The 227659-nt window shown below is 72.2% G+C and carries 206 protein-coding genes, 3 pseudogenes and 1 riboswitch (2 of these 210 running past the window's edge); of the genes and pseudogenes, 125 read left to right on the forward strand and 84 right to left on the reverse strand.

All coding sequences use genetic code 11. The features are described from left to right. Positions 1-308 carry the 5' portion of a MarR family winged helix-turn-helix transcriptional regulator gene (locus OG381_RS08635; protein WP_327715536.1) on the reverse strand. The gene continues 166 nt to the left of window position 1, outside the view, so the window shows 308 of its 474 coding nt (coding positions 1-308); it begins with the start codon at positions 306-308; its stop codon lies beyond the left edge, outside the window. A gap of 96 nt (positions 309-404) precedes the next feature. On the opposite strand from OG381_RS08635, the gene OG381_RS08640 reads away from it, so the two are divergent. Continuing rightward, positions 405-1580, forward strand: coding sequence for a HEAT repeat domain-containing protein (locus OG381_RS08640; RefSeq protein ID WP_327715537.1), 1176 nt, complete (start codon positions 405-407; stop codon positions 1578-1580). A 3-nt stretch (positions 1581-1583) separates the two neighbouring features. Here OG381_RS08640 and OG381_RS08645 read toward each other — a convergent pair whose 3' ends face one another. Next, positions 1584-4958 (reverse strand): pyruvate carboxylase, encoded by a 3375-nt coding sequence (locus tag OG381_RS08645; protein WP_327715538.1) that lies wholly within the window; start codon positions 4956-4958, stop codon positions 1584-1586. Positions 4959-5117: 159 nt separating this feature from the next. Here OG381_RS08645 and OG381_RS08650 point away from each other — a divergent pair, with 159 nt between their 5' ends. Beyond that, positions 5118-5939 (forward strand): DUF1684 domain-containing protein, encoded by an 822-nt coding sequence (locus OG381_RS08650; protein WP_327715539.1) that lies wholly within the window; start codon positions 5118-5120, stop codon positions 5937-5939. A gap of 31 nt (positions 5940-5970) precedes the next feature. Here OG381_RS08650 and OG381_RS08655 read toward each other — a convergent pair whose 3' ends face one another. Continuing rightward, positions 5971-7176 carry a cysteine desulfurase-like protein gene (locus OG381_RS08655; RefSeq protein ID WP_327715540.1) on the reverse strand — a complete coding sequence of 402 codons (1206 nt, stop codon included), beginning with the start codon at positions 7174-7176 and terminating at the stop codon, positions 5971-5973. Between the two features lie 208 nt (positions 7177-7384). On the opposite strand from OG381_RS08655, the gene OG381_RS08660 reads away from it, so the two are divergent. Next, positions 7385-8344 (forward strand): trypsin-like serine peptidase, encoded by a 960-nt coding sequence (locus tag OG381_RS08660; protein ID WP_327715541.1) that lies wholly within the window; start codon positions 7385-7387, stop codon positions 8342-8344. Between the two features lie 89 nt (positions 8345-8433). Then, positions 8434-8865, forward strand: coding sequence for a DUF6174 domain-containing protein (locus tag OG381_RS08665; RefSeq protein WP_327715542.1), 432 nt, complete (start codon positions 8434-8436; stop codon positions 8863-8865). A gap of 2 nt (positions 8866-8867) precedes the next feature. Here OG381_RS08665 and OG381_RS08670 read toward each other — a convergent pair whose 3' ends face one another. Further along, entirely contained in the window at positions 8868-9299 is a 432-nt protein-coding gene (locus OG381_RS08670) for a hypothetical protein (protein WP_327715543.1), read from the reverse strand. A 124-nt stretch (positions 9300-9423) separates the two neighbouring features. Here OG381_RS08670 and OG381_RS08675 point away from each other — a divergent pair, with 124 nt between their 5' ends. Both OG381_RS08675 and OG381_RS08680 read left to right on the forward strand, forming a co-directional pair. Next, positions 9424-10323 (forward strand): amidohydrolase, encoded by a 900-nt coding sequence (locus OG381_RS08675; RefSeq protein ID WP_327715544.1) that lies wholly within the window; start codon positions 9424-9426, stop codon positions 10321-10323. A 114-nt stretch (positions 10324-10437) separates the two neighbouring features. Beyond that, a complete protein-coding gene (locus tag OG381_RS08680; RefSeq protein ID WP_327715545.1) occupies positions 10438-11790 on the forward strand; it encodes an MFS transporter in 1353 nt (450 codons plus the stop codon). A gap of 20 nt (positions 11791-11810) precedes the next feature. Here OG381_RS08680 and OG381_RS08685 read toward each other — a convergent pair whose 3' ends face one another. Further along, positions 11811-12662: an isocitrate lyase/PEP mutase family protein gene (locus OG381_RS08685; RefSeq protein WP_327715546.1), complete on the reverse strand. Its 852-nt coding sequence runs from the start codon at positions 12660-12662 to the stop codon at positions 11811-11813. Positions 12663-12799: 137 nt separating this feature from the next. Next, positions 12800-14224 carry a condensation domain-containing protein gene (locus OG381_RS08690; RefSeq protein WP_327715547.1) on the reverse strand — a complete coding sequence of 475 codons (1425 nt, stop codon included), beginning with the start codon at positions 14222-14224 and terminating at the stop codon, positions 12800-12802. Positions 14225-14421: 197 nt separating this feature from the next. On the opposite strand from OG381_RS08690, the gene OG381_RS08695 reads away from it, so the two are divergent. Continuing rightward, positions 14422-15336 carry a glycoside hydrolase family 16 protein gene (locus OG381_RS08695; RefSeq protein WP_327715548.1) on the forward strand — a complete coding sequence of 305 codons (915 nt, stop codon included), beginning with the start codon at positions 14422-14424 and terminating at the stop codon, positions 15334-15336. Between the two features lie 53 nt (positions 15337-15389). Here the strand turns inward: OG381_RS08695 and OG381_RS08700 are convergent, their stop codons facing one another. Both OG381_RS08700 and OG381_RS08705 read right to left on the reverse strand, forming a co-directional pair. Continuing rightward, a complete protein-coding gene (locus tag OG381_RS08700; protein ID WP_327715549.1) occupies positions 15390-16274 on the reverse strand; it encodes an NAD(P)-dependent oxidoreductase in 885 nt (294 codons plus the stop codon). Between the two features lie 107 nt (positions 16275-16381). Continuing rightward, positions 16382-16504 (reverse strand): annotated as a pseudogene (locus OG381_RS08705) (DNA-binding response regulator); the annotation flags it as partial. 128 nt (positions 16505-16632) lie between these two features. Here OG381_RS08705 and OG381_RS08710 point away from each other — a divergent pair. The 5 genes from OG381_RS08710 to OG381_RS08730 all read left to right on the forward strand — a co-directional run bounded on the left by OG381_RS08710 (position 16633) and on the right by OG381_RS08730 (position 21909). Next, on the forward strand, positions 16633-17715 hold the full coding sequence (locus OG381_RS08710; protein ID WP_327715550.1) for a LacI family DNA-binding transcriptional regulator: 1083 nt from the start codon (positions 16633-16635) through the stop codon (positions 17713-17715). Between the two features lie 136 nt (positions 17716-17851). Further along, positions 17852-19057, forward strand: coding sequence for a GDSL-type esterase/lipase family protein (locus tag OG381_RS08715; RefSeq protein ID WP_327715551.1), 1206 nt, complete (start codon positions 17852-17854; stop codon positions 19055-19057). Positions 19058-19145: 88 nt separating this feature from the next. Continuing rightward, entirely contained in the window at positions 19146-19979 is an 834-nt protein-coding gene (locus OG381_RS08720) for an alpha/beta fold hydrolase (RefSeq protein ID WP_327715552.1), read from the forward strand. Positions 19980-20184: 205 nt separating this feature from the next. Next, positions 20185-21081, forward strand: coding sequence for a S1 family peptidase (locus OG381_RS08725; protein WP_443062028.1), 897 nt, complete (start codon positions 20185-20187; stop codon positions 21079-21081). 189 nt (positions 21082-21270) lie between these two features. Continuing rightward, entirely contained in the window at positions 21271-21909 is a 639-nt protein-coding gene (locus tag OG381_RS08730; RefSeq protein WP_327715554.1) for a restriction endonuclease, read from the forward strand. Positions 21910-21947: 38 nt separating this feature from the next. Here OG381_RS08730 and OG381_RS08735 read toward each other — a convergent pair whose 3' ends face one another. After that, the gene (locus tag OG381_RS08735; protein ID WP_327715555.1) at positions 21948-22370 is read right to left on the reverse strand and encodes a secondary thiamine-phosphate synthase enzyme YjbQ; all 423 of its coding nucleotides are present in this window, start codon (positions 22368-22370) and stop codon (positions 21948-21950) included. 122 nt (positions 22371-22492) lie between these two features. On the opposite strand from OG381_RS08735, the gene OG381_RS49620 reads away from it, so the two are divergent. The 5 genes from OG381_RS49620 to OG381_RS08755 all read left to right on the forward strand — a co-directional run bounded on the left by OG381_RS49620 (position 22493) and on the right by OG381_RS08755 (position 26544). Next, the gene (locus OG381_RS49620; protein WP_349817350.1) at positions 22493-22576 is read left to right on the forward strand and encodes a putative leader peptide; all 84 of its coding nucleotides are present in this window, start codon (positions 22493-22495) and stop codon (positions 22574-22576) included. Between the two features lie 165 nt (positions 22577-22741). Continuing rightward, positions 22742-23620, forward strand: coding sequence for an ABC transporter permease (locus OG381_RS08740; protein ID WP_327715556.1), 879 nt, complete (start codon positions 22742-22744; stop codon positions 23618-23620). Continuing rightward, positions 23593-24366, forward strand: coding sequence for an ABC transporter ATP-binding protein (locus OG381_RS08745; RefSeq protein WP_327715557.1), 774 nt, complete (start codon positions 23593-23595; stop codon positions 24364-24366). Before OG381_RS08740 ends, OG381_RS08745 begins: the two co-directional genes overlap by 28 nt. Before the next feature lie 41 nt (positions 24367-24407). Continuing rightward, entirely contained in the window at positions 24408-25430 is a 1023-nt protein-coding gene (locus OG381_RS08750; RefSeq protein ID WP_327715558.1) for an ABC transporter substrate-binding protein, read from the forward strand. Between the two features lie 46 nt (positions 25431-25476). Beyond that, the gene (locus OG381_RS08755; RefSeq protein WP_327715559.1) at positions 25477-26544 is read left to right on the forward strand and encodes an NAD(P)-binding domain-containing protein; all 1068 of its coding nucleotides are present in this window, start codon (positions 25477-25479) and stop codon (positions 26542-26544) included. Positions 26545-26556: 12 nt separating this feature from the next. On the opposite strand, the gene mltG is transcribed toward OG381_RS08755, so the two are convergent. Together mltG and OG381_RS08765 are read right to left on the reverse strand one after the other, a co-directional pair. Then, on the reverse strand, positions 26557-27414 hold the full coding sequence (gene mltG, locus OG381_RS08760; protein WP_327715560.1) for an endolytic transglycosylase MltG: 858 nt from the start codon (positions 27412-27414) through the stop codon (positions 26557-26559). Between the two features lie 43 nt (positions 27415-27457). Beyond that, positions 27458-29260, reverse strand: a complete 1803-nt coding sequence (locus tag OG381_RS08765; protein WP_327715561.1) for an ABC transporter ATP-binding protein — start codon at positions 29258-29260, stop codon at positions 27458-27460. Between the two features lie 94 nt (positions 29261-29354). Between OG381_RS08765 and OG381_RS08770 the strand changes: the two genes are divergently transcribed. Continuing rightward, the gene (locus OG381_RS08770; RefSeq protein WP_307033922.1) at positions 29355-29813 is read left to right on the forward strand and encodes a MarR family winged helix-turn-helix transcriptional regulator; all 459 of its coding nucleotides are present in this window, start codon (positions 29355-29357) and stop codon (positions 29811-29813) included. A 74-nt stretch (positions 29814-29887) separates the two neighbouring features. Here the strand turns inward: OG381_RS08770 and OG381_RS08775 are convergent, their stop codons facing one another. From OG381_RS08775 to OG381_RS08785, 3 genes are all read right to left on the reverse strand, one after another. Further along, complete coding sequence (locus OG381_RS08775) at positions 29888-31288, reverse strand: cation:dicarboxylate symporter family transporter (RefSeq protein WP_327715562.1); 1401 nt, start codon at positions 31286-31288, stop codon at positions 29888-29890. A 178-nt stretch (positions 31289-31466) separates the two neighbouring features. After that, positions 31467-33098 (reverse strand): peptide-N4-asparagine amidase, encoded by a 1632-nt coding sequence (locus OG381_RS08780; protein ID WP_327715563.1) that lies wholly within the window; start codon positions 33096-33098, stop codon positions 31467-31469. Between the two features lie 57 nt (positions 33099-33155). After that, positions 33156-33866, reverse strand: coding sequence for a hypothetical protein (locus tag OG381_RS08785; protein ID WP_327715564.1), 711 nt, complete (start codon positions 33864-33866; stop codon positions 33156-33158). A 137-nt stretch (positions 33867-34003) separates the two neighbouring features. Between OG381_RS08785 and OG381_RS08790 the strand changes: the two genes are divergently transcribed. From OG381_RS08790 to OG381_RS08805, 4 genes are all read left to right on the forward strand, one after another. Then, positions 34004-35785 carry an ABC transporter ATP-binding protein gene (locus tag OG381_RS08790; protein ID WP_327715565.1) on the forward strand — a complete coding sequence of 594 codons (1782 nt, stop codon included), beginning with the start codon at positions 34004-34006 and terminating at the stop codon, positions 35783-35785. Further along, positions 35782-37563, forward strand: coding sequence for an ABC transporter ATP-binding protein (locus OG381_RS08795; protein WP_327715566.1), 1782 nt, complete (start codon positions 35782-35784; stop codon positions 37561-37563). Before OG381_RS08790 ends, OG381_RS08795 begins: the two co-directional genes overlap by 4 nt. A 488-nt stretch (positions 37564-38051) precedes the next feature. Continuing rightward, positions 38052-38513, forward strand: coding sequence for a DUF5709 domain-containing protein (locus OG381_RS08800; protein WP_327715567.1), 462 nt, complete (start codon positions 38052-38054; stop codon positions 38511-38513). Positions 38514-38528: 15 nt separating this feature from the next. Further along, positions 38529-38795 (forward strand): type B 50S ribosomal protein L31, encoded by a 267-nt coding sequence (locus OG381_RS08805; RefSeq protein ID WP_327715568.1) that lies wholly within the window; start codon positions 38529-38531, stop codon positions 38793-38795. Between the two features lie 80 nt (positions 38796-38875). On the opposite strand, the gene OG381_RS08810 is transcribed toward OG381_RS08805, so the two are convergent. After that, complete coding sequence (locus OG381_RS08810; protein WP_327715569.1) at positions 38876-39670, reverse strand: metal-dependent hydrolase; 795 nt, start codon at positions 39668-39670, stop codon at positions 38876-38878. Between the two features lie 145 nt (positions 39671-39815). Here OG381_RS08810 and OG381_RS08815 point away from each other — a divergent pair, with 145 nt between their 5' ends. Beyond that, the gene (locus OG381_RS08815) at positions 39816-42329 is read left to right on the forward strand and encodes a DEAD/DEAH box helicase (RefSeq protein WP_327715570.1); all 2514 of its coding nucleotides are present in this window, start codon (positions 39816-39818) and stop codon (positions 42327-42329) included. A 19-nt stretch (positions 42330-42348) separates the two neighbouring features. Then, complete coding sequence (locus tag OG381_RS08820) at positions 42349-43215, forward strand: acyl-CoA thioesterase (RefSeq protein WP_307033901.1); 867 nt, start codon at positions 42349-42351, stop codon at positions 43213-43215. Positions 43216-43237: 22 nt separating this feature from the next. Here OG381_RS08820 and OG381_RS08825 read toward each other — a convergent pair whose 3' ends face one another. The 7 genes from OG381_RS08825 to OG381_RS08855 form a co-directional block, all read right to left on the reverse strand. After that, the gene (locus OG381_RS08825) at positions 43238-44149 is read right to left on the reverse strand and encodes a DUF6397 family protein (RefSeq protein WP_327715571.1); all 912 of its coding nucleotides are present in this window, start codon (positions 44147-44149) and stop codon (positions 43238-43240) included. 126 nt (positions 44150-44275) lie between these two features. Then, the gene (locus OG381_RS08830) at positions 44276-44689 is read right to left on the reverse strand and encodes a roadblock/LC7 domain-containing protein (protein WP_327715572.1); all 414 of its coding nucleotides are present in this window, start codon (positions 44687-44689) and stop codon (positions 44276-44278) included. A 132-nt stretch (positions 44690-44821) separates the two neighbouring features. Further along, positions 44822-45427 carry a GTP-binding protein gene (locus OG381_RS08835; RefSeq protein WP_307033896.1) on the reverse strand — a complete coding sequence of 202 codons (606 nt, stop codon included), beginning with the start codon at positions 45425-45427 and terminating at the stop codon, positions 44822-44824. A gap of 147 nt (positions 45428-45574) precedes the next feature. After that, complete coding sequence (locus OG381_RS08840; protein ID WP_327715573.1) at positions 45575-45988, reverse strand: DUF742 domain-containing protein; 414 nt, start codon at positions 45986-45988, stop codon at positions 45575-45577. Positions 45989-46010: 22 nt separating this feature from the next. Beyond that, entirely contained in the window at positions 46011-46445 is a 435-nt protein-coding gene (locus OG381_RS08845) for a roadblock/LC7 domain-containing protein (protein ID WP_266832345.1), read from the reverse strand. Beyond that, positions 46442-48988: a sensor histidine kinase gene (locus OG381_RS08850; protein ID WP_327715574.1), complete on the reverse strand. Its 2547-nt coding sequence runs from the start codon at positions 48986-48988 to the stop codon at positions 46442-46444. Before OG381_RS08850 ends, OG381_RS08845 begins: the two co-directional genes overlap by 4 nt. A 45-nt stretch (positions 48989-49033) precedes the next feature. Next, complete coding sequence (locus tag OG381_RS08855; protein WP_327715575.1) at positions 49034-49807, reverse strand: MHYT domain-containing protein; 774 nt, start codon at positions 49805-49807, stop codon at positions 49034-49036. A gap of 152 nt (positions 49808-49959) precedes the next feature. Here OG381_RS08855 and OG381_RS08860 point away from each other — a divergent pair, with 152 nt between their 5' ends. Then, complete coding sequence (locus tag OG381_RS08860) at positions 49960-50559, forward strand: class I SAM-dependent methyltransferase (protein ID WP_327715576.1); 600 nt, start codon at positions 49960-49962, stop codon at positions 50557-50559. A gap of 22 nt (positions 50560-50581) precedes the next feature. Here the strand turns inward: OG381_RS08860 and OG381_RS08865 are convergent, their stop codons facing one another. Beyond that, the gene (locus OG381_RS08865) at positions 50582-51337 is read right to left on the reverse strand and encodes an alpha/beta fold hydrolase (protein WP_327722422.1); all 756 of its coding nucleotides are present in this window, start codon (positions 51335-51337) and stop codon (positions 50582-50584) included. A gap of 154 nt (positions 51338-51491) precedes the next feature. On the opposite strand from OG381_RS08865, the gene OG381_RS08870 reads away from it, so the two are divergent. Then, positions 51492-52016, forward strand: a complete 525-nt coding sequence (locus tag OG381_RS08870; RefSeq protein WP_327715577.1) for a PadR family transcriptional regulator — start codon at positions 51492-51494, stop codon at positions 52014-52016. A 26-nt stretch (positions 52017-52042) separates the two neighbouring features. Here OG381_RS08870 and pgm read toward each other — a convergent pair whose 3' ends face one another. Then, positions 52043-53683, reverse strand: a complete 1641-nt coding sequence (gene pgm, locus OG381_RS08875; protein ID WP_327715578.1) for a phosphoglucomutase (alpha-D-glucose-1,6-bisphosphate-dependent) — start codon at positions 53681-53683, stop codon at positions 52043-52045. A 114-nt stretch (positions 53684-53797) separates the two neighbouring features. Between pgm and OG381_RS08880 the strand changes: the two genes are divergently transcribed. After that, positions 53798-54475 carry a class I SAM-dependent methyltransferase gene (locus tag OG381_RS08880; RefSeq protein ID WP_443061886.1) on the forward strand — a complete coding sequence of 226 codons (678 nt, stop codon included), beginning with the start codon at positions 53798-53800 and terminating at the stop codon, positions 54473-54475. Positions 54476-54478: 3 nt separating this feature from the next. Here the strand turns inward: OG381_RS08880 and OG381_RS08885 are convergent, their stop codons facing one another. Continuing rightward, on the reverse strand, positions 54479-55834 hold the full coding sequence (locus OG381_RS08885; RefSeq protein WP_327722423.1) for an NAD(P)/FAD-dependent oxidoreductase: 1356 nt from the start codon (positions 55832-55834) through the stop codon (positions 54479-54481). A 301-nt stretch (positions 55835-56135) separates the two neighbouring features. Between OG381_RS08885 and OG381_RS08890 the strand changes: the two genes are divergently transcribed. After that, positions 56136-56432: a hypothetical protein gene (locus OG381_RS08890; protein WP_327715580.1), complete on the forward strand. Its 297-nt coding sequence runs from the start codon at positions 56136-56138 to the stop codon at positions 56430-56432. Positions 56433-56566: 134 nt separating this feature from the next. Next, complete coding sequence (locus tag OG381_RS08895) at positions 56567-57391, forward strand: hypothetical protein (protein ID WP_327715581.1); 825 nt, start codon at positions 56567-56569, stop codon at positions 57389-57391. A gap of 6 nt (positions 57392-57397) precedes the next feature. Here the strand turns inward: OG381_RS08895 and OG381_RS08900 are convergent, their stop codons facing one another. After that, positions 57398-60763: a hypothetical protein gene (locus OG381_RS08900; protein ID WP_327715582.1), complete on the reverse strand. Its 3366-nt coding sequence runs from the start codon at positions 60761-60763 to the stop codon at positions 57398-57400. A gap of 233 nt (positions 60764-60996) precedes the next feature. Here OG381_RS08900 and OG381_RS08905 point away from each other — a divergent pair, with 233 nt between their 5' ends. Beyond that, a complete protein-coding gene (locus tag OG381_RS08905; RefSeq protein ID WP_327715583.1) occupies positions 60997-62382 on the forward strand; it encodes a tannase/feruloyl esterase family alpha/beta hydrolase in 1386 nt (461 codons plus the stop codon). 11 nt (positions 62383-62393) lie between these two features. On the opposite strand, the gene OG381_RS08910 is transcribed toward OG381_RS08905, so the two are convergent. Next, complete coding sequence (locus OG381_RS08910) at positions 62394-62576, reverse strand: hypothetical protein (protein WP_327715584.1); 183 nt, start codon at positions 62574-62576, stop codon at positions 62394-62396. Positions 62577-62882: 306 nt separating this feature from the next. Here OG381_RS08910 and OG381_RS08915 point away from each other — a divergent pair, with 306 nt between their 5' ends. The 3 genes from OG381_RS08915 to OG381_RS08925 are packed head-to-tail and all read left to right on the forward strand — an operon-like array spanning position 62883 to position 67465. Then, complete coding sequence (locus OG381_RS08915) at positions 62883-65678, forward strand: DEAD/DEAH box helicase (RefSeq protein WP_327715585.1); 2796 nt, start codon at positions 62883-62885, stop codon at positions 65676-65678. Beyond that, the gene (locus tag OG381_RS08920) at positions 65675-66907 is read left to right on the forward strand and encodes an SWF or SNF family helicase (protein WP_327715586.1); all 1233 of its coding nucleotides are present in this window, start codon (positions 65675-65677) and stop codon (positions 66905-66907) included. The genes OG381_RS08915 and OG381_RS08920 overlap by 4 nt, the downstream gene beginning before the upstream one ends. 6 nt (positions 66908-66913) lie before the next feature. Continuing rightward, on the forward strand, positions 66914-67465 hold the full coding sequence (locus tag OG381_RS08925) for a GNAT family N-acetyltransferase (protein ID WP_327715587.1): 552 nt from the start codon (positions 66914-66916) through the stop codon (positions 67463-67465). On the opposite strand, the gene OG381_RS08930 is transcribed toward OG381_RS08925, so the two are convergent. From OG381_RS08930 to xylA, 3 genes are all read right to left on the reverse strand, one after another. Then, a complete protein-coding gene (locus OG381_RS08930) occupies positions 67452-67856 on the reverse strand; it encodes an NUDIX hydrolase (protein ID WP_327715588.1) in 405 nt (134 codons plus the stop codon). The genes OG381_RS08925 and OG381_RS08930 overlap by 14 nt on opposite strands. 74 nt (positions 67857-67930) lie before the next feature. Then, the gene (locus OG381_RS08935; RefSeq protein ID WP_327715589.1) at positions 67931-68776 is read right to left on the reverse strand and encodes a hypothetical protein; all 846 of its coding nucleotides are present in this window, start codon (positions 68774-68776) and stop codon (positions 67931-67933) included. A gap of 148 nt (positions 68777-68924) precedes the next feature. Next, positions 68925-70091: a xylose isomerase gene (xylA, locus tag OG381_RS08940; protein WP_266832375.1), complete on the reverse strand. Its 1167-nt coding sequence runs from the start codon at positions 70089-70091 to the stop codon at positions 68925-68927. Positions 70092-70237: 146 nt separating this feature from the next. Between xylA and xylB the strand changes: the two genes are divergently transcribed. From xylB to exaC, 6 genes are all read left to right on the forward strand, one after another. Then, the gene (gene xylB, locus OG381_RS08945) at positions 70238-71683 is read left to right on the forward strand and encodes a xylulokinase (RefSeq protein ID WP_327715590.1); all 1446 of its coding nucleotides are present in this window, start codon (positions 70238-70240) and stop codon (positions 71681-71683) included. A gap of 100 nt (positions 71684-71783) precedes the next feature. After that, complete coding sequence (locus tag OG381_RS08950) at positions 71784-72992, forward strand: ROK family transcriptional regulator (RefSeq protein WP_307033859.1); 1209 nt, start codon at positions 71784-71786, stop codon at positions 72990-72992. A gap of 198 nt (positions 72993-73190) precedes the next feature. Then, on the forward strand, positions 73191-74204 hold the full coding sequence (locus OG381_RS08955; protein WP_327715591.1) for an acetamidase/formamidase family protein: 1014 nt from the start codon (positions 73191-73193) through the stop codon (positions 74202-74204). Between the two features lie 43 nt (positions 74205-74247). Beyond that, positions 74248-74853 (forward strand): N-acetylmuramoyl-L-alanine amidase, encoded by a 606-nt coding sequence (locus tag OG381_RS08960; RefSeq protein ID WP_327715592.1) that lies wholly within the window; start codon positions 74248-74250, stop codon positions 74851-74853. Between the two features lie 90 nt (positions 74854-74943). Next, on the forward strand, positions 74944-76224 hold the full coding sequence (locus tag OG381_RS08965; RefSeq protein ID WP_327715593.1) for a GAF domain-containing protein: 1281 nt from the start codon (positions 74944-74946) through the stop codon (positions 76222-76224). A gap of 116 nt (positions 76225-76340) precedes the next feature. Beyond that, positions 76341-77864 carry an acetaldehyde dehydrogenase ExaC gene (exaC, locus tag OG381_RS08970; RefSeq protein WP_327715594.1) on the forward strand — a complete coding sequence of 508 codons (1524 nt, stop codon included), beginning with the start codon at positions 76341-76343 and terminating at the stop codon, positions 77862-77864. A 79-nt stretch (positions 77865-77943) separates the two neighbouring features. Here exaC and OG381_RS08975 read toward each other — a convergent pair whose 3' ends face one another. Then, a complete protein-coding gene (locus tag OG381_RS08975; RefSeq protein ID WP_327715595.1) occupies positions 77944-78369 on the reverse strand; it encodes a hypothetical protein in 426 nt (141 codons plus the stop codon). A gap of 113 nt (positions 78370-78482) precedes the next feature. Between OG381_RS08975 and OG381_RS08980 the strand changes: the two genes are divergently transcribed. The 4 genes from OG381_RS08980 to OG381_RS08995 are packed head-to-tail and all read left to right on the forward strand — an operon-like array spanning position 78483 to position 83982. After that, positions 78483-79844 (forward strand): hypothetical protein, encoded by a 1362-nt coding sequence (locus OG381_RS08980; protein WP_327715596.1) that lies wholly within the window; start codon positions 78483-78485, stop codon positions 79842-79844. Beyond that, positions 79844-81055, forward strand: coding sequence for a hypothetical protein (locus OG381_RS08985; protein ID WP_327715597.1), 1212 nt, complete (start codon positions 79844-79846; stop codon positions 81053-81055). The genes OG381_RS08980 and OG381_RS08985 overlap by 1 nt, the downstream gene beginning before the upstream one ends. 3 nt (positions 81056-81058) lie before the next feature. Beyond that, positions 81059-82720: a hypothetical protein gene (locus OG381_RS08990; protein ID WP_327715598.1), complete on the forward strand. Its 1662-nt coding sequence runs from the start codon at positions 81059-81061 to the stop codon at positions 82718-82720. A gap of 56 nt (positions 82721-82776) precedes the next feature. Further along, the gene (locus tag OG381_RS08995) at positions 82777-83982 is read left to right on the forward strand and encodes a CHAT domain-containing protein (RefSeq protein WP_327715599.1); all 1206 of its coding nucleotides are present in this window, start codon (positions 82777-82779) and stop codon (positions 83980-83982) included. Here the strand turns inward: OG381_RS08995 and OG381_RS09000 are convergent. From OG381_RS09000 to OG381_RS09020, 5 genes are all read right to left on the reverse strand, one after another. Continuing rightward, positions 83975-84850 carry a DUF3592 domain-containing protein gene (locus tag OG381_RS09000; protein ID WP_327715600.1) on the reverse strand — a complete coding sequence of 292 codons (876 nt, stop codon included), beginning with the start codon at positions 84848-84850 and terminating at the stop codon, positions 83975-83977. The two genes, OG381_RS08995 and OG381_RS09000, sit on opposite strands and share 8 nt — an antisense overlap. 89 nt (positions 84851-84939) lie before the next feature. After that, positions 84940-85893: an SMI1/KNR4 family protein gene (locus tag OG381_RS09005; protein WP_327715601.1), complete on the reverse strand. Its 954-nt coding sequence runs from the start codon at positions 85891-85893 to the stop codon at positions 84940-84942. A gap of 111 nt (positions 85894-86004) precedes the next feature. Further along, complete coding sequence (locus OG381_RS09010) at positions 86005-88968, reverse strand: hypothetical protein (RefSeq protein WP_327715602.1); 2964 nt, start codon at positions 88966-88968, stop codon at positions 86005-86007. A gap of 2 nt (positions 88969-88970) precedes the next feature. Next, positions 88971-90806: an HSP90 family protein gene (locus tag OG381_RS09015; RefSeq protein ID WP_327715603.1), complete on the reverse strand. Its 1836-nt coding sequence runs from the start codon at positions 90804-90806 to the stop codon at positions 88971-88973. Between the two features lie 108 nt (positions 90807-90914). Next, positions 90915-91901, reverse strand: a complete 987-nt coding sequence (locus tag OG381_RS09020) for a hypothetical protein (RefSeq protein WP_327715604.1) — start codon at positions 91899-91901, stop codon at positions 90915-90917. Positions 91902-92294: 393 nt separating this feature from the next. On the opposite strand from OG381_RS09020, the gene OG381_RS09025 reads away from it, so the two are divergent. From OG381_RS09025 to OG381_RS09100, 16 genes are all read left to right on the forward strand, one after another. Beyond that, positions 92295-93116 carry a helix-turn-helix transcriptional regulator gene (locus tag OG381_RS09025; protein ID WP_327715605.1) on the forward strand — a complete coding sequence of 274 codons (822 nt, stop codon included), beginning with the start codon at positions 92295-92297 and terminating at the stop codon, positions 93114-93116. Positions 93117-93241: 125 nt separating this feature from the next. Then, entirely contained in the window at positions 93242-93532 is a 291-nt protein-coding gene (locus OG381_RS09030) for a hypothetical protein (protein ID WP_327715606.1), read from the forward strand. A gap of 53 nt (positions 93533-93585) precedes the next feature. Then, positions 93586-94401: a phytanoyl-CoA dioxygenase family protein gene (locus OG381_RS09035; RefSeq protein WP_327715607.1), complete on the forward strand. Its 816-nt coding sequence runs from the start codon at positions 93586-93588 to the stop codon at positions 94399-94401. Continuing rightward, a complete protein-coding gene (locus OG381_RS09040) occupies positions 94398-95537 on the forward strand; it encodes a zinc-binding dehydrogenase (RefSeq protein ID WP_327715608.1) in 1140 nt (379 codons plus the stop codon). The genes OG381_RS09035 and OG381_RS09040 overlap by 4 nt, the downstream gene beginning before the upstream one ends. Then, the gene (locus OG381_RS09045; protein WP_327715609.1) at positions 95534-98722 is read left to right on the forward strand and encodes an amino acid adenylation domain-containing protein; all 3189 of its coding nucleotides are present in this window, start codon (positions 95534-95536) and stop codon (positions 98720-98722) included. The genes OG381_RS09040 and OG381_RS09045 overlap by 4 nt, the downstream gene beginning before the upstream one ends. Beyond that, a complete protein-coding gene (locus tag OG381_RS09050; protein WP_327715610.1) occupies positions 98719-99774 on the forward strand; it encodes a GNAT family N-acetyltransferase in 1056 nt (351 codons plus the stop codon). The genes OG381_RS09045 and OG381_RS09050 overlap by 4 nt, the downstream gene beginning before the upstream one ends. Continuing rightward, positions 99771-101000 (forward strand): hypothetical protein, encoded by a 1230-nt coding sequence (locus tag OG381_RS09055; RefSeq protein WP_327715611.1) that lies wholly within the window; start codon positions 99771-99773, stop codon positions 100998-101000. Before OG381_RS09050 ends, OG381_RS09055 begins: the two co-directional genes overlap by 4 nt. Before the next feature lie 124 nt (positions 101001-101124). Further along, on the forward strand, positions 101125-102879 hold the full coding sequence (locus OG381_RS09060; protein ID WP_327715612.1) for a hypothetical protein: 1755 nt from the start codon (positions 101125-101127) through the stop codon (positions 102877-102879). A 62-nt stretch (positions 102880-102941) separates the two neighbouring features. Next, complete coding sequence (locus OG381_RS09065; RefSeq protein WP_327715613.1) at positions 102942-104117, forward strand: ATP-grasp domain-containing protein; 1176 nt, start codon at positions 102942-102944, stop codon at positions 104115-104117. 6 nt (positions 104118-104123) lie between these two features. Continuing rightward, positions 104124-104915 carry a gamma-glutamyl-gamma-aminobutyrate hydrolase family protein gene (locus OG381_RS09070; protein WP_327715614.1) on the forward strand — a complete coding sequence of 264 codons (792 nt, stop codon included), beginning with the start codon at positions 104124-104126 and terminating at the stop codon, positions 104913-104915. Then, on the forward strand, positions 104909-105730 hold the full coding sequence (locus OG381_RS09075; protein ID WP_327715615.1) for a hypothetical protein: 822 nt from the start codon (positions 104909-104911) through the stop codon (positions 105728-105730). The genes OG381_RS09070 and OG381_RS09075 overlap by 7 nt, the downstream gene beginning before the upstream one ends. A gap of 1 nt (position 105731) precedes the next feature. Continuing rightward, positions 105732-106976 (forward strand): hypothetical protein, encoded by a 1245-nt coding sequence (locus OG381_RS09080; RefSeq protein WP_327715616.1) that lies wholly within the window; start codon positions 105732-105734, stop codon positions 106974-106976. Next, positions 106973-107674 (forward strand): hypothetical protein, encoded by a 702-nt coding sequence (locus OG381_RS09085; protein WP_327715617.1) that lies wholly within the window; start codon positions 106973-106975, stop codon positions 107672-107674. Before OG381_RS09080 ends, OG381_RS09085 begins: the two co-directional genes overlap by 4 nt. 44 nt (positions 107675-107718) lie before the next feature. After that, positions 107719-108399: a class I SAM-dependent DNA methyltransferase gene (locus OG381_RS09090; protein WP_443061887.1), complete on the forward strand. Its 681-nt coding sequence runs from the start codon at positions 107719-107721 to the stop codon at positions 108397-108399. A gap of 52 nt (positions 108400-108451) precedes the next feature. Then, entirely contained in the window at positions 108452-110260 is a 1809-nt protein-coding gene (locus OG381_RS09095) for a SpoIIE family protein phosphatase (RefSeq protein WP_443061888.1), read from the forward strand. A 76-nt stretch (positions 110261-110336) separates the two neighbouring features. Beyond that, positions 110337-111599, forward strand: a complete 1263-nt coding sequence (locus OG381_RS09100; RefSeq protein ID WP_327715618.1) for a YhgE/Pip domain-containing protein — start codon at positions 110337-110339, stop codon at positions 111597-111599. A 33-nt stretch (positions 111600-111632) separates the two neighbouring features. Here OG381_RS09100 and OG381_RS09105 read toward each other — a convergent pair whose 3' ends face one another. Continuing rightward, positions 111633-112601: an alpha/beta hydrolase gene (locus OG381_RS09105; protein ID WP_327715619.1), complete on the reverse strand. Its 969-nt coding sequence runs from the start codon at positions 112599-112601 to the stop codon at positions 111633-111635. A gap of 184 nt (positions 112602-112785) precedes the next feature. Here OG381_RS09105 and OG381_RS09110 point away from each other — a divergent pair, with 184 nt between their 5' ends. Then, positions 112786-113238, forward strand: coding sequence for a MarR family winged helix-turn-helix transcriptional regulator (locus tag OG381_RS09110; RefSeq protein WP_327715620.1), 453 nt, complete (start codon positions 112786-112788; stop codon positions 113236-113238). A gap of 3 nt (positions 113239-113241) precedes the next feature. On the opposite strand, the gene OG381_RS09115 is transcribed toward OG381_RS09110, so the two are convergent. After that, positions 113242-113697, reverse strand: a complete 456-nt coding sequence (locus OG381_RS09115; protein ID WP_327715621.1) for an SRPBCC domain-containing protein — start codon at positions 113695-113697, stop codon at positions 113242-113244. 61 nt (positions 113698-113758) lie between these two features. Between OG381_RS09115 and OG381_RS09120 the strand changes: the two genes are divergently transcribed. After that, positions 113759-114118 carry a DUF779 domain-containing protein gene (locus tag OG381_RS09120; protein ID WP_307033817.1) on the forward strand — a complete coding sequence of 120 codons (360 nt, stop codon included), beginning with the start codon at positions 113759-113761 and terminating at the stop codon, positions 114116-114118. Positions 114119-114183: 65 nt separating this feature from the next. Then, positions 114184-115422, forward strand: coding sequence for a phosphodiester glycosidase family protein (locus OG381_RS09125; protein WP_327715622.1), 1239 nt, complete (start codon positions 114184-114186; stop codon positions 115420-115422). A 3-nt stretch (positions 115423-115425) separates the two neighbouring features. Here OG381_RS09125 and OG381_RS09130 read toward each other — a convergent pair whose 3' ends face one another. The 6 genes from OG381_RS09130 to OG381_RS09155 form a co-directional block, all read right to left on the reverse strand. Then, the gene (locus tag OG381_RS09130; RefSeq protein ID WP_327715623.1) at positions 115426-115620 is read right to left on the reverse strand and encodes a hypothetical protein; all 195 of its coding nucleotides are present in this window, start codon (positions 115618-115620) and stop codon (positions 115426-115428) included. Between the two features lie 111 nt (positions 115621-115731). After that, positions 115732-116595 carry a phosphatidylinositol-specific phospholipase C/glycerophosphodiester phosphodiesterase family protein gene (locus OG381_RS09135; protein WP_327715624.1) on the reverse strand — a complete coding sequence of 288 codons (864 nt, stop codon included), beginning with the start codon at positions 116593-116595 and terminating at the stop codon, positions 115732-115734. 172 nt (positions 116596-116767) lie between these two features. Next, positions 116768-117841: an acyl-CoA dehydrogenase family protein gene (locus tag OG381_RS09140; protein WP_327715625.1), complete on the reverse strand. Its 1074-nt coding sequence runs from the start codon at positions 117839-117841 to the stop codon at positions 116768-116770. After that, positions 117838-119019 carry an acyl-CoA dehydrogenase family protein gene (locus OG381_RS09145; RefSeq protein WP_327715626.1) on the reverse strand — a complete coding sequence of 394 codons (1182 nt, stop codon included), beginning with the start codon at positions 119017-119019 and terminating at the stop codon, positions 117838-117840. The genes OG381_RS09140 and OG381_RS09145 overlap by 4 nt, the downstream gene beginning before the upstream one ends. Continuing rightward, positions 119016-119993, reverse strand: a complete 978-nt coding sequence (locus OG381_RS09150) for an NADPH:quinone oxidoreductase family protein (RefSeq protein WP_327715627.1) — start codon at positions 119991-119993, stop codon at positions 119016-119018. The genes OG381_RS09145 and OG381_RS09150 overlap by 4 nt, the downstream gene beginning before the upstream one ends. 122 nt (positions 119994-120115) lie before the next feature. After that, positions 120116-120688 carry a helix-turn-helix domain-containing protein gene (locus OG381_RS09155; RefSeq protein ID WP_307033802.1) on the reverse strand — a complete coding sequence of 191 codons (573 nt, stop codon included), beginning with the start codon at positions 120686-120688 and terminating at the stop codon, positions 120116-120118. Positions 120689-120753: 65 nt separating this feature from the next. On the opposite strand from OG381_RS09155, the gene OG381_RS09160 reads away from it, so the two are divergent. The 11 genes from OG381_RS09160 to OG381_RS09210 all read left to right on the forward strand — a co-directional run bounded on the left by OG381_RS09160 (position 120754) and on the right by OG381_RS09210 (position 132463). Then, positions 120754-121680, forward strand: a complete 927-nt coding sequence (locus tag OG381_RS09160; RefSeq protein ID WP_327715628.1) for an NAD(P)/FAD-dependent oxidoreductase — start codon at positions 120754-120756, stop codon at positions 121678-121680. Between the two features lie 88 nt (positions 121681-121768). Beyond that, positions 121769-123307, forward strand: coding sequence for an ATP-dependent DNA ligase (locus OG381_RS09165; protein WP_327715629.1), 1539 nt, complete (start codon positions 121769-121771; stop codon positions 123305-123307). Between the two features lie 19 nt (positions 123308-123326). Continuing rightward, complete coding sequence (locus OG381_RS09170) at positions 123327-123788, forward strand: NUDIX domain-containing protein (RefSeq protein ID WP_327715630.1); 462 nt, start codon at positions 123327-123329, stop codon at positions 123786-123788. A gap of 65 nt (positions 123789-123853) precedes the next feature. Next, positions 123854-125239 carry an NADP-dependent succinic semialdehyde dehydrogenase gene (locus OG381_RS09175; RefSeq protein ID WP_327715631.1) on the forward strand — a complete coding sequence of 462 codons (1386 nt, stop codon included), beginning with the start codon at positions 123854-123856 and terminating at the stop codon, positions 125237-125239. A 25-nt stretch (positions 125240-125264) separates the two neighbouring features. Beyond that, on the forward strand, positions 125265-125501 hold the full coding sequence (locus OG381_RS09180; protein WP_234762360.1) for a DUF6213 family protein: 237 nt from the start codon (positions 125265-125267) through the stop codon (positions 125499-125501). A 172-nt stretch (positions 125502-125673) separates the two neighbouring features. Then, complete coding sequence (locus OG381_RS09185; RefSeq protein WP_327715633.1) at positions 125674-126735, forward strand: type III polyketide synthase; 1062 nt, start codon at positions 125674-125676, stop codon at positions 126733-126735. A 1-nt stretch (position 126736) separates the two neighbouring features. Beyond that, positions 126737-127954: a cytochrome P450 gene (locus OG381_RS09190; RefSeq protein ID WP_327715634.1), complete on the forward strand. Its 1218-nt coding sequence runs from the start codon at positions 126737-126739 to the stop codon at positions 127952-127954. After that, positions 127951-128472: a cupin domain-containing protein gene (locus tag OG381_RS09195; protein ID WP_327715635.1), complete on the forward strand. Its 522-nt coding sequence runs from the start codon at positions 127951-127953 to the stop codon at positions 128470-128472. Before OG381_RS09190 ends, OG381_RS09195 begins: the two co-directional genes overlap by 4 nt. An 87-nt stretch (positions 128473-128559) precedes the next feature. After that, on the forward strand, positions 128560-129942 hold the full coding sequence (locus OG381_RS09200; RefSeq protein ID WP_327715636.1) for a hypothetical protein: 1383 nt from the start codon (positions 128560-128562) through the stop codon (positions 129940-129942). A 65-nt stretch (positions 129943-130007) separates the two neighbouring features. Further along, entirely contained in the window at positions 130008-131234 is a 1227-nt protein-coding gene (locus OG381_RS09205) for an AAA family ATPase (RefSeq protein ID WP_327715637.1), read from the forward strand. Further along, a complete protein-coding gene (locus OG381_RS09210; RefSeq protein ID WP_327715638.1) occupies positions 131231-132463 on the forward strand; it encodes a vWA domain-containing protein in 1233 nt (410 codons plus the stop codon). The genes OG381_RS09205 and OG381_RS09210 overlap by 4 nt, the downstream gene beginning before the upstream one ends. A 35-nt stretch (positions 132464-132498) precedes the next feature. Here OG381_RS09210 and OG381_RS09215 read toward each other — a convergent pair whose 3' ends face one another. After that, the gene (locus OG381_RS09215) at positions 132499-133725 is read right to left on the reverse strand and encodes an acyl-CoA dehydrogenase family protein (protein WP_327715639.1); all 1227 of its coding nucleotides are present in this window, start codon (positions 133723-133725) and stop codon (positions 132499-132501) included. Positions 133726-133898: 173 nt separating this feature from the next. Between OG381_RS09215 and OG381_RS09220 the strand changes: the two genes are divergently transcribed. Further along, entirely contained in the window at positions 133899-134543 is a 645-nt protein-coding gene (locus OG381_RS09220; protein ID WP_327715640.1) for a TetR family transcriptional regulator, read from the forward strand. Between the two features lie 54 nt (positions 134544-134597). Here the strand turns inward: OG381_RS09220 and def are convergent, their stop codons facing one another. Beyond that, positions 134598-135143 (reverse strand): peptide deformylase, encoded by a 546-nt coding sequence (def, locus tag OG381_RS09225; RefSeq protein ID WP_327715641.1) that lies wholly within the window; start codon positions 135141-135143, stop codon positions 134598-134600. Between the two features lie 103 nt (positions 135144-135246). Between def and OG381_RS09230 the strand changes: the two genes are divergently transcribed. The 7 genes from OG381_RS09230 to OG381_RS09260 all read left to right on the forward strand — a co-directional run bounded on the left by OG381_RS09230 (position 135247) and on the right by OG381_RS09260 (position 143068). Beyond that, entirely contained in the window at positions 135247-136485 is a 1239-nt protein-coding gene (locus tag OG381_RS09230) for a MurT ligase domain-containing protein (protein WP_046257292.1), read from the forward strand. A 16-nt stretch (positions 136486-136501) separates the two neighbouring features. Next, entirely contained in the window at positions 136502-137230 is a 729-nt protein-coding gene (locus OG381_RS09235) for a type 1 glutamine amidotransferase (protein WP_327715642.1), read from the forward strand. Positions 137231-137421: 191 nt separating this feature from the next. Then, on the forward strand, positions 137422-138447 hold the full coding sequence (locus OG381_RS09240) for a 6-phosphofructokinase (RefSeq protein ID WP_327715643.1): 1026 nt from the start codon (positions 137422-137424) through the stop codon (positions 138445-138447). 112 nt (positions 138448-138559) lie between these two features. Beyond that, complete coding sequence (locus tag OG381_RS09245) at positions 138560-139510, forward strand: cytochrome c oxidase assembly protein (protein WP_327715644.1); 951 nt, start codon at positions 138560-138562, stop codon at positions 139508-139510. A 218-nt stretch (positions 139511-139728) separates the two neighbouring features. Next, on the forward strand, positions 139729-140973 hold the full coding sequence (locus tag OG381_RS09250; RefSeq protein WP_327722426.1) for a PASTA domain-containing protein: 1245 nt from the start codon (positions 139729-139731) through the stop codon (positions 140971-140973). Between the two features lie 60 nt (positions 140974-141033). Then, on the forward strand, positions 141034-142878 hold the full coding sequence (locus OG381_RS09255; protein ID WP_327715645.1) for a serine/threonine-protein kinase: 1845 nt from the start codon (positions 141034-141036) through the stop codon (positions 142876-142878). Positions 142879-142891: 13 nt separating this feature from the next. Further along, on the forward strand, positions 142892-143068 hold the full coding sequence (locus tag OG381_RS09260; protein WP_289926507.1) for a hypothetical protein: 177 nt from the start codon (positions 142892-142894) through the stop codon (positions 143066-143068). A gap of 23 nt (positions 143069-143091) precedes the next feature. Here OG381_RS09260 and OG381_RS09265 read toward each other — a convergent pair whose 3' ends face one another. Genes OG381_RS09265 through OG381_RS09280 form a run of 4 tightly spaced genes read right to left on the reverse strand, consistent with a single transcriptional unit; the run spans position 143092 to position 147173 of the window. Continuing rightward, on the reverse strand, positions 143092-144297 hold the full coding sequence (locus OG381_RS09265) for a sensor histidine kinase (protein WP_327715646.1): 1206 nt from the start codon (positions 144295-144297) through the stop codon (positions 143092-143094). 34 nt (positions 144298-144331) lie between these two features. Continuing rightward, positions 144332-146044, reverse strand: a complete 1713-nt coding sequence (locus tag OG381_RS09270; protein ID WP_327715647.1) for a sodium/solute symporter — start codon at positions 146042-146044, stop codon at positions 144332-144334. Next, positions 146041-146412, reverse strand: a complete 372-nt coding sequence (locus tag OG381_RS09275) for a hypothetical protein (protein ID WP_046262946.1) — start codon at positions 146410-146412, stop codon at positions 146041-146043. Before OG381_RS09275 ends, OG381_RS09270 begins: the two co-directional genes overlap by 4 nt. Then, positions 146409-147173, reverse strand: coding sequence for a LytR/AlgR family response regulator transcription factor (locus OG381_RS09280; RefSeq protein WP_307033762.1), 765 nt, complete (start codon positions 147171-147173; stop codon positions 146409-146411). Before OG381_RS09280 ends, OG381_RS09275 begins: the two co-directional genes overlap by 4 nt. Positions 147174-147251: 78 nt before the next feature. On the opposite strand from OG381_RS09280, the gene OG381_RS09285 reads away from it, so the two are divergent. The 5 genes from OG381_RS09285 to OG381_RS09305 all read left to right on the forward strand — a co-directional run bounded on the left by OG381_RS09285 (position 147252) and on the right by OG381_RS09305 (position 152083). After that, positions 147252-147746, forward strand: coding sequence for an Lrp/AsnC family transcriptional regulator (locus OG381_RS09285; protein WP_327715648.1), 495 nt, complete (start codon positions 147252-147254; stop codon positions 147744-147746). 145 nt (positions 147747-147891) lie between these two features. After that, a complete protein-coding gene (gene ddaH / locus OG381_RS09290) occupies positions 147892-148716 on the forward strand; it encodes a dimethylargininase (protein WP_327715649.1) in 825 nt (274 codons plus the stop codon). Next, positions 148713-149936 (forward strand): ornithine--oxo-acid transaminase, encoded by a 1224-nt coding sequence (rocD, locus tag OG381_RS09295; protein WP_327715650.1) that lies wholly within the window; start codon positions 148713-148715, stop codon positions 149934-149936. The genes ddaH and rocD overlap by 4 nt, the downstream gene beginning before the upstream one ends. Positions 149937-150269: 333 nt before the next feature. Beyond that, complete coding sequence (locus tag OG381_RS09300) at positions 150270-150995, forward strand: lysophospholipid acyltransferase family protein (protein WP_266895522.1); 726 nt, start codon at positions 150270-150272, stop codon at positions 150993-150995. Between the two features lie 74 nt (positions 150996-151069). Further along, on the forward strand, positions 151070-152083 hold the full coding sequence (locus OG381_RS09305; protein WP_443062029.1) for an NAD-dependent epimerase/dehydratase family protein: 1014 nt from the start codon (positions 151070-151072) through the stop codon (positions 152081-152083). Positions 152084-152119: 36 nt separating this feature from the next. Here the strand turns inward: OG381_RS09305 and OG381_RS09310 are convergent, their stop codons facing one another. From OG381_RS09310 to OG381_RS09345, 8 genes are all read right to left on the reverse strand, one after another. After that, the gene (locus OG381_RS09310; protein ID WP_327715652.1) at positions 152120-153721 is read right to left on the reverse strand and encodes an alpha/beta hydrolase; all 1602 of its coding nucleotides are present in this window, start codon (positions 153719-153721) and stop codon (positions 152120-152122) included. Between the two features lie 113 nt (positions 153722-153834). Then, a complete protein-coding gene (locus OG381_RS09315) occupies positions 153835-154590 on the reverse strand; it encodes an urease accessory protein UreD (RefSeq protein WP_327722427.1) in 756 nt (251 codons plus the stop codon). After that, complete coding sequence (gene ureG / locus OG381_RS09320) at positions 154587-155264, reverse strand: urease accessory protein UreG (protein ID WP_327715653.1); 678 nt, start codon at positions 155262-155264, stop codon at positions 154587-154589. The genes OG381_RS09315 and ureG overlap by 4 nt, the downstream gene beginning before the upstream one ends. Positions 155265-155521: 257 nt before the next feature. Then, positions 155522-156196 (reverse strand): urease accessory protein UreF, encoded by a 675-nt coding sequence (locus tag OG381_RS09325; protein WP_327715654.1) that lies wholly within the window; start codon positions 156194-156196, stop codon positions 155522-155524. Further along, positions 156196-157917: an urease subunit alpha gene (locus tag OG381_RS09330; RefSeq protein WP_327715655.1), complete on the reverse strand. Its 1722-nt coding sequence runs from the start codon at positions 157915-157917 to the stop codon at positions 156196-156198. The genes OG381_RS09325 and OG381_RS09330 overlap by 1 nt, the downstream gene beginning before the upstream one ends. Further along, positions 157910-158221, reverse strand: coding sequence for an urease subunit beta (locus OG381_RS09335; RefSeq protein ID WP_327715656.1), 312 nt, complete (start codon positions 158219-158221; stop codon positions 157910-157912). The genes OG381_RS09330 and OG381_RS09335 overlap by 8 nt, the downstream gene beginning before the upstream one ends. 11 nt (positions 158222-158232) lie before the next feature. Continuing rightward, positions 158233-158535, reverse strand: coding sequence for an urease subunit gamma (locus tag OG381_RS09340; protein WP_327715657.1), 303 nt, complete (start codon positions 158533-158535; stop codon positions 158233-158235). Between the two features lie 112 nt (positions 158536-158647). Beyond that, positions 158648-159295 (reverse strand): TetR/AcrR family transcriptional regulator, encoded by a 648-nt coding sequence (locus tag OG381_RS09345; protein ID WP_327715658.1) that lies wholly within the window; start codon positions 159293-159295, stop codon positions 158648-158650. A gap of 118 nt (positions 159296-159413) precedes the next feature. Between OG381_RS09345 and OG381_RS09350 the strand changes: the two genes are divergently transcribed. Continuing rightward, positions 159414-160418 (forward strand): ABC transporter permease, encoded by a 1005-nt coding sequence (locus OG381_RS09350; RefSeq protein ID WP_327715659.1) that lies wholly within the window; start codon positions 159414-159416, stop codon positions 160416-160418. Positions 160419-160475: 57 nt separating this feature from the next. On the opposite strand, the gene OG381_RS09355 is transcribed toward OG381_RS09350, so the two are convergent. Continuing rightward, complete coding sequence (locus OG381_RS09355) at positions 160476-160772, reverse strand: type II toxin-antitoxin system Phd/YefM family antitoxin (RefSeq protein ID WP_327715660.1); 297 nt, start codon at positions 160770-160772, stop codon at positions 160476-160478. Positions 160773-160836: 64 nt separating this feature from the next. On the opposite strand from OG381_RS09355, the gene OG381_RS09360 reads away from it, so the two are divergent. The 3 genes from OG381_RS09360 to OG381_RS09370 all read left to right on the forward strand — a co-directional run bounded on the left by OG381_RS09360 (position 160837) and on the right by OG381_RS09370 (position 162815). Next, the gene (locus tag OG381_RS09360) at positions 160837-161472 is read left to right on the forward strand and encodes an ATP-dependent Clp protease proteolytic subunit (protein ID WP_327715661.1); all 636 of its coding nucleotides are present in this window, start codon (positions 160837-160839) and stop codon (positions 161470-161472) included. Positions 161473-161479: 7 nt separating this feature from the next. Further along, the gene (locus OG381_RS09365; protein ID WP_327715662.1) at positions 161480-161788 is read left to right on the forward strand and encodes a hypothetical protein; all 309 of its coding nucleotides are present in this window, start codon (positions 161480-161482) and stop codon (positions 161786-161788) included. Between the two features lie 351 nt (positions 161789-162139). Beyond that, positions 162140-162338, forward strand: a riboswitch (cyclic di-AMP (ydaO/yuaA leader). Positions 162339-162341: 3 nt separating this feature from the next. After that, entirely contained in the window at positions 162342-162815 is a 474-nt protein-coding gene (locus OG381_RS09370; protein ID WP_327715663.1) for a C40 family peptidase, read from the forward strand. Between the two features lie 97 nt (positions 162816-162912). On the opposite strand, the gene OG381_RS09375 is transcribed toward OG381_RS09370, so the two are convergent. Further along, positions 162913-163371, reverse strand: coding sequence for an ATP-binding protein (locus OG381_RS09375; RefSeq protein WP_327715664.1), 459 nt, complete (start codon positions 163369-163371; stop codon positions 162913-162915). Positions 163372-163584: 213 nt separating this feature from the next. On the opposite strand from OG381_RS09375, the gene OG381_RS09380 reads away from it, so the two are divergent. After that, positions 163585-164454, forward strand: coding sequence for a helix-turn-helix domain-containing protein (locus OG381_RS09380; protein WP_327715665.1), 870 nt, complete (start codon positions 163585-163587; stop codon positions 164452-164454). Positions 164455-164463: 9 nt separating this feature from the next. After that, positions 164464-164685, forward strand: a complete 222-nt coding sequence (locus tag OG381_RS09385) for a DUF397 domain-containing protein (RefSeq protein ID WP_266832517.1) — start codon at positions 164464-164466, stop codon at positions 164683-164685. 36 nt (positions 164686-164721) lie between these two features. Here OG381_RS09385 and OG381_RS09390 read toward each other — a convergent pair whose 3' ends face one another. Continuing rightward, the gene (locus OG381_RS09390) at positions 164722-165849 is read right to left on the reverse strand and encodes an 8-amino-7-oxononanoate synthase (RefSeq protein WP_327715666.1); all 1128 of its coding nucleotides are present in this window, start codon (positions 165847-165849) and stop codon (positions 164722-164724) included. Positions 165850-165996: 147 nt separating this feature from the next. On the opposite strand from OG381_RS09390, the gene bioB reads away from it, so the two are divergent. Genes bioB through bioD form a run of 3 tightly spaced genes read left to right on the forward strand, consistent with a single transcriptional unit; the run spans position 165997 to position 169214 of the window. Then, positions 165997-167223 carry a biotin synthase BioB gene (gene bioB / locus OG381_RS09395; protein WP_327715667.1) on the forward strand — a complete coding sequence of 409 codons (1227 nt, stop codon included), beginning with the start codon at positions 165997-165999 and terminating at the stop codon, positions 167221-167223. Continuing rightward, on the forward strand, positions 167216-168496 hold the full coding sequence (locus OG381_RS09400; RefSeq protein WP_327715668.1) for an adenosylmethionine--8-amino-7-oxononanoate transaminase: 1281 nt from the start codon (positions 167216-167218) through the stop codon (positions 168494-168496). The genes bioB and OG381_RS09400 overlap by 8 nt, the downstream gene beginning before the upstream one ends. A 1-nt stretch (position 168497) precedes the next feature. Continuing rightward, on the forward strand, positions 168498-169214 hold the full coding sequence (gene bioD, locus OG381_RS09405; protein ID WP_327715669.1) for a dethiobiotin synthase: 717 nt from the start codon (positions 168498-168500) through the stop codon (positions 169212-169214). A gap of 72 nt (positions 169215-169286) precedes the next feature. Here bioD and OG381_RS09410 read toward each other — a convergent pair whose 3' ends face one another. Then, on the reverse strand, positions 169287-171635 hold the full coding sequence (locus tag OG381_RS09410) for a helix-turn-helix transcriptional regulator (RefSeq protein ID WP_327715670.1): 2349 nt from the start codon (positions 171633-171635) through the stop codon (positions 169287-169289). Positions 171636-171750: 115 nt separating this feature from the next. Here OG381_RS09410 and OG381_RS09415 point away from each other — a divergent pair, with 115 nt between their 5' ends. After that, positions 171751-172437 carry an esterase/lipase family protein gene (locus OG381_RS09415; RefSeq protein WP_327715671.1) on the forward strand — a complete coding sequence of 229 codons (687 nt, stop codon included), beginning with the start codon at positions 171751-171753 and terminating at the stop codon, positions 172435-172437. A gap of 73 nt (positions 172438-172510) precedes the next feature. Continuing rightward, entirely contained in the window at positions 172511-173194 is a 684-nt protein-coding gene (locus OG381_RS09420) for a class I SAM-dependent methyltransferase (protein ID WP_327715672.1), read from the forward strand. Here the strand turns inward: OG381_RS09420 and OG381_RS09425 are convergent, their stop codons facing one another. Further along, a complete protein-coding gene (locus OG381_RS09425) occupies positions 173195-173569 on the reverse strand; it encodes a fic family toxin-antitoxin system, toxin component (protein WP_327715673.1) in 375 nt (124 codons plus the stop codon). Between the two features lie 4 nt (positions 173570-173573). Further along, positions 173574-173813, reverse strand: a complete 240-nt coding sequence (locus OG381_RS09430) for a toxin-antitoxin system HicB family antitoxin (RefSeq protein ID WP_307033709.1) — start codon at positions 173811-173813, stop codon at positions 173574-173576. Between the two features lie 202 nt (positions 173814-174015). Between OG381_RS09430 and OG381_RS09435 the strand changes: the two genes are divergently transcribed. From OG381_RS09435 to mug, 9 genes and pseudogenes are all read left to right on the forward strand, one after another. Continuing rightward, entirely contained in the window at positions 174016-174858 is an 843-nt protein-coding gene (locus OG381_RS09435; protein WP_327715674.1) for an ABC transporter ATP-binding protein, read from the forward strand. Between the two features lie 4 nt (positions 174859-174862). After that, entirely contained in the window at positions 174863-177430 is a 2568-nt protein-coding gene (locus tag OG381_RS09440; RefSeq protein WP_327715675.1) for an ABC transporter permease, read from the forward strand. Between the two features lie 74 nt (positions 177431-177504). Further along, the gene (locus OG381_RS09445; RefSeq protein WP_327715676.1) at positions 177505-178362 is read left to right on the forward strand and encodes an LLM class F420-dependent oxidoreductase; all 858 of its coding nucleotides are present in this window, start codon (positions 177505-177507) and stop codon (positions 178360-178362) included. 58 nt (positions 178363-178420) lie between these two features. After that, on the forward strand, positions 178421-178846 hold the full coding sequence (locus OG381_RS09450) for a GNAT family N-acetyltransferase (RefSeq protein WP_327715677.1): 426 nt from the start codon (positions 178421-178423) through the stop codon (positions 178844-178846). 171 nt (positions 178847-179017) lie between these two features. Further along, entirely contained in the window at positions 179018-180361 is a 1344-nt protein-coding gene (locus OG381_RS09455) for a hemolysin family protein (RefSeq protein ID WP_327715678.1), read from the forward strand. After that, entirely contained in the window at positions 180358-181371 is a 1014-nt protein-coding gene (locus tag OG381_RS09460) for a hemolysin family protein (RefSeq protein WP_327715679.1), read from the forward strand. Before OG381_RS09455 ends, OG381_RS09460 begins: the two co-directional genes overlap by 4 nt. A 70-nt stretch (positions 181372-181441) precedes the next feature. Continuing rightward, a complete protein-coding gene (locus OG381_RS09465) occupies positions 181442-182224 on the forward strand; it encodes an SGNH/GDSL hydrolase family protein (protein WP_327715680.1) in 783 nt (260 codons plus the stop codon). Positions 182225-182307: 83 nt separating this feature from the next. Continuing rightward, the gene (gene purB / locus OG381_RS09470) at positions 182308-183750 is read left to right on the forward strand and encodes an adenylosuccinate lyase (protein WP_327715681.1); all 1443 of its coding nucleotides are present in this window, start codon (positions 182308-182310) and stop codon (positions 183748-183750) included. A gap of 13 nt (positions 183751-183763) precedes the next feature. Then, a pseudogene (gene mug, locus OG381_RS09475) lies at positions 183764-184313 on the forward strand (G/U mismatch-specific DNA glycosylase). A gap of 4 nt (positions 184314-184317) precedes the next feature. Here the strand turns inward: mug and OG381_RS09480 are convergent. The 3 genes from OG381_RS09480 to OG381_RS09490 are packed head-to-tail and all read right to left on the reverse strand — an operon-like array spanning position 184318 to position 186393. Continuing rightward, entirely contained in the window at positions 184318-184704 is a 387-nt protein-coding gene (locus OG381_RS09480; RefSeq protein ID WP_327715682.1) for a hypothetical protein, read from the reverse strand. Between the two features lie 41 nt (positions 184705-184745). Then, on the reverse strand, positions 184746-185471 hold the full coding sequence (locus OG381_RS09485; protein ID WP_327715683.1) for an ABC transporter permease: 726 nt from the start codon (positions 185469-185471) through the stop codon (positions 184746-184748). Between the two features lies 1 nt (position 185472). Beyond that, a complete protein-coding gene (locus tag OG381_RS09490) occupies positions 185473-186393 on the reverse strand; it encodes an ABC transporter ATP-binding protein (RefSeq protein ID WP_327715684.1) in 921 nt (306 codons plus the stop codon). A gap of 108 nt (positions 186394-186501) precedes the next feature. Between OG381_RS09490 and OG381_RS09495 the strand changes: the two genes are divergently transcribed. The 3 genes from OG381_RS09495 to OG381_RS09505 all read left to right on the forward strand — a co-directional run bounded on the left by OG381_RS09495 (position 186502) and on the right by OG381_RS09505 (position 189605). Then, positions 186502-187671 (forward strand): sensor histidine kinase, encoded by a 1170-nt coding sequence (locus OG381_RS09495; protein ID WP_327715685.1) that lies wholly within the window; start codon positions 186502-186504, stop codon positions 187669-187671. 14 nt (positions 187672-187685) lie between these two features. Beyond that, positions 187686-188348 (forward strand): response regulator transcription factor, encoded by a 663-nt coding sequence (locus tag OG381_RS09500; RefSeq protein ID WP_327715686.1) that lies wholly within the window; start codon positions 187686-187688, stop codon positions 188346-188348. Between the two features lie 99 nt (positions 188349-188447). Then, a complete protein-coding gene (locus OG381_RS09505; RefSeq protein WP_307033680.1) occupies positions 188448-189605 on the forward strand; it encodes an ROK family protein in 1158 nt (385 codons plus the stop codon). 90 nt (positions 189606-189695) lie between these two features. Here the strand turns inward: OG381_RS09505 and OG381_RS09510 are convergent, their stop codons facing one another. Both OG381_RS09510 and OG381_RS09515 read right to left on the reverse strand, forming a co-directional pair. After that, positions 189696-190457, reverse strand: a complete 762-nt coding sequence (locus OG381_RS09510) for a GntR family transcriptional regulator (RefSeq protein ID WP_327715687.1) — start codon at positions 190455-190457, stop codon at positions 189696-189698. 165 nt (positions 190458-190622) lie between these two features. After that, positions 190623-191504 carry an RNA polymerase sigma-70 factor gene (locus OG381_RS09515; RefSeq protein WP_327715688.1) on the reverse strand — a complete coding sequence of 294 codons (882 nt, stop codon included), beginning with the start codon at positions 191502-191504 and terminating at the stop codon, positions 190623-190625. Positions 191505-191647: 143 nt separating this feature from the next. Between OG381_RS09515 and OG381_RS09520 the strand changes: the two genes are divergently transcribed. Next, positions 191648-192478 (forward strand): alpha/beta fold hydrolase, encoded by an 831-nt coding sequence (locus OG381_RS09520; RefSeq protein WP_327715689.1) that lies wholly within the window; start codon positions 191648-191650, stop codon positions 192476-192478. Positions 192479-192559: 81 nt separating this feature from the next. On the opposite strand, the pseudogene OG381_RS09525 reads toward OG381_RS09520, so the two are convergent. After that, positions 192560-193405, reverse strand: a pseudogene (locus OG381_RS09525) (DMT family transporter); the annotation flags it as partial. 233 nt (positions 193406-193638) lie between these two features. On the opposite strand from OG381_RS09525, the gene pdxR reads away from it, so the two are divergent. From pdxR to OG381_RS09550, 5 genes are all read left to right on the forward strand, one after another. After that, positions 193639-195018, forward strand: coding sequence for a MocR-like pyridoxine biosynthesis transcription factor PdxR (gene pdxR / locus OG381_RS09530; protein WP_327722428.1), 1380 nt, complete (start codon positions 193639-193641; stop codon positions 195016-195018). Positions 195019-195168: 150 nt separating this feature from the next. Further along, a complete protein-coding gene (locus tag OG381_RS09535) occupies positions 195169-196740 on the forward strand; it encodes an alkaline phosphatase D family protein (protein ID WP_327715690.1) in 1572 nt (523 codons plus the stop codon). A 153-nt stretch (positions 196741-196893) separates the two neighbouring features. Continuing rightward, a complete protein-coding gene (locus OG381_RS09540; RefSeq protein ID WP_327715691.1) occupies positions 196894-198297 on the forward strand; it encodes an SWIM zinc finger family protein in 1404 nt (467 codons plus the stop codon). Continuing rightward, positions 198294-200936 (forward strand): DUF7824 domain-containing protein, encoded by a 2643-nt coding sequence (locus OG381_RS09545; protein ID WP_327715692.1) that lies wholly within the window; start codon positions 198294-198296, stop codon positions 200934-200936. Before OG381_RS09540 ends, OG381_RS09545 begins: the two co-directional genes overlap by 4 nt. 141 nt (positions 200937-201077) lie before the next feature. Next, on the forward strand, positions 201078-202472 hold the full coding sequence (locus OG381_RS09550) for a GNAT family N-acetyltransferase (protein WP_327715693.1): 1395 nt from the start codon (positions 201078-201080) through the stop codon (positions 202470-202472). A 4-nt stretch (positions 202473-202476) separates the two neighbouring features. On the opposite strand, the gene OG381_RS09555 is transcribed toward OG381_RS09550, so the two are convergent. Continuing rightward, positions 202477-203703, reverse strand: a complete 1227-nt coding sequence (locus tag OG381_RS09555) for a trans-sulfuration enzyme family protein (RefSeq protein ID WP_327715694.1) — start codon at positions 203701-203703, stop codon at positions 202477-202479. A 60-nt stretch (positions 203704-203763) separates the two neighbouring features. On the opposite strand from OG381_RS09555, the gene OG381_RS09560 reads away from it, so the two are divergent. Continuing rightward, entirely contained in the window at positions 203764-204255 is a 492-nt protein-coding gene (locus OG381_RS09560) for an Lrp/AsnC family transcriptional regulator (RefSeq protein WP_307033663.1), read from the forward strand. Positions 204256-204287: 32 nt separating this feature from the next. Beyond that, positions 204288-205976, forward strand: a complete 1689-nt coding sequence (locus OG381_RS09565; protein ID WP_327715695.1) for a DUF885 domain-containing protein — start codon at positions 204288-204290, stop codon at positions 205974-205976. 24 nt (positions 205977-206000) lie between these two features. Here the strand turns inward: OG381_RS09565 and OG381_RS09570 are convergent, their stop codons facing one another. The 3 genes from OG381_RS09570 to OG381_RS09580 form a co-directional block, all read right to left on the reverse strand. Next, positions 206001-206834: an SDR family oxidoreductase gene (locus OG381_RS09570; protein WP_327715696.1), complete on the reverse strand. Its 834-nt coding sequence runs from the start codon at positions 206832-206834 to the stop codon at positions 206001-206003. A 41-nt stretch (positions 206835-206875) separates the two neighbouring features. After that, entirely contained in the window at positions 206876-207394 is a 519-nt protein-coding gene (locus tag OG381_RS09575; protein ID WP_327715697.1) for an immunity 21 family protein, read from the reverse strand. A 165-nt stretch (positions 207395-207559) separates the two neighbouring features. Beyond that, positions 207560-208042, reverse strand: a complete 483-nt coding sequence (locus tag OG381_RS09580) for a rhodanese-like domain-containing protein (protein WP_327715698.1) — start codon at positions 208040-208042, stop codon at positions 207560-207562. A gap of 145 nt (positions 208043-208187) precedes the next feature. Here OG381_RS09580 and OG381_RS09585 point away from each other — a divergent pair, with 145 nt between their 5' ends. Then, the gene (locus tag OG381_RS09585; protein ID WP_266895434.1) at positions 208188-208634 is read left to right on the forward strand and encodes an Lrp/AsnC family transcriptional regulator; all 447 of its coding nucleotides are present in this window, start codon (positions 208188-208190) and stop codon (positions 208632-208634) included. Between the two features lies 1 nt (position 208635). On the opposite strand, the gene OG381_RS09590 is transcribed toward OG381_RS09585, so the two are convergent. The 6 genes from OG381_RS09590 to OG381_RS09615 all read right to left on the reverse strand — a co-directional run bounded on the left by OG381_RS09590 (position 208636) and on the right by OG381_RS09615 (position 215440). Further along, positions 208636-211629: an SMC family ATPase gene (locus OG381_RS09590; protein ID WP_327715699.1), complete on the reverse strand. Its 2994-nt coding sequence runs from the start codon at positions 211627-211629 to the stop codon at positions 208636-208638. 34 nt (positions 211630-211663) lie between these two features. Continuing rightward, positions 211664-212836 (reverse strand): exonuclease SbcCD subunit D, encoded by a 1173-nt coding sequence (locus tag OG381_RS09595; RefSeq protein WP_327715700.1) that lies wholly within the window; start codon positions 212834-212836, stop codon positions 211664-211666. Between the two features lie 51 nt (positions 212837-212887). Next, complete coding sequence (locus OG381_RS09600; RefSeq protein WP_327715701.1) at positions 212888-213514, reverse strand: YigZ family protein; 627 nt, start codon at positions 213512-213514, stop codon at positions 212888-212890. A gap of 83 nt (positions 213515-213597) precedes the next feature. Then, a complete protein-coding gene (locus tag OG381_RS09605) occupies positions 213598-214164 on the reverse strand; it encodes a DUF6210 family protein (RefSeq protein WP_327715702.1) in 567 nt (188 codons plus the stop codon). Further along, positions 214161-214703, reverse strand: coding sequence for a SixA phosphatase family protein (locus OG381_RS09610; RefSeq protein ID WP_327715703.1), 543 nt, complete (start codon positions 214701-214703; stop codon positions 214161-214163). Before OG381_RS09610 ends, OG381_RS09605 begins: the two co-directional genes overlap by 4 nt. Continuing rightward, positions 214700-215440, reverse strand: coding sequence for a hypothetical protein (locus OG381_RS09615; protein ID WP_443062030.1), 741 nt, complete (start codon positions 215438-215440; stop codon positions 214700-214702). The genes OG381_RS09610 and OG381_RS09615 overlap by 4 nt, the downstream gene beginning before the upstream one ends. Before the next feature lie 90 nt (positions 215441-215530). On the opposite strand from OG381_RS09615, the gene OG381_RS09620 reads away from it, so the two are divergent. Beyond that, the gene (locus OG381_RS09620; protein ID WP_327715705.1) at positions 215531-215938 is read left to right on the forward strand and encodes a CoA-binding protein; all 408 of its coding nucleotides are present in this window, start codon (positions 215531-215533) and stop codon (positions 215936-215938) included. Positions 215939-215955: 17 nt separating this feature from the next. Here OG381_RS09620 and OG381_RS09625 read toward each other — a convergent pair whose 3' ends face one another. From OG381_RS09625 to OG381_RS09640, 4 genes are read right to left on the reverse strand one after another with little or no spacing between them, the layout of a single operon-like run. Continuing rightward, positions 215956-216534 (reverse strand): hypothetical protein, encoded by a 579-nt coding sequence (locus OG381_RS09625; protein WP_327715706.1) that lies wholly within the window; start codon positions 216532-216534, stop codon positions 215956-215958. Then, positions 216531-217835 (reverse strand): hypothetical protein, encoded by a 1305-nt coding sequence (locus tag OG381_RS09630; RefSeq protein ID WP_327715707.1) that lies wholly within the window; start codon positions 217833-217835, stop codon positions 216531-216533. The genes OG381_RS09625 and OG381_RS09630 overlap by 4 nt, the downstream gene beginning before the upstream one ends. 9 nt (positions 217836-217844) lie before the next feature. Then, on the reverse strand, positions 217845-219698 hold the full coding sequence (locus OG381_RS09635) for a hypothetical protein (RefSeq protein WP_327715708.1): 1854 nt from the start codon (positions 219696-219698) through the stop codon (positions 217845-217847). Beyond that, positions 219695-221818, reverse strand: coding sequence for a hypothetical protein (locus OG381_RS09640; RefSeq protein WP_327715709.1), 2124 nt, complete (start codon positions 221816-221818; stop codon positions 219695-219697). Before OG381_RS09640 ends, OG381_RS09635 begins: the two co-directional genes overlap by 4 nt. 204 nt (positions 221819-222022) lie before the next feature. Between OG381_RS09640 and OG381_RS09645 the strand changes: the two genes are divergently transcribed. The 6 genes in view from OG381_RS09645 to OG381_RS09670 are tightly spaced (each overlapping or abutting the next) and all read left to right on the forward strand, a layout consistent with a single transcriptional unit that may run on beyond the window. Further along, the gene (locus tag OG381_RS09645) at positions 222023-222916 is read left to right on the forward strand and encodes an effector-associated domain EAD1-containing protein (protein ID WP_327715710.1); all 894 of its coding nucleotides are present in this window, start codon (positions 222023-222025) and stop codon (positions 222914-222916) included. Continuing rightward, on the forward strand, positions 222913-223659 hold the full coding sequence (locus tag OG381_RS09650; protein WP_327715711.1) for a hypothetical protein: 747 nt from the start codon (positions 222913-222915) through the stop codon (positions 223657-223659). Before OG381_RS09645 ends, OG381_RS09650 begins: the two co-directional genes overlap by 4 nt. Beyond that, positions 223656-224747: a HesA/MoeB/ThiF family protein gene (locus OG381_RS09655; RefSeq protein WP_327715712.1), complete on the forward strand. Its 1092-nt coding sequence runs from the start codon at positions 223656-223658 to the stop codon at positions 224745-224747. The genes OG381_RS09650 and OG381_RS09655 overlap by 4 nt, the downstream gene beginning before the upstream one ends. Beyond that, entirely contained in the window at positions 224744-226195 is a 1452-nt protein-coding gene (locus OG381_RS09660; RefSeq protein ID WP_327715713.1) for a ubiquitin-conjugating enzyme E2, read from the forward strand. Before OG381_RS09655 ends, OG381_RS09660 begins: the two co-directional genes overlap by 4 nt. Then, a complete protein-coding gene (locus OG381_RS09665) occupies positions 226185-227213 on the forward strand; it encodes a JAB N-terminal domain-containing protein (RefSeq protein WP_327715714.1) in 1029 nt (342 codons plus the stop codon). Before OG381_RS09660 ends, OG381_RS09665 begins: the two co-directional genes overlap by 11 nt. After that, on the forward strand, positions 227161-227659 hold the 5' portion of the coding sequence (locus OG381_RS09670) for a hypothetical protein (protein WP_327715715.1). 404 nt of this gene lie beyond the right edge of the window; the window shows 499 of its 903 coding nt (coding positions 1-499); the start codon lies at positions 227161-227163; its stop codon lies off the right edge, out of view. The genes OG381_RS09665 and OG381_RS09670 overlap by 53 nt, the downstream gene beginning before the upstream one ends.

A 227659-nucleotide genomic window follows, 5' to 3' on the forward strand; every position in this document is an offset into this window, starting at 1 on the left:
TACAGGTGCGCGATCCGCTTGTCGGCGGTGTCCTGGCGCCGCTCCAGCTCTTCCTGCCGGGTGAGCTGCGAGACCAGTGCGCTGACGTTGTTCGGCTTCATCATCAGGGCCTCGGCGACCTCGCGGACCGTGGCGCCCTCGTGCGCCCGCACATGCCACAGCAGGGCCAGTTGGGCCTCGGGCGGCTTGGGGTGCGGGAAGTCCTGACTGACCCGCCGGTCCATGGCCCGGTGCAACGCGGGCAGGCACAGCAGGAGATCGGCGGCTACGCGGTCGATCTCCTGGGCGGAGGCGCTGGACGGGGGCACACGGAGATTATGGGTATGCAGAGATACCTATGTCAAGATACCTATGTCAAGGTATCTATCTGTCGGATGTCAGTGCCTCCGCCTAGGGTTCCCACCATGGACAAGACGCCGCCGCCCGCCGAACCCTCCTCGGCGCCGGGGCGCCTCGATGTGGCCGATCCGGGGGCGTACGCAGCGTTGTTGGGACACGCGGACGCAGAGGTCCGCGACCACGCCCTGTTCGCCTTCCAGACCCGTCCCGAGGCGGCGATCGGATACGTCGACCGGTTGACGCCTTTGCTGGGCGACCCGGAAGCCCGGGTGCGTCGGCGAGCGGTCACCACGTTCAAGGAGATCGGCACCGCTGCGGTCCCCGCGCTGCGCCGCCTGCGACAGCGGCCCGCGACCGGGCCCAGGATCCGGGCCACGGCTCTGGAGGCGCTGGCGGCGATCGGCGGACCGGCCGCGCTCGACGACCGGGATCTGGCCGCGTGGCGCCGGCTGACAAGGATCAAGCAGTTCACCGAGACACCGGAGAGGCCGCACCTGTGCGGATCCTGGTACGCGGTCCCGACCGCCGACCAGGCAGCGGTGCTGGCGGCGTTCGACCTCGGTGACCCCGAGCCGGTCACGCTGCGGACCGGTGCGTCGGCCTGGAACCACGACAGTCACAACTGGGGCCGGCGGCACCCGCACGAGCGCTGTTCCCGTGTCTTCGTCGGTCCGGCGCTGGACGGCTGGACGCTGGTCTTCGGTCGCTCGTCGCAGGACACCCACCGCATCGAGGACGCGGACGACCAGGAGAAGGCCCGCAGCGAGGTGGTGCGTGAGCGGTGCGCCGACCTGAGCCGCGGATTCGGGGCCGCGCAGTGGTACGGCATGAGCTGCGGGGACGGCTGGACGGCCTGGTGCATCGCCGAGGGCGGAGAAGTGGTGCGCTTCTACGACGCGTTCGACGCCGCGGAGAAGGGCGACGAGGGCCCCGGGCATCCGGCCGAGTCCGGCTACCGCCTGCCGCACGAGTACGTCGACACCGGCGACGCCCTCGACGCTGTCGGAGACATGCCGGACGGGGCGGATCCGCTGGACGTCGAGGCGTTCTACGCCGGCTACGTCCAGGTGAAGAGGGACCTCGGGATACCCGACACCTGCTACGCCACCGACATCGCCGCCCGCCTCTCCGTCGATCCCGGAGCGCTCGGGGCGAGGACCCGGGTCACGGGTACCGGGGTCCTCGCCCTCACCGCGTGCGGCCGTCGCTACGGTCATCCCGCCGGAGCGCTCACCGTCTGACCGCTAGCCGATCACGAAGAGCAGGTCGCCGCCCTCCACCTGCTGGATCCGGTTGATGGCGAGCCGGGTGACCTTGCCCGCCTTGGGGGCGGTGATCGCGGCCTCCATCTTCATCGCCTCGATGGTGGCGATCGTGCCGCCGGCCGCGACCTCGTCGCCCTCGGCGACCGCGAGCGTCACGACTCCGGCGAACGGGGCGGCGACATGGCCGGGGTTGGAGCGGTCGGCCTTCTCGGTGACCGGGATGTCCGACGCGGCGGCCGCGTCGCGCACCTGGATGGGCCTGAGCTGCCCGTTCAGGGTGGACATCACCGTGCGCATACCGCGCTCGTCGGCCTCACCGACGGCTTCCAGGCCCAGCAGCAGGCGGACGCCGGGTTCGAGGTCGACGGCGTACTCCGTCCCCGGGCGCAGACCGTAGAAGAAGTCCCTGCTGTCCAGGACGCTCGTGTCGCCGAAGGACTGGCGGTGCGTCTCGAAGTCGCGCGTCGGGCCGGGGAAGAGGAGGCGGTTGAGGGTGACGCGCCGGTCCTTCACCAGTCCCTCGCGCTCCTCCGTGGTCAGCTGCGGAGCGGGCTTGGCGTCCGCGCGGCCCTCGAGTGCCTTGCTGCGGAAGGGCTCCGGCCAGCCGCCGGGCGGGGTGCCCAGTTCGCCGCGGAGGAAGCCGATCACGGAGTCGGGGATGTCGAACCGGTCCGGCGTCGCCTCGAAGTCCTGCGGGGAGACCCCGGCGCCGACGAGGTGCAGGGCGAGGTCGCCGACCACCTTCGAGGACGGGGTGACCTTCACCAGGTGACCGAGGATGCGGTCGGCGGCGGCGTACATCTCCTCGATGTCCTCGAACCGGTCGCCGAGGCCCAGGGCCACGGCCTGGGTGCGCAGGTTGGAGAGCTGGCCGCCGGGGATCTCGTGGTCGTAGACGCGACCGGTCGGGGAGGCGAGGCCCGCCTCGAAGGGGGCGTAGATCCGGCGGACGCTCTCCCAGTACGGCTCCAGGTCACCGACCGCCCGCAGGTCGAGGCCGGTGGGGCGGGCGGAGTGGTCGGTCGCGGCGACGATCGCCGACAGGGAGGGCTGCGAGGTGGTGCCCGCCATGGAGGCGACGGCTCCGTCGACGGCGTCGGCACCGGCCTGGATCGCGGCCAGGTAGGTGGCGAGCTGGCCGCCCGCCGTGTCGTGGGTGTGGATGTGGACGGGGAGGTCGAACTCCCGGCGCAGCGCGGAGACGAGGGTCGCCGCGGCGGGGGCCCTGAGCAGTCCGGCCATGTCCTTGACGGCCAGGACGTGGGCGCCCGCCTCGACGATCTGCTCGGCCAGACGCAGGTAGTAGTCGAGGGTGTAGAGCCGCTCGTCCGGGTTCGACAGGTCGGAGGTGTAGCAGAGGGCGACCTCGGCGACCGCGGTGCCCGTCTCCCGTACGGCCTCGATCGCCGGACGCATCTGGCCGACGTCGTTGAGGGCGTCGAAGATGCGGAAGATGTCGATGCCGGTGGCGGCGGCCTCCTGCACGAAGGCGTCGGTCACCTCGGTCGGGTACGGCGTGTAGCCGACGGTGTTGCGGCCGCGCAGCAGCATCTGGAGGCAGATGTTGGGGACGGCCTCACGGAGCGCGGCGAGCCGCTCCCACGGGTCCTCGGCGAGGAAGCGCAGGGCGACGTCGTAGGTGGCGCCGCCCCAGCACTCCAGGGACAGCAGCTGGGGCAGGGTGCGCGCGACGACCGGGGCGACCGCGAGGAGGTCCTTGGTGCGGACGCGAGTGGCGAGCAGTGACTGGTGGGCGTCGCGGAAGGTGGTGTCGGTGACGCCGATGGTCGGGGACTCGCGCAGCCAACGGGCGAAGCCCTCGGGGCCGAGTTCGGTGAGCTGCTGCTTCGAGCCGGCCGGGGGCACCTCGGCGGTCTGGCGCGGGAGCTTGGTCGTGGGCTCGATCAGGTCGGGGCGGTCGCCGTGCGGCTTGTTCACCGTGACGTCGGCGAGGTAGGTGAGCAGCTTCGTGCCGCGGTCGGCCGAGGTGCGGGAGGTCAGCAGGTGCGGGCGCTGCTCGATGAACGACGTGGTGACACGGCCCGCCTGGAAGTCCGCGTCGTCGAGGACGGCCTGGAGGAACGGGATGTTGGTGGCCACCCCGCGGATCCGGAACTCGGCGACGGCACGCCGGGCGCGCTTGACGGCGGTGCCGAAGTCCCGGCCCCGGCAGGTGAGCTTGACCAGCATCGAGTCGAAGTGCGCGCTGATCTCCGTACCGGCGTGGGTGGTTCCGCCGTCGAGGCGGATGCCGGAGCCGCCGGGCGACCGGTAGGCGCTGATGCGGCCGGTGTCGGGGCGGAAGCCGTTGGCGGGATCCTCGGTGGTGATACGGCACTGGAGTGCGGCGCCGTGCAGGACGACCGTCTCCTGGGACAGCCCGAGGTCGGCCAGGGTCTCGCCGGCGGCGATACGGAGCTGGGACTGGACGAGGTCGACGTCGGTGACCTCCTCGGTGACCGTGTGCTCGACCTGGATGCGCGGGTTCATCTCGATGAAGACGTGGTTGCCGGCCGGGTCGAGCAGGAACTCGACGGTGCCGGCGTTGCGGTAGCCGATCTCGCGGGCGAAGCGCACGGCGTCGGCGCAGATCCGGTCGCGCAACTCCGGGTCGAGGTTCGGCGCGGGGGCCAGCTCGATGACCTTCTGGTGGCGGCGCTGGAGGGAACAGTCGCGCTCGTAGAGGTGGATGACGTTGCCCTCGCCGTCGGCGAGGATCTGCACCTCGATGTGGCGGGGATCCACGACGGCCTTCTCCAGGAACACCGTCGGGTCGCCGAACGCGGAGGCCGCCTCACGGGCCGCCGCCTCGATGGACTCCCGCAGCTGCGCGCGCTCCTCGACCCGCCGCATACCGCGCCCGCCACCACCGGCGACGGCCTTGACGAACACGGGGAACCCGATGTCCTCGGCGGCCCGCACCAGCTCGTCCACGTCACTGGAGGGCTCGGAGGAGCCCAGCACCGGTACGCCGGCCGCGCGGGCGGCGGCCACGGCGCGGGCCTTGTTGCCCGTCAGCTCCAGGATCTCCGCGCTCGGCCCGACGAAGGTGATGCCGGCTTCCTCGCAGGCCCGCGCGAGCTCGGGGTTCTCGGACAGGAACCCGTAGCCCGGGTAGACGGCGTCGGCGCCCGCCTGACGGGCGGCCCGGATGATCTCCTCGACGGAGAGATAGGCCCGCACCGGGTGTCCCGGTTCGCCGATCTCGTACGCCTCGTCGGCCTTGAGCCGATGCAGCGAGTTGCGGTCCTCGTGGGGGAAGACGGCGACCGTCCTCGCGCCCAGTTCATAACCGGCTCGGAACGCGCGAATCGCGATCTCACCACGGTTGGCTACCAGTACCTTGCGGAGCATTCCGGATCCCTTCGGCCTGCCGGTGACGCCCCCCATCGTCTCGGCAATGGCTCCGTCGTGCCATGAGAGCCGGGTCACGCGCGGATTGCCGTTTGGGGATGATCTGCGACGGTACGGCGGTTGCACGGAGCACCACCACCGCAGCGCGAGGGAGCGGACATGACCGTCCAGGACGTCGACCGAGTGAGCTTCGCACAGCAATGGCAGGAGTGGCACCGGCAGAAGGAAGCGGTGCTCTCCGGCCCGCACGGCTTCCTCGCGATCACCGGCCTGCACTGGCTGGGCCCGGAGCCGGAGCGCTTCGAGGACGCGCCGGGAGCCTGGTCGAGCACCGCCGAAGGGGTGGTGGTCGAGCTGGCCGAGGGCGAGGAGCTGACCGTCGACGGGGAGCCGGTACGCGGCCGGTACGACTTCGGTGTCGTCGCGGAACGCGACAGCGTTTACGTGGGCGCGGGTGACGCGGTCATCGAGGTAGCCAAGCGCGGCGGACAGGACATCGTGCGCCCGCGCCATCCCGACAACCCGTTGCGTACGTCCTTCACCCGGACCCCGGCCTACGCCCCCGACCCGCGCTGGGTGGTCCCCGGCCGCTTTCTGCCCTTCCCCGAGCCGCGCCCGGTGACCGTGGGCGCCGCCGTCGAGGGCCTTGAGCACGTATACGACTCCCCCGGCCAGGTCGAGTTCGAGCTGGCCGGCGTACGGCACCGCCTGACGGCGTTCAACGGCAGCGGGCCCGGCGCGCTGATGGCCCTGTTCACGGACGAGACCTCGGGCGTGACGACGTACGCGGCGAACCGCTCCCTCCAGATCGCGGCTCCCGACGCCGAGGGCAGGGTCACCCTCGACTTCAACCGTGCCGGGAATCTGCCCTGCGCCTACACCGACCTGGCCACCTGCCCGCTGCCGCCGGCGGAGAACCGGCTGCCGGTCGCGGTCGAGGCGGGCGAGCGGATCCCGTTGGAGCGGGGCGGACAGCCCTGACGGAGGGGCACGCTGACGGGCGGACGGCCCGTCAGCGTGCCAGGAACTCCCCCAGCCCGGCCAGGAGCCGGTCGACGTCCTCGGAGTCGTTGTAGGGCGCGAGGCCGACGCGGAGGCCGCCGGTGTCGCCGAGGCCCAGGTGGCGGGAGGTCTCGATGGCGTAGAAGGAGCCGGAGGGGGCCTGGATGCCGCGCTCGGCGAGGAAGCCGTAGGCGTCGGTCGTGGCGTGGTGCTCGAAGGTCAGCAGCAGGGTGGGGGTGCGGTCGGCCGCCCTGGAGTGGATCGTGATGCCGGGCAGCGCGGCCAGACCCTTGTCGAGCTGGGTGCGCAGGGCGTGCTCGTGCGCTTCGAGCTCCGCGTAGGCCGCTGCCAGACGCTCGCGTCGCGTGCCCGTCGCCGTCGCGTCGAGGCCGGCCATGAAGTCGACCGCCGCCCTGGTCCCGGCGAGGAACTCATAGGGCAGGGTGCCCAGTTCGAACCGCTCGGGGACCGCGTCGGTGGAGGGCAGCAGCTTGTCGGGGCGCAGGGTCTCCAGCAACTCCGGCGCGGCGGCGAGGACTCCGTGGTGGGGGCCCAGGAACTTGTACGGGGAGCAGACGAAGAAGTCCGCGCCGAGCGACTCCAGGTCGACCAGGCTGTGAGCGGTGTGATGGACACCGTCGACGTACACCGACGCGCCCGCCTCGTGCGCGAGTCGGGAGATCGCCGCGATCTCGGGGCGGGTGCCGATCAGGTTGGAGGCGGCGGTGACGGCGACCAGGCGCGTGCGGTCGGACAGCACGGCGCCGATGTCGTCCGGGGTCAACTCGCCTGTGGCCGGGTCGAAGTCGGCCCAGCGCACGGTGGCACCGACCCGCGCGGCGGCCTGGACCCAGGGGCGGATGTTGGCGTCGTGGTCGAGGCGGGTGACGACGACCTCGTCGCCGGGCGACCAGGTGTCGGCGAGGGTGCGGGAGAAGTCGTAGGTGAGCTGTGTGGCGCTGCGGCCGAAGACGATCCCCCTCGGGTCCGCGCCCAGCAGGTCGGCCATGGCCCGGCGGGCCTCGCTGACGAGGCTCTCCGCGTTGCGCTCCCCCAGTGTCACGCTGCCCCGGTTGGACAGCGGACGCGCCAGCGCGTCGGCGATGGCGTCGATCACCGGCCGGGGTGTCTGGGTGCCGCCCGGGCCGTCGAAGTGCGCTGTTTCGGCGGCCAGGGCGGGGAACTGGGAGCGGAGGGCGGTGATGTCGTACGTCACGGAGGGCTCCTGTCGTGGTTCCGGGCCGGGGCTCGAAGTCAACCCCATCCCGCGGGTGGCGGCGAGATCGCCTCCTGTGGCGCCGCGGAGGGAGGGTGCGTCTTTTCGGCCATCATTCTGACGTGCACCTGCCCAAATAGGGCGTTCGGTGGCACTCTGCGCGCAGAACGGTCACCCCCTCCGACCCCCCACCGCAGAAGGAGACCGCGTGATAGGCAGACTTCGTGCCGCCCTGGTGGGCGCAGCCGCACTGCTGACCGCCGGCGTCCTCACCACGCCGGCCGGCGCCGCCCCCGACCCGGGAACCGTGTCGCTCACGGCGCAGCAACGCGCCCAGGCCTTCTGGACACCGGAGCGGATGCGCCAGGCGACTCCGCTCGACGTCCTGTCCGTCGACCGCTCCGAGGTGACGGCAGCCGAGCCCCGCAAGGGCAGGAAGACACGCATCGCACCCAGCGCCCCCGCCTCGCCCGTCGGAACGCTGGCGTTCCCCAACGGCGGCGGCGCGTGGACCGGTGGCGGCGCGGTCGTCCAGACCGCCGGGCGGGTGTTCTTCACCTACCAGGGCCGTACCGCCTCCTGCTCCGGCAACGCCGTCACCAGCGCCAACAAGTCCACCGTCCTCACCGCCGGGCACTGCGTGAAACTGGAGGGCGCCTGGCACACCAACTGGGTGTTCGCGCCCGGGTACCACGACGGGCAGACGCCGTACGGCACCTGGTCGGCGTCCAAGACCTTGTCGACCCCGCAGTGGACGGCGAGCGAGGACATCAACTACGACGTCGGCGCGGCCGTGGTGGCCCCGCTGAACGGACAGCTGCTGACCGATGTCGTCGGCGGTCAGGGCCTGGCGTTCAACACCGGCTACAGCAAGGCGATGTACGCCTTCGGCTTCCCCGCCGCCGCCCCGTACGACGGCCAGAAGTTCATCTACTGCAGCGGCACCACCTACCGCGACTTCCTGCTCTCCAGCGACCACGGTCTGACCTGCGACATGACCGGCGGTGCCAGCGGCGGCCCCTGGTTCACCCAGTTCAACGAGGCCACCGGCACCGGACTCCAGTCCTCGGTGAACAGCTTCAAGTACAACTTCCTGCCGAACGCGATGTACGGCCCGTACTTCGGCGCGGACGCACAGAACCTGTACCGGACGGCCCAGTCGTCCTGAACAGCTCCTGACGGTACGAACGCCGGCCGGCCCCGAACGTCCTGGGGCCGGCCGGCGTCGTAGCAGTAACCGTCTTCGAAGGGGCCGCCATGACCGTCGTCCGCTCGCTCTTCCTTGTTGCCGTGCTGGTGGGCGGCCTGGCCGCCTGCGGTGCGGAGGCGAAACCGGCCGCGCCCGCCTGGGAGGAGCCCGCCTCCTACATGTACACGCTGACGTCGAGCGAGGGCGAACGGGCCCTCATCGGCACCTTCCGGATCACGGTACGAGACGGCGAGGTCACCACGGCGGTCGGCCTCGACGACAGCGCCCGTCGGGTCGTACGGCAGCTGCCCGACCAAGTGCCCACCCTGGGCGCGCTGTTGGAGGAGCTGGAGCAGGCACGCGGCGACGCCGCGGACACCGCGCGGGCGCGGTACGCGGTGGACGGGCATCCGACGCGCATCGAGCTCGACTGGGAGGAGAACGCCGTCGACGACGAGGTCCGCTACGACATCACCGACTACGAACCGGGCGCCGGCTAGCCCTACAACTGCTGGATGTTGCCGCCGAGTTCGGGACGGAACTTCTTCAGCAGCGCCTCGGGGCCGCTGACCACCCAGCGGGTGCCGACGAGGTACTTGCCGCCGTAGATGGAGGCGGCGTCCAGCCAGGTGAGCTTGAACCGCTCCTCGGGGAACGTGGTGATGAGGAAGTCACCGTCCTTGCCGTGGCACACGCCTTCCCTCAACTCGTCGGCGTCCGTGCGGATCTTGACCTTGCAGCCGACCAGCCCGGCGATGACCTCCACCTTCGCGGGAGCCACGACCCCGGCGGAAGGCGCGGCCGTCACCTTCGTGGCGCTGCTCACCTTGGACTCGTCCGACCCCGCGCCGCACCCCGTGGTCAGGGTGAGCAGGGCCAGCCCGCCCGCCAGTAGCAGGCGGGCGGTGAGCGGACTGCGGGCGCGCTGGGACACGTACCTCTCCGTTTCGGGACGTCGGCCGGACGTATGCCAGGAGGTACGGGTGCGAGGCGGCGGGTGTTCAGTTCAGTCCGCCGCGGGGTGGACGCGGCGGCGGGGGCCCGCGAGATCATGTGTCATGAACGTCGACGTGCACCAGCACCTGTGGACGCCGTCCCTGGTGGCGGCCCTGCGCTCCCGCCGCGAGCCGCCGTGTCTGGACGGCTGGACGCTCCACCTGGACGGGGAGCCGCCGTACGACATCCCGCCCGCCGACCACGACGTCGCCCGGCGTGCCGAACTCGCCCGCGCCGACGGCCTGGGGCGGGCGCTCGTCTCACTGTCGGCCCCGATCGGTGTGGAGTGGCTGCCGTCGGCCGAGGCCCGCCCGCTCCTCGACGCCTACCACGAGGGCGCGGCCGCCCTGCCCGAGCCGTTCGGCGCCTGGGCCGCCGCGGGTGTGCGGGACATCGACACGCAGGCGACGGCCGAGGATCTCGACGGGGGCTTCGTGGGGCTCCAGCTCCCGGCCGACGCCCTGCTGGACACTGTCGGCTACGCACGCTGCGCCCCGCTGCTCGACCTGCTGGAGGAGCGCGACCTGCCGCTCTTCGTCCACCCCGGGCCCGCACGGGGCGGGTGCGAGGGGCCCGGCTGGTGGCCCGCGATGGTGCCCTACGTCCAGCAGATGCACGCCGCCTGGTTCGCCTTCCGCGCCTTCGGCCGCCCCCGCCACCCTCGCCTGCGAGTGTGCTTCGCGCTGCTCGCCGGGCTGGCCCCGCTGCACGGGGAGCGCTTCGCCGCCCGGGGCGACGGCTCGGCGGCGGTGGACCCGGATGTCTTCGTCGAGACGTCCTCCTACGGTCCGCGCTCCGTGGACGCCGTGGTCCGCGCACTCGGGACGGACGCCGTGGTCCAGGGCTCGGACCGGCCGTACGCGGAGCCTCCGCGCCATCCCGGGTTCGGTCTGGGCGAGGCCGCCGCCCACGCCTTCCGGATCGCGAACCCACGGCGGCTGCTGACCGGCGAGATCCGCTGAACCCGGGTGAGGCGTATCGGGCCGCCCCACGCCATAATGTTGTGCACTTTCTTGACTGCGGTGAAGTTAGAGCCTACTTTCGCGGTGTCCTTCCCCCGGTCAAGGGAGACCGCGATGCCCCCGTCCCCCGTCGCATCACCGTCCACGGCCGCCGAGCGAACCCGGCAGCTGCGCCTGGTCGCCGCCTCCGGGCTGCTCGGTACCGCCGTGGAGTTCTACGACTTCCTCGTCTACGGCACCGTCGCCGCACTCGTCTTCGGCGAACTGTTCTTCCCCGGCGCCGATCCGGCCGTCGGCACGATCGCCGCGTTCGGCACCTTCGCCGCCGGTTATGTCGCCCGTCCGCTCGGCGGCGTCCTCTTCGGCCACTTCGGCGACCGGCTCGGCCGCAAGTCGATGCTGCTGCTCACCATGGGTCTGATGGGCGGCGCCAGCTTCCTCATCGGCCTGCTGCCCACCTACGACACGATCGGTGTGTGGGCCCCGGTCCTCCTGATCGCTCTGCGCGTCGTCCAGGGCGTCGCCATCGGCGGTGAGTGGGGCGGCGCGACCCTGATGGTCGTCGAGCACGCCGGAGAGCGGCGCCGCGGCCTGTGGTCCAGCTTCACGCAGATGGGAGCCCCGCTCGGCTCCCTGCTGTCCACCGCCGTCGTCGCGTACGTCGTCACCCTCCCCAAGGACGACTTCGCGGCGTGGGGCTGGCGGGTGCCGTTCCTGTTCAGCGTCGCCCTGCTCGGCGTCGGCCTCTTCGTCCGGCTCAAGGTGGTGGAGAGCCCGCTCTTCGCCGAGGTGAAGAAGGACCGCGCCGAGTCCCGGCTGCCCATCCTCGACGTCCTGCGCAACCCGCGCCCCGTACTGCTGGCCTGCGGTGTCGGCATCGGCGCCTTCACCGCGCAGTCGCTGCTGACCAGCTACATGATCGCGTACGCCACCGGCATCGGGTACGCCCGGCCGCAGGTACTCAACGCCCTCACCGTCTCCGCGTGCGTCGCGCTCGTCGTGCTGCCCTGCGCCTCGGCGCTCTCCGACAAGATCGGCCGCCGCCCGGTCGTCCTCGCCGGAGCCATCGCCTCGGCCGCGCTCGCCTTCCCCGTCCTGGCGCTGGTCGACTCGAAGTCACCGGGGCTGCTGATCCTCGCCGTCGTCCTCGGTCACGGCATCGCCCAGTCCACGATGTACGGCCCGCTGGGCGCACTGCTCACCGAGATGTTCGGCACCAAGGTCCGCTACACCGGCGCCTCGCTCGGCTACCAGGGCGCCACCCTCGTCGGCGCCGGCTTCTCCCCCATGATCGCCGGAAGCCTGGTGGCCGGAAGCGGCAACAGCACCCCGGTCGCCCTGCTGCTCTGCGGCGGCGCCGCCGTCACCGCGGTGACCGTCTGCTTCGTCCGCGAGACCCACCGCGGCACCCTCGACGACTCCGCCGCCCGCCCCTCCGTCCCCCACACGGAGGAGATCTCCGCATGAGACCGGCACCCGTGTGAGCGTCAGTCCTGCCGGAACAGGTCGTTCAGATCCGTCTGGGCGAGCTGGCCGTCGGCATAGGAGAAGGTGCCTCGCTCCGCCAACTCCCTTGCCGCGTCCAGCAGGTGACGGTACATCGCCCGGGCGATGCTGCCGCCGACCGTGACCCTGCGCACCCCGAGTTCGCGCAGGTCGTCCAGGGCCAGCGCGTTGCCGGTGAGCCCCATGACGACATTGAGCGGGCCGTCGAGTTCCCGCACCAGGGTGCCGATGGTCTCGGCGTCGGCGGCTCCCGGCACGAACGCGCAGTCCGCGCCGGCCGCGAGATAGGCGTTGGCCCGCCGTACGGCCTCGTCGAGCGAGCCGCCGACCAGCAGCACATCCGTCCGGCCGACCAGGACGAACGGATCGCCGGCGGCGTCCGCGGCGGCACGGGCGGCGCGGACGCGGTCCACCGCGAGCGGCTCCTCGTACAGGGGCCGGGCGCGGTCACCGGTGAAGTCCTCGATGTTGCCCCCCGCGGCGCCTGCCGCGCGGGTCATCGAGATGGTCTCCGCCACGGTCTCGGGCGCCTCACCGAACCCGTCCTCCAGGTCCGCGCTGAGCGGCACCCGGAGTTCGTCCGCGATCTCACGGACCCGGCGGATCATGGTGTCGCGGCCGATCCGCCCGTCCGGCGCCTTCTCGTCGTGGAAGTCGTGGTCCGGGCGCCCGAGCGAGAAGGCGACCCCCGCGCTCGTGGTGGCCACGGCGGGGAAGCCCGCCGACTCCAGGACCCGGGCGCTTCCCACGTCCCAGGCGTTGGGGAGCAGGAAGCACCCCTCCCGGTGCAACTCGACGAAACGCTCGGCTCGTTCTCGGCTGTCGATGTTCACGCACCCGAACGTACGTCGTGACTCCGTGCACGGCCAGCGAGCGGATCGCGCTCCCGCGCACCGCCCGCGCTCACCCTGACCCACACACCGACCTCTGCGCCCCGCCGCCGACCCGGGACGCGGACCTGCCCAAGGCTCTACCCCCGGCGGGCCGCGGCCGCCGCGCCCACGGTCCCGGTCTCGCGCGCCACCGCGATGATCCGGGCCCGCAGAAGTTCCGCACAGCGCCGCATGTTCTTGTCGGCGACCGGTGTGTCCGGCAGTCGGCAGGCGAACTGCAGGCCTTCGGGGACCCGGGTGACCCACGCGCAGACCTGGTCGCCGTAGGACACCCTGATCAGCCCGTACGCCTTCAGCTCCTGCCAGCGTGCGGCACCGGGGATGTCGCGGGAGTCGACGTACGAGAGGATCGAGTACAGGTCCGGTGAGGTGGGCCGGAAGTCCGCGCCCAGCAGGCGTAGGACGCGGGCCAGGGGCATCCGGGACAGCGCCCGGGTGTCGCGCAGCGCGGCGCGGACCAGTTCCAGGGCGGCGTCGAAGTCCACGGCCCGCTCCACCGGGATCTCGACGGGCGCCCCGCCCACGTACCAGCCGACCGACTCGGCCCAGCGGGACTTGACCCGGGTGTGGAAGGGCACGACGGTGCGGTACACGCTCAGGCCGCTGATCTCGCGGGCGGCGAGCGCGACGGCCGCGACGATCCCGACCAGACTGCCGCCGTAGGGACGGCAGTACGCCTCGAAGGCCGCCGCGTCCGCGGCGTCCACGAGCATCTCCTGGACGAACCTCTGCTCGGGCAGCGGGCCTTCGGGATCCAGGCCGAGGTCGACGGGGAAGTTGGGCAGCCTGCCGTCGCAGCGCCCGATGAACTCCCGCCAGCGGCCGACGACCTGGTGGGTGTCGTCGATCCGGTCGGCGTCCGAGCGTTCGTCGGCGCAGAAGTCGACGTAGCTGGCGACCGGTTCGGGCACGACGATGCGCCCTTCGAGGCCGGCCGCGTACAGCTCGTGGATCTCGGCGGTGATGCGGTGGATCGAGTACGCGTCCACGTTGCTGTGGTCGAACGCCATGTACACACTCGCCCCGTCGTCCCGTACGACGGCCGTGAACAGGAAGTTGGGCCAGGTGAGCGCGTCGGCTGCGACGTCGAAACGGTCCTGCAGGTACCGGGTCAGCGTCACCGCGTCCGCGAATTCTCCGATGTCCTCGCGGTGCAGGGCGACGGCGTCGGAGTCGAGGGTGAAGCGCCGCATCTCGTCGCCGGCCCATCGGAACCCGCTGCGCAGCGTCTCGTGCCGCAGCATCCAGGCCTCCAACGCGCCCTGCAAAACGTCGAGTTCGACGCGTCCGGGGATGTCGAAGGCGGTACCGAGCCAGGTCGGCACGAACAGCCCGTCCTCCCGCACCGTCCGTGCCGTGCGGATGTGGGACTCCTGGACGTACGCCGGTGGCCTCGCGTCGTCCGGCAACGCCCGCGCCGCGCCCACCGACGCGGGATGCAGGGTCCACTCCACGAGCCTTCCGGGCCGGATCTCGCACCGCTGGAGGTCGGTCATGCGCACAGGGCTCTCCGATCATCGCTCACCGCGTGGAGGGATCAACGAGCGGACGGGCCCGAAGCAACGCGACTGGAGGCTGACGCTCCGGTACTCCGGCCGTTGTGGGGATGGTGTTCGCACCGGCTCGCGGCAAGGATGCTCCCTCGCCCGGCACTTCCCGTCGTACGACATCGGCGCACCGAGGACCGGAGGGCCTCCCGATGGGATCACACGCAGCACCGCACGGCCGTAAGCGCGCTCTGCTGGCGTCCATGGGGCTCGTGCTCCTGGCCGCCGTCCTCGGCATCCCCCGTGCCGACGGGGCAGCGGGGGAAGCCGGTGCGGCCGACGCCTGCCGCGCCACCGGCACCGAACTGCCCCGCGGCGACTGCGGGCCGTTCTGGCAGGTCCTCGCCGAGGACTTCAACGGTGACCGGGTGCCGCTGGGCGGGTTCAGCGACTGCGACCACGCCGTCGACACCTCCGCCGCGTACTGCGGGGGCCTGCGCGGTGCGTACCGCGACAACTGGTGGGCCTATCCGACCGGTTGGCGTGACACGGCCAATGACCGCGGCCGGCAGGTCGTGGGTGTCTACCACCCGGAGGACACCGTGAGCGTGGGTCCCGCGGAGAACGGCGACGGCAGGATGTTCATCCGTATGTGGCGGCCCGCCGACGGGGGTCCCGTGCACGCTGCGGCGGTGGTACCTCGTGCCGTCATGCAGATGAGGTACGGCAAGTACAGCGCCCGTATCAAGGTGACCGAACTCGCCCCGGGCTACAAGTCGGCCTGGCTGCACTACGGCGGAGGCTGCGAGATGGACCACCCCGAGGGCGAGTGGACCGGCGATCTCACGGCCTTCCACCATCCGTGCGGCGGGGGTGAACAGGGCTACTTCCCGGGGAGCGAGGAGTGGACACGGTGGCACACGGTCTCCACCGAGTGGACGCCCGGCCATGTGCGCTTCTTCGTGGACGGCCGGCAGGTGGGGCACGACACCCGCGAGGTTCCCCGGCAGCCCCTGTCCTGGGTGCTCCAGAACGAGAGCGCCCTGCAAGGCCCCGGCGCGGCTCCGGGCAGCAGCGCCCAGCTCGACATCACCTGGGTCGCCGCGTACGCCTACGACTGGAAGTGACCCGCACGAGCCTGCCCGGCCGAGGTGTCCGCGCCTTGCCCGCCTCCGTTGGCTCAGGCCTTCTCGTCGAAGCTGGCGAAGTACGCGGCGGCCATGTCCTCGTCGCCGTGGCCCTGCGCGGCGGCACGCTCCAGGCGCTCCGCGCTCGCGGCGGCCACGTCGAGCCGGACGCCGCCTCGCTCGCCGGCCTCGACGATCAGCCGGGCGTCCTTGGCGGCGGTCGACACGGCGAACTGGGGCGGGGACAGCTTGTCGTCGAGGATCAGCGCGGACTTGGCGCGCAGGTAGCCCATGTCCAGCGGGCCGCCCGCGATGGCGTCGAAGAAGTTCTGCGGGTCGACGTCGAGCGCCTTCGCCAGGGCCAGGACCTCGCCCATCGCGTTGGTGGTCGCGATGACCCAGCTGTTGGCGACCAGCTTCAGCCGGGTGGCGCTGCCTTCGGCGCCGTCCTCGCCGGTCCACACCGTGCGGGCGCCGACGGCGTCGAGGACCGGCGTCACCTTGTGCCGTCCGTCCACCGGCCCCGCGGCGAGCACGAGGAGCTGTCCGGCCTCGGCGGGCCGGCGGGTGCCGAGCACGGGGGCGTCGTAGAAGACGAGGTCCTGCTCGCGGGCGAAGGCGGCCAGGTCGGCGACGCCCTCGATACCGGCGGTGGTGGACTGCACCCAGGCGGTGCCGGGGCGCAGCGCGGAAGCTGCCTGCCGCATGACGTCGAGGACGGCGGGACCGTCGTAGAGCATGGTCAGGACGACGTCGGCGCCCCCGACGGCCTCGGCGGGGGTGCAGGCGACGGCGATGCCGTCGGCGGCGAGCGGTTCGGCCTTGGCGCGGCTGCGGTTCCAGGCGCGGACGGTGTGTCCGGCGCGGGCGAGGTTGCGGGCCATGGCGGCACCCATGATTCCGGTGCCGAGGACGCTCACGGTGAGCTGGTCGGTCATGACGTCACCTTCCCTGGGGGTGGGGACCCGAGCATAGGGTTCGGACGCTCGTCGACCGGGACGCCGTGACGGTGGTGAACGCCCTCGTGCCGCGGGGCCCTGGCCGGTCACCTGCCTGCCGGGCCCGAGGGGGACCCGGGTCGTACGAGCCCGGTCTGGTAGGCGATCACCACGAGTTGCGCGCGGTCGCGGGCGCCCAGCTTCGTCAGGGCGCGCTGGATACCGGAGCGGCTTCCTGGACCGGAGCAGCCGGAATCGGAGCATGCGGGACAGGCGCGGGCGGCTACGACGTCTCCACGGTCGGGCAGCGGCGTCTGGCATCATTGCGGCCCGATCGTGCGGTCAACCGGGGGACACCATGAAGCGAGGCACAGGACGGAGCGGCAGCTCCGCGGCGCCGAACGGTGTGGATGTGGCGCGTCTGGCCGGGGTCTCCCAGAAGACGGTGTCGCGAGTCTTCAACGAAGAGCCCTACGTCTCCGCCGAGGTACGCAGACGCGTCCTCGAAGCCGCGGAACAGCTCGGCTACCGGCGCAACAACGCCGCCCGGGCACTGGCGTCGGGACGGACCCGTTCGATCGGCGTGATCACGCTGGGCACCGCCCTGTACGGGCCCGCTTCCCTCCTCATGGGCGTCGAACGGGTCGTCCGGGACACGGGGTACGCGCTGCGCGTGGTCAACACGATGGAGGGCGACCCGGCCGGGCTCGCCGGTGCCGTGGACTCGCTCCTCGACCAGGGCGTGGACGGCATCGTCATCTCCGAGCCGATCGACGAGCCGGGCGACGGCGAAGCCGGACCCCTCCGCGTCGACGTCCCGGTCCTGGTGATCGGCGCTCCGCCGCCGCCTCTCAGCTCCCCGGCGGTGCTGACCGCGGGCGGGGGCGCCGATCTGATGGCCCGTGCCGCCACCGAACACCTGCTGGGGCTGGGTCATGTGACGGTCCATCATCTGGCGGGCCCGCAGCGGTGGTTCGCCGCCCGGGACCGGCTGGAGGGATGGCGGACCACTCTGGTCTCGCACGGGAGGGACGTGCCCCCCGTCGTCGAGGGCGACTGGTCGGCCGCGTCCGGGTACGCGGCGGGCCGCGCGTTCGCCCAGGACCCCGAGGTCACCGCCGTGTTCGCCGCCAACGACGACATGGCGATCGGGCTGGTCCGCGCCCTGACGGAGGCCGGGCGGCACGTGCCCGGCGACGTCAGCGTGGTGGGCTTCGACGACGTTCCGGTCGCCGCCTACGTCACTCCGCCCCTGACCACGGTGCGGCAGCCCTTCGACGCCGTGGCACAGGAGGGGCTCAAGCGTCTGGTGCACGCCATCGAGAACCCGGACGCCGACCCCCTGCCGGCGAGCGCCCCGCCGGTCGACCTCGTCGTCCGCGCCTCGACGGCTCCCCCGCCCCCGGCCGTCACCGGGAGGTCCGGGAAGTCCGGGAGGTGAGAATGCGCGATTGTCCGCGGCATCCCGGGGAACACGGTGGCCGATGAGGTCACCGAGGTCACCGCGCCGCCCGGCGAGGACGCCACCGTCCCGAGGTGATCCGGCGGATCGAGGACCACGACCGAAAGGCCCAGCTGTGCAATCCGTCCTCGGTCTCGCGCTCGAGTGTGTCGTCGGCGCCCTCGCGAAGACCACCGGCCCGTCCGGAGTGACCCTGCACCGGTCACCGGAGGCGGGGCGCGCCCAGCTGGCCGACGAGGCCTTCGCATTCAACAGTGCCGTGCCCTCGGGTGTCCGGTTCGACCTGCTCACCGACGCCACCGACATCGAGCTGGATGTCCGGCTGACCGTGGTCCTGCCGCCGGGCATGCCCGCCGGCGGCGCTGTCTTCGACCTGGTGGTCGACGGCGAACTGCGCGAACCGGTCGTGGCCACACGACAGTCCCTGCTCTTCCTCGACCCCGTCTCCGGGGACCAGGAGAGCCGGCCGGCCGAACCCGCCACCGTCCGCTTCCCTCTCGGCCCCGATGCCCGTGAGCGCCATGTCGAGATCTGGCTCCCTGTCGCCTCGAGGCTCGAACTGCTCGACGTACGCGTGCCGGACGGGGCGTCGGTGCGGGCGGCTCCCGCGAGCGGCCCGCTGTGGGTGCATCACGGCAGCTCGATCAGCCAGTGCGCGGAGGCGGACCGGCCGACCGGGACCTGGCCGGCGATCGTCGCCCACTCCGCGGGGCTGTCCCTGCTCAACCTCGCCCTGGGCGGGCAGTGCCATCTCGACCCCTTCATGGCCCGCGCCATCCGGGACCTGCCCGCGGACACGATCAGTCTGGAACTCGGCATCAACGTCCTGAACGCCGACAGCATGCGGGAGCGCACCTTCGTCCCGGCCTTCCACGGTTTCCTCGACACGATCCGTGACGCGCACCCGGACACCCCGATCCTGATCATCACCCCCATCGTCTGCCCGGCCGCCGAAAACCGGCCCGGCCCCACCCTCGTGGGCCCCGACCTGCGCGTGCACACCGTCGACCGCCCCGTCGAACTCTCCCTGGGGGCGCTCACCCTCACCCGCATCCGCGAGCTGCTCGCCCACCACGTCGAACAGCGCCGCAAGGACGGCGACGACCGACTCCGGCTCATCGACGGAACGGCGTTGTTCGGGCCCGAGGACATCGCCGACCTCCCGGACGGTCTGCATCCGAACGCGGCCGGCTACGCCCGCATGGCCGAGCGCTTCCTGCCCCTGTCGTTCGGCGAGCCCCTTCCCGCCGTTCGGCGGCGTCCCGGTGGTGGCAGCGCCCCCGCCCCGGCAGCGGAGCCCGCCCGACCGGCCTCGGCGTGACTCCACCCTGTCGCCCGGCACCCTCCGCCTTGACATCCCGGCCCTGCGCAAGAAGGCTGACCGACCAGTCGGTATGAAGGAGTCGGCCGTGACCGAGCTGAGCATCCCCACCCCCGCGGGCACCTTCGACGCCACCGTGGCGGGCCCGCCGGACGGCCGTCCGGTACTGCTCCTGCACGGCTTCCCGCAGACGAGGGCGGCGTGGCGGCACCAGATCGCGGCACTGGCCGCGCACGGCCACCGCGTGGTCGCACCCGACCAGCGCGGCTACTCCCCCGGGGTCCGCCCCGAGCGGCCCGAGGACTATCGCGTCGACATCCTGGTCGACGACGTCGTCGCGATCACGGAGCGGCTGGGCTGGACGACGTTCGACCTGGTCGGCCACGACTGGGGAGGCGCGGTGGCCTGGTGGACCGCCGACACCCATCCCGCCCGCGTACGCACGCTGACGGTCGTCTCGACCCCGCATCCCGGCGCCCTCGCCCACGCCCTGCGCACCGACGACGACCAGCGCGCACGGTCGCGCTACATGATCGACTGGCGTGAGACTCCCGCCACCGAGAACGAGATGCTGGCCCATGACGCCGAGAAGCTGCGTGCCTTCTACGCCGGGAAGGTCCCCCAGTCCAGTGCCGAGGCCTACGTACGGCATCTGTCCCGGCCCGGCGCCCTCACGGCGGCGCTGAACTGGTACCGGGCCGGCCGCCCCGAACGCGCCATCGACGTCATCGACGTACCCACGCTGTACGTCTGGAGCACGGCGGACCTCGCGTTCGGACCGGTGGCCGCGCGGGAGACCGCGCGGTGGGTCAAGGAGCCGTACCGGTTCGAGACCCTGCGAGACGTCAGTCACTGGATCCCCGAGGAGGCAGCCGAGTCGCTGAACCGTCTGCTGCTCGAACACCTCCGGACGACCGACTGACCCCTCGGTTTCCAGGTCGGCCGACGACCGCCTACCCCCGCCGGGCGCGGCCGGGCACACTGAGGCCGCGTCCCGCCGCCACCGCGCCCTGAGCACTCGCGCACGCATCACGGCGCCGGAGCACCGCGCACGGAAGTACGGCACGCCCGACGACCGTTCGGGCCTGCCGCGAACCCGGCCCATCGACCTCGGGGAGACTTCGGTGATCAGAGCACGCCGTACCACCACCAGACGTCCACGGCTGATCGCCTCGGTGCTGAGCCTGCTCGTCGTGACCGCGCTCGCGGTGTCCGACGCCGGCGCGGCCACGGAGCCCACGGCCGGCGCCGCGCCCTCGGCCACCTCGGTCTCCGACGTGGCCTCGGCCGTCGGTTCCCTGGGAATCGCGGGGACGAGCTGGGCCGTCGACGAGCGGACCGGGACGTTACGGGTGCTCGCCGACTCCACGGTCACGGAGGCCGGCCTGGCCCAACTGCGGCGCACCACCGGGCGTTTCCCGGGCGCCGTGCGCCTGGAACGGCTCGACGGCCCGCTCCGCACCCTCCTCTCGGGCGGCGACGGCATCTACACATCAGCCTGGCGCTGTTCGGCCGGGGTCAACGTGCAGAGCGGATCCACCTACTACTTCGTCACCGCGGGCCACTGCACCGACGGCGCGACCACCTGGTACACGAGCTCCGCCCAGACCACGCCGATCGGTTCCACCACCGCCACCAGCTTCCCCGGCAACGACTTCGGTGTCGTCCGGTACTCCAACCCGGCCGTACCGCACCCCGGCACCATCGGTTCCGTCGACATCACGGGGACCGCGACCGCCTATGTCGGCCAGTCCGTCTGCCGCCGGGGAGCGACCACCGGCGTCCGCTGCGGCAGGGTCACCGCGCTCAACGCGACCGTCAACTACGGGAGCGGAGACATCGTCTACGGCCTGATCCAGACCAACATCTGCGCCGAACCCGGCGACAGCGGCGGCCCGCTCTACGCCGGCGACAAGGTCCTCGGCATCCTCTCCGGCGGCTCCGGCAACTGCACCTCGGGCGGGACCACGTTCTACCAGCCCATCCAGGAAGCGCTGAGCGCGTACGGGTTGTCGGTGTACTGACGGCGACGCGGTCGGTGCCGAACCGCCGCGCGTGAGCCGATCGGGCCATGGCTGACTCGCGCCCTTCTCGCTCGGCTCTGGACTGCCCAGACTGCCCATCAGGGACGGCAGGGGGAGGCGGGGATGGCTGCTCGGCGTGGACGGGGCGCAGCTGCTCGGAGGAGGCGGAAGGCTCGGCTGAAGTCGGCCGTGATCGGCGGCGGTGTGCTGCTGGCCCTCCTGGTGGCGTACTGGTCGGCCGTGTGGCCGTATGTCACGGCGGCTCTGCTGCTCGGGGGCATCGGGGCGCTCGGCTGGTGGCTGTGGCGCACGGACCGGCTGGTGCGCGCACGGGACCGTCGTTGGCGACAGGACGAGGAGGTGAAGGCCGGCCGCCGGAGCCTCGCCGAGGTGGATGCCATGACGGGCACGGAGTTCGAGGAACTGGTGGCGGGCCTGTGCCGCCGTGACGGGTGCACGGAGGTCCGGCGGGTGGGTGGTTCGCACGACAACGGTGCTGACGTCCTCGGGCGTCTCCCGGACGGCCGGACCATGGTGGTCCAATGCAAGCGGTACGCCCCGAGCAGCACCATCGCGAGCCGGGAGTTGCGCGATCTGCTGGGAGCCAGAGTGCACTTCCGGGCAGAGGTGGCCGTGTTCGTGACGACTACGCGCTTCAGTCGTCCCTCGGAGAAGTTCGCGGTGGAGCACGGCATCCTCGCCGTGCACCGGGATCACCTCGGATTGTGGAACAACGGCGCTTCCCTCTTGTCGTTGAGCGGCGTGAACGGCCATGGACAGGGGGATTCCCGCCACCGGGCGCGCTGGAAGCAGGCGTACGGCAAGTGACCGACAGGGCAGTCCCGAGCAGCCTCGTGATCAGGACCTCACCCAAGGAATGACAGACGGACCTTCCTGTCCGGGTTGTCGCGATTCGTATCCACCAGGCACACCGACTGCCACGTCCCCAGTTCCAGCCGTCCGTCCACCACCGGCAGTGTCGCGTGCGGTGGTACGAACGCGGGGAGGACGTGGTCGCGGCCGTGGCCGGGGCTGCCGTGGCGGTGCTGCCAGCGGTCGTCGGAGGGGAGGAGGGTGTGCAGGGCGGCGAGGAGGTCGTTGTCGCTGCCGGCGCCCGTCTCGATGATCGCGATGCCCGCGGTGGCATGCGGGACGAAGATGTTGAGGAGGCCGTCGCGGCCGGTGGCCGCCTCCCGCAGGAACGCCTCGCAGTCGGCGGTCAGGTCGACGACCCGCTCCGTCGAGCCGGAGGTGATGTTCAGGACCTGGGTGGTGAACGCATCTGACATACACCCATCCTCACCCATTCGCCCGGTGCCGCGAGCGACCGGTCGCCCGACCGTTGATACGGGCGGTCCACTCCGCGAGACGCCATTGACCATGGCCACGCCATCTGGCTACTTTCGGCGGCATGTTGCGTTCAGCTCTGCTCACCACGCGCGGTCACATCGACCTGCTGCGGGTGGCCTCCGCCGCGTGTCGCCGCGGCTGCTGACGCCCCTTTTCGCACCCCCTCGCGCCTGCGCTCCGCTCTGCCCGCACGTCTGATCCGCGCGCACCCCCTCACCCCGGTGCGCGCCTGAGACGACGGCGCACGGTCGCGGCCCCCCAACTCCCCCCACTTTCCCTCATCGGCCGCTCTCCCCTCCGTGGAGCACTCATGAGCATCAGCCATGCCCCGCCACACCCCCACGAACCCGATATTTCCGTCAAGTCCGAGGCGGGCGACGCCCCTCTCGACCTCGAACCCATCGTCCCCGCCTCCTCCCGACGCACCCGCGTCCCCCGCTGGCTGCGCCGCACCACCGGCCCGGTCCTCCTGCTGGCGCTCTGGCAACTCCTCAGCGCCACAGGCGTGCTGGCCTCCGACGTACTCGCCTCACCGGGCCGGATCGCGCAGGTCGCGAGCGATCTGATCGCCGACGGCTCGCTGGCCTCCGCCATGACCATCTCCCTCCAGCGCGTCGCCGTCGGTCTGCTCCTCGGCACCCTCGTCGGCACCGGACTCGCCCTCGTCTCGGGCCTGTTCCGGATCGGCGAGGACCTCGTGGACGCCCCTGTCCAGATGCTGCGGACCGTGCCGTTCGTCGGTCTCATCCCGCTGTTCATCATCTGGTTCGGCATCGGCGAGGCGCCCAAGGTCGCGATCATCACGCTCGGCGTGACCTTCCCGCTCTACCTCAATGTCTACGCCGGTATCCGCGGTGTCGACGCCCAGCTGATCGAGGCGGGCGAGTCCCTCGGCCTCTCGCGATGGGGGCTGGTGCGGCACGTCGTCCTGCCGGGAGCACTGCCCGGCGCCCTGACCGGTCTGCGCTACTCCCTCGGCATCGCCTGGCTGGCGCTGGTCTTCGCCGAGCAGGTCAACGCGGACTCCGGGATCGGCTTCCTCATGGTCCAGGCACGGGACTTCCTGCGGACCGACGTGATCGTGGTCTGCCTGATCGTCTACGCCTTCCTCGGCCTGTTCGCCGACTTCATCGTCCGCTCCCTCGAAAGGCTGCTGCTGCAATGGCGACCGACGTTCACCGGCCGGTGACCACCAAGGGGCCGGACACGCCCCCGGCTCCCCGCGTCCCGTACGCGGTCCGCGTCGAGGGGCTGACCCGCTCCTTCGACGGCCGCGCCGTCATCGACGACCTCGAACTCGACGTCCGGCCCGGCGAGTTCGTGGCCCTTCTCGGCCGCAGCGGCTGTGGCAAGTCCACCCTGCTGCGCATCCTCGCGGGCCTCGACCGCGAGATCGAGGGCACCGTCCTGGTGCCGCGCCGCAAGGCCGTCGCCTTCCAGGCACCCCGGCTGATGCCGTGGAAGAAGGTGTGGCGCAACGTCCTGCTCGGACTGCCGGGCAAGCCCGCACGGACCGTCGCCGACAAGGCCTTGGACGAGGTCGGACTGGGCCACCGCTCGGACGCCTGGCCCAAGACCCTCTCCGGCGGCGAGGCCCAACGCGCCTCGCTGGCCCGGGCGTTGGTCCGCGAGCCCGATCTCCTGCTGCTCGACGAGCCGTTCGGCGCGCTCGACGCACTCACCCGGATCAAGGCCCAGCGCCTGGTGGGCGAGTTGTGGCAGCGCCGAGGCTGCGCCGTGCTGCTCGTCACGCACGACGTCGAGGAGGCCGTCCTGCTCGCCGACCGTGTCCTGGTGATGGACGACGGGGTCATCGCCCACGAACAGCGCATCGACCTCGACCGCCCGCGCGACATCACCGACCCCCGCTTCGCGGAGTTGCGCGCCGGCCTCCTGGAACGCCTGGGCGTCGACACCGCCGCCGAAGCCGCCTGAAACCCCCCACGACCACAGCGACACCACAGAACGGAACCCCCATGCGACGACGCCTCGCCCCCGCCGCACTGCTCCTCCCCCTCGCCCTCCTGCTCACCGCCTGCGGCGGCAACGCGACCGCCGGAACGGGGACCGGCACCGACGGCCAGGGCTCCCTCACCCTCGAGGTCGGTGACCAGAAGGGGGGTTCGGAGGCGATCCTGCGGGCCGCGGGCGAACTGAAGAACCTCGACTACAAGATCAAGTGGTCGACGTTCACCTCCGGCCCGCCCCTGCTGGAGGCCGTCAACGCCAAGGCCGTCGACATCGGAGGCGTCGGCAACACCCCGCCGGTGTTCGCCGCCGGAGCCGGCTCCAGGATCAAGGTCGTGGCCGCCTTCCACGGCACGTCCAAGGGTGACGCCATCCTCGTACCGAACGGCTCGAAGCTGACGAAGGCCGAGCAGCTCAAGGGCAGGTCGGTCGCCGTGGCCCAGGGTTCCTCCGCCAACTACCAGTTGGTCGCCTCCCTCAAGGAGGCCGGTCTGAGTCTGAGCGACGTCAAGGTCAAGTACCTCCAGCCGGCCGACGCGCTGGCCGCGTTCACCTCCGGCAAGGTCGACGCGTGGGCGGTCTGGGACCCGTACACGTCCCAGATCCTCGAGGGCGAGCAGGGCCGCGTCCTCACCACCGGCGACGGCATCACCAACGGCCTCACCTTCCAGGTGGCGGCGCCGAGCGCACTGGGGGACAAGAAGAAGGCCGCCGCGATCAGGGACTACCTGGAGCGGCTGCGCCGGGCGACGGCGTGGGTCCACGGCCATCAGAAGGAGTGGGCCGAGGTGTGGGCGAAGGACACCGGTCTGCCGTACGAGGTGGCGCTGGCGTCGGTGCAGCGCACCAACGCCAGCCGGATCTCGGTCGCGGTCGACAAGCCGCTCATCGCCTCCGAGCAGGAGATCGCGGACGCCTTCACCGAGCTGAAGCTGATCCCGCACAAGGTCGACTTCGCGGACTACGTGGACACGCGTTTCAACGCGGATCTGCCGCCGTCCACGACCCCCGCGCGCGGCGAGAAGTCGTAGGCCGGCCGCCGGGAAGATCTGCGACCCCGGCACAGTTGGTAGAAACGTGAACAACATCGAGGTCGTCGTCATAGGCGCTGGTCAGGCTGGTCTGTCCAGCGCCTATCACCTGCGCCGGACCGGTTTCGAGCCCGAGCGCGACTTCGTCGTCCTGGACCACTCCCCCGGCCCGGGCGGGGCCTGGCAGTTCCGGTGGCCCTCGCTGACGTACGGCAAGGTGCACGGGATGCACGCCCTGCCGGGCATGGAGCTCACCGACGCCGATCCCGCGCGCGCGTCCTCCGAGGTGATCGCCGAGTACTTCGACAGTTACGAGCGCGCCTTCGACCTGCGGGTGCGGCGGCCCGTCGATGTGCACGCGGTGCGGGAGGGCGCGGACGGGCGCCTCCTGGTGGAGACCTCGGCCGGGACGTGGGCGACACGGGCGCTGATCAACGCGACCGGCACCTGGGACCGGCCCTTCTGGCCGCGCTATCCCGGCCAGGAGACGTTCCGGGGGCGGCAGTTGCACACCGCGCAGTACCCGGGGCCCGAGGAGTTCGCGGGGCAGCGGGTCCTCGTGGTGGGCGGGGGCGCGTCGGGCACCCAGCACCTGCTGGAGATCGCCCCGTTCGCGGCCTCCACCATCTGGGTCACGCGGCGTCCGCCGGTCTTCCGCGAGGGCCCGTTCACCGAGGAGATCGGCCGGGAGGCCGTGGCGCTCGTCGAGGAACGGGTGCGGCAGGGGCTGCCGCCGCGGAGTGTGGCCTCGGTGACCGGGCTGCCCCTCAACGACGCGATCCGGCAGGGCATCGAGGACGGGGTCCTGGACCGGCAGCCCATGTTCGACCGGATCACTCCGGACGGGGTGGAGTGGAACGACGGGCGGCGTACGGACGTCGACGTCATCCTGTGGGCGACCGGATTCCGGCCCGCCGTCGATCATCTGAGGCCGCTGAAGCTGCGCGAGCCGGGTGGTGGGATCCGCGTCGAGGGGACGCGCGCGGTCGCCGACCCCCGTATCCACCTCGTCGGTTACGGCCCGTCGGCCAGCACCATCGGCGCCAACCGGGCGGGCCGCGCGGCCGTACGGGACATCAGGCGGCTGCTGGAAGGGGAAACAGTCGCCGCCTGAGGCCCCGCAGGGTCACTTCGGCGGCTGCTGCGACGCGGACGAACCGCCGCTCTTCTGCTGGGCGTTGAACTCGGCCACGTTACGCAGGTGCTCCTGGTAGTCGGCCGTGAAGCGGGTGTCGCCCGGCTTGACCGTGACGAAGTACAGCCAGTCACCGGGCGTCGGGGTGATCGCCGCACGCACGGCCTCCTCGCCCGGGTTGTCGATCGGGGTCGGGGGCAGGCCCATGCGCTGGTACGAGTTGTAGGGACTGTCGATGCGCGTGTCCGCCTCGCTCGTCCTGAGCGTGGAGCGGCCGAGCGCGTAGTTGATGGTGGAGTCCATCTGGAGCGGCATCCCGCGCTCGAGGCGGTTGAAGATGACCCGGGCCACCTTGCCCATGTCGGCCTTGGTGGCGGCCTCGGCCTGGACGATGCTCGCGATGGTGACGGCCTGGTAGACGTTCATGGCGTTGCGCTGGGCCCCGGCGGCGATCGGGGTGCCGTTGAACTTCTGGTGGGCCGTGTCGGCCATGAACGTCAGCAGCGCCTCGGGCGTGGTCTTGTCGTTCAGCGGATACGTCGCCGGGAAGAGGTAGCCCTCCGGATTGCCCTCGGCGTCGGTCGGCAGCTTCAGGTTCGCCTTGGCGAGGGCCTTCTTGGTGGTGCCGGCCGGGCGGGCGAGGACCTTGTCGACGGCGTCGTAGACCTGGCTCGCGCGCCAGCCCTCAGGGATCACCAGCGAAGTGGGCTTGGCGTCCTTGTCGCTGTCCAGGCCCAGCAGCGGCACCGCCACGGCGGTGCCGGCCACGACGGCCCCGGTCGCGATGAGGACGAGGCGGCCCCGGCGGGTCAGTCGAATCGAGCTCCGTGACGGAGTGTTCTGGTACATGCGGGCACGGTAACCCCCATATCGTTACAAACCCGGCATATTTTCAGCTTGTCGGTTCCAGTTGAGCATCCCGGCGTACGAGGGCGGCGTACCGTCCGTCCTTCTCCAGCAGTTCCTCGTGCGTGCCGCGCTCGGCCACGCTCCCGGAGTCCAGGACCACGATCTGGTCGGCGTTGCGGACGGTGGACAGCCGGTGCGCGATGGTGAGCGTGGTGCGGTTGGCGGACAGGGCGTCGATGGCGTCCTGGACGGCCGCTTCGGTACGGGTGTCCAGGGCACTGGTCGCCTCGTCCAGGATCAGGACCGGCGGGTCGCGCAGGATCGTCCGGGCGATGGCCAGGCGCTGTTTCTCGCCACCGGAGAAGCGGTGGCCGCGCTCGCCGACGACCGTGTCGTAGCCGTCGGGCAGAGCGGCGATGTGCTCGTGGATCTGGGCCGCCCGCGCCGCCGCGTGCAGTTCCTCGTCGGTGGCGTCGGGCTTGGCGAAGCGCAGGTTGTCGGCGACGGTGGCGTGGAAGAGGTACGTCTCCTGGGAGACGACGCCGACCGCGCGGGCGAGCGTGTCGAAGTCGAGGTCGCGCACGTCGATCCCGTCGAGGGTGACGCGGCCGCCCGTCACGTCGTACAGCCGCGGGACCAGGTGGCCGAGCGTCGACTTTCCGGCGCCGGTCGGGCCGACGACCGCGAGGCTGCCGCCCGCGGGGACGGTGATGTCGATGCCGTCGAGGATGGGGGCGCTCTTGCCGTCGTAGCCGAACTCGACGTCCTCGAAGCGGACCTCGCCCTTGATGGTGTCGAGGTGGACCGGGCGCTCCCGCTCGGTGATGTCGATCGGCAGGTCGAGGTACTCGAAGATGCGCTGGAAGAGCGCGAGCGAGGCCTGGATCTGGACGCCGGTGCCGAGCAGGCTGACCGCCGGGCGGAACAGTCCCTGCTGGAGCGAGACGAAGGCGACGATCGTGCCGATCGAGACGTCCGGGCCGCCCATCTGGAGGGCGAGGCCCGCGGTCCAGTAGATGACGGCGGGCATCGCGGCCATGACGATCGTGATGACGGCCATGCGCCAGCGGCCGGCCATGCTCGCGCGGACCTCGAGGTCGACCAGGCGCTCGGACTCGTCCGAGAAGGACTGGGTGAGCGAGTCGGAGCGGCCCATGGTGCGGCCGAGGAGGATGCCGCTGACCGAGAGGGACTCGGTGACCGTGGCGGCCATCGCGGCCATCTGCTTCTGGCGCTGGGTGGTGATCTTCTTGCGCTCGTTGCCGACGCGGCGGCTGATCCACACGAAGACCGGCAGCAGAAGCAGGGAGACGACGGTCAGACGCCAGTCGAGGGCGAGCATCGCGACGATCGTGGCGACCACGCTCGTGACGTTGGAGACCAGCGAGGTGGCGGTGGAGGTGACGGTCGCCTGCATGCCGCCGATGTCGTTGGCGATGCGGGACTGGACCTCGCCGGTGCGGGTGCGCGTGAAGAACGCGAGCGACATCCGCTGGAGGCGGTCGTAGACGGCGGTGCGCAGGTCGTGCATGACGCGCTGGCCGACCGTCGTGGAGATCAGGGTCTGCAGGACGCCGAAGACGCTGGTCAGCACGGCGCTGAGGATCATGCCGAGCGCGAGCAGACTGAGCAGGCCGGTGCGGCCCTCGGGGATCGCTACGTCCAGCGTCTCCTTCAGCATGAAAGGAGTGGCGACCGAGACCAGCGACGCGGCGCCGACCAGGAGGCCGACCACGGCCAGCCGGCTGCGGTAGGGGCGGAACAGCTTCAGGATGCGGCGCACCTGGCGGGGCTGCTCCTCGGAGTCGCCGGGCGACGGCCTGGCGGGTTCGTTGTCGGGGTGCATGGGCTCCTTCGGGAGACTCGTCGTGAGGGACTCACGGACCTTAGCTCATTGTTACCTATACTCACAATGAACATGGTCCTGTTATTGTTCCCGTATGACCACCCCCGATTCCGACGGCCCGCTCGCCGAGCAGCTGCTGCGGTTCACGCGGCGCGTGCACCGGATCCAGAAGCGGCACATCGAGCAGAGCGGCCTGGGTGTCACTCCTGCCCAGTCGCGACTGCTGCGCACCCTCGCGCACTACGGCTCGCCGCCGCGCATGGCCGATCTGGCCGAGCGTCTGGAGGTCGTGCCGCGCGCGGTGACGTCGCTGGTCGACGGTCTCGAGACGAGCGGCAAGGTGCGACGGGTGCCGGATCCGACGAACCGGCGGGTCATCCGGATCGAGCTCACGGACGACGGACACAAGGCGCTGCGCGAGCTGCGGGGGGCTCGGAGGTCGGCGGCGGCCGAGATCCTGGCGCCGCTGACGGAGGAGCAGCGCGAGGTGCTGGGCGGGTTGCTGGACACCTTGGTGGACGGGGCCGTGCCCGAGCCGGGGAAGCGCTGTTGAGGGCATGCTGTTGAGGGCATGAAAAGAAGGGCCGCGGCTGGTCGCCGCGACCCTCTTTTTTCGTGCAGTTGCCGTCAACTGGCTTCGGAGGCGGTCTCCTTGGCCTTCTGAGTGGGTACCGCGGCGATCGGCTTCTCGGCGTCTTCCGGCTCGAGGGCGGGGTCAGTGGCGGGCTCGGGGTCGGGCTTCCCTTCGTCCAGCACCCTCTTCGCCTTCTCCAGGTCCAGCGCGCCCTCCCAGCGGGACACCGCGAAGACGGCGACACAGTTGCCGAGCAGGTTGGTCACGACGCGCATCGAGTCCATGATGCGGTCCACGCCCAGCAGCAGGGCGACGGCGCCGGCCGGGATCGCGCCCAGCGAGGAGGCGGTCGCGGACAGGGCGAGGAAGGCCGAGCCGGGGATGCCCGCCATGCCCTTGCTGGTCAGCATCAGCACCAGGACCACGGTGATCTGCTGGCCGAGGCTGAGGTCGACGCCGACGGCCTGGGCGATGAACAGCGTGCCTATGGACAGGTAGAGCGAGGCGCCGTCGAGGTTGAAGGAGTAGCCGGTCGGCAGCACCAGACCGACGGCGTCGTCGCGGGCGCCGGCCTTGCGCAGCTTCTGCATCACACGCGGCATGACGGACTCGGTGGACGCCGTGCCGAGCGCGAGCAGCATCTCCTCGCGGATGTAGCGCAGGAACTTCCAGAGGCTGAGCCCGGTGACCATCTTGAGGGCGACGGCGAGCAGCGCGATGAAGAGCGCGGCGGCCGCGTAGCACAGGATGATCAGCTTGGCGTAGGTCTCGATGACCCCGAGGCCGTACTGGCCGATCAGGACGGCCATCGCGCCGAACACCGCGATCGGGGCGAGGCGCATGATGAAGCCGACGACCGCGAAGATGATCTCCTGGGCTTGCTCGATGGCGGGCAGCACCTTCGGCACCTTGGTGTGGCCGAGGTGGAGCAGCGCGGCGCCCACCAGACAGGCCAGGATGAGCACCTGGAGGAGCTCGTTCTCGGCGAAGGCGCCGATGAAACTGGTGGGGATCGCGTTGACGACGAACTCGGTCGTCGAGGGCAGCGAGCCGCCGCCGGTCTTCGCGTCGACCGCCGCGCTGTTCAGCGTGGACGGGTCGACGTTCATCCCCGAGCCGGGCTGGACAAGGTTGGCCGCGAGGAGGCCGATGATCAGGGCCAGTGTGCTCGCGACCTCGAACCAGATGAGGGCCTTGAGCCCGATCCGGCCGAAGGCCTTGAGGTCACCGGCCTTGGCGATACCGACGACGACCACGCAGAACACGAGCGGCGAGATGATCGTCTTGATGAGCCGGGTGAAGCCGTCGCCGAGCGGCTGGAGGTCGGAGGCGAAGTCGGGCCAGAGCTTTCCGACAACGATGCCGAGGACCAGCGCGACGGCGACCTGGGCGAAGAGTGAGGTACGCAGTATGCGTGCGACGCGTCGCGGCAGGGACGGGACGGACGGCGGCACGGGCACTCCTTGGGGGACGTCGGTGCACAGAGGCCCCGAGGGGACGTCGGAGACTTCTGCGATACGGAAAGCGGCTTCCGTGGCGATCACTTTGAAGGCGCCGTTGATCTCCCGCGAAACCGCCGTGTTTCCGCCGCGTAAATCACGTCCTTGAGTGACGCATCGCACACAACTGCCTTCAGCAGCCTCGACGATCCTCGGTGAGCACCCCCTGAACACTGGTCAGGGAGCGGTCATAACAGCCCTCCGGTCCGTACAGCCGGTAGCGCTCGCTCGTCGTGCCGACCGCGTGCCGCTGGTCGCGCGGCACGTTGACGGTCCAGGTGGCGTCGCCGGTGTAGGTGTCGTCGAGCCGCGACCACGCCGTTCGGCGGCTGTCGCGCGTGACGGTGACCGCCGCCCGGTCGCCGAGCGTCAGCACGGTCCGCAGCCGGTCGTCCGCACCGAGCGTGGTGGTGCCGTCCATGGTGTACGTCCGATGCGTACGCGTGGTGCGGGCGGGGCCCCGTCCGTCGACGGTGACCGACTCGTCGTCCGCCCAGGTGGCCTGGAGCGCGTCGACGTTCTCGCCGTCGGTCCAGCGGTGGGTGGAGGTGTTGCTGAGCGCGCGCCGGACGGTGGTGGTCACCCGGCCGTGCGAGGTGTCGACGTATCCGGCGACGGTGAGCCGGTGCGCGCCCTCGGTGTCCAGACGGTGCTCCGAACCGGGGCTGTACGTCGAGGAGTTGGTGAGGTCACCGACGGTGTGCGTGGTGAGCTTGCCGGTGACCCGTGTGCTCTTCGCGTCCTGCCAGACCAGGACGTTCACGGGGGCGCTCCATCCGGTCTGTCCCTCGGGGACGCCGACGACGTCGACCTCAATGCGGTGGGGGCGGCCGTCGTTGAGCATCCCGGCGAACGGCGTCAGGTCGTATTCGATCGGCTTGACGTCGAAGGCGCGCGGTCCCGGAACGACGTACCAGAGGAAGGGGTTGGACCAGCCACCGGTCCACACGTGCGGGAACGGCGCGGCGATCCCGGCGAGCCGGCCGTCGACCTTGATCTGCACCTCGCGGTAGGGGCCGCCCGACGCCTTGCAGGAGTACGGCGCCTCGTCGGGCACCGTCAGGTACCAGTACTCCTCGCAGCCGCCGCCGGATCCGGTGGCGTACACCTCGGCGACGATGCGTTCGCTGTTGCGCGGGGTGGTGATCGTGCCGTCGGTCGGGGTGAGGACCCGGTCGGGGGTCGCGGCGGGGCGGCCGGCGTAGAACGTCAGGGTGACCTTGACGTCGATGATGCCGGTGTACGTGTCGTCGACGACGTTCCCGATGAGCATCTCGACGTCGTGGCCGGCGCGGAAGGTGTCGCTGTAGCGCGTGACGTCCTTCTCGACCGACCACTCGATCCCGTCGGGCGACGGCTGCGGGGTCGACGTACGGAGGATCTCGATCCCGCCGACGTGCAGATAGCCGAGCCGGTCGTACTGACGCCCCTTCACCTTGCCGTCCATCCGCAGCACGACCTTGCTCCAGCGGTCGCCGCAGCCCTCGGGCGGGGTGTAAGTGCCCTTGTACGGCGTGAAGTCACGGAACCGCGCCTCGGCGAGCGTGACGTCGCAGGACCTGCCGGAGGGCCTGGTGACGGGCGGGGCGGCGGTGACGGGGTCGTGCCAGTCGGAGCCGAACTCGGCGGGGACGTCGGCGGATTGAGCGGGCGTGCCGCTCGAGCGGACGAGCGCGTCGGTCGACTGGGCGGGGGTCGCCCCGAGGAGGGTGCTCGCCAGGAGGGTCGCTCCGGCGAGCATGGACATGATGATCCGTCTCTTCATGGCCGGTGTTCTACGGCGAGTCGGGTGCCTTCCGCAATGAGGCCTCCCCCGCGAGTGCTAGCTCGCCAGGCCGTCCCTGTCCCCCATCACCACCACAGGATGCCGGTCCGGGTCGAGCGTGCGCAGCAGGTACCGCATCGCCGAACCGGACAGGCTGACGCAGGCGGACGTACCGCTGCCGTGGTCCATGTGCAGCCAGATACCGCCGCCCTTGGCGTCGCCGCCGGGCCGGGTGGGGTCGTTCGGCGGGGTGCCTTTGACCCGGTTGTAGTCGATGGCGATGACGTAGTCGAAGTCGTGCCAGTGGGACTCGGCCCACCAGCGCGGGGCCGCGAAGGCGGCGGAGCGGGTGTAGGGGAGTTTCGAGCCGGGGTCCTCCAGGACGCCGCCCGCGTCGGAGAGGGTGAACACGCCGACAGGGCTGCGCTTGTCGCCCTCGCGATGGTCGGTGGTCCAGCCCTTCTTGCCGTTGTGCGCGGGCCAACTGCGGGTGCGCTCCCAGGCGGAGCCGTGCTTCGTGTAGAGAACGACCGTGGAATCCGGCGAGTTCCTGCCGTCGCCGTAGACCGCGACGATCTGGCGGGAGTCGTCGGGGACGCGGTGCCGGAAGCGGTCGCCGATGCCCGGGACGCCGGTGGGCGCTGCGGCGGGGGCGGCGGCCGTAGGTCTCGCCGCGGGTTTCTCCGGTTCGGTCCGGGGGCTCGCGCAGGCGGCCAGGGCCGCCAGGAGGATCCCGCAGGCCACCGCACGTCGTCCATCGCTCGCCACCCCGCCATGGTCGCATCCGCCCGACCGGAAAACCGTTTGCCTCCGACCCCGCGATGACGCGAACCTTTCACGGTTTGCTACCGCCGTCCGCGGTCCCCCCCACCCCCCTGACACGAGCCACTGGGACGTCATCCGTCATGCAGATTCACGACCTTCCGTATCCCGACCCGGGTGTGCCGGACGCGCGCTCGGGTCCCCGGTTCCTGTGGTGGCTCTTCAGGAATCAGCTGGGCGGCCAACTCAGGTCCCTGGCCTGGGGACTGGTGCACTTCGTGTCCGTCTCCGCCCTGCCGTTCTGTGTGGGCCTCGCCGTACAGGCCGTGGTCGACCGGTCCGGCAGCCGGCTCGCCCTCGCGGGCGGGCTGCTGGCACTGGCCTGCGCCGGCACAGCGATCGGCGACACCTTCCTGCACCGCACCGCCATCACCAACTGGATCACCGCCGCCGCCCGCGTCCAGCAACTGCTGGCCCGCAAGGCCTCCTCGCTGGGCTCGGGGCTCACCCGACGGGTCTCGGCCGGCGAGGTCGTGGCCGTCTCCACGGGCGACATCGAGAAGATCGGCTGGTTCGTGGAGGCCGTCTCCCGGTTCACCGCCGCGGCGCTCACCGTCGTGATCGTCTGCGTGGGCCTGGTGGTCTACCAGCCGGCACTCGGCGTCGTGGTCGCCGTGGGTCTGCCGGTGCTGGCGGTCGCCGTCCTGCCGCTGCTGCCCCGCGCCACCCGGCGCGCCGACTTCCAGCGGGAGAAGGCGGGCCGTGCCACCGAGCTGGCCTCGGACACGGTGGCCGGACTGCGGGTGCTGCGCGGCATCGGCGGCGAGGAGCTCTTCCTCGACCGCTACCGCAGCGCCTCGCAGGAGGTGCGCCACGCCGCCGTCCGCAGCGCCCGCATGTGGTCCCTGATCTCCGCGATCCAGGTGCTGCTGCCGGGACTGCTGCTGATCGCGGTCGTCTGGCACGGCGTCGGACTGGCCCGCGAGGGCCGGATCACCCTCGGTGAACTCGTCGCCACCTACAGCTCGGTCATGATCCTCACCTATCCGCTGCGGCACTTCGAGGAGATCGCCATGGCGTACTCCTTCTCGCGTCCCTCGGCCCGCCGGGCCGCGCGGGTGCTGTCGCTGGAGCGTGCCACGTCCGAGGAGGGCTCGCTGGCCGGTGACCCGCCGTCCGGAGACCTGTACGACCCGGCGACCGGTGTGCTCGCGCCGTCCGGCCGGCTCACGGCCGTGGTGTGCGGCGACCCGGACGCGGCGGGCCTGCTGGCGGAACGCCTCGGCGGCCACCCCTCCGAAGGGGGGACGTCCGTGCTGCTGGGCGGGGTGCCGCTGGACGAGCTGCCGCTCTCGGTCGCGCGGACGGCCGTCCTCGTCCAGGACAAGGACCCGGTCCTGCTGTCCGGCACCCTGCGCGAGCTGCTCGACGTGCCCGCCTCGGGTGACATCGACCCGAGGGAGGCGCTGACGGCGGCGCAGTGCGACGACGTCCTCGCCGCGCTCGTGCAGGGCTCGCTCGGCACCGAGGACCCGCTGGACGCCCGGATCACCGAACGCGGACGCTCCCTGTCGGGCGGCCAGCGCCAGCGGCTCGCCCTGGCCCGGTCGCTGATCACGGACCCGGACGTGCTGGTCCTGGACGAGCCGACCTCCGCCGTCGACTCGCACACCGAGGCCCGGATCGCCGAGGGCGTCCGGAACCTGCGCTCCGGTCGTACGACCGTGGTCTTCACCTCGTCGCCGCTGCTCCTGGACCGTGCGGACCGGGTCGTGCTGGTGCACGAGGGCGAGGTCGTGGCCGTGGGCGTGCACCGCGAACTGGTGCACAAGGAACCCCGGTACCGCGCGGTCGTGACCCGCGAGACCCCATCCACCGACGACGCCCTGACAGGCGTACTGGAAGAGATCGAGGAGACGGCATGATCGGCGTGGCGCCACCGGCGTACGATCCGGCGGCCCCGACGACGGCGAACACCCTGCCCGTCGGGGGCTCCGCGACCGTGCGCGCGTACGTGACCGAACTGTTCCGCCGGCACCGCCGTGCCTTCCTGGTCCTGATCGCCGTCAACACGGTGTCCGTGCTGGCGTCGATGGTGGGGCCGTGGCTGCTCGGCGGGCTCGTGGAGCGGGTCTCGGAAGAGGCTCGTGAACTTCATCTGGAGCTGACCGCCGGGCTGTTCGTGCTCGCGCTCGTCGCCCAGGCCGTGTTCGTGCAGCAGGTACGGCTGCGCGGCGCGATGCTCGGCGAGCGGATGCTGGCCGACCTGCGCGAGGACTTCCTCGTGCGGTCGGTCGGGCTGCCGCCGGGTGTCCTGGAGCGGGCCGGGACGGGTGATCTGCTGTCCCGGATCACGACCGACATCGACCGGCTGGCCAATGCGATGCGCGAGGCCGTGCCCCAGCTGTCGATCGGTGTGGTGTGGGTCGTCCTGCTGCTCGGCGGGCTCGTCGTCACCGCGCCGCCGCTGGCCGCCGCCGTGCTGCTCGCCCTGCCGGTGCTGGTGGTCGGCTGCCGCTGGTACTTCAAGCGGGCGCCGTCCGCCTACCGCTCGGAGGCCGCCGGGTACGCGGCCGTCGCCGCCGCGCTCGCCGAGACCGTGGACGCCGGTCACACCGTCGAGGCGCATCGCCTCGGCGCGCGCCGCGTCGAACTGTCGGAGCGGCGGATCAAGGAGTGGACGGCGTGGGAGCGCTACACGCTCTATCTGCGGTCGGTGCTCTTCCCGTTCATCAACGTCACCCACGTGCTGATCCTCTCCTCGGTCCTGATGGTCGGCGGTGTGTTCGTCCTGCACGGCTGGATCGACGTCGGTCAGCTGACGACCGGTGCGCTGATCGCGCAGATGCTCGTCGACCCGGTCGGGCTGATCCTGCGCTGGTACGACGAGCTCCAGGTGGCCCAGGTGTCGCTGGCCCGGCTGGTCGGTGTCCGGGACGTCGAGCCGGACGCCGGCGACGACTCGGTGCGTCCCGACGGGCGCGAGGTGCACGCGGACCGGGTGCACTTCGGCTACCTCGAGGGCGTGGACGTGCTGCGCAAGGTGTCCCTGGAGGTCGCCCCCGGCACCCGGCTGGCGCTGGTCGGCCCGTCCGGGGCGGGCAAGTCCACCCTGGGCAGGCTGCTCGCGGGGATCTACGCGCCCCGGAACGGCCGGATCACCCTGGGCGGTGCGGAACTGTCCCGGATGCCGGCCGAGCGGGTCCGCTCGCACGTGGCCCTGGTGAACCAGGAGCACCACGTCTTCGTTGGCTCGCTCCGCGACAACCTGCTCCTGGCCCGTACCTCCGCCGTCGAGGCGGAACTGTGGGCGGCGCTGGGCGCGGTCGACGCGGACGGCTGGGCGCGGGCCCTGGACGAGGGGCTGGACACGGAGGTCGGCTCGGGCGGTCTGGCCCTCACCCCGGCCCAGGCGCAGCAGATCGCGCTGGCCCGCCTGGTCCTGGCCGACCCGCACACGCTGGTCCTCGACGAGGCGACGTCCCTGCTGGACCCGCGCGCGGCCCGGCATCTGGAGCGGTCCCTGGCCCGTGTCCTCGACGGCCGCACGGTGGTCGCCATCGCCCACCGTCTGCACACCGCCCATGACGCGGATGTCATCGCGGTCGTGGAGAACGGCCGCATCAGCGAGCTGGGCAGCCATGACGAGCTGGTGGCGGCGGACGGGGCGTACGCGTCGCTGTGGAGGTCGTGGCACAGCTGACACCGCGGCCCGGCCGGTCTCGGGAGCCGTCGTACTCCGGTGCGGCGGCTCCCCGGCCGTTCGGTGGGCGTGCACGCCCTCGCGTCACCGTCCGGCGAGGGGTCGGGGCGCGGCCCGGGCGGTGCGAGCCGCGCGACCGATCCGGTGACGGAGTTGCGGTCCGCCGGCTCCGGGGGCTGTGCGCCGCTCCGGTGCGGGGCAGCGGACCGTCCCCGGGCCTCGGGGCCTCCGCCGACCTGGTCAGGCGTGGCTCGTCCCGGTGGACCGGGCCCGTCACCGACCAGGCACGACGTGACCCGAACCCGGTGCCGCGCGGCCCGTCCGCGCGCCGTGCCGTTGCGCCGGGGTGAAAAGGGGTGGAAGGCTGGAGAGCGGCACCGGTTCGGGGAGCGTCCGGAAACCACGCGTTTCGCGCCGGACGCAGCTTGTGCCCGCACCGCGGACGGCCGCGGTGGCCACGGGCCCGGCCCCACCACCTGGAGGTATCCGTGAACAGCTCCGACGGATGGGGAGACGACGTCTACCAGCCCGACGGGTCCGAGGTCCAGGACGACGCCGGCCTGCTGGACGCGGAGGACACCCTCGAGGACGACGGTGTCGGCGACCCGCTCGACCGCGGCTGGTCTCCTCCGGAGCGTCCCTGGGCGGTCGAGCACACCGGGGTGACGGCGGCCGACCGCGAGACGTTGGACGAACGGCTCGCCGAGGAGCTGCCGGAGGCCCCCGTACCCGAAGGTGACGGCATCGGCGACTACGACGGCGGCGACGGCGAACTCCTGGACAACGAGGTCGGCGCCCGCCGCTCCGGCCGGCTCGTCGCCCCCGACGAGGGCGCCCATGAGGACGACGAGAGTGGCCTGATCGCCACGGACGTGGGCATCGACGGTGCGGCGGCGTCGGCCGAGGAGGCCGCGATGCACATCGTCGACGAGGACGCCCTGTCCGGCTGACCCCGAGGAGCACACATGCAGCAGGACAAGCACCCCGACTACCGCGAGGTCGTCTTCCGCGACCGTGCCGCCGGTTACGCCTTCCTGACCCGGTCCACCGCCACGAGCGACCGGACCATCGAGTGGGACGACGGCGAGACCTACCCCGTCGTGGACGTGGAGATCTCCTCGGAGAGCCACCCCTTCTACACCGGCAAGGCCCGGACGGTGGACTCGGAGGGACGGATCGCGCAGTTCGAGCGACGGTACGGCGGTGGGGCGGGGCAGGGCGCCGAAGGGTGAGCGTCGGCCACGACGGGCCGGGACGGTGCGGGGCGAGCGCCCCCTGAGGCCGCCCCGGTCGTCCGCTCCCGGCCCCTTCCTCAGATGAAGTTCAGCGCCGCCGCGCAGCCCACCCCGCCGAGCAGCATGAACGCCGGCATCAGCACCTTCAGCTCGACCCAGCTGCCCGCCCGGAACCGCAGGACCTTGGGCGGCCCGATCGGGTACCAGCGCTTGCGGCCCACCGGGATCGGCCACAGGATCGGGCAGCCGGAGACCGTCAGCGCGTCCCCGATGTCGTGGACCAGCGCGCCCAGCAGGACGGGCAGACCCAGCCACAGGTACTCCTGGCCCGGCGCCGCGAACAGCCAGTCCGAGCCGTTGCCCGGCTTGTCCAGGACGCCGGCGAGGATCCACGAGCTCGTCGCGGCCAGCAGCCACACCAGGATGTCGGCGCTGGAGCCGCGGGTCGCCCGCCACAGCAGGCCCTCGATGGCCAGCACCATGTGCACGAAGAGCAGCGCGAGGACCGCCCAGCGCCCGCCCGTGATCGCCGCGACCGAGGCGCCCGCACCGATCAGCACGGCCCACAGCCAGGTGTGGGTGAGGGTGCGGTGGCCGCCGGAGCGACGGGGGTCGCCCTGCTTCTTCGTCCCCTTGTAGACGGCGTACGAGAGCTTGTCGACGATCTCGCACAGGCCCCGTGAGATCGGCCCGAAGGCCCGCGAGATGGTGGCCGCCTTGTGATCGAGGTCGGGGGCGAGCGCCGCCCCCGCGCAGATCAGGGCGCCGGCCAGCAGGACCGGCCAGGGCATCGTGTGGCCCGTCGCGGCGGCCGCGGCTCCGACGCCGAGCCAGGCGGCAGCCCCCGACAGTGAGTGTGCTGGTCCCATCATCGGCGTGGCCCGCCCCATTCCTCTTGTGCCGCTGTCCAGTTGAACGGCCGTGCTGACGCTCTGTCGGCGACACAGCGTACTGCTCGTGATCTTCGCCCCCGCATCCGATTCCCCTCTGGAGCAGGAGGGCAGGCAAGATGGGTGGGTGACCCTCATCGATCAGCTGCCGCAGACCGCAGACCCCGACGCCCTCTACGAAGCCTTCGAGTCGTGGGCCGTGGAGCGCGGTCTCACGCTCTACCCCCATCAGGAGGAGGCGCTGATCGAGGTGGTCTCCGGTGCGAACGTGATCGTGTCGACGCCCACCGGCTCCGGCAAGAGCATGATCGCGGCGGCCGCGCACTTCGCCGCGCTGGCCCGGGACGAGGTCACCTTCTACACCGCGCCGATCAAGGCGCTGGTCTCGGAGAAGTTCTTCGAGCTGTGCAAGATCTTCGGCACCGAGAACGTCGGCATGCTGACCGGCGACGCGTCCGTCAACGCCGACGCCCCCGTCATCTGCTGCACCGCCGAGGTGCTCGCCTCGATCGCGCTGCGCGACGGCAAGCAGGCGGACGTCGGCCAGGTCGTCATGGACGAGTTCCACTTCTACGCGGAGGGGGACCGCGGCTGGGCCTGGCAGATCCCCATCCTGGAGCTGCCCCAGGCACAGTTCATCCTGATGTCGGCCACGCTCGGCGATGTCTCGATGTTCGAGGAGGACCTCACCCGGCGCACCGGCCGCCCCACGGCGGTGGTCCGCTCGGCGACCCGTCCGGTGCCGCTGTACTACGAGTACAAGTTCACCCCGCTCACCGAGACCCTGACCGAGCTCCTGCAGACCAGGCAGGCGCCGGTCTACATCGTGCACTTCACGCAGGCGCAGGCCGTGGAGCGGGCGCAGGCGCTGATGAGCATCAACATGTGCTCGAAGGAGGAGAAGGAGCAGATCGCCGCCCTGATCGGCAACTTCCGCTTCACCACCAAGTTCGGCCGCAACCTCTCCCGTTACGTGCGGCACGGCATCGGCGTCCACCACGCGGGCATGCTGCCCAAGTACCGCCGTCTGGTGGAGAAGCTCGCGCAGGCCGGTCTGCTGAAGGTCATCTGCGGCACGGACACGCTCGGCGTGGGCGTCAACGTCCCCATCCGCACGGTGCTGTTCACGGCTCTCACCAAGTACGACGGAAACCGCGTCCGCACCCTGCGCAACCGTGAGTTCCACCAGATCGCCGGACGCGCCGGGCGGGCCGGCTACGACACGGCCGGCTACGTCGTCGCGCAGGCGCCCGAGCATGTCGTCGAGAACGAGAAGGCGCTCGCCAAGGCGGGCGACGACCCGAAGAAGCGCCGCAAGGTGGTCCGCAAGAAGGCTCCGGAGGGCTTCGTCGCCTGGACGGAGAACACCTTCGACAAGCTCATCTCCTCCGACCCCGAGCCGCTGACGTCCCGCTTCCGGGTCACGCACACCATGTTGCTGTCGGTGATCGCCCGTCCCGGCAACGCCTTCGACGCGATGCGGCACCTGCTGGAGGACAATCACGAGCCGCGCAAGCAGCAGCTGAAGCACATCCGGCGGGCGATCGCGATCTACCGCTCGCTGCTGGACGGCGGCATCGTCGAGAAGCTCGACGAGCCGGATGCCAGCGGCCGCATCGTCCGCCTCACCGTGGACCTCCAGCAGGACTTCGCGCTCAACCAGCCGCTGTCCACCTTCGCGCTCGCCGCGTTCGAACTCCTCGACCCCGAATCGCCGTCCTACGCGCTGGACATGGTCTCCGTCGTCGAGTCGACGCTGGACGATCCGCGTCAGATCCTCGTCGCCCAGCTGAACAAGGCGAAGGGCGAGGCCGTGGCCGCGATGAAGGCGGACGGCATCGAGTACGAGGAGCGCATGGAGCGCCTCCAGGACATCAGCTACCCCAAGCCCCTGGAGGAGCTGCTCTTCCACGCGTACGACACGTACCGCAAGAGCCACCCCTGGGTCGGCGACCATCCGCTCTCCCCGAAGTCCGTCATCCGGGACATGTACGAACGGGCCATGTCCTTCACGGAGTTGGTGTCCTTCTACGAGCTCGCCCGCACCGAGGGCATCGTCCTGCGTTACCTCGCCAGCGCCTACAAGACGCTCGACCACAACATCCCGGACGACCTCAAGTCGGAGGACCTCCAGGACCTCATCGAGTGGCTCGGCGAGATGGTGCGCCAGGTCGACTCCAGCCTGCTGGACGAGTGGGAGCAGCTCGCCAACCCGGAGGAGATGACCGCCGAGGAGGCCCAGGAGAAGGCCGACGAGGTCAAGCCGGTCACCACCAACGCGCGCGCCTTCCGGGTCCTCGTCCGCAACGCCATGTTCCGCCGTGTCGAGCTCGCCGCTCTGGACCAGGTCGAGGAGCTGGGTGAGCTGGACGGCGAGGCCGGCTGGGACGCCGATGCCTGGGGCGAGGCGATGGACAAGTACTGGGACGAGTACGACGACCTCGGCACCGGTCCCGACGCCCGCGGTCCCAAGCTGCTCCTGATCGAGGAGGAGCCGGAGAACCGTCTGTGGCGGGTCCGCCAGATCTTCGACGACCCGAACGACGATCATGACTGGGGCATCAGCGCGGAGGTCGATCTGACGGCCTCCGACGCGGAGGGCCGCGCGGTCGTCCGCGTCTCCGATGTCGGTCAGCTGTGAGCACAGGAGAATCCCACCCATGACGAACCCGGCCGAAAAGCTGGTCGACCTGCTCGACCTGGAGCAGATCGAGCTCAACATCTTCCGCGGCCTGAGCCCGAACGAGTCCCTGCAGCGGGTCTTCGGCGGCCAGGTGGCGGGCCAGGCGCTGGTCGCCGCCAACCGCACCACCGAGGGCGACCGCCCGGTGCACTCACTGCACGCGTACTTCCTGCGTCCGGGCCGCCCGGGTGTGCCGATCGTGTACCAGGTCGAACGGGTGCGGGACGGCAGGTCCTTCACGACCCGCCGGGTCACCGCGGTGCAACAGGGCCGCACGATCTTCAATCTCACCGCCTCCTTTCACAAGCCTGAGGAAGGTTCCTTCGAGCATCAGCTGCCGCCGGCCCGCAAGGTCCCGGACCCGGAGTCGCTGCCGTCGGTCACGGACGAGATCCGGGAGCATCTGGGCGCGCTGCCCGAACAGCTGGAGCGGATGGCGCGCCGCCAGCCCTTCGACATCCGCTATGTGGACCGGCTGCGCTGGACGCCCGAGGAGGTCAAGGACGCCGAGCCGCGCAGCGCGGTGTGGATGCGCGCGGTCGGGCCGCTCGGCGACGATCCGGTCGTGCACACCTGCGCACTGACCTACGCCAGTGACATGACCCTCCTGGACGCCGTCCGTATCCCGGTCGAACCCCTGTGGGGCCCGCGGAGCTTCGACATCGCGTCGCTGGACCACGCCATGTGGTTCCATCGGCCGTTCCGCGCGGACGAGTGGTTCCTGTACGACCAGGAGTCGCCCGTCGCGACGGGCGGCCGGGGGCTGGCCCGCGGGCGGATCTACGACGTGGAGGGGCGGCTGCTGGTGTCGGTCGTCCAGGAAGGGCTGTTCCGGGCGCTGTAGGCCGCCCGGTCTGTGCGGCGGGTCACGCGCTTTTCCGACGCAGCCAGCCCAGCAGGCCACGGGGCGGCTGCTCGGAGGCGGCGAGGGCTGCGAACGGTTGCTCGCCGGCGGTGGCCCGCTGCTCCGGCACGGGAGCCGCTTGCTTCGCGGCGGGTCGTGGCGCGGGCCGGAGCCTGCGGGCGTCCTCCAGTGTCCGGGTCAGATCGGCCCTCAGCCGGCTGATCTCGTCCGGGTCGTCCGCCGTCATGATCCTCTCGGCGAGGTAGGCGGCGGGTGAACCCTGTGCGCCCTGGGCCGGCGGGCCCGGCCGGAAGCGGATGAGATGCGAGCGTTCATAGGGGTCCGGGACGATCTCCGAGATCTGAACGGGGTCGAGGAAGGCGGCCAGGGCCCCGGCGCTCTCCCAGGGGCCGTCGGCCACTCGCAGCAGGAACTCCCGGTGACGTCCGCGCCAGTTGCGTGCCCTCAGATCCAGCCCCGCGTCCAGCAGGTCGCGCATCCCCTCGGGCGTACGACGGGCGGTCAGCAGGGGGGAGTTCTCCTCATCGGCGGCGAACTGCCGGAGTTCCTCGGCCAGATACAGCCAGACCACCGCCCGGTACCGGTTCAGGTAAAAGCGCACCGGCGCCACCGCGCCCAGTCGCGCCAGGCGCGTGAACCTGCTGACGGGCACATCCATGACGGCCGCGCCCTCGCTGGTGCCCACGACCCGCACACGTTCCAGCAGCACGTCCGGAAAGCCGTCCTCCGTGCGCAGCCGGTCGAGCTCGGAGCGGGTGACGCGGCGGCCTCCACCGCCTTCGTCGGGGACGGTCCAGATGTGGCCGAGGTGGACGGCGAGGTCGAACTCGCTTCGTTTGAGCCCCAGTTCCCGTGCCGCGCGGCTCGGCGCGCAGGAAAGCTGGTGGGATGCGGTGACGGTGCTGCCTGACATGGTCGCACTCCCCCGTGGAGTCGGTCGCTCACGCTGTGTGCGCTCGCCGTGAAAAAACCGTAACCGGTCCGGCGGATCTCCTGGTGAGCCTGTGGATAACTCCACGGGGGAGGGAAAAGGTGCAGGTCAGAGGTCCATGGCCGAGCTCTGTTCGGGTCGGCGGACGTCCACGCCGAGGTTCTCGCCCACGCGATTGACGAGCAGGGTCATCTCGTAGGCGATCTGCCCGATGTCGGCCTCCGCGCCGCTGAGCACGCACAGACAGCTGCCGGTCCCAGCGGCGGTGACGAACAGCACCGCGTCGTCGAACTCGACCATCGTCTGACGCACTCTGCCCGCGCCGAAGTGGCGTCCGGACCCCTTGGCCAGGCTGTGCAGTCCGGACGCGACGGCGGCGAGATGCTCCGCGTCCTCGCGGCGCAGCCCCGTGCTCGCTCCCGCCACCAGCCCGTCGTTTGACAGGACCAGTGCGTGCCGTACGTGGTTGACACGCTCCGTCAGATCGTCCAGCAACCAGCCGAGTCCCTGGTTCTGCGCCATGTCTCCGTCTCCCCGTGTGACGTCTCCCCCTGGCCGGAGGATCTCCCGGCCACCCTTCCCGACGGCCAGTGCCTCGGCAAGGAGGACGGGCCAAGCCGCCGAAGATGGCCGAACCTTTGCTCGGTCACCGGGTCATCCCACCGAGTCGAGCAGTCGGGCGGTGTGCATCCGTCCCGCGTACTCGACGAGTCGGATCAGCACTTCCTTGCCCGAGTCACGGTCCCGGGCGTCGCAGAGCACCACGGGGGTGCCGCTGTCGAGGTCGAGGGCGCGGGAGACGTCCCCGGCGTTGTAGGTGCGGGCACCCGTGAAGCAGTTGACGGCCACGACGAACGGGATGTGCCGGTGCTCGAAGTAGTCGACCGCCGGGAAGCAGTCCTCCAGGCGCCGGGTGTCCGCGAGGACCACGGCGCCCAGGGCGCCTTGCGACAACTCGTCCCACAGGAACCAGAAACGGTCCTGGCCGGGGGTGCCGAAGAGGTAGAGGGAGAGACCGGAGCGGATGGTGATGCGGCCGAAGTCCATGGCGACCGTGGTCGTGACCTTCTGGTCCACGCCGCCGGTGTCGTCGACCAACTGACCGGCCTCGCTGAGGAGTTCCTCGGTGCGCAGCGGCCTGATCTCACTGACCGCGCCCACCAGGGTGGTCTTGCCCACGCCGAATCCGCCGGCGACCAGTATCTTCAACGCCAGCGCGGTCGACTCGCCGCCCTGGGCATCGGAAGTCTCGGAGACCATTGATCACTTCTCTCGGGAGTACCGGTAACGGCCGACGGTGCAGGTGTGCGAAGTCAGCATGATGACAACTGCGGCACCCCTTCGCGGGGTTGCACCGCTATTTGACCGATGTGGCCGGTTCGCGCGCGTTCGGTTACGAAGTTTCATCTACAGTGCCCGCAGTCCTTCGATCACCTCGCGCAGAATCCGTTCGTCAGGAAGCTGCGCGGGCGGTACCGGGCGGCTGACGGTGACGCAGCCGAGTTCCAGAAGGTCGCCGAGGAGCACTCTGACCACGCCGAGGGGCAGGTCGGCGTCCGCGGCGAGTTCGGCGACCGACTGGGTCTCGATACGGCACAGTTCGATCAGGACCCGGTGTTCGGGTCCGAGCGCGGTGTCGTCGTCGACGCCGGGCGCGGCCGCGTCCAGGGTGACCAGGGCGATGAGGTCGAAACGCACCCCGGTGGGGCCGGGTTGGGTGCGTCCGCCCGTCATGGCGTACGGGCGGACGAGAGGCCCCGCCTCACCGTCGTACCACTGACTGCCCTGCTCGCGCGGGGCGTCCGTCATGTCCTCCGTCATGAGCGTGGACCGCCTTCTCGTCTCATCCGGCGGGAGGCCGCGCGGCGACGCGCGGTGCCGTGTACAGGTGCTCGCCGACGCGCTTGACGAGCCGTGCCATCTCGTAGGCCACCAGGCCGATGTCGGCGGTCACGGCGGTGAGCAGGGCGAGGCAGGAGCCGTCACCGGCGGCGGCCACGAACAGGAAGCCGTCGTCCATCTCGACCATGGTCTGGCGCACTCCGCCCGCCCCGAAGTGGCGGCCGGCGCCCTTGGCCAGGCTGTGGAAGCCGGAGGCCACCGCGGCCAGGTGCTCCGCGTCCTCGCGGCGCAGATCGGTCGACGCCCCCACGGCCAGGCCGTCGTTGGACAGCACGACGGCGTGCCGTACCTCGCTGACGCGCAGCACCAAGTCGTCCAGCAGCCAGTCGAGTTCACCGGACCGCTGGGCGGCCCTCATGCTGGGGTCCTGGATCATGCGGGATCTCCTTCGCTGCTGTCGCTGACCGCGGCGGGATCCGGGGCGGCGCCGCGGCCGGGACGGCGGCCGCCGCCGCGTGCCCAGCCTTCGCGGTAGGCCGCCATCCGGTCCCGTACGAGCTCGGGGGTGCGCCCGTCCTCACCCCGGGGGTCGGAGTGTGGTTCCGGTTCCTCCGTACGTGGTTCGCGCAGCTGAGGGGCGAGGTTCGCCTGGCGGACGCGGCGCGGGAGGTCGTCCGATTCCTCGGAGTCGTCCGGGGGACGGTGCAGTCGCAAGGTGGTGACTCCGGGGGGTGGGGTGTCGGACCCGGACGCCGCCCTCGCCGGCGCCGCGACCTCCGCCCTGGCCTCCGCCGCGACCGGTGCGGGGGCCACCAGTGCCGGCCGGTCGGCCGGGGCGTGCACGGACTCCTGCGGCCTGGCGGCGCCGGGTACGCGCGCGTACACGTGTTCCTGGTCCACGGCCTTGCGGGGGGAACGTTCCTCCGGACCGCTGTGCAGCAGGGAGGTGGGCAGCAGGACGACGGCCGTGGTGCCGCCGTAGGGCGAGGTGCGCAGGTGGACCTTGATGCCGTGCCGGGCCGCGAGCCTGCTGACCACGAAGAGTCCGAGCCGGTCGCTGTCGAACAGGTCGAGCGCCTCGGACTGCTCGATGCGGTGGTTGGCCTCGGCGAGGGACTCCTTGCCCATGCCCAGCCCTCGGTCCTCGACCTCGATCGCGTAACCGTTGCCCACCGGTTCACCGGTGACGCGCACGCGCGTGTGCGGGGGCGAGAACTGCGCGGCGTTCTCGACGATCTCGGCCAGGAGATGGGTGACGTCGGCGACGGCCCCGCCGATGACGGACGCCTCGGGGAGCTGTCGTACCTCCACGCGCGCGTAGTCCTCCACCTCGGAGACGGCGGCGCGCACCACGTTGGTCAGGGAGACCGGCATGCGCCAGGCCCGGCCGGGTGCCGCTCCGGAGAGGATGATCAGGCTCTCCGCGTGCCGCCGCATACGGGTGGTGAGGTGGTCGAGCCGGAAGAGGTCGCTCAGCTCGTTGGGGTCCTCGGAGCGGCGTTCCATGTTGTCCAGCAGGCTCAGCTGGCGATGCACGAGGACCTGGCTGCGGCGGGCGAGGTTGACGAACACCCCGGAGATGCCGCTGGCGAGTTCGGCGCGTTCCACGGCGGCCCGCAGCGCGGCGCGGTGCACGGTCCCCAGGGCCTCGGCGACCTGCCCCGTCTCGTCCTCCGACGGCGGTCCGGGCGGGGCCTCGGCCTGGACGTCGATCTCCTCGCCGGCGCGCAGCTTCCGCATCGCCTCGGGGAGTTTGCGCCGCGCGATCTCCAGGGCGAGGTTGCGCAGGCCCTCCAGCTCGATGACCAGGCCGCGTCCGATGCGTACGGAGATGACGAGCGACGCGACGACGGCCGCGAGGCCGAACAGGACGGCGGCACCGGCCGGGGTGAGCAGACCGCGGGTGAACGGGTCCGCCTGGTCCGCGACGCCGCGTCCGGCGTCCTCCTCGATGGTCCGCATCCCGTCCTGCACGCGCGCGTGTGCCTTGCTCCAGGTGGTCTCGGGCGCCGCGGCGATCGCCGACGCGCCCGCGCGGCTCGCGAGGACCTTGTCCTCGACGGTGTCCACGGCCGCGTAGTCGCTGCCGTCGGCGAGGTCCTGCCAGGCGGCGCGTTCGGGGCCACGCAGGTCGGCGACGGCGGCCTCGGTGAGGGTGCGGCGGGTTTCGACGGCGCCGGTGAACAGCCGCAGCCGCTCGCCGTCGATGCGCCCGGCGAGACGTGCGGCGCCCAGCAGGACGTCCTCCTGGGCCAACGCCTCTCCCGCGCGGGAGAATTCGAGCAGCACGCGCGCGTCGGAGCCCAGTTCGGCGTCCTGGATGCCGGTGAGGGCGCCGCCCACGCCGAAGGCCGTCGCGATGGTCCGGGTGTAGCGCCCGTACGTCTCGTCCCAGCCGACGCGGCGGTCGAGCACCGCGGCCCGCACGGAGCGCAGTTGCTCACCACCGGCCACGAAGGTCTCGAGACGCTGGGCCACTCCGGCGGGCAGTTCCTCGCCGTCGGCGACGGTGTTGTCGTCGCCGAGCCGGAGCTTGTCCAGGGCCTTGTCCGTGCGTTCCGCGAGGGTCTTGAGGTCTGCGCCGCGGCCGCCGGTCGGGACGATCGCATAGCGCACCGCGGCCGCGCGTTCCGCCTGGAGCGCGGCGACGGCGGCCGCGACAGGGGCCCGGATCTCGGCGTCCACCCGCTGCAACTGCCGCAGCCTGGAGACGTCCTGGGCGGTGGTGACGGTGGCGTACGCCCACAGGGCCAGCAGTGAGACGACCGGCACCATCAGCAGGCAGACGATCTTGGCGCGCACGGTGCGCGGGCGTATCAGCCACCGTCCCGCGGGCGTGGGCGTCTCGTCCGGTACGGCGCCCGCCGGCTCGTCCAGGCGTTCGTCGGCCGGTGGTCCGGCGTGGGCGCGGCGGCCGCGGGCGGGGGACGGAGCCGATGCCTCGGCGCCGTTCGTGTGGGTCCTACGGGATGTACGCATGGCCTCCTGCCTCGGAAGTGGTCGGTGGGCGGGCCCGGTGGCCCGTCAGCGGGCGGCGCTCTCGACCGGCCGCTGGGCCGAGACGGACGCCTCGCGCTCCCCCGAGGTCGGCGACAGCGCGACGAAGGCGGAGGTCAGGAAGAGATAGGACCCGAGGCCGACGGCGAGGGGGAAGATGAACTGCATCGCGGTGGCCCCGGGCAGGGCCGCGTCGGACGGGCTGACGCGCACGCTCACCGAGAACATCCCGGTGTAGTGCATGCTGCTCACCGCGGCTCCCATGATGAGCGAGGCGACGGTGACGGCGACGGGCGACTTGATGTTGAGCGCGGCCCACAGGGCGGCCGTCGCGGCGACGACGGCGATCAGCACGGACAGTCCGACGAGGGCCGGGTCGTACTTCACGTCGCCGTGCAGTCGGACGGCGGCCATGCCCAGGTAGTGCATGCTCGCCACGCCGAGTCCGGTGGTGAGCCCGCCCAGGAAGAGGGCCCGCCCGCGGTCCTTGCTGTAGCCGACGGCGAAGACGCCGGCACAGACGACGATCATGGCGACGAGCAGACTCACGATGGTGAGCGGCACGTCGTAGCGGATGTCGGTGCCGCTGACGCTGAAGCCGAGCATGGCCACGAAGTGCATGGTCCAGATGCCGGTTCCGATCGCGGAGGCGGCGGTGATGAGCCAGTTGCGGCGTGAACGCCCCGTGGCGCCGAGCGCGCGGACCGTGCAGCGCAGCCCGAGTGCGGCGCCGATGCAGGCCATCACGTACGACAGCACGGGGGTCAGCCAGCCGAGTGCGGCGTGGTCCAGGTGTCCCATGGCTCCGGGACGCTAGTCGGGGCATGGGCGCACAAAGGGGGCGCAGTTCGAAAGGTGTTGGAATATGACGCAGAGATGCACCTGAACGATCGCGCCGCGCTCGAACGTGTGCGCAGGAGCATCATCCTTGTCGGTGAGAGATCATGCGGACCATGAGCGACGACCACACACATGTCCAGGAGTTCTTCGGTGCCCGAGCCGCCGACTGGGACGCCCGCTTCCCCGACGACGGTCCCGCCTACGCCGCCGCGGTCGTCGGCCTCGGGCTGCGTGAGGGGGATCGCGTGCTCGACGCCGGCTGCGGCACCGGGCGCGCCCTGCCGCCCCTGCGTGCGGCCGTGGGGCCCTCGGGAGTGGTCCTCGGGGCCGATCTGACACCGGCCATGCTCCAGGCCGCCGTACGGGCCGGACGGGACCGGGACGGGCAGTTGCTGCTGGCCGACGTGGCCGCGCTGCCGCTGCGCGCGGAGTCGCTCGACGCGGTGTTCGGGGCGGGGCTCATCTCCCATCTGCCCGATCCGGCCGAGAACCTGCGGGAGTTGGCCCGTGTGGTGCGTCCGGGCGGCACCCTGGCGCTCTTCCACCCGATCGGCAGGGCGGCGCTCGCGGCACGACAGGGCCGGCAGATCACGCCGGACGACCTGCGTGCGGAGCCCAACCTCCGGCCTCTGCTGGCCGGTTCCGGGTGGCGCATGACGTCGTACGCCGACGAGGACACCCGGTTCCTGGCCCTGGCCGTGCGGGACGCCTGACCTGGCGGCACCGCCCGCCCCTTCAGCCCCGCCCGGCGACCACCGCCGCGAAGGCGTCGGGGTTGTCGAACATGACGTTGTGGCCCGCGCCGGGCACGGTCACCACGCGCACCCCCGCGGCCTCCAGATCACCCCTGCCCTCGAGTTCACCGCTCAACTCACCCTGCAGATACACGCGCTCCACGGTGAGAGCTTCGAGGATGTCGCGCATGACGGGGTCGGAGCCGCGCCTCAGCCCGACGGCCGTCCGGTGCAGCGCGCGCGGGTCGGCCAGTCGCATGGTCGCCGCCCACAGGGGCCCGACCTGTTCCAGCACGCGCGCGTAGCCACCAGCGACGAAGGCCTCCTCCTCGTGGGAGGCGATGCCGCTGCTGCCCGCGGCGGGCGGCGGGAACGCGTCCAGGTTGGCCTCCGTGAGCACCAGCCGGGAGACCAGTTCGGGGCGCCGGTGGGCGAGCACCAGGGCGACGGCGCCGCCCATGCTGTGCGCGATGAGCTCGGCCCGCGTGACACCCGCCGCGTCCAGGGCCGCCGCCAGCGCCCCGGCATGGTCGTCGAGGGTGTAACCGAAGTGCTCGGGCCGGTCGCTGATGCCGTGTCCGGGCAGGTCCACGAACAGGCTCCGGCTGCCCGCGAGTTCGGGCCGGGCCGCGATATGGGCGTGGTACACGGACGAGACCGACCCCAGTCCGTGCACGTACACGCGCGTGGGTTCCTCCCCGGGCACCTCCGTCCAGCGGATGCGGCTTCCCTTGCCGTCGAACTCGGCCTGCTTCATCGCGTCCTCCCTGTGCGGCGTGGCGGCGTCCATGGCGGCACCCTCGCGAGCCGCCCTGGCGAACCATCGCCACGACAATACATCTGTTACGAGGTATTGAGAATGCGATGTATTCGTCGAGCGATGTACCCCGGCCGTACGGCAGAATGCGGGCATGCTGGAGCTCGCCATCCTCGGATTCCTGTACGACGCCCCTCTGCACGGCTACGAGCTGCGCAAACGCATCGCGGCGCTGACCGGGCACGTGAAGCCCATCGCGGAGAGCACGCTCTATCCGGCGATCAAGCGTCTGGAGAAGGCCGGGCTGCTGGAGCGCGCGACGGAGCCCGGTTCCGTCGCCGCGCCACGTCACGTCCTGACGCTCACCGAGGACGGCCACCGCGATCTGCGCCGCCGACTCGCCGAGCCCGTACAACGCGACATCACCGACGAGAACCGCTGGTTCACCCTGCTCGCGTTCCTCCGGCACCTGGACGACGCCGCGGCGCAGGCGGCCGTACTGCGGCGCAGGCTGTCGTTCCTGGAGGAACCCGCGAGCTTCTTCTACGAGGGTGACCGGCCGTTGCGCGCCGAGGAGCTGGACGATCCCTTCCGGCGCGGCATCCTGACGATCGCGCGCGCCACGTCCCAGGCGGAACTCACCTGGCTGCGGGCCACCCTCGCCTCACTTAACGGCTGAGGACACCGAGGCGCCCCTCGTACGCGTCACGCACCCAGCGCCGCGAGCACCACGGACCTGGCCTCCTCCTGGACCTGCCGCAGATGGTCCGCGCCGAGGAAGGACTCCCCGTAGATCTTGTAGACGTCCTCCGTGCCCGAAGGGCGGGCCGCGAACCAGGCGTTGGCGGTGGCGACCTTGATGCCGCCGAGGGCGGCGCCGTTGCCGGGAGCCTCGGTGAGCACCGTGGTGACCGGCTCGCCGGCGAGGGTGTCGGCGGTGACCTGGCGCGGGGACAGCTTGGCGAGCAGCGCCTTCTCCTCGCGGGAGGCCGGGGCGTCCACGCGCGCGTAGGCGGGGGCACCGAAGCGGTCCGTGAGACCGGCGTAGTGCTGCGACGGGGTCCTGCCCGTGACCGCCGTGATCTCGGAGGCGAGCAGCGCCAGGATGATGCCGTCCTTGTCGGTGGTCCACACCGAGCCGTCCCGGCGCAGGAAGGACGCGCCCGCCGACTCCTCGCCGCCGAAGCCCAGCGAGCCGTCCGACAGGCCGTCCACGAACCACTTGAAGCCGACCGGGACCTCGACCAGCGGCCGGCCGACGTCCGCCGCGACCCGGTCGATCATGCTGGAGGACACCAGGGTCTTGCCGATCCCGGCGCTCGCGGGCCACTGTTCCCGGTGCGAGAACAGATACGAGATCGCCACCGCCAGATAGTTGTTGGGGTTCATGAGGCCCCCGTCGGGTGTGACGATGCCGTGGCGGTCGGCGTCGGCGTCGTTGCCGGTGGCGATGTCGAACCGGTCGCGCTGCTCGATGAGCGAGGCCATGGCGTACGGCGAGGAGCAGTCCATGCGGATCTTGCCGTCCCAGTCCAGCGTCATGAAGCGCCAGGTGGGGTCGGTGAGCGGGTTGACGACCGTCAGGTCGAGCCGGTGCTGTTCGGCGATCCGGCCCCAGTAGGCGACCGAGGCACCGCCCAGCGGGTCGGCGCCGATCCGCACGCCGGCGGCCCGGATCGCGTCCAGGTCCAGGACGTTCGGCAGGTCGGCCACATAGGTGCCGAGGAAGTCGTAGCGGGCCGTTCCGGGTGCGGCCAGGGCACGGGCGTAGGGGATGCGCCGTACGTCCTTCAGACCGCCGGTGATGATCTCGTTGGCGCGGTCCTGGATCCAGGAGGTCGCCTCGGACCCGGCGGGGCCGCCGTTCGGCGGGTTGTACTTGAAGCCGCCGTCGGCGGGCGGGTTGTGCGAAGGGGTGACCACCACGCCGTCCGCGAAGCCGGAGGTGCGGTTCCGGTTGTGGGCGAGGATGGCGTGCGAGACCGCCGGAGTGGGTGTGTAGCCGTCTGCCTGGTCGATGAGGACGCTCACGTCGTTGGCGGCGAACACCTCCAGCGCCGTGATCCGCGCGGGCTCGGAAAGGGCGTGGGTGTCGGCGCCGAGGAAGAGCGGGCCGTCGGTGCGCTGGGCGGCGCGGTACTCGCAGATGGCCTGGCTGGTGGCGGCGATGTGGTCCTCGTTGAAGGCCGCCGCGAGCGACGAGCCGCGATGTCCGGAGGTACCGAACGCCACCCGCTGCCCGGGCTCGGCCGGGTCGGGGTGCAGCGCGTAGTACGCCGTGACCAGGCGGGCCACATCGATGAGGTCCTCGGGCCCGGCGACCTGTCCCGCTCGCGCGTCCTGCATGTGCCCGCTCCTCCGCAAGAGTCGATCGTGGGGTTACGGCCCCATTCTCCCCTGTCCGGTGCGCCGGGACGCGCACCGGGCGACCGTTGTGGCACACGTACGACGGATGCGACGATGCGGGTCGGCGAACGAGGGGACACCGACGTGACGCACGAGGACCAACGGCCGCCCGCCGCCGTGCTGTTCGACGCGCTGGGCGCCGACTACGAGAAGGCGTTCGCCCATGCCCCCGCGCACCTGTCCGCGCTGGAGTGGCTGATCGAGCGGCTGCCGCCCGCCGCGCGGACGCTGGACGTGGGCAGCGGCACCGGGCGGCCCACCGCGGCGGCGCTCGTCGGGGCGGGGCACTCGGTGCTGGGCGTCGACGTCTCCCCCGTCATGGTGGAACTCGCCACCCGTCAGGTGCCCGGGGCCGAGTTCCGCAGCGCCGACATCCGGGACGTCCCGCTGGACGCGGACTCGTTGGACGGGGTGTGCGTGTTCTTCTCGCTGCTCCAGATGACCCGCGCCCAGCAGTCGGCACTGATGCGGCGCCTGGCCCTGGCACTGAGGCCCGGTGGGCATCTGGTGCTGGCCACCGTGCCCGCCGACGTGGAGGACGTCGAGGTGGTCTTCATGGGCCAGCCGGTCCGCGCGACGAGCTTCGCCGAGGACGACGTGATCGGCCTGGTGGAGGCGGCCGGGCTGACGGTGCTGTCCCGGCACAGCCTCACCTTCACCCCGGACCACCCCGCCGCGGAGCCCGAGCCCCATCTCTTCCTTTACTGCCGCCGCGAGGAGACCGGGCTCTGACGCTCAGCGCTCGCGTGGCTCCGGGCTCGCCGGCGGCTCGGCGGGCGTCGGCCCGGGCCGGCTGAAGAGAACGGCCCGCGCGACGGAGGGGGCGAACAGGGCGGTGACCGGCTCGGCGAGGACCAGCACGGCGCGGAAGGCACGCCCCACGACGGGGTCGCCGGGCGACCGTTCCGTGACCCGGCGCAGGTACCAGCCCGCGACACGGTCCGCGGGGCCGGCGGCGACCGCGGTGCCGACCGCGCCCGGCATCCCGCGGTCCGCTCCGGCCGAGATGTCCCACGCCTGCCGGGATGCCGCGAGCAGCGCCCGCTGCGCACGGCGCGTGGTGGGGGTGCGGCGACGGTCGTCGAGCGTGTCGCGCAGGGCGACCGCGCTCATCGCGGCGATGGCCATGCCCTGCCCGTAGATCGGGTTGAAGGTGCACAGGGCGTCGCCGGTGGCGAGGAATCCGGCCGGGCGGCGGCCAGGCAGGTCGTAACGGCGCCGGATGTTCGCGGTCCGCCGGTAGCCGAACGCCGGCGTGAGCGGTTCGGCCTCCTCCAGCCAGCGGTCCAGGAGCGGATGCGCCAGTCGCTTGGCGTACGCCTCGAACTCGTCGTCGCCCGTGGGCGGTTCGTCGCCGCGCAGCCCCGAGACGATGACCAGATGGCTGCCGTCCTCCAGGGGCAGCGCGCCACCGCCGTTGACCTGGTCGGGCCCGGGATAGACGTAGTGGCCGAGGGTCTCGCCGTCGAGGGCGCCCTTGCGCCCGCGGTAGACGCGCGAGGCGTAGGCGAGCCCGGTGTCGATGGTCTCCTCGTGCGCGCTCTCGGCACCGATCGCCGCGAGCCACTGCGGCGCCTTGGTGCCGCTGCCGGAGGCGTCGACCACCAGGTCGGCCTCCAGGGCCCGGGATTCCGCACCGACCTCGCCGGAACGTTCCCGCAGGAGTACGCCCCGTACCCGCGAGGCATCACCGAGAAGCCCGACGGCCTCGGCCCCCTCCACCACGCCGATCACCGGATTGGCGAGAACCCGCCGCCGTATCAGCTCCTCCAGCTGGGCGCGGGAGCCGGTGTATATGTGCGTCGAAGCGGGCCACCGGCGGAGCCAGCGGCCGTTCTGCCACAGCACCATGTCCGACGGCATCCCCACCCGCGGCGCCCCCGCCTCCTCCAGTTCCGTCAGGAAGCCCGGCAGCAGTGACTCCAGGGCCGTCTGTCCGCCTTCCAGCAGGACGTGCGGATGCCGGCCCTGGGGTACGCCCGGCCGTGGCCCGGTGGCCTCCGGGAACCGGTCGCGCTCGACGACGGTCACCCGGTCGCAGTGCCCGGCCAGGACGTGCGCCGCGAGGAGTCCCGCGATGCTGCCGCCCACGACGACCGCGTGCCGCTCGCCCCGACCGCCGCCGCCCTCGCTCCGACGGCCCGTTCCTACGGCAGAGTTCACCGATCCGCTCCCTTGGTCGCCCTGTGGTGAGAAGGCACAAGTATCCTTCGCCACAAGGAGCGTTGACTGAGTTCCGGCCCTCGAGGGCGTCTCGAACCCGCCATCCCATGAGGGCCTGTCCGCCAGGCGGAGCGCGCCGCCCTCTTCTGTCGCCGGAGATCCAACCCTACGTTGAGCAGGGGGAGATGAACGATCGGTCAGCCAACCACGCAGGGGGAAGGTGGTCAGCATGTTCGGCAGGGTCCGCAAGTCCTTCGCCAGATTTTTCGACACCGTGCGCGCCGATACGGACGACGGCCGGGACAAACGCACGCACAACCTGTTCGAGGCCGCGGCGGCGTACGTCTCGGCGTGTGCCGAGGACGACCAGGACCAGATCGACGAAGCCGCCGGCTGGGTGTCTCCGGAGGCGTTGTCGTTCGGGGTGAGCGAGCTGGCGTGCCGGGCGGTCATCGCGCTCGCGCGGGAGCGCGACGAGTCGCCGCAGACCGTGGCGCGTGCCCTCCTGGGACTTCCGGCGGCCTGATCGACGGTCCAAAGAGGCCGATTCGTCCAGTCCGGCCGGAAAACAGCAGCTCCGGGTGGGCTGGACAGTCGTGACAAGCGGCTTCCACGCACACTAGGGTGCGCGCCGTTGGACATACCGATGGGGAGGCTGGGATGGCCGGGACGGACGAGGACACCGTCGCCGCCGCGGACGACGCGCTCTATGTGCTGACGGCGGTGCTGCTGACGCCGGCGAAGTTCCCGAGCGTGCTGGGCGACGACTATCCGGAGGCCTGTGCGGCGCTCGGTCTCGCGCCGCTCGCCGACGGGTACGGCCTGGTGCTCGGCCAGGACGGCGACGGCTCCCGCTGGACGGTCGTCATCGACGACGTCTCGCTGGTCGCCGTCGCCATCGCGTCCTGGGACTGCGGCATGGAGTACGACCTGTCGCCCGACGAACGCACGGTCGTGGCCGCCCTGCCGGGCTGGCCCCTCGCGGTCGCCGTCGCGGCTCCGAACGTGCCCGCGCCGCACGATCCCGCGCCGGAGGTCGACGGTCCCCCGCTGACACCGCCGGACACCAGCACGTGGGGACCGGCCCAGCGCCGGCTGGGGGCCGACGAGATCGCCCTCCAGTGGGCCACCTGGCGTGAGCAGATCGACGACGCCGACTTCCCGGTGCCGGAACCGGTCGAGCCCGCCGACAAGGGCGAGGAGGACGCTCCCAAGGGTCACAGCGGCATCCGGCGGGTCCTCGCGGAGGCCCGCGCGTACGTGGAGACGCCGCCGCCCCTGGGCCGGGTCCGTTCGTCCTTCGCGCCGGGCGACGCCCGCACCCTGCGCGCCGACGGCCCCGGCTGGTCGCTCGTGGCCAGGACCGACGACATCGCGTTCGTGCTGCTCGACGACGAGCCCGGCGAGGTTCTGCCGGTCGGCCGCGGCCCGGAGCTGCCGGGGCTGCTGGAGGCGCTCGACAAGATGGCCGTACGTCCCCTCTGAGCCGGGTCATCGACGGCCGCGGCCGTCCGGGTCCACCAGCAGGGCGTCCACGACGGTGTCCGCGTCCTGGTGGGCTCTGAGCGCGTCGAGTTCGGCCCGCCAGGGTTCGTCCCAGGAGGCCGCCCGGCCGCCGGCCCGGACGAGGTCCAGCGCGAGGCGGCCGGTCACGGCGGAGCCTCGGGCACGGAGGGTCCGCGCGGCGGCGAGCAGGGCGGCACGCACGCGTGGCCGGTGCAGATCGGCCGGTACGTCATGCCGCGCCGGCAGCCGTCCCGCCCCTGCCTCGCACTGCCGTGCGACCTTTTCCCACCGGTGCTCGTCGTGTTCGCCGTCGCGTACGAGCGCCATGGCGCTGTCCCAGCTCACACGGGCGGCGTCGGCGTGGAGTCCCACGGTCTCCAGTGTGTCGGCGAGCGCGTCCAGCATCGTCGGCGGCTCCGCGCACCCTCCTGGATCCGAGTATTCGGCGCACGCGTGCAGCCGCCGCAGCGCGTCGGCACGCGTGCGTGGGTCCACGGCTCGTGCGGCCAGGGCGTCGAATGCGCCTCTGAGCGCCGCCTCGGTCAGCGGGCCGGGCGGCAGCCGGACGAGTTGACGCGCGGCCGCGTCCCACACCTTGCGCGGGCGGGCCGGGGCCGCGAGGGCGTCCGCGAGCGCACGGGCCCCGCCGGGTGCCGGCCACGTCGCAAGCACCTGGCACGCGGCGACCGCGGTGTCCTCGTCACCCGTCTCCACCAGCCGCACCAGGAAGGCGGCGTAAGCCTCCCTCGGCACCGTGAAACCGAGGCCCACGCGCGCGTGCACGACCTCGTCGCGCACGGCGGCCTCATGGACGGCCCCCATCAGACGGTCGGCCACGTCCCGGCGGTCGATCGCCGGGAGCAGGACGCGGGCGAGGACGGCGCGCACGTCCCGATGCTGGTGCGGCACGTCCCAGGCCGCCAGGAGGGCTTGGAAGGCGTCCGGCCGTGGGAGGTCGGCCAGCGCCCGTACGGCTTCCTTGCGGGCGCCCACCGGGCTGTCCGCGGCGCAGGCCACCGGTGCCAGCAGGGGCACCGCGTCGTCGTCCGGCAGCCGTGTGATCAGCCGCCGCACCGAGGCCATCGCGGCGCGGCCGCGCACGCCCCCGGTTCCCGCGTGCCGCAGCAGGAGGGTCACGCGATCGCGGCCCGGGACGTCGCCGAGGGCCCCGAGGGCCGCCGCTGCCACCGGTTGGGGGGCGTCCCGCGCGAGCGCCGTCAGACGTTCGGGGTCCCTCAGCAGCCGCGCCGCATCGGTCCGCACGCGCAGCGGAGCCGATTCGTCGAGCACCACGCGCGCGTGATGTTCTTCCCAGGCGTCCCGCTGGGCAGGCAGCCACCTTCCGGCGACGCCGGGCGCGAGGCGCGGTGTCCACGCGGTACGGCGGGTCCGCAGCCGCCCCGTGAGGCCCTCGCGTGCCGCGGCCAGGACGGGGTCGAGCAGATCGGTGCGGCGGGTGGCGACGGTCCGCAGGACGACGGGAACGGTGACGAAGGTCGGGTCCAGGGCGATCAGTTCGGCGCAGCGCTGTTCGCGCAGCCGCGGCGGCCGCACCCATACCGCCGCGGCACGCGTCGCGAGGTGCGGATCGTCGCACTCGACGGCGACCCGCCGTGCCGCGGCGTCGAGTTCCGGCAGCGCGGTGAGATGTGTCGCGAGGAGTTCGGCGAGGGCGGTGCCCACCTCGGGCCGGCGCAGGGCCGTGGGTGCGATCGCCGTCCAGATGGCCCGGGCGGTCGTCTCGCCGACGCGCAACGGGGGCAGCGCATCGGTCTGTTCCGGCCGTGTGACGAGTTCGCCGAGCAGTCCGGCCGCATAGGCTGCCCGGTCCGGTCGGCCGGTCGCCGCCGCCCGCTCGACGACCCGCTGGAGCAGCCGGCGCGCGGCTCTGACGGTGCCTTCCGTCGCGTCGCGTGCCTGGACGGTGGTGAGGACGGCGTCACGCAGGACGCGTTCGGGCAGTGCGGCGAGCAAGTGTCCGGCGGTGCTCGCGAGTTGTTCGAGCGCGGGACGGCGCACGGCGTCCTGGTCGTGCCAGGCCCGTTCGCAGTCGGCGGCGACGCGTGCGAACTGCTCGGGGTCACCTTCGAGTTCGGCGCAGACCAGCAGGGCGGGCCAGGCCAGGGAGCGCTGTTGGAGGCGGTGGTTGTCCGCGAGCGCCTTCAGCAACGGTTCCCCCTCTGCGAGCGGCAGGGCCTGTGCCGCTCGGGCCAGGGTCCATGGGCGACGTTCGCTGCCCACCGCCGAGGGGCGGACCAGGTCTGCGCGGTCGGCGGGTTCGAGGGCGGCCAGCGCGCCCACCAGTGCCGGGACGGGCCGCGACGTCGTGCCGGTGTGCTTCTCGACGATGCGGCGCCGCTCGGCGGGTGGGAGGAGGCCGAGCAGACCGTCCGGGGCGACGTCGGTGCGGCCCGGGGCGGTGGGCCGGCGTCCGGTGCAGCGGCAGTGCTCGGCGAGTTCCACCAGGTCGTGTGCGGGCAGGGCGAGGAGCTTGCGGCGCAGCGAGGGCGGCAGGGGGCCCACGGGGACGAGGCGCTCACGGGTGCGGTCGCCGGGGCCGGGGCCGGGGGGTGGTGTGCGCAGTACGGCCAGTGCTTCGGCGGGCCGGGTCAGGGCGGAGAGGACGGCCGCGGGAGTGAGGAGCAGCGGTGTCCGGTCCAGCAGCAGGAGTGCCGCGTGTGGGTCGCGCCGGGCGGCGAGCGATGCGACGGCACGGTACTGGCGGGTCGAGTGCTGGGGCCGGTGCGCGCATTGAGCCGTCACGTGTACGGCGACGGCGTAGGGGGCGGTGCGGGCCAGGGAGTTGAGGACGCCGGGTGCCGGGTCGACGCGGGGCAGCCATGCGGCCACCGTCTCGGGAGGGCAGGCGGGCAGGAGTGCGGCCGCTTCGCGACCGCCGTGGCGTTCGTGGATCTCCGGCAGCAGCCTGGCCGCCAGTGCCGTGCGGCGGCTCAGCTTGAGGAGGCGATAGGTGTCGTGGCGTACGGCCCTGATGTCGCTTAGAGCCAGGCGTTCCAGGGCCTGTTCGGGTACGGGCAGCCGGACGGCCGCCGAGCGGGCCCGGCGTCCCAGCAGCGGGTCCGCGAGCGCCTCCGCCACCCGTTCCAGGTCGCGGCGGACCACGGCGAGGAACAGGGCGGTGTGCCGGTCGGCGGGATCGCCGTGGTCGAGGGCGTGGTGGAGCGTCTCGTAGGCGCCCGGAGCGAGGGTGCGGGCGTACCGCGCCAGGGCGCTCGTACGGGCCGGGAAGGGCAGGGTGTCGAAGTGGGCCCTCAGCCAGGCGGACGTCAAGGGCGCCGGCGGGTTCTGGGGCTGTCGGGACGGCGTCGGGGACGCCTCGTGTGCGGCCATCAGCGCTCACCGTGGAGTCGCTGGGCCCCCTTTCCGAAAGTCATGTCGGTCATGGTGGGGTGCCGCCGACCACCTGCGCAAACGGATTTCTCGCGCCTCGTCGATCTCCTTTCCCCGTACGGCACTTCACATACGGCGCCCTCATTCCATGTGGCCCCGCCCCATGGATGGCGTCGTACGGCACTCGCACCATGAGGCAGCCCGCGACTCCCCGACCCGTCCTGGAGGCCCTCATGCACCTGTCCCGAGGCGTCCCGCTCCTCGCCGCCGCACTGGTGGCGACCGCCCTCACCTGGCCGACTCCCGCCGCAGGCACGACAGATGGTCACTGCGCACGACAGGACCGCGTCCACGTGCCGGGCGCGGCCTTCCAACGGAGCGCGTGCCTCCCGGACCTGACGACCACCGGGCTGGCCGGCACCCCGTACACCGACATGGCCGACCAGGCGGGACTCACGGCCAGGGCGACCCGCACGCCGTCCGGAGTTCCGGGTGTGCAGATCGACGGCTACTTCCCGGACTCGTCCCGGTTCAACGCCACCCACGGATGGCAGCACGACGCCCAGTTCGTGATCAGGCTGCCGGACCGCTGGAACGGCGGGCTCGTCGTCACCGGCGCGCCGGGTACGCGCAGGCAGTACGCCACGGACACGGCGATCTCCGACCGAGTGCTCGCGCAGGGCTACGCCTACGCCGCGACCGACAAGGGCAACAACGGCGCCGACTTCTACCGCGACGGCACCCGCCCCGGTGACGCGGTCGCCGAGTGGAACGCGCGCACCACCCAGCTCACGCGCGCGGCCGAGCGTGCGGTGGCCCGGCGTTACGGACACGCGCCGAGGCGCACGTACATGACGGGCATCTCCAACGGTGGCTATCTGACGCGCTGGCAGCTGGAGAACCATCCGGAGCTGTACGACGGCGGCGTGGACTGGGAGGGGGCGCTGTGGACCGCGGACGGGCCGAATCTGCTCACCTCGCTGCCCGCGGCCGTGGCCCGAATGACCGGTTCGGCGCGGGACGAGGACCTGTACGCGGTGGGCTTCGCGCGCGGCTCGGAGTTCCTGTGGCCGTACCACGAGAAGGTCTATTGGGGAGTCACGCAGAAGATCTACCGCGCCGAGTTCGACCCTGCCTACGACCCCGCCTGCCCCGGCCCGACCGCCGGGACCACCACGGAACAGGTGCTGGCGCCCTGTGCCGGCGACGCGGTCTACGACTACGCCGCGCGCCCGGCGTCCGTCCATCGCGCCGTGGCCCGGGTGGCGCTGACCGGACGGATCGGGCGCCCGCTGATCACCCTGCACGGCGACCTGGACGCGCTGCTGCCCGAGGCCGCCGACTCCGCCGTGTACGCGCGCATGATCGACGCGAGCGGCAGGGGCCGGCTGCACCGCTCCTACACGGTCGAGGGCGGCACGCACGTCGACGGCCTCTACGACACCTATCCGGACCGGCTGCGGCCGATCCTGCCCTGCTACCGGTCGGCCTTCGACGCGCTGGTGTCATGGGTGGAGCGGGGCACCCCGCCGCCCGCGGACCATGCCGTGAGCAGGCCCGCGAGCGGCGACGTGGTCGACTCCTGCACCCTGGCCGACCGGGCCGAGGCGGCCCGGTAGCCCAAGGGGTCTCAGCGACCGAGCTCCTTGCGTGTGACACGGCGCAACCTGCGCCGCTGCGAGGGGTCCAGCGTGAGGTACGCGGCGGCCGGTACTCCCAGGACGATCAGGAGCGCGGCCCACCACGGCAGCCAGATCAGCAGAAGGATGCCGACCGCCACACCTCCTGCGGCGATCTTCGCTCTCTTCGACATGTGTCGCCTCCTCCGCGGCCACTGCCGCTCTCTGTCCTGAGAACGGCCCCGCGCTCTCCACGGTTCCGCACCACGACCCTGAGACGTCCCTGAGTCGCTACCCCTAGGCGTCCCTGAGACAGGGATACCCACCCTCTCCATGAGGTGACCCACATCACGGCCCGGCCATTCCGGGTCGACCGGGCGCGTGCTGTACCCTCGGCCACTCCGCGCTGAGTAGTCAAGTTTGAGGAGTGTCGCATTCCTGTCCCGAGGATTCCCGCGGCAACACCGTCCGAGATCTCTGAACTGGCCCGTTGCTGTGCCGTGTTCGCCCCCGGCGACCCCGCCCGCACCGGTTCGGTGGCTTTCTGGGACCCCGAGGGTGACGCGCCGCCGGCCGTCGCGTCGGGGTCCGTCGAGGACCTGACCGTCGTCGTGCCCGGCGCGGAGGGGGTGGAGACGGTGACCGTGCCGGCCGTGCTGCTGCCGGTGCGGGCGGCCCTGCCCGTCCTCACGCGTGCGCGTGCCGCCACGAACGGCCATCGGGCGACCGTGTTCTGGGGCACGGCCGCCGTGTACGCACTGCAGCTCGCGGCCCGCGGGCTGCTGCTGCCCGGTCTGTCCGAGGGCGACCACGACGCCTGGCGCGTGGGTCCGTTGCGCCCCGAGGACGTCGAGCGCGTCCGGGCGCTGGCCGCGGCGATGCCGCCCGAGGCGCACGCCGTACCGCTCGACGGCGGCGCACCGCTGCGGCTGCCCGACCCCGAGCGGCTGCTGCGCGCCTTCCTCGACGCCATCGCCGACACCCTGCCCCGCTCCCCCGCCGCGTCGCTCGTGACCGGTGGTCCCGCCTACGCGGCGCGGGAACCGCAGCACGTACCCGGGCACCGGGCCTGGGCGGCCGATGTGGCCGCCGGTCACGACGCGGGCGTACGGCTGTCGCTGCGGATCGAGGTAGCCGGTCTGTCGACGGCGGCGCAGGACGAGGCCGCCCCGGCGTTCCGGGCCGTGCTGCAGGTGCACGACCTGAGCGATCCGGCGCTGGTCGCGGACGCCGCCGAGGTGTGGGCGGGGCCGGGCGGGGCGTTCGGCCCCCGTGCGCGGTTGGACGCCCTGCTCGCGCTGCGCCGCGCGGCCCGCGCCTGGCCGCCGCTCGCGCCCCTGCTCTCGGCGGCCGTGCCGGACGAGATCGAACTCGCCGACGACGAGGTCATCGATCTCCTCTCGGCCGGCGCCCGGACCCTCGCGGTCGCCGGTGTCGACGTGCACTGGCCCAGGGAGCTCGCCCGCGAACTGACGGCCCGCGCGGTGGTCGGTCCGCCGGACGACGCGTCGGAGCCCGGCAGACTCTCCTCGGACACCCCGTCGTTCCTCTCCGCCGACGCGCTGTTGGCGTTCAACTGGCGGTTCGCGCTCGGCGACCAGCAGCTCACCCGCGCGGAGCTCGACCGGCTGGCCGAGTCGAACCGCCCTGTCGTGCGGCTGCGCGACCAGTGGGTGCTGATCGACCCGCAGGAGGTACGCCGGGCCCGCGCCCAGCAGGACCGCAAGATCACCCCCGTCGACGCGCTAGGCGCCGCTCTCACGGGCTCCACGGAGATCGACGGCCAGCGGGTCGAGGTGCACCCCACAGGATGGCTCGCGGCCCTGCGGGAGCGGCTCGCGGACCCCGAGGCACAACAGCCGGTCGAGCAGCCCGCGGAGCTCGCGGCCACGCTCCGGGACTACCAGCGGCGCGGCCTCAACTGGCTGGCGCGGATGACCTCCCTCGGACTGGGCTGCTGTCTCGCCGACGACATGGGACTCGGCAAGACGATCACGCTCATCGCCCTGCATCTGCACCGGCAGACGGATGCCTCCACCGCCGGACCCACGCTCGTGGTCTGCCCGACGTCCCTCATGGGCAACTGGCAGCGCGAGATCGAGAAGTTCGCCCCCGGCACGCGCGTGCGCCGCTTCCACGGGCCGCGCCGGGACCTGGACGCCCTGGCCGACGGGGAGTTCGTGCTCACCACGTACGGCACGATGCGGCTCGACGCCGGCCGGCTGGCCGACGTGTCGTGGGGCATGGTCGTGGCGGACGAGGCACAGCACGTCAAGAACCCGTACTCGGCGACGGCACGGCAGCTGCGTTCCATCGGCGCACGCGCACGCGTGGCGCTGACCGGCACCCCGGTGGAGAACAACCTGTCGGAGCTGTGGGCCATCCTCGACTGGACGACTCCCGGCCTGCTGGGCCGCCTCGGCACGTTCCGCGCGCGGTACGCGCAGGCCATCGAGGGCGGCCGGGACCCGAAGGCCGCCGAGCGGCTGTCGCGGCTGGTGCGCCCGTTCCTGCTGCGCCGCCGCAAGTCGGATCCGGGCATCGCTCCGGAGTTGCCGCCGAAGACGGAGACGGACCGCGCGGTGTCGCTCACCAAGGAGCAGGCGGGTCTGTACGAGGCCGTGGTGCGCGAGACGCTCGCGGAGATCTCCGGAGCCGACACCATGGCGCGGCGGGGGCTGATCGTGAAGCTGCTGACCGGGCTGAAGCAGATCTGCAACCACCCGGCGCAGTACCTCAAGGAGGACCGGCCGAGGATCGTCGGACGGTCGGGAAAGCTGGAGCTCCTGGACGAGTTGCTCGACACCATCCTCTCCGAGGGGGCGAGCGTGCTGGTCTTCACGCAGTACGTGCAGATGGCCCGCCTCATCGAGCGGCACCTGGCCTCCCGCGGGGTGCCCTCGCAGTTCCTGCACGGCGGCACGCCCGTGGCTCGGCGGGAGGAGATGGTCCAGCACTTCCAGGACGGTGAGGTCCCGGTCTTCCTGCTGTCGTTGAAGGCGGCGGGCACGGGGCTGAACCTCACCCGGGCCGAGCATGTCGTGCACTACGACCGCTGGTGGAACCCGGCCGTGGAGGCGCAGGCCACCGACCGTGCGTACCGGATCGGGCAGAACCGGCCGGTGCAGGTGCACCGGCTGATCGCCGAGGGCACCATCGAGGACCGCATCGCCGACATGCTGAGCCGCAAACGGGAGTTGGCCGACGCGGTGCTCGGCGCCGGGGAGACGGCGCTGACGGAACTGACGGACGCGGAGCTGGCGGATCTGGTCGAACTGCGAGGGGGCACACGATGAGTGACGAGACGGAGCGTACGTTCGCCGCGTTCCCTCCCGCGCACGGGAGGGGCTTCGCGCAGAGCTGGTGGGGCCAGGCCTGGCTGAAGGCGCTGGAGGACGCCGCGCTCGACACCGCGCAGGTGAAGACCGGGCGAAGGCTCGCGCGCGCGGGTGCCGTCGGCGCGGTGTCGGTACGGCCGGGGCGGATCACGGCCGTCGTGCAGGACCGCGACCGCACCCCGCACCGGGCCGATGTGCTGCTCGAGCAGCTGTCCGACGACCAGTGGGACCGCTTCCTGGACATGACCGTCGAGCGCGCCGGCCATGTCGCGGCTCTCCTGGACCGCGACATGCCTCCGCACCTGGTCGAGGACGCGGCGGCCGCGGGTGTCGAGCTCCTGCCCGGGATGGGCGATCTGGAGCCCGAGTGCGACTGCGGCGCCTGGGACCACTGCGGGCACACGGCCGCGCTCTGCTACCAGGTCGCGCGGCTGCTGGACGAGGACCCCTTCGTCCTGCTGCTGATGCGGGGCCGCGGCGAACGCGCCCTGCTGGACGCCCTCCAGGACCGCACCGCCGTACCCGATGAGGCGCCGGCCCACCAGGAGGGCGTGGACGCCGCCGAGGCGTACGCGGCCGGGGACATCCTTCCGCCGCTGCCCGCCCTGCCGGAACTCCCCGAGGAGCCCGGCGTACCGCCCTCCCTGGACACCGAGACGCCGGCCCCCTCCGGTGTCGATCCGGCCGCCCTGGAGTTCCTGGCCGCCCGGACCGCGGCACAGACACACCGCCTGCTGGCCGAACGGGACGCTTTCGACGACGAGTTGACGCTCGCCCAGGACGCCGTCCGCCTCGCCGTGAGCGCTCAGGAGACCGCTGTGCTGGAGCGGTTGTTGGAGGGATCAGGGCGCACCACGGAGGAGTTGGCGCTCGCCCTGCGCGCGTGGCGGGACGGAGGCGTGGCCGCACTGGAGGTGCTCGAGGAGGAATGGACGGTCGGGGGTGAAACGCTCGCACGCGCGCGTGCCGCGCTCGACTCGGCGTGGGACGAGGAGGAGCGGCCGTCGTTGCGGGCGAGGGGCAACCGGTGGACGGTCGTGGGCTCTTCGAGCCAGTTGCGTCTCGGTCGGGACGGCCGCTGGTGGCCGTACCGGAAGGAGCGGGGCCGCTGGGTGCCCGCGGGAGGTGCCGTCCAGGATCCCGCGACGGCCCTGGCCGCGGCTCAGGAGGTCCTGGAGATAGGTTGACGTGCCATGAGGCACTTCGGCCAGGACATCCTCACCGTCGCGGACGAGCTCACCGAGGCGTACACCGAGATCTTCACCGCGCCGCCGTGGGACCACCGGAACGCAGAGGAGACCCGCTCGGCGTTCCGGGAGCGGCTGGAGACGGACGCGCGCCGCCCCGGTTTCCGTGCCGTCCTCGCGCTCTCGGACAGCGGTGGGGTGGACGGCTTCGTCACGGGCTGGACCACGCCGTCTCCCTTCCGCAGCGACCGCGCGTACGGCAAGGTCACCCGCCGGCTCGGCGCCGACCGGGTCGACGAGCTGCTGGTCGGCGCCTTCGAGGTCGATGAGTTGGGCGTACGGGCGCGCGCCCGCGGCACGGGTCTGGGCCGTCGGCTGCTGTCGGCCCTGACCGCCGGAGTGCCCGAGGGCCGGGCGTGGTTGCTGACCTGGGACCAGGCGCACGACACGCTCGCGTTCTACCGGCGTACCGGCTGGACGGAGCCCGAGCCGCTACCCGGCCAGGAGACGGACGTGGTCGTGTTTCTGTCACCCGCGAGGGCTGCTACGACTCCGTGAGGCGGCCCTGCCACAGCATCGGCAGGACGTGGTCCCTGACCGCCGGCGCGATCCGGATGTCGTCCTCGTGCCCGGTGATCCAACGCAGATGCGCGAGTTCGGCGGCGGGGCGGGGCACCTGGGCGAGACGGGCGCCGTAGAGGGACATCCGCATGGGTACGCCTTCGAGGGCCGCCACGGCCTCGACATCGGCCAGGAAGCGCGGTTCCAGGGGCCGTACCCCCAACTCCTCGTCCAGCTCGCGGTACAGGGTCTCCAGAGGCGCCTCGCCCGGGTCCGGTTTGCCACCCGGCACATAGAAGACCTCGGGAGCCGCCTGCTTGCTCACCACCAGGAGCCGCCCCTCGCGGACGATCGCGGCCGCCACGACTTCCAGTACCTCTCGCGTCATGGGCCCCATCCTCACCCACGCCCGGACGAGCTCCTGCCGACGGTACGTACATGCGGCCGCGGGGCGGCGTCCGATCACGTCAGGGGCGCGGTCAGCTTGCGGGTGCCCTGAGTGTCGGCGGCCAGGCTGCAGGCGACCTTGTCGATGCCGAGCCGGTAGCCGGCGGGGTCCGGGTACTGCACGAGTGTGCCGCGCACGGTGGCTCCGGGCTGGTCCGCCGCCTTGCTGTCGAGGGTCCGCTCGCACAGGTCCGATGCGGCCTTCTTCAGGGCCGCGTCGGTCGTGTAGTCGCCCTGGAGTTCCGCGATCTTCACGACCTCGGCGTCGTGGGGTTTCCCGCAGGGGCGCTTGGCCGCCTGCCCGGGCCGGTCGCCGTCGGTGTCGAAGCAGTCGCCGGTCCGCAGCATGTAGTAGGGCACTTCGTCGGACGCGAAGGACGGGAACAGTGATTCGAGGCCGCTCGGGAACTCGCTCGGCAGGTCGCTGGGGAACTCCGAGGGCAGTCGGGTCGGCAGCTTCGTCGGGAGCTCGCTGGGCAGTCCGCTCGGCAGGCTCAGCGTGGGGCGGGGTGAACTGCTCGCGCTCGCGCTGGGCTTGCCGCCCGGCGAGTCGTCGTCGCTGCCCGACACCATCAGCACGATCGCGGCGACGGCGGCACCGACCACGAGCACGGCGAGCAGGATGAACAGCGGATTGCGGCCCCGGCCCGGGCCACCGGGCGGTTCCGGCGGAGGAGGCGGCTCCCATCCCCCGTACGAGGGCGGTCCGTTGCCTCCGGGAGGCGGGCCGTACCCGCCCGGCGGCCCATAGCCCCCTCCCGGGGAGCCGAAGCCTTCAGGAGGGGGGCCGAAGCCGCCGCCGTAGGGCGGCGTGTCGTCCGGCGGCCCGGGCGGCTGAGGCGGTACGGGCGGCATGGCCATACCGTCCAGGGTCGCCGGGCTCGGGGCACGGCGCGACCCCCGCACGGAAGTTGATACCGACTCATGCCAAGGACGGCATGGTTCCGGAGCATTCCGCACGGGGGCCGGTCAGACGCGGAGACCGATGCACACACGCACGCGCGTGCGTTCAGCCGCGGGCGCCCAGCAGGTGGTCCATCGCCAGCTGGTCGAGCTGCTCGAAGGCCATACCGCGCGCGGCGGCCGCCTCCACGTCGAACTCCTCGAAGGCCGTACGGTCCGCGAGCAGCGACTTCAGGCCGTCCGCCGCCGTGGGCTGCGCCAGCTCGTCCAGACGCGCGGCCCGCAGCGCCTCCTGGACCTGCGGGTCGGCACGGAAGGCGGCCGCCCGCTCCTTGAGGATGAGGTAGTTGCGCATGCAGCCCGCGGCCGACGCCCAGACACCATCGAAGTCCTCGGTCCGCGGCGGCTTGAAGTCGAAGTGCTTCGGACCCGCGTAGCCGGCGGTCTCCAGCAGGTCGACCAGCCAGAAGGCGGACCGCAGGTCGCCCGCGCCGAAGCGCAGGTCCTGGTCGTACTTGATGCCGGACTGGCCGTTGAGATCGATGTGGAAGAGCTTGCCCGCCCACAGGGCCTGCGCGATGCCGTGCGGGAAGTTCAGCCCGGCCATCTGCTCGTGGCCGACCTCCGGGTTGACGCCGTAGAGCTCCGGGCGCTCCAGGCGCTCGATGAACGCCAGGGCGTGCCCGACCGTGGGGAGCAGGATGTCGCCGCGCGGCTCGTTCGGCTTGGGCTCGATCGCGAACTTCAGGTCGTAGCCCTGCTCGGTCACGTACTCGCCGAGGAGGTCGAAGCCCTCCTTCATGCGGTCCAGGGCCACGCGTACGTCCTTGGCGGCACCGGACTCCGCGCCCTCGCGGCCGCCCCAGGCGACGTAGGTCTCGGCGCCGAGCTCGACCGCCAGGTCGATGTTGCGGATCGTCTTGCGCAGGGCGTAGCGCCGCACGTCACGGTCGTTCGCCGTGAACGCGCCGTCCTTGAAGACGGGGTGCGTGAAGAGGTTGGTGGTGGCCATCGGCACCTTCATGCCGGTCGCGTCGAGGGCCTCCCGGAAGCGCTTGATGTGGCCCTCGCGCTCGGTGTCCGAGGACCCGAAGGGGATCAGGTCGTCGTCGTGGAAGGTCACCCCGTGGGCGCCGAGCTCGGCCAGGCGCCGCACGGTCTCGACAGGGTCGAGGGCAGGCCGCGTGGCGTCGCCGAACGGGTCCCTTCCCTGCCAGCCGACGGTCCACAGGCCGAAGGTGAACCTGTCCTCGGGGGTGGGCTGGTAGTTCATGTCGCGGCTCCTTGCTCGCTTGCGACTATTTCGTCATGGCCGTTTACAAATTAGTATGCGATCGCGTCTCTGGGAAGAGACAAGATGTCTCCGACGGTCTTCGGACGGAGACACGAGCCGCTTGAGCACGCAAAAGGGAGAGCCCGATGTCAGCTGCCGAGGGTCCGCTCGTCGTCGGCGTGGACACGTCCACGCAGTCCACCAAGGCCCTGGTCGTCGACGCGTCGACCGGAAGGGTGGTGGCGAGCGGACAGGCATCGCACACCGTCTCCTCCGGGGCGGGGCGCGAGAGCGACCCGCGCCAGTGGTGGGACGCGCTGTGCGAGGCCCTGCACCAGTGCGGTGACGCGGCCCGCGAGGCCGCCGCCGTGTCGATCGGCGGGCAGCAGCACGGCCTCGTCACGCTGGACGCGCGGGGCGAGCCGGTACGTCCCGCCCTGCTGTGGAACGACGTGCGCTCCGCGCCGCAGGCCGCCCGGCTCATCGAGGAACTGGGCGGGCCGAAGGCCTGGGCCGAGCGCACCGGCAGCGTGCCGGGCCCGTCGTTCACGGTCACGAAGTGGGCCTGGCTCGCCGAGAACGAGCCGGACGCGATCCGCGCCACCAAGGCGGTGCGCCTGCCGCACGACTACCTCACCGAGCGCCTCACGGGCCAGGGCACGACCGACCGCGGCGACGCCTCCGGCACCGGCTGGTGGGCGTCGGCGACCGAGGCGTACGACGAGGAGACCCTCGCGCACATCGGCCTCGACCCCGCGCTGCTGCCCCGCGTGGTCCGGCCCGGCGAGGTGGCGGGGACCGTGCGTGACCGCCATGACCTGCCGTTCTCCAAGGGCACCCTGGTCGCCCCGGGCACCGGCGACAACGCGGCCGCCGCGCTGGGCCTCGGACTGCGTCCCGGCACCCCCGTGCTGAGCCTGGGCACGTCGGGCACGGTGTACGCGGTCTCCGAGCGGCGCCCCGCGGACCCGACCGGCACCGTGGCGGGCTTCGCCGACGCGCACGGCGACTGGCTCCCCCTCGCCTGCACCCTGAACTGCACGCTCGCCGTCGACCGCGTCGCCGCCCTGCTCGGCCTCGACCGGGAGGCCGTGGAGCCCACCACCGGTGTCACGCTCCTGCCCTACCTGGACGGCGAGCGCACCCCCGCGCTGCCGGGCGCCTCCGGACTCCTGTACGGCCTGCGGCACGACACCACCGGCGGCCAGCTCCTCCAGGCCGCTTACGACGGCGCCGTCCACGCGCTGCTGGGCGCGCTCGACCTGGTCCTCGACGAGGACGCGGACCGTTCGGTCCCGCTGCTGCTGATCGGCGGCGGCGCCCGCGGCGGGGCCTGGCAGGAGACCGTACGCCGGCTCTCGGGCCGTCCCGTGCAGATCCCCGAGGCCAAGGAGCTCGTCGCCCTCGGCGCGGCCGCCCAGGCGGCGGGCCTGCTGACCGGCGAGGACCCGGCCGCGGTCGCCCGACGCTGGAACACGACCGCCGGCCCGGTGCTGGAGGCCGTGGAGCGGGACGAGACGACGATGGCGAGGATCTCCGGGGTACTCTCCGACGCGGCTCCGCTGCTGGACAGGCCGACGGAGACCGGCTGAGACGTCCGCCGCCGGACAGGCGCCCGGCGGCCCACCAGGGTCGCCACCGCTTGACGAGCTCGCGGAGAACCGTATCGATCACCAGAGGACTGACGGAGGCATGACCGCACCGCTGCACGACGCCCACCCGGCCGGACCGGGGCGCGCGCTGCCCGACACCCAGCAGGGCATGCGCCGCCGCAACCTGGCCCGCGTCATGCACACCGTCAGCGCCGAGGGACCCCTCTCCCGGGCCGCCGTCGCCTCACGGATCGGACTGACCCGGGCCGCCGTGTCGACCCTCGTCGACGAGCTCATACGGTCGGGCCTGCTCGAGGAGCTCGGCCCCGAGCGGCCGGGCCGGGTGGGCCGGCCCGGGTCGGCGCTCGCCGTCAGCGCACACGGTCCCGCCGGGATCGGCGCCGAGGTCGGCGTCGACCACCTCGCGGTCTGCGCGGTCGACCTGCGCGGCCAGGTGCGGGCCCGGGCCGTACGGCACGGTGCGAACCGCGGCCGCTCCCCCGGGCCGGTGATCGAGGAACTCACCGAGCTGATCGACCAGGTCGTCACCGAGGCGGAGGGCGAGGGCCTGTGGCCGACGGGGCTCGCCGTGGCCGTGCCCGGCCTGGTGGCACGCGACGGCCGTACGGTGGTGCGCGCCCCGAACCTCGACTGGCACGACACCGACCTCGGCGCCCTGCTGCCCACGGCGTTCCCGCTGGCCGTGGACAACGAGGCCAACTTCGGTGCCCTCGCCGAGCTCTGGCTCGGTGACGGCACCCCGCTCGACTTCCTGCACGTGTCGGCGGAGATCGGCATCGGTGCGGCCGTCGTCGTGGCCGGCGGTCTGCTGCGCGGGACCCGCGGCTTCGCGGGCGAGCTGGGGCACGTACCGGTGGAACCCGAGGGACCGCAGTGCCCGTGCGGCGGGCGCGGATGCCTGGAGCAGTACGCCGGCGAGGAGGCCGTGCTGCGGGCCGCCGGTCTGGAGCCGGGGGGCGACCGGGTCGGGCTGCTCGCGGCGCGGGCCGCCGAAGGGGACGAGGACGTACGCCGTGCCCTGCGGGACGCCGGGCGGGCCCTCGGCGTCGCGCTGACCGGGGCGGTCAATCTGCTGGACCCCGAGAACGTGGTGCTGGGCGGTGAGCTGTCCGGGCTCGCACCCTGGCTGCTGCCCTCGCTGGAGGCCGAGCTGGCCCGGCGGACGGCGGGGCCGCCGTGCCCGGTGTCCGTGTCGCGGCTGGGTCCCGAGGGGCCGTTGCTGGGGGCCGCGCACTCGGTGGTACGGGCTGTCCTCGACGACCCTGCCGCCGTGGCCGAACGGGCCTGACCCCAGGGCGACTTCGCTCTGGTCCGCTCGCCTCGTTCACTCGCCCGAGTGAGCGAGTTGTCCACAGGTCGCAGGCCGTCCACCGGAACCCGCCGCGTCCTTCTGCCCAACCCGCAAGCGCCGTAACGTGATGCCCGCGAGTCGCTCCAGCCGGTGCGGCATCCGCCTCCCCTGGTGCCGAAACGGAGCAGTGCAGCCATGAGCGACCCCCGGATCCTGACCGTTCGGCCCGAACCGGGCGAGTACGCCTGGACGTTCGGCGGTGCGCCGCCCGTGGCACGCATCGCGCCCGGCACGGTTCTCGACCTGTTCACCGAGGACTGCTTCGCCGGACGGGTGCGGTCCGAGAAGGACCTGGTCTCCGAAGTGTGCGAGTTCCCGTTCCTGAACCCGCAGACCGGTCCCTTCCACGTGGAGGGCGCCGAGCCGGGCGACACGGTCGCCGTGCACTTCGTGTCGATCGAGCCGGCCCGGGACTGGGCCGCGTCCACCACGGTCCCCCTCTTCGGCGCGCTCACCTCGACCCCGACCACGGCCACTCTGCAACCGCCGCTCCCGGAGACCGTCTGGATCTGGCAGCTGGACCGGGCCCGCCGCACCGCGCTGTTCCGGGCACACGACAGCGACTTCGAGGCCGAGCTGCCCCTGGACCCGATGCACGGCACCGTCGGAGTGGCCCCCGCCAACCTGGAGGTCCGCTCGGCGCTGGTGCCCGACGCGCACGGCGGGAACATGGACACACCGGAGATGCGGGCCGGCGTCACCTGCTACCTCGGTGTGAACGTCGAGGGCGCACTGCTCAGCCTCGGCGACGGACACGCCCGGCAGGGCGAGGGCGAGACCTGCGGGGTCGCCGTCGAGTGCGCGATGAACACCGTCGTGATCGTGGAGCTGCTGAAGGGGATCGCGACACCCTGGCCACGCATCGAGTCGGACACCCACATCATCTCGACGGGGTCGGCGCGGCCGCTGGAAGACGCGTTCCGCATATCCCAACTCGATCTGGTGCGGTGGCTGGTGCGCGACTACGGGTTCAGTGAACTGGACGCGTACCAGTTCGCGACCCAGGCCGTGGAATCACCGCTGGCCAATGTGTGCGACACCAACTACACATGCGTGGCGAAGATCCGCAAGCAGTGGCTGCCCGTACGGGAGACGCACCGTGGTGTGCACGCGCGGCTGAGGGAGATCGCGGCAACCGTCCGTCCCTGACCCGCGTCTCGGTCAACAACGCACCTCCGAAAGGCGATCGTCCATGGAAGGGACAAGGCCGCTGCCGAGCAGACGACGGCTCCTGAAGGGCGCCGCCCTCACCGTCGTCCCGTACGCGCTGCTGCCGGAGGCGCGCGCCGGAGCGGACACCCACGCCGTCGACCACCCGCTCGCCGAGTGGCAGCCGGCGACGTCCGCCAACCGCACCTCGGCGAACCGCCCGACGAGCCACCCGATCGACCTCGTGATCATCCATGTGACGCAGACGAGCTACCGCAAGACCCTGGGCGTCTTCCGGAGTCCCGGGAAGCAGGTGTCCGCCCACTATGTGGTCCGTTCCCGGGACGGCAACATCGCGCAGTGCGTCCGCGAGGCCGACATCGCCTGGCACGCGGGGAACTGGGACTACAACACGCGCAGTATCGGCATCGAGCACGAAGGATGGGTGGACCGCCCCGCGTACTTCACCGACGTCCTGTACGAACAGTCGGCGCGGCTGACCGCCGACGTCTGCGCCAAGTACGCGATCCCGACGGACCGGGCGCACATCATCGCCCACTACGAGGTGCCGGGTTCGGACCACACCGACCCCGGGCCGCACTGGGACTGGGAGCGCTATATGGGGCTGGTCGAGCGCGCCGGGCAGTGACGTCGTTCGGGTGACGCCGGTCGAAAAGGTTGTCCGCGCGCGTACCGGGAGTGACGATGTGTTCAGCCGCATCGCCTTTCGGAGGCCGAGTTGACCGATCCGTGGGTGGCCCTGGAGCCGGGGGCCGACCCCGCCGAGCGTGCGCGGATGCTGCGCCTCGCGCACGAGACGTTCACCGAGGCGGGCACCGTGCCGCGGCCGGTGCGCCCGGTGGTGGCGGACTCGTGGCGGCGTTCCGCGCGGGCCGGTGTCGGGCCCGACGGGAGCGCGAGCGTCGAGCTCATGGACGGCGACCTCGGTGTCTATCGGGCCGAGCATCCGCTGGCCCGGGTGATGCCGCTCTTCCGTGAACTGCTGGGCACGTTCGCGGCCGACGGGGAGCATCTGCTCGCGGTGTGCGACGCGCACGGCAGGCTGCTGTGGGTCGAGGGGCATGCGTCGACCCGGCGGCAGGCGGGGCTGATGAACTTCGTGCCGGGGGCGCGGTGGGCGGAGACCGCGGTCGGGACCAACGCGCCGGGGACGGCGGTGGCACTCGACCGGCCGGTGCAGGTGTTCGCCGCCGAGCACTTCATCCGGCGGGTGCAACCGTGGACCTGCGCGGCGGCTCCGGTGCACGATCCCCGTACCGGGCGGGTGCTGGGTGCCGTGGACATCACCGGCGGGGACGGGCTCGCGCATCCGCACAGTCTGGGCTTCGTCCAGGCGGTCGCGCGCGCCGCGGAGTCCCATCTGGCCCTGCTCGTCCCGGAGACGCCCGCGGCCGACCTGCCCGAACTGACCGCGCTGGGCCGGGACGAGGCCCAGCTGGCCACGGGGGGCCGCCGGATCAGGCTGAGCCGCCGGCACAGCGAGATCATGGTGCTGCTGACCCGTCATCCGGAGGGGCTGACGGGCGACGAGCTGTTGTGCGCGCTGTACGAGGACGAGTCGGTGACGCCGGTGACGCTGCGCGCCGAACTGGCCCGGCTGCGCAGGGTTCTCGGCCCCGGCCTGCTGGCCTCGCGCCCCTACCGGCTCACCGTGCCGGTCGAGTCCGATGTCTCCGTCGTGGAGCGGCGGCTGGAGACCGGTGCGGTCACGGCGGCGGCGACGGCGTACTCCGGTCCGCTGCTGCCCGCTTCGCAGGCCCCCTCGGTGGTGCGTCTCAGGCACCGTCTCGCCGACGGCCTCCGTACGGCGCTGATCGTCCGCCGCGACCCGGATCTGCTGGCGGACTGGGCGCACACGCCGTGGGGCGAGGACGACTTCGAGGTGTGGCGGGCCCTGGTGGCGGCCCGTCCGACCGCGGCGGCGCGCTCGCGCCTGGCGGCGCTGGAGGCGGAGCTGTCGGCACCGGGCGTACGGCGCCGGGGAGTCGCGACACCGTAGACACTCCGGCCCGGTCCCTGAAGCCGACGGCAACGTAGTTGCAACGTCCCCGTCCCTAGCCTCGCGCAGAGAGCTGCCCAACGGGGGGCAGCGCTGCTGCAGGGAGGCAGACCAGCATGACCCGTTACGCGGCGCCCGGCACCGAAGGCGCGATCGTCTCCTACCAGGCGCGCTACGACCACTTCATCGGCGGCGAGTACGTACCGCCGGCCCGTGGGCAGTACTTCGAGAACCCCTCGCCGGTCAACGGGCAGCCGTTCACCGAGGTCGCGCGCGGCACGGCGGAGGACGTGGAGCGGGCGCTCGACGCGGCACACGCGGCGGCCCCGGCGTGGGGCCGTACGTCGGTGACCGAGCGCTCCGCCATCCTGCTGAAGATCGCCGACCGTATGGAGGCGTATCTGGAGCCGCTGGCCGTCGCGGAGAGCTGGGAGAACGGCAAGCCGGTGCGCGAGACGCTGGCGGCCGACATCCCGCTCGCCATCGACCACTTCCGCTACTTCGCGGGGGCGATCCGCGCACAGGAGGGCTCGCTCGGCGAGGTCGACGACGACACGGTGGCCTACCACTTCCACGAACCGCTCGGCGTGGTCGCGCAGATCATCCCGTGGAACTTCCCGATCCTGATGGCGGTGTGGAAGCTCGCCCCCGCCCTCGCCGCGGGCAACGCGGTCGTCATCAAGCCGGCCGAACAGACCCCGGCGTCCATCCACTACTGGATGAGCCTGATCGCCGACCTGCTGCCGCCGGGCGTGGTCAACATCGTCAACGGCTTCGGCGTGGAGGCGGGCAAGCCGCTCGCGTCCAGCCCGCGGGTCGCGAAGGTGGCCTTCACCGGCGAGACCACGACGGGGCGGCTGATCATGCAGTACGCCTCGGAGAACATCAAGCCGGTCACACTCGAACTCGGCGGCAAGTCCCCCAACATCTTCTTCGACGACGTGTGGGCGCACGACGACGACTTCCGCGACAAGGCCCTCGAAGGCTTCACCATGTTCGCCCTCAACCAGGGCGAGGTGTGCACCTGCCCGTCCCGGGCCCTGGTCCAGCGCGGCCACTACGCCGAGTTCCTTCAGGCGGCGGTCGCCCGCACCGAACTGATCAAGCCGGGCCACCCCCTCGACACGGACACGATGATCGGCGCCCAGGCCTCCAACGACCAGCTCGAGAAGATCCTCTCCTACCTCGACATCGGCCGGCAGGAAGGCGCGAAGATCCTCACCGGCGGCCAGCGCATCGAGTACGACGGCGAGTTGAAGGGCGGCTACTACGTCCAGCCGACCATCTTCGAGGGCGACAACCGGATGCGGATCTTCCAGGAGGAGATCTTCGGACCGGTCGTCTCCGTCGCGTCCTTCGACGACTTCGACGACGCCATCAAGATCGCGAACGACACCCTGTACGGCCTCGGAGCAGGCGTCTGGACCCGCGACATCAACACCGCCTACCGCGCCGGCCGCGCCATCCAGGCAGGCCGCGTCTGGACCAACTGCTACCACGCCTACCCGGCCCACGCCGCCTTCGGCGGCTACAAGCAGTCCGGGATCGGCCGCGAGACGCACAAGATGATGCTGGACCACTACCAGCAGACCAAGAACCTGCTCGTTTCCTACAGCCCGAAGAAGCTCGGCTTCTTCTAGAGCCTGAAGTCGGTTGCCTGGAGGCATCGTTGCGCTCCGGGCAACCCGACGCGATAAAACACCGCGTACGGCGATGTCGTCACGGCGTCGCCCCGTCGCCCGCGTAGAGGTAACCGCCGGGGTTGGCGGGGTCCGCGATCAGGAGTACCTGGTCACCGGCGCGGGGGATGCGCAGTTTCGAGACGAGGGTCTGGAGGGTGATCGGGTCGGCGGTGGCGCCGGTCAGCTGGAGGACCAGGTCGACGACCGGGTCGAAGTTGACCAGCTTGCCGGTGTCGCTGATCGACACGACGACGGCGGGCGTCGTCGGTACGCCCATGGCGAGCAACTGCCGCACAGCGGCTCCGGAGTTGTACGTGCCGATCGTCTGCTGGAGCTTGGCGTAGTCCTCGCCGCCGAGCGTCGCGCGCGTCATCCGGCCGTAGAACCCCTTGCCGCCGGCCACCTGCTCCACGATCTTGGCGGCCTTCTCCTCGCGGCTCTTGCGCTTGCCGAAGATTCCCATGCTGTGCCTGCCCTTCCGGTCCGTTCTGCCTGGTGGTGTGGACGTTAGGAGGCGGGCAGCGCCTACCGATCCCAGGTTCGACCACCAGTTCCCCCAGGACGTACGCTCTGCCCATGCCGTCCCCGAGCCAGCCGTCGACCGGGCGGCGCCGTCCGCGCGCCATGGTCATCGACACGGCGTGGCGCGGTCTCGGGCCGGCCCCCCGGGCGCTGAGCGGGCCCGGTGGCGCGCCGTTGACCCGGACGGTCAAGCTGATCGTGCTGCCGCTGATCGTCCGGCCCGCGCTGCGTCCGGAGCTCGCCGCCGACTTCCTCGACGTGCGGGAGGCGAAGCAACTCGACGCGCTGATACGGGAGTCCGGTGCGGTTCTGGAAGCGACGGCACAGTGGTTCACGCTGCTGAAGAAGACCCGCCGGGCACTGGGCATCGTGGCGGGCAACCCCCAGGACCTGTACTTCCAGCGGTGCTTCGAGCTGGCGACCGAGCACGGGGCGCCGGGGCCCGGCGCGGACGCGGTGGCCAGGGCGGTACTCGAAGACGTCGTGGACGCTTCCGGCGGACGGACGGTGGAGGCGCTCAAAGAGCATCTGGCGGACGCCGGCCGGTTCGCCCGGCTCGACGCCGAGTTGGCAGCGGCTTGGGAGGGACGCGAAGCGGTACCGGGCACCGCCGATACGGGCCTGGCGGCCGAGGTCCTCGACGCCTGCGGTGCGGCGGAGGCCGATTCACCGGCCTTCGCCGCCATGGTCCGGGCCCGGCACGGCAGCCGGCTCGGGCGAGCCCTGTGGGCGGCGCACCCGGCCGACATCTGGGACCGCGCCGACGTACCCCCGCACCTCGGACTGACCGCGCACCGGGTGCCCCCACGCCCCGAGGTCGGCCGGAGCGCCTCGACCGCCACACTCCCCGCGCCGTTCGACCGCACGCTCTTCGAACGGCTCTTCACCGTGCTCCAGGCGTCGACCCACCGCGAGCAACTGCCGACCGTGCCGGAGCTCGTCCGGCGGGAGGTCGGCCGCAGCTGCGCCCCGCTGGGCCTGTACGACGAGAGCCTGCGCGTCGCCGTCGTCCTCGGCGGCCGCCTCGCGGTGGGCCTCGATCCGCTGGGCGCCGGGACCCCTGTGGCGGGGTCGACGACGGCGCACCGCATCGTCAACAGCCGCTGGCAGCGGGAGGCTTCGGTCCTCCGAGCCCGCAGGATGACCCTCTCCCCCCGCCCCGATCCGGACGGCGGTGTGCTGAACGCCCTCGCCCAGGACCTGCGCACCCCGTGGGCGGCGTACATGCGGCGCCTTTGGGTACGGCTGCACGGGCGCGACGTCCGCGACGCGGCACTGCCCGACGCGGCATCGGCCTGGGGCGTGCTCGACGGGGTCGCCCGCTCGGTGATGATGGACCACCGCGCACGAGTCCGTACCGCACTGCGCACCCTGTCGGCGGACGCCGAGCCCGCAGCCGAGCCGAGGAGCGCGTGATGCCTGAACGGCGCGGTGCCATCACGCGAGCCGAGGACCGCACCGTACACATCGCGGGGCAGCCCTCCGCCGGTCCCCCCTTCACCCGGGCCGTCCTCGACGTCGCGGGCGCCGTCCTGACCTGGCCCGTCCTAGGCCCAACAGGACTGCCGGCGGCGGAGATCCACGACGTGGGCCAGGCCCAGCAGTGGCTGTGGGCGGTCTACGGCGAGCGTACGGCCGCCGCTGTCGACGCCGTCGCGTCGGGAACGCCGGCCGCCGAGCTGACGCTGCCCGAGCAGCCGACCGCGCTCGCCGAGGCCGCCGCCCGCCTCGCCCTCGGACACTGGGCGGCCCGCTGGTGGCCGACGTCGCACCTGGACGGGATTCCGGCGCTCGAACCGGACGTGCTGGGCCTTGAGCTGGCCGCACTGACCCACGCGTGCCAGCAACTCCTCGACCCGTCAGGGGAGTTGGAGGGCACCGAGCTGCTGGAGGAGCACCTGGCCGCGCTCGACCCGCTGATCCGTTGGCGGCGGTCGGCGGCCCCGCCTCGCCAACTGGAGCGTGTCCTGCGGCTGATCGACGACGCGGCCGACAACGTCGGGCTGGACGGGGAGGCACTACGGCGCCTTCGGTCGGCCCTGGAACAGGACCACCGGCCGACCGCCGCACCGCTCGACCTCGCCGAACTCTTTGCACGGCCGAAGGAGTTCGCCCTCGCGGCGGGCAGCCTTCGCACCGCGACCGACCGCGTGATCGCCCGGGGTTCGGGGACCAACGACTGGTGTCGCTATCCCCCCGGCTTCGTCGACGCGTCCGAGGGCGCCGTGTCCTGGACGGCGTACGCGCTCGGCGCCGGGCGGCGGATCGAGGTCGAGGTCGTCGCCGACATCGCGGCCCCCGTGGGCGGGGCGCATCTCGCGGCGGAGGTCCACGTGGACGGCCGCCCGTCGGACCGCGTTCGGCTGGCCAGGCGGGACGACGTGTGGAGCGGCCGGGCGGACCTGGACGTCCCGGCCTCGACGACGCCAAGCATCGAAGTCGGCATCCTGCTGCCGGGGTTCGACCCGGGACCGGACGCCGATGACTGTGCGGCACGTGAGGCGGTACGAGCCCTGGCCCGGCACCGGCTCGGCGTCGCGGCGGCACCGGACGACAGCGAGGCCGCACGCCCGGACCCGTTCCTCGCCGAGATCGCCGCTGCCACTGCCGTGGAGGAGGACTTCTAGCCCATGCCGGAAGACCCGCAAGACCCGCAGGACCTGGGAGACCCGGACCACGCGGCGGACCAGGCAGAGCAGACGGCGGGGCTCAGCTACGGCGAGCCCTTCGACAGCGGCTTCGCGCTCGCCGAACGCCATCAACTCACCCCGGATCTCCCGGCGGCGCTGGCCGTCTACGGCGAACTCCTCGCCGTGGCCGAGTCGTTCGAGGACTCCCCCGACGTACAGCTGCTGCGCGGGCACCTGTTGTCCGACAGCGGGACGGTTCAGCTCGCGGCCACGGACCTGCCCGGAGCAGCTCTGTCCATCGGGCGGTCCCTCGATCTGGTGCGGGGCATCGCGTCCGTGCCGATGGGACCGAACGGCCGCCGGCTGTGGCAGGAGGTCCTGCTGAAGACACTGCTGGCCAAGGTGGAACTGCTGCGCAGGACCGGGCGGTTCGACGAGGCGCAGGAGGTGATGGACGAGGCGACGGCCCTGTTGTCGGAGTTCGACGACCCCGAGGGACTGCGCACCGCCGAGACCGGCCTGAGCCGGGTGCATCTGCTGATGGACCGCAGCGCGTGGGGCGCGGCCGAGGAACTGGCCTCCGCGCTGTTGGCCGACGCGCCGCCGACCGAGCCGTATCTGCTGGACTGTCTGGGGGTCGTCTGCGCCTCGACCATGCGGTTCGAGCAGGCGGAGGACTACTTCGCCCGCGCGGAGGAGGCCTATCTGACGCTGGGCCACCACGCGGGGCGTCAACAGGTGCTCTCCCACCGGGCGTACGCGGCGCTGCGGGCCGGCGACCTCGACCGAGCGGAGGAGTTGTACGCGGAGGCCGCCGAGATCTTCGAACGGCAGGGTCAGGCCGAGGACTTGGCGGTCTGCGAACAGGCCCGGGCCGCGATCGCCGCACACCGCGGGGACGCGGCCGGCGCTGCCGCCCTGACGGCGTCCAGCCTGGCCCGCTTCCAGCAGGTCGGTGCCGCGATCGCCGCCGCCGACACCATGCTGATGGGCGCCCGGCACGCGTACGAGCGGGGTGACATCGACGAGATGAAGCGGCTCGCCCAGGGCGCGCGGGATGTGTACCAGGAGCGCGGGGTGTACGAGCGGTGCGCCCAGGTGGACCTGATGCTCGCGCGAACGCTTGAGGACAACCTGAACCGGACCGACCACGGCGTCCACGAACGCGCCTCGCTCGCCAACGCTCTGTCCCTCGCCCTGCCCGCCGCCCTGACGCTGGAGGCGGCCCGCTACGACTTCGCCACCGCCCACGCCCGCAGCCAGTGGCTCCAACTGGCCGACGAGGCTATGCAGTTGGTTTTCCGGCTGGCCCTCCGCGGCAACGACCAGGGGCTGATCTTCGAGCTGGTGGAACACCGGTGCGCGGGCGCCTCTCTGGCTCTGAGTCGTGCGGGTACCGCCGACAAGACGGCGGCGGTCTTCCCGGACGCCGCCATGAAGACGTACGCCCCCGGTGACGACGCTCCCCTGACGCTGGGCGGCATCGCGGCCGAGGCCGCCGCCTCCGTCGGCCTGCGGGTCGCACCGCCACCGAAGATCGTGATGTCGGCGGAGGCGGGCGGCCGTACCGCGCTCCAGGAGTACGTCCAGGCAGCCGAGTTCCGCTATCACCGGCGGATCGTGAGCGAGGAAGAGGTGCCGTTCTGTCCGCCGACGATCTGACCGACGCGAACCGTCCGGTCGTCCAGGTCCGCCTCGCCGACGCCGGTGACCTGCACATGACCTGGACTTGGGTCCGTGGGGCACAGGGCTTCGGCACCGGGTACGCCCCGGGGCCGGACGTGGACGAGGCCGTCCGCGCGCTGGCCGCCGAACTGCCGGGCGGCGGCGCGGAAGGCATGCGGCGCGTGTTCGAGTCCGGCGCGCTGGCCACGTACGAGGGAGAGCGCCGCCTCTCCCGCCTGCTGGCCGAGGTGCTGTGGCCGCCGGGCCTGACCGACCAGATCCGCCAGGTGTCCGCACACCTGGGCCGTCCGCTGATGCGAATCCAGCCGTCGCCCCGGGTCGCCCAGGTCCCGTGGGAGCTGCTCGCCGTGGACGGTGACGACAGCGACGTACGGCTGATCGACCTCGTGGACATCGCCACCACGGCACCGGCATCGCTACGACGGGCAGGCACCACCCCGACCGATCAGGACCCGGACCCGGACGCCGTGGTTCTCGTCCTGGACCCCCGCGTCCCCGGCTTCCGCGCCGACTCCCCGCTCGGCTCGGTCCTGGGGCAGCCCGGCTCGGACCCGGCGCTGCTGTCCCTCGTACAGCGCAGGCTCGACGCGGGCACCGTCGTTCCGTCCGTCGCCACCCCCGCCGAGGCCTTCCGCCGCACCGACCTCGACCGTGACTGGCTGGGCGAGGCGCTGCGCAAGGGTGCCCGTCGCCTGATGTACGTCGGTCACGTCAGCGGCGCCCCCGTCGAGGGCGGGCAGAGTGAGGACGTCACCCTCCATCTGTGCTGCGGCCCGGAGACCACGGGGATGACCGAACCGGTGCGCACCCACCGCCCGTTGTCCGCCAAGGACCTTCTCCTCGGCACGCTCCCGCTGCGCGCGGACGGTGTGCCGGGCGCTCACCTCTGGCCCGCACCGCCGCGCGTCGCGCTGATCGCCTGCGAGAGCGGCGGCGATCTCCGCTTCGCCGAGTCCTTCGGCCTGGCGACGGCGATGATCCACAACGGCGCCCACCTGGTCACCGCCACCCGCTGGGTGCTCCCCACCAGCTTCGCCTTCCACCGCCTGGCCGGTCTGCCTCCGTCCGTACGGCCCCTCACGGAGGCCGTGGTCGCCGTGGACGCGGCCCACGAGGACCACGACCCGGTCGGCCGTCTCGGAGCCTGGCAGCGAGAGCGGCTCGACCGGTGGCGCGCCGACGGCCGGATCGAGCACTCGCCCCTCCTGTGGGCGGCCCTGACCTGCATCGTCAGGTGAGGGGCCAGGGGTGGTGGAGGCAGTAACCGCCCACCCCGACCAGGGCGGTCCCGGTGACCAGCAGGGTCGCGACGAACCTGATGTGCGACGTGCGCTCACGGCGTTCGTGGTCGGGGTCGGCGGTGAAGAGGGACGGATCGGCGGGCGCGTAACGGAGGGGGATGTCGCGGCCGAGGGACCCGGCGATGTTCCGGATGCCCTGTGCGCACAGCGCGGTGACCTCGACGCCGTCGTGGGTGGTGAAGGCGACGACGGAGGCGTGGCTGACGCTCTCGCCGCCTTCGCCGTCGGAGTGGACATCCCTGGTGACGGCGACCACGCGGCCCTGGACGGTGACGCCCTCGGCCAGTTGAGCGGCGCGGGCGCGGACGTGCTCGCCGTCCCGGCTCAGCGCGACGACGAGGAGCAGCAGGCCACCGACGCAGATCAGCCCCCACTGCCAGCCCCACGCGAAGAACGACTGGACGACCAGTCCCAACACCAGCAGGATCACCATGCAGTTCGGCCCGCCGGTCCCGGAGGCCCGCCCCTCGCTGTCCAGCATGAGATGGAACCGCTCCGGCCGCCGCCGCGGGAACCGGACCGGGAACTCCTGCCCCACCCAGGCCACTTGTACCCGTTCACCACGCCTGTTGTCGTGCCGCAGCCTGAACTCCCGTCCGGTGCCGGGGTCCTGGTACACGATCGTCACCGGTATCCCGTGGTTCCCCGACTCACCGTGGCCCGGCGGATGCACCTCCACGACCCGAGCCGTCACCCACACCGCCCGCTGCGGCCGCGTCAACCCGGCCAGCGAACAGGCGTAACCCACCAATGCCAGCCCCGCGGGCACCGTCCACCACAGCCCGAGCATCTTCTGCAGGTCCATGCGGCGAGGCTCTCGCTGCCGGGACTCCTACCGATCCCAGGTTCGGGTCGGGCCGGACATGCGAGGCGGTCTGACGTCGGCTGCCGGTGTCAGCCCGTCAGGGGCTGCCACCTGTCCTCCCGCGCTGGGTCGATGCTGCTGAGCCACACCAACGTCCCACCGATCAGACCCGGCTTGTCCCGCGCGGCCAGGGCCGGGAACTCCAGCGTGTCGGCCATCTCTTCCAGATAGGTGACCAGGGTGTCGCGTTCCTCGTCCGGCTCTTCGTGGTAGCGGGACCAACGGCCCAGGAAGCCGGTCGCGGCGTCCAGATACAGGCCCGAGGTGTGATCGGTCGGCCCGAGGGCGATCACCGGAATCCAGGTGGCCCGCCACACCGTGACCCGCTCCTCCTCGGGGCGACCGGAGTTGAGGGGGTCCTTCTGGGCCTGCGCGGCGGTCTTCATGCGGTAGAGGGCGCTCACGGCCTCCAGGGTCATCAGGGCCTTGTTGCCCGGAAGGCAGCCCCAGCCGTGGGCTCCGTCGTCGCCCGCCGTCAGCAGCCACAGGGCGCGCAGTTCCACGGGTAACCGGATGCCGAGGTCACCTTCCACGGCGGCGACGGCAGCGGCGCTCGCGCCGGACCGAAGGGCCGCGAGGGAGTCGGGGGCGTTGGCCCGGAGCCGGCCGGTGATGCGCCGCCAGGCGTCCGCGACCTCCCGTACGGTGACCGCCTCGGCACCGGGAACGGCGGGCCGCTCCTGATGCCGCCCCTGCGGTTCCTGCCGGTCGGGGTCGTCGGCGGCGGGCCGGCCGAAGGAGGCCGGGGTCACGTACCGGATCTCCAGCCGGTCGGGCTCGCGAACGTAGCCGACGGCCAGGGCGGGGCAGTCCTCGAAGAGGTCGCCGTCGATCATCACGGTGAGGATGCCGGGCAGAGCCGAGGGCTCTCCCATGTCCGGGTCGTCCGCCAGCCGGCCGGCCAGGACCTTCAGCGCATAGGGCACACCCTCTCCGAGCTGGGAAGCGGTCTCACGGACGTGCGGGGCGATCTCGATGTTCACGGCCTGATGCTCCTTGCGGATCGGGGGACACAGCCCTTCACACGGGAGGGCGCGGAACCCGGCGGTGGCTCGGACGTGCCCGCCGCACGTCCACGCCGGGCGCCCCTCGCGTCACTCCTCGTCGCGCAGTCGGGCCGCCAACGCGGTCAGGGGCTCGGTCTCCTCGGTGTGGCCCAGGGCGGTCAGGTGGGAGACGGCCGCGTCGAGGCGGGTGAGGGCGGGGGCGAGGCGTTCCAGGTAGATGCCCTCCACGGCGCCCGCGAGGCGGACGCACTCGGCCCATTCCCCGGCGTCGTCGTCGCGTCCCGGCTCGCCGAGCAGGGCGAGGGCCTTGTCCAGGGCGGTCAGGGCGTCGTCGTACGCGCCGGCGTAGGCGTTGACCCGGCCGTGTTCGTAGGCCAGGGCGGTGTCCAGGGACCGGCCGTGGGCCTGGTAGTCGGCGGCGCGTGCCTCCTCCGCGACGCGGCCCGCGTCGGTGAGGAAGGCGAGCGCTTCGGTGAGGCCGTCGGGGCCCTGCTGCTGGGCCTGGAGGCGGGCGAGTTCGCGCAGGGAGTTGCTGAGGTGCTCGAAGCGCGGGGCCCGGGCGTGGGCGGCGAGGGCCTGGTCCGCGACTTCGCGGGCCCGCTCGAACTCGCCGGACTCGCCGAGGAGTACGGCGGTCTCCGCGGCGATCATGGCGTGGCTCCCCGGGTCGTCGTCCCAGCCGGCCGACTCGGCGGACAGGGCGACGAACTCCGCCGTGGCGGCCTTGAGGTCCTCCCCCGTGTGCAGCGCGCGGGCGCGGGTCAGCCGCAGCTGGGCGACGATCCGGTCGTTCAACTCCCCGCCGGTGACGTCCGGTTCGGCCAGCAGGGAGTCGAGCAGCGCGATGCAGTCCTCGATACGGCCCAGGTCGAGGCTGAGCTGGGCGGCGTTGGTGTAGGTGCAGAACGCGTCCGTCCGCTTGCCGCGGCGCAGTTCCAGTTCCGCGGAGCGCGTCAGATGCCGTAGCGCCTCTTCGGGGCGGCCCAGGTACATGCAGGCCTGGGCCAGGTCCCCGTGGAGGCGGGCGGTGTCGACGGTGTCGGCGGGCCAGTCCGCGGCCAGTCGCAGGGCCTCGGACAGGTCCGCGTGCGCGGCCTGCGCGTCCTGGAGGCCGAACTGGAACCGGCCGCGCATTCCGAGCGTGCGGGGCAGGTGCCAGGCGGGGCCCTGCGCCTTCAGCCGGTCGAGGAGCGCGTCGATCTCGGTGACCGCGGTGGGCAGGTTGCCGGAGATGGCGTGGGTGCTGGCCCGCAGCAGCAGGGCGCCGGAGATCTGCCCGTCGAGGGCGTGCCGGGTGGCGAACGCGTGCAGCGCGTCCACCTCGGCGAAGACGGGTGCGACATGGTCCTCTCTGCCCGAGGTCTGCAGGCGCAGGGCGAGCGCGGTCGCCCGCAGCCGCAGCAGGCGGGCCTCCTGGTACGGGGCGAGTCCGGGCGTCTCCTCGTGGAGGCGGACGATGGACGCGTGCGCGGCGGTCAGCGCCGCGGCCTTCGCCTCGGCTCCGTCGGCGCTCTCCCCTTCGCCGCTCTCCCCCTCGGCCCCCTCCGCGGGGATCTCGGCGGTGGCGAGCAGGGCGCAGGCGCGGGCGAGCGCCGCGTGACCCGGCAGTCCGGCGTCGTCGTACAGGGCCGCGGCCTCCTCGTGGAGGGCGGCGGCGTCGGCGAACTCGTCCTTCTCGCCCGCCCGGTTCCCTTCGTCGGCCAGCAGGTCGGCGCGCAGCCGCAGGAGCGAGCCCACGGCCGGGTCGTCGGGGTGGGTGTAGTCGCGGGCGGCCACGAGGGTGCGCAGCCGCGCCCAGCAGGCGACTGCGTCCGGGTGCCCCTCCTCGTCCGCCGCTCGCGCCCTGAGGATGAGTTCGGGCAGCGCTTCGGGGACGGCCGCGGCCGTACGGGCGACGGGCGCGGTGACCGGTGCCGGGGCCGCGTCGTCGAGGCTGCGGGGGCGCAGGGTCAGTTCCAGCGCGTCCAGGAGCGGGGCCCGGTCGAGACGGGCCCTGCGGCGGTCGGCGTGGGCGGTGGTTCCGTTGCGGGTGTCGAAGCGGGCGGCGAGGTCGTCGGCGCGCTTGCGGACCTCGGCGCGCAGGCCGGACACCGTCCAGGTGCGGCCCGCGTATCCGACGGTGGGCAGGTCGCCGCGGCCGAGGACTTCGACGCGCTGCAGGAGGACCTCCACGCCGGTGAGGAAGCCGAACTGGTCCAGTGGCGAGTCGACCTCGTCGAACAGGTTCCGGTTCTCGGCGAGCAGTTCCAGACCGCGTGCCTCGTTGCCGGTGAGCGCGCAGAACTCCAGGTGCCGGCCGACCTCCTCGGACATCGAGGGGTTGCGGCGGCAGGCGCGGTAGCCGACGAGGTGCAGTTCGCGGGCCCGGTCGGTGCGGCCGGTACGCAGCAGGGGCAGCAGCGCGTACGAGGCGGAGCGGGCCGGCTCCTCCTTGCAGGACTCCTTCCCGGCCAGGACGGGCTCCCAGGTGCGCAGGGCCAGCTCGTCGTCGCCCGCTCTGAGGTGGTAGCGGGCGCGCTGGCAGGTCTCGCAGGCCTCGCAGTCGCTGAGCCGGGTGCGGGTGCGGCTCGCCCACAACTCGTAGGCGAGGGCGGTGTCCTCGCCGACGTGGGCGGCGAGCTGGTACGCCTGTCCGTAGTAGGGCTGAAGGCCGAGGTCGGCCTTCTCGTACCGGTCGCGCATCTCCGTCAGCCACTGACGCAGGCTGGTCAGGGGTATCTCGGGCAGCTGACGCAGGGCGTGGGCCACCCACTTGAACCGCCAGAACAGCATGTGGCGCAGGCGTTCGTCGAAGATGTCGGGCTGCTCGTCGAAGAGGGTGAGCAGCCGCGCGAAGACGACCGGCGACTTCCGGGGTTCGGAGCCGTAGGTGTACGCCTCCTGGAGTTCGAGGAGGGCGTGGATGAGGGCGGCGGGGTCCTCGAACTGCTCGGCGGCGTCGGCGAGTTCCTCGGCGGTGACGGTGCGGGTGCGGCCGTACGGGCGCCGGTCGTTCTCCTGGAGCGCCTGGAACAGTTCGTCCGTGTTCTGGGGAAGGGGTGCGGTCGGCATCGTCAGCTGTCCTTGCGCAGGGCGTGGGCGAGAAGGTCGAGGAAGGAGCGGTTGATCAGGCTCGACTCGGCGGGCCTGAGCGGACGCCGGGACAGCATCGCGGCCTGTCCGTAGAGGGCTTCGGCGCTGGTGCGGGCCAGCTCGGGCTCGTCGATGGTGACGGCGGTACGCACCAGCGGGTTGAGCTGGTTGAGGATCAGCTGGGCTCGCGGCGCCTCCTGGCGCAGGGCGCCGAGGATGTCGCCCCACAGGCCGCCCTCCTGCTCCCGGGCGAGCTGGGAGCGGGTGCGTTCGTGCCTGGCCTCGCGGCTGTCGACCAGCAGGGCGGGTGCGGAGGCGGGCTGGAAGGTGCGCAGCGCGACGTCGCAATCGAAGACGGACAGGGCGTCGCGGGCCTGGGCGAGGTAGGCCGCGGCGGCCAGTTCCGTCTCCCGGTCGACGGGGTCGAGATGCGCGGTGAGGGTCGCCGGGTCGAGGTCGGCGACGCTGGCCTCGGGCCTGATCTCGGGCAGCCGGTGGACCAGTTCACGGTCGTAGGTGTAGCCGCCGTTGACGACGCCCAGTCCGGCCGCCGAGGCGATCGCCGCGACCTGTCGGAACTCCTCCACGCTCGACGTCACGAGCACCGTGCGGTGGGTGCGCGCGAACTCGTCGAGGGTGCAGTGGCCGTCGGTGGTCTCGAACGGCAGCCAGGGCAGCAGCATCCGCAGGATCTCGTCGTCGTGCACCGCGAGCGACTTGACGGCCAGGTGGTGGGCCTGGAGGAAGCGGTGGAGCAGGTCCGGGTCGCTGGCGGCGGCCCGGGCGATCCATGCGCGCAGCCGCTCGGCGAGGGCGTCGCGGACGGCGGCGAGGGTGTCGTCCTCGTACAGGGACTCGCGGGACGCCGTAGGCCGCAGGCTCTCGGCGTCGACGACGCAGCGGACGAAGAAGGCCCACTCGGGCAGGATCTCCTCGGCCTGCTCGGACAGCAGCATGCCCTTGACGTGCACCCGGTGGCCGTGACGGCGCCCGGCCGGGACCGCCTCGGGCAGCACGCACGCGATGCCCTTCAGACCCACGGCGGGCAGGTCCAGTTCGATGGTGTCCAGCGGCGTGAAGCCGAAGACCTCCTCGCCGTACGCGGCCAGGGCGCGGGAGCGGGCTCCGGGCGTGGGGTACGTACGCGACCAGGGCGCGGGCTCGGGGTTGACCGGTGCGCTCTCGCCCGTGCCGTCGTCGTAGGTCAGGGGGTGGCGCAGCAGGGAGCCGAAGTGCCGGGCCAGGGCGTGCACTTGGGCCGGGCGGGTCCACTCGCCCGCGTCGGCGCGCGGCGTCAGCGTGACGGTGGTGCCGGGCCGGGGGCGGGCGGAGGCGGGCAGGGTGCGGACGGTGTAGCTGCCGTCGCCGCGCCCCCGCCACTCCACGGCCGGGGCGTCCGGGGTGCGGGCGGAGCGGCTCAGGACGTGGATCTCGTCCGCGACCAGGAAGCAGGAGAGCAGGCCGATGCCGAACTGGCCGATGAAGTCGGCGCGTTGCTCGGCGATCCCCTCGGCGCGCTTGCTGCTGCGGCCGATCGTGGCGAGGAAGGTGTGTACGTCGTCCTCGGTGAGCCCGACGCCGTCGTCCTCGACGCGTACGACGGAGCCGTCCGCGTACAGGCGGATACCGAAGGCACCGTGGGGCTCGATGGCGTGCCGTGCGGTGAGGGCGTCGACCGCGTTCTGCATCAGTTCACGCAGGTAGACGCGGGGGCTGGAGTAGAGGTGGTGGGAGAGCAGGTCCACCAGGCCGCGGAGGTCGACCTGGAAGGTGCGGTCGGTGGCGGCTTGCTGGGCGGAGGTGTCGCGCAGGGGCATGAGGCAGTCCGGGGTCGAGGGAACGGCAGGAGTGGGCGGCGGTCCGCGGGACCGGCCGGGGACGGTCGTCGGCGGCGTGGCCGGTGCAACCGCGGTATGGCCGGTGGCTCAGAAGGCCTTGCGGAAGCGCGCGTACGCCTTCTCGGGGTCCGACATGAAGGTCCACGGCCACCGGGTGATCACACCCTCCAGCTCGCGGAAGACATTGGAGGCCGTGCTGCTGCCGGCCAGCGAGAGGGCCATGGCGAAGATGTTGTAGTCGCCCTGCCAGCCCAGGCGGCGCTCGTACGCGTGGTGCAGAATGCTGCGCTCCGCGGCCTCTCTCAACTCGGTCCGGATCCGCGGCTGTTGCAGGCACTCGCGGTCATCGGACTCCACCCACTCCTCGATATGTGCCATGGCGATGACACAGCCGAGCCGGTGCCCGTCGGGCGCGGCGGCGAAGGCCTTCCGGGCGAACTCCAGGGCCTGGCCCGGCTCTCCGCCCCAGCGGGGCTGCAGGTGCGACACCCACTCCAGATGGATGTCCAGGTTCAGCGGATCCCGGCGCAGACCCGCCGCGAGCCGGGTCTCCTGGACACTGTCGTCGACGGACATACCGCGTCCCGAGGTGAGCAGATGGCGCCACGGTGTGACCCAGTCGGGCCGCAGCTCGGCGGCCTCGAGCAGATGCTCCTCGGCGATGCGCAGCCGCTCGTAGAAGGTCTGCCACTGCTCGCGACCGACGTCCACGGCACGGGCGGACGTGCGTGCCTCCCAGCCCCAGGCGACATGGCGCGCACCCGATATCAGCAGTGCGGTCGCCCGGAGTTCCTTGTCGTCCCTGTCCTCCTCGGCGGCCCGGACGATCCACTCCTCCAGACCGTCCACATCGGTCAGTTGCCCCAGGACCGCCTGTTCGCGGCCGAGGTCGAAGGGGGCCAGCGCCGCCTTGACCGCCGACCAGTCGCCCGTGTCGGCCGCCTCGACCAGCGCGAGCACGCGCGCGTCCCCCAGCGCGCGCAACGCGTACGTCCCGTGCTTCTGCTTGCGCGGCGGAAGGGCATGCGAGTGCGCCGGTCTCTCCGCACTTCTCCCGAACAGCTTGCCCAACATGCCGTGCCCTCCCCTGGTCCCGCGTGATCGTCCGGTGCAGCATAAAGGGCCCCACCGACAACGCTTCCACAGGGTTTTCACCGGTGCTTCAAGGTTCGGGCACTGCACTCGAGCCGCACGCGCCACACCCGCGAAGGCGGTCTGGCCAGGGGAGATGATCACCGGGGCCGGCGTGACATGCTCCATCTCGTATGACAAGACGGCCCCTTGAGGTTGCCTGAGCGCAACCTTATGGTTACGCGGGGCCTGGCGAGGCAGCCGTGCCCATGGAGCATCACGTCACCGTCGCCGTGAGCTGGGGGGCTCGGCGATGGGGCGGACATGCACCGACAGAACTGCACAGACACGTGTCAGGACGGCGCGGTCCGGTCCCCCGAGGTGGCGCTCAGGGAGATGCTCGACTCCCAACAGCGGTCTCTCGAACGCCATTTCTCGGAAGTGCAGCACGCGCGCAGCCTTTTCTCCGACATTGTCGAGCAGTTGGCGGTGGCCCGTGTCGGCGATCCGGATCCGGCCCAGGCGACCGTTCTGAACGGTTCGGCGGAGATTTCCCGCGCGCTGGAAGAAGCCGTGGGTCTGGCCCGTTCCGAGGTGATCGGAATGCATCCCGGTATTCCGATTTCTCCGGAACGGCTCGCGGAAGGCCGGATCCGGAACAAGAAGCTGCTGGACCGCGGTGTCGCCATGCGTTCCATGCATTTGACGGCAATGCTGCGCACCTCGTTCGGACCGGCCCATCTGAGGGATCTGGAGAGCGCGGGGGCAAGTGTCCGTATCGCCGCGGTACTTCCCGCCCGGCTGGTTATCGCGGACCGGCGGGTGGCTTTGGTGTCGACCCCTTCCATGGAACAGGAAGGATCCGCGCTACGTCTGGAATGCGGCGCTTTCCTGGAGATCCTGACCCGTTTCTTCGATCACCTCTGGGACCATGAGGCGGCCCCTCTCACTCCTGCCGTCGATGACGCCGTGGAGGGGGAGGACGAGCTGGACGAGGAGAGCGGCGGCGACCGGCTGACCGGCCGCGAGCAGGCTCTGCTACGGCTCATGGCCAAGGGCCTCAAGGACGAGGCCATCGCCCGCGACCTGGGCGTCTCACCGCGTACGCTGCGCAGGCTCATCGCCGACCTGATGCGTCGGCTCGACTGCGAGAGCCGCTTCCAGGCCGGTGTCGAGGCCACGGCCCGCGGCTGGCTGGACGCCGCGCCGCACGACTGACGCGCGCTCGCCTCCCCTCCCCCGCCACCTCCTGCCACCTCCGTCGCACCCCGGCGGCCCACTGGGTCGCCGGGGTCTTCCGTATGCGCGTCGGCCATCAAAGACAGGGGTGACCTGGAGTGGCCATGGCCGCACGAGGTCAACCCGAATCCCTGGACGCGGATGCGGCGGTCGGCCAGCATTTCAAACGAAAGATTCGTACGACAGACAAAGGGACGCCTGCCGTGGATCAGCGCAAGAGCCGCAACAAGAACAACAGCAAGAAGTCGGCGTGGATGGCGGCTTTCGGGCTCGCTCTGGCGATTTTCGCCGTGCCCACTCCGGCGATTTCCGGACCCGCCGCCGTGGCCGACGTACGGGCCGCCGAGCCGTCGGCCGTTCTGCTCGACACCTCGTGGCCGGCGCCCACGCCGTAACACCACGAAACGCACCGTGGACGAGCAGAAACCGAATGTGGGGCGGGAGACACATGCTTCTCAGTGAAGAGCAGGAAAGAGAATACCGGGAGCGGGGATTCGTCGTGGTCGACTCCCTGTTCAGCCCGGACGAGGTGGAGTCGCTGCGCGAGTCCTTCCGCCGCGACGGTGAGATACCCGGCGAGCACCGCATCGTCGAGGACGACGGACGCGCCGTCCGCGCGGTGTACGCCTCCCACCGGCGGCAGCCGGAGTTCGCGGCCCTGGTGCGGCACCCGGGAGTCCTGGGGCCCGTGCGCCGGCTGCTGGGGGCGGAGGTCTACGTATACCAATTCAAGATCAACGCGAAGCCGGCGATGGGTGGCGGCGGTTGGGCCTGGCACCAGGACTTCGCGGCCTGGCGCATCGCCGACAACCTTCCCGCACCGCGCCTGGTGAACGTGGGCGTCTTCCTCGACGACGTCACGGAGTTCAACGGCCCGGTCATCTTCGTGCCCGGCTCGCACCGCGACGGTCTGGTGCGCAGCGGCCGCACGCAGTCCGACGCCAGGTCCGCACAGCACCTGGACCCCGACGACATCGCACTCAAGCCCGCCGACATGGTGGCGCTCGCCGCCGAGCACGGCATGGACAGCCCCAAGGGCGCCGCGGGTTCGGTGATCTTCTTCGATCCCGAGATCGTCCACGGCTCCGCGCCCAACATGTCGCCGTTCGACCGCAGGCTGCTGATCCTCACGTACAACGACGTGACCAACGAGCCCCGGCCGCTCGGCGAGCCCCGGCCGGACTATGTCGTCTGCCGGGACACCACCCCCCTGCGCGTCCTCGACGACGCTCCCGTTCTCGCGGGCGTCGGGGAGGCGGTGTGACCGAGCGCGGACGCAGCCGTGCCGTGGTGCTCGAGGAGTTCGGACACCCGCTCGCCCTGCGCGACTTCGAGCTGCCGCGACCGCCCGAGGGCGGCATGGTCGTCGCGGGCCGGTACGGCGGGGTCTGCGGTACGGATCTGCACCTCCAGCAGGGGCACCTGCCGGTACCGGTGCCCCTGGTCCTGGGCCACGAGGGGCTCGGCACCGTGCACACCCTCGCCCCCGGCACCCATCTCGACGCCTCCGGCGCTCCCCTCGCGACCGGCGACGAGGTGATGTGGGCGTCCTCGCTCGCCTGCGGCACCTGCCCGCCCTGCCGGCTGCACCGCGAGCCGACACTGTGCGAGCAGCGCCGCACCTACGGGGTGAACCGGCCCGCGACCGGTGCGTATCCGCTCTCCGGGTCCTGGGCCGACCACATCGTGCTGCACCCCGGAACCACCGTGGTCAAGGTCCCCGACGGGGTAGGGGCGTTGGCCGCCATGGCGCTGGCCTGCGCCGGGCCGACCATGGTGCACGCCTTCTACGAGCGCAGGCCGGTCCGCGTCGGTGAGACGGTCGTCGTCCAGGGATCCGGTCCCGTCGGCCTCGCCGCCGCCGCGCTCGCCCAACTCGCCGGAGCCGCCCGGGTGATCCTCGTCGGCGGCCCCGCGCAGCGGCTGGAGCTCGCGGCACAGGCGGGCATCGGCGACCACCACGTCAATCTGGTCGAGGCCGCCGACACCGGCACCGCGCTCGCGGAGGTCCATCGGCTCACGGGCGGGGCCGGCGCGGACCTCGTCGTCGAGTGCACCGGCGTGCCGGGGGCCGTCGGGCAGGGGCTCGGGCTGGCCCGCCGCGGAGGCTCGTACCTGATCGTCGGCCAGTACACCGACAGCGGCGACACCCTGATCAATCCGCACCAGATCGTGTACCGGCAGCTCGACGTCGTCGGTTCCTGGGCGTTCACCGGCGCCCATCTCGTCGAGTACGTACGGCTGTTGCCCGCCCTGACGCGCCGGTTCGCGTTGGCGGACCTCGTGACGGAGTACGCGCTGGCGGACCACGGGCAGGCGCTGGCGGCCGTCGCCGGCGGCTCGGTGATGAAGGCAGTTCTGGCCGGCGGCGACCGGTTCTGCCGGGGGGACAGGCGATGACGACGACAGCATCCGTGCGAGCGGGAGCGCACCGACGGCTCACGGCGGACACGGTCGTGGAGCTGGTGGTGCGGCAGGCCGAGCACCATCCGGAGTCGGTGGCCGTACGCCACGGCGACCGGGCACTGACGTACGGCCAACTCCTTTCGGCCGCCGCCTCGATGGCGACGGCACTGGCGGACGGCCACGGGGTGGGGGCCGGTCTGCGCGTGGGTCTCGCCACCCGGCGCGGGATTCCGCAGATGGTGTCCGTCCTCGCGATCCTCATGGCGGGCGGCTGCTATGTGCCGCTGGATCCGGCCCTGCCCGAGCAGCGGCTGCGCGGCATGATCGACGACGCAGGGCTGAAACTGCTGGTGAGCGACGACGCGTACTCGGGCCCGCGGCCACCGGGCGCCGTGATCGCGGCGCCGCGGCTGTCCGGGGAGAGCGTCCAGGCGTACCCGGGGCGGCTGCGCCCGCAGGCCTCGTCCGAGGCGTACGTGCTGTTCACCTCCGGGTCCACCGGCAGGCCCAAGGGCGTGGTGATGCCGCACCGCCCGCTGGTCAACCTCATCGAGTGGCAGCGTGCCTCCTCGACCGCGGGCGTCGGCACCCGCACCCTGCAGTTCGCGCCGATCGGCTTCGACGTCTCCTTCCAGGAGATCTTCTCGACCTGGTGCAGCGGCGGGGAACTGGTGCTCATCGGGGAACAGGACCGGCGTGACCCGGCCCGGGTCCTCGGGCTGGCCCACCACCACGGCGTACAGCGGATCTTCGTGCCCTTCGCTGTCCTCCAGTCCATGGCGGACTGGGCGTTCGACGGCGACCAGGACCTGCCGCGTCTGACGGAGATCATCACGGCGGGCGAGCAGCCGATCGTCACCCCCGCCCTGGAGCGCTTCGTCGAGCTCACCGGCAACCCCACCCTCGCCAACCAGTACGGCCCGACCGAGACCCACGCGGCGACGCAGAGCGTGCTGCGCGGCGCGCCGCGGGACTGGCCGCGGGTGCCGCCGCTCGGCGAGGTCCTCGACAACTGCTCGGTCCTGCTCCTCGACGACTCCCTGACGCCCGTGCCCGAGGGCACCGAGGGGGAGATCTGCGTCGCGGGGATCTCCCTCGCCGACGGGTACGCCGTCGACGACGACCGTACCCGCGGCAGATTCGTCGCGGTCGCTCATCTCGACGGGGTCCGGCGGCTGTACCGCACGGGAGACTTCGGGATCGTCGAGGACGGCGTCCTGCTCTACCGGGGCCGGCGCGACGACCAGGTGAAGATCAGCGGGCACCGCATCGAGATGGGCGAGGTCGAGGCCGCCGTGTCGGCGCACCCAGAGGTCGGCCAGGTGGCGGTGGTCGCCGTCGGGGACGGTCCCGGCACCCGGCACCTGGTGGCCTTCGTGGTGGCACGCCGCGGAACGGCGCCGGACGAGGACGGGCTGCGCGCCTTCACGGCCCGGCTGCTGCCCGCGCACGCCGTCCCCCGGCGTTTCCTGCCGGCCGACACGCTGCCCCGCACCGCCACCAACAAGGTGGACCGGCGTGCCCTCGCCGCGCGGGCCGCCCCCGCACCGGCCGGCGAGGACGTCCCGCCCCTGGGCGCCCGGGAGACGGTGCGGGCGGTGTGGCAGCGGGCCCTGGGCAGGGCCGTGCCCGACGGCGCCCGGTTCTTCGACGTGGGCGGCGACTCGCTCACCGCGGTCCGCCTCGTCGTCGAGCTCAACAAGCACTTCACGCGGAAGATCTCCGTCGGCGATCTGCTGCTGCGCCCGGAGTTCGAGGCCTGCGTCGCCTTCTTCGAGGCCACCGACGCGAACGACGACTTCCGGCCCCGCCCCGCCGCCGGTGCCGCGGAGCGCGGTGCGTGGCTGCCGGTCGCGCTCACCCAGGCGCACCGGATGAACCGCGAGGCCTGGCGGGCCCGGCACGGACTGCCGAGCATCAGCAACGTCCCCATGGCATACCACCTTCAGGGGGAGCTGGACGCGAGTGCGCTGGAGACCGCGCTGAGGCATTTCGTCACCCGGCACCCGGCGCTCGCCCTGGAGATCGACGAGACTCCGGGCGCCCACCGTCAGCGGCTCACCGACTGGGCGCCCACGCTGCGCAGCGTGCGGCTCGACCCGCAGCTGTCCGCCGAAGCCGCCCGGGAGCGGGCACTGGCCCTCGTCCAGGAGGACGCCGAGCGTCCCTTCGTCCGGCGCGGAACGGCGTACGACGGACTGCTGCGGGCGACGCTGATCCGGATCGCCGAGCGGGAGCACCATCTGTTCCTGTGCGCCGACCACATCGTGTTCGACGGCTGGTCGGTGGGGGTGCTCAACGAGGACCTGGCCGTCTGTTACCGCGCGGCCCTGCGCGGCGAGGCGCCCCCGGCGGCCGAGCCCGATCTGAGGTTCCTCGACTGGGCCCGCGCGGAGAACGCCTGGCTGGGCGAGGAGCTCGCGGCCACCCTTCGCGTGGACTTCGGCCGGCAGCCCCGGGTGCCCGAGGACCCGGCCGCCGCCCTCCTCTACCCGGCGATCGAGCCCGGCCCGCCCGCGCACTACGCCCGCGAGACACTCATCCGCAGACGGCTCGACGCGAACCGCACGGCGGCCGTGCACGAGCTCGCCCGAACCTCCGGGCACCCGATGGGCTCCGTGCTCACCGCGCTCTACGCGACCGCGTTCGCCCGCTGGTCGGGACGCGACGAGGTCGCCCTGGTCTCGACGTTCGCCAACCGGACCATCCCGGACGCGGACCGCTCCGTGGGCTTCTTCGCCAACAACGTCCCGGTGTTCCTGGGCCGCGCCGCCGGTCTGTCGCCCGCCGAGATGATCGACCGCGCCGCCCGCGTGGTGGGGCGCGCGGCCCAGCGGGAGGCCGTGCCCTTCCCGTTCTGGCTCGCCACGATGCTGCCCGGCCACGAGGATCTCGCGGGCAGCGCGCGCTACGCGTTCCTGAACGTCCGCAGCCAGGACCGCTCGGGCCTGGACCGGCTGGAGCTCGACGGAGTGACCTCGCGGGCGGTCCGCGTCGACATCGCGCTGACGCCGTCCTTCGCCCTCGGCCTGCGGGCCGGCGACAACGGCGACGACATCGCGCTCGAACTCGCCTTCCTGCCCGGCCTCGTCGCCCCGCAACGCGCCGAGGCGCTCATGGCGGAGCTCGAGGACGTCGTGGACGGGGCCGGACACCCGCGAGGAGGGCAGCGCCGGTGATCCTCACCGAGGTCGACGACCTGAGCGCCGACAAGGAGTGGCTGCGGCTGTGGCGGTCGGACGATCACCAGCACGCCAACTACACCGTCACCTCACTGGCGGTCGGCGCCGCCCACTACACCCGCCTCTACTACCTCCCCGCCGAACGCGACGTCAGCGAGTACCGGCCGTGCGCCGAGCGGTTCGTTCCGCACCACCTGCTGGCGTCCGGCCCCGACGGCCCGGTGGCCGGGCTCGCGCTCACCGTCGAGGTGCTCCCCGGACGGCACCGGCTGTCCGCCTACGGGCGGCCGCTGATGCTGGTCGAGGACCGTACGGCACCCGCACGGCTGCGCAGACAGGCCGCCGCCGCGATCCACACCCGGCTCCAGGAGCTCACCGAGCACTACGGCGCCGAGCGCCACCACGCCAGGGACTACCTGGTCGGCGGAGAGATCTCGCCCCTGACCGAGGTGATGCTCCGGCACGGGGGCGTCAGCCGGCACCACTTCACCCAGACCGTCGACCTGCGCCCGCCCGCCGAGGAGCGCTTCGCCGAACTGCGCAAGAACTTCCGCAAGATCCTGCGCAGGGAGCGCGGCGGCTTCGCACTCGACGTAGTGACCGCACGCGACGTGACCCGGGCGCACCTGGACGACTTCGTCCGGCTCCATCTGGAGTTCTTCGGCAAGACCCTGCGGACGGGGGCCTCGTGGGACTCGATCCTGGCCTCGGTCCGTGCCGACGAGGGATTCATGGTGGTCGGCCACCAGGACGACAGGCCGGTGTCGATGGCCTACTTCGCGGTGTCGGACCGCTACTGCCTCTACGCCTCCGGCGTCAACGACGCCGACAGCTACGGCAGCGGACTGAGCCACCGGGTGCTGTGGCGTGCCATGGAACACGCCCGCGCTCTGGGCTGTGTCCACTTCGAACTGGGTGAACAGCTCTACCCGGGCATGTATCCCGACCTGCCGGAGAAGTTCCGGGCGATCGGTCACTTCAAGGCGGGTTTCAGCAACACCACGGCCGCCCGCCTGGACGTGTTCTCCGCTCCGCTGGAGGCGCCGTGACCGTCGTTTCCCGGTGGGTCGCCATGGCGCGCGGACCGCGGCGGGCCGAACTCGTCCTGCACACCGTCACCCTCGTCAACGCCCTCGGCAACGGCCTCTTCACCGTCGCCGGCACGCTGTTCTTCGTCCAGGTCCTGGACCTGTCGCCGCTCCGCATGGGGGTGGGCCTGGCCGTCGCCGCCGCCTTCGGGCTCGCCGCCAGCGTGCCGGTGACCCGGGCCCTGGACGGCCGTTCGCTGCGCGCCGCCTACGGTGCACTGCTGATGGTCCAGGCCGTGGCCATGGCCCTGTTGCCGACGGCCCGTTCGTTCGGGGTCCTCGTCGCCGTCCTCGCCCTGGGAGCCGCCGGGCAGAAGAGCGCCCGCGCGGTGAACAACGCGCTCATCGGACAGGTGGCGGGCGCCCGCCGGGCCGACGTACGGGCCGTCTCGCGGTCCGTGAACAACCTGGGGACAGCCGGCGGGGCCCTGCTGTCCTCGGCGGCCGTGGTCAGCGGCACCGACCGCGCCTACGAACTCCTCGTCCACGCCGACGCGGTGACGTTTTTACTCGCCGCCGCACTGGTGCCCGCGATACCGGGCACGGGCCGGCTGGCCACGGCCGGGCGGAACCGGTACGGCTCGGCTCTGCGGGACTCCCGCTACGGGGCGGTCACGCTGGCAGACGGCGTGATGTGCCTGGAGTACTTCGTCATCACGCTGGTGCTCCCGCTGTGGGTCGTCGAGCACACCTCGGCGCCCCGAGCCGTCGTGCCCGTCCTCTTCGCACTCAACATGGTGCTGGTGGCGCTCTTCCAGATCCGGGTCAGCCGGCGGGCCCGCACGATCGCGGCGGCCGCCCGCGCGGTGCGGGTCTCCGGGGCGCTCTTCCTGGTCAGTCTGGCCGCACTGCTGCTCGCCGGGCAGGTGGCCGCGGTGCCCTCCGTGCTCCTGCTGGTGGCGGGCGTCGGAGTGCACACGGTCGGCGAGCTGTATCACGCCGCGGGTGCCTCCGAGCTCAGCTACGGGCTGGCCGCTGAGGAGCGGATGACCGAGTACCAGGGCGTGTTCGGGCTCGGCATGGGGGTGGCCGAGATCGTCGCCCCCTACGTCCTCGTCGTCGCCTGTCTCGAGGGCGGCTGGGCCGGCTGGGCCGGGCTCGCCGTCCTGCTCTGCGCCACCGGTGCGGCCCTGCCGTTCCTCGCCTCCCGGCCCCCGGTCCCGATCCCGGTCCCGATCGCGCGCTGACGCGGTCGAGAGCCCGCAGTCCTGACCGCATCCCAGCAACCCCGGGGCACACGACTGCCTCTCAACACCCTTTATCTCCACTTTTCTGACTGTCTGTCACCGCACTGGAACGAGGTGTCTTACGTTGGGTCTCCTTCGTACAGAGGGATTCACGAAGCTTCTGGAGCTCATCGCGGAGGAGTCCGACACGCTGGATTCGGCGTACACCGCCGCCCTGCACGCCGCGACACTCGGCGGCCGGCTCAAGGCCGAGGTGGGCCTCGGCGCCCTGAGCCGCGGCGAGTCGATCGCGCTCGCCGAGCTGCGGGACACCGCCGCCCGCCGCCATCTCCCCCTCGTGCGGGACACGGTGGGCGAGCGCATGGTGCTCACCGGCACCGGACGCCTGCGCGTCCTCCGCGACGGCGAGCCGGCGCCGGAAGGCGTGCTGGAGATCGGCCGCGTCGACTGGGACGGCAACCGCCCCGCGGACCTCGACCGGCGCTGGGACGAGCAACAGCGCACCGAGGACGCCGAGTCGCTGACTCTGCACGCATGGCTGCGCGACCGCCCGGCCGGCACGGTGGACACCATGGTCGCGGACCTGCGCCGGACCTTGAGCCATGTCGGGCCGATGCGTGTGTACATCGGCGACCGCTGCTACACGAACCTCGGCCGGGAACACAGCAATCTGGTGGGCAAGTCGGTCTCCGCCGGCTCCGAGCAGTGCCGGCTCAACGGGATCGACGGTGTGCCGGTCGAGCGGTGGACGGCCCACGACGCCGTCTTCGTCGTCTGCATGTCCGCGCTGATCGCCTCGGGAACCCCGTCCAGGACCGAAGAGTTCAGCGGCACCCAACTGACGGCCGGACGCCTGGAGGCCTTCATACGCGCCAAGATCACTTCCTACGACGGTGAGGTGACCCCCGCGACGGAACAACTGCCGCTGGTGGAAAGGCTCTTCGCGCTCGCGGCGCATGCCAGGCGGTTGCGCCCCGGCAAGCTCGAACGGGGACCGCAGATCTATCGCACCGTCCAGGCCATGACGATCAACAAGCAGGAGCAGTTCCTCGACCGCCCGGTGGCCTCCGCCGATCTGCCCGCCGCCTTCACCGCGAAGGTGACGGAGCTGCTGCCGGGCGCGGACCTCGACCGTCAGGACCACCTGGTCGCGGCCTGGGCGCAGTTGATGCCCGCACTGCACGGCCCCGCGGCCGACGACGGGTTCACCACCGGCCTCGAGAAAGTGATCCACGGGTTGGTCGAGGCCGGCACGGAGTCCACCGGGTCCCATGTCGGCATGTCCCGCGGCCCCCGCGACATCACGACACTCTCCGCACTCGTCGCCGCCGGCAGCCCGGACGCCGGACACTGGAAGACCAGCGACTACTACTGCTGTGTGGTGCCCGGCCAGGACTTCACCCGGCGCTTCGACCGGGCCCCGGAGGAACTGCCCCAGGTCATCAGGGCGATCGCCGCCCGGATGCGCTGGAACGGCTGGCACTTCATGCCGCACGCCAGCGGTGCGAGCGACCACCCGAGCTTCGCGGAACGGGACTGGTTCTACGCTCCCACCATGCCCGACATGACCGAGTGGACCTCGCACCATCACCAGGGCCATGTCGCGAACGGGGTACGGCACGCCATCCGGGTGCCGCTGGGCCTGACCCTGGCCGGCGCCCACCGGCCCGGAATCCACGACTTCCGCCTGATGCGCACGGACGGCGAGACGTACGGCGTCCCGGAGCTGCGCGCGGCCATCGCCATCGGCCGTGTCCTCCAGAGCGTCTACCAGGCGCACGCGGACCGCTCGGAGCGCACCGGACCCGCCCTGGTCGTCTCGGACTTCGGCAACACCTGGTACCAGCGGCGCCACGCGCCCGCCACGGCGGCACTGTGACACCCTCCGCTCCCGCCCCCTCCCCTCTCCCGCCCGCACACCGACCCCAGGAAGGCCCTCCCATGTCCCCCGACCGTTCCGTCCTCCACCTCGGCCTGCGCCGCTCCCCCCTGGAGTGGCAGCCCGAGATCGACGCCGCCGCACAGCTGGGCCACGCGGTGTACGTCCACTCCGACACCGGCCTAGGCCATCTCGGACTGCCCGACGACCGGACCGCCGCGTTCACCCGGACGGAGCCCGCCGAGGACGTGGCGGCCCGCGCCCTGCGACAGGCACGGGACGCGGGGCACCGGCCCGCGGCGGTGCTGTGCTGGGGCGACCGGTACGTGGACATCGCCGCCAGGGTGTCGCAGGCGCTCGGCCTGCGCGGGCCCTCGGTCACCGCGGCCGCCGTGTGCCTCGACAAGGCGGCGCAGCGCCGGGCGCTGGAACCGCACGGGCTCAACCCCCGCTGGCGCACCGGCACCACGGCCGACGAACTGAAGGCCGCGGTCGGCGAACTCGGCCTTCCCCTGATCTTCAAGCTCGCCCACTCCTCGGGCGGCCGCGGTTCCGTCGTGCTCGACGCGGACACGGAACCGGACGAGCTGATGAAGCTGACGTCCCTCAACTACGAGGACTCCGACGCCTTCCTCGTCGAGGAGCTCGTCGACGGCAGCGAGCACTCGGTCTCCGGGCTGGTGCACGGGGACGAGGTGGTGATCCTCGCCGTGTCCGACAAGTACCTGGCCCCCGGGGAACTCCGTACGACCACCACGGTCGTCCCCTCCGCGCTCACCGCGGAACAGCTCGAGCGGGTCCACGAGGCGGCCGAACGCGCGGTGCGCGCCGTGGGCATCGAGACCGGCGGCTTCCACGTGGACCTGCGCTACGCCGCCGCGGGCCCCGTCGTCCTGGAGATCGGCGCACGGCTCGGCGGCGATCTGATCAACTCCCACCTCGTGCCCCTCGCCACCGACGGCGCGGCAGACCCGTACCGCTCGCTCGTCCAGACCCTCGCGGACGGCGAACTGCCGCGCCCCGCACCCTTCGTGACCACCGCGGCGATGCACCTGCTGCCGACCCCCGCCGACGCCGACCTCCCGGCACTGCTGTCCCACCTCGCGGAACACCCGGCCGTACGGGTCGCCGCCGAGTGGCCCTCCCCCGAGGACGAGGTCGTCGTGGTGGTGACGGCACAGGACCGGGACACGATCCCGGCGATCCTCGAAGAGCTCCGCCGCCGGACGGGACGGTAGGCCCGCGTGCCGGACCGTGTGAACTCCGCGCACCCGCCGGACCTCCCGGTCGTCGGTGTCCTGGCCTGCCGCAAGCAGCGTGCCAACGGCACCAGTTACTCCCGGGTCAACGACGTCCTCACCGACAGCCTGCTGCGGTACGCGCGCGTGCTGCCGCTCGTCGTCCCGCCCGACGAGGCCGGCGCCGCGGCCCTGGACGGCCTCGACGGGCTGGTCCTGCCCGGCAGTGGCTCCTTCGTCCACCCTCGTATCACCGCGGCGGCCGGCGCGGAGACCGAGGGGCGGGAGTACGACACCGACCGTGACGCCGCCGCGCTCGCCCTGCTGGGCCGCGCCCGTGAGCTGCCGGACCTGCCGGTGCTCGGCAGTTGCCGGGGCATGCAGGAGATCGGGGTGGCGGCCGGGGCGGCGCTGCGGGACACCGAGGGCGCCGAGACCGCTGTCCACCGCTTCACGCCGCGTCCGGCGGGCGGCGACCGCTGGGCCGACGCGCACCCCGTGCACATCCGGCCGGGCGGACTCCTCGCCGGGCTCCCCGGGGAGTTCGCCGGGACCGCCGTACCCGTCAACTCCCAGCACTCCCAGGTGGTCTGCGCACTCCCGGACGGCGTACGCGTCGAGGCCGTGGCGCCCGACGGTGTGCTCGAGGCGATCAGTGTCGGCCATCCCACGCGGTATGTCCTCGGCATCCAGTGGCACTTCGAGCAGCACACCGGGGACAGCGCGCTGAACCGGACCATCCTGGAATCCTTCGGGCGGCGCTGCCGTCTGCGCAGAGAGAAGAGAAAGTCGTGCTGAACCTGTCCGGGCCCTTCCTCGACTCCGTGGCCGAGCTGGCGCTCGGCGCCGTCGCGGACCCGGCGGACGGCGTGCTGTTCGTCGCCGGGTCGGTCGTCGACGGACTGGCCAACCGCAACTCCGACCTGGACGTCTACTTCCTGGGCGGCGACGGGGCCGCGGTCGTCGGGGCCGACACCACCGTCCGCAAGGGCGAGAAGAGCGGCACCATCGGCGAGCTCGACGGGCGCGAGGTCAGCCTCTCGATCCTGGAACCCGCCGGGATCGAGGAGTTGACACGCTCCTTCCAGGACTGTCTGGCCGCGCTGTCCGACGGCGGCGGGATCGTCCAGCTGGAGAGCCAGAACGATCTCAAGGTGCTGCACCGCATCCGTACCGGCGTCCCGCTGCGCGGTGCCGAGCGGCTCGAGAAGCTGCGGGCGTCGACGGGCACGCACCGGCTGGCCGAGTACCACGTCAACGTCCAGGCGGTGGCCGCCGTCAACCGGCTCACCGACGTGGAGGGGGAACTCGCCGAGAGCAACGACGCCTCGGCGTGCTGGATGTTCCGGGAGGCAGTCGCCCATTTCGCCCGGCTGGTGCTCGCCCTCGACGGAGAGACCAACCCGGCGCCCAAGTGGCTGGTCAGACTGCTGGAGCTCGGTGGCCCGGACCCCCGGCTGCGGTCCCGTCTGGCCCAGCTGCTCACCGAGTCCGAGGAGGACCTGCCCGCGGCGGTCGCCGAGGTCAAGGGGCTGTTGCGGAGCACGGTCGACCTCGCCCCCGGCACGGTCGTCGGGCCGTACACGCGGCGCGTGATCCGGAAGCTGGGCTGACATGACCGCTGTCCTCGGACTTCCGGGCCTGGCCCTGCACGAGATACCGGAGGCGTTCGTCCCGGAGGAACCCCGCCTGGGCGGCGCGGCGGTGCCCGTGCCCGCGGCGCGGCTCGCGGCGCTGAGCAGCACCGGCACGGTGCTCCTGGGCCGACGGCCGGACGACATCCACCTCAGGGAGTTCCGCGCGTCGGTGATCGCCGAGACCCGTGCCCTGTTCCAGGTCCCGCACGACCACACCCTCACCGTCGTGGCGGCCCGACCCACGGAACTCTGCCACCTCACCGCCGCCCAGCCCTGGGCCGCGGGCCTGAAGGTGTCAGGAACCGGCCCACGCGCCACCGCCTGGCGGTCCGCCACGGCGAGGGCGCGGGAGACCGGCGACCCGACCGCCACGCCGGGTACACGGGAGACTGGCGACCCGGCCACCACCACGGCCGAACGGGGCGCCGCCGCCCTCCCGGCCACCACGACAGGTGCACGGGAAACCCCCCGTCCAGCCACCGGGCCGGGTCCGCGGAGCGCCACCGACCCGGCCAATCCGGCAGGTGCGTGGGAAACCCTCGGCCCACACACCCCGGCCCTCACCCCCCTCGCCGTGGTGGCCGACGAGGATCCCGCCTGGCGGGAGCGGCTCGAGGCGGCTCCGGCCGGCGGCTGGCGTGTCGCGGAGCTCACCGGTACCGCCGAGGTGCTCACCGGGCGAGGTGTCCGCGATGCCGACATCGCGTTCCTCTGTCCGAGCGGACTGCTCGGTGTCGGTGTCGGCCTCACCGTGGCCGTGCTCTCGCCGCGGGCCAAGTCCGCGTCGCCGGGGCTGACCCGCGCGCTGGACATGGCCGGCGCCGCGGTCGGCACCGGTGACCTGGTGATGTTCGCGCACGCGGTGCGGGCCATGGCGGAGAGCGACGCCGCGCGCGCGGCAGCCGGACGCGAGGCCCGCCGCGCCCTGGTCGCCGACTGGGCGGCCACCCGCGACTGGGTCACCCCCACGGCCAGGGCGGGCGACGCGCTGACGGTCCGTCTGGTCACCGCCCTGCCGCCGGGCGCGGTCACCGAGCTCGGCCGGTTTCTGGAGACCGCCCACCTGGCGTACGGCCTCACGGACCCGGCCGACCCGCACGCGCTCCGCATCGGCCTGTACGACTCGCTGCGCACCGCCGACATCGAGCGCCTGCTCGGCCTGCTCGACTTCCTCGTGGCCCGCCTGGCGCGCACCACGGACCCTGACCAGGAGGGACGATGACCCCCCGCTCCGACGCCCTCATGATCCTCAAGCCGGACGTGCTGGACGGGCCGTTCGCCGTGTGTCCGCGTCCCCTCGCCCGGGACGCCGTCCGCGGACTCGTCGACCTGTACGCCGGGCGGCCGCCCGGACCGTACGAGGTGGCGACCTCCGAGGGCGCCGTCCGCTGGGCCCGGCGCAATGTGGACCGCAAGACCGCGGCCCGGGGCTGGTACGACAAGGAGCTGCGGTCCCGGCAGGAACGCCTGAGCCGGCTGACCGGCCTCCTGCACTCCCCCGCGCTCACCGGAGCCGGTCCCACGGAGACGGCCGGGCTGATCCTCGGGATGGCGGGCGCGCTCGGCTTCACCGTCGCCGAGCGTGCCCGCCGGCGCTTCACCCACCGAGACGTCCTCGGCCTCTACGCGTACAACACCCACTACACCCGGCTCGCCGGCGATCTGACCGCCTACCTCACCGGCGGTGAGGGAGAGATCCTTCTGCTCACGGGGGAGGAGAACCTGAGCAGTCTGCACATCCTCAAGGAGGTGGTCCGCCGCGTCGTCCGCTACCCCACCACGCACTACGACGCCCTGGAGAACCTGCTGCACGTCTCCGACCCGGGGGCGAAGGACTGGACGTACTTCGAAGGAACCCTGACGCGGCACGTCGAGCCGGCTGGGGTGATCAGCCGCCCGCCCGCGCCCCAATCCGTGTAACTGTGAAAAAATTACCCATACGGCGTCAAAGGAGGAGAATCCTCGTGAGCAACCCCGCCGACGAGTTCGGCTACGGCAGCCTGCGGCTCGACCGCGCCGGCCAGGCCGAGGCCTTCGACGCCATCGGCGACCGCTACGACGAGGCCTTCCCGCACAAGGAGGGCCAGGTCGCGTCCGCCGAGTGGCTCATCAGGTCCCTGCCGACCGGGTCGCGGGTACTGGACCTGGGCTGCGGCACCGGGATCCCGACCGCGCGCCAGTTGGCGGACGGCGGCCTGGACGTGGTCGGCGTCGACCTGTCGGACCGGATGGTCACGCTCGCCCGGCGCTCCGTGCCCACCGGGACGTTCCACCGCGCCGACATCGCGGACCTGCGGCCCGACGGCCCCCGGGACCTCGGTCGGTTCGACGCGGTGGCCGCCTTCTTCTCCCTGCTCATGCTGCCCCGGGCCGAAATCCCCCTCGCCGTGCGGACCATCCACTACCTGCTCGTTCCGGGCGGTCTGTTCGCCCTGTCGATGGTGGAGGCCGATGTGGACGACTTCTCGATCCCGTTCATCGGCAGCACCATCCGGGTCTCCGGCTATCTCCGGGACGAGCTGCGCGAGGTCGTGGAGGCGGAGGGCTTCGAGATCGCCGAGGAGTCCTCGTACTCGTACGCTCCGGCGTCCGTGGACGTGCCGCCCGAGGTGCAGATCTTCCTGCGCTGCCGACGGCGTGGCTGACAGCCGCTGATCCGCCCGCCCCGCGCGGGCCCGCACGGCCGGAAGGAAACGCGTGACGAAGCAGCCCGGAGCCGAGGGCGGCACCGGCGGGCAGTCGGCCGGCGTGCACGAGCCTTCCGGTGCCCCGCGTCGGCCCGAGGCAGGCGGCGCGGCCATGCGCCCGCCGCCCCCGGAAGCACCCGCCGGCCGCCCGATCGCCTCCGCGCCGCAGACCGACAGGCTCCGCTATCTCGACGCGGCGACCCGGCAGATCGCCCGCGGCATGAACCTCGACGAGACGCTGGGCGAACTGTGCCGGGCTGCCGTCCCGGCCTTCGCCGACACGGCGTTCGTCCACCTGTACACGCCGCTTCCGGTGGGCGACGAGAGCACCGCCGACCCCGGTGTCCTACGGCTGCACACCACAGCGCCCGCCCCGGGCGCCGCCACCGTCCAGGCGGCCGATGCCGTGGAGCCGGCCGCGGACGGTCTGCTCACCAAGCTGCTCCGGGCCGGGCGGCCGGTGTTCGGGAACACCCCGGGTCTGCGTTCCGTGGTGGCCGAGCTGCTGGGGGTGACGAACGCGCCGGGCGCGGTGCCGCCCGGACGGCGGCTGATCATCGCTCCGCTGCACGGTCGCAGCCATGTCATGGGCAGTGCGGTGCTCCTCCGCGGCCCCGGGCGGCCGGATTTCACCTACGACGACCTGCTCGTCGCCTCCCAGCTCGCCACCCACACCGCTCTCGGCATCCACAAGGCGGTGCTCTACGCGCGCGAGGCGGCCGTCGCGGACGCGTTGCAGCGCACCATGCTCCCGGCGTCGCTGCCCGAGCCGACCGGAGTCCGGCTGGCCAGCCGCTATCTGCCGTCCTCAGGGACCGCACAGGTCGGCGGCGACTGGTACGACGCGATCCCGCTGCCCGGCAACCGTGTCGCACTGGTCATCGGCGACGTGATGGGCCACTCCATGACGTCGGCCGCGATCATGGGCCAGCTGCGCACCATCGTGCAGACCCTCGCCGGGCTCGACCTCTCCCCCGACGAGATCCTGCACCACCTCGACGAGCAGGCCGAGCGGCTGGGCAGTGAGCACACGGCGACCTGTCTGTACGCCATGTACGACCCCGTGCTGCACCGGCTGCTGATGTCCAACGCAGGCCATCCGCCGCCCGTGCTCCTGCATCCCGACGGCAGCACGGAGGTCGTGCGGGTGCCGCCCGGCGCGCCGATCGGTGTCGGCGGCGGTGGCTTCGAGTCCGTCGAGACGCACGCACCGGCGGGCGCGACCCTGCTGCTCTACACGGACGGTCTGGTGGAGTCCCGCGACTCGGATGTGATGACCGGGGTGGAGCAGCTGTGCGCGCGGCTGCGGGCGGGCGCCTCGGGAACCGCCCCGGCGCCGGAGGAGCTGTGCGACCGTGCGCTCGGAACCCTGGGTGCGGGCGACCGGGACGACGACATCGCGCTGCTCGCCGCCCGGTTCGAGGGCATCCTGCCGGACACCGTCGCGTACTGGTACCTGGCGCCGCGTCCGCAGACCGCGGGACAGGCCCGGCGGCTGACCCGCAGGACGCTGCGCCAGTGGGGCCTGGAGTCCCTGCTGGAGTCCACCGAACTCCTGGTCAGCGAGGTGGTGGCGAACGCCGTGCGGTTCGCAGGGCGGCCGATCACCCTGCGACTGCTGCGCACGGACGTGCTCCGCTGCGAGGTGGCGGACGACTCGACCGCGGTACCGAGGATGCGGCACGCGCGGCTGAGCGACGAGGGCGGCCGGGGGTTGTTCCTGGTCGACCAGCTGGCACAGCGCTGGGGGGCGACCAGGGTGAGCACGGGCAAGGTGGTCTGGTTCGAACAGCCGCTGCCCCGCGACCCGGCCGCGTGAGCCGCTCCGCGCGCGGGACGGGCCATGATCGCGTACCACTGGGAGGAACGCGTCACCGCCCACCCCACGGAGAGCCATGAACGACCCCGCTCCCCAGGCCCGTGCCTCCGCACTGCTCGGCCGGCCCAAGCTGTGGCTGGTACCCGCCCTCCTGAGCGGACTGCTCGCCCTGCTGCTGTCCCTGCTGTACATGGGCGGCATCGTCAATCCGCAGGGCGACCTCAAGGACCTGCCGATCGCGCTCGTCAACGCCGACACCGGCAAGCCGCCGGCCGGCCAGGAGCAGAACCTGGGGACGCAGATCGCGGCGGCGATCATGTCGGACACGTCGAGCGACAAGGCCGACTGGCGGCAACTCACCCGGACCCAGGCCCAGGACGAGCTGGATGCGGGCAAGGTCTACGGCGCCCTCGTCGTCCCCGCCGACTTCACCGCCTCCGTCGGCGCGCTCACCGGCACCGGCGCCACCGCGCGGCCGACGCTCACGGTCCTCACCAACCCCGGCAAGGGCAGCCTCGGCTCCTCCCTCGCCAGCCAGATCAGCACGCAGACGGCACACCAGGCCTCGCAGACCATCGGCAGGCAGCTCACCCGGTCGGCCCCACGCGCCGACGCCACGCAGAAGCTGCTGCTCGCCGACCCCGTGGCCGTCACCACCGAGGTGGGCCACCCTGTCGGGGTCCACAGCGGCCTGGGACTGACCGCCTTCTACTACACGCTGCTGCTCGTCCTGGCCGGCTTCATGGGCGGCAACATCGTCAGCAACGGCGTCGACACCGGCCTCGGCTACGCCGACAACGAGATCGGCCCCTGGCACACCCGGCTGCCCACCGTGCCGATCAACCGCACCCAGACGCTGCTGCTGAAGATGGCGATGACCGCGGGCATCACCGTGCTCACCGTCTCCCTGGTGATGCTCGCCTGCGTCGCGATCCTGGGCATGGACGCGACCCATCTCCCGCTGCTGTGGATCTACTCGTACTGCGCGTCACTCGCGGTCGGCCTGGGTGTGCAGGCGATCAACGCCGCGTTCGGCGGCATCGGACAGCTCGTGTCGATGTTCGTGTTCATCGTGCTGGGCCTGCCGTCCTCGGGCGCCACCGTCCCGCTCCAGGCGGTGCCGGCCTTCTACCGCTTCCTGTCCCACTTCGAGCCCATGCGCCAGCTCGGCGACGGCGTCCGCGCGATCCTCTACTTCGACGCGCGCGGCGACGCGGGCCTCACCCGCGCCTGGACGATGACCGCGATCGGCGCCGCCCTCGCCATCCTCTTCGGCTTCGCGATGACCGTCTACTACGACCGCAAGGGCCACAGCCGTCTGACGCCGCAGCCCGCCTGAGACGGGCCGCGACGCCGGAGGCGGGTCACCCGGTCACGCCGTACCGAGTGCCGTGCGCAGGGTGGCGACGGCCTGGTTGATCGCGGCGTGGGCGGCGTGGGTGTCGCGCAGGGCGTTGAGCATGACGAAGTCGTGGATGATGCCCTGGTAGCGGACGGCGGTGACGGGGACGCCTGCGGTGCGGAGGTGGTTGGCGTAGGCCTCGCCCTCGTCGCGCAGGACGTCGGCCTCGCCGGTGATGATGAGGGCCGGCGGCAGGCCGGTGAGCTGCTCGGTGGTGGCGCGCAGCGGGGAGGCGGTGATCTGGGCGCGGTCGGCCTCGTCGGTGGTGTACTGGTCCCAGAACCACTGCATGGCGTCGCGGCGCAGGAAGTAGCCCTCGGCGAACTGGTGGTAGGAGCCGGTGTCGAAGGCGGCGTCGGTGACCGGGTAGAACAGCACCTGCTGGACCAGCGGCACGTCCCCGCGCTGCTTGGCCATCAGGGTGAGCGCGGCGCTCATGTTGCCGCCCACGGAGTCCCCGGCGACGGCGATGCGGGTGGCGTCCAGGTTGTTGGCGGCGCCTTCCTGCACGATCCACTGGGCCACGGTGTAGTTCTGCTCGATGGCGACCGGGTAGCGGGCCTCGGGCGAGAGGTCGTACTCGGGGAAGACGACCGCGGCGTTCGCGCCGGTGGCGAGTTCACGCACGAGGCGGTCGTGGGTGTGGGCGTTGCCGAAGACCCAGCCGGCGCCGTGGATGTAGAGGATCACGGGGAGGGTGCCCTGGGCGCCTGCGGGGCGGACGATGCGGGTGCGGACGCTGCCGGTGGGCCCGCCGGGCACGGTGATCCATTCCTCGTCGATCGCGGGCTTGGTGATCTCCCCGGACTGCACCTCGTCGACCGCCTTGCGGCCCTCGACCGGGCCCAGGTCGAAGAGGTACGGCGGGTTCGCGGTCGCCTCGACGAAGGCCTGGGCGGCGGGCTCGAGGACGGGGCGGGTGCCGGTCTGGTCGGACATGGCTGTCTCCTCGCAAGGGGTGGCCGCGGGCGCGCTCCGTCGACGCTGTTCGTCAGGAGCGGCGGCACATCCATGACTGTAGCGCTCGATTTAGTCGTGCACAACTTAATCGAGTGCGACTACCTATTTCGCGACTGATTATGGCTCGATAGAATCGGGAGGACCCCATCAAAGGAGCCAGGCCATGAGCACCGCCGAACCGAAGCAGGACGGTTCCCTGCTCCTCGACGACCAGCTGTGCTTCGCCCTCTACGCAGCCTCCCGCGCGGTCACCGCCCGCTACCGGCCCCTGCTGGACGCACTCCAGCTGACCTACCCGCAGTACCTGGTCATGCTCGTGCTGTGGGAGCAGGACTCGATCTCGGTACGCGATCTGGGCACCGCGCTCCAGCTGGAGTCCAGCACCCTCTCCCCGCTGCTGAAGCGCCTGGAGGCGAACGGCCTGCTGCGCCGTGAACGCCGCCCGGAGGACGAGCGCTCGGTCTCCCTCACCCTCACCGACGCGGGAGCCGCACTGCGCGAGCGGGCGCGGACGGTTCCGGTGGCCATCGGGGACGCCATGGGACTGACCCCCGAACAGGACGCCACCGCAAAGCAGTTGCTCCGCCTGCTCACCGCCAACGTCGGCGAGGTCTGACGCTCAGCCCTCGACCAGCCGCGCGAGATGGGCCAGCGCCATCCGCGTGCCCTCCTCGTTCTGGTCCGCCGGCACGGCGTCGGGAATCCCTTCGTGCAGGACGACGACCTCGGTCCCGCCCGCCACGTCGGTGAGCGTGGTCGTCATCGTCATCGTGCCGCGCAGGGCGGGGTCCCCGGTCTCGAACTCGAACTCCTCGACCACCCGCTCGTCCGGCACGAGCTCCAGGAAACGGCCGTGGTACGTGTCGGTGTGCGAACCGGACTTGCCGGTGCCGGTCGGCAGGTCATAGGTGAGCGAGATACGGAACGCGCCTCCCTCCCGGGCGTCGAAGGCGTGCACCTCGCTGCTCATCCCCTCGGGCACCCGCCACCTGGCGAGCGCGTCGGCGTCCACGAGCATCCGGTAGACGGCCGCACGCGGAGCGTTCACACGACAGGAGACACGGGTCGAGTACATGGCCCCACCCTGCTCCGGCGTGCAACCTTCTCGCAACGTGGCGCGTGCTGCGCTGGGGCGCATGTATGAGGAGACCCCCCGCGTCGAGCTCACCCCCGCGGCCGCCGATCTGCTGCGCCGGCTGCACGAGGTGCACGGTCCGCTGATGTTCCATCAGTCCGGCGGCTGCTGCGACGGCAGCGCCCCCATGTGCTACCCGGCGGGCGAGTTCCGCACCGGCGGCTCCGACGTGCTGCTCGCGGAGCTGGAGGTCGAGGGCGTCGGGGAGGCCGTGACGTTCTGGATGTCGCGCAGCCAGTTCGAGGTGTGGAGCCACACCCGGCTGATCGTCGACGTCGTCGAGGGGCGGGGCAGCGGCTTCTCGCTCGAAGCACCCGAAGGAGTGCGTTTCCTGATCCGTTCCCGTCTTCTCGGCTCCTAGACAGACTGCCGTCTGGTGCACTTCCTCTGAGTCCTGGGACAGTTGACGAGACCTCAGGGGGGACTGTGACGCGTCGTCAGAACAGGTTCCGAGCAGGCAGAGCGGTACTGACGTTTCTCACGGCATGCGGTGCGCTGGCCGGTGCGGTCCTGACGGGGGCGGCACCGGCCGGCGCCGCGCAGGACACCGCCCGGATCGCGCCGGGCGTCACGTACCGGCAGTACGACATCCAGGCGGCCAAGGGCCCCACGCGTGTTCATGTCCTCGCCGTCGACCTGCGCGATCCGCACGTCCGGCTCGACCTGCTGCATCCGGGAGCGGTCGCGGCGCGGGCGCCCGTCTCGCAACTGGCGGACACCCAGGGCGCGGTCGCGGGTGTCAACGGCGACTTCTTCAACATCACCGAGACCCAGCACCCCGGTGTCGAGGCGACCGGCGCGAGCGTGGGCCCGGCGATCGCGCACGGCCGCACGCTCAAGGCGGCGGTGCCCGACGGCCAGCGTTTCGGCCCCGCGATGCCCCCGGGCACCTCCACGAGGAACGTGCTCGGCATGGGGGTCGACCGACGGGTCCGGCTCGACAGCCTGTCCCTGACCGGATCCGTCCGCACTCCCGGGACGCGGCTGCCGCTGGGCGGGCTCAACCAGTACGCGCTGCCGGTGAACTCCGTCGGCGCCTTCACCAGCGCCTGGGGCAGCGCCTCCCGGGTGCGTGCCACCTGCGGCACGGACACCGACCGGGCCGCCCCGTGCAGCACGGACACCTACGAGGTGACGGTCCGCCGGGGCCAGGTCGTGGCGGCCGCCGACACCCCGGGCGGCGGCCCCGTCGCCGCGGACACCACCGTGCTCGTCGGCCGGGAGGAGGGCGCGCGGCAGTTACGGAAGCTCTCCGTGGGCGAGCACGTACAGGTCCGGCACGGCCTGGTCGCCGCCGCGTCCCGGATCCCGTACCGCTTCGCCATCGGCGGCTACCCGGTCCTCGACGACGGACAGCCGCTGCCCGGCCTCGACGGCACGACCGCGGCCGTGCGCACCGCCGTGGGAATCGCGGACGGCGGTCGGCGGGTGCTGCTGCTCGCGGTGGACGGCGCGGCCGCCTACCGCACGGGTCTGACCGTCGCCGAAGTGGCGGACACCATGAAGGGGCTGGGCTCGGTCGACGCCTTCAGCCTGGACGGCGGCGGATCGTCGACGCTGGTCGCCCGCGAGCCCGGGGCGGGTGCCGTGTCGGTGCGCAACCACCCCACCGGCGGCGCCGAACGCCCGGTACCGAACGGCATCGGGGTCTTCTCGACCGGATGAGCCTCAGGGCCGGAGGCTGCTGACGATGTCCGCCGTCGCCGTCAGGCCGCTGTGGATGGTCGGGGCGATGCTCGTACTGGCCATGTAGAAGCCGAGCAGTGCGCACACGAGTGCGTGCGAGACCTTCAGCCCTCCGTTGCGCAGGAAGATCACCGCCAGGACCAGCAGCAACATCACCACAGAGATGGAAATCGCCATCGTCGGCCTCCTCCGCCACGCCAGTACGCCCGGTTCACGGCGTTCGGGCGCAAGTGTGGCGTAGCGGAGGGTTCGTCCGGGCGGCTGACCTGTCCGCCGAACGTGTGGTGTCTACGCCGACCGGTGGGCGTCCAGGAAGGCTTCGAGGCCGGCGAGGTCGTCGGTGTTGAGGTAGTCGACGCCGGCGGCGAGCAGTTCGCCCCACAGCGCGTCACGGGCGGGACCCGCCAGGTCCGGCGTGGCCCAGAAGCGCACCTTCTGCCCGCGCGCATGGGCGGCCCGGACGATGCCGCGCAGCTTCTGCCGCTCGGCGTCGGGGAAGGCTCCCACGCCCTGCCAGGTGAAGTTGAGCGTCCAGTTGTCGCTGATCAGCGAGATGAGGGAGGCGGGCGCCGGGCCGCCGAGGTCGGCGAGGCGGCCGTCGTAGAAGGCCCGTCGTACGGTCTGTGCCTCCATGGGCGCGCGGGCGGCTCGGTCGCCGGAGACGACGGCGGTGACCGGGCCGGTGAGGACCCGGCCGCGGGCGTACGTGGTGAACAGGTGCTTGTAGCGGCGCAGATGCCGGTCGAGTTCGAGGTACGTCGAGGAGCCCTCGGTCTTGATGTCGATGAGCAGTTGGAGGGGCTTGCGGTGACCCCGGTACACCGAGCCGTGGTTGGCCCTCACGCGGGCGGCCAGCGGGTCGAGGTAGAGGGACTCCAGGGTGCGGGCCGGGTCGAGGTCGTCCGCGGTGTGGCCGATGAGGAGCTGGTCGCCGACGAGGAAGATGTCGGCCTCGACGCTGCCGAAGCGGTGGTCGAGGGCGTCGAGGAGGGGGCGGGGGTGCTCGTAGTCGTTGTGGGCGTGGGCCCGCCACAACGGCCGCGGGCGGTGCCGCTGTTGGCCCGCGAACGCGTCGGTGGCGGGCAGCGCGACGGCGTCCGCGAGGGCGGCGCCGAGGGTGGTGAGGGCTCTGCGACGGGTGGTGAGGGCCATGCCTGCCTCCCCTTGAGGGCGGTACGGGACACCGGCGAGTATGGGGTCGCCGGTCCCTCAAAGGGCATGCTCGTGACAGGAGTTGGCCGGACTGCCGCCGTCTGTTCATCGCCTCCGCGCGGGGCGCACGAAAAAGCCCGCCCCAGGTGGGACGGGCTTTTCCTGGTGAACGTCAGGGGGCCTGGAGGTCCACGAGTTCGGCCAGTGCGGCACGGTGGGCGCCCGCGGTGCCGTAGGCGATGGAGTCGGCCTTCGCCCGCTTGAGGTACAGGTGGACCGGGTGCTCCCACGTCATACCGATGCCGGCGTGCAGCTGCAGGGCCTCCTCGGCGGCGTGCACGGCGACGGAGGCCGCGTAGGACTGGGCGACGGCGACCGCCACGTCGGCGTCCTCACCGCTCGCCAGCGCGTCGGCCGCGTTGCGCGCCGCGGCCCGCAGGTTCACGACCTCCAGCCACAGCTGGGCGAGCCGGTGCTTGAGCGCCTGGAACCCGCCGACGGACCGGTTGAACTGCTTGCGCTCCTTCAGGTAGCGCACGGTCTCGGTCAGCGTCCAGTCGGCGAGCCCGAGTTGCTCGGAGGCGAGCAGCCCGGCTCCGGACCGCAGCGCCCGTCGTACGGCGGGTTCGGCGTCGCCCAGGAGACGACCGGGCGCACCGTCCAGGGTCACGGTCGCGAGCGGCCGGGTCAGGTCCAGGGACACCTGCGGGGTGACGGTCGCGCTGGAGGCGTCCACCGCGTACAGCCCGCCGTCGTCCGCCGGGACCAGCAGCACGTCGGCGGCCGTGGCGTCCGCGATGCCGGTCAACTCTCCGTGCAGGGAACCGCCTTCATGGCGTACGACCTTGTAGGCGCCGCCCGCGGCGACGTGCAGCGAGACGGCGAGGGCGCCGATCCTCCGTCCCGACGCCAGCTCGGCGAGCAGGTCCTCGGTGCCGCAGGCCAGCAGCGCCTCGGTCGCGACGACGGCGCTGGTGAGGTACGGCACCGGGGCGACCGCGCGCCCCAACTCCTCCAGCACCACGGCGGCTTCGCGGTGCGTGGCACCCTGGCCGCCCTGCGCCTCCGGCACCAGGAGTCCGGCGAGGCCCATGCCGTCCGCGAGGGCCTTCCAGGCGGCGAGGTCGTGCGGGGCGTCGGACTCGGTGCGGGCGATGACGCCGGGGGCGTCGCAGTGGTCGGCGAGCAGGTCCCGTACGGCGGACCGCAGCGCGTCTTCCTCCTCCGAGTACAGCAGGTCGGTCATCGAGCCAGGTCCTTCCAGGCGACGTCCTTGTCGGTGCGCGGTTCCGAGGGCAGGCCCAGGACGCGCTCGGCGACGATGTTCAGCAGGACCTCGCTGGTCCCGCCCTCGATGCTGTTGCCCTTGGAGCGGAGGTAGCGGTAGCCGGCGTCGCGGCCGGTGAAGTCCACCATCTCGGGCCGGCGCATGGTCCAGTCGTCGTACAACAGGCCTTCCTCGCCGCGGAGTTCGACCTCCAGGCCGCTGATCTCCTGGTTGAGGCGGGCGAAGGCGAGCTTCATGCCGGCGCCCTCGGGGCCGGGCTGGCCCAGGGCGAGCTGCTGGCGCAGACGTTCGCCGGTGAGACGGGCGACCTCGGCCTCGACCCACAGCTTCAGCAGGCGCTGGTGCAGATCGTGGGTGCGCAGTTCGGGGCGCTCGCGCCAGGTCCTGGAGACCGGGCCGATCATGCCGCCCTCGCGGGGCAGCCGCATACCGCCGATGGCGACGCGCTCGTTGTTGAGCGTGGTCTGCGCGATCCGCCAGCCGTCGCCGATCTCGCCGAGGCGGCGGGAGTCGGGGATGCGGACGTCGGTGAGGAAGACCTCGTTGAACTCGGCCTCGCCGGTGATCTGGCGCAGCGGCCGCACATCGACGCCGGGGTCGGTCATGTCGCACAGGAAGTACGTGATGCCCGCGTGCTTGGGCACGTCCGGGTCGGTGCGGGCGATGAGGATGGCCCAACGGGCGTTGTGCGCGCTGGACGTCCACACCTTCTGGCCGTTCACCACCCACTCGTCGCCCTCATTGACGGCACGCGTACCGAGTCCGGCCAGGTCGGAGCCGGCGCCGGGCTCGCTGAAGAGCTGGCACCAGACCTCCTCGCCGGTCCACAGGGGGCGCAGGAAGCGCTGCTTCTGCTCGTCGGTGCCGTACTTGAGGATGGTCGGCGCGGCCATGCCGAGGCCGATGCCGTTGCGCCGCGGATCGTTGTCGGGGGCGCCCGCGGCCTCCAGCTCGGCGTCCACGACGGCCTGGAGGGAGCGCGCGGCGCCGAGTCCGCCGAGGCCCTCGGGGTAGTGCACCCATGCCAGGCCGGCGTCGAAGCGGGCCTTCAGGAAGTCGAGGCGGTCCGTGCCGGCCGGCGGGTGCGCGGCGAGCAATTGCGCTGTGCGGCGCTTGAGTTCGGCTGCGTCGGTCATGCGGCGGCTCCGTTCGGCAGAGACGGGACGACGGCGACCCGGCCCGTGGTGACCCCGGCACCGACCCGCTGGACCGCGGCCGCGGCCTCGCTCAGCGGCACCCGCTCGCTGACCAGCGGCTTGATGGCGCCCCGGGCGGCGAGTTCGGTGAGCTGCTCGTGGCAGTGCTGGACGAGCTTGGGGTTCTTGGTGTTGTACAGGCCCCAGTGCAGGCCGAGGATCGCGTAGTTCTTCACCAGCGCGTGGTTGAGGCCCGGGCTGGGGATGGTCCCGCTGGCGAAGCCGACGACGACGATCCGGCCCTCGAAGGCGACGACCTTGGTGGACTGCGTGTAGGCCTCGCCGCCGACCGGGTCGTAGATGACGTCGGCGCCCCGGCCGCCGGTGGCCTCCTTCACGGCGGCGATGACGTTCTCCGCGCGCCGGTCGATCACGACGTCGCAGCCCAGCTCCCGCGCCACCGCGGCCTTGTCGGCACCGCCCACGACACCGATCACGGTGGCGCCGGCCGCCTTCCCGAGCTGCACGGCGGCGCTGCCGACCCCACCGGCGGCGGCGTGGACGAGCAGCGTCTCACCGACCTCCAGACGGGCCCGCCGGTGCAGACCGAACCAGCCCGTCTGGTACCCGATGTGCAGCGCGGCGGCCTCCGCGTCGTCCAGCGACTCCGGCGCGGGCAGCAGCCCGGCGGCATCGGCGACGGCGTACTCGGCGAAACCGCCGTACGGCAGCGCGGGGTTGGCGAGCACGCGGCGCCCGTCCTCGGTCTCGCCGCAGATCTCCACGCCCGGCGTGAAGGGCAGCGGCGGCTGCACCTGGTAGTGGCCGCGGCACATCAGCACATCGGGGAAGTTGATGTTGGCGGCACGCACCTTCAGCAGGACCTGGCCGTCGCCGGGCGTCGGTGTCGCCACCTCCTCGAGGCGCATCACCTCGCTCGGCTCGCCGTTCTCGTGCACTTGCCATGCCTGCATGCGGTGCCTCCACGCGACTGCATCGTCTGACGGGGTCCACCGCATACTAAGCGGTCGCTTGCCCATCAGGGAACAGCCCGCCGCGGAACAGTAGCGGGCATCACGCCGGAGTCAGGCCGGCCTCATGACCTCCGGGGCTGCGCCCGTACGTGCATCCGCTCGCCCTGCGGACCGAACAGGCTCAGGAACTCCACCGGCCCCTCCCCCGTCGACCCGAACCAGTGCGGCACCCGCGTGTCGAACTCGGCCGCCTCCCCGGCCGCGAGCACCACGTCGTGCTCGCCCAGCACCATCCGCAGCCGGCCCGCCAGCACGTACAGCCACTCGTAGCCCTCATGGGTGCGCGGCTCGGGCTCCTCCCTGCCCTGCGGCACCAGCACCTTGTACGCCTGGAGCCCGCCGGGCTGCCGGGTGAGCGGCCAGTAGGTGCGCCCGTGCCGCACGAGCGGCTTGGACCGCACCCGCGGGTCCCCCACCGCGGGGGTCCCGATCAGCTCGTCGAGCGGCACCTGATGGGCCTGCGCGATCGGCAGCAGCAGCTCCAGGCTGGGCTTGCGCAGACCGGACTCCAGCCGGGACAAGGTGCTCACGGAGATCCCTGTCGACTCGGAGAGCGCCGCGAGCGTCACCTCCCGGTCCTTCCGGATCCGTCGCAGCCGGGGCCCGACCTCCGCGAGAACGTCATCGGTAGTCATGTCGCATATTGCAGAATCAGCAAAGAAGTTTGTCAATCCCGCATCCACGGGACGACCGTGTCGGCATGACGGAGACAAGCGAGACCTACGAAGTGATCGTGATCGGCGGCGGCGCGGCGGGCCTGTCCGCGGCTCTCGTCCTGGGCCGGGCCCGGCGCCGCACCCTCGTCATCGACGCGGGCGAGCCGCGCAACGCGCCCGCCGCGCACATGCAGGGCTATCTGACACGGGACGGCATGCCGCCCGCCGAGTTCCTGGCGCTCGGCCGGGAGGAGATCGCACGGTACGGCGTCGAGCTCGTGGCGGACCGCGCGCTGGATGTCACCGCCGACTTCACCGTGACGCTGGCGAGCGGCCGCACGGTCCGGGCCCGGCGCCTCGTGATCGCGACCGGCCTCAAGGACGAGCTCCCGCGCGTGCCCGGCGTCGCCGAGCGCTTCGGCCGGGACGTGCTGCACTGCCCGTACTGCCACGGCTGGGAGGTCCGCGACCAGGCCTTCGGCGTACTGGCGACCACCCCGCTGAGCGTCCACCAGGCGCTGATGGTGTCGCAGTGGTCGAAGGACGTGACGCTCTTCCTGCACGAGCTCGCGGAGACCGACCTGTCGGCCGACGACGTGCGCAGGCTCGCCGCCGCGAGCGTGAAGGTCGTGCCCGGCGAGGTCGCCGAGCTGGTAGTGGCCGAGGACCGCCTCACGGCCGTACGCCTGAAGGACGGCAGGACGTTGGCACGCGAGGTCGTCTTCACCGCCCCCCGGGCCGTCCCCCGGACGGATCTTCTCGCGCGGCTCGGCGCGCAGCTGGACGAGACCCCCTTCGGTTCGTACCCCGTCGTCGACCCGACCGGCCAGACCACCGTGCCCGGGGTCTGGGCTGCCGGCAACGCGATGGGCTTCGGCGAGCAGGTGATCAACGCGGCGGCGGGCGGCTACCGGGCCGGGGCCACGATCAATGGGGAGCTGCTGATGGCGGACCTCGACGCAAGGCCCTAGTGGCGCGACCAGCCACAACGCGTCCGCGGACAAAACGCAACCCGTCCTTCGCCGTGAAATCCAGCGAAGCGTGCCGCACCCTGGGTGCATGCTGCTTGCCCGGCTGGCCCAGGTGTCCCAGGAGGTCGCCGCGACCTCGGCGCGCTCGAAGAAGATCGCGCTGCTCGCCGAGCTGTTCCGGGAGGCCGAGCCGGACGACGTGCCGGTCGTGATCCCGTATCTGGCGGGACGGCTGCCGCAGGGGCGGCTCGGGGTGGGCTGGAAGGTGCTGAGCCGCCCGGTCGCCCCGGCCGCCGTGCCGAGCCTGGCCGTCCGTGACGTGGACGCCCTGTTCACCGAGCTCGGCAAGGTCTCGGGTACCGGCTCGCAGGCCGAACGGGCCCGGCTGGTCGGGGAGTTGATGGGCGCGGCCACCGAGGACGAGCAGCGGTTCCTGTTCGGGCTGATCAGCGGCGAGGTACGGCAGGGGGCGCTGGACGCGGTCGCCACGGAGGGGCTCGCGCAGGCGACACAGGCACCGCCGGCCGACGTCCGCCGGGCGGTGATGCTCGCGGGTTCCCTCCAGACGGTCGCCGAGGCCCTGCTCGCGGACGGCCCCGCCGCTCTGGAGCGCTTCCGGCTCACCGTCGGCCGCCCGGTCCTGCCGATGCTGGCGCACAGCGCGTCCTCGGTGGCCGAGGCGGTCGACAAGCTGGGCGCGTGCGTGGTCGAGGAGAAGCTGGACGGCATCCGGGTCCAGGTCCATCGCAGCGGCGCCGACGTACGGATCTACACCCGCACCCTCGACGAGATCACCGACCGGCTGCCCGAACTGACGGCTGCCGCACTGGCGTTGAGAGGCGAGCGTTTCATTCTGGACGGGGAGGTCATCTCCTTCGACGCGGAAGGACGACCGCGTTCCTTCCAGGAGACGGCCGGACGCGTCGGCTCCCGGGTGGACGTGACGACGGCCGCCGCCGAGGTCCCCGTCTCCCCCGTCTTCTTCGACGCCCTGTCCGTCGACGACCGCGACCTGCTGGACCTCCCCTTCACCGAACGGCACGCGGAGCTGGCGCGGCTGGTCCCCGAGCCGATGCGCGTGCGGAGGACGCCGGTGTCCGGCCCGGAGGACGCCGGCGCGGCCGAGGCCTTCCTCGCCGAGACGCTGGAGCGCGGCCACGAGGGCGTGGTGGTGAAGTCCCTCGACGCCCCGTACAGCGCGGGCCGCCGGGGCGCGTCCTGGCTGAAGGTCAAGCCCGTGCACACCCTCGACCTGGTGGTCCTGGCGGCCGAGTGGGGCCACGGCCGCCGCACGGGCAAGCTCTCCAACCTCCACCTCGGCGCCCGCACCGCCGACGGCGGCTTCGCGATGCTCGGCAAGACCTTCAAGGGCATGACCGACGCGATGCTGACCTGGCAGACCGAGCGGCTCCAGGAGCTGGCCGTCGACACGGACAGCTATGTGGTGACCGTACGCCCCGAACTGGTCGTGGAGATCGCCTACGACGGTCTCCAGAGGTCCACCCGCTACCCGGCCGGCGTCACGCTCCGTTTCGCCCGCGTGGTCCGCTACCGGGAGGACAAACGGCCGGAGGAGGCCGACACGGTGGAGACGCTGCTGGCCGCGCACCCGGGAGTCAAGCCGTGAGGCATCCGGGGGTGAGGTCATGAGGACGAGCGCCGGCCTGCTGTTGTTCCGGCACACTGACGGCGGCCTCGAGGTGTTGCTGGGCCATATGGGCGGCCCGTTCTTCGCGCGCCGCGACGCCGGGGCCTGGACGGTCCCGAAGGGCGAGTACGTAGCCGCCGAGGAGTCCGCCTGGGACGCCGCCCGGCGCGAGTTCCAGGAGGAGCTCGGCCTGCCGCCGCCCGACGGGGAGGCCGTGGCGCTGGGCGAGGTGAAGCAGACCAACGGCAAGGTCGTCACGGCGTGGGCGATCGAGGCGGACCTCGATCCGGCGACCGTCGTGCCGGGCACCTTCCGGATGGAGTGGCCGCCGAAGTCGGGCCAGGAGCAGGACTTCCCCGAACTGGACCGCGTCGCGTGGTTCGCCCTGGACCGGGCCCGGGCCGTGATCGTCACGGCGCAGACCACGTTTCTCGACCGGCTGGCGGAGCACTCGCCCTGACACGTTGCGGCGGGCGCCGCCGCGCGGGAAGGTCGAAACACAGTCCGCTGCCCAGGAGGTCGGTCATGCCCATCGCGACGGTGAACCCTGCGAACGGCGAGACGCTCAAGACATACGAGGCCATGGGCCCCGAGGAGATCGAGCGCAGGCTCCAGCTCGCGGAGGCCACGTTCCGCACCTACCGGACGACGCCCTTCGCCGAACGCGCCCGGCTGCTGCACCGGGCCGCCGGGCTGCTCGACGGGTTGCAGCCGGACATCGCCCGGATCATGACCACCGAGATGGGCAAGCCGATCAAGCAGGCCCGCGCGGAGGTCGCCAAGTGCGCCAAGGCGATGCGCTGGTACGCCGAGCACGCCGAGTCGCTGCTGGCCGACGAGGTGCCGGCCGACGACGACGTCAAGGACTCGGGCGCGTCCCGGGCCCACGTGCGCTACCGCCCCCTGGGCCCGGTGCTCGCGGTGATGCCGTGGAACTTCCCGCTCTGGCAGGTGATCCGGTTCGCCGCGCCCGCGCTCATGGCCGGCAACGTCGGTCTCCTCAAGCACGCCTCCAACGTCCCCCAGACCGCCCTCTTCCTGGAGGACCTCTTCCACCAGGCCGGCTACTCGGAGGGCACCTTCCAGACCCTCCTGATCGGCTCCGCCGAGGTCGAGGAGATCCTGCGGGACGAACGTGTCAAGGCGGCGACACTCACCGGCAGTGAGCCCGCCGGGCGGGCGGTCGCGTCGGTGTGCGGGGACATGGTGAAGAAGACCGTGCTGGAGCTCGGCGGCAGCGACCCGTACGTGGTCATGCCCTCCGCCGACATCGACCGGGCCGCCCGGATCGCGGTCACGGCACGTGTCCAGAACAACGGGCAGTCCTGCATCGCCGCCAAGCGGTTCATCGTCCACACGGACGTGTACGACGCCTTCGCCGAACGGTTCGTCGAGGGCATGAAGGCACTGAAGGTCGGCGATCCGCTGGAGGAGTCGACGGACGTCGGTCCGCTCTCGAGCGAGCGGGGGCGGGCCGATCTGGAGGAGCTCGTCGACGACGCCAGGCGCGGCGGCGCGAGCGTGCTGTGCGGCGGGGAGCGGCCCGACGGGGACGGCTGGTACTACCCGCCGACCGTGCTCGCCGACATCACCCGCGAGATGCGGATCCACCGCGAGGAGGCCTTCGGGCCGGTCGCCACGCTGTACCGCGCGGGCGACCTCGACGAGGCCCTGCTCATCGCCAACGACTCACCCTTCGGACTGAGTTCGAACGTGTGGACCCGGGACGAGGCCGAGGTCGACCGGTTCGCCCGGGATCTGGAGGCCGGCGGCGTGTTCTTCAACGGCATGACCGCCTCGCATCCGGCGTTCCCCTTCGGCGGGGTGAAGCGGTCCGGGTACGGGCGTGAGCTGTCCGGGCACGGAATCCGCGAGTTCTGCAACATCACGACGGTTTGGCACGGAGCGTGACGCTTGCGCGGCTAACATCCCCGATGTGAACCGCGAAGTGACTTTGCCTCTGATCGTCGATGACCGCGGGACCTTGCAGGTGGCTGCGGCCGATGTGAGCAAGCTTCTGCGGACCGTGGGTGGGCGGTGGCTGCATCTTGTCGAGGCCGGGGAGGACGGGCTCGACGAGGACACGGTGGCGGCGTTGACCATCGAGCTCGCGAAGCTTGCGGATCGTATCGATGTGGCGTGCATCGCGCACAGCAGCGGGAGTGCGCCGTAGGGGTTCCTGTTCGCTGCCGGGTGCGGGTTGTCGCTGGTTGCTCGCGCAGTTCCCCGCGCCCCTTCGGGGCGCGTCCGGTGATCGCGCGTTTGGCGTAGTCCCGCGCGAAGTCGTCGGAGTCTCAGGTGATCGTGGACTGGACCACTCCCTGAGGTGAAGGCAGGCACGGTTCATGGCGACGTTGTGCAGACCCTCGGTGTCCGTCCCGGAGTACGTGATCACGATGGAGGAGACGCTGGAGCTGGCTCGCTCCCGGCACTCCGACCATCCCCAACTGGCTCTGGCCCTCCGGCTGATCGAGAACACCGGGGTCCGCACCCGCCACATCGTGCAGCCCATCGAGGAGACGCTGAAGCACCCGGGCTTCGAGGATCGCAACAAGGTCTACGTGGCCGAGGCGAAGGCGCGGGTGCCGGCCGTGGTGCAGCGGGCGCTCGACGACGCCGGGGTTCTGACCAGCGACATCGATGTCATCATCTACGTGTCCTGCACGGGCTTCATGATGCCCTCGCTGACGGCCTGGCTGATCAACGAGATGGGCTTCGAGAGCACCACCCGGCAGCTCCCCATAGCCCAGCTGGGCTGCGCGGCCGGCGGGGCCGCGATCAACCGGGCGCACGACTTCTGCACGGCCTACCCCGAGGCCAACGCCCTCATCGTCGCCTGTGAGTTCTGCTCGCTGTGCTACCAGCCCACCGACCTCGGCATCGGGAACCTGCTCTCCAACGGGCTGTTCGGGGACGGGATCGCCGCCGCCGTGGTGCGCGGACGGGGCGGCGAGGGGATCTCGCTGGAGCGCAACGGGTCGTACCTGATCCCCAAGACCGAAGAGTGGATCATGTATGACGTCCGGGCCACCGGATTCCACTTCCAGCTGGACAAGCGGGTGCCGGCCACCATGGAGCCGCTCGCGCCCGCACTCCGGGACCTCGCGGGGCTGCACGGCTGGGACGCCGCCGACCTGGACTTCTACATCGTCCACGCGGGCGGACCCCGAATACTCGACGACCTCAGCACGTTCCTCCAGGTCGACCCGGACGCCTTCCGCTTCAGCCGGGCCACCCTCACCGAGTACGGCAACATCGCCAGCGCCGTCGTACTGGACGCGCTGCGCCGGCTGTTCGACGAGGGCGGCGCGCACGACCGGGCGCGCGGGCTGCTCGCCGGGTTCGGACCCGGCATCACCGCGGAAATGGCCCTGGGCCGCTGGCAGCGCTACGCAGAGACGGCATGACATGACCGAAGAGACGATCACCGAGATCCTGCCCCCCATCCGGCACTGGCCCGCGCTCGACCTGAACGGCGTGGACTTCGACCCGGTGCTCACCGAGCTGATGCGTGAGGGCCCCGTCACCCGGATCCAGCTGCCCAACGGCGAGGGCTGGGCCTGGCTGGTCACCCGGTACGAGGACGTACGGATGGTGACCAACGACCCCCGCTTCAGCCGCGAGGCCGTCATGGACCAGCCCGAGGTCACCCGGCTCGCCCCGCACTTCATCCCGGCCCGCGGCGCGGTGGGCTTCCTGGACCCGCCGGACCACACCCGGCTGCGCCGCTCGGTGGCCGCCGCGTTCACCGCGAAGGGCGTGGAGCGGATCCGCGAGAGATCCCGGCGGATGCTGGACGAACTGGTCGACGAACTGCTGCAGGACGGTCCGCCGGCCGATCTGACGGCCACCGTCCTGACGCCGTTCCCCATCGCGGTGATCTGCGAGCTGATGGGCGTCCCGGCCGCCGACCGGCACGGCATGCACACCTGGACCCAGCTGATCCTGTCCTCCTCGCACGGCAAGAACGTCAGCGAGAAGGCCAGGAACGAGATGGGCGCCTACTTCGCCGACCTCATCGGGCTCCGGGAGGGCAGCACCGGCGAGGACGTGGCGTCCCTGCTCGGGGCGGCCGTGGGGCGCGGTGAGGTGACCCTGGAGGAGGCGGTGGGCCTCGCGGTCCTGCTCCAGATCGGCGGCGAGGCGGTGACCAACAACAGCGGCCAGATGTTCTACCTGCTGCTCACCCGCCCGGACCTCGCCGACCGGCTGCGCACCGAACCGGACATCCGCCCCCGGGCCATCGACGAACTGCTGCGCTACATCCCGCACCGCAACGCGGTCGGTCTGTCCCGGATCGCCCTGGAGGACGTCGGGATCCAGGGCGTACGGATCCGGGCGGGCGACGCGGTCTACGTGTCGTACCTGTCCGCGAACCGCGACCCGGGTGTCTTCCCCTACCCGGAGACGATCGACTTCTCCCGCAGCCCCAACCCCCATGTGTCCTTCGGCTTCGGCCCGCACTACTGCCCCGGCGGCATGCTGGCCCGGCTGGAGTCCGAGCTGCTGGTCGACGCTCTGCTGGACCGTCTTCCGGGTCTGAGGCTGGCGGTGCCGCAGGAACAGGTGCCCTTCAGGAAGGGCGCGTTGATCCGTGGTCCCGAGTCCCTCCCGGTGACGTGGTGACGGCTACCGAAGGGCTCCTGGTGCCGCCGGGGCACGGCCGGGTCGTCCGGGCCCCGGCCCAGCACGTGACCTTCAAGGTGACGGGCTCGCACTCCCGGACGGCGTCCACCTTCGAGGTGATCGTGCCGCCCGGCTTCGATGTGGGCGCCCATGTGCACACCCGCAGCGAGGAGTTGTTCTACGTCCTCGAAGGCGAGCTGGACGTCCTCGCCTTCGAGCCGCTGATCCGCACCCCCGACAACTGGCAGCGCTGGGAGTCGAGTTCGGGCAGCCGGGTGGTGCGCGCGACGCCGGGGACGGTCGTCGTCGTACCGCCCGGCTGCCCTCACGCGTTCGCGAACCCGACGGACTCCCCCGCCAAGATGTTCTTCCAGGCGTCCCCGCCGCCGGACCACGAGCGGTACTTCGAGGAGCTCCTGGAGATCCTCGGCGACGGGGGCCCGCCGGACGACGCGGCGATCGAGGAACTGCGCGGACGGTACGACATCGAGCAGCTGACGCCGCTGAAACACCGTTGACACGGTGGGAGTTGAGGCTACGATCGGCTCGATGACCATTCACTCCGTTCACAGATTGGGGGACCCGTCCGCGCAAGGTGAGTGCTGATGCTCACTTCGCCCGTGACCGGGGATTCCCGCCTTTCCTTCTGGCTGCGCGTGCGCGAGTTCGCCGTGCCGCCGTCCATGATCGAGACCGCGACCGCTCGTCGCCTCGCCGGTGACTGGGGCGGTGCCTGTGCCGCCGCGGGGTTCGATGTCGATGTCCAGCCGCGTACCGTGGCGCGCGTCCATGGCGCGGAACTCGCCGCCCGGGTCCGGGCCGATCTCCGCCATCTGGCTCCCGATCTGCTGCGCTGGCACATGCCGAGGATCGCTCCCGACGGGCTGCTGCGCCCGGGCGTGACCCTCACGCTGGCCCGCTACGACCGTGCCGGCGAGCGTCCGGTACACCTCGTGGTGCGGACCCCGCCCGCCTGGGCGGATGCCGGGCAGCGGATCAGTCTCGCGCTGTGGGACGGCTCGCCCGGCTCCGGGGCCGGTGGTGGCCGCCATCCGCATCCCCCGCCCCACCGGCGCTACCGGCTCGACCTGCACCGTCATCTGTGGGACGCGCGCAGGGCCGATGAGCTGCGGGTCCGCTCAGGAGTCGACGACCCTCCCGTCACGGATCCGGCCGTCCTGCGGCTGGTTCCGACGGGGCGCCGCTGTGCCGTCGACAGGTGGGCTGCCGAGGCCGCGATCCTGCTCCGCGCCGAGGGCCGTTCCGGCGGTCGCGTGGTCGTGCGGTGCGGGGCCCGGCAGCGGCTGGCCCTCGACCTGGCCGCCGACCGGGACGGGCCGCCGCCGCCGGTGATGCGGATCACCGAGGCGTCCCGATCTGCCGGGGCCTCCGCGCTGCCGGTGCTGCCCGACGCGGCGACCTGGGTACTGCCCGACCTGGAGTTGCTGCGCGCCGGTGCGATCGAGGCCGGGCGGCTGCATCCGCTGGTCGCCCCCGCCCTCGTACCGGGACATGTGCCGGATGCCGCGGGCGCGGCGCCGGATCCGGCGGGACGGCCCCGGCTCGTCGACTGCCGGGGCGCCCTGCACCGGATCGGCCTGGTCGACGGGGTGCTGGCCCCGCTGGACCACGATCCGGACGAGGTCCGGCGGGAGGAACTGCTGGCCGCGCTGAGCGGCACGCCGTTGCCCTGTCTGCGGGTCATAGACGAGACGCACCGGCATCCGGAGTGCCTCGACGACGTCCGTGGACGCCTCGCCCACGGGGACGTCTCCGGTGCGCTGGCCGTCGTGGAGGGGCTGCTCGGCCCCGACGCGGTGCTGCGCGGCGGTGCGCTGCGGGACGAGCTGGAGGCGGCCGCACAACAGCGGATCGTCTACGGGCTGTTCAGGGCCGGCCTCATCGGCCCCGGGCCCCGTCGCCTCCCCCAGGACGAGCCTCGTCCGCGCGCCCATCGCTCGCACCCGCGCCTCGCCACCCGCGGCTGACCGTCGTACCCCCTTCCTCGCACCGCCTTTCTCGCACCTCTCCCTGCCACCCAAGGTGATGACCTATGACCACTTGCGCTCCCGTCTCCCAACTCGACGTCGCCAGTGACCTGTTGACCCTGCTGCGCGACACCACCACCGAGCCGCGCCCCGACATCCAGCTGGAGGCCCTGACCCTGGCCGTGGCCGCGGATCTGCCCGTGCTGCTGTGGGGCGAGCCCGGCATCGGCAAGACCGCGGCCCTGACCCAGCTCGCCACGGCCCTGGACCTGCCGCTGACCACCGTGATCGCCAGCGTGCACGAGCCCTCCGACTTCTCGGGGCTGCCCGTCGTGGGCGACGACCCCGCGGAACAGGGCGTCCCCATGGCCCCGCCGGACTGGGCCGTACGCCTGGTCCGGGCCGGCCGGGGCCTGCTCTTCCTGGACGAGCTGTCCACCGCGCCGCCCGCCGTGCAGGCCGCCCTGCTCCGGCTGGTGCTGGAGCGGCGGATCGGCGCCCTTCGACTGCCGCCCGGGGTCCGGATCGTGGCCGCCGCCAACCCGCGCTCCTCGGCGGCCGACGGCTGGGAGCTGAGCCCGCCGCTGGCCAACCGGTTCGTGCATCTGCAGTGGACCCACGACCACGAGGTCGTCGTACGCGGTCTCGGCGGGACCTGGCCCCGGGCGACGCTGCCTCGGCTCGCCCCGGAGAAGCTGCCGGAGGCCGTGGACTTCGCACGGCGTGCGGTGTGCGGGCTGCTCGCCGCCCGCCCCGCGCTCGTGCACCGGCTGCCGAACAGCGAGACCCGCCGGGGCGGCCCCTGGCCCTCGCCCCGCAGCTGGGACATGACGCTGAGCCTGATCGCCTTCGCGACCGCGGCCGGTTCCTCCCGGGATGTGCTGTCCCTGCTGGTCCGGGGGACCGTGGGCGACGGGCCGGGGCTCGAACTGCTGGCGAGCGTCGACCGGATGGATCTGCCCGACCCCGAACTGCTGCTCGCCGATCCGACGGGGGCGATGCTGCCCGAGCGGGGCGATCTGCGCCAGGCCGCGCTCGACGGGGTGGTGGCGGCGGTCCGCGCACGGCCGGACCGGGCCCGCTGGGACGCCGCGTGGGCGCTGCTGGTGCGCGCGGTGGAGACCGGGGCGCCGGACCTGGTGGTCGTGCCCGCGAGCACGCTCGCCTCGCTGCGGCAGGAGGACTGGGACGTGCCTGCGTCGATCGAGCAGCTCGCCGGGGTGGTGACCCTGTCCCGGCGGGCCGACGAGGCGGCGTCGCGCGCCAAGGCCGCGGTGAGGGCGGGTCGTTGAGCGGGGACGCGCGCGGGGCGCTGGACCTCGACAAGCTCTTCGCGGCCCGGCTCCAGGCCGCGCGGGCCCGGCCCTATCTCGCGACGGCCCTGTTCGCCCTGCACACCGTCGCGTCAGCACGGGTGCCGACCATGGCCGTCGACCGGCACTGGCGGTGCTATGTCTCACCGGGGTTCGTGGACCGGACACCCGTCGAGGAGCTGGCCGGGGTGTGGGTGCACGAGGTGTCGCACCTGCTGCGCGACCATCACGGGCGCGGGGACCGGGTGGCCCGGGAACGCGGGCTGACCGGAGCCGGGGAACGGCTGCGGATGAACATCGCCGCGGACTGCGAGATCAACGACGACGCCTTCGGCGACGGCCTGGTCCCGCCCGAGGGCGCGGTCCGCCCGGAGTCCCTGCGACTGCCCGCCGGACAGCTCATGGAGGACTACCTGCGCCAGTTCCGGCTCGGGCCGTTGACGCAGGATCTCTCCTGGCTGGACTGCGGCAGCGGCGCCGACGGACTGGACCGGGAGTGGGACCTGGGGCCGAAGGGCGCGCACGGCCTGAGCGAGCAGGAACGGGACGCGGTCCGGTTCCGGGTGGCCCAGGGCATCACCGCGCGTCCGGGGACGACCCCGCAGGGCTGGCAGCGGTGGGCGGAGGACGCGTTCCATCCGCCGCAGCAGTGGCGGGAGTTGCTGGGCGCGGCGGTCCGCTCGGCGGCATCAGGGCCCGGCGTGGGCGAGGACTACACGTACGGCCGCCCTTCGCGGCGCTCGGCCTCCGTGCCCGGTGCCGTGCTGCCGAGCCTGCGGCGCAGACCGCCCCGGGTCTGCGTGGTGATCGACACGTCCGGGTCGGTCAGCGATGCCGAGCTGGGCAGTGCGCTGCTGGAGGTCGCCGCCATCGCGCGTGCCGTGGGCGGCCGACGGGACCTGGTCTCGGTGCTGCCGTGCGACGCGGCGGCCCAGTTCATCCATCCGCTCTGCCGCGGCGAGGGCATCCCGCTGACGGGCGGCGGGGGCACGGATCTGCGGACGGGCTTCGCCAGGGCACTGCGGGCGCGTCCCAGGCCCGATGTCGTGGTGGTCCTGACGGACGGCCAGACACCCTGGCCGGACACCCGGCCACCGTGCCGGACGGTGGTGGGACTCTTCCCGCGGTCCGCTTCGTGGGACGAGGACGATCCCGACTACGTGCCGGACTCCCCGCCCGACTGGGCCCGGGTGGTGGAGATCGGGTAGGGGCGCCGGCTGCCGTGCCGGCGCCCCCGCCGGCGCTAGCGGATCGGCATCCCCGACAGGGTGCGGGCGATCACCAGGCGCTGGATCTCGCTCGTGCCCTCGAAGATGGTGTAGATCGCGGCGTCACGGTGCATCCGCTCCACCGGGTACTCCCGGGTGTAGCCGTTGCCGCCGAGGATCTGGATCGCCTGGGCCGTGACCTTCTTCGCCGTCTCGCTCGCGAAGAGCTTCGACATCGAGCCCTCGGCCGCGGTGAACGGCTTGCCGTTGACGGCCATCCAGGAGGCACGCCAGACCAGGAGACGGGCGGCGTCGATGGAGGTGCGCATGTCGGCGAGCTGGAAGGCGACGCCCTGGTTGTCGATGATCGGGCGGCCGAACTGCTCACGGGTCTTGGCGTAGTCGAGGGCGACCTCGTACGCGGCCCGGGCGGTGCCCACCGCCATCGCGCCGACGGCCGGACGGGAGGCCTCGAACGTGGCCATCGCCGCGTTCTTCACGCGCTCGCCGCCCGCCTTCGCGCGCTCACGGGCGCGGGCCAGACGCTCGTCCAGCTTCTCCTTGCCGCCGAGGAGGCAGGAGCCCGGGACGCGGACGTTCTCCAGCACCACCTCGGCGGTGTGGGAGGCGCGGATGCCGTGCTTCTTGAACTTCTGGCCCTGGGACAGGCCGGGCGTGTTCGGCGGGATGATGAAGGACGCGTGGCCCTTGGAGCCGAGCTCGGAGTCGATGACCGCGACGACGACGTGGACGTTGGCGATACCACCGTTGGTCGCCCAGGTCTTCGTGCCGTTGAGCACCCACTCGTCCTTGGCCTCGTCGTACACCGCACGGGTGCGCATCGAGGCCACGTCCGAGCCGGCGTCGGGCTCGGAGGAGCAGAACGCGGCGACCTTGACGTCGTTCGCGTCGCCGTACATCTGCGGGATCCAGGTACCGATCTGCTCCTCGGTGCCGTTGGCGAGGACGCCCACGGCGGCCAGCCCGGTGCCGACGATCGACAGGGCGATGCCCGCGTCGCCCCAGAACAGCTCCTCCATGGCCATCGGAATACCGAGGCCGGTGGCGTCGAAGTACTGCTGGGCGTAGAAGTCGAGTGAGTAGATACCGACCTTGGCGGCCTCCTGAATGACCGGCCAGGGAGTCTCCTCACGCTCGTCCCATTCGGCGGCCGCAGGCCGGATCACATCGGCCGCGAAGCCGTGCAACCAGTCCCGGACCTCCCTCTGTTCGTCGTTGAGCTCCATGGTGAACTCGGCCATGTCCCCTCCAGCGGCGGCGCACGTGCAATGTTACTAGCGGTAACTCGAGTCTGTTACCCGTCGGTAGGAAAAGTCAACTCCTGATGACCGCTCGGTAGCCCGTTCGATGCGTGGGGCATGGTGAGTGTTAGTTTGCGCAGGCGTCACCGAATCAGCACGGGTGGGGAGAGCTCATGGACACCACGCAGCGGACCGATCAGCAACGGTCCGCCGATCGCCGCCGGCGCGAGCTGCTGGAGGCCGCGGACAGAGTAGTCCTGCGTGACGGACCACAGGCCTCCATGAACGCGATCGCCGCGGAAGCAGGCATCACCAAGCCGATCCTCTACCGTCACTTCGGTGACAAGGGCGGACTTTACGCGGCTTTGGCCAAGAGGCATACGGACGCGTTGCTGGATTCTCTGCGGGCCGCGCTGGACGCTCCGGCGGAGCGGCGCGAGCGGGTGGAGGCCACGCTCGACACGTATCTCGCGGCGATCGAGGCGCGGCCTCAGGTGTACCGGTTCCTGATGCATCCGGCGGACGGCGGGCAGGTCGGAGAACCCGGGTTCGACGTCGGGAAGCACTCCGTGCCGCTGCTTCGGCGGATGGGCGAGGAGTTGGCCCAGGTCATCGAGGAGCGGCTGGATCTCGGGCCCGGGGGGCAGCAGTTGGCCCGGGTGTGGGGGCACGGGATCGTCGGGATGATGCACGCCGCCGGGGACTGGTGGCTGGGGGAACGGCCGTGCTCGCGGGCCGAGTTGGTGCGGAGTCTGGCCGATCTGTTGTGGGGACGGCTCGCGGCGGCTGGGGACAAGGTCGGCGGTCCGGGGTTCTGACGGTGGTGTGCCGTCCACCGGTCCGGTGGGGTCCGGTCGCGCACCTGGAGCGGGTCAGCTGCTCCGGCGCCAGGGCGCTCGGGACACCTGTCTCATCAAGCGTCGTCGGCGCCGGCCGGTCAGGTGGTCCGCGTACACCCGGCCCTCCAGGTGGTCGCACTCGTGCTGGAGGCAGCGGGCGAAGAAGCCTGTGCCGTGGACGCGCACCGGATCCCCCACCACCGTGAAGCCCTCGACCACCGCGTGGTCGTACCGTTCCGTTCCCGCTTCCAGGTCCGGCAGCGACAGGCAGCCCTCCGGACCGCGCAGCACCACACCGTCGGCCTCCACCAGCCGCGGGTTCACCACATGGCCCAGATGTCGTACGTCATCGTCGTCCGGGCAGTCGAAGACGAAGACCCGCAGGGACTCGCCCACCTGGTTCGCGGCCAGGCCGACACCCTGGGCGGCGTACATCGTGGCGAAGAGATCCTCGACCAGGGACGCCAGTTCGGGACCGAAGTCGGTGACGTCCTCGCAGGGGGAGTGCAGTACCGGATCGCCGAAGAGAGTCATCGGCCGCACGCGTCCGCGGGTGCCCGGAATCAAACCGTGTCGCATGTCGGCAAGGGTACGGATTCGGGAGTGCGAATGGATCTCGATAGGCTGACCACCACCACGTTGCCGTCAGGCGCGGCGCGTACGCAAGGAGGATCGAGAACTGATGGCAGGCAACTCGGACCCGCTCACGCCGCGGGCCAAGATCGCCGTGACCGCCGGTAAGGCGGTCGCAGCGGCATCGCGCGCCGCGGGGCGCGGCAGCGGTTCGGTGATCGGCGGCCGGGTGGCACTCAAACTCGACCCCGACCTTCTCGCCCGGCTCGCCCAGAACCTGGACGTCGTCCTGGTGTCGGCGACCAACGGGAAGACCACGACGACCCGGCTCATCGCGGAGGCCCTGCGCGCCGCCGGGCCCGTCGTCTCCAACGCGCTCGGCGCCAACATGCCGGCCGGCATCACCTCGGCCCTCGCGGGCAGCTCGGAGGCGCGCTACGGCGTCATCGAGGTCGACGAGAAGTACCTCGCCGGTGTCGCCCGCGACACCGACCCGAAGTGCATCGCCCTGCTCAACCTCTCCCGCGACCAGCTGGACCGGGCCGCCGAGACCCGCATGCTCGCCGAGAACTGGCGCGAGGGGCTGGCCGGCAGCAAGGCCGTCATCATCGCCAACGCCGACGACCCGCTCGTCGTGTGGGCGGCCTCCTCCTCCCCCAATGTGATCTGGGTCGCCGCGGGACAGATGTGGAAGGACGACGCCTGGTCCTGCCCGTCCTGCGGTGGTGTGATGCAGCGGCCCGGCGACGACTGGTTCTGCGGTGAGTGCGGCTTCCGCCGGCCCACGCCGAGCTGGGCGCTGTCCGGGGACCATGTGCTCGACCCGCACGGCTCCGCGTGGCCCATCCACCTCCAGCTCCCCGGCCGCGCCAACAAGGCCAACGCCGCCTCCTCCGCCGCCGTCGCCGCCGTCTTCGGGGTTCCCCCGCAGGTCGCCCTGGAACGCATGTACCAGGTGCAGGCCGTGGCCGGACGCTACGACGTCGTGCAGTTCCAGGAGCGGGACCTGCGCCTGCTGCTCGCGAAAAACCCCGCGGGCTGGCTCGAAACGTTCAGCCTGATCGATCCGCCGCCCACCCCGGTGATCCTCTCGGTGAACGCGCGCGGCGCCGACGGCACCGACACCTCCTGGCTGTGGGACGTCGACTACACGCGGCTCACCGGGCACCCGATCTGCGTCGTCGGCGACCGGAAGCTGGACCTCGCGGTGCGCCTGGAGGTCGCCAACCAGCACTTCCAGGTCTGCGAGAACCTCGACCAGGCCGTCCAGATGTGCCCGCCGGGCCGCATCGAGGTCATCGCGAACTACACCGCCTTCCAGGACCTGCGCCGCCGCGTCGGCAACTGACACTCAGGGGACTTTTGTGAGCGACAACCAGCTGCGGATCGTCTGGATCTATCCCGACCTGCTCAGCACGTACGGCGACCAGGGCAACGTCCTGGTCGTGGAGCGCCGGGCGCGACAGCGCGGTCTCGACGTGGCCCGTCTCGACGTACGCAGCGACCAGCCGATCCCGACCTCCGGGGACATCTATCTCATCGGCGGCGGCGAGGACCGTCCGCAGCGGCTCGCGGCCGAGCGGCTGCGCCGGGACGGCGGACTGCACCGGGCCGTGGAGAACGGCGCGATCGTCTTCTCGGTGTGCGCCGGCTACCAGATCCTCGGCCACGAGTTCATCAACGACCTCGGCCAGCGGGAGCCCGGCCTCGGGCTGCTGGACGTGGTCTCGGTGCGCGGCGAGGGCGCGCGGTGCGTCGGTGACGTGCTCGGGGACATCGACCCGCGACTCGGTCTGCCCCCGCTGACCGGCTTCGAGAACCACCAGGGCATCACCCACCTCGGACCGACGGCCCGCCCGCTCGCCCGCGTCAAGTTCGGCAACGGCAACGGCACGGGCGACGGTACGGAGGGCGCGTACAACGACACCGTCTTCGGTACGTACATGCACGGCCCGGTGCTGGCGCGCAACCCGCTCATCGCCGACCTGCTGCTGAAGCTGGCGCTCGACGTGAACGCGCTGCCGCCCACCGACGACCGGTGGTACGAGGCGCTGCGCACCGAGCGCATCGCCGCTGCCCAGCAGCCTGCCTGAGCTGCGAGTTCACCTGCGCTCCAGGCGGCTTTTACCAGCCCGTCTGACGATGGGTCCGCACACCTGAGCGGGGTCGTCCAGCAGGCGGACGGACGGTACGGCCCCGCCCCCTCCTGCCGCTAGGGTGGCGGGGATCGAGCCGGACAGCGTGGTCCGGTCCCCGGCCCACGTTGAGAAGGTTGTTTCGGGCTATGCGCATTGGTGTCCTCACGTCCGGCGGCGACTGCCCCGGCCTGAACGCCGTCATCCGGTCCGTCGTGCACCGTGCCGTCGTCGACCACGGCGACGAGGTCATCGGCTTCCGGGACGGCTGGAAGGGCCTCCTGGAGTGCGACTACGTCAAGCTCGACCTCGACGCGGTGGGCGGCATCCTGGCCCGCGGCGGCACCATCCTCGGCTCCTCCCGGGTCCAGCCCTCGCATCTGCGTGACGGGGTCGAGCGGGCCAAGGGACACGTCCAGGACCTCGGTCTCGACGCGATCATCCCGATCGGCGGCGAGGGCACGCTGAAGGCGGCCCGGCTGATGTCGGACGCCGGTCTGCCCATCGTCGGCGTGCCCAAGACCATCGACAACGACATCGCGGTCACGGACGTCACCTTCGGCTTCGACACGGCCGTGGGGGTGGCCACGGAGGCCCTGGACCGGCTCAAGACCACCGCCGAGTCGCACCAGCGGGTGCTCGTCGTCGAGGTCATGGGGCGGCACACCGGCTGGATCGCGCTGCACTCGGGCATGGCGGCCGGGGCGCACGCCATCGTCGTACCGGAACGGCCCTTCGACATCGAGGAGTTGGCCAAGCGGGTCGGCGAACGGTTCGAGGCGGGCAAGCGGTTCGCCATCGTCGTCGCCGCGGAGGGGGCCAAGCCGGCCGCCGGGTCCATGGAGTTCGACGAGGGCGCGAAGGACATCTACGGGCACGAGCGGTTCGCCGGGATCGCCCGCCAGCTCTCGATCGAGCTGGAGCAGCGGCTGGGGAAGGAAGCGCGGCCGGTCATCCTGGGGCATGTGCAGCGGGGCGGTACGCCGACCGCGTACGACCGGGTGCTCGCGACCCGTTTCGGGTGGCATGCGGTCGAGGCCGTGCACCGTGGCGAGTTCGGTCACATGACCGCTCTCCAGGGGACGGACATCGTGATGGTGCCGCTCGCGGAGGCCGTGGAGACGCTCAAGACGGTTCCCGCGGAGCGCTATGAGGAAGCCGAGTGCGTCCTCTAGGAAACCCTGTACGGAATGGAAGAATCCGCCCCCGGCCGCAGCTGCGGCCGGGGGCGGTTCTAGTCTGTGACGGACAGACTTGCACAACCCCCACGAATCAGGAGCCGGCGGTATGGATCACAGCGGGCACGGCATGACCATGGATCTGCCGCCGTTCACGCTGGGGCGGGGTCTTCAGTGGTCGGCCGACCCGTTCTTTCTCGTCGCCTGCCTCGCGGGGCTGGCGCTGTACGTGTGGGGGGTCGTCCGGCTCAGGCGGCGGGGGGACGCCTGGTCGGCGTGGCGGACCGTGTCGTACATCGCCGGTGTGCTGTCCATCGGGCTGGTGATGTGCACCAGGCTGAACGACTACGGGATGGTCATGTTCAGCGTGCACATGGTGCAGCACATGATCATCAGCATGCTCTCGCCGATCCTCATCCTGCTCGGCGCCCCGATGACCCTGGCGCTGCGCGCGCTGCCGGTCGCGGGCAGGGGGCGCAAGGGGCCGCGTGAGCTGCTCCTCGCCCTGCTGCACAGCCGGTACATGCGGATCATCACGCATCCGGCGTTCACCATCCCGCTGTTCATCGCGAGCCTGTACGCGCTGTACTTCACGCCGATCTTCGACTTCCTGATGGGCTCGAAGACGGGGCACGTCGCGATGATGGTGCACTTCCTCGCCGTGGGCGTGGTGTTCTTCTGGCCGATCATCGGTGTCGATCCCGGTCCCACCCGGCCCGGCTATCTGATGCGGATGCTGGAGCTGTTCGCGGGCATGCCGTTCCACGCGTTCTTCGGGATCGCGCTGATGATGGCGTCCGCCCCGATGGTCAAGACGTTCGAGAACCCGCCCGCCTCACTCGGTATCGACGCGCTCTCCGACCAGAACGCCGCGGGCGGTATCGCCTGGGCGTTCAGCGAGATCCCGTCCGTGCTGGTGCTGATCGCACTGCTGTTCCAGTGGTACGGCTCCGAGCAGCGGCAGGCCAAGCGCAAGGACCGGGCCGCCGACCGGGACGGGGACAAGGAACTCGAGGCGTACAACGCCTATTTGGCCTCACTCGACGCACGCAGTCGCTGACACCTCTTTCCCCTCAGTCCGCTCTTTTTCCTCAATCCGTCGGGAATGGTTTTCCGTTCGTTAGCATGAAACGCGTTGGGTAACCGCCGGGGGGAGCGGTAATGACAATTCGCGTTTTTCTGCAAAGGGCCGGGAAATCTTCGATCCGCCGGGTCGCGGTACTGCTGGTCTGTGTACTGGCGCTCAGCGGCTGCGATCGCGGAACGCCTTTGACGCTGGTGAAGGCGGTCGCCGCGAGCGTGCCCGCGCTCGATCCCTTCTTCGACGAGAACAGCGGGCTGGGGGCGGACGCGCAGGTCGCGTCGCGGCCCGTGCGGGGCAGTCTGCAACAGGGCGACACCCCCGGTCTGTACGGGGGTTCGAAGCAGCCGACCGTCTGTGACGTCGCCAAGCTCAAGCAATTCCTCACCGATCCCAGGAACGACCGGAAGGCACAGGCGTGGGCACATGCCCTCACCATCTCCACGGATCGGATACCGGATTATCTCGACCGGCTCACGCCCGTCCTGTTGCGTCACGACACTCTCGTGAAGAACCACGACTACAAAAAGGGAAAGGCTGTTCCCTACGATTCCCTGCTCCAGGCCGGAATCGCGATTCTGGTCGATGCGCAGGGCAGGCCCGCCGTGAAGTGCTCGTGCGGAAATCCGCTGCGGCCCTTCGCGGGTGACACGAACCGTATCTCGGTCAAGTTCGAGGACGGGAACCGGGAGTGGAAGGGGTACGACCGTTCCTCCGTCGTCGCGGTGCGGCCCGCGCCCCGGCCCCTGGAGAAGATCGTCCTCGTCGACGTCGAGGACACCGACCGCGGTATCAGCCGTCCGGTCGGCACCTCGGGGGCGAAGGACGCCACGTTCGACACCCAGGAGAAGCGCGCGGTACCGAACCTCGCGGGAGCGTCCTTCGGCCAGGCCCGGCGCTCGCTGACCGACAAGGGGCTCGCGGCCGGCTATGACAGCGAGGGACTGCCGCCGGACGACGCCCGGGTCACGGCGACCGATCCGCCGGCCGGGACCGAGCTGGGGTTCGGGCAGTACGTGATGCTGAGCGTGGCCGGGGACTCCGGCTCCTCGGACGGGTCCACGACCACTCCCCCGCCCACGACCACCGCGCCCCCGCAGTCGCCGCCCTCCGAGCCGTCGACTCCGGGCTCCGGTTCCGGCAGCGGCTCGCCTCCGCCGTCGTCCGGCCCGCCGCCCGGCACCGCGCCCCCGCCGTCGAGCGGCAGCCCGTCGCCACCCCCGTCGACCAGCCCACCGGCGACGACCGCGCCCCCGGCCGTGACCACGCCGCCTCCGGTGACGACCAGCACATCAGCGCCTCCCCCGGTGATCACGAGTGCGCCGGCGGAGACGACGAGCAGCGCTCCCCCGCCGCCGAAGACCACCAGCGCCCCGGCCACGAGCGAGCCGCCCACCAGTGAGCCCGCCTCCGGGCAACCCACGCAGAGCGCCACCGTCTGAGCGGGGCCGACCAAGTCCGGTGCGGCTGCGCCGCGCCCCGCAGACCCCGGGAGTCACCGGATGCCTTCAGGACCACCGACGTCGGGAGTGGGCCGGGTCATCGCCGGCCGCTATCTGCTGCTGAACCAGCTCGGCAGCGGCGGCATGGGCCATGTCTGGCTCGCCCACGACCAGAGACTCGCCTGCGAGGTCGCGCTGAAGGAGATCGTCTTCCGGGACGAGGCGGAAGCCGGCCACGACCGGGAGGCCCGGGTGGCGCGGGCCCGCGCGGAGGCCCGGTACGCGGCGGGGCTGCGCGGCCATCCGCACGTGGTCACCGTGCACGACGTGCTGGAGCACGAGGGGCTGCCGTGGATCGTCATGGAGTACGTGGCGGGCGCGGTGGACCTGCGCGACCTGGTCGCCCGGCGTGGCCCGCTGCAGCCCGCTGAGGGCGCCCGTGTCGGCCTGGCCGTGCTGGACGCGCTGACCGCCGGGCACCAGCGGGGCGTCATGCACCGGGACGTGAAACCGGCGAACATCCTGCTCGCGCCGGACCGCTCCGGGTCGCCGTACGGCCGTGTCCTGCTCGCCGACTACGGCATCTCCGTGCAGCCGGACGCCGGCGAGACGCGGTACACGCTGACGTCGGTGCTCGTGGGCACGGCGGGCTATCTGGCGCCGGAGCGGGCCACGGGCGGGCCGCCCACCCCGGCGGCGGACCTGTTCTCGCTGGGCTGCACGCTGTACCACGCCGTGGAGGGCCGCGGTCCGTTCGACCGCGAGTCGCACTTCGCGGAGATCACCGCGGTGGTCATGGACGAGCCGCGGCCACCCCGGCGGGCCGGCGCCCTGGGCCCCGTGCTCGAGGCGATGCTGGTCAAGGACCCGGGACGACGGATCACCGCGGCCGAGGCGGAGGCGGCGCTGTCGCAGCTCGTCGCGTCGCAGGCGGAGGCCTACGCCCGGACCCGGACCGACCTCGGATCGCAGCCTCCCTGGGCCCGGCCGATGCCGCCCCCGCCCGCACCGGCGCCGTCGCCGCCGGCCGCCCCGGAGGGCTTCGGGCCTCTGGTCACCTCGGGCGGCAGCAGGCGGCGTACCCGCCCCCGGGCCCTGCACTCCGCCCTCGCCGGTCTGCTGGGGCTGGCCATCGCCGGGGGCGGGGTCTGGTATGCCGTGGCCCAGCAGCCGCCCGACGGGAAGGAGGGCGGGACCGCACAGCCGTACGGCACCCGGATCGGGCTCTCCCGGCCTCTCAAGGACGGCGACTGCGTGCTCGCCGACTGGGGGGACACCGGCGCCTTCAAGGGCACTCCGCGGCTGCGCCTGGAGACCGGCTGCGGCACTGGGTCCGACGGGCAGGTGCTGGCCTTCGTCGGGGCCGCGTCCGCCGCCGAGGCCCGGGAGCGGGGCCCGGCGGCCTGCGAGGAGCGCACCGAGGAGCTCCGCGGGAGGCTGGCGGACGTCCGGAGCCTCGCCGTCGTGCCGAGCGAGGCGGGTTTCGTGGCCGCCGGGAAGCGGACCGCCTGTCTGGTGCTGGGCGCGCACGGGCCGGTGTACGGGCCGCTCGGCGATCACCGCGAGCCCGGCTCCGCGTTCTCCGACGTGTCGAACATGCAGAAACGGGACTGTCTGGACGTGCGGTCCAACCGGTCCGCCCGGCTGGTGTCCTGTGCGGGGGCGCACGACGAGGAAGTGCTCGGGTTCACCCGGTTGGGTGCCGACGTCACGCTCGATGAGGCGCGCACCGAGTCGGACGTGGCGTGCGGGCGGGAGGTGCCGCCACGGGACTACGGCTTCGACCCGTCGGTGTTCACGGCGGGCTCCTGGACGAGCGAAGGTCCCTGGAAGGCGGGCACACATTTCGTCGTCTGCACCGTCAGGAAGCAGAACGGGGGCACCATGGAGTCAGACCGATCCTGAGGAGGGTGTTGCGATGCCCGGTAGCGGTTCCACGGATGGCTCGACCAGAACGATGGGGGTGCTCACCGTCGGCGGTCTCGTCGTGGTGACGGCCTACACGGTGGCGCTCGGCAGCAACGGCTGGCTGTGGTTCGGCTGGGTCGTGCTGGGCCTGATTACCCTCGGGATGGTCGTCACGCGCAGCACCTGAGGCCCACGCACGGCGCCTGAGGCCTATTCGCGGCTCAGGCGCCCGGCGGAGTGCACCCCCGGCTGGTACTTCGGCAGCCGGGCGGTGATCTTCATTCCCGCCCCTATGGCGGTCTCGATGACGAGGCCGTGGTCGTCGCCGTAGACCTGGCGGAGCCGGTCGTCGACGTTGGACAGTCCGATGCCTCCCGAGGGGCTGACCTCTCCGGAGAGGATGCGGCGCAGCACGGCGGGGTCCATTCCCGTGCCGTCGTCCTCGATGACGACGAGCGCCTCGGCTCCGGCGTCCTGCGCGGTGATGCTGATGTGCGCCTTGTCTGCCTTTCCTTCCAGGCCGTGCTTGACGGCGTTCTCGACGAGCGGTTGCAGGCAGAGGAAGGGCAGGGCGACCGGCAGCACCTCGGGGGCGATCTGGAGGGTGACGGAGAGGCGGTCGCCGAAGCGGGCCCGTACCAGCGCCAAGTAGTGGTCGATGGCGTGGAGTTCGTCGGCGAGGGTGGTGAAGTCGCCGTGCCTGCGGAACGAGTAGCGGGTGAAGTCGGCGAACTCCAGGAGCAGTTCGCGGGCGCGCTCGGGGTCGGTGCGGACGAAACTCGCGATCACGGCGAGCGAGTTGAAGATGAAGTGCGGGGATATCTGGGCGCGCAGGGCCTTGATCTCGGCTTCGATGAGGCGGGTGCGGGACTGGTCGAGGTCGGCGAGTTCGAGCTGGACGGAGATCCAGCGGGCGACTTCCCCGGCGGCCCGGACGAGGACGGCGGACTCGTGGGGCCCGAAGGCGACGAGGGTGCCGTGGATCCGGTCGTCGACGGTGAGTGGTGCCACGACGGCCCAGCGGACCGTGCAGTCGAGGTGGTCGCAGGTCAGCGGGAAGGCCTCGCCGCGGCCGGTCTCCAGGGGTCCGGCGAGCCGCGCCATGATCTCGGCGCGGTGGTGGCCGCCGATGCCGTCCCAGACCAGTACCGCCTTCTGGTCGGTCAGGCACAGGGCGTCCGTGCCGAGGAGGGTGCGCAGCCGGCGGGCCGACTTGCCGGCGGTCTCCTCGGTGAGGCCCGCCCTGAGCGGGGGCGCGGCGAGGGAGGCGGTGTGCAGGGTCTCGAAGGTGGCGTGCTCGACGGGGGTGCCGAGGCCGCGCAGGCTCTCGGGGCGCGCGGTGCGGCGGCCCAGCCAAAAGCCGGCGGCGAGCAGGGGGAGGATCGCGACGCAGAGACCGGCGAGGAAACCGCTCATACGGCCGCCCCGATCAGGCTCTTCGGGGATGTCCTCATGCCTTCACCTCCGCCCGCAGCTCCTCCGGCAGATGGAAACGCGCCAGGATCGCCGCCGTTCCGGCCGGGACCCGGCCCGGGGTGGCCAGGGACACCAGGACCATGGTGAGGAAGGCCAGCGGTACCGACCAGAGGGCGGGCCAGGCCAGCATGGCGTGCAGAGCTCCGGTGCCGGGCAGGCCGGCCATCGTCGCGGCCACGGCGACCAGGGCGGAGCCGCCGCCCACCAGCATCCCGGCGGCCGCGCCCGGCGGGGTCAGGCGGCGCCACCAGATGCCGAGGACGAGCAGCGGGCAGAAGGAGGAGGCCGAGACCGCGAAGGCGAGCCCGACCGCGTCGGCGACCGGCAGGCCGCCGACCAGGACGCTCGCCGCCAGCGGTACGGCCATGGCGAGGACCGTGCCGAGTCTGAAGTGCCGTACGCCGCGGGAGGGGAGGACGTCCTGGGTGAGCACGCCGGCCACCGCCATGGTCAGCCCCGAGGCGGTCGACAGGAACGCCGCGAAGGCTCCCCCGGCGACCAGTGCGCCGAGGAGGTCGCCGCCGAGGCCGCCGATCATCCGGTCGGGCAGCAGCAGGACGGCGGCGTCCGCGTTCGAGGTGAGGGTGAGTTCGGGGGCGTACAGACGGCCGAGGGCGCCGTAGACCGGTGGCAGGAGGTAGAAGGCGCCGATCAGGCCGAGGACCGCGACGGTGGTGCGGCGGGCGGCGACGCCGTGCGGGCTGGTGTAGAAGCGGACCACCACGTGCGGCAGACCCATGGTGCCGAGGAAGGTCGCGAGGATCAGTCCGTACGTGGCGTACAGCGGGCGTTCGCCGCGGGTCTCGGCCTGGGAGGGCGACAGGCCGGCTCCGCGGTTGCGGTCGGCCTCGGGGACGGGGGCGCCCTGGGCGAAGGTCAGCCGGGTGCCGGCGTCGATGTGGTGGGTGCCGGCGGGGAGGCGGAGTTCGGTGTCCTCGTGGGTGCGGCCGTCGACGGTGCCGTCGACCGTGACGGTCAGCGGGCGGTCGAGTTGCAGGTCGAGGCTGTCGTCGACGCGGACGACCCGCTGTTCGCGGAAGGTGGCCGGTTCCTCGAAGGCGTGGGTGGGGGCGCCGTCGCTCTGCCAGGCGAGGACGAGGAAGAGGGCGGGGACGAGCAGCGCGGTGAGCTTGAGCCAGTACTGGAAGGCCTGCACGAAGGTGATGCTGCGCATGCCGCCCGCGGCGACGGTCGCGACCACGACGACGGCGACGATCACTCCGCCGAGTCCGTCGGGCGCTCCGGTCAGGACCGTCAGCGTGAGCCCGGCGCCTTGGAGTTGGGGCAGCAGATACAGCCAGCCGACGCCGACGACGAAGGCTCCGGCGAGTCGTCGTACCGCCTGGGAGGCGAGCCGGGCCTCGGCGAAGTCGGGCAGGGTGTAGGCGCCGGAGCGGCGCAGCGGGGCGGCGACGAAGATCAGCAGGACGAGGTAGCCGGCGGTGTAGCCGACCGGGTACCAGAGCATGTCGGGGCCCTGGACCAGGACCAGGCCCGCGATGCCGAGGAAGGACGCGGCGGAGAGGTACTCACCGCTGATGGCGGCCGCGTTGAGCCGGGGGCCGACGGTGCGCGAGGCGACGTAGAAGTCGGACGTGGTGCGGGAGATGCGCAGGCCGAAGGCGCCGACGAGGACGGTGGCGACCACCACGAGGGCGACGGCCGGGACGGCGTAGCTGGAGTTCATCGGTCTTCTACGAGGCGTACGAAGTCGCGTTCGTTGCGCTCCGCCCGCCGCACGTACCAGCGGGCGAGGAGCACGAGCGGGACGTACAGGCCGAAGCCGAGGACCGCCCATTCCACGCGGCGGGCGTCCGGCATCGCGGCGAAGAGCAGCGGGAGCGGGCCGACGAGCAGGCCGAGGACGGCGAACACGGTGAGGGCGGCGCGCAGTTGGGTGCGCATGAGGGAGCGGACGTAGGTGTGGCCGAGGGTGGTCTGCTCGTCGATCTCGGTGCGGGGGCGGTTGTAGCCGGGGACGCGGCGGGTCTGCCGGGGCGGGCCGGTGACGACGACCCGGCGTTCGGCGGGGTTCTGGTTCTGGGGCACCGTCACGGCCTCCTCATCAGCAGGTCCCGCAGTTCGCGGGTGTGGCGGCGGCTGACCTGGAGTTCCTCGGAGCCGACCAGGACGCTGACGGTGCCGGCGTCGAGGCGCAGTTCGCCGACGTGGCGCAGGGCGACCAGGTGGCGGCGGTGGATACGGACGAACCCCCGGGAGCGCCAGCGCTCCTCCAGGGTGGACAGGGGGATGCGGACGAGGTGGCTGCCCTTGGTCGTGTGCAGCCGGGCGTAGTCGCCCTGGGCCTCGACGTGGGTGATGTCCTCGACGCTGACGAAACGGGTCACGCCCCCCAGCTCCACGGGTATGTGGTCGGGGTCGGGTTCGCTGACGGGGATGCGCGGGGTGGTGCCGCGGATCTCGGCCGAGCGCAGTTCGACGACGCGACGGACGGCCTCCGCGAGGCGTTCCTTGCGGACGGGCTTGAGGACGTAGTCCACCGCCTTGAGGTCGAAGGCCTGCACGGCGAAGTCCTCGTGGGCGGTGACGAAGACGACCAGCGGCGGCCGGGCGAACCCGGTGAGCAGCCGGGCCAGGTCGAGGCCGTCGAGGCCGGGCATGTTGATGTCGAGGAAGACGACGTCGATCGCCTCGGGGCCCAGGGGCCCGGACTCCAGGGCCCGGTTGATGCGGCGCAGCGCCTCGGTCGCGTCGCCCGCGCCCTCCGCGGTGCCGATCCGGGGGTCGGCGTTCAGGAGGTAGAGCAGTTCCTCCAGCGAGGGGCGTTCGTCGTCGACAGCCAGGGCGCGCAACATGAACCCGGAGTGTAGGAGGAATTCGTACGTCTGCACACGTGCCGAGGGATGGGCGTTCCCGCTGGATACAGTGCCGACATGCACAGCGCGCCCGCACCGTTCGACGAGCTCGACCGGAAGATCATCACCGCTCTGATGGCGAACGCCAGGACGAGCTTCGCCGAGATCGGCTCGGCCGTGGGGCTGTCCTCCACGGCGGTCAAGCGGCGCGTGGACCGGTTGCGCGAGACCGGCGTGATCACCGGCTTCACGGCCACGGTGCAGCCGTCGGCGCTGGGCTGGCGCACGGAGGCGTACGTGGAGGTGTACTGCGAGGGTGCGGCGCCGCCGCGGCGGCTCGCGGAGGTGGTGCGCAACCATCCGGAGATCACCGCGGCGATGACCGTGACGGGCGGTGCGGACGCGCTGCTGCATGTGCGGGCGCGGGACGTGGAGCACTTCGAGGAGGTGCTGGAGCGGATCCGGATCGAGCCGTTCATCCGCAAGACGATCAGTGTGATGGTGCTGTCCCACCTGATCCCGGAGAGCCCGGAGGCGGGGGCGAGCCAGCCCGCACCAGCCGAAACCTCCTAGCGCGCACCAGAGCTGCGTTGAACCGGAGAAAGACGCAGCGTTCCTGCGCAGACACGCAATTCTTGTTGCTTGTCGGGCGTGACCGCCACTTCTTACCGTGGTGTCAACCCTCAGTAGACACCGCAGGAAGCGGAGGAACCCCTCTGTGTCCGACTCCCGTGTGCCGCGCCGACGGCGTTTCCTCGTCTGCGAACCCAGACACTTCGCCGTGCAGTACGCGATCAATCCCTGGATGCATCCCGACACCCACGTCGACGTGGACCTGGCCCAGGAGCAGTGGCAGGCGCTGATCGGCGCCTACCGCTCGCACGGCCACGCCGTCGACGCCCTGGACCCCGTCCCCGGTCTCCCCGACATGGTCTTCGCTGCGAACTCTGCGGTCGTCGTCGGCGGCCGTGTCTTCGGCTCGCTGTTCCACGCGCCCCAGCGGCGCCCCGAGTCCACGCACTACGACCTGTGGTTCAAGACGGCGGGCTACGAGGTCCACCGTCCGGCGTCGGTCTGCGAGGGCGAGGGCGATCTCGTCTGGACGGGCCGGTACGTCCTGGCCGGCACCGGCTTCCGGACGACCCGGGAGGCCCACCGCGAGGTGCAGGAGTTCTTCGGCCACCCGGTGATCAGCCTGACGCTGGTGGACCCGCACTTCTACCACCTGGACACCGCGCTGTTCGTCCTGGACGACTCCGAGGGCGAGAACAACATCGTCTACTACCCGGAGGCGTTCTCCCCGGGCAGCCGCGAGGTACTCGCCCGGCTGTACCCCCACGCGGTGCTCGCGACCCGCGACGACGCCATGGCGTTCGGACTGAACTCGGTGTCCGACGGCCGCCATGTCTTCATCGCACCGCAGGCCGAGGCGCTGGCCGCGCGCCTCGACGAGCACGGCTATGTCCCCGTCCCCGTCGACCTCTCCGAGTTCCACAAGGCCGGCGGCGGCATCAAGTGCTGCACCCAGGAGATCCGCTCATGACCGCTGCCGTACACACGCGCTCCTCCGCCGATCTGATCAGCGCCGAGGAACCGGTGCTGGCGCACAACTACCACCCCCTGCCCGTGGTCGTCGCCCGCGCCGAGGGCACCTGGGTGGAGGACGTCGAGGGCCGCCGCTACCTGGACATGCTGGCCGGTTACTCGGCCCTCAACTTCGGCCACCGCCACCCGGCGCTGATCGAGGCGGCCCACCGCCAGCTGGAGCGGCTGACCCTCACCTCACGGGCCTTCCACAACGACAAGCTGGCCGAGTTCGCCCAGCGCCTGGCCCGGCTGACGGGTCTCGACATGGTGCTGCCGATGAACACCGGCGCCGAAGCGGTCGAGAGCGGCATCAAGGTGGCCCGCAAGTGGGCGTACGACGTGAAGGGGGTGCCCGCGGACCGGGCGACGATCGTGGTGGCCGCGGAGAACTTCCACGGCCGTACGACGACGATCGTGTCGTTCTCCACCGACGAGACGGCCCGCGCCGGCTTCGGCCCCTTCACCCCCGGTTTCCGGATCGTGCCGTACAACGACCTGGCGGCCCTGGAGGCGGCGGTCGACGACACGACGGCGGCGGTGCTCCTGGAGCCCATCCAGGGCGAGGCGGGGGTCGTGATCCCGGACGAGGGCTACCTCACCGGCGTCCGCGAACTGACCCGCCGCAAGGGCTGTCTCTTCATCGCGGACGAGATCCAGTCCGGTCTCGGCCGCACGGGCCGCACGCTGGCCGTCGAGCACGAGCCGGTCGTCCCGGACATGCTGCTCCTCGGCAAGGCGCTCGGCGGCGGCATCGTCCCGGTGTCCGCGGTGGTGGCCCGCCGGGAGGTGCTGGGCGTGCTGCGACCGGGCGAGCACGGCTCCACGTTCGGCGGCAATCCTCTCGCGGCCGCGGTCGGCACGGCCGTGGTCGATCTCCTGGAGACGGGCGAATTCCAGCGCCGGGCGACCGAGTTGGGCGTGGTGCTGCGGGACGGCCTGTCGGAGCTGGTCGGCAAGGGCGTCCTCGGCTTCCGTGCCCGCGGGCTGTGGGCGGGCGTCGACATCGACCCGGTGTTCGGGACCGGCCGGGAGATCAGTGAACGGCTGATGCGGGAAGGCGTGTTGGTGAAGGACACCCACGGCTCGACGATCCGGCTGGCGCCGCCGCTGACGATCACGGGGGACGAACTCTCCGGTGCGCTCGGGGCGTTGGAGAAGGTGCTGACGCGGGGCTGAGCACCCGGCGAGGGGCAGGCTCCCCGCGACCGTTCCCGGACGGTCACGGGGAGCCTGCCCCGTCCTTGTCCCCGGTCGAAGCGCACGCCCCTCCTCGCGCCGGGACGCAAGACCTCCCTCTCCGCCACCCATGCTCGCGAATCCGTCATGCTGAGCGATCTCATTGCCGCCTACCCGCCAGTAGCACCAGGCTGATCCCGCGGTCGCCTCCCCCCGCCCGCGACCCAGTTCCGCGCGCCCCCGCATGCACATACACTGGCACCCCCACGACACGCCGGTTGACCTGCTGGAACGCGGCGGTTGAGCCGATTTGCCGGAGTGAGGAGCGTCCAGTTGTTCTACTACCTGCTCAAATACGTGTTGTTGGGACCCCTGCTGAGACTGGTTTTCCGGCCTCGGATCGAGGGGCTCGAGCACGTGCCGGCGAGCGGGGCGGCCATCGTCGCCGGTAATCACCTGTCCTTCGCGGACCACTTCCTGATGCCGGCGATCCTCAAGCGCCGCATCACCTTCCTCGCGAAGAAGGAGTACTTCACGGGCCCGGGTGTGAAGGGCCGGCTCACCGCGTTCTTCTTCCGCAGCGCCGGGCAGATCCCCGTCGACCGCACCGGCAAGGAGGCCGGCCAGGCCGCCATCCGTGAGGGGCTCGGGGTGCTGGCCAAGGACGAGCTGCTCGGGATCTACCCGGAGGGCACGCGGTCGCACGACGGCCGGCTCTACAAGGGCAAGGTCGGTGTCGCGGTGATGGCGCTGAAGGCCGGGGTGCCCGTCATCCCCTGCGCGATGATCGGCACCTTCGAGGCCCAGCCGCCCGGCAAGGTCATCCCCAACATCCACCCCGTGACCATCCGCTTCGGCGAACCCCTCGACTTCTCCCGCTACGAAGGCATGGAGAACGAGAAGGCGATCCTGCGCGCCATCACGGACGAGATCATCTACGCCATCCTCAACCTCTCCGGGCAGGAGTACGTCGACGAGTACGCGGCCGTCGCGAAGGCCGCGGAAGCCGCGGAGCGCTCCGAGAAGGAACGCCGGTTCCCGCGGATCCCCCTGCGCTGACCTCTGCTGTCGGCAGAAGGCCCTGGAACGCCCTGAGCCGGCCGCCGTACTGTCGCCGTATGACGCGACGTGCTGTGGTGATCGGGGCGACCGGGCAGATCGGCCGGGTGGCGGTGGGTGCGCTGGCCCGCGACGGGTGGGAGGTGACCGCCCTCTCCAGGGGCGGCGGGCGGGACGAGGACTGGCCCGGGGAGGTACGGGTCGCCCACGCCGATCGCGAGGACGACACCGCCCTCGCCGCCGCGGTGGGTGACGGGTGCGAGGTGCTGGTCGACATGGTGGCCTACGGGGCCGCGCACGCACGGCAGTTGACCGGCTTCGCCGATCGCGTCGGGTCCGCCGTCGTCATCTCCAGCGTCTCGGTGTACGAGGACGACAAGGGCCGTAACTTCGACACCCAGGACGAGCCGGACGGCTTTCCCGAGTACCCGGTGGGGATCACCGAGGACCAGCGGACCGTTCAGCCGGGAGAGCGGTCGTACAGCACCCGCAAGGCCGCGCTGGAGCGCGAACTGCTGGGCGCCGGAGCGCGGTTGCCCACCACACTGCTGCGGGCCGGTGCCATCCACGGGCCGCACTGCCGGACACCCCGCGAGCTCTGGTTCGTCAAGCGGAACCTGGACGGGAGGACCCGGCGCGTCCTCGCCTACGGCGGCAGGAGCCGATTCCACCCGGCGAGCGTCCACAACATCGCGGAACTGATCCGGCTGGCCGCCGCACGGCCGGGCACCCGCGCCCTCAACGCCGTCGACCCCGACGCGCCGACGGTGGCGGAGATCGCCCGGGCCATCGACGCCGTGATGGGGGTGGAACGGGAGGACGTGCTCGTGGACGGGCCGCCTCCGGCCGACACGGTCGGGGGCACCCCGTGGTCGACGCCGGTACCGATCGTCTGCGACATGGGCGCCGCCGAGCGGGAGTTGGGCTACCGGGCGGTGGTCCGGTACGCCGAGACACTGCCCGAGACCGTCGCCTGGATCGAGCGGCAACTGGCCGGGCGGGACTGGCGGGAGGCCTATCCGAAGATGGCCCAGTCGTACGGCGAACTCTTCGACTACGCGGCGGAGGACGCCTGGTTCACGGCATGAAAGAGGGGCGGCCCGACCGGGGCCGCCCCTCTGGTGTTACGGCTTCGGCGTCGCGTGCGGTCCGCACGTGACGTCGGAGGCGTCCAGCTTGCCGCTGAGCAGGTAGGAGTCCACCCGCTCGTTGATGCACGGGTTGACCAGGTTGGTCACACCGTGGGAGCCGGCGTTCTTCTCGGTGATCAGACGGGAGCCCTTGAACCGCTTGTGCAGTTCGACCGCACCGCCGTACGGGGTCGCGGCGTCACGCTCGGACTGGACGATCAGCACCCCGGGCAGCCCCTTGCCGGTCCTGACGTTCACCGGGGTCTGCTGCTTGACCGGCCAGGTCGCGCAGGGCAGGTTCATCCAGGCGTTGGACCAGGTCAGGAACGGGTAGTCCTTGTGCAGCCGGGTGTTGTCGCGGTCCCACTTCTTCCAGCTGGTGGGCCACTTGGCGTCGGTGCACTCGACGGCCGTGTAGACGGCGTTGCCGTTCTCGGAGGACGCGTTGCCCGCCGTGTCGGACAGGTCGGGCGCGGCCGCGTCGACGAGCGCCTGGGTGTCGCCGGCGAAGTACTTGCTGAACACGGTGGCGACCGGGATCCACGACGAGTCGTAGTACGGGGCGCCCTGGAAGAAGCCGAGCAGCTCGGCCGGGCCGACGACCCCGCCGATGGGGTTCTTCTTGGCGGTGGCGCGCAGTTCCAGCCACTTCGCCTGCACCGCGGCACGCGTCGTGCCGAGGTGGAAGACCGCGTCGTTGGCGGCGACCCAGTCCTGCCAGTCCTTCCACCGCATCTCGAAGGCGACGTCCTGGTCGAGGTTGGCCTCGTACCAGATCTTCTCCCGCGACGGGCTGACGACGCTGTCGACGATCATGCGGCGCACGTGGCCCGGGAACAGCGTGCCGTAGACGGCGCCGAGGTAGGTGCCGTAGGAGACGCCGAGGAAGTTGAGCTTCTTCTCGCCGAGCGCGGCACGGATGACGTCCAGGTCGCGGGCGCTGTTCGGCGTGGTCATGTGCGGCAGCATCTCGCCGCTGCGCTCGTAGCAGCCCTCCGCGTACTCACGGGCGAGCTTGCGCTGGGCGCGCTTGTCGGCCTCGGAGTCGGGTACCGGGTCCATCTTGGGCGCCTTCACGAACTCCTGCGGGTCGATGCAGGAGATGGGCGCCGAGTGGCCGACGCCGCGCGGGTCGAAGCCCACGAAGTCGTACGCCTTGGAGGTGTTGACCCACAGGGGGGCCTTGGTCGTGATCCGGCGCGGGAAGCGCATCCCGGAGGCGCCGGGACCGCCCGGGTTGTAGATGAGCGCGCCCTGGCGCTCGGACTTGGTGCCGGTGCTGCCGATACGGTCGACGGCGAGCTTGATCTGCTTGCCGTCCGGCTTCGCGTAGTCCAGCGGCACGGTGACCCAGCCGCACTGGATCGGCTTCTCGAACCCCCAGTCGGCGGGACAGTCCTGCCAGTCGATCCCGGCCTTCTCGGCGCGGGCGGCGGCGACGGCGGCGCCGCGGGCCTCACGGTCCTGGCCGTGCCGGCCGCCCGCACTCGCGCTGGCGGTGGGGGCCGCGACGGCCCCCGCTATCAGGGTCGCCGTGACGAGCACTCCGGCCGAGCCGAACGCCGCGGCCCGCCTTGTCGATCTGTGGTGCCTCAACTGGAACTCCCCTATGTCGTTGATGACAAGGGGATCCTCGCGGCTGTGCGTCGCCTGAGAACAGGGGTGACCCCCTCTTCTTTACCAATCCGATAAACGGAGAGGGCCGTTCGCTACCCGAGCGAGGCCAGTGCCTCGTCCAGGACCCTGCGCAGCTTCAGCGCGTCCGGCGCCACGGCGCTCACCAGAACGGCCGGTCCGGCGAGCGGCACGACCACGGCACCGTCCCCGAGCACGCGCGCGGCGACCGGCTCCGCGGCGAACTCCGGCCGTACGACGATCAGTTGCCCCACGGCCCGATGCCCCGCCAGCACGGCGGGACCGTCCCAGCCGGCCGGCGCCCCGGGCCCGCAGGCCAATTCCTGGTCGAGGACGGTACGCCCGGCCACACACAGGGTGAGACGGCTGGTGAGCCGGCCGGGTTGCTCCGCGGCACGCCCCAGCACCTGCTCCTCACGCAGGACGAGCCGCCCGGTCGCCGCCACGTCGGCCCGCGTGGTGACGTACAGCTCGCTGCCCTGCGCACAGATCAACTGCTCCGGCAGCCACTGCAGTTCACCCCGGTCGGCGACGGTGAGCCGTACGTCGTACCGGGACTCCCCCTTGGCCTGTCCCGGCAGTGCGATGGTGGCGGCGGCCGACCCGACCCGCAGCCGGGCCCCCTCGGCCACCTCGGCCTCGACCGTGAAGTGATCCCCGCCGAGCGGCCCGCTCATCGCGCCGACGAGCATGACCCGCGCCTCGTCGGCACTCCCCCGGGTCCGCCGCAACGCCAGCGGTCCGTCACCCTCCAGTACCGGCAGCGACGTACCGCCGCGTCCGTCGTCCCGCGCCCCGATCCGCGCGGTGGCCTTCACGCCCGCCGTCATGCGGTCCACGCGGCCAGCTGCGCACGCACCCACGCGGCGACGTCCGCCACTCCGGCCTCGCTTCTGAGCGACTGGAAGACGACCGGCAGCTCGGCCCGCTGCGCCTTGGCGTCCGCCGCCATCCGCGCGAGATCCGAGCCGACATAGGGGGCGAGGTCGGTCTTGTTGACGATGAGGAGATCGGCGGTGGTCACTCCCGGGCCGCCCTTGCGCGGGATGTCGTCCCCGCCGGCCACGTCGATCACGAAGATCTGTGCGTCGACGAGCCCCTTGGAGAAGGTCGCGGTGAGGTTGTCCCCACCGCTCTCGACCAGCACGAGATCCAACGGCCCGATCTCGTCCTCCAGATCCTCCACCGCTTCCAGGTTCGCCGAGATGTCGTCCCGGATCGCCGTGTGCGGGCAGGCCCCCGTCTCCACGGCGGTGATCCGCTCGGGCGGCAGCACGGCCTCACGCAGCAGGAACTCGGCGTCCTCGCGGGTGTAGATGTCATTGGTGACAACCGCGAGGGACAACTCGTCACGCAGCGCACGGCAGAGCGCGGCGACGGTGGCGGTCTTACCCGATCCGACGGGCCCGCCGAGCCCGATCCGCAGAGCACGGCGCGAACCGTCGGGCCGGTGCGCGTCCGCGCTGAGGGCGGCGGGGCCGTCGAGGTGGTGGTCGAGGTGCATGTACGGCTCCTACACGTGGTGGTCGGGTGCGGGTTCGCGGGGGCTGGTCGCGCAGTTCCCCGCGCCCCTGGGTGGGTGACCTGGACGGCGTGTCACAGGTCAGCGGCGGGTCTGGGCATTTCAGCCCGTCCGGCGTTTGAGGACGAGGCCCTTTCGGGGCCGATGGGGGTCTGGGGGCGGAGCCCCCAGGGGCCGGGGTCGAAGGGGCGGCAGCCCTTGGAGGATGGGACGGGTAGGGGCGGCGGGGGCGAGAAAAATCACGACGCGAACAGCCGCACGGCCCAGGCCGCATGCAACTCCGCCGAGATCTCCAGCAGCGGAGCGGAAGCCGCGGGCAAGGCGCCCACACCTTCGCCCCGCACCCTGCGACCGGCCTCCACCGCCCGATCCGCGACCCGGTCCAGCTCCGGCGCCAGCCGCGCCAGCACCCCCGTCGCATCGAACGGATCGAGACTCAGCAACCGCACCGTCGCCGACGCCGGCCCGCTCACACTCTCGTACGCCGCGCAGTACGCCGCGTCGACCGCATCGAGCCCGGCCGCCCGAGCCGTGACCCCCAACACCACGGGTTGGTGCGCCCCCTTGGGGAACTCCCGCGCCAGGGCGTCGAGTTCACCCGACGGCCAGGTGGCCCGTGCGGCCCGCGTCAACTGCCGCCCCAGCCTCCGCGCAGCGACCCGCAGCGCGGGCGACGGCGTACGGGCGTCCGCCGCCGCGTCCAACTCCACGGGATCCACCCCGAGTACGGCAGCGGCGGCCAGCGACGCGGAGACCAGCCCCGCCGTCCACAGCCGCCCCTGGCAGAACGCCTCCAGGCTCGCCGCCCCGGTGATCCGCCCGGCCTTGACGGCCGCCTCGGCCCCGCCGGAGTGCGCATGCCCCCCGGCGGGGAAGCGGCCGTCGGCCAGGACGAGAAGTGCTCCCCTGGACATCAGAACAGGAAGTAACGCTGGGCCATGGGCAGTTCGGCGGCGGGCGTGGCCTCGACCAGCTCCCCGTCGATGTGCACGGCGAAGCTGTCGGGATCGACCTGTACCCGGGGCCGCGCGTCGTTCTCGCGCATGTCCGCCTTGGTGACCCCGCGTGTCGACTCGATCGCCACGAACCGCTTCCCGAGCTGAAGCCGCTCCGGCAGCCCGTCCTCGATCGCCAGCGGGGCGACGAAGTTGAACGAGTTGGAGGCCGGCGCCCGCCCGATCGCGCCGTACATCGGCCGCGGCAGGATCGGCTGGGGGGTCGGGATCGACGCGTTGGCGTCGCCCATCTGCGCGTAGGCGATCTGCCCGCCCTTGACGACCAGGTGCGGCTTGACCCCGAAGAACGCGGGCTCCCACAGCACGAGGTCGGCGAGCTTGCCGGTCTCCACCGACCCGACCTCCCGGGCCAGGCCCTGCGCGATCGCCGGGTTGATCGTGTACTTCGCGACATACCTGCGTACCCGGTGGTTGTCCGCACGACCGTCCCCGGGCAGTGCGCCCCGCTTGCGCTTCATGACGTGGGCGGTCTGCCAGGTCCGCAGGATGACCTCGCCGACGCGGCCCATGGCCTGGGCGTCGGACGAGATGATCGAGATCGCGCCGAGGTCGTGGAGGATGTCCTCCGCGCCGATCGTCGTCGGCCGGATCCGGGACTCGGCGAACGCCAGGTCCTCCGGTACCGCCGGGTTGAGGTGGTGGCACACCATCAGCATGTCGAGGTGTTCCTCGGCGGTGTTGACGGTGAAGGGCCGCGTCGGGTTGGTCGAGCTGGGCAGGACGTGCGGCTCGGAGACGACGGTCATGATGTCCGGCGCGTGGCCGCCGCCCGCACCCTCGGTGTGGTAGGCGTGGATGCCGCGTCCGGCGATCGCGGCGAGCGTGTCGCCGACGAAGCCGGCCTCGTTGAGGGTGTCCGTGTGGATGGCGACCTGGATACCCGTCCGGTCCGCCACCGTCAGCGAGGCGTCGATGACGGCCGGGGTCGAGCCCCAGTCCTCGTGGAGCTTCAGCCCCAGTGCTCCGCCGCGGATCTGGGAGAGCATCGCCTCGTGCGAGACGGTGTTGCCCTTGCCGAGGAAGCCGATGTTGAGCGGGTACTGCTCCATCGCCTCCAGCATGCGGGCGAGGTGCCAGGGGCCGGGGGTGACGGTGGTCGCCTTCGACCCCTCGGCGGGGCCCGTGCCGCCGCCGACCAGCGTGGTGACACCGGCGGACAGCGCCTCGTCGGCGATCTGCGGGCAGATGAAGTGGACGTGCGCGTCGACCGCGCCGGCGGTGAGGATCCGCCCGTTGCCCGCGATGATCTCGGTCTCGGGGCCGAGGACCAGGTCGGGGTGGACGCCGTCCATCGTGTCCGGGTTGCCGGCCTTGCCGATCGCGGTGATCCGGCCGTCGCGGATGCCGACGTCGGCCTTGACGATCCCCCAGTGGTCGATGATCACCGCGCCCGTGATGACGGTGTCCGGGGTGCCGTCTGCGCGCGTAGCACGCGACTGCCCCATGGACTCGCGGATGACCTTGCCACCGCCGAACACCGCCTCGTCACCGGCGAGTCCGGGCCCGCCGGAACGGTCCTCCTCGATCTCGACGATCAGGTCGGTGTCGGCGAGCCGGATGCGGTCGCCGGTCGTCGGGCCGAACAGGTCGGCGTACGCGGCACGCGAGATCTCAGGCATCGAGGGGACCTCCGGTCTCCCCGCGCAGTCCGGGCACGATCCGGGCGCCGGCGAGCGGGACGAGTTCGACGTCGACGGGGATCCCGGGTTCGAAGCGCACGGCGGTGCCGGCGGCGACGTTGAGCCGCTTGCCGCGCGCGGCGGCACGGTCGAACTCCAGGCCGGGGTTGGCCTCGGCGAAGTGGTAGTGGGAGCCGACCTGGACGGGCCGGTCGGCGGCGTTGAGGACGGTGAGGCGGGTGACCTCACGGCCCTCGTTGTAGACGATCGGGCCGTCGGCGAAAAGGATCTCTCCGGGAATCACGGCAGCCCCCGTCAGACGATCGGGTCGTGGACGGTGACGAGCTTGGTGCCGTCCGGGAAGGTGGCCTCGACCTGGACGTCGTGGATCATCTCGGGGATGCCCTCCATGACGTCGTCCCGGGTGAGCAGCCGGCGTCCGGAGGCCATGAGTTCGGCGACCGTACGGCCGTCACGGGCGCCTTCGAGGATGTGTGACGTGATGAGGGCGACCGTCTCCGGGTGGTTGAGCTTGAGCCCGCGGGCCCGGCGCTTCTCGGCCACGTCGGCCGCCACGTGGATGAGCAGCCTCTCTTGCTCGTGCGGGGTCAGTTGCAACGTCCCACCTCACAGTCCTCGCTCCGGACCGTGCGGGGTCCGGTTGCCTCCGCCCCGGGGCAAAGTCCCTGGTGGCGTGGCGGCAGGCTAGTTGGACCGCATTTCAGGCAAGTTAACCGAGCGGTGATCCATCGGTCGCGGTGCGCGGGTCCGGCATGCTCATCAACGCCCGTAGACCGTCACGGAGGATGTCGACCGGGGCGGGGTCGAAGAGGGCCTGCTGGGCGAGGAAGCCGACCGCGACCGCGATCATCGTGCGGGCCACGTGGTCCGGGGGTACGTCGGCTCTCATCATCCCGGCGTCCTGGTAGCCCTCGACGATCCGCGTCCAGGCCTGGTACACCCCGGCGTATCCGTCGTGCAGCAGGACCGCCAGTTCCTTGTTGCGCAGCGTCTCCCCCCACACCTGGATGACGAGCCGGGGGAAGGCGGGCTCCCCGTCGACGGTGAGGTTCTCCCGGGCGCTCAGGGTCCGGCCCAGGACCAGGGTGAGGAGGTCGTCCGGCGGCGGGGGCGGGCTCTGGCGCGAGGCCTCCTCGAAGGCCCCGCGGACCGAGTCGAGCACCTCCCCGACGACCGCGGCGATCAGCTCCTCCTTGCCGCTGAAGTAGCGGTACACCGCTCCGGCCGACAGGTCGACCTCCTTCAGCACGTCCTGCATGGACGTGGCGTGGAAGCCGTTGCGGGCGAAGCAGACCGCGGCGCCGTCGAGGATCTGCCGGCGACGGGCGTCGAGGTGCTCCTGGGATACGCGTGCCATGGTCGCCAATCTAAAACGAACGTTCCTTCTTGACAAGGGGGCGGCGACGGCGGGACGGTGGTGACACCACCAAAACGAACGATCCTTCTTTTTGGATTCCGCTCGGAAGGGAACCGTCATGTCCACCGCCCCCACCGGGAACGCCCGCCGCGTGATCGCGGTCGTCGTCCTCGTCCCGGTCATCGCGGCGCTCGCCCTGTGGGCCTTCGCCTGGCCCGCGGCCCGCACCGCGCCCCGCGACCTGCCGCTCGGCGTGGCCGGGCCCGCCGCCGCGACCGCCCAGGTGGAGAAGCAACTGGCACAGCACGAGGGCGCGTTCGAGCTCCACCGCTACAGGGACGAGGCCGCGGCCAGGGAAGCCATCGAGGACCGGACCGTATACGGGGCGGTCGTCGTCACCGCCGACGGCCCCACGCTGCTGACCGCCTCGGCCGCGAGCCCGGTCGTCGCCCAGCTGCTCCAGCAGGCGGTGGCACAGCAGGCGGCCGCCGACGGCGCGCAGGTCAGGACGGTCGACGTGGTGGCCGCCCCGGCCGCGGACCCGCGGGGCGCGGCCCTCAACGCGAGCGTGCTGCCGCTTGCCCTGGCCGGTATGGCGGCGGGCGCGGTGGTGACCTTCAGCGGGCTGCGCGGGACGCGTGCCGCCCTCGTCCTGGTCGGCGCCTCCGCACTGGTCGGCGTGGCCGCCGCCGGTGTCGCGGACAGCTGGCTCGGAGTCATCACGGGCGACTGGTGGGCGCAGGCCGGGGTCTTCGGACTGGCCGCGCTGGCCGTCAGCGGCGCCGTCGCCGGGCTCGCCGCCCTGCTCGGCACCCCTGGCGTCGGCATCGTCGCCGGTGTGGTCATGCTGTTCGGCAACCCGTGGTCCGGAGCGGCCTCGGCGCCGCAGATGCTGCCCGAGCCGGCCGGCACCATCGGCCAGTGGCTGCCGCCGGGTGCCAGCGCGACCCTGACGCGCTCCGTGGCGTACTTCGACGGCGCGGCGGCGACGGGTCCCGCCCTGACCCTGGCCTGGTGGGCGGCGCTCGGCCTCGGCGCGGTCCTGCTCGGAAGCGCGCTCAAGGAGCGGAAGAAGAACGCCGGCTCCGGTGTGACGGAGCGAGAGCTCGCGCCGGTCGGCTGACGGACCGCCCCGCGACCCCGACCGCGCGCCCCTGTGGGTGCGCGGTCCTTCCGTGCCTCAGGAGGCCCCGGTCCCCCTGTGGTGGGCCGTGATGCCGAAGCGCTGCTGTTCGCGGGGAGCGGACGCGACCTCCCGGACGGCGGAGACCGCGGTGATCACCTGCTCCTCGGCGAGTTCGGCCGGCCCCACGGGCTCCGCGAGTTTCTCCAGTCGTTCCAGGTCGGCGGCGGAGACAAGGGCGACGAGCGGCTTGCCGTGGCGGGTCACGACGACGCGCTCACCGCCGTACACCACGCGGTTGATCAGGTCGGCGAGTTCAGCCCTGGCTTGCGTCACCGGAATCTCGTAGGCCATGACCCCATTCTAGCGTCAAGTACATCCTGTACATTTTTTACAGACACAGAAGGAGGGGTGCCTCATGACCCGACCGTCCGCCCGCTATGTGCTGCCCGAGTTCACGGAGCGCACGAGTTCCGGCTCGAGGACGATGGACCCGTATTCGAAGCTCCTGGAGGAGCGGATCGTCTTCCTCGGGACCCAGGTCGACGACACGTCGGCGAACGATGTGATGGCCCAGTTCATGCACCTCGAGCACCAGGATCCGGACCGGGACATCTCCCTCTACATCAACTCCCCCGGCGGCTCGTTCAGCGCGATGTCGGCGATCTACGACACGATGCAGTTCGTCACCTGTGACGTGGAGACGGTCTGCCTGGGACAGGCCGGCTCGTCCGCCGCGGTGCTGCTGGCGGCGGGCACCCCGGGCCGGCGGTTCGCCCTGCCCGGCGCGCGCGTGGTGATCCACCAGCCGTCCCTGCCCCAGCCGGTGGAGGGCCAGGCCAGCGATCTGGCCATCCAGGCCGAGGAGTTGGGGCGCATCCGGTTCCGGCTGGAGGAGATGCTCGTACGGCACACCGGGCGCACCCACGAGCAAGTCACCGCGGACATCGAGCGGGACAAGGTCCTGGACGCGCAGGAAGCCGTGGAGTACGGCCTGGTGGACGGGATCATCCCCAGCCGCAAGGCGTCGCGCACCGCGCCCGGCGCCCGGTGAGCGGGCGATGCCGCCGCCGGAGCTTCCTCCGCTGCCCGCCCTGACGCGCGCCGAGGGCGAGCTGATCGACCGTTATCTCGAGGTGGTCGACCTGCTCGGCCGTATCAACCCCGCGCGCCACGGTGACACCTACCGCGGCCTGCGGGCCGCCCAGGCGCTGGTGACGAAGGCCGCCGAACTGCGCGACGCGCTGGCGACCATGCATCGGCGCGGCGAGACCGAGGTGCACGCCATGACCCTGGCGCGGGCGCTGCGGGTGCTCGACGGCGAGCGGCGCACGGCCCGGGTCACGGTGCCGCCGCACTCCGACAGTTGACGTGACGGCAGCCGGTCCGGCGCGCCCGGCCGCGTGGCGAGGCGTCCGGACCGGCCGTCAAACGGACCAAACGACGTACCCCTGTTTGGAGTAGACACCCCTCCTTCGACAGGGCCGCCGAGGTTGCGCAACGCGCGTAGCCCGGCTCCGGAATGAGTACCTCCGTCGCTGGTCCGGGGGTCCTCGACCCTGTCGACGCTCCCTCGAACAGACGAGTGTCCACCCGAACGGGTGAGTGGTGAGTAACGCCACAAATCCCCGATTCCATTGGGTTTTTCGGCGTGGAGTACGTGAAGATCCCTGTCTGACGACAAGACCCCGCCACAGCGGCGGGGCGATCCGGGCGGACGCCGAGTCCTGCCGCCGCCCGGATGACCGGTCGACAGGAGTGGATCGGCAGGAGTGGAGGACCCAGGCACGACGGGTCGCCGGATCGGCCGTCAACAGCCGTTCCGAGCAGCCCTTGGGGTGAAGCCGCAGTATGCGGCCGGGCAACTTCGCCAGCCCGAATCCGACAGGTCATCCTTCACAGGCGGCTGACGAAGGGTTGCGCATGTCTGCGCTCAATCGTGTCCCGTCGCTCATGGCCCGGGCCGGTACGGCCTCGGCTCTGACCATCGCCGCCGTGGGCGGCTCCCTCGTGGTCCCGGGCGTCGCATCCGACGCCGAGGCCGCGACACCCGCGACGAAGGCACTCCAGGTCGCTGCCTCCAAAAAGGGCTCCCCGTACAAGTGGGGCGCCGCGGGGCCGCATCGGTTCGACTGCTCCGGGCTCACGCTGTACTCGTTCAAGAAGGCGGGCAAAAGCCTGCCTCGGACGGCGGCCCAGCAGTACAACAAGACCCGCCACATCTCCTCGGGGAACCGCAAGGCCGGAGACCTCGTGTTCTTCCACTCCGGCTCCAGCGTGTACCACGTCGGCATCTATGCCGGGAAGGGAAAGATCTGGCACTCCCCGAAGAGCGGGGAGGTCGTGAAGCTGCAGAAGATCTGGACCAAGAGCGTCTGGTACGGCCGGGTCAAGTGACCCGTCCCGTGCGGGTGACGGCGACCTGACCTGCCGTCACCCTCGCGGGCCGGCCGTCGCGCCCTGAGAGGCGCCTCCGACTTCCGGAGGCGCCTCTCTACGGTTCCTGCTGCCCCGCCGCGGAGACCGGCTCGGCCGGTACCGTCCACGGCAGTTCGATGGAGACGGTCTTGCCGCCCTCACGGGTGGGCCGGACTCTCAGCTTGCCGCCGCTCTCCGCGGTCAGCCAGCGGATGATGACCATGCCACGGCCGTTGTCCTGCTGGACGGCGGCCGGCAGCCGCTTCGGGAACCGCGGATGACTGTCGGTGACCCCGATGCGCAGGTGTTCGTCACGGTCGAGCTGGATGTCCACCGTGAAGGTGGGTGACTGTCCGAAGGTGTGCTGTACGGCGTTGGTGGCGAGTTCGGAGACGATGAGCCGGATCGTGTCGGCTGCCTCGGTGTCCGACGGCAGACCCCATTCCGCCAGGGTGCCGATGACATAGGTGCGGGCCGTGGCGACCGAGGCGGGATCGCTCGGCAGAGTGACGGATGCTTCCAGATGGTCTGCCATGGCGACGTCGTCCCTTTCCCACGGGACCCGTAGTCCGACACGGAGCGGATGGTTCGAGTACGGTCCCGGACTGGTGCTTCATCGCCAGACTGCCATTACCCGGCCGGTCACGGTGCCGATCCACCAAGATATGCATATATCTGTCGCTCGAAGCGGTGAACTCTCCGACGGAAGACCGTATTTGGGCGGCCCGGAAGGAGTAAGGAGTAGCCCATGCAGCACGGTCCCGCGGTACGCCGCCGGAAACTGGGCGCCGAACTGCGTGCGTTGCGCACCAGTGCGGGGCTCACCAGTGGTGAGGCGGCCCGGCTGGTGGGCTGGCACCAGTCGAAAGTGAGCCGGATCGAGACCGGCGCCAGCGGCGTGAAACCGGCCGACGTGCGGTTACTGCTGGACGCCTACGCGGTGCACGATACCCAACTCCGGGAGTTGCTCCTGGCGTTGGCGGGTTCCGACGAGGGCGGGGGGCGGCACCACTGGTGGCACCAGTACCGCGGGGTACTGCCACCGACGTATCGCGACTTCATCAGTCTGGAGTCCCAGGCCGGTGCGATGCGCACGCTGGAGACCTCCGTGGTGCCCGGGCTGCTGCAGACGCCCGAGTACGCGCGTGCGGTGACCCGGGCCGCGGTGAACGGCCTCGGCACGGAGCCGGACGAGCGGCTCGACGCGCTGGTGAAGGTGCGGCTGGCCAGACAGGACGTGCTGCGGGCCGAACCGCCGCTGAAGCTGAGCGCGGTGCTGGACGAGGCGGTTCTGCGCAGGGAGATCGGCGGGCCCGACGTGATGGCGCGGCAACTGCGGCGGCTCATGGAGGCGGCCCGGTTGCCCCAAGTCCGGATTCAGGTGCTGCCGTTCGCCGCGGGAGCCCACATCGGCATCACCGGGCCTTTCGTAATTTTCTCATTTTCGAGCACATCTGATCTGGACGTGGTTGTTCTCGACCACTTGACGAGTAGCCTCTACCTCGAGCGGAAAGAAGACCTCCAGGCCTATACCGAGGCCTTCAACGCTCTTCAGATCCACGCCCTTTCGCCCGAGGACTCGTTGGATTACATCGCCGGGATAGGTGACGGCGCGTAAGGAGGCACCATGTCCGCTATGCCTCGGAACGTACCTTCCAGTACTGATCTGCATCCGGTGCGGTGGCTGCGCAGCAGTTACAGCACCGGAGCCAACAACTGTGTCGAGACGGCTCGGCCGCACACCGGTCCAGGGACCGGACTGCTCGCCGTGCGCGACTCCAAGAACCCGTCCGGACCCGCGCTGCTCTTCTCCCCCGGGAGCTGGGCGGAGTTCACGGCCGCGTTCTGATCCCTTCCACCCCGGGCACGGCCGTGTCACGCCGACTCATGGTCGTGTCTCACCGATCACACGTACAGCGCGTTCGATCTGCGCCTCGGAGAGGTCCGCGCGGGCGGTCAGCCTGAGCCGTGAGATGCCGTCGGGCACGGAAGGGGGACGGAAGCAGCCCACGGCCAGACCCGCGGTACGGCAGTCCGCCGCCCACCGCACGGCCTTCTCCGGGGACGGCGCGCGCACGGAGACGACCGCGGCGTCCGGGCGTACCGCCTCGTGACCCGCGGCGGTCAGCCGTGCGTGCAGTTCGGCGGCCACCTCGCGGGCCCGCTCAGCGCGCGCGGGCTCGCGGCGCAGCAGGCGCAGTGCCGCGAGGGCCGCTCCCGCCGCGGCGGGAGCGAGTCCCGTGTCGAAGATGAAGGTCCGGGCCGCGTTGACCAGGTGGTCGATCACCCGGGCGGGGCCGAGGACGGCGCCGCCCTGGCTGCCGAGCGACTTGGACAGCGTGACCGTCACGACGACGTCGTCGGCGCCCGCGAGTCCCGCCGCGTGCGGGGCGCCGCGGCCGCCGTCGCCGAGCACGCCGAGGCCGTGGGCGTCGTCGACCAGCAGCCCCGCGCCGTGCTCCCGGCATGCCTCGGCGAGCCCGGCCAGGGGGGCGGCGTCGCCGTCCACCGAGAAGACGGTGTCGGACACGACGACCGCGGGGCCCTCGTGCGTCTGGAGCGCCTTGCGCACGGCCTCGGGATCGGCGTGGCCGACGACCTGTGTCGTGCCGCGGGCCAGCCGGCAGCCGTCGATCAGTGAGGCGTGGTTGCCCGCGTCGGAGACGATCAGTGAGCCGTGCGGGGCCAGTGCGGTGACGGCGGCGAGGTTGGCCGCGTAGCCGGAGGAGAAGACGAGGGCCGCCTCGAAGCCGCAGTATTCGGCCAGCTCGAGTTCCAGCTGGCTGTGGAGCTCGGTGGTGCCGGTGACGAGTCGGGATCCGGTCGAGCCTCCGCCCCAGGTCCGAGCGGCGCGCGCGGCGCCTTCGGTGACCTCGGGGTGGCGGGCCAGACCCAGGTAGTCGTTGCTCGCCAGGTCCAGGAGCGGCGAGTCCGCGGGGCGGGGCCGCAGGGTGCGTACGAGTCCGGCGCGCCGACGCAGCCGCGCCTGCTCGTCGATCCAGCCGAACGCCATGGGTCCTCCGAGGGTTTTGTAGGCAGCGAACAGACACTAGTGGGGCGAGCAGCCACCCACTGTGTGGCAATACCCACACAGTGAATGGCCGCTGTTGTACGAACTCTCCTTGGCCGGAGACGGCTCCTTAGGACAGGATCAGTTTTCATGGACCTGCTGAACACGCTGGTGGACAAGGGGCTTCGGCGCGAGCTGCCGACCCGCGAGGAAGCACTTTCCGTCCTCGCCACCTCCGACGACGACCTGCTCGATGTGGTGGCCGCGGCCGGAAAGGTGCGCCGGCACTGGTTCGGCCGACGGGTGAAACTGAACTACCTCGTCAACCTCAAGTCCGGCTTGTGCCCCGAGGACTGCTCCTACTGCTCGCAGCGCCTCGGCTCGAAGGCCGGGATCCTGAAGTACACCTGGCTCAAGCCGGACGAGGCCTCCAAGGCCGCCGCGGCCGGACTCGCGGGCGGCGCCAAGCGGGTCTGTCTGGTGGCGAGCGGCCGTGGGCCGACGGACCGGGACGTGGACCGGGTCTCCGACACCATCAAGGCGATCAAGGACCAGAACGAGGACGTCGAGGTGTGCGCCTGCCTCGGTCTGCTCTCCGACGGCCAGGCCGAGCGGCTGCGCGAGGCGGGCGCCGACGCCTACAACCACAACCTCAACACGTCCGAGGCGACGTACGGCGAGATCACCACCACGCACACCTACGCCGACCGCGTGGACACCGTGCAGAAGGCGCACGCGGCCGGTCTGTCGGCGTGCTCGGGGCTCATCGCCGGTATGGGCGAGTCGGACGAGGACCTGGTCGACGTGGTGTTCTCGCTGCGCGAGCTGGACCCGGACTCGGTGCCGGTCAACTTCCTGATCCCCTTCGAGGGCACCCCGCTGGCCAAGGAGTGGAACCTCACCCCGCAGCGCTGTCTGCGCATCCTGGCGATGGTCCGGTTCGTCTGCCCGGACGTCGAGGTGCGCATCGCGGGCGGCCGCGAGGTCCATCTGCGCAGCATGCAGCCCCTCGCCCTGAACCTGGCCAACTCGATCTTCCTCGGCGACTACCTCACCAGCGAGGGCCAGGCCGGCAAGGCCGACCTGGACATGATCGCGGACGCCGGGTTCGAGGTGGAGGGCGCGGGCGAGGTGACGCTGCCGCAGCACCGGGCGGACGTGGCCGCCGCCGGGGGCGGATGCGGATCGCACGAGAGCGCGGGCTGTGGATCGCACGAGGGTGCCGGGTGCGGCTCCCACGAGGGTGCCGGGTGCGGCTCCGTCTGCGGTGCGGCTCCCGAGCCGGCCGTGAGCGAGCCCGCCGTGAACGAGCCCCGTACGGACCTGGTCGCCGTACGCCGCCGCGGTGCCGGCACGGATCTCGCGCCCAATGCCTGAGCTGTCCGTCTCCGAGCTGCTGGAGCTCGACCGGCGGCATGTCTGGCACCCGTACGGTCCGATGCCGGGCCGCGCCGAGCCGCTCGTCGTGGAGTCGGCGAGCGGGGTGCGGCTGCGCATGGCGGACAGCTCGGATGAACTCGTCGACGGCATGTCGTCCTGGTGGTCGGCCATCCACGGCTACAACCACCCGGTGCTCAACGAGGCCGCGCGCGAGCAACTGGGACGTATGAGTCATGTGATGTTCGGCGGGCTCACCCACGAGCCCGCCGTACGGCTCGCGAAGCTCCTTGTCGACATGTCGCCCGACGGTCTGGAGCATGTCTTCCTCGCCGACTCCGGATCGGTGTCGGTCGAGGTCGCGGTGAAGATGTGCCTGCAGTACTGGCGGTCGCTGGGCCGCCCGGGCAAGCAGCGGCTGCTGACCTGGCGCGGCGGCTATCACGGCGACACCTGGCAGCCGATGTCGGTGTGCGATCCCGAGGGCGGGATGCACGAACTGTGGACCGGAGTGCTCCAGCGCCAGGTGTTCGTGGGGCCCCCGCCGGTCGAGTACGAGGAGGCGTACGCCGAGGAGCTTCGCTCGGCGATCGCACGGCACGCCGACGAGCTGGCCGCGGTGATCGTGGAGCCCGTCGTGCAGGGCGCGGGCGGGATGCGGTTCCACTCCCCCGCGTATCTGCGGGTGCTGCGGGAAGCGTGCGACGCGCACGACGTGCTGCTGGTGTTCGACGAGATCGCGACCGGCTTCGGGCGTACGGGCGCGCTGTTCGCGGCGGATCATGCGGCGGTGACGCCGGATGTGATGTGTGTGGGCAAGGCGCTGACCGGTGGGTATCTGACGATGGCGGCGACGCTGTGCACGTCGGAGGTGGCCGACGGCATCTCGCGGGGCGAGGTCCCGGTGCTCGCGCACGGCCCCACGTTCATGGGCAATCCGCTCGCCGCGGCCGTGGCCTGTGCCTCGATCGAGCTGCTGCTCGGCCAGGACTGGCTCGCCGAGGTCAAGCGGATCGAGGCAGGCCTGCGAGAAGGGCTGGCGCCGGCCCGGGAGCTGCCGGGTGTGCGGGACGTACGGGTCCTCGGGGCGATCGGCGTGGTGCAGCTCGACCGTCCGGTGGACATGAAGGCCGCCACGGAGGCGGCGGTGCGCGAGGGCGTGTGGCTGCGGCCGTTCCGCGACCTGGTCTACACGATGCCCCCGTATGTCACGGGGGACGCGGATGTGGCACGGATCGCGCGCGCGGTGTGCGCGGCGGCCGGGGAGGGATGACATGTCGGTACTGGTGATCACGGGTACGGGCACCGAGGTCGGCAAGACCGTCGCCACCGCGGCGATCGCCGCCGCCGCGGTGGCGGCGGGCCGGTCCGTGGCCGTGCTCAAGGCGGCCCAGACCGGCGTACGTCCGGACGAGCCCGGGGACGCGCAGGAGGTCGCGCGGCTGGCGGGACCGGTGACGATCGCCGAAGTCGCCCGCTTCCCGGAGCCGCTGGCCCCCGGGACGGCGGCCCGGCGGGCCGGGCTCCCGCCGGTGCGTCCGAGGGAGGTCGCCGAGGCCGCCGCCAAGCTGGCCGCCGAGCACGACCTGGTGCTGGTCGAGGGGGCGGGCGGACTGCTCGTGCGGTTCGACGAGGAGGGCGGCACCCTGGCCGACGCGGCGGAACTGCTGGGGGCGCCGGTGCTCGTGGTGGCGTCGGCGGGCCTGGGCACGCTGAACACGACGGAACTGACGGCCCGTGAACTGCGTGCCCGGAAGCTGGACTTCCTCGGTGTCGTGATCGGGAGCTGGCCCGACTCCCCGGATCTGGCGTCGCGTTGCAACGTGGCGGATCTGCCGGAGGTCTCCGGGGCGCCGCTGCTCGGAGCGCTGCCCGTGGGCGCGGGGTCGCTGGCGCCCGCCGACTTCCGTGCGGCGGCGCCGGGTTGGCTGGCACCGCGACTGGACGGGGTGTGGGACGCGAAGGTGTTCCGGAAGCGGGCGGCCGACTGACCGGACCCGGTCGGCGTCAGCGGGGTCCGGCAAGGTGCGTCGATTCCCGTGGCGCCGCCGGTCCCTGCGTCGTCACCGCGCCTCCCCTTCGCCCAGCAACCGCACCAGCTCGATCCGCGACCGGATCCCCAACCGCGTGAACACGCCCCGCAGATGATGGTCGATGGTGCGCGGGCTCAGGGCGAGACGGGTGGCGATCTCGCGGTTGGTGGCGCCCTCGGCTGCCATGCGGGCGACCATGAGCTGCTGGGCCGTGAGACGGACGGTGGGGTCGTCGGGCGCGCCCTGCGCCGGGGTCGCCGGGGCGCCGAGGGCGCGGAGTTCGATGCGGGCCTGGGCGGCGCAGTGCGGGGCGCCGAAGTGCTCGAAGGCCTCCAGAGCGCTGTGCAGGCGGTCGCGGGCCTCCGTGCGGTGGCGCAGTCGGCGCAGTGCGCTGCCGAACAGCAGCTCGGTGCGGGCCCGTTCGAAGTCCCGGGTGCCGCGGGCGTGGAGGTCGAGTGCGGTGCGGTAGTGCTCGACCGCTTCGGCGCCGGGTGCGAGCAGGGCGCGGCAGCGGGCGCTGAGCGCCAGGTCGTCGGGGCTGCGTACGGCGCTCGCCCAGCGGTGGTAGTCGGCGTGGGCGGCACGGGCGACCCGGGTGTCGTCGGTGCGGACGGCCGCCTCGACGTAGTGCGGGGTGGCCAGGTGGCGGATCGCCCGGTGGCCGTGACCCGGGCCGAAGCCGGCGAGGGCGCGCAGCCGGGCCGCCGCGGCGGCGAACCGGCCACTGCTGAGGTCGAGATAGGCGAGCGCCCACTGGGCGAGGGCGGCGGGCAGACCGAGGCCGTGCGAGCGGGCGTACGACCGTGCGGTGGCGGCGCGTTCCCTGCAGACCTCGGCGTCGCCGGTCAGTGCCGCGAACATGGCGAGGGCGGCCTGCAGATGGCAGGCGCCGTTGTCCTGGCCGGTGGCGTACGCCTGCCGGAGGGCGTCCGTCGCGGCGGCCTCCCCGGCGCGCGGGCGTCCGGTCCAGAAGTCGGCGTAGGCGCGGAACTCCATGGCCTGCGCCACGACGACCGTCGCGCCGCGCACCCGGGCCGAGGCGGCCGCGCGGACCGTCGCGGCGGCGGCGAGGGTGTGGTCGCCGAGCAGGAGTGCGGCGATGCCGGCGTGCACGAGGAGGGTGGGGTCTCCGCCGGGCCCGCACCGGCCGGCCGCCGCCGCGAGAAGGTCCCGCGCGTCCTCGTACCGCCCCTCGAACGCCGCCGCGAGCCCGCCGAGCGTGCCCGGCGGCACGATCCCCAGCCGCCGGGCGACCAAGGCCGCGTCCCGGCATCGACGCAGGTCGCCCGTGTAGATGGCGGCCTCGGTGGCGCGGGCGAGGAGATGGAGGGCGGGGTCGGGGACGTCGAGGGCTGTTGTGCGGGGGCGCGGTGCGGGCGAGGCATCGGCGGACGGCGAGGGCAGGCCGTTCCGGGACATCGGGGACGACGCCGTGAACGCGGCATGTGCGGAGCCTCGGGTCGGGGTCTGCCTCGCGTCCGTCTCCGCGGGCTCAGCGCTGTCGCCCTGTTCCGTCGCGACGGCCGCCAGCAGCGCGTCGAACGCCTCCGCCGCGTTGCCGGCCCGCAGTGCGAGCACCCCGGTGAGCGCGCCGCCGTCGACCGGTGCGGCCAGCCGGCGGGCCCGGTCCCCGTCCCCGGCCTGCCAGGCGTACGCCGCCGCGCGGGCCAGCAGCCACGTCTGTCCGCGTCGGTCGGGGCTCAGCGCGGCGGCGCGTTCGGCGAGGGCGCGGGCCTGCTGGAGGCGGCCCGCGTCGCGGGACCTCGTCGCGGCCGCTCCCAGTTCCGCCGCCAGCCGGGTGCTCGGGCCGAGCGCGCCCGCGCCGCGGTGCCAGGAGCGCAGGGACGTTTCACCACCGGTGCGCAGGACCCGGGCCAGCAGCAGGTGGACCTCGCGGCGGTCCGCCGGGGATCCCGACTCGTACGCGGCGATCCTCGTCCAGGTGTCGCGGAAGACGACCCCGGTCGCCGAGGCGTGCGCGATCCCGGCCGTCTCGGCGGCCTCCAGAGGCCGGGTGTCGAGCCGGGCGGCGGCCACGGCCCGCAGGAAGGCGTGGGTGGCGAGGGGGTACTGGTCGGCCGCGGCCAGGAGCAGCAACAGCCTGGTGTCGTCCGGCAGTTCCCTGATCTGCGCACGGTGAGCGCGCAGCAACGCCGGGGCCAGCTCCGCCGGTTCCGTCGGCAGCGGGTCCAGGCCCGCCGACTGACGTGCGCCGAGCAGCCGTACGGCTTCGGCGGCCGCGCGCGGATCGCCGTGCACCGCGTGCAGCAGCCGCACCCGGACGCCCTCCGGGAGTCCGGCGGCCAGGTCCTGCCACGCCTCCGCGGGCTGCGGTGACGACGTGCCCTCGAGGGGCGGTGGGGTTACAGGAGTCAGCACACCTTTGACGTTACTGGCGAGTTAATTGACACGTAAAGACCGGCGAGTTCGCCGATGCGGCGCGCGTAGACCCCGCCTGACACTCCTGACAACCCCACCCGTTTCAGGAGGCATCATGCAGCGCTCCCGGCGTCGCATTTCAGCGGCCGTCTCGGCCGTCGTCTCATCGCTCCTTCTGGCACTCCCCCTCTCCGCGGCCCCCGCTCAGGCCGCGACCCACAATCCGATCGTCTTCGTCCACGGCTTGAGCAGTTCCGCGAGCAGTTGGGACGACTGGATCGCCGACTTCAAGGCCGACGGCTACTCCTCCGCCGAGCTGTTCGCCTGGTCGTACGACTGGACGCAGTCGAACGTCACCACCGCCCAGCAACTGTCCGCCAAGATCCAGAGCGTGCTCTCCCAGACCGGCGCCTCGAAGGTCGACCTGGTCGTCCACTCCATGGGCGCGCTCAACTCCCGCTACTACCTCAAGAACCTCGGCGGGACGGCGTACGTGGACGACTTCGTGTCGACCGCGGGCGTCAACCACGGCACGACGACCGCTTCCTGGTGTTCGTGGCTGTATACGTCCTGTGCCCAGATGTACACGGGCAGTTCGTTCCTGGCCTCGCTCAACTCCGGTGACGAGACGCCGGGGAGCGTCTCGTACGCGAGCTACTGGTCGAACTGCGACGACGCGCTCACCCCGGACACCACCGCGATCCTGAGCGGCGCGACCAACGTCGAGGTCGGGTGCGTCTCGCACACCGACATGAACAACGACCACGGCGTGTACGAGCGGGTGCGCGACTTCGTCGCGTAGCGCGCGAGCGAGGGTGCGCGGGGCGTATCCGGGGGAGAATCGGGGTGGACCCCGTCCCGTCCGGGAGGTCGTCATGCCGCTACGGTCCGCCGGTTTTGGCAAGCTGCCGCGCGATCCCGTGCACCATCCGCTCTTCGCCCGCTACTACGCCCGTGTCAGCGTCGCCGCGGAGACCCGCGCCGGCATGGCCGGTGTGCGGGAACGACTGCTCGCCGGGGTGTCCGGGCGGGTCATCGAGATCGGCGCGGGCAACGGGCTGAACTTCGCCCACTATCCGGGCACGGTCGCGGAGGTCGTGGCGATCGAACCGGAACGCACGCTGCGCAGGCTGGCGGTGGACGCCGCCCTGCGCTCCGGGGTGCCCGTCGACGTCGTGCCGGGTGCGGCGGAGGCGCTGCCGGTCAAGAGCGAGGCCTTCGACGCCGTCGTGGTCTCGCTGGTGCTGTGCAGCGTGCGGGATCTGCCACGGGCCCTTGCGGAGATACGGCGGGTACTGCGGCCCGGCGGTGCCGTGCGGTTCTTCGAGCACGGCCGGGGCGGCGGGCAGGCGATGCGTCTCACCCAGCGCGCCCTGGACCGGACCGTGTGGCCGCCCCTGAGCGGGGGCTGTCATCTGTCCCGCGATCCGATCGCGGCCCTGCGGAAGGCCGGCTTCGAACTCGGCCCCTACCGGCAGGTGTTGATGCCCCAGAAGGGGCCGAAGCTGCCGTCCTCCTACTGTGTGCTGGGCACCGCGTGGCGCCCCGCCGAAAGCTGATCACAGGCTCCACTGGCGCAGTTCCCGCGCGATGTCGTGCACGGACGCCTCACCGCTCTTGACCAGTCGGGCCAGTTCCCGGACCTGTTCGGGCGAGGTGACGACCTTGAGGCCGCTCGCCACGAGATAGGCGTAGGCGACAGCGGAGGCGAACAGGGCGTTGGAGCGCTCCAACGCCGGTACGTGGATCAGGAGTTGGAGCAGGGCGGCGGCCCGGGCGTGCGGGCTGTCGTAGACCGGGACGTCGAAGATCTCGGCCTCGTGGCGCGCGACGGCGGCGACGAGGGCGCCCCAGTCGGTGACCTGGGGGTCTCCCGGGGTCTTCTGGTCGGCGAGCATGAGAAGCCAGGCGAGGTCGATCCTGAGGTGGCTCAACGGATCAGCGGCGACCTTCGCGCGAGCCCTCGCGTTCCCCGCCCAGTTCCTCGGCGAAGACGTTCTCGTACTGCTTCATGAAGTCGGCGGCGGCCTCCACGAAGGTGTGGCCGACCTCCCCGGTGTCCTGCTTGACGAGTTCTTCGATGTAGCGGTTGACACTCATCCCGCGGGCCAGAGCGCGTTCGCGAGCAGCGCGGGCGGTGCCCTCGTCCACTCTCACGTTCAGCTGGGTCTTCGCCATACCTCGACGCTAGCGCCGGAGTGCTAGCAGGGGCAAGGGCATGCCCACGGACCCCGCCCCTTAAGCGTGCCCCTTACACGGAAATCAGGGACCCGACCTGCGATGGAGAACGACCGGCACCGCAGGAGGATTTCGGATGTGGGGTGGATCACACTACCCTCTGCCGGGACCGAGGAGTCGGTACGTCCTTGAGGAGGCGGCCTTGTCCACACCCGCAGCGGAGCACGCCCCGGGCCATGCGTCGGCCGACGGGATCGCGGCCCGCGCCCACGGTCTGACCAAGGCGTACGGCTCGGGCGAGACATCGGTGATCGCCCTGGACTCGGTGGACGTGGAGATCGCGCGCGGCCGGTTCACCGCGGTCATGGGTCCGTCGGGGTCCGGGAAGTCCACGCTGATGCACTGCCTGGCCGGGCTGGACACCGTGTCGGCCGGCCAGGTCTGGCTCGGCGACACCGAGATCACGGGGCTGAAGGAACGTGATCTGACGCGGCTGCGGCGGGACCGGATCGGGTTCATGTTCCAGTCGTTCAACCTGATCCCCACCCTGAACGCCGCCGAGAACATCACCCTGCCCATGGACATCGCGGGCAAGAAACCCGACGAGAAGTGGCTGGACCAGGTCATCGACACCCTGGGGCTGCGGGACCGGCTCAAGCACCGGCCCGCCCAGCTCTCCGGCGGCCAGCAGCAGCGGGTGGCGTGTGCCCGGGCGCTGGCCTCCCGGCCCGAACTGATCTTCGCCGACGAGCCGACCGGCAACCTGGACTCGCGGGCCGGTCTGGAGGTCCTCGGCTTCCTGCGCGAGGCCGTCGACGAACTGGGCCAGACCGTCGTCATGGTCACCCATGACCCGGGCGCCGCCGCCCACTCCGACCTGGTCCTCTTCCTCGGGGACGGACGGATCGTGGACGAGATGGAGCGGCCCACGGCGGAGGCCGTGCTGGAACGCATGAAGCGGTTCGACGTGATCCGCGGGCACCACGAGGAGAGCCCGCCACCCGGGGCCGCACCCGCGGACGCCCCTTCCCTCGACAAGGACTGAGGCCGTGCTGAAGGCGACGCTCCGCAGCTTCCTCGCCCACAAGGGACGGCTGCTGCTGTCCGCGCTGGCCGTCGTCCTGTCCGTGGCGTTCGTCGCGGGCAGCCTGATCTTCTCGGACACGCTCAGCCGCACCTTCGACCGGCTCTTCGCCTCGACCGCGCCCGATGTCACGGTCAGCCCGCGCGAGGAACTGGACGAGGCGATCCCCTCCGGCATGACGGCCACCCTGCCCGCCTCGCTCCTGGACCGGGTGTCCGGGATCGACGGGGTCGCCGACGCGCGCCTGGAGGCCGAGGTCCAGAACATCACCGTCGCCGACAGCGAGAACGAGGCGGTCGGCTCGACCACCGGTGCCCCCACCATCGGCACCGACTGGAGCCCTGGTCCGCGCAGTCCGGTCGAACTCACCTCGGGGCACGCCCCGCACGGCGCGGGCGAGGCCCTGCTCGACTCGGAGTCCGCCGACCGCAAGGACCTGAAGATCGGTGACACGCTCAGCGTCATCGGACCGCAGGGCACCTTCAAGGTCCGGCTCGTCGGTATCGCCACGTTCACCACCACCAACCCCGGGGCGACCCTGCTCTTCCTGGACACCCCGACCGCGCAGACCAAGCTGCTGGGCGACGCGGACGCGGCCACCGGCATCTCCGTGGACGCGGAAGACGGTGTGAGCGACGCGCAGTTGAAGCAGCGCGTCGCCGCCGCGATCGGCACCGGCGACTACGAGATCCGGACCGCCGACGAGCAGGCCAAGTCCGACGTCGAGTCACTGGGCGGATTCCTCGACGTCATCAAGTACGTCATGCTCGGCTTCGCGGGCATCGCCGTCCTCGTCGGTGTTTTCCTCATCGTCAACACCTTCTCGATGCTCATCGCCCAACGGACCCGGGAACTGGGCCTGTTGCGGGCGCTGGGTGCCGACCGGCGCCAGGTGCGCCGCTCGGTGCTGACCGAGGCGATGCTGCTCGGTGTGGTCGGCTCGACGCTGGGCCTCGCGACCGGGATCGGGCTCGCCGCCGGGCTCATCGCGCTGATGAACACACTCGGCATGAACATCAGGTCGAGCGAGATGGTCATCGGCTGGGGCACGCCGGTCGCCGCGTACGTCGTCGGCGTGGGCGTCACCTTCGTGGCGGCGTACCTTCCCGCCCGGCGCGCGGCCGGTGTCTCGCCCATGGCCGCGCTGGCGGACGCCGAGATCGCGGGCGTGGGGCGGCCGTTGAAGATGCGCGCCCTGGTGGGCGGCGTCGTCTTCGGGGCCGGCGCGGCAGCCCTGCTGGGCTGTGTCCTCTCCTCGGACACGTCGTCGGCGGCGTCCCTGCTGGGCCTCGGTGTCGTCCTGACGCTGATCGGCACCGTGATCGCGGGACCGCTCCTCGTGCGCCCGGTGATCCGTGTCCTCGGCGGGGCGTTCCCCGCACTGTTCGGCTCGATCGGCCGGATGAGCCAGCGCAACGCCCTGCGCAACCCTCGCCGCACCGGCGCCACCGCGGCCGCGTTGATGGTCGGACTCGCCCTGGTCGGCGGCATGTCCGTGGCCAGCGCCTCCATGACCAAGTCCTTCGACCAGCAGATCGACGACACGCTGGGCGCCGACTTCGTCATCCAGAACAGCAACTTCGTGCCCTTCCCGCAGGAGGTCACCGAGAAGGTCCGTGACACGGACGGCGTGGGGCTAGTGGTCCGCTCGCAGTTCGCCCCGGTCGCCGTACGCCTGCCGGACGGCGACCGCGTCAAGACGACCGCGGCGGCCTACGACCCTCAGCTCGACGACGTAGCCAACATCAAGTACGCCCAGGGCGACACCGCGGCCGCGCTCGCCTCCGGAAGCATCGCCATGGACGCGGACTTCGCACGCGACCACGACGTGCGGATCGGCTCCACGATCCCCGTGGAGTTCCAGGGCCGCAAGACGGCCGAACTGACCGTGGGCGCCCTCACCGACCAGGAGTCCGCGGAGGGCTTCGGGACGCAGGGCGGCATCTACTTCGGCCTGGACACGCTCCAGCGCTACGCGCCCGGCGGGCAGGACTCGGGGCTCTATGTGAACGCCGCCTCCGGCACCGGCTCGGACAAACTGCGCGCGAACCTGGAGAAGACGCTCGACCCGTATCCGCAGGTCCAGGTGCGCGACATCGCCGACTACAAGGACCTGGTCCACGACCAGATCGCCGTCCTGCTCTACCTCGTGTACGCACTGCTCGGGCTCGCGATCGTGATCGCGGTGCTCGGCGTGGTCAACACCCTCGCCCTGTCGGTCGTGGAGCGCACCCGGGAGATCGGGCTGCTGCGCGCCATCGGACTCGCCCGGCGTCAGCTGCGCCGGATGATCCGCCTGGAGTCGGTGGTGATCGCGGTGTTCGGCGCGGTCCTCGGGCTGGCGCTGGGCCTGGTGTGGGGGGTGTGCGTCCAGCAGGTGCTGGCGTTGCAGGGCATGCCGGCGCTGGCGATCCCGTGGGGCACGATCGTCGCGGTCGTGGTCGGCTCGGCGGTGGTGGGTGTCGTGGCGGCGCTGTTGCCGGCGTTGCGGGCGTCGCGGATGAACGTGCTGACGGCCATCGCGCACGAGTGAGGCGCGGTGGCGGCCGTCTCCGGCGGGTGATGGAATCGGTGTGATCTCAAGTCGCCCGCGAACGAGGAGAGTTCATGCCGCGTCCGTTCCGCTTCGGTGTCAGCTTCATCGACCCGGCGCCCTCCGACGAGTGGCGGGCCAAGTGCCGCCGGGCCGAGGAGCTCGGGTACGACGTGATCCTCGTCCCCGACCACCTGGGCATGCCCGCCCCGTTCCCGGCGCTGGTCGCGGCGGCCGGGGCGACCGAACGGCCGCGGCTGGGCACGTTCGTGCTCAACGCGGGTTTCTGGAACCCGGCGTTGCTCGCGCGCGAGGTGGCCACGACCGACGCGCTGACGGGCGGGCGCCTCGAACTCGGGCTCGGCACCGGGTACGTACAGGCGGAGCACGACGCGGCCGGGCTGCCCTTCGGCTCGCCACGCGCGCGCGTGGACCATCTTCAGCGCACCGTCGAGGAGTTGGGGCGGCTGCTGGACCCCAAGGTGCCGCTGCTGCTCGGCGGCAACGGCGAGCGGATGCTGGGGCTCGCCGCCGAGCACGCCGACATCGCGGCCTTCACGGGAGCGTCCCTGGTGCCGGGAAGCACCGAGGGGAAGCTGGTGCCGATGGCGGGCGCGGACTTCGCGGCACGTCTCGCCCGGTACAAGGAGCTGGCGGCCGGCCGCAAGGAGCCGGCCGAGCTGAACCTGCTCATCCAGATGGTGGCCGTCACCGACGACCGCGCGGCCGCCGTGGCACCGCTCGTGGCACGGGTGCCGGACGCGACCGTGGAGCAGGCGCTGGAGCTGCCCATCCTCCTGCTCGGCACCCTGGAACAGATCACCGCGCAGGTGCTGGCCCAGCGCGACACGTACGGCTTCACCTACCTGACCGTCCTGGAGCCGTACATGGAGGCGTTCGCGCCGGTCGTCGCCGAGCTGGGCGGCAAGTGACCGTCCGCATGCTGAAATTCGGCGCGTACCCGTCCGGCGTGCGTGATGGGATCGTCGTATGACGGAACTGCATCTTCGGGCCGCCGCGCCCGCCGACCTCGACGCCGTGCTGGCGTTCTGGAAGATCTCCGCCGAGGGCACGAGCATCAGCGACGACCGGGACGGCGTGGAACGGCTCGTGGCACGTGACCCCGAGGCGCTGATCCTGGCCGAGCGGGACGGGGAACTGGTCGGCACGGTGATCGCGGGCTTCGACGGCTGGCGCTGCCATCTGTACCGGCTGGCGGTGCACCCGGAGCGGCGCCGCCAGGGCATCGGCTCGGCGCTGCTCACGGCCGCGGAGGAGCGGTTCGTACGGCTGGGCGGGCGCCGCGCGGACGCGATGGTGCTGGTCCGCAACGAGACGGGGCAGCATGCGTGGCGGGCCGCCGGGTACGCGCCCGAGGAGAAGTGGCGGCGCTGGGTGAAGCACCTCACCGACTGATCGGGGAAGCACCTCACCGTCCGGCCGCCCTTTGCCGGTCCTTTAACATTGGGGGACCACTCGGTCCTCCAAGGAAAGGTGTGAGCGTCCGCCCATGGGCGAGCCTCCCAGTAGTACGCGAGATCGCGCGATCCCCCGCACCCTGTCCGATCATGGGACGGAGGTGACCCGATGACCGAAGTGCTCCTCCTGCTCGTGGCGATCCTGCTCTCGCTGGCCTGCGGTGCCTTCGTCGCCGCCGAGTTCTCGCTGACCACGGTCGAGCGCGGCGCCCTGGAGAGGGCCGCGGAGCGCGGCGAGCGGGGCGCGTCGGGCGCCCTGAAGGCCGTGCGCAATCTGACCTTCCAGCTCTCCGGGGCCCAGCTCGGCATCACCGTCACCAACCTGGTGGTCGGCATGCTCGCCGAGCCGTCGATCGCCAAGCTGATCGCCGGTCCCCTGGAGTCGCTGGGCATGTCCCGCTCGGCGGCCTCGTCGGTCGCGCTGGTGCTCGGTACGGCCCTGTCGACCGTCGTCCTGATGGTCGTCGGCGAGCTGGTGCCGAAGAACTGGGCGATCTCCTCTCCGCTGGCCGTGGCCAAGCGGGTGGGCAACGCACAGCGCTGGTTCAGCGCGGCGTTCCGGCCCTTCATCACCCACCTCAACAACACGGCGAACCGCATCGTGCGTCTCTTCGGCGTCGAGCCGACGGAGGAGCTGGCCGCCGCGCGCGGGCCGCAGGAGCTCGCCGCCCTGGCCCGGCACTCCGCCAAGGAGGGCGCGCTGGAGGCCGACACCGCCGAACTCTTCGTGCGGACCCTGAACCTCTCCGACCTGACCGCGGAGAACGTGATGACGCCGCGCGTGCAGGTCATCGCCCTGGACGCCCAGGCGACCTGCGAGGACGTCGCGAACGCCACGCGCGCGACGGGCCTGTCCCGGTTCCCCGTCTACCGCGGCAACCTCGACTCGGTCGTGGGCACCGCCCACATCAAGGACGTCCTGGCGGTCCCGGCCGAGCGCCGGGCCCGGGTCCCCGTCTCCGAACTGATGCGCGAGCCGCTGCTCGTCCCCGAGTCGCTGACCGTGGACCGGCTGCTCGACCGGCTGTCCGGCAAGCGCACGATGGCCGTGGTCATCGACGAGTACGGCGGTACGGCCGGGGTGGCCACGCTGGAGGACATCGTCGAGGAGGTCGTCGGCGAGGTCCGCGACGAGCACGACCCGCACGAGACACCCGACCTGGCCGCGGCCGGGACCGACGACGAGGGCCGCGTCCTGTACTCGGCCGACGGCTCGGCACGCATCGACCACCTCGCGCGCGTGGGCCTGCGGGCTCCCGAGGGGCCGTACGAGACCCTGGCCGGTCTGGTGGCGACCGAGCTCGGCCGTATCCCGGTCGTCGGCGACACCGCGGAGGTCGTCGGATGGCGGCTGGACGTGGTGGACGCCTCCGGGCGCAGGGCCGCGCGCGTGCTGCTGCACGCTCCGCTCGACGACACGTCGGATTCCTTCGAAGGGGAGGCCCGCAAGTGACCGCGATCCAGTTGCTGATCGGCCTGGCGACCCTGGTCGTCAACGCCTTCTTCGTGGGCGCCGAGTTCGCGCTGATCTCGGTGCGGCGCTCGCAGATCGAGCCGTACGCCGAGGAGGGCGACCGGCGCGCCAAGAGCGTGCTATGGGGTCTGCAGCATGTGTCCGCGCTGATGGCGGCGGCACAGCTCGGCATCACCCTGTGCACGCTGATCCTCGGTGTGGTCGCCGAACCGGCGATCGCGCACCTGCTGGAGCCGGTGTTCCACGCGCTCGGTGTGCCGGCGGGCGCCGGACACGCGGTGTCGTTCGTGATCGCGCTCACCGCGGCGACGTATCTGCACATGCTGCTCGGCGAGATGGTGCCGAAGAACATCGCGCTCGCGGAGCCGGTGCGCAGCGCGCTGGTGCTGGGCCCGCCGCTGGTCACCCTGTCCCGGGGCCTGCGCCCGGTGATCTTCGCGATCAACGCGTTCGCCAACGCCCTGCTGAAGCTGTTGCGGGTGGAGACCAAGGACGAGGTCACGGCGACCTTCTCGGACGCCGAGCTGGCCCGGCTGGTCAAGGACTCCGACGAGGCGGGTCTGATCGACGACCGGACCCGGGAGCGGCTGCACGACGCCCTGGAGTTGGGCCGCCGGCCGGTGCGCGATGTCGTCCTGCCGCTGGAACGGGTCGTCTACGCGCGCGTGGGCGTCACCCCGGAGCAGTTGGAACGGCTGTCGGCCGAGTCCGGGTTCTCCCGGTTCCCGGTGGTGGACGACGGGCGGCGCATCCTCGGCTATCTGCATGTGAAGGACGCGCTGGACGCCTCCCCGCGGGATCTGGCGTTCCAGGTCCGGGACATGCGGCCCATCGCGCGCGTGCGGGAGAGCACACCGCTGGACGACGTCCTGACGGCGATGCGGGGCAGCCGTACGCATGTCGCGGCGGTGCTGGGGGGCGACGGGCGGCTGGCGGGGCTGGTGACGATGGAGGACGTGCTGCGGGAGCTGTTCGGACAGCGGGCGTGAGGGCCCGGCCGGGGGTCCGGGGAGGCTGACCGACCGCCGGGTATGTGAACGGGTTAGCATTTTCTCCGCCATGCAGAAGAACCCCGCACACACCAGCCTCGTCGCCCTCGGCGACTCCTTCACCGAGGGCATGTCGGACCTGCTCCCGAACGGCTCCTACCGGGGCTGGGCCGATGTCCTGGCCGGCCGGATGGCCGCGGTGACACCCGGCTTCCGGTACGCCAACCTCGCGGTCCGCGGCAAGCTCATCCAGCAGATCGTCGAGGAGCAGGTCGATGTGGCCGTGGCCATGCGGCCCGACGTGATCACGCTGGTGGGCGGCCTGAACGACACCCTGCGGCCCAAGTGCGACATGGGGCGGGTCCGCGCGCTGCTGACCGAGGCCGTGGAGCGGCTCGCCCCGGCCTGCGAGCAGCTCGTGCTGATGCGCAGCCCGGGCCGCCAGGGGCCGGTCCTGGAGCGCTTCCGGCCACGCATGGAGGAGCTCTTCGCGTGCGTCGACGAGCTGGCCGAAAAGCACGGCGCGATCGTCGTCGACCTGTACGGGGCGCCGTCCCTCGGTGATCCGCGCCTGTGGGACGTGGACCGGCTGCACCTCACGGCCGAGGGCCACCGGCGCGTCGCCGAGGCGGTCTGGCAGACACTGGGCTACGACCCCGAGGACACCGAGTGGCGCACGCCGATGCCGGCCACGCTGCCGCCGGGCTGGGCCGCGCGACGGGTCGCGGACGCCCGGTTCGCCCGGCAGTACCTGCTCCCCTGGATAGCCCGCCGTCTCACCGGCCGCTCCTCGGGCGACGGCCTGCCGGCGAAGCGGCCCGACCTGCTGCCGTACGAGGGTCCGACGCCGTAACCCGGCGTGACGCGGGTCTCGTAGGTTCCACCGAAGACATCCCTGGCGCTGGCCTGCACGAATCGCCAGTAGAATCCGTACACGTGACTTCCGCTCCCGCCAAGCCCCGCATCCCGAACGTCCTCGCCGGACGCTACGCCTCCGCCGAGCTCGCCACGCTCTGGTCGCCCGAGCAGAAGGTGAAGCTGGAGCGGCAGCTCTGGCTCGCCGTACTGCGGGCCCAGAAGGACCTCGGCATCGAGGTGCCGGACGAGGCGATCGCCGACTACGAGCGTGTCCTGGACACCGTCGACCTGGCCTCCATCGCCGAGCGCGAGAAGGTCACGCGGCACGACGTGAAGGCGCGGATCGAGGAGTTCAACGACCTCGCCGGGCACGAGCACGTCCACAAGGGCATGACCTCGCGCGACCTCACCGAGAACGTCGAGCAGCTGCAGATCCGGCTCTCGCTGGAGCTGATGCGCGACCGTACGGTGGCCGTCCTGGCCCGTCTGGCCAAGCTGGCCGGCGAGTACGGCGAGCTGGTCATGGCCGGCCGCTCGCACAACGTCGCCGCGCAGGCCACGACACTCGGCAAGCGGTTCGCGACCGCCGCCGACGAGCTGCTCGTCGCCCACGGCCGGGTCGAGGAGCTGCTCGGCCGCTACCCGCTGCGCGGCATCAAGGGCCCGGTCGGCACCGCGCAGGACATGCTCGACCTGCTCGGCGGCGACGCGGCCAAGCTGGCCGACCTGGAGCAGCGGATCGCCCGGCACCTGGGCTTCTCGCAGGCGTTCACCTCGGTCGGCCAGGTCTACCCGCGCTCCCTGGACTACGAGGTCGTGACCGCGCTGGTGCAGGTGGCGGCGGCCCCGTCGTCGCTGGCGAAGACGATCCGCCTGATGGCCGGGCACGAGCTGGTGACCGAGGGCTTCAAGCCGGGCCAGGTCGGCTCCTCCGCGATGCCGCACAAGATGAACACCCGGTCCTGCGAGCGCGTCAACGGCCTCATGGTCATCCTGCGCGGCTACGCGTCCATGACCGGCGAACTGGCGGGCGACCAGTGGAACGAGGGCGACGTGTCCTGCTCGGTGGTGCGCCGGGTCGCGCTGCCGGACGCGTTCTTCGCGCTCGACGGTCTGCTGGAGACGTTCCTGACGGTCCTCGACGAGTTCGGCGCCTTCCCGGCGGTCGTCGCCCGCGAACTGGACCGCTACCTGCCGTTCCTCGCCACCACCAAGGTGCTCATGGGCGCGGTGCGTGCCGGCGTCGGCCGCGAGGTCGCGCACGAGGCGATCAAGGAGAACGCCGTCGCCTCCGCGCTCGCGATGCGCGAGCAGGGCGCCGAGCGCAACGAGCTCCTCGACAAGCTGGCCGCGGACGAGCGCATCCCGCTCGACCGGGCGCAGCTGGACGCGCTGATGGCGGACAAGCTGTCCTTCACGGGCGCCGCGGCCGACCAGGTCGGTGTGGTCGTCGGCCGGATCGAGGAGATCGTGAAGCAGCACCCGGAGGCCGCCGGTTACACGCCCGGCGCGATCCTCTGATCCGGCGCACGGCATGACGCGCTTCACCCCCGCGGAGCTGGAGGCCGCCCGCGACCGTCTGGTACCGGACGTCGTCGCGGACGGTCTGCACGTGCTTTTCTGCGGGATCAACCCGGGTCTGATGACCGCCGCCACGGGCCATCACTTCGCCCGTCCCGGCAACCGCTTCTGGCCGGTCCTGCACCTGTCCGGGTTCACGCCTCGTCTGATGAAGCCGTCGGAGCAGCAGGAGTTGCTGTCCTACGGGCTCGGCATCACGAACGTCGTGGCGCGGGCGAGCGCGCGGGCGGACGAGCTGAGCGCGGAGGAGTATCGCGAGGGCGGGCGGCAACTGGCGCTCAAGGTGGCGCGGTTGCGGCCCCGCTGGCTGGCGGTGGTCGGGGTCACCGCCTACCGGGCGGCGTTCGACGACAAGCAAGAAGGCCCGGGTGGGTCCGCAGGAGCGGACGTTCGGGGACACGCGTGTGTGGGTGCTGCCGAATCCGAGCGGGCTGAACGCGCATTGGACGACGGCGACGATGGCGGAGGAGTTCGCGCGGTTGCGGGTGGCGGCGCAGGCCTGACGGATCACGGGGGGTCGGTGTCGGTGACGAACACCCGGAGCCGGGGCTGCTCCTCGCCGTTCCGGTCGGCGACCGCCAGGACGGCCCGGCGGTCGCTGCCGGGTATCTCCCACGTACGCAGGTCGATCGCCAGGGCGGCGAGCCTCGCCCAGGGCTCGGGTATGACCTCCCCCCGCGCGATGCGCTCCTGGAGGGTGACCGTCCCCCGGCGCGACGGCTCTCCCCACCTCTCCGTCAACCGCTCGGCGACAGCCGCCTCGTAGGCGTAGCAGTCACTCGCGTCCGGCCAGTCCCCGGGCCCTAACCACGCGGCGTGATAGCCGCTGTGCCCCGCGGGAAAGTCCCGGGAGCACAGCGCGTCGATCAGCGTGAGGTCCTTCGCGATGTCCATGTGATCCAGTAAACCGGGTACCACTGACAACTGGCGTGCCGTCAGGCGTCCCTGCGCCGCACGCTCCACGCGCCCGCCGCCAGTACCGCCGCCGTCCACAGCGCGGTCACCCCCAGCCCCGCCCACGGCCCCAACCGGCCGTCGTAGGACTCGTACAGGACCACCTGTCCCGCCCGGTCCGGCAGGAAGTCCGTCGCGCCGCCCACCGCGTCCCCGATCACGAACGAGACGACGAGGACGAACGGGATCAGCAGGGACAGCGCGCCCACCCCGCTGCGCAGCAGGGCCGTGAGTCCGGCCGCCAGCAGTGCCATCAGCATGAGGTAGAGGCCGCAGCCCACCACACCGCGTGCCTGCTCGCCCGCGGTCAGACCGCTCGCCGCGTCGCCCAGGCCCGCCCTCGCGACCAGGAGCGCGGCCAGGGCGGTGATCTGCCCGACGACCAGGGTCGGCACGGCGATCGCGGTCAGCTTGGCCGCGTACCACCGTCCGCGCCGCGGCACCGCGGCGAGGGAGAGCCGCAGCGCACCCCCGTGGAACTCCGAGGACACGGCCATGGCTCCGAAGGAGATCGCGGCGATCTGACCGGGCGCGACCCCGGACAACGCCGTGAACAGCGGGTCGAAGTCGGGGTCGGACGTCTCGGAGACACCGGCGAGCGCGGAGAACGCCGTGCTCGCCGCGAACAGCGCGAGCAGCGCCCCGAGGAGCGAGCGGAGCGTACGGATCTTCAGCCACTCGGCGTGCAGAACGGGTGCGTAGGACATGTCAGGCCTCCTGCGGCTGTGCGGTGAACTCGGCCTCGGTGGCGGTGAGGCCCAGGTAGGCCTGCTCCAACGTGCCCTCCTGCGCGCTCAGTTCGAGGATCGGGATGCCGGCGGCGGACGCGAGGCGGCCGATGTCGTCCACGCGCGCGTGGTGCACGGTCCAGTGCCCGTCCTCGTGCTCGACGCCGTCGAGGCCGTGTTCGGCCAGGACGGCCTTGAGGGTGGTGGGGTCCGTGGTGCGGATCCGTACCCGTGGCTGCACACGGGCGTGGATGAACCCGCGCATCGGGGTGTCGGCGAGGAGCCTGCCCCGGCCGAGGACCACGAGGTGGTCGGCGAAGGACGCGGTCTCGTTCATGAGGTGGCTGGAGACCAGGACGGTGCGCCCCTCCCCCGCGAGCCGGCGCAGCAGCCCGCGGATCCAGATGATGCCTTCGGGGTCCAGACCGTTGGAGGGTTCGTCGAGCATGACCACCTCGGGGTCGCCGAGCAGCGCGGCCGCGATGCCGAGCCGCTGGCGCATGCCCAGGGAGTACGTCTTCACCCGGCGCCGGGCCACCGGGGCGAGGCCGGTCTCCGCCAGCAGTTCGTCGACGCGGGTGTCCGGGATGCGGTTGCTCGCGGCGAGCGTGCGCAGGTGGTCGCGGCCGGTGCGGGAGCCGTGCGCGGCCTGCGCGTCGAGCAGGGCGCCGACATGGCGCAGCGGTTCGCCGAGGTCTCCGTAGGCGCGGCCGCCGATCGTGGCGGTGCCGGACGTCGGCCGGTCCAGGCCGAGCACGAGCCGCATGGTGGTGGACTTTCCGGCTCCGTTGGGGCCGAGGAAGCCGGTGACACGGCCGGGGAGGACGGTGAAGGTGAGGTCGTCCACGGCTCGTCGGGTGCCGAACTCCTTGGTCAGGTTCTGGACTTCGATGCTGGTCATGGGTGCAGCCTGGCCGGTGAGGCGGGGGCGGGGCCTCCCCCGCGGGTGGAGATCGTCTCCCCCGTGCGGGGGAGGCTCGCTGTCAGTGGTGGCTGGCACGATGACGCAATGGTCCGTTTGCTGCGCCCGTTCGGCAGGGCGGTGACGTACACACGGTTGCTGCATCTGTTCATCGCGATCGTGTGGCCGAGCATGTGGCTGTTCGTCCAGGAGGCGTGGTGGACCTGGGTGATGGCCGGCGTGGTCCTCGCGCCCGTCGGGCTGGTGCCCGCGATGCGCACCGTGGAGGGCCTGCAGGCACGGCTGTTGCTGACCGGTCACCGGCCTGACAGCGCGGGCACCGACATCGTCGTGACGCCGTCCGCCACCTGGGGCGACCGGGGGCGGGTCGTCGTCTGGCTGGAGGCGCGGCTGCTGATCGGCTGCGCGACCTCCGTGTTCACCGTCCAGTTGCTCATCGCGAGCGTCGACCTGGTGGCGTCGGCGTTCGGCCGTGACGTCGGGGAGGGCCTGCTGGACCCGCTCCACGGCCACGCCTGGTGGCACGTCCTGCTCGTGCTCCCGGCGCTCGTCACGCTGGCGGCGACGGTTGTCGGCTCGGGCCGGCTCATCACCGCACTCGCCCACCGTCTCCTGGGCCCCTCACCGGCCGATCGCATGGCCGCCCTGGAGGAACGCACCGAGCAGCTCCTGGAACGCACCCGCATCGCCCGCGAGCTCCACGACTCCATCGGCCACGCGCTGACCGTGGCCGTCGTCCAGGCGGGCGCCGCCCGCGCGGCCGGTGATCCCGCCTTCACCGACCGTGCCCTGGGCGCCATCGAGGAGACCGGCCGGGCGGCCCTGGAGGATCTGGAACGGGTCCTCGGGATCCTGCGCGAGTCCGAGCGGCCGGTCAGCGGCCGGCCGACGCTGGCGGACTGCGACCGTCTGCTGGAGTCCGCCCGCGTCTCCGGCGCGAAGGTCGACGCCGAGGTGACCGGGCCCGTCGACACGCTGCCCGGACCGGTCTCCCGCGAGGGGTACCGCATCCTCCAGGAGTCGCTGACCAATGTGCTGCGGCACGCGGGGGCCGTCCCCGTCCGGGTGCGCATCGCGGTCGTGGCGGACGGTCTCGCTCTGGAGGTCCGCAATCCCCTGACGGCCGACATACCCGGGCCGGGCCGGGGCAGCGGTCTGCGCGGCATCCGCGAGCGCGCGGCCCTGCTGGGCGGCAGCGCGCACACCGGCCCCGACCGGGGTGACTGGCAGGTGCGGGTGGAGCTGCCGCTGCGCTGATCTACGCTGGCCGGATGCCGGTCACCGTTCTCCTCGTCGACGACGAACCCCTCGTACGCGCGGGTCTGCGGGCCGTGTTGGAGGCGCAGCCCGACATCGAGGTCGTCGGGGAGGCGGCGGACGGGGCCGCCGTGATCCCGCTGGTGCGGCAGCTGCGGCCCGACGTGGTCGCCATGGACGTACGGATGCCGCTGATGGACGGGATCGAGGCCACGCGCGCGGTGCTGCGGACGATCGAGAACCCGCCGAAGATCCTGGTGGTGACGACGTTCGAGAACGACGAGTACGTGTACGAGGCGCTGCGGGCCGGGGCCGACGGGTTCCTGCTGAAGCGGGCCCGGCCGGCCGAGATCGTGCACGCGGTGCGGCTGGTCGCCGAGGGCGAGTCGCTGCTGTTCCCGGCGTCGGTGCGGCAGCTCGCCGCCGAGTACGGCGAGAGTGGCGGCAACCGTGCGGCCCGGGCGGTGATGGAGCGGGCCCAGCTGACCGAGCGGGAGGCCGAGGTACTGCGGCTGATGGCCCGCGGGCTGTCCAACGCGGAGATCGCCGAGCGGCTGATCGTCGGAACGGAGACCGTGAAGTCCCACGTCAGCGGCGTACTGGCGAAGCTCGGGGCACGGGACCGCACGCAGGCCGTGATCGCGGCGTACGAGTCGGGGTTCGTGGCGCCCGGCTGACCGGGACCCGCTCACGATCTCCCGGGTCCCCGCACTCGCCCGGCTCCGTCCCTACGAGTACGATCCGGCCAACACGCGCACGAGCTGGGAGGACGGACGTTGGGGCGGCTGACCGGCGGGGATCCCTCGCTGCTGCGAAGGATCAATTCCGCGGTGGTGCTGCACGCGCTGCGCGCCACGGACTGCGCCACTCTGACCGAGATCACGCGGGTGACCGGGCTGTCCCGGCCGACCGTCGAGGGCGTGGTCGAGGGGCTCATCGAGGCGGGGTACGTCGTCGAGAAGGCGGCCGACGAGAGTGTCGTACGCCGGCAGGGGCGGCCCGCGCGGCGGTTCAGGTTCCGGGCCGAGGCCGGGCATCTGCTGGGCCTCGACATCGGGCCCCACCGGGTCGCCGCGCTCCTGTCCGACCTGGACGGCCGGGTACTCGGCGCCGTCGCCAAGGACGTCTCCGAGACCGCGTCGGCCGACGAGCGCCTGGAGCGGCTGCGCACCGCGGTGGCCGACCTGCTGCGCCGGGCCGGCGTCGCTCGCGAGTCGCTGCGGGCGGTGGGGGCCGCCTCGCCCGGGATCGTCGAGGCGGACGGCACCGTGCGGCTGTGCGCCGCGCTGCCCCAGTGGACGGGGCTGCGCCTCGGTGAGCGGCTGAGCCGTTCCTTCAAGTGTCCGGTCCTGGTGGAGAACGACGCCAACGCGGCGGCGGTCGCCGAGCACTGGAAGGGTGCCGCCACCGAGTCCGACGACGTCGTGTTCGTGCTGGCGGGGCTGAGTCCGGGCGCGGGGGCGCTGATCGGCGGGCGGCTGCACCGGGGGTACGGCGGGGCGGCGGGCGAGATCGGCGCGCTGCATCTGCTCGGCCGCGAGGTGACGCCGGAGAAGCTGCTGTCCACCACGGACGAGCCGCTGCACCCGCTCGACGAGCAGGCCGTCGCCGAGGTCTTCGCGCAGGCACGCGAGGGCGACCAGCGGGCCCGGGCGGCCGTCGACCGTTTCCTCCAGCGGCTCGTCCACGACGTGGCCGCCCTGTCCCTCGCCCTCGACCCCGAGCTGGTCGTCATCGGCGGCTGGGCGACCGGGATCGTCGACGTACTGGAGCCGCTGCGGCTGGAGTTGGCGCGCTACTGTCTGCGGCCGCCGAAGGTGACGCTGTCGCTCCTCGGCGAGGCCGCCGTGGCGACGGGGGCGCTGCGGCTGGCGCTGGACCATGTGGAGGAACAGCTCTTCGCGGTGGAGGGCACGGTGACGGCGCGCCGTTGAGGGGCTGCCGCTTCTGTTGTTGCTGTTGCTGAAACGTCTCGCGCCCCGGAGCTGCTGCTCCGGGGCGCGAGTCATGGGGCGCTACGGCGGTCAGGACGCCCGGCGCTCCGGGTCCTCGTGGATCTCCACGCCGCCGGAGTCGCCGAAGGTCAGCCGGCAGGTGTCGGCGCGGTAGGTGGCGACGGACAGCGCGGCGGTGCGGCCCTGCGAGAAGAAGCGGGTCGTCACGACGAGGACGGGCGCCCCGGGCAGCCGGTCCAGCTGCTTGGCGTCGTCGGCGCGGGCCGAGCCCAGTTCCACGGCGCTGTCCTGACCCTCCAGCCCCAGGCGCTGGAGCTCGCGCAGCACGGCACGCGCGCGGGCGGCACCGGACGGGGCGTCTATGGCGGAGAGGTCGGGCACCGAGGACTGCGGGATGTAGAGCAGTTCCGCGGCGACGGGCTGACCGTGCGTCATACGGGAGCGGCGCACGACGTGCACGGGTTCGTCGTGGCCGGTTTCCAGTGCTCCGGCGACGGCCGCCGACGGGACCTCCAGCGTGCTGTCGACGGACTGCCAGGCGTCCGGGGCCGTGCCCGGCCAGACATGGTCTTCCGTGCCGACGGCGACACCCACGCGGGGCGGGGCGACGGTCGTACCGACACCGCGGCGGCGCTGGAGCCGGCCTTCCAGCTCGAGCTGCTCCAGGGCCTGACGGAGCGTGGCGCGCGCGACGCCGAACCGGGCGGCCAGGTCGCGCTCGTTGGGCAGGATCTCCCCCACCGAGAACTCGGAGTCCAGCGCCTCAGTGAGCACGGTCTTGAGGTGCCAGTATTTCGGTTCCGGCACCGTTTCCAGCTGCGTGGTCCCCACCCTGTCCTCCGCAATCGCCGTGGTCCGGCGGCTTTTTAGCGCCCTTGTTTATTAAAGGTTGTTTCACTTCTCTGCGACCATAGGGCGGCCCCCACCCTTGGTCAAGACCAATCCTCGATGACGACGAAGCCCCCGTCGCGGGACGGGGGCTTCGGCTGCGGTGCGCTACGCGGCGAGCGACTGCAGTTTGTCGGGGTTGCGTACGACGTAGACCGACTGGATCCGGCCGTCGACGACGTCCAGTTGGAAGACCGAGTCGGGCTTGTCGCCCGACAGGAGCAGCAGCGCGGGGCCGCCGTTGAGCTCCAGGAAGCGGAAGGACAGGTCCGGGACGCCCTTGCGTGCGGCGCCTACGAGGAAGCGGCCCACCTTGTCCGCCGTCTCGATGACGCGCAGTGGCGCCTTGGACTTGCCGCCGCTGTCGCCGACGAGGCGGACGTCGGGGGCCAGCATCGACATGAGCCCCTGGAGGTCGCCCTCAGCGGCGGCGGCGAGGAAGCGCTCGGTGAGATCCCGGCGCTGGACGGGGTCGACGTCGTAGCGGGGCCGTCGTTCCTCGACGTGCTTGCGGGCCCGCCCGGAGAGCTGGCGCACGGCCGCTTCACCCTTGTCGAGCATGGTCGCGATCTCCGCGTACGGGTAGCCGAAGGCCTCCCTCAGCACGAACACCGCCCGCTCCAGCGGCGACAGGGACTCCATGACGACAAGGACGGCGAGGGAGACCGAGTCGGCGAGGACGGCGCGCTCCGCGGTGTCCGGGACCATGTCCCCGAAGTCCGTGACGTACGGCTCCGGCAGCCATGGGCCGACATAGGCCTCGTTGCGCGCCTTGACCTGGCGCAGCCGGTCGATGGCCAGGCGGGTCGTGACACGCACCAGGTAGCCGCGCGGTTCGCGCACCTCGCTGCGGTCCGCGCCGGACCAGCGCAGCCAGGCCTCCTGGACCACGTCCTCCGCGTCGGCCACCCGGCCCAGCATGCGGTAGGCGACGCCCACCAGGACGGGGCGGTGCTCTTCGAATACGTCGGTCACGGTGTCGGTGCTCACCACACCATCCCAGCCGACGTCCCGCGTGCTGTCCAGGCGAGTCCGGCAGGTGCCACACGAAGGGGGCTACCCGCCGGTAGCAATTGCTGACAAGCTGTCTACACGCCGTCCGGCTGCGAGTCCCAGACGAGGAGCACACGTACATGGCCGCCACTGTCTCGTTCAAGGTCCCTTCCCCGCACGGCCCGCGGACCGTGACCGTCGACTACGCGCGCGTGGGCAGCGGCGAACCGCTGCTCCTGCTGCACGGCATCGGTCACCACCGGCAGGCCTGGGACCCGGTCGTGGACATCCTGGCGACCGAGCGCGAGGTCATCGCCGTGGATCTGCCCGGCTTCGGGGCGTCCCCGGGGCTGCCGGACGGACTGACCTACGACCTCGCCACCACGACCGCCGTGTTCGGCGCCTTCTGCGAGGCGCTGGAGCTCGACCGGCCGCATGTCGCGGGCAACTCGCTCGGCGGCCTGCTCGCCCTGGAACTCGGCCGGGAGAAGCTCGTACGGTCCGTCACCGCCCTCTCCCCCGCGGGGTTCTGGTCGGAGGCGGAGCGGCGTTACGCCTTCGCCGTGCTGCTCACCATGCGCGGCATAGCCCTGCGGATGCCCCGGCCGATGGTCGAGCGGCTGTCCCGCTCCGCAGCCGGCCGCACCGCGCTCACCAGCACCATCTACGCCCGCCCGGCCCGCCGTTCACCGGAGGCCGTCGTCGCCGAGACCCTCGCGCTGGTGAACGCGACCGGCTTCACCGACACCCTCCGCGCGGGTGGCACCGTGCAGTTCGTCGACGACATCCCCGGTGTTCCGGTCACCGTGGCCTGGGGCAGCAAGGACCGTCTGCTCCTGCGCCGGCAGGGGGTCCGCGCCAAGCAGATCATCCCCAAGGCCCGCCTCGTGCGGCTGCCCGGCTGCGGCCACTGCCCGATGAACGACGACCCGGCGCTCGTCGCGCGAGTGATCCTCGACGGCAGCCGCTGACCTGTTCGACGCACGGGACCCCAGGGCGACTCCGGCGCCGACGACGGCGCTCCCGGCGGCCTGCGCGACGCCGTAGGAGCCCGTGGCGACGAGCGGGGCGGTGCAGGCGGCGGCGACCGGGATGAGACCGGAGAACAGCGTGGCGCGCTCCGCGCCGATCCGCTGCATGCCCATGTACCAGCACACGAACCCGACGACCGTGACGACCGCCGCCTGCCACAGCAGCGCGGCGGCCTCCGTCCGGTCGGGCGGGCGCAGCCACGCCGTGCCGTCCACGACCAGTCCGGCCGCCAGGGACTCGAGCGCGGCGATCCCGCACACCGTCGCCGACAGCAGCCATGGCCCCAAAGGCCGCAGCACGGGCACGGCGAGAACCGCGAAACCGACCTCTCCCCCCAGCGCGCACACCGAGAACGCCAGGCCCGTCCCGTCCGTCCGCCCCCAGCCCTGGACCGTGAAGGCGCCCAGGGCCACGAGCAACGCCCCGTACAGCACGGCACGTTGGGGACGGCGCCCGTCCAGGAGGGGCACGACGACGGCCACCACGACCGGCGCGCAGCCGACGAAGACCCCGGGGACAGCGGGCTCGGCCGTACGTTCCGCCGCGATGACGGCCATGTTGAAGCCGACCATGCCGACGGCCGCGAGCAGCGCGAGACGGGCCCAGCGCCGGGGCCCGAGCGCCCGCAGCCGGGCCGTCGCACCGCGCCCCACCAGCGGCACGAGTAGCAGACAGGCGAGGCTGTAACGCAGGAACTGGCCGCCCGCGTACGGGTAGTCGCCCAGGACGCTGTTGGCGGTGAAGGACGCGCCGACGAGGACGCAGGCGAGTGCGGCGAGGAGCGTTCCGCGGGTGGTGGTGGCGTTCATGGGAACGACGCTAGGGAGCGGGGTGGTCCGCATTAAGGTCCATTCCCATGACGTCATCGGAGACCAATCGGAAGCGAGCCAGGACGTCGGGCGAGGGAGCAGGCTCGGCGCCGGAGGATCGGAGCGGCTCCGCGCCCGGCGGTCGGAGGGCGTCCGCGTCGGAGGACGGGACCGGCACCGCGTCGGGCAATCGGGGGACGTCCGCGCCGGCGGAGCGGGCAGGCTCCGCGCCCGGCGATCGGAGGGCGGCCCTCGCCTCCGATGATCGGGCCGGCTCCGCTGCCTGGGAGTTGTTGCTCCCGCTCGGCTCCGCGCCCGCACGCTCGCGTGGACGTTCGCTGCAGGCGGCGCTGCGGGAGGCGGTCCGGGCGGGGAAGCTTCCGCCGGGGACCCGGTTGCCGTCGAGCCGGGACCTGGCCGGTGACCTCGGTGTGTCGCGCGGGCTCGTGACGGAGGCGTACGAGCAGCTGACGGCCGAGGGGTATCTGCGCAGCGGGCGGGGGGCGGGGACCTGGGTGGGCGGTGCCGTGCGCTCCGTCGAGCCACGCGCGCGTGATCTCGCGCCGCGTCCCCCCGGCGCCCGCGCGGACTTCGTGCCCGGGACGCCCGACCTGTCCCTGTTCCCGCGCGCCGCCTGGGCCGCGGCACAGCGCGGGGTGCTGGCGGAGCTGCCGCACCACGAACTCGGCTATCCCGATCCGCGCGGGCTGCCCCGGCTGCGCACCGCCCTGGCCGAACTCCTCGCCCGCCGCCGTGGCGTGGTGGCCGACCCGGAGCGGATCGTGGTGGTGTCCGGGGTGGCGCAGGCGTCGGCCCTGCTCGGCTTCGCCCTCCACGCGCGCGGGCTGCGCGAGGTGGGCGTGGAGGATCCCGGCAGTCCGCAGCACGACGGCCTCTACGCCGCGGCGGGCGTCACCGCGGTGCCCGTGCCGCTGGACGAGGACGGACTGGCCGTCGAACCCCTGCGGGCGTCGGGCGTGCGGGCCGTCGTGACCACACCGGCTCACCAGTACCCCACCGGGATCGCGTACTCCGCGCGCCGGCGAGCCGAACTGCTCGACTGGGCGCGGTCCGTGGACGGGTTCGTCCTGGAGGACGACTACGACGGCGACTTCCGCTACGACCGTGCTCCGGTCGGCGCGCTCCAAGGTCTCGATCCCGACCGGGTGGCCTACGCGGGCTCCGTCAGCAAGTCCCTCGCCCCGGGACTGCGGCTGGGCTGGCTGCTCGTACCGGAGTCACTCGCCGACGAGGTGATCGAACGCAAGCGGACCATGGACCTCGGCCATCCCACCCTCGACCAGGCGTTGTTCGCCCGTTTCGTGGAGCGCGGCGACTACGACCGTCAATTGCGCCGCTGCCAGCGCGCCTACCGCGAGCGGCGCGACGCACTCGTGGCCGCCCTGGAGGAGTACTTCCCCGGCGCGAAGGTGTCCGGGATCGCCGCGGGGCTGCACGTCATCGCCACGCTGCCGGAGCGCTACGGGCCCGAGGAGCGCTTCCTCGCACGCGTCGCCGCGGCCGGGGTGGCCGTCCGTCCGTTGTCGGACTGCACGCACGCGCGTGCCGAAGGCTCCACGGAGACCCGGCTCGTGGTCGGATACGCGCATCTGTCCTCCGCGCGGATCCGTTCGGGCGTACGGCTGATGGCCGAGGCGGGCTCCGGGTGAGGGCCGTCGTACCCCGTCGTGTCCGCGAATCGCACACCGGTTCCCTTACGCCCGCGGTCAGTTGTTCACTTGTGGTTTGCGTGTGCGCTGCGGCGCACGAGTAGTTGTGGCATCGCACACTGGCCGGATCCCGACCTTGGAGGCGCATCCATGTCACATCGTCCGCTCCCCGCCCGCCGCACCGTCCTGCGCGGCTCCCTGGTCGCGTCGGCGGCCCTGGCCCTGCCCGCCGCCGGTTCGGCACCGGCATTCGCCCGGTCCGGGCGCCCCGCGGCGGGGTGGGGTGTGCAGACGGGCGACGTGACCTCGGACTCGGGGCTGGTGTGGGTGCGGTCCGACCGTCCGGCGCGCATGATCGTCGAGACGTCCGCGACCGAGTCGTTCCGCAACCCGCGCCGCTGGCACGGCCCGCTGCTCGGCGCGGACACCGACTTCACCGGCACCACCCGGCTGCACGGGCTTCCGCCGGGCGAGCAGATCCACTACCGCGTACGGCTGGCCGACCCCGACGACCCGCGCCGCACCGGCGAGCCGGTCACCGGCACGTTCCGCACGGCCTCGGCCAGGAGGCGCGACGGCGTGCGTTTCGTCTGGTCGGGCGACCTGGCGGGGCAGGGCTGGGGCATCAACCCGGACCTCGGCGGATACCGGATCTACGACGCGATGGCCGCCCTGGACCCCGACTTCTTCGTCTGCAGCGGCGACAACATCTACGCCGACGGCCCGCTCTCGGCGTCCGTCACCCTCCCCGACGGCAGCACCTGGCGCAATGTCACCACCGAGGAGAAGGCGAAGGTCGCCGAGACGCTGGCCGAGTTCCGCGGCAACTTCCGCTACAACCTGCTCGACGACAACCTCCGGCGGTTCAACGCCCAGGTCCCCTCGATCGTCCAGTGGGACGACCACGAGGTGACCAACAACTGGTTCCCCGGCGAGATCCTCGCCGACTCCCGCTACACCGAGAAGAACATCGACGTGCTGGCCGCGCGGGCCCGCCAGGCGTTCTCCGAGTACTTCCCGGTCTCGACCCTGCGCCGCCCCGACGGCCGGGTGTACCGGGTGGTCCACCACGGCCCGCTCCTCGACGTGTTCGTGCTGGACATGCGCACCTACCGCAACGCCAACTCGCCGGACGACCAGAGCACCGACCCGCAGGGCATCCTCGGCGCCGAGCAGCTGGCCTGGCTCAAGCGGGAACTGGCCCGCTCCCGGGCCGTGTGGAAGGTGATCGCCTCGGACATGCCGCTCGGCCTGGTCGTGCCGGACGGCACGGACGGCAAACCGAACATCGAGGCCGTCGCCCAGGGCGACCCGGGTGCCCCGCTCGGGCGTGAGCTGCAGATCGCGGAGCTGCTGCGGTTCATCAAGCACCGGCGGATCACCGGCACGGTGTGGCTGACCGCCGACGTCCACTACACCTCGGCCCAGCACTACCAGCCGTCCCGGGCCGCCTTCACGGACTTCGAACCGTTCTGGGAGTTCGTGTCGGGCCCGCTCAACGCCGGCGCCTTCCAGGCCAACACGCTGGACGGCACCTTCGGCCCGGAGCGGGTGTTCGTCAAGGCGCCGCCGACCGCGAACGTCTCGCCCGCCGGCGGCTACCAGTTCTTCGGCGAGGTCGACATCGACGGCGGCAGCGGGGAGCTGACGGTCCGGCTGCGGGAGTCGGACGGCACCGTGCTGTTCACACAGGTGCTCCAGCCGGGCCGTGTGGGCCAGTGACTCCCGTACCCTCGTAGGCGGGCCGCGTCCCGGAGTCATCCCCGGTGCGCGGCCTGCGTGTTCTCCCGGCCGGCGGACCTGCGAACTCCCGCTCACCCAGGGTGTTTTCGCAGGTCATGGCCGATTGTCAGTGGTCGCCCCTACGGTTTTTCCATGACGCGATCTCTGCAGGCCGTGGCCTATCGCCGACCCTCCGTGCTGGAGTCCGCAGCGGGCTCGCAGCGCCTGGGGCTCGAGACCTCACGGGGTGCGACGCCCTCGGGCGCCGAGGACCATCCGCGGTTCTTCACGGGCTTCCTGACGTCCCCTCAGGTGGCCTCCGCCGGACTGCTCGCCGTGGCCGACGTCGCGGCCGCACGCTACTTCCAGCCGCAGCTGCGCGCCTCGCTGGACCCGGTCGTCACGGGCAACGGCGACCGGCTGCGCTTCGAGTCCTTCTCCGGCTGCGGCGGGGTCTACGCCCGCCTTGACGTGCTCGCACCCGGCCTGGACGGCGGCGAGGTGGGACACGGCACGACGAACGTCGACGTCAACAACCCGCTGCGCGAGGCGCTCTCGCGGATCGGCGCCGACGACCCGCTCCATCTGCGGGTCGGCCCCGAGGAGCTGGCCGTGACCACGCTCGACGGCCCGGTCGTGGAGAAGAAGGTGCCGCTCCCCGACCGCTGGCTGCGCGGCTTCGCGGAGGCCCAGGTGATCGCGGCCGGCTTCGACCTGCGGGCCGAGCTGCCCGCCGCCGAGGCCGTGCGGTTCCTGCGGGCGCTGCCTCGCGGCGCAGGACGCGGCGCCCCGCGCTGGGTGGTACCGGTCGGCGGCACGCTGCGGCCGACCACCCGCGCGGTGCCGGGTGCGCTGTGCCTGCCGGGGCCGGAGCGGCTGGTCGCGCTCCAGCGGGTGCTGCGGCACGCGACGGCCCTGCGGGTGTACGGCCCGGCGGTCGCCCCGGGCTCCGGCAGTGCCGCCACGGCCGGCGCCTGGGAGGCCGTCCTGCCGGGCATGCGGCTCACCCTGACGCTGTCGCCCGACGCCTCACGCGGGTTCTCCGGCGAGGGCGGCGTCCTCGACGCGCTCGCGACCGACGAGGCCGCGGAGGACGCCGAGCTGATCTCGGTGCTCCTGGCATGGGAACCCCGCGTCGACGTCGCCGACCTCGCCGCCGCGGCGGGCCTGACTACCGACCGGGTCCGGGCGGCACTGGTCCGCCTGGGCACCTCGGGCCGCCTCGGGTACGACACGGCGGAGGCGGCCTACTTCCACCGGGAGCTGCCCTACGACGCCGAGCGCGTGGAGCGCCACAATCCGCGGCTACGGTCGGCCCGGGCGCTGGTGGCGGCGGGTGCGGTCGCCCTGGACGGCACCGGCGGCACGGTCACGGCCGAGGACGGACATGTGCACCGGGTGCGGGACGAGGCGGGGGTGCTCAGCTGCAGTTGCCTGTGGTGGGCGAAGTACCGGGGCGGGCGCGGACCGTGCAAGCACGCGCTGGCGGTGCGCATGACGCGGCGGGGTGCCGCGGTGGGGCGGGAGACGGTCCGGGTCGACGGGGGTGTGCGATGAGCGAACTCATCGACGCGGTGCGGGGCGGGCGGACGGCCGAGGTGCTGGGTCTGCTGGACGGCATGACGGACGCGGAACGGCGGGCGGCCTTCCCCGCGTTGAAGGAGCTGCGCAAGGAGCTCCGGGCGGATCGCTGGAGCGCTGCCACACGGCGCGCGCACCCCTCCCTGCAGGTGGCGGGCGCGGCCTGCCAGACCGGTGCGGCGGCGGTGGCGAGCTGGCTCGGGGTCTCCGACATGAGCTGGTGGCAGGCGCACCCGGCGGTGCTGCTCGATGTGCTGGGCGACCGTGATCCCGCATGGCTGGCGGACCTGGCGCACCGGCTGGCCCAGCGTCCGGCCGGTGCCGATGTGGCGTACGAGCTGGTGTCCGGCCTGGTGCGGCTCTCGGGCTGTCCGGTGCCGACGACGGACGCGTACGTCCGGGGCTGGCTGCTCCACGTCGGCGTCACCTGGCAGCGCGAGGGCACCGTGCAGGACCGGCTGCGCCGGGAGCCGCAGCTCGCGCGGCTGGTGGCCGCCTTCTTCGAGACGGACGACACGGGCTCCCTGCTGGGGTGGGTGGACATCGACGGGCCGAACAGCTTCACCGGGGCCCTGGCAGCACTCACGGCCGAGGGGACGCTCGACCGGCGGACGATGGTCGACGCGTGTGTCGCCCGGTTCCTGCGGGGCGGTCGCGCCGCCGAGCACCGGCTGTTCCTCCGCCTCCTGAAGACACTGGACCTCACTCGCGACGAAGAGCTCGAACGGACGGCGGACTGGCTGGCCCTCGCCGCGGACGGCACGTCGACGGTGGCCTCGCACGCACAGTCGGTGCTGGGCTCCCTGGCCCTGGACGGCGCCCTGCCCGTGCGCCGGCTCGCCGAGATGTCGGCCGCCGTGCTGTTCCGTACGGAGAAGAAGCTGGTACGGGCCCAGCTCGTCCTGATTGGCAAGGTGATGGCACGGGACGCCGGCACGGTCGACGAGCTGCTGCCGGCCGCCGCCCACGCCTTCGGGCACGAGGACTCGGATGTACAGGAGCGGGCGCTGAAGCTGATCGAGCGGCATGCCGGGAAGGCCGGCGTCACGGTGCGGGACGAACTGGTCGTCGCGGCGGACCAGTTGATCCCGGCGTTGCGCGCCCGGGCGGTCGGCGCGCTGGGTGCGGCACCGGCGGCTTCGCGGACCGTGGTTCACGAGGAGGTGCTGCCACCGGCCCCGGAGCCGGTGCGTCTCGCCCCCGCGCCCGGGTCGGCCGCCGAACTCGCCGAGGAGGTGGGGGCGCTGCTGGCGTCCGGCGCGGACGTGGCGACGTTCGAGCGCACCCTCGACGGGCTCGTGCGCCGCGCCCACCAGGACCGGGACTCCCTGATCGAGGCGCTCGGCCCGGTGGTGGCACGCCTGTGGTGGGTCGTCGGCGACCCCGGGCATGAGCGGCAGTACGCCTTCGGTGGCCGTCTGTCCTCCCTCGAAGTGGTGCTGGCGACGCTGCTGGGCAAGGTGCGTACCGACACGCTCCACAGCGCGGTCCAGCACGGCACCTCGGCGCGCACCTGCGTACACAGCCCCCTGACGCAGGCCTTCGACGCCCGCGTCGCGGAGGTCGCCTACCGGCTCGCCACCGATCCGCTGCCGTTCCTGCTGTCCACACCCAGCTGGACCACGGGGCTGCTGGAGCCCGACGAGCTGGTGGCCCGGCTCGACGAGTACCGGCGCCTCGGTGCGCGGGTGTCGGCGGCGGACTTCGACCAGGCGCTGCTCCGCGTGCGTCGCACGGACAAGGCGGCGTCCGCGGCGGCGGCCGAGAAGGCGGCGGCGCTCGACACACCGGAGGGGAAGCGCCTGGCCCGATGGCTCGCCTCGGGACCGCCGGCGCTGCCCACGTACCGGCGGCGGACCGCGGGAGCGCGCCTGATGGTGGAGTTCGGTGAACTCCCGGAGCTGCGGGAGGACTTCGGCCGCGAGTTCCGGCATCTGGGCCGGCCGGTGAGTGTGTACGGGGACCACTGGCACTGCCACCACTGGGACGACACCGCCCGTCAGCACTGGCTCGCTCTCCTCCCCGAGCGCCGCGAACTCGTCGCGGCCCGCGTCCTGCGCGATGTCTCGACCGTCGCCGTGGACGACGCCCGGGGAGCCGCCGCCGTCCTTCCGCTGCTCGCCGAGTCCGGCGGCGAGGCGGGTGACGCCGTGCATCTGTGCCTGGCGTACGGGCTCGGGGCCCGGCACGAGCAGGATCGGCTCGCCGCCGTGGACGCCCTGCTGGTGCTCGCGGCGCGGGGGCAGCTCGACATATCCCTGCTGGGTGCGGACCTCGGACAGCTGGTGCGCCGCGGGGCCGTGAAGCCGTCGCGGCTGGCGGAATCGGTGCGTACGGCGGCGGCGACCGGGGCGAACGCCACCATCTGGGGGCTGCTGCGGCACACCCTGCCCGTGCTACTCGCCGACCTCGCCACCGGCGGTCCGGACGGCCAGGCCGCGAAGGTCCGGGGCCTGGGTGAACTGCTGGCCGTGGCCGCGGAGTGCGCCGAGCGGTCCGGGGCGCGGGGCGAGCTGCCGCATCTGGCACGGCTCGCGGACCGGCGCGGCTCGTCCCGACTGGTGACCCAGGCCCGCCGTCTGCACGGCGCGCTGGCTCTGGAGGCGGCCGCTTGACCGTCACCCCTATGCACCGTCCACCTCAGAGCAAACGTAAGAACAGTCACAAATGGTACAGATCCAGTCTTTACCGCCTGGTCACAAAGCGTTTGTGATCACGCAACACCGTTCCTTCACAGTGGCTGTATGAAACGAGAAATGTCTGATGTGACGCGTGCGAGGCATGGCCGTCCGGTCCACCACTGGCGGCGGGACGTCATCGAACTCGCCGCACTGTTCACGGCGGTCGCGGTGGCGGACGCCGTCGCGAACCTGGTCGGGCACGGCCCCGACGGTCCGGCGCTGCTGCTGATCTCGGCGGTCGCACTGGTCGCCACGGCGGCGTTCCACACATGGTGGGCACGACACCACGGTCACGCACCGCCGATCGACGGCACCGATATCGACGCCCGGCCGCTCTCCCCGGAGCAGGCCGGGCCGTCCGAGCAGCCCCCGGGCGAGGCCGGGGCGAGCACGCTGTGGCGGATGCGGACGACGGTGAAGGACGAGCCGGGATCACTGGCCGCGCTGTGCACGGCGCTCGCCGGTCACCGGGTCGACATCCTCAGCCTGCAGACGCATCCACTGGCCGAGGGCACGGTGGACGAGTTCCTGCTGCGGGCGCCCGGCGCGCTGGAGGCGTCCGGCATCACCCGGGCGGTCTCGCTGGCCGGCGGTGCCGGTACCTGGATCGAGCGGGCCGACGCCCACGACCTGGTCGACGCACCGACCCGGGTCCTCGGTCTCGCGACCCGTACCGCGCTGGACGCGGCGGAACTCCCGCTGACGCTGCGGCAGTTGCTGGGCCGGTGCACGATCCGGCAGGTGCCCGCGGGTCCGGGTCCCGAGACCGTGCCCACCGAGGGGGCGCTCGAGGACACCGTGATGCGGCTGCGGGCGCCGGAAGGCGGAGTGATCACCGTGGAGCGGCCCTATCTGCCGTTCACCCCGACCGAGTTCGCGCGGGCGCGGGCCCTGGTGGAGCTGGACGCGGTGCTCGGCCCCAGGGTGCCGCGCAGCCAGGACGTACTGACGCTGCCCGAGGGCAACGACATCACCGTGCGACGGGCCGACGTCGGCGACCTGGACGCGGCGAAGGCGATGCACGAGCGGTGCTCGCAGCGGACGTTGTCGCTGCGGTATCACGGTCCGGTGGGCGACGCGGACCGGTACCTGAACCACCTGCTCAGTCCGCGCTTCGGGCGGACCGTCGCCGTGGAGACGACCTCGGGCCGGATGGTCGGGCTGGGGCATCTGCTGTGGGACGGGGACGAGACGGAGGTCGCGCTGCTCGTCGAGGACGAGTGGCAGCGGCGCGGTATCGGTGCGGGGCTGCTCCGCAGGTTGGTGGGGATGGCTCTTGAGGCCGGGTGCGAGAGTGTGTACGCGGTGACGCAGGCGTCCAACACGGGGATGGTCGCGGCGATGCGGGGGTTGGGGCTCCCCCTCGACTACCAGATCGAGGAGGGGACCCTGGTGATCACTGCGCGGCTGGACGGGGTCGCCGCGCTGGCGGAGGGTATGGCCGGCGTGACGAACGCGGAAGCGCCGTAACGGATCAGGGGGCGCTGGCGACTGCGGGTACGTGGTGGCTGGTCGCGCCCCGCGGCGGAGCCGCATTCAGATGCAGCCCCGCGCCCCTGGGGGGCGTCACGGCGAGGGCGTTGTTCAGATCTGTCCAGAGATCCTCTACGTCCTCCAGGCCCACCGACATGCGCAGCAGGCTGTCGCTCACCCCGGCGTTGCGTCGGTCGCCCTCGTTCACGATGCGGTGGCTGATGGACGCCGGGTGCTGGATCAGGGTGTCCACGCTGCCCAGGCTCACCGCCGGGGTGATCAGGCGGACGCCCGCGATCACCTCGTGCGGGTCGCCGTGGACCTCGAAGGCGATCATCGCGCCGCCGATGCGCGGGTAGTGGACCCGGGCGACCCGCGGGTCGGCGGCGAGGCGGCGGGCCAGTTCGGCGGCGTTGGCGGAGGCGGCGCGGACGCGGACCGGCAGGGTGGACAGGCCGCGCAGCAACAGATATCCGGCCAGCGGGTGCAGCACGCCGCCCGTGGCGAAACGGACCTGCCGCAGCCGTCCGGCGAACTCCTCGTCGCAGGCCACCACCCCCGCCATCACGTCACCGTGCCCGCCGAGGTACTTGGTGGCGCTGTGCAGCACCAGCCGTGCGCCCTGCTCCACAGGGCGCTGGAGCACGGGCGTGGCGAAGGTGTTGTCCGCGAGCAGCGGGACGGAGCCACAGGCATGGGCCACCGCCCGCAGGTCCACCTCGGCCAGGGTCGGGTTCGCCGGGGACTCCACCATGACCAGGCCGGTGTCGGGGCGCAGCGCGTCCGCGATGCCCGCCGGGTCGGTCCAGGTCACCTCGGAGCCGAGGAGTCCGGCGGTGAGCAGGTGGTCGCTGCAGCCGTACAGGGGGCGGACGGCGACGACATGGCGCAGGCCGAGGGAGGACCGTACGAGAAGCACCGCGCTCAGCGCGGCCATGCCGCTGGCGAACGCCACGGCGGACTCGGTGCCCTCCAGCCGGGCCAGGGCCGTCTCGAAGCGGGCGACGGTCGGATTGCCCAGCCGGCCGTAGACGGGCGGGCCCTCCGGGTCGGCGCCGGTGGTGGCGAAGGCGTCGATGCGGGCGGCCTCGCCTCGGCTGTCGTACGAGGGGTAGGTGGTCGACAGGTCGATGGGCGGGGCGTGCAGTCCCTGCCGGGCGAGGTCGTCGCGGCCGGCGTGAACGGCTTCGGTGGCCAGGGCTCTCATGGGCGCAGGCGTCGTCTCCATGCGGGCAAGAGTGAACACCGACCGGGGTAAGTGATCCGAACGCCGTGTTACGTTCGGCCAATGGCCGAATCTGTCGTACTGGATCCGGTGGACCTTCATCTTCTGCGGCTGCTGCAGAACGACGCCCGGACCACCTATCGCGACCTCGCCGCCCAGGTGGGGGTCGCGGCGTCGACCTGTCTGGACCGGGTGACCCGGCTGCGGCGCGCGGGCGTGATCCTCGGCCATCAGCTGCGGCTGGATCCGACGAAGCTGGGGCGCGGCCTCGAAGCACTGCTGTCCGTGCAGGTCAGGCCGCATCGGCGGGAGTTGGTGGGGCCGTTCGTGGAGCGCATCCGGGCGCTTCCGGAGTCGCGGACCGTCTTCCATCTGACCGGCCCGGACGACTATCTGGTCCATGTCGCGGTCGCGGACATGACGGACCTGCAGCGGCTGGTCCTGGACGAGTTCACCGCCCATCGTGAAGTGGCCCGGGTGGAGACGCGTCTGATCTTCCAGCAGTGGGACTGCGGACCGCTGCTGCCGCCTACGCCCTCGGCTCAATCCGCGTGACGTGCGCGGTCCTTCGTATGAGGATGGACCGCATGTCAGAGACCAAGAGCCCGCTGCCCCGTGAGGTCGCCGACGCCTATGTCGACGACCTCATCGCCCTCGATCCGATCACCGGTACGTACCTCGGCGTGAAGGAGAGTTCGAGCAGGCTGCCCGACACATCACCGGCGGGCCAGGAGGCGCTCGCGCGGTTGCAGCGGGCCACGCTCGCCAGGCTGGACGAGGCCGAGCGGCAGCCCGGCGCGGACAGTGACAGCGAGCGCCGCTGCGCCCGGCTGCTGCGCGAGCGGCTCACCGCGGAGCTCGCCGTGCACGAGGCGGACGAGGGGCTGCGCTCGGTCGGCAACATGGCGACGGCTGCGCACTCGGTGCGCGAGGTGTTCACCGTGACGCCGACCGGGACCGAGGAGGAGTGGGCGGCGATCGCCGAGCGGCTGCGGGCCGTACCGGCCGCGTACGCGGGGTACCGCGAGTCCCTCGAACTCGGTCTGGAACGCAAGCTGTACGCGTCCCCGCGCCCCACGGCCACCTTCGTCGAGCAGCTCACCGAGTGGGCGGACACGGGTGCGGGCCGCGGTTGGTTCGAGGACTTCGCGGCGGACGGTCCCGAGGCCCTGCGCGCCGATCTCGACGAGGCCGCCCGCGCCGCGACCGCCTCCGTGGCCGAGCTGCGGGACTGGATGCGGGACGTGTACGTGCCGGCGATCGAGGGCGCGCCGGACACGGTGGGCCGTGAGCGCTACGCCCACTGGTCGCGTTACTTCAACGGCACGGACCTCGACCTGGACGAGGCGTACGCGTACGGCTGGTCCGAGTACCACCGCCTGCTCGCCGAGATGAAGAAGGAGGCCGAGAAGATCCTCCCCGGCGCCGAGACGCCGTGGGTGGCGCTCGCGCACCTCGACGAACACGGCAAGCACATCGAGGGCGTCGACGAGGTCCGGGACTGGCTCCAGGCCCTGATGACCCAGGCGATCGAGTCGCTGGACGGCACGCACTTCGAACTGGCCGAGCGGGTACGGAAGGTGGAGTCCTGCATCGCGCCGCCCGGCGGTGCGGCGGCCCCGTACTACACGCCTCCGTCGGAGGACTTCTCCCGCCCGGGCCGCACCTGGCTGCCGACGATGGGGCAGACCCGCTTCCCGGCGTACGACCTGGTCTCCACCTGGTACCACGAGGGTGTCCCGGGTCATCACCTCCAGCTCGCGCAGTGGGCGCACGTCGCCGACAGCCTCTCCCGTTACCAGGCCACGGTCGGCATCGTCAGTGCCAACGCCGAGGGCTGGGCGCTGTACGCGGAGCGGCTGATGGACGAGCTCGGGTTCCTCACGGACGCGGAGCAGCGGCTCGGCTATCTCGACGCGCAGATGATGCGGGCCGCGCGGGTCATCGTGGACATCGGCATGCATCTGGAGCTGGAGATCCCGGCCGACTCGCCGTTCCACCCGGGCGAGCGGTGGACGCCGGATCTGGCGCAGGAGTTCTTCGGGTCGCACAGCAGCCGTCCGGCGGACTTCGTGGAGAGCGAGCTGACCCGCTATCTGACGATCCCGGGCCAGGCGATCGGCTACAAGCTGGGCGAGCGGGCCTGGCTGCTGGGCCGGGAGAACGCGCGGCGCCGCCACGGCGACGCCTTCGACCTCAAGGCGTGGCACATGGCGGCGCTCTCGCAGGGCTCCCTCGGTCTCGACGACCTGGTGGACGAGCTCTCCGCGCTCTGAGTCAGCCCTGGAGCGCGCTCGGAGTCAGCGCCGGAATCCGCCCTCCGAGTCGATCACCTGGCCGGTGACCCAGCCCGCCTCGTCCGTCGCCAGCCAGGCGATGAGGCGGGCGGGGTCGTCCGGCATGCCCCAGCGGCCGGCGGGGAAGCGGGCCGCGACGGCCTCGTACGCCTCGCCGGTGAGGTAATCCGTGTCCACGGGGCCGGGGTTGACGGTGTTCACCGTGATCGCCTGCTCGGCGAGCGCGGTCGAGAGCGAGCGGGTGACGGAGGCCAGGGCGCCCTTCTGGAGGGCGTAGGCGATCTCGCCCGGCATGCCGCCGCCGATGTCCTGGCCGGAGGTCATCATCACGATCCGGCCGCCCGGGGTGTCCGAGTGGCGGCGGGCGTAGGCCTGCACGAGCAGCAGGACCGAGCGGGTGTCGACCGCCCAGTGCGCGTCGAGCATGGTCGCGTCGATCTCGTCGAGGGTGCCGTCACTGCCGCTGAGGGCGTGGTTGGCGACCAGGATGTCGAGGCGGCCGCCGAGCGCGGAGACGGCGGTGTCGATCAGTTGGGCGGGGGCGGCCGGGTCGGACAGGTCACCGGGGCCTGCCGCTGTCCGGGCCTGCGGATCGCCTTGTGCCGCGCGCACGGAGGCGAGCACGTCCTCGGGTCGGTCGGCGCCCCACGGCTGGGAGGCGTCGTGCGGCACATGGTGGTGCAGATAGACGCTCGCCCCGTACGCGGCCAGCCGGCGGGCCACCGCGTGCCCGATGCCGCCGCGTCTGCTGGCGCCGGTGACCAGGGCGGTGCGACCGCGCAGGGGCAGCGGGTCACGGCGGAGCGATTCCGGTGCGGGGTGCGGGAGTCGGGGCATGGACGACCATGATGGTCAGGGCGCTTGTGTGGCGCACGTGATTATTCGTGCGCCAGCGGCCTCAGTTGTACGAGTCCCAGCCACGTCTCCGGACCGGGCCGGACATGCGCCGCACGTACCGCGTAACGGCCGGGGTCCAGCGCGATCCACACATGATCGGTGCGCAGCGAGTCGCTCCCGGGCCACGCGGCGTCGAACAGCAGCACCGGTCCCGGCACGTTCCAGGCGACCTCGGGTCCCCACACCGCGATGTCGAGCGCCGCCGGCACCTCGGCCAGCAGCCGCTCCTCGGACTCCCCCGCGGACCACCGTACGAAGATGCCGTGGTCCGGCAGATACGTGGTGGAGGCGGGCTCGTCGCCGAGCACGAGCGCGGCGCTGTCCCCGACGGGCAGCAGCCCGACGTATCCGTCCACCTCGCAGGCCCGGTCGTAGTCCGAGGCCAGTTCGTCGCCGTCGGCGCCCGCCCAGAACGGAAGCACCGTCTCCGGCACCGCTATCAGCGGCCCGCCGCCCGACTCGACCCACTCCGCCGCGCCCGGCTCCGCGTATCGCACCATGACGCGGAATCTACCGCGTGCATGACAGCTCGTGTCGGGGGATGCCAAAAAAGCGGAACATCGGATTCAGCTACCGCGCCCGTTCGCGGAGCGTCCGGTTCAGCAGCACGGACCCACGGCGTAACGCCAGGCGCACCAGCATGACCCTGCGGCGCAGCGCCAGGCTCAGCACCCGCAGTTCTCCGCGCCCACCGGCGCCGTCAGCGGGTCGGCGTCCCGGCGCTCCGCGCCCTCCCAGGTCTCGAACGCGAAACCCTCGCGCGCCCAGTACTCGAAGCCGCCGAGCATCTCCTTGACCTGGTAGCCGAGTTCGGCGAGGGCGAGGGCCGAGCGCGTGGCGCCGTTGCAGCCCGGGCCCCAGCAGTACGTCACGACCGGCACGTTCTTGTCGAGGAGCTGCTCGGCCTGCTCCGGGACGAGCGCGGTCGGCAAGTGGACGGCGCCCGGGATGTGGCCCTGGTCCCAGGCCTCGGTCGAACGGGAGTCGAGGACGACGAAACCGGGGTCGCCGTCGGCGGCGAGGGCGGCGGCGACGTCGGACACGTCGGCATGGAAGACGAGGCTCGCACGGAAGTAGGCGGCGGCCTCGGCCGGAGCCGCGGGGGCGACCCGCAGGACGGGGTTGACGACGGCGGCGCTGGTGCTCATGCTCTGGCCTTTCCCTGACGGTTCTCGTGGCGTGTGTCCACGACTCTCCACGACCAGAAATTTACGGCCGGTGATCATGATCCAGAAGTGTCGATCCCCGGCCTTCGGCTTGATCAGCCGGTGATTCCCCTGCTATCTCTCGGGCATGACCGCGTTTTCCCCGGACGCCACCGACTGGCGCATTCTCGAGGTCCTCCAGCGGGAGGGCCGGGCCAGCTTCGCCGAACTCGCCCGTGCCGTCTCCATGTCCCCGAGCGCGGTGACCGAGCGGGTGCGCCGGCTGGAGGAGGCGGGGGTGATCCAGGGGTACTCCGCGGTGGTCGACCCGGACCGGCTGGGGCTGCCCATCCTGGCGTTCGTGCGGCTGCGGTACCCGAACGGCAACTACAAGCCGTTCCACGACCTCGTCGAGGTGACGCCGGAGATCCTGGAGGCGCACCACGTCACGGGCGACGACTGCTTCGTCATCAAGGTCGCCGCCCGTTCGATGCGGCACCTGGAGGAGGTCTCGGGCAAGATCGGCTCGCTGGGCTCGGTCACCACGAGCGTCGTCTACTCCTCGCCGCTCCCCCGCCGCCCGCTCGGCCGCTGACTCACTGCGCGCCGCGCTGCCGCAGCGCCGACCCGGCCCGCCCCTTCACGACCTCCAGCTGTGCGTGGATGCGGCGCCGCAGATCCGCGACATGGCTCACGATGCCGACGCTGCGGTCGCGTTCGCGCAGGGAGTCGAGGACGTCGAGGACCTCGTCGAGGGTCTGGTCGTCGAGGCTGCCGAACCCCTCGTCGATGAAGAGGGTGTCCAGGCGCACCCCGCCCGCCTCGTCGGTGACGACGTCCGCGAGCCCGAGGGCGAGGGCGAGCGAGGCGAAGAACGTCTCGCCGCCGGAGAGCGTGGCGGTGTCCCGCTCACGGCCGGTCCAGGCGTCGACGACATGCAGCCCGAGCCCGCTGCGGCCGCGCCCGGCCCGGTCGTCGGAGTGGACGAGGGTGTAGCGACCGGAGGACATCCGCAGCAGCCGCACGGTCGCGGCGGCGGCGACCTGCTCCAGGCGGGCCGCCAGGACGTACGACTCCAGCCGCATCTTGCGCTCGTTGTCCGCCGAGGTGCCCGCGGCGAGGGAGGCGAGGCGGGCGACGCGGTCGTACTCCTCGCGCAGCGGGGCGAGCCGTCGGACGGAGCCGGCCGCGCGTGTGGAGAGCCGGTCCAGGTCGGCGCAGCGCCGGGCCGCGGCGTCGCGCGCGGAGGCGGCGTCGCGCACCCGCTGGGCCGCGAGGGCGGCTCCCCGCTCTGCCGACGCGAGGTCGGCGGGCGGTTGCCGGGCGGCATCCGCGGTCTCGGGTTCGGCGAGGACGGCCCGCACGGCGGCCTCCTCGGACTGCCAGGCGTCGAGCCGCCGTTGAAGTTCGCGGTGGGCATCGTCGTCGAGAAGGGCTTCCGCCGCCGCTTGCGGTGTGTCGAAGCCGGCCCGGAAGGCGGCGTCGGCGAGCCGGGCGTCGGCGTCCTTGAGCCGCTGTGCGGTGTCCTCGGCGGCGCGGGCGGCGTCGGCGGCGTCGGTGAGCAGGGCGGTCTGCCGCTCCAGCTGCGCGGCCCGCGCGGCCACACTGTCGGCGGGGCCGCGCGCCTGGGTCAACTCCGCTTCCAGCAGGGCCCGTTCCTGGTCCAGCCGCTCCCGGTGCCCCACTCGCGAGGCCGCCCGGACCTCGGCCTGCTGCCGTGCGGTGGTCCGCTGCTCGTGCTCGGCCTCGGCACGGCGCAGCTCCTCGCGCGCGGGGTGCAGGTCCGAGGCGTCCCGGTGAGCCTGGGCGTACAGCCGCTCCAACTCCTCGAACGTCGAGGCGAGTTGTTCGGTGGGCGTGTCTCCCGCCTCCGCCGTGGCGGCGGCCAGCGCCTCGCGTACGGTGCCCAGGCGCCGTTCCTGCTCGACGAGCCGTTCGTCCGCCTGCTGGTAGGCGGCCAGCGCGCGCTCCTCGGCCTCCCGGTCGACGTGCCCGGCGTCCTTGCGGGCCGGGGCCGGGTGGTCGGCCGAACCGCAGACGGCACAGGGCTCACCGTCCGCGAGCTGCGCGGCGAGCTCGGCGGCGATGCCGTTCAGGCGCTGTTCCTTGACGTCGAGCCAGTGCGCCTTGGCCGCCAGTGCCTCCTCCTGGGCGAGGCGGACGCGATCGGCGATGGTGTCCGTGTCGCCGGCCAACTGGTCCCGCATCCGTGCGGCGTTGAGCCGCTTCTGCGCGGGCTCGCGCTGCGCACCGAGCTGCTCGGCCCGCGTCGCGGCCTCCTGCGCGGAGTCGATCCGGGACTGGAGCCCGGCGCGGATCGTCTCCCACCCGGCGAGCCACGTCTCCGCCTCCTGGAGAACGTCCTCGTCCGCACGCTCCTGACGGTCCAGCCCCGCCCGCTCGGCGACGAGTTCCGTCAGCCGCTGCTCGCCGCGCCGCGCCGACTCCAGACCGCCCAGCTCCTCCGCGGCCCGGCGGGCGGCGGCCGCGAGCCCGGCCGCGCCGGCGCCCGCGAAGGTCTCCGGCAGCAGGGCACGCGCGCGTGCCTGTGCGACGTCCGCTCCGGCGTGCTCGGCGTCGGCGGCCTCCCGCAGCTCCAGCGCGGGCGCCACGGCCTCCGCCTTGCGGGCCCGCTCCATACGGGCCTGCGCCTGCCGGTAGCCGTCGGAGCGCTCCGCCATCAGGGCGGCCCGGTCCCGCGCCTGGGCGAACCGCTGTTGCAGCCGCGCCAGTTCACGTACGTCCGCCAGTGTGCGTTCGGCGGCGGCCTGGGCGGACTCGGCGGCCGCGAGGCGGCTGTGGGCGATGGTCAGCTGTTCACGGGCGGTGCTGCGGGCGATCGCGGCGGCGCTCATGACGGCGTCGGCGAGGCCCGGTTCGCCCGGTGCCGCGTCGGGGAGGCGCATGGCGTCACCGGCCGCCTGCTGCATGCGGTGGGCGTCGGCGAGGAGTTCGGTGTCGCCGTCGCGCACCTGGGTCTCGGTGGCGCGGCGGCGTTCGGCGAGGCGCTTCTCGACCTCGGCGAAGCGGTGGGTGTCGAAGAGCCGACCCAGCAGCCGGCCGCGCGCCTCGGCGTCGGCGCGCAGGAAGCGGGCGAAGTCGCCCTGGGGCAACAGCACGACCTGGCAGAACTGCTCGCGGCTCATGCCGAGCAGCTGGGTGATCTCCTCGCCGATCTCCTGGTGGGAGCGGCTGAGGTCCTTCCAGGTGCGGGCCTGGGCGTCGTACTCGCGCAGCCAGCTCTGGGCCTTGTCCAGGGTGCTGCCCGAACCGCGCTTCTTGGGGCGCTCCCACGGCGGCTGCCGGGTGATCTCCAACCTGCGTCCGGCGACGGTCAGTTCGAGGCGGACCTCGGTGCGGGTGGTGGCGGCGGCATGGTCGCTGCGCAGGGTCATGCCCTGGCCGGACTGGCGGGCGCCCGGGACGGAGCCGTAGAGCGCGTAGCAGACGGCGTCGAGGACGGAGGTCTTGCCCGCGCCGGTCGGTCCGTGCAGCAGGAAGAGACCGGCCGTCGACAGGGCGTCGAAGTCCACGGTCTGGGAGCCGCCGAAGGGCCCGAACGCGGTGATGTCCAGACAGTGCAGCCTCACCGGGCACCCTCCCCTGTGTGCGTCGCGCGCGGTGTCACCGCGCCACCTCCCGTACCGTCTCGTCCGCCCGGACCGCGTCGAACGCGTCCCGCAGCACACTCTGTTCGTGTGCGTCGGGCCCGGCGCCGCGCACATGGGCCACGAAGTCCTCGGCGATCTCCTGGTCGCTGCGGTCCGCGAGCCGCTGGGCGTAGGACACGTCGGGGTCGTCCGGGGCCCGCTCGGGGTCGAAGGCGAGGCTGAGGGTGTGCGGGAAGCGCTCGGTGAGCCGGGCCATGGGGTCGGCGGGGCGGACCGCGTCGGTGAGGGTCGCCTCGACCCACGCCTCCTCGTGGCGCGAGAGCTCCGGGTCGGCGAGCAGGTCCTCCAGAGTTCCGCGGATGCGGGCCAGCGCGCGGGGCACCGGGCAGTCGACGCGCTCGGCGCTCACCGCGCCCTCGGCGTCCAGGTCGATCAGCCACATGCTCTTGCGGTGGCCGGCCTCGGAGAAGGAGTACGGCAGCGGGGAGCCGGAATAGCGCACGCGCTCGGTGATGGTCTGGCAGCCGTGCAGATGTCCCAGCGCCGCGTAGTCGACGCCGTCGAAGACGCCGGACGGTACGGCGGCCACTCCGCCGACCGTGATGTCCCGCTCGCTGTCGCTGGCCTCACCGCCGGTGACGAAGGCGTGGGCGAGGACGACGGACCGCGTCTTCCGCTGTCCGTGCGCGCGTGCGGCGAGGTCGGCGCGGACGCGGTCCATGGCGGCGGCGAGCACGGCCTCGTGACCGGCCTTGTCCACCCCGAACTCGTCCTTCACCAGGGCGGGTTCCAGATACGGCAGCCCGTAGAAGGCCACGTCGCCATGGGTGTCCGCGAGCACCACCGGTGTCCCGCATGCCGCGGGCTCTGTGCGCAGATGGATGCCCGCGCGGTCGATGAGGCCCGCGCCCACGCCGAGTCGACGGGCGGAGTCGTGGTTCCCGGAGATCATCACCGTGGGCACACCGAGGTCGGCCAGCCGGTGCAGGGCGTCGTCGAACAGCTCGACCGCGGCGAGCGGCGGCACCGCCCGGTCGTACACGTCTCCCGACACGACCACGGCGTCCACGCCGCGCTCACGCACGGTGGTGACGAGATGGCCGATGAACTCGGCCTGCGCCCCGAGCATGTTGACGCGGTGGAACGCCCGGCCGAGATGCCAGTCGGAAGTGTGCAGCAGTCGCATGATCCCCGAGACTAACGGCCGGGTCTGACATCACGGGCGGTTACCGGCCTTTCAGGCATCGCCATAGGCCTCTCCACCCAGTTCGAACCCGGCCGTCCCGGCGGTGACGTCGGCGAGCCAGGCCTCGAAGGCCGGGACGTCCGCGTCCGGCAGTCCGATCTCGATCGTGACCGCCTCGGCGTAGCGCACGTCGCGTACCTCGCGGCCGGTCGAGCGGAGGTCGTTCTCGAGCTTGCCGGCGCGCTGGTGGTCGACGGTGACCGTGGCGAGGCGGAAGCGGCGGCGGGTGATCGTGCCGAGGACGTCCAGGGCCTCGCCGACCGCTCCGCCGTACGCGCGGATGAGACCGCCCGCGCCGAGCTTGACGCCGCCGTAGTAGCGGGTGACGACGGCGACGGCGTACCGCATGTCGCGGCGCAGCAGCATCTGGAGCATGGGGACGCCCGCGGTGCCGCCGGGTTCGCCGTCGTCGCTCGCCTTCTGGATCGCCGCGTCGGCGCCGATGACGTAGGCGAAGCAGTTGTGGGTGGCGTCGGTGTGCTCCTTGCGGACGGAGGCGATGAAGTCCTGCGCCTCCCGCTCCGTGGCCGCGGGGGCGAGGGCGCACAGGAAGCGCGAGCGGTTGACCTCGGTCTCGTGCACGCCCGCGTGGGCGACTGTGCGGTACTCGTCCGGCATCCGGCCACCCTATGCGGACCGTGCCGGCTCGCCCGCCCCGGAGGTGCGGGCGGCGATGTGGTGAAGATCGCGCCACGGGGCGATCACCGCATGACCGGCACACCGGCGGCGGGCTCGGACGGCGATGTCAGGGCCCGCTGCCGGCAGTGGCGCTGGAAGGACCAGGCGAGCGGACCGCGCGGCACTCGGGGGCCGCGGCCATGGGTGCGCGTCGGCTGGTCAGAGTTCTCCCAGGCCAGGAAGCCCGGGCCGTCGGGGGTGAGGACCGGGACCCATGCCTCGTCGGCCTCGGCGAGGCGGGACTCGTCCAGGACGAGGGGGCTGGGCCAGGTGTCGTCGCGGTCGGCGGAGCCGTAGAGGTGGACGGCGACCGCCTTCCTGAGTCTGGCCAGGAGCTCATGCGGCCATTCCAGGCCGCGCGAACCCCATCCCTTCAGCTCCCGCACGAAGATCTGCTTCAGCTCGTGGTCGAGATCCCGCCCGAACACGGGGATCGGATAGCCCTCCTGCTCGTAGGGCACACAGCCGTGTCCTCCGCCCTGGGTCCGGTAGACCACGCCGGTCGGCGCCGCGACGACCACGAACATCCAGCCCTGACCGGTTCCGGTGCCGTCGGGGTCGAGGAAGACGTACCGCTTGGGCTCGGTCACTCCTTCTTGCCCCTTGCCACCGTCACCGCGGTCAGCAGGGCCGTGCCGGGGAGGAGGGCCTCCCAGCCGGTGCCGCGCCAGGTCAGTACCGCGATGGCGGAGGTGGGGAACTTCACGTGGACGCGTTCCAGGGTGTCGTCCAGGCCGTCGCCCGCCAGACCGAGGACGAGCTCCTCCAGACCGGGGTTGTGGCCGACCAGCAGCAGCGTCTCGACCTCGGCGGGCACCTCGTGCACGACGTCCAGCAGTTCGGCCGCGTCGGCGCCGTAGAGGCGCTCGTCGTGCCGGACGGGTGGCGGGGTGCCCCACTGGGCGGAGGCGAGGTCCCAGGTCTGGCGGGCGCGGACGGCGGTGGAACACAGCGCGAGGTCGGGCAGGAAGTCGGCCTCGACGAGCGCGCGGCCCGCGGCGGGTGCGTCCCGGCGGCCGCGCGGGGCCAGTGGGCGCCGGTGGTCGGGGACGCCCTCGGGCCAGGCGGACTTGGCGTGTCGCAGCACGACAAGGCGGCGCAGCGGCCCCGCCCCGGCGCGCGCGATCACGCGAAAGTTCCCAGCTCGCGGGTCAGTTCCAGACCGAGGAGCCGGTCGGCGTAGGCGTACGTCTCGAAGCGGGCGCCCTCCGGGAGGTCGGAGGCCTCGACCCGGCGCAGGACGCGCAGCACCCCGGGGATGTCCAGATCGTCCTCCCAGGCGGTACGCAGCTCTCCGCGGATGTCCTCGGGGACCGCCTTCGACGGATTGCGCGCCCATCCGGCGACGGCCCGACGCCAGCGTACGAGCGTGTCGTGGGCCTCCGACACGGCGGCCGCGTCGAGCCGTACGGGCAGGCCACGGCGGTGGGACAGCAACGCCAGCCGCAGCACACCGGGGTCGGTGTCCGCCGGGGAACCCGTGACCGGCGCGACGGCGAGCCGCACCCCGTCGGGTGTCGCCCCACCCTCGGCGACCACATGGACGACCTGCGGCCCGCCCGCTCCCGGGCCGCTGTCCCGGCCGTCCTCGAAGGGCCGGATGCCGAGCGCCGCGGCGCCCGCCCGTAGCTCCGCCCGGTCCCGTTCGGCGCTGAGCAGTGACCAGACCGGTGTACCCCCGATCTCCAGGGCGCGGGCGAGGACGTCGGCGACGAGCAGCACGCGCAGGGCGGTGCCGTCGTACCCGGGCACATGGGCCTCGACGCGGGTCGGGCCACGGCGGGCAGGGACGGGGTCGCCGGTTCGGGCGTCGATGATGTGCAGCACGCAGTGAGCGTAGGCGGGGTCGGTCTCGCGCGCAGTCAGGTGGCGCGGATTCCGGTCACGGGAATCCCGGTGCCCGGTCCGCTGTTGTCGCGCACATCAGCACTGGCAGGACTTTCAAGGAGGCCGAGCGTGTACGGCGACCCAGCAACGATCCGCAAGATCCTCACCGAGAGCGGCGACACCTGGGCGATCGTGGGCCTGTCGTCGAACCAGCGGCGCGCGGCCTACGGTGTCGCGGACGTGCTCCAGCGGTACGGCAAGCGCATCGTGCCCGTGCACCCCAAGGCGGAGACGGTCCACGGCGAGCAGGGCTACCCCTCGCTGGAGGCGATCCCCTTCGACGTCGACGTCGTGGACGTGTTCGTCAACAGCGACCTCGCCGGTGCCGTCGCCGACGAGGCGGTCGCGAAGGGCGCCAAGGCCGTCTGGTACCAGCTCGGAGTGATCGACGAGGCCGCGTACGAGCGCACCCGGGCCGCCGGTCTGGAGATGGTCATGGACCGCTGCCCGGCCATCGAGATCCCGCGGCTCGGCTGACCGGCCGGAGTTCCCGACTACCCCTGCCCCTCGCACGCGTTGATGTAGTACAGCTCGATCTCCACCCGGTCCGCCGAACCCCCGGACCAGAACGGTCGTGTGCCGACGTTCCCCCCGCAGAAGGCCTGGGGGCGCTCGGACTGGAGGATGCGGTTCACGTCCTCCGCGAGGTCCGTCGCCGCTCCCAGCTGGGCCTGCGGGGCCACTCCGAACGTGATGACCATGCCGATGCGGCGGTCGTCGCCGCTCTTGCGGATCTCCTTGTCCAGGGCCGCGACGACCTTCTTGCGGTCGGCCGCGTTCAGGGTGCCCCTGCCGGAGGCGCGCCCGGTCGCCCCCGAGGACAGGGAGACGGCGAAGGTGTGCCGCTTGGGGTCCAGTCCGAGCGGACCCTTGGCGGTCCGGGAGGGGGAGGGCGAGGCGCCGGTGGGCGAGGCGGACGGTTTGGGGGTCCTGCCGGTGCCGGACGCCTCGTCCGTGCCGTCGGAGGCGACCATGCCGAGCACGACGAGGAACAGCACCAGGAACAGGTCCGCGAAGAGCCAGCCCGCGAGGTGGCGCGGGGCGACGCCGGTGCCCGTGGGGCGTCTCCTCATCCGTGGTCCTGTCCGTACCAGTCGTCGCCGGGGCGGCGCGGCGGCGGTGTCCCGGCCCCGCCGTCCGGCCGGGGAGTCCCGGGCGGGGGCTGCGGGCTGCCGCCGGCGTGCCCGTTCCCCCGTCCGCCGTTGTGGGAGCCGTTGGACAGGCCGTCGGAGTTCGACATCGGCAGCGGGCCGTAGCCGCCCGGCCGGTCGTTCTGGAGCAGGGCGAGCACCCGTTCCAGGGCGTCCATGTAGGAGTACATCCGCTCGCTGTTGTCATTGAGGAGCTGCATGGCCACGCCGACCTTGCGGGTGGTCTCCGAGACCTCGTCGGCGACCGTGGCGTGCACCCGGTTGGCCTCCTGGGAGCTGCCGGCGGCCTTGCGCAGTTCAGCGAGCAGCCGGGTGAGGGCTTCCCGGGTCGCCGTCTCGTCGGCGCGCAGGTCCTCGCGCATCCGGGCGAAGTCGCGCAGCAGCTGGTGCGGCACGGTCAGGGAGCGGCCCATCGCGCCCAACTCGCCCGCCGACTCGGTCCACTTGTCGATCGCGGTGACGAACCTGCTCTCCGGGCCGGGCTCGAAGATCTTCTCCATCCGGTCGGCGCTGTCCGACATCGTGCGGGAGAGTTCCGCGGTGCTGCGGGTGATGTCCCGTGCGATGCCGACGAGTTGGCCCGCGGGCACGGCCTGTGCCTCCAGCACCGCGTGCTTGGCGAGCTCCATGGTGAGGACGGCCAGCTGTCCGGCGACCCGGCCGCGCAGCCGCTCGCGGGAGGCGTCGCGCTCGGCGGCCCATTCGAGGCGTTGCAGCCACAGGGTCGCGAGGACCACCCCGCCGATGAGGACGACGACAAGGAGCACCGCGGTACCGCCGAGGCCCGAGGACCACAGCGTCAGGAAGTTGGTGCCCTTCGGGGCGTCCTCGAAGTCCCGGAACGCGAACCACAGGGACAGCCACGTCAGGACGATGGGCAGGAAGACCGCCACGTCCCGGAGCGTGGACACGATGGCGATGAGCCCGCTCTTGCTCGCCGGTTCGTCCGGCACCAGGGTGTCGGGCGGATAGGCGTGCAGCAGGTCGACGCCGGACAGGGCACGCCCGCCGGCCCGGGCGTCGTCGGCGATCCAGGTCAGCACCGAGCGCCCGGGGCTGTCCTCGGGGCACTCGCCGGCCAGGTCCGCCAGCCGGTCGGCGGCCGTGCGCAGGGTGTCGGAGGGATCGGGGGCGGGCGGCGCGGGTTCCGGGGCGGGGGATTCGGGTGCGGGCTCCGGGACGGGTGGCGCGGGCTGGTGCCGGGTGGGTTTCCTGCTGGCCAAAACCTCTCCTCAGTACCAGGTGTCGCGGCGGGACGGATCGCGGTCGTGCCCGTCGTCCGGCCGGGCGGGCAGATGTTCCCGGAAGTACTGCTGGACGACGGCGGCGAAGACGGTGTCCTGGGCCTTGCCCCGGCGGCAGCTGTCCGCCAGTGCCTGGAGCAGATACGGCGACGGCGTGCGGCCCGCCGCTTCCAGGACGTCCATCACCTCGCGCTGGCCGACCGACTCCCCCACCGTGCACAGCAGGAGGAGCCGGTACAGACGCACCGCCCGCCAGGGGCTCTGGGGCGCCATGCGGTCCACGGCCTCGGCGAGGAACCCGGTGCGGCGCAGTACGTCGAAGGGGTCGCGGCGTTCCCGTCCGGCGTCGCGGCGCCGGACGCAGTTCTCCAGCAGGGCGCGGGCCTGCTCCGGTGCGACCCGGCTGATCCGTTCGACCTCGCTGAGCAGGTCGGCCATCGCGAAGCGCTCCACCATCACCCTCATCAGGTCGTCCAGCGCCTTGCGGGAGACGCCGATCTGCTGGGCGGTGCGCAGCAGGGGCAGCACGTCGAAGCTGACGCGGCGGTGCGCGGCGCGCTCCATCCGTTCGTGCAGCACGCGCAGCACGACCTGGTCCTCGGGCGGCCGTACGGCGAGCTCGCGCACCAGGTCGGGGGCGCCGCCGTGGGCTCCCGCGTCGAGGCAGCGGTGCAGTGCCCAGGTGTGGATCTCGGGCCGCAGGTGCCGGTAGGGCCCTGCTTCGAGGGTGTCCGCCCGCCACAGGGCCACCAGGTGGGCCAGCTGGCCCTCGGTCAGCCGGTCCAGTTCCAGCTGCACCCTCGGCAGCGAGGTGGGGCTGCGCAGATACGCGTCCTCCTTCTGCGTCAGGTCGCCGCGCGGGGCGGCCTCCAGCAGACTCGTGACGTCGCTCATCAGCCCGGGGGCCACCTGGTGTCCCGCCGCCCAGTCGCGGATCTGCGCGGAGGTGCCCATCGGCTGCGCGGGCGCCAGCCGGGTCAGCGCGTCCGCGCCGCGGCGCCGCTGGAAGGCGACCAGCCGCGCGGCCTGGTCCCGCAGGGGCCCGCCGGGTCCCGGGGTGGCTTCGGCGTGGATGCGGCGCCGCGCCGACTGGAGAGTGCCGGCACCCTCACGTCGTACGAAGACGAACTGGGGCAGGTCCTTGGCCCCGTCGTTCTCCTCGCGGGTGGCGAAGCTCCAGCTGCCCGCGACGACCCGGCCCAGCAGCCCGGCCAGCACATGGATGACGACCTCGCCGTCGACGGGTGAGCCGAGCACGGTCAGGGGTGCTCCGGGCTCCTCCATCAGCGCCTCGGCGAGCCGGAGGAGGAACTCGTCGGGGAGGTCGGCGGCGGCCGTGTCGAGGGCGTCGAGGAGCCGCTTCTCCTCCAGGAGCAGTCGGCGGACCAGGTCCAGGGGGACCCGCTGCGGCGACTCCGAGGCGGACTCCTGCGGTGTGTTCCCGTCGAGGAGGGCGTCCTGGCGGACCTGCGGGGGCAGCCAGTCGTCCCAGTCGCTGCGGCACGCGGCGAGCGCGAGGGGGAGGTCGATGCCGGTGGCCGGGCCGGTCAGGACGTGGGTGAGGGTGGAGCCGGCGCGGCCGTGCGGGTCACGCACCGGGACCTTGCGCAGGACGGCCGCCTCGGGGCCGTAGCGCAGGTAGACGAAGCCGGGGGCGGTGTCACCGGGGTGCTCCTGGGTGGCCCACACCATGTTCTCTATACGGCTGTTCCAGCGCAGCAGCGCCTCCCGGTCGAGTGAGGTGGTGACCGGGCCGACGTCGCCGCGTCCGGTCAGGGAGCGCTCGGACCAGCGGTAGACGGTGATGTCGGCGCGCGGACCGCCGTGCGGGGGCGGGCTCATGTGCCGTGGCCCCCTCCGCGCAGCAGGGCGTCCGCGGCCGGTCCGGTCATGACGCCCTTCATCGCGAACAGTGCCAACAGCGGTCGCAGTACCCGGTGTTGGCGGAACAGCGTCTCGTCGAAGCGGCGCGCGACCGCCCGGTCGCCCTGTTCGCGGGGTCCGGTGCCGGTGGCGGAGGCGAGGTGCAGGGTGGAGCCGAGGCATTCGCCGGCGAGTTGCAGCCAGTCGCCGCCCCCGCGGGCGGCGAGGAAGGCGTACACGTCCTCGCTCTCCCGCTGGACGGTGCTCAAGTCGCCTTCGGCGTCGGGCTTTTCGTGCAGCCAGTCGTCGATCTCCCGGTATCCGCGAAAGCGCAGCAGATCGCTCTTGGTCACGGCCAGCGCGCACGGGACCGGCAGGAACGGGACGGCCGGGTCGGCCTGCTGGCGCAGCCGCTGGCGGACGTGCTCGAAGGCCGGGTCGCGGCCGGTGGCCCCGCCGTGCGAGGTCAGTCCGGGGATGCGGGTGGGGTCGACGACGCACAGCAGGGCGCTGAGCCGGTTGAGGAAGTCCGCCTCCCGGCCGGGGCGTTCCAGCCGGCCGCCGGCCACGTCGAAGAAGATCACGCTGTGCGATCGGCCGGAGTGCTCGTCGGTGACGACGAGGCCGGTGGCGTAACGCAGTTCGGGCCGGTCGGCGGTGGCCCGGAGTTCCTCGCGGCGGTCAATGAAGGGCGCGACGACCTCGTTGAGGTAGTGGTGGTAGCGCTGGGGGTCCAGCGCCTCGACGCGCAGCCCGTAGCGCCGCATGACGGTGGTCTTGCGCGCCTGGTCGATGATGGCGGCGAGCAGGTGGGACTTGCCGGTGGAGGAGGCGCCGACCAGCCCGATGCGAACCGGCTCGGTGCCGAACATCGGGTAGCGGTCGGGGAGTTCGTGCTGCGGTACGTCGTCGTTGCCCGGGCAGACCACATAGGTGCGGGCGAGCTGGGCGTTGCGCTCGGCGTCCGAGTGGACGGGCAGGTCCCGCTCGGGCACCATCTCGCCGGACGCGTCGAGGACCACCCGCTCGGCCGTGTCCCAGTTCAGCGCCCGCAGGCACATCGGGCACTCGACGGCGCCGAGGGCGCGGAGCGGACGGTCCGGGAGGATCCGCAGGCGCTGTCCCACCCGCCGCCACCACACCGGTGGTCCTGCGGCGGCGCTGACATGCCGTTTGGCCCGCAGGCTCCCGGCGCCGCTTGCCTGCCGGGCGCGCAGGGCGCGGAACTCCTCGCGGGCGTGGGCCTCGCGCGCCCGTTCCCGCTCCGCGAGCGGGCGCTCCAGCAGTCCTTGCGGGGCGTCGCCTTCGGCCAGCCTGCGGGCCAGTTCGCGGGCGGGCGGGGTCACCGTGGAGCCCAGCGGGAACGCCGAGCGGAGCAGGTCCTGGAGCCAGTCCTCATGGCCCTGCGCGACCAGGTTGTGGACGCGCGGGTTGGAGACGCCGCGCGGCAGGGTCTCGCCGGTGGCCATCCAGAACGCCACCAGCGCGGCACTGAGCACGTCCTGGTCGGCGGAGGCGAGCAGCCCGGGCCGGAAGCCGGGCGCGTCCCAGTCGGTGACCGGCCGGTCGGGCAGGGGCTCGGTGGCGTACACCGCGCCTTCCAGTCCGGCCAGTTGGAGGCCCTCGGCCTCGTCCCACCACAGGTGTTCGGGGCTGATCCGGCCGTGCACGAGCCGGGCCTTGTGCAGTGCGGCGACGGCCTCGAAGAGGTCCTGGACGACCCTGCGCAGTCTCGGTCCGTGCAGCCGGTCCGGGGAGGCGAAGCCGGCCAGGCGTTCACCGCGGCAGTCGAGGATCAGCTTGTGCGGGCGCTCCGAGGGGTCGTAGGCGAGGACATGGGCGAGCTGCCGGGGCACCTGCGAGCCGTGGAAGTCGGCCACACTGCCGAAGAGTTCGGCGTGGCGGCGCATCTGCCGCTCGGCGTCGGGCCCCACCGCCTCCTGCACCATGACCGGATGCCGGCCGGGCATCCGGCGGTAGCGCCGCACCCGGAAGGGAGGCAGGTCGAACCGGGCGTGTTCCCCCGTCTCCGCCTCGAGGTCGAAGACCGCCTCTTCTCCGTCGCCGGAGCCGGGCCGTCGCCCCCGGAACTCCACCACCCCCGCGTCTCCTCCCCGTCGAACCGCGTGGAAGACCAACTATCACAGAACGTTGCCCGGCCGGGCCCTGCTTCAGGCAGAGCATCCGGATGAGTGCACCTGCCCTCCACATTCTCCTGACGGCTGATCAACTTCGGTTGGTGGAAGCCGAGTCGGAGATCGGTCCCGGCCGGTACAGTCGAGGCACGACGGGAGGGGGCGCCCATGGCGGCACTGACGGCTGTGCGGTTGCACCGCGACGGAGTACTGCGTGTCGTCGCCACCCTCTACGAGGACGCCACCGACGCCAAGCAGCTCCTCTACCGCCTGGGCGCGGACCCGTCGCGGCTGCCGCAGTTCGGGGGCGCCCAGGCGCCGCTCAGCACCTGGTTCGCGGTCTGCCGACTGATCGAGAACGGGGCGTTCGGGTTCACCCTGGAGGACCTGCTCGCGGAAGCCGCCCAGGACTATCCGGGCAACCCGGTCCTGCGCTCGGTGACGGCCGGTCCCGCCGCCCCGCCGGACGAGCCGGCCCTCCTCGTCCCGCCGGACGAACTCACGGTCCTGTGCCTGCTCGCGGGGCCGAAGGAGGAGTCGCGGCTCCAACTGCGCCTGGAATACCGCACCATCGAGGAGGCCGCCCGCCGGGGCAGCCGTCGCGCCCTCGACATCCGGCTGTCGGCGGCGACCCGGCGCCAGGACGTGATCCCGGCGCTCACCGAACACAAGCCGGACGTCCTGCACTTCGGCGGACACGGCGCGCCGAGCGGCCACCTGCTCCTCGAGGAGGACGACGGCTCGGTCGCCCCGGTCGCCGCCGAGGCCCTCGCCGCGGTCCTGCACGCCGTGGGCGGAGTGAGCGTGGTCGTGCTCAACGCCTGTCATCTGGGCCGCTACGCGAAGGTGCTCGCCCCGCACGCGCAGGAGGTCATCGGCTCCCCGGAGCGGCTCGCGGACCAGGACGCGCTGGCCTTCTGCCGGGACTACTACGCGGCGCTGGCCCTCGGCGCGTCCTGGGAGGGCGCCTTCGACCGGGGCCGGGCGGGCGTCGGCCTCGGCCCGCGCGGGCTGCCGGACCTGCGGCGCGAGGTGCGAGCCCGGGAGGGCGACACGGTATGACGGACCCGCGGCCCCGCACCGTGAGCGTGCACGTCCCCCAGGGCGTGAACGTGGCCGAGCGGCGCCGCCGCAGCCAGGAGCGGGAGCGCGCCCAGACGCGGGCGGAGACCGTCGGCGGACCGAGCCCGGCGGCGTACGACTTCCTGCTCGGCCAGGCGGGCGGGAGCCGCGAGTCGGACGCCCTGCCGGGCTGGGACGACGACGAGCCCGGCGAGGAGGTCACCGTCGTCACCTCGCAGTTGCTGCGCAAACTCGGCTCGGCGGGCACCACCTGCCCCGTCTGCCACCACTCCTTCCGGCTGGGCGAGCAGATCTCCATCGAGCGCGCGGAGACCGGCCCCGGCGTCGTGCTCAAGCACCGCAGCCGACTGCTCGACTGCCTCAACCCCGAGGCGGGCGCGCAGACTTCCGCGACGGCCGCGCTGTTCCACTCGGGGCTCGACGAGGCCAACCCGCCGCCACCGGAACTGTCCACCGTACGGCTGCAGGGCGACCACCCCCTGCTGCGGCTCCACCCGGGTCCGGGCGGCGGAGCGCACACCCGGCACCGGTGCTGGGTGTGCGGCCACACCTTCCGCCCGGACGAGGTGGTCATCCACTGCACCTGCTCGCCGCACGCTCCGACCTGCGCGAGCGCCGTCCACCGGGACCCCGACCACGGCCTGGTCTGCTACGACGACTGGAAGGCGCAGCATCCGGGGGTGCCGTGTCTGATGCTCAACTCCCTGCGGGACACCCGGTGACCGGGGACCGGTTCGCGCGGCACGCCCTGATCCCCGGCTGGGACCAGAAGCGGCTCGCCGGGGCGACGGTCGTGCTGGCGGGCGCCGGGGCGCTGGGCAACACCGTGGCTCAGACGCTCGCCCTGTCCGGTCTGGGCCGGCTGGTGGTGTGCGACCCGGACACGGTCGCCGTCAGCAACCTCAGCCGCTGTCCGCTGTTCCGTGCGGCGGACGTGGGCCGGCCCAAGGCGCGCGTCCTCGCTCGGGCGCTGACGGACCTGGCGCCCGACACGGTGGTGGACGCGCGCGAGGCGCCGCATGTCTCGGGTGCCGGGCTGGCCGAACTGCGCGCGGCCGACCTGGTGGTGGGCGCGCTGGACAGCCGGGCGGCCCGGATCGCGCTGGCCGGGCGGTGCACGCTCGCCGGGACGGGCATGCTCGACGGCGGCACGCACGCGTGGGGCGGCGAGGTCGCCTGGTTCCCGCCGGGCGGACGCTGCTGGGCCTGCGGCCTCGGTCCGGCCGAGCGAGCGGTGCAGGACGACCCCTGGTCGTGCGCGGCACCCGGTCCGGCCGGTGCGGTGGGCGCCTCGGCCCCAGTGTCCGCGCTGGTCGGCACCTGGCTGGCCGACTTCGCCGTACGACTGCTGCTCGGGCTGTCCGTGCCGGACGCGCCGCTGCGGATCGACGCCGCCGGTCTGGCCGTACCGCTGTCCGGGACCGCGCCGCGCGACCGGCCCGACCCCGGCTGCCCGTTGCACGAGCGGCTTCCCGACGGGGTTCCGGTGCTGCCGCTGGACCACGGGGCCACGGTGGCCGAGCTGTTGGACCACGTGGACATGCGCGAAGAGCCCCTCACCTGGGCAGGATTCAGCAGGCCGGTGCGGCGGCGGGCGGCGGTGCCCGCCGTCACCTCCCGGCTGCGGTCCGCGCCCGCCTCGGCGCGGCTGAGCGCACTGGGGGTGGCGCCGCGCGAAGTGCTGCCCGTGGCCCGGCGGGACGGATCGGGGCTGCGGTACGTCGAGTTGGCCGCGACCGCGGCTGAACCGGTGGGTGCGCCGGGCGAGTCGGGCCAGGAACGCCGCGCGACAACGGAGGGTGCCGGGTGAGGGACGAGCTGTACAACGAGCTGGAGCGGGTGATCAACCCCCGGGAGGGCGAGATCATCCTGCGGACCATCGGTTTCCCGGAGAGCCGGCTGCCGTCGGTGGACGCGACGTCACGGGTCTACTGGTCCGAGGCGCGCCGTCTGATCGACGCGGGCGTGCTCGTGGACGGCGAGGCCCAGCTGGCCCGCGCGGTGCACAACGAGTACCCGGGCAACGCCCTGTTCCGGGCCTCGGTCGAGGCGCTGGAGCCGGTCACCGAGCCGCCGACGCCGCCCCGCGCCGAGCCGCACGCCACGCACCCGGGCTCGGCGGGCCCCTCCGGTGCGGAGCGGTATCCCACGCTGGTCTTCGTGTGCAGCACCCACCACGCCGCGTTCATCCACGAGGTGCGCGAAGTCGACCCCCAGGCCGAGATGTTCTTCGTCAGCCAGGGCGAGGAGGCCCAGGTCGGACAGATCGCGATGTCGCTGACGTACGAACTGGCGCCCGGTCAGATCGACGCGCTGCGCGGGCGGTTGGTCGGCGCGGGTGCCCCGGCGGACCTGGAGCTCCTCCAGGAGGTGTACGACCACCGCCCCTATCTGCTGGAGGCGCTCCGGGTCAACGGCCCCGACCAGCAGCCCTACGACCTGGCGGGCGTGCCCTCGATCACGCCGGTGCGGGACATCGCCGCCGCCGTGCTCGCCCACTACGAGGGCCGCATGGGGCGCCGCCCGCGTACCGTCGTCGACCACCAGCAGCCGGACGGCAGCTTCCGTCGCCTCGACCCGGCGCAGTCCCTGCACGAAGCGGGGGTGCGCGAGGGCGAGACCCTCAACGTCTATCCCGAAGCCACCGCCGGCAACGCCCAGTTGCGGATGCAGGCGATCATCCGGGTCCGCGAGGAGATGCAGCGCTACGCGGACCAGCACGCGGACTTCGAGATCGTCGACACGGACGACCCGGAGTTCCCCACCGACTACGAGATCCGCTTCAAGGGATCCGGTCTGCGCCTTCCCGACCAGCAGAACGCGAACACCTTCCCGCGCCCGGAACTGCAGGAGAGGCACAACGCGCTGATCCTGCTGGGCCCGGACTTCCCGCTGGTCGCCCCGGCCGTCTTCTGGCTGAGCCCGATCTTCCACCCCAACATCAAGGGGCCCGATCCGCAGTACCCCCAGGCCGAAGGGGCCGTCTGTCTGGGGGTGCTGGCGCACTCCTGGCGTCCGGCCCTGGACTTCGGCCAGCTGTGCCAGATGCTCGTGGACATGGCTGGGTATCGTAACTACGAGATCACGGACAGTTTCAACCCGATCGCGGCTTATTGGGCCCAGACCGAGGAAGGTGCGGCCATGATCGAGGCCATCGGGGGCAAGCCGCCGATGGCGGCCCCGCCTCCCGAGGACGGCGCCCTGCGCGTCGGCGCCCTGCGGATAAGGCCCACGGACGGGGTGGCCGATGGCACTTGACATCGAGCTGTTCCGGGGCGAGTCACGGCAACTGGTGCGCACCGAGGCCCTGATCTCACTGCTGAAGCCGGCCTTCGCGGCGGAGACGGCCCCGTTCAAGGGCAACGCGCGCTTCGTCCTGATGCTGCGCAACGACCCCGGCCCCGACACCTACGAGGGAGACCCGCACCTCACCAATCTCCGTGCCGACTTCGGGTACATCCATGTCAAGATCCACATGGAGGGACGCGTGGTCCACCAGAAGCCCTACTCCGTGAACAGTCTCGTCGGCCCGATCCTCGCCCGGCTGGCCCGTGAGCTCGCCCCGGAGGAGCGCCGGTGGGCGTTCCGTATCGCGGGGCTGCCCTCGCCCGAGGACGATGACTCGGCCCAGCGGCTGCCTCCGGTGGTGGACGGCACGGACGACATCGACACCTCCCGCTCCACCCGGCTGGCGTTCGGCATCCGTCCGGCGGCCGAACCCCAGATCCCGCTGCTGGACCTCGCCGAGTACGGGATCGAACTGACCGATACCGAGGCACCGGTGACCGTGCTGCTCGGCGCCGGGGTGCGGCGGCGGCTGATGGAGATGGAGCTGTCGACCGAGATCGAGGAGGGCGGCTTCCTGGTCGGGCGGGCCTTCCGGCGGGCGGACGTCCCGGAGCTGCACGCGGTCATCGTCGACGAGGTGCTCCCGGCCGAGCACTCGGGGGCCTCGCTGATGCACTTCACGTTCACCGGGGACTCGTTCGGCGCGATGAACCGCACCCTCGGCGACCGTCAGCTGGTCGGCTGGTACCACACGCACCTGTTCCAGACCGAACGCACCATCGGCCTCTCCCGCACCGACATCGACCTGCACCGGGACACCTTCCGGCGCCCCTGGCAGGTGGCCGCCCTCATCAACCTCACCTCGCGTCGGCGGGTGCTGACCTGCTACGCCTCCTCCGACGACTGGATGGCCCCCTGTCCGATCCGGAACCTCGATGACGACGCTGACAAGCACCGTAGTACGCATCCTTCACTGGGCCATCACTGAACCGGCGCCCGGCGGCACACCCTCACCGCCCCCCACCACCTCGGCCCGGCCGCACGGGACCGCGGACGACCCCGTCGCCCTGCTGGAGCGGCTGGCCCGGGTCACGGCGGCCCGGCTGCGACTGTCCGACCCGCCGCTCGGCGATCGCGGGCCGACCGGCCTGGAGCCGCTGATGGTCGCCGCCGCGCTGGCTCTGCGGGACGACCCGGCGACCGCCCGCCAGGCGGTGTTCGGGGTGAACGGCACAGGTACCGTACGGGATCTGATGTGCCGTCATGGCCTGGTGGGCCGGGCGCTGTCGGCGACGCCGGTCGACGCCGAGCTGCGGGCGGACCTGCTGCGCGCCTCCCCCCTCACCGCGCTCTTCGACGACCCTCCGCCCGACGCGCGGGAGCAGTGCGGTCAGCTCCTCGACCGGTTCCTCGACCACCCCGAGGGCCGGCGTA

It is taken from the genome of Streptomyces sp. NBC_00490 (genome assembly GCF_036013645.1).
Classification (GTDB): domain Bacteria; phylum Actinomycetota; class Actinomycetes; order Streptomycetales; family Streptomycetaceae; genus Streptomyces; species Streptomyces canus_F.

Coding starts and splice junctions, on each gene's coding strand:
- OG381_RS09035 (WP_327715607.1), top strand. CDS start 93,586: ATGCTTCTCAGTGAAGAGCAGGAAAGAGAATACCGGGAGCGGGGATTC.
- OG381_RS08930 (WP_327715588.1), bottom strand. CDS start 67,856: ATGACGCGAGAGGTACTGGAAGTCGTGGCGGCCGCGATCGTCCGCGAG.
- OG381_RS09380 (WP_327715665.1), top strand. CDS start 163,585: ATGCAGCACGGTCCCGCGGTACGCCGCCGGAAACTGGGCGCCGAACTG.
- OG381_RS09265 (WP_327715646.1), bottom strand. CDS start 144,297: ATGAGCGGTTTCCTCGCCGGTCTCTGCGTCGCGATCCTCCCCCTGCTC.
- OG381_RS08865 (WP_327722422.1), bottom strand. CDS start 51,337: ATGAAGCAGGCCGAGTTCGACGGCAAGGGAAGCCGCATCCGCTGGACG.
- rocD (WP_327715650.1), top strand. CDS start 148,713: ATGACCGCTGCCGTACACACGCGCTCCTCCGCCGATCTGATCAGCGCC.
- xylA (WP_266832375.1), bottom strand. CDS start 70,091: ATGAACTACCAGCCCACCCCCGAGGACAGGTTCACCTTCGGCCTGTGG.
- OG381_RS09500 (WP_327715686.1), top strand. CDS start 187,686: ATGCCGGTCACCGTTCTCCTCGTCGACGACGAACCCCTCGTACGCGCG.
- OG381_RS09420 (WP_327715672.1), top strand. CDS start 172,511: ATGCCGCTACGGTCCGCCGGTTTTGGCAAGCTGCCGCGCGATCCCGTG.
- OG381_RS09255 (WP_327715645.1), top strand. CDS start 141,034: ATGCCTTCAGGACCACCGACGTCGGGAGTGGGCCGGGTCATCGCCGGC.
- OG381_RS09490 (WP_327715684.1), bottom strand. CDS start 186,393: ATGACCAGCATCGAAGTCCAGAACCTGACCAAGGAGTTCGGCACCCGA.
- OG381_RS09080 (WP_327715616.1), top strand. CDS start 105,732: ATGACCGCTGTCCTCGGACTTCCGGGCCTGGCCCTGCACGAGATACCG.
- OG381_RS08900 (WP_327715582.1), bottom strand. CDS start 60,763: ATGGCCGCACACGAGGCGTCCCCGACGCCGTCCCGACAGCCCCAGAAC.
- OG381_RS09240 (WP_327715643.1), top strand. CDS start 137,422: ATGCGCATTGGTGTCCTCACGTCCGGCGGCGACTGCCCCGGCCTGAAC.
- OG381_RS09000 (WP_327715600.1), bottom strand. CDS start 84,850: ATGGACCTGCAGAAGATGCTCGGGCTGTGGTGGACGGTGCCCGCGGGG.
- OG381_RS09105 (WP_327715619.1), bottom strand. CDS start 112,601: ATGTCCGACCAGACCGGCACCCGCCCCGTCCTCGAGCCCGCCGCCCAG.
- OG381_RS09190 (WP_327715634.1), top strand. CDS start 126,737: ATGACCGAAGAGACGATCACCGAGATCCTGCCCCCCATCCGGCACTGG.
- OG381_RS08735 (WP_327715555.1), bottom strand. CDS start 22,370: ATGTCAGATGCGTTCACCACCCAGGTCCTGAACATCACCTCCGGCTCG.
- OG381_RS09625 (WP_327715706.1), bottom strand. CDS start 216,534: ATGAGGAGACGCCCCACGGGCACCGGCGTCGCCCCGCGCCACCTCGCG.
- OG381_RS09465 (WP_327715680.1), top strand. CDS start 181,442: ATGCAGAAGAACCCCGCACACACCAGCCTCGTCGCCCTCGGCGACTCC.
- OG381_RS08825 (WP_327715571.1), bottom strand. CDS start 44,149: ATGTCAGGCAGCACCGTCACCGCATCCCACCAGCTTTCCTGCGCGCCG.
- OG381_RS09135 (WP_327715624.1), bottom strand. CDS start 116,595: ATGGCCCTCACCACCCGTCGCAGAGCCCTCACCACCCTCGGCGCCGCC.
- OG381_RS09085 (WP_327715617.1), top strand. CDS start 106,973: ATGACCCCCCGCTCCGACGCCCTCATGATCCTCAAGCCGGACGTGCTG.
- OG381_RS08780 (WP_327715563.1), bottom strand. CDS start 33,098: ATGAAGAGACGGATCATCATGTCCATGCTCGCCGGAGCGACCCTCCTG.
- OG381_RS09260 (WP_289926507.1), top strand. CDS start 142,892: ATGCCCGGTAGCGGTTCCACGGATGGCTCGACCAGAACGATGGGGGTG.
- OG381_RS09045 (WP_327715609.1), top strand. CDS start 95,534: ATGACGACGACAGCATCCGTGCGAGCGGGAGCGCACCGACGGCTCACG.
- OG381_RS08710 (WP_327715550.1), top strand. CDS start 16,633: ATGAAGCGAGGCACAGGACGGAGCGGCAGCTCCGCGGCGCCGAACGGT.
- OG381_RS09120 (WP_307033817.1), top strand. CDS start 113,759: ATGTATGAGGAGACCCCCCGCGTCGAGCTCACCCCCGCGGCCGCCGAT.
- OG381_RS09150 (WP_327715627.1), bottom strand. CDS start 119,993: ATGCAGGCATGGCAAGTGCACGAGAACGGCGAGCCGAGCGAGGTGATG.
- OG381_RS09285 (WP_327715648.1), top strand. CDS start 147,252: ATGCACAGCGCGCCCGCACCGTTCGACGAGCTCGACCGGAAGATCATC.
- OG381_RS08910 (WP_327715584.1), bottom strand. CDS start 62,576: ATGTCGAAGAGAGCGAAGATCGCCGCAGGAGGTGTGGCGGTCGGCATC.
- OG381_RS09445 (WP_327715676.1), top strand. CDS start 177,505: ATGCCGCGTCCGTTCCGCTTCGGTGTCAGCTTCATCGACCCGGCGCCC.
- OG381_RS08805 (WP_327715568.1), top strand. CDS start 38,529: ATGCAGCAGGACAAGCACCCCGACTACCGCGAGGTCGTCTTCCGCGAC.
- pgm (WP_327715578.1), bottom strand. CDS start 53,683: ATGCAGGACGCGCGAGCGGGACAGGTCGCCGGGCCCGAGGACCTCATC.
- OG381_RS09535 (WP_327715690.1), top strand. CDS start 195,169: ATGTCACATCGTCCGCTCCCCGCCCGCCGCACCGTCCTGCGCGGCTCC.
- OG381_RS08810 (WP_327715569.1), bottom strand. CDS start 39,670: ATGATGGGACCAGCACACTCACTGTCGGGGGCTGCCGCCTGGCTCGGC.
- OG381_RS09415 (WP_327715671.1), top strand. CDS start 171,751: ATGCAGCGCTCCCGGCGTCGCATTTCAGCGGCCGTCTCGGCCGTCGTC.
- bioB (WP_327715667.1), top strand. CDS start 165,997: ATGGACCTGCTGAACACGCTGGTGGACAAGGGGCTTCGGCGCGAGCTG.
- OG381_RS09325 (WP_327715654.1), bottom strand. CDS start 156,196: ATGTCCAGGGGAGCACTTCTCGTCCTGGCCGACGGCCGCTTCCCCGCC.
- OG381_RS09550 (WP_327715693.1), top strand. CDS start 201,078: ATGTCTGATGTGACGCGTGCGAGGCATGGCCGTCCGGTCCACCACTGG.
- def (WP_327715641.1), bottom strand. CDS start 135,143: ATGCGACACGGTTTGATTCCGGGCACCCGCGGACGCGTGCGGCCGATG.
- OG381_RS08920 (WP_327715586.1), top strand. CDS start 65,675: ATGAGTGACGAGACGGAGCGTACGTTCGCCGCGTTCCCTCCCGCGCAC.
- OG381_RS09650 (WP_327715711.1), top strand. CDS start 222,913: ATGACGGACCCGCGGCCCCGCACCGTGAGCGTGCACGTCCCCCAGGGC.
- OG381_RS08765 (WP_327715561.1), bottom strand. CDS start 29,260: ATGCACCCCGACAACGAACCCGCCAGGCCGTCGCCCGGCGACTCCGAG.
- OG381_RS08880 (WP_443061886.1), top strand. CDS start 53,798: ATGCGGGTCGGCGAACGAGGGGACACCGACGTGACGCACGAGGACCAA.
- OG381_RS09570 (WP_327715696.1), bottom strand. CDS start 206,834: ATGCCCCGACTCCCGCACCCCGCACCGGAATCGCTCCGCCGTGACCCG.
- OG381_RS09350 (WP_327715659.1), top strand. CDS start 159,414: ATGTCCACCGCCCCCACCGGGAACGCCCGCCGCGTGATCGCGGTCGTC.
- OG381_RS09330 (WP_327715655.1), bottom strand. CDS start 157,917: ATGCCTGAGATCTCGCGTGCCGCGTACGCCGACCTGTTCGGCCCGACG.
- OG381_RS49620 (WP_349817350.1), top strand. CDS start 22,493: ATGTTGCGTTCAGCTCTGCTCACCACGCGCGGTCACATCGACCTGCTG.
- bioD (WP_327715669.1), top strand. CDS start 168,498: ATGTCGGTACTGGTGATCACGGGTACGGGCACCGAGGTCGGCAAGACC.
- OG381_RS08860 (WP_327715576.1), top strand. CDS start 49,960: ATGAGCGACGACCACACACATGTCCAGGAGTTCTTCGGTGCCCGAGCC.
- OG381_RS09175 (WP_327715631.1), top strand. CDS start 123,854: ATGCCCATCGCGACGGTGAACCCTGCGAACGGCGAGACGCTCAAGACA.
- OG381_RS09345 (WP_327715658.1), bottom strand. CDS start 159,295: ATGGCACGCGTATCCCAGGAGCACCTCGACGCCCGTCGCCGGCAGATC.
- OG381_RS09025 (WP_327715605.1), top strand. CDS start 92,295: ATGCTCGACTCCCAACAGCGGTCTCTCGAACGCCATTTCTCGGAAGTG.
- mltG (WP_327715560.1), bottom strand. CDS start 27,414: ATGTACCAGAACACTCCGTCACGGAGCTCGATTCGACTGACCCGCCGG.
- OG381_RS09575 (WP_327715697.1), bottom strand. CDS start 207,394: ATGGTGCGATACGCGGAGCCGGGCGCGGCGGAGTGGGTCGAGTCGGGC.
- OG381_RS09015 (WP_327715603.1), bottom strand. CDS start 90,806: ATGCCCCTGCGCGACACCTCCGCCCAGCAAGCCGCCACCGACCGCACC.
- OG381_RS08955 (WP_327715591.1), top strand. CDS start 73,191: ATGAGCGACCCCCGGATCCTGACCGTTCGGCCCGAACCGGGCGAGTAC.
- OG381_RS09170 (WP_327715630.1), top strand. CDS start 123,327: ATGAGGACGAGCGCCGGCCTGCTGTTGTTCCGGCACACTGACGGCGGC.
- OG381_RS08895 (WP_327715581.1), top strand. CDS start 56,567: ATGGCCGGGACGGACGAGGACACCGTCGCCGCCGCGGACGACGCGCTC.
- OG381_RS08870 (WP_327715577.1), top strand. CDS start 51,492: ATGCTGGAGCTCGCCATCCTCGGATTCCTGTACGACGCCCCTCTGCAC.
- OG381_RS09130 (WP_327715623.1), bottom strand. CDS start 115,620: ATGGCGATTTCCATCTCTGTGGTGATGTTGCTGCTGGTCCTGGCGGTG.
- OG381_RS09495 (WP_327715685.1), top strand. CDS start 186,502: ATGGTCCGTTTGCTGCGCCCGTTCGGCAGGGCGGTGACGTACACACGG.
- OG381_RS08700 (WP_327715549.1), bottom strand. CDS start 16,274: ATGACCGACCAGCTCACCGTGAGCGTCCTCGGCACCGGAATCATGGGT.
- OG381_RS08850 (WP_327715574.1), bottom strand. CDS start 48,988: ATGCGTACATCCCGTAGGACCCACACGAACGGCGCCGAGGCATCGGCT.
- OG381_RS09360 (WP_327715661.1), top strand. CDS start 160,837: ATGACCCGACCGTCCGCCCGCTATGTGCTGCCCGAGTTCACGGAGCGC.
- OG381_RS08995 (WP_327715599.1), top strand. CDS start 82,777: ATGACCTGGACTTGGGTCCGTGGGGCACAGGGCTTCGGCACCGGGTAC.
- OG381_RS09185 (WP_327715633.1), top strand. CDS start 125,674: ATGGCGACGTTGTGCAGACCCTCGGTGTCCGTCCCGGAGTACGTGATC.
- OG381_RS08650 (WP_327715539.1), top strand. CDS start 5,118: ATGACCGTCCAGGACGTCGACCGAGTGAGCTTCGCACAGCAATGGCAG.
- OG381_RS09270 (WP_327715647.1), bottom strand. CDS start 146,044: ATGAACTCCAGCTACGCCGTCCCGGCCGTCGCCCTCGTGGTGGTCGCC.
- OG381_RS09545 (WP_327715692.1), top strand. CDS start 198,294: ATGAGCGAACTCATCGACGCGGTGCGGGGCGGGCGGACGGCCGAGGTG.
- OG381_RS08680 (WP_327715545.1), top strand. CDS start 10,438: ATGCCCCCGTCCCCCGTCGCATCACCGTCCACGGCCGCCGAGCGAACC.
- OG381_RS08840 (WP_327715573.1), bottom strand. CDS start 45,988: ATGACGGAGGACATGACGGACGCCCCGCGCGAGCAGGGCAGTCAGTGG.
- OG381_RS09030 (WP_327715606.1), top strand. CDS start 93,242: ATGGCCGCACGAGGTCAACCCGAATCCCTGGACGCGGATGCGGCGGTC.
- OG381_RS09455 (WP_327715678.1), top strand. CDS start 179,018: ATGACCGAAGTGCTCCTCCTGCTCGTGGCGATCCTGCTCTCGCTGGCC.
- OG381_RS09365 (WP_327715662.1), top strand. CDS start 161,480: ATGCCGCCGCCGGAGCTTCCTCCGCTGCCCGCCCTGACGCGCGCCGAG.
- OG381_RS09520 (WP_327715689.1), top strand. CDS start 191,648: ATGGCCGCCACTGTCTCGTTCAAGGTCCCTTCCCCGCACGGCCCGCGG.
- OG381_RS08925 (WP_327715587.1), top strand. CDS start 66,914: ATGAGGCACTTCGGCCAGGACATCCTCACCGTCGCGGACGAGCTCACC.
- OG381_RS08645 (WP_327715538.1), bottom strand. CDS start 4,958: ATGCTCCGCAAGGTACTGGTAGCCAACCGTGGTGAGATCGCGATTCGC.
- OG381_RS09485 (WP_327715683.1), bottom strand. CDS start 185,471: ATGTCCTACGCACCCGTTCTGCACGCCGAGTGGCTGAAGATCCGTACG.
- OG381_RS09020 (WP_327715604.1), bottom strand. CDS start 91,901: ATGTTGGGCAAGCTGTTCGGGAGAAGTGCGGAGAGACCGGCGCACTCG.
- OG381_RS08835 (WP_307033896.1), bottom strand. CDS start 45,427: ATGGTCTCCGAGACTTCCGATGCCCAGGGCGGCGAGTCGACCGCGCTG.
- OG381_RS09370 (WP_327715663.1), top strand. CDS start 162,342: ATGTCTGCGCTCAATCGTGTCCCGTCGCTCATGGCCCGGGCCGGTACG.
- OG381_RS09165 (WP_327715629.1), top strand. CDS start 121,769: ATGCTGCTTGCCCGGCTGGCCCAGGTGTCCCAGGAGGTCGCCGCGACC.
- OG381_RS09400 (WP_327715668.1), top strand. CDS start 167,216: ATGCCTGAGCTGTCCGTCTCCGAGCTGCTGGAGCTCGACCGGCGGCAT.
- OG381_RS09220 (WP_327715640.1), top strand. CDS start 133,899: ATGGACACCACGCAGCGGACCGATCAGCAACGGTCCGCCGATCGCCGC.
- OG381_RS08640 (WP_327715537.1), top strand. CDS start 405: ATGGACAAGACGCCGCCGCCCGCCGAACCCTCCTCGGCGCCGGGGCGC.
- OG381_RS08750 (WP_327715558.1), top strand. CDS start 24,408: ATGCGACGACGCCTCGCCCCCGCCGCACTGCTCCTCCCCCTCGCCCTC.
- OG381_RS09430 (WP_307033709.1), bottom strand. CDS start 173,813: ATGGCGAAGACCCAGCTGAACGTGAGAGTGGACGAGGGCACCGCCCGC.
- exaC (WP_327715594.1), top strand. CDS start 76,341: ATGACCCGTTACGCGGCGCCCGGCACCGAAGGCGCGATCGTCTCCTAC.
- OG381_RS08740 (WP_327715556.1), top strand. CDS start 22,742: ATGAGCATCAGCCATGCCCCGCCACACCCCCACGAACCCGATATTTCC.
- OG381_RS09160 (WP_327715628.1), top strand. CDS start 120,754: ATGACGGAGACAAGCGAGACCTACGAAGTGATCGTGATCGGCGGCGGC.
- OG381_RS09145 (WP_327715626.1), bottom strand. CDS start 119,019: ATGACCGACGCAGCCGAACTCAAGCGCCGCACAGCGCAATTGCTCGCC.
- OG381_RS09110 (WP_327715620.1), top strand. CDS start 112,786: ATGAGCACCGCCGAACCGAAGCAGGACGGTTCCCTGCTCCTCGACGAC.
- OG381_RS08845 (WP_266832345.1), bottom strand. CDS start 46,445: ATGATCCAGGACCCCAGCATGAGGGCCGCCCAGCGGTCCGGTGAACTC.
- OG381_RS09315 (WP_327722427.1), bottom strand. CDS start 154,590: ATGACGGCGGGCGTGAAGGCCACCGCGCGGATCGGGGCGCGGGACGAC.
- OG381_RS08665 (WP_327715542.1), top strand. CDS start 8,434: ATGACCGTCGTCCGCTCGCTCTTCCTTGTTGCCGTGCTGGTGGGCGGC.
- OG381_RS09635 (WP_327715708.1), bottom strand. CDS start 219,698: ATGAGCCCGCCCCCGCACGGCGGTCCGCGCGCCGACATCACCGTCTAC.
- OG381_RS09645 (WP_327715710.1), top strand. CDS start 222,023: ATGGCGGCACTGACGGCTGTGCGGTTGCACCGCGACGGAGTACTGCGT.
- OG381_RS09595 (WP_327715700.1), bottom strand. CDS start 212,836: ATGCGACTGCTGCACACTTCCGACTGGCATCTCGGCCGGGCGTTCCAC.
- OG381_RS09155 (WP_307033802.1), bottom strand. CDS start 120,688: ATGACTACCGATGACGTTCTCGCGGAGGTCGGGCCCCGGCTGCGACGG.
- xylB (WP_327715590.1), top strand. CDS start 70,238: ATGTCAGCTGCCGAGGGTCCGCTCGTCGTCGGCGTGGACACGTCCACG.
- OG381_RS09375 (WP_327715664.1), bottom strand. CDS start 163,371: ATGGCAGACCATCTGGAAGCATCCGTCACTCTGCCGAGCGATCCCGCC.
- OG381_RS09450 (WP_327715677.1), top strand. CDS start 178,421: ATGACGGAACTGCATCTTCGGGCCGCCGCGCCCGCCGACCTCGACGCC.
- OG381_RS08695 (WP_327715548.1), top strand. CDS start 14,422: ATGGGATCACACGCAGCACCGCACGGCCGTAAGCGCGCTCTGCTGGCG.
- OG381_RS09065 (WP_327715613.1), top strand. CDS start 102,942: ATGTCCCCCGACCGTTCCGTCCTCCACCTCGGCCTGCGCCGCTCCCCC.
- OG381_RS08985 (WP_327715597.1), top strand. CDS start 79,844: ATGCCTGAACGGCGCGGTGCCATCACGCGAGCCGAGGACCGCACCGTA.
- OG381_RS09355 (WP_327715660.1), bottom strand. CDS start 160,772: ATGGCCTACGAGATTCCGGTGACGCAAGCCAGGGCTGAACTCGCCGAC.
- OG381_RS08745 (WP_327715557.1), top strand. CDS start 23,593: ATGGCGACCGACGTTCACCGGCCGGTGACCACCAAGGGGCCGGACACG.
- OG381_RS09390 (WP_327715666.1), bottom strand. CDS start 165,849: ATGGCGTTCGGCTGGATCGACGAGCAGGCGCGGCTGCGTCGGCGCGCC.
- OG381_RS08890 (WP_327715580.1), top strand. CDS start 56,136: ATGTTCGGCAGGGTCCGCAAGTCCTTCGCCAGATTTTTCGACACCGTG.
- OG381_RS08830 (WP_327715572.1), bottom strand. CDS start 44,689: ATGGCGCAGAACCAGGGACTCGGCTGGTTGCTGGACGATCTGACGGAG.
- OG381_RS08990 (WP_327715598.1), top strand. CDS start 81,059: ATGCCGGAAGACCCGCAAGACCCGCAGGACCTGGGAGACCCGGACCAC.
- OG381_RS08950 (WP_307033859.1), top strand. CDS start 71,784: ATGACCGCACCGCTGCACGACGCCCACCCGGCCGGACCGGGGCGCGCG.
- OG381_RS09560 (WP_307033663.1), top strand. CDS start 203,764: ATGGCCGAATCTGTCGTACTGGATCCGGTGGACCTTCATCTTCTGCGG.
- OG381_RS09230 (WP_046257292.1), top strand. CDS start 135,247: ATGGCAGGCAACTCGGACCCGCTCACGCCGCGGGCCAAGATCGCCGTG.
- OG381_RS08795 (WP_327715566.1), top strand. CDS start 35,782: ATGATCGGCGTGGCGCCACCGGCGTACGATCCGGCGGCCCCGACGACG.
- OG381_RS08935 (WP_327715589.1), bottom strand. CDS start 68,776: ATGGCCATGCCGCCCGTACCGCCTCAGCCGCCCGGGCCGCCGGACGAC.
- OG381_RS08770 (WP_307033922.1), top strand. CDS start 29,355: ATGACCACCCCCGATTCCGACGGCCCGCTCGCCGAGCAGCTGCTGCGG.
- ureG (WP_327715653.1), bottom strand. CDS start 155,264: ATGCACCTCGACCACCACCTCGACGGCCCCGCCGCCCTCAGCGCGGAC.
- OG381_RS08960 (WP_327715592.1), top strand. CDS start 74,248: ATGGAAGGGACAAGGCCGCTGCCGAGCAGACGACGGCTCCTGAAGGGC.
- OG381_RS08855 (WP_327715575.1), bottom strand. CDS start 49,807: ATGGGACACCTGGACCACGCCGCACTCGGCTGGCTGACCCCCGTGCTG.
- OG381_RS09580 (WP_327715698.1), bottom strand. CDS start 208,042: ATGAGCACCAGCGCCGCCGTCGTCAACCCCGTCCTGCGGGTCGCCCCC.
- OG381_RS08675 (WP_327715544.1), top strand. CDS start 9,424: ATGAACGTCGACGTGCACCAGCACCTGTGGACGCCGTCCCTGGTGGCG.
- OG381_RS08975 (WP_327715595.1), bottom strand. CDS start 78,369: ATGGGAATCTTCGGCAAGCGCAAGAGCCGCGAGGAGAAGGCCGCCAAG.
- OG381_RS09585 (WP_266895434.1), top strand. CDS start 208,188: ATGACCGCGTTTTCCCCGGACGCCACCGACTGGCGCATTCTCGAGGTC.
- OG381_RS09215 (WP_327715639.1), bottom strand. CDS start 133,725: ATGGCCGAGTTCACCATGGAGCTCAACGACGAACAGAGGGAGGTCCGG.
- OG381_RS09385 (WP_266832517.1), top strand. CDS start 164,464: ATGTCCGCTATGCCTCGGAACGTACCTTCCAGTACTGATCTGCATCCG.
- OG381_RS09600 (WP_327715701.1), bottom strand. CDS start 213,514: ATGCCGGACGAGTACCGCACAGTCGCCCACGCGGGCGTGCACGAGACC.
- OG381_RS09565 (WP_327715695.1), top strand. CDS start 204,288: ATGTCAGAGACCAAGAGCCCGCTGCCCCGTGAGGTCGCCGACGCCTAT.
- OG381_RS09100 (WP_327715618.1), top strand. CDS start 110,337: ATGAACGACCCCGCTCCCCAGGCCCGTGCCTCCGCACTGCTCGGCCGG.
- OG381_RS08980 (WP_327715596.1), top strand. CDS start 78,483: ATGCCGTCCCCGAGCCAGCCGTCGACCGGGCGGCGCCGTCCGCGCGCC.
- OG381_RS09115 (WP_327715621.1), bottom strand. CDS start 113,697: ATGTACTCGACCCGTGTCTCCTGTCGTGTGAACGCTCCGCGTGCGGCC.
- OG381_RS09245 (WP_327715644.1), top strand. CDS start 138,560: ATGGATCACAGCGGGCACGGCATGACCATGGATCTGCCGCCGTTCACG.
- OG381_RS09555 (WP_327715694.1), bottom strand. CDS start 203,703: ATGGAGACGACGCCTGCGCCCATGAGAGCCCTGGCCACCGAAGCCGTT.
- OG381_RS09200 (WP_327715636.1), top strand. CDS start 128,560: ATGCTCACTTCGCCCGTGACCGGGGATTCCCGCCTTTCCTTCTGGCTG.
- OG381_RS09480 (WP_327715682.1), bottom strand. CDS start 184,704: ATGGACATCGCGAAGGACCTCACGCTGATCGACGCGCTGTGCTCCCGG.
- OG381_RS09280 (WP_307033762.1), bottom strand. CDS start 147,173: ATGTTGCGCGCCCTGGCTGTCGACGACGAACGCCCCTCGCTGGAGGAA.
- OG381_RS09140 (WP_327715625.1), bottom strand. CDS start 117,841: ATGACCGACCTGCTGTACTCGGAGGAGGAAGACGCGCTGCGGTCCGCC.
- OG381_RS09205 (WP_327715637.1), top strand. CDS start 130,008: ATGACCACTTGCGCTCCCGTCTCCCAACTCGACGTCGCCAGTGACCTG.
- OG381_RS08905 (WP_327715583.1), top strand. CDS start 60,997: ATGCACCTGTCCCGAGGCGTCCCGCTCCTCGCCGCCGCACTGGTGGCG.
- OG381_RS08820 (WP_307033901.1), top strand. CDS start 42,349: ATGACGAACCCGGCCGAAAAGCTGGTCGACCTGCTCGACCTGGAGCAG.
- OG381_RS09010 (WP_327715602.1), bottom strand. CDS start 88,968: ATGCCGACCGCACCCCTTCCCCAGAACACGGACGAACTGTTCCAGGCG.
- OG381_RS08790 (WP_327715565.1), top strand. CDS start 34,004: ATGCAGATTCACGACCTTCCGTATCCCGACCCGGGTGTGCCGGACGCG.
- OG381_RS09540 (WP_327715691.1), top strand. CDS start 196,894: ATGACGCGATCTCTGCAGGCCGTGGCCTATCGCCGACCCTCCGTGCTG.
- OG381_RS09665 (WP_327715714.1), top strand. CDS start 226,185: ATGGCACTTGACATCGAGCTGTTCCGGGGCGAGTCACGGCAACTGGTG.